This is a genomic window from Mesorhizobium sp. M0894 (assembly GCF_040319725.1).
Taxonomy (GTDB): Bacteria; Pseudomonadota; Alphaproteobacteria; order Rhizobiales; family Rhizobiaceae; genus Mesorhizobium.
The window spans coordinates 391,104-581,141 of sequence record NZ_JAMYOG010000003.1 but is presented as its reverse complement, the minus strand read 5'-3'; the positions used below and the strand labels follow the sequence as shown (position 1 = coordinate 581,141).

Here is a 190,038-nt window from a genome sequence, read left to right as displayed (position 1 = left end):
AGTTGGAGAAGGCCGGCGTGATCCTGAAGCGTGGCACGATGCTGGATGCCACGCTGATCAATGCGGTCTCGTCACCGCCGACGCTTGAGCGGCCGTCGAAGGATCCAGATGCCCGCATTACCGCGCGGCAGGGCAAGGGCGGCTTCACCTTCGGCTACAAGGCTCATGTCGGGGTGGATGAGGGCTCTGGCCTGATCCGCACGGTGATCACCACACCAGCCAACGTCAACGACACGGTCGTGGCTGACACCTTGATCTGCGGCGACGAGAAGACGGTTTGGGCGGACGCCGCCTACGACACCCATGCCCGCCGCGCCCGGCTCAAGGCCGAAGGCAAGAAGGTGCGCATCGCGCGCCGCCCCAACAAGCATCATCCGCAGCTGCCGCCGCGTCTCAAGCACTACAATCGCTTGATCGCAAGACGCCGGGCGGCGGTGGAGACCACCTTTGCTACCCTCAAGTGCCGCATGAAGCTGACCACGATCCGCTATGTCGGGCTGGCCAAGGCGACCGCCCAGGTGACGATGGCGGCGATCGCCTTCAACATGCGCCGATGGGCCGCTATCGCGGGATAGGTGCGCCTGAGTCCGCCCATACAGGGTCGGACGACCGCCTGAAACCCCAAACAAGACGTCAAATCCCCCGCAAACAAGCGAACAACCGCCGCAACCCCGCCGCCGCAAGCTTTTGCTCATGACTGCGCAACAGGTCCCGTGTGGGAGAAGGTGGCCAAGCGAAGTTCGGTTGGATGAGCGGTGTTCCAGCTTGGCACCGACGGTGATCCGTCCAGCACCCCTCAACCGTCTTGGCGCTGCGCGCCAATCCACCTTCTCCCACAAAGGGAGAAGGCAGACAGGGCAGCGCCGGGCGTTCTCTATCTGCAATGGTCAGCGCAGTTATGCGCCTGAAGCCTCTCTGTTCTTGACAGCTCGTCCCGGCGGGCACATGTGTCGGCAGATTCGAACCGGAAGATACAGATGACCAATCGCTATGATGTGGTTGTGGTGGGTGGCGGCCATGCTGGGTGCGAGGCGGCCAGTGCTGCCGCGCGGGCTGGCGCCAGAACCGCGCTGGTGACGCTGCGCTTCGACACGATCGGCGTGATGTCCTGCAACCCGGCGATTGGCGGCCTCGGCAAAGGCCATCTGGTTCGCGAGATCGATGCCATGGACGGGCTGATGGGGCGCGTCGCCGATGCGGCTGGCATCCAGTTCCGTCTGCTCAACCGTCGTAAGGGGCCAGCGGTCCGCGGTCCGCGGACGCAAGCCGACAGGAAGCTCTATCGGCTCGCCATGCAGGCGGCAATCCGGCAGCAGGCCGGCCTCGATGTCATTGAAGGCGAGGTGCTGGACTTCGACATCAATGACGGGGAAATCGACGATGGGCGCATCGCGGCGGTGCTGCTGGCGGATGGAAGCAGGCTCGCCTGTGGCGCCGTGGTGCTGACGACCGGCACCTTTCTGCGCGGGCTGATTCATATTGGCGAGAAGAAAATCGTCGCCGGCCGCATGAACGAGCAAGCGAGCATCGGCCTGTCGGCGACGATGAGCCGCGCCGGCTTCAGGCTCGGGCGGCTGAAGACCGGCACGCCGCCGCGGCTGGACGGCAGGACGATCGATTGGGCGTCGCTTGAGAGCCAGGCGGCGGATGAAGATCCCGTGCCGTTCTCGCTGCTCACCGACCGCATCGAAAACCCGCAGATCCATTGCGGGATTACGCGCACGACCAATGTCACGCATGAGCTGATTCGCGCCAATCTTGGCCGCTCGGCTATGTATTCGGGGTCAATCGAAGGCGTCGGGCCGCGTTATTGCCCGTCCATCGAAGACAAGATCGTCAAGTTCGGTGACCGCGAAGGCCACCAGATTTTTCTGGAGCCAGAAGGGCTCGACGACGACACGGTGTACCCGAACGGCATCTCGACCTCGCTGCCCGAGGACGTACAGCTCGACACCCTGAAAACCATTCCGGGGCTGGAGCGGGCAACGATGCTGCAGCCCGGCTATGCCATCGAATATGACCATGTCGACCCACGCGAACTCAAGCCGACGCTGGAAACCAAGCGGATCGCCGGGCTTTACCTCGCCGGCCAGATCAACGGAACCACCGGCTACGAGGAGGCTGGCGCGCAAGGGCTGCTTGCCGGCTTGAATGCGGCGCGCAAGGCGTCGGCGAGCGATGAAATCGTGCTGAGCCGCACCGAAGCCTATATCGGCGTGATGGTCGACGACTTGACCAGCCGCGGCATCGCCGAGCCCTACCGCATGTTCACCTCGCGGGCCGAGTTCCGGCTGTCGCTGCGTGCGGACAATGCCGATGAGCGGCTGACGCCGCTGGCGATGAGACTGGGGATCGCCTCGCCGGAGCGAACGCAACGGTTCAACACTGTCGTGCAAGACCTTGAGAAGGCGCGGCAGCTCGCCCTCGGCACCACGATGACCCCCAATGAGGCGGCGCGCCATGGGCTCGAGATCAACCGGGACGGCGTGCGCCGCTCGGTCTATGAGTTGCTGGCCTATCCCGGCGTCGATATCGCCTGGCTGGGGCGCATCGAACCTGCTTTTGGCGCTATCGACGCCAAAACGGCCGAACGTCTTGAAACGGAAGCCAAATATTCCGTCTATCTCGACCGCCAGCAGGCCGACGTCTCGCAGATCAGGCATGAGGAGAGCCGGCTTATTCCCGAGTCGCTCGACTTTGCTTCTGTTCCCGGCCTGTCCAATGAGTTGAAGCAGAAGATGCTGGCACGCCAGCCGCGTTCCATCGCTGACGCGCAGCGTATGGAAGGCATGACGCCGGCGGCGCTGGCGATTATCGTCGCGCATGTCCGCAACGCCGAGGCGGCCGCGCGAAAGCAGGTCGCGTGAGCGCTGCGTCCTGGGCGAACCTGCAACAGGCAGCAGGCCCGGTTTCACGTGAAACATTCGGTCGTCTGGTCGAGTTCGAGGCCGTCTTCCAGAAATGGAATCGCCGGATCAATCTAGCCGCGCAATCGACGCAGGACGATGTCTGGCGCCGCCACATCCTCGACAGCGCGCAGCTGGCGCGAATCAAACCGGACGCGAAGCGCTGGGTCGATCTCGGCTCCGGCGGCGGTTTTCCCGGGCTTGTGCTGGCCTTTCTGCTGGTCGAGCGTGAAGGGGCCAGCATCGACCTGGTTGAAAGCAACCGGAAAAAAGCATCGTTCCTGCAAGCGGTCGTCGGACAGTTCAGCCTGCCTGCCAAGGTCATCGCGCGGCGCATAGACGACAGCTATCCTCTTGTTCCTGCACCACAAATCGTCACGGCCAGGGCGCTTGCGTCGTTGCCGACCTTGCTCGACTTGGCGGCGCCGTGGCTGACGAAGGGCGCGCGCGGCCTGTTTCACAAAGGCCGGGATTACCGCGCCGAAGTGGCAGAAAGCGCTCAACGATGGTCTTTCGATCTGGTAGAACATACCAGTGTAACCGACGCGCAGGGCGTCGTTCTCGAAATATCCGACTTGCGACAGCACCCTGGTTAGTGACCGGCGACCCCGAATGAATTTCTGGCATAGACCCATGATGAAGAACGGCCCCCGAATCATCACCGTCGCCAACCAGAAGGGTGGCGTCGGCAAGACGACGACGGCCATCAATCTGGCCACCGCGCTGGCCGCCATAGGCGAACAGGTGCTGATCGTCGATCTCGATCCGCAGGGCAACGCCAGCACCGGGCTTGGCATCGACCGGCGCGACCGCACCGTCTCCTCCTATGATGTGCTGACCGGCGAACTCGACCTGGAAGCGGCGGCGATCCCGACGGCGGTGCCCGGCCTGTCGATCGTGCCGTCGACACTCGACCTGCTCGGCATCGAGATGGAAATCGCCTCGGCGCCGGATCGGGTGCTGCGGCTGCGCAATGCGCTGCGGGCTTCGGCCGAGCGCTCGGCCAATTTCGGCTATGTGCTGATCGATTGCCCGCCTTCGCTCAATCTGCTGACGCTGAATTCGATGGCTGCGGCCGATTCGGTGCTGGTACCGCTGCAGTGTGAATTCTTCGCGCTGGAGGGCCTGAGCCAGCTGTTGGAGACGGTCGAGCAGGTGCGCCGTTCAATCAACCCCGATCTGACGATCCAGGGCATAGTGCTGACGATGTTCGACGGGCGCAACAATCTCGCCAACCAGGTGGTGCAGGATGTGCGGGCGCATATGGGCGATAAGGTCTATGAAACCGTCATCCCGCGCAATGTCCGCGTTTCCGAGGCGCCGTCCTATGGCAAACCGGCGATTCTCTACGACCTCAAATGCTCGGGCAGCCAGGCCTATCTGCAGCTTGCTTCGGAAGTGATCCGCCGCGAGCGCAAATTGCGTGCCGCCTAACAGTAGCCAACAAGCGATTCGATACCGAAACGATCTGGACGGACGATGAACGAAGACCCTTCGAGAAAGAGACTGGGACGGGGACTAGCCGCATTGATCGGCGAAATCGATCGCCCGGCGGCACCGGAAAAGCCGGGGCGGGCGGCCGACGGCAAGGTGCCGATCGAGTTCCTCAGCCCTAACCCGAAAAACCCGCGGCGGCATTTTGGCGACGCCGACCTGACCGACCTCGCCCAGTCGATCCGCGAACACGGCGTGGTGCAGCCGGTGGTGGCGCGGCCGTCGAAAACCCAAACGGGCCGCTACGAGATTATCGCCGGCGAGCGTCGTTGGCGTGCGGCGCAACGCGCCGGGCTGACCGAAATCCCGATCATTGTGCGCGATGTCAACGATCGCACGGCGCTCGAACTGGCGATCATCGAAAACGTCCAGCGCACCGACCTCAACCCGGTCGAGGAAGCGCTGGGCTACCAGCAGCTGATCGACGACCACGGCTATACCCAGGCCGATCTCGGCCAGGTGATCGGCAAGAGCCGCAGCCATGTCGCCAACACGCTGAGGCTGCTCAAGCTGCCCGACGTCATTCGCGACATGCTGGTCGATGGGGCGCTGTCGGCCGGCCACGCCCGTACCTTGGTGACGGCCGACGACCCGGCCGGGCTCGCCAAGCGGATCATCGATGAGGGGCTTTCGGTGCGCCAGGCCGAGGCGCTGGCGCAGATGCCGGTCGGCGCGCCGGCGGCAAAACGCCAACCCGCCGCACCGCCGCAAAAGGATGCCGATACACTGGCGCTGGAGCGGCAGATGACCAGCACGATCGGCATGATCGTCACGATCGAGCACAACCAGCGCGGCGGCGTGATCAGCGTCGCCTACCGGACGCTGGAGCAACTCGATGAGCTTTGCCGCAGGCTGAAGCGGGAGTAGGTATGGCCCGGTACCTTAGCCGGCAAACTACTCGTGAATCGACTGCCGTTCTGACAAGAATTCGCTCCTGTTCGGGGTGTTGGCGCCGCCCCTCATCTGCCTGCCGGCATCTTCTCCCCGTATAGTGACGGGGAGAAGGGCGCTGTCTTCGACGGTTTTGCCGATCTCCAGCATTGCAAGAAGGTGCCGGCGTTGCGGCCGGCTTCTTTCTCCCCGTTTACGGGGAGAAATGCCCGGTAGGGCATGAGGGGCGGCGCCAGCCTCAATGATTGTCGTCTCCGACTGAGTTGAAGCTGCCATCTGCTCGAAGCGAGCTTACCTCTGCGCCAGCCTTGCGCTTTCCACGGCAATGCCGAGCAGCGCCTGGCGTGCCAGCGCGATCGACAGATCGGGCCGCCGGCGCGTTTGCAGCACCGCCGTCTGCAAGCGGGTCAGGGCGCGGCCGAGCGCCTCGCTGCTCCAGCGTTCGAGGGCTTTCTCGACCAGCTTGCGCCTGGAGAAAAACACCGGCGGGCGCGCCGCGGCTACGACCGAAGCGGCATTGCGGCCGCCGGCGTCGATCAGGCCGCGCATCGCCTGGATCGTCTGCAACTGCCGCATCGCCGATGAAAGCACCAGGAAGGGCTGGCCGCCAGACTGGCAATGGCGGGTGAAGGCGCTGTCGAAGTCGGCGATCCTGCCTTCGAGCAGGGCGTCGACGGCCGCATCGAAGGAGAGGCCGGAGACATCGCCGGATGTCGCCTTGACGTCGTCGAGGCCGATTTCGGCCTGGCCATGCGCATAAAGCACCAGCTTTTCGATCTCGCCGCGCGAGGCCAGCCGGTCGCCGCCGAGGTTGCGGCGCAGCGCCTGCCGCGCCTCCAGCGTCATCGACATGCCAGCCTTGCGCAGTTCGTCGTCGATGACCGTGTCAATGTCCCTGGCCTCATCGGCGTAGCAAGGCAGAGCCATGGCATTGTCCGCCGCCTCCACCACGGCGCGCAGGCCGACGCCCTTCTTCAGGTCACCGGCCTCGATCAGGATAATGGCATCGCGCGGCGGCTCGGCGGTCAGCGCCCTGACGTCGTCGGCAAGCGCCTTCTGAGCGCCGGCATTGCGCACCCATAGCAGGCGCCGCTCCGAAAACATCGGCACGGTGTGCGCCTCGTCGAGCAGGCGGCCCTCGTCGCGATCGACCTCCGATCCGTCCAGCCTGACCACCGAGAACGGATCGTCGAGCGGCAGGCCGGTCCTGGCGGCAAAGGCCTTTGCCCGCTCGGCGACCAGCCCGCGATCGGGACCGTAAAGCAGCACGATCGAGACGCGCGGATCCGGCTTCGCGAGCCATGAATCGACCTCGTATGCTTTCTTCTGTGCCATGGTGTTGTGGTTAGCATGGCGAGAGCTCCGGGTGAACCACAGGCGCCGGCCTGCTAGTTCTTGTCCTCGGGGGATTGCAGGATGCTATCAGGCTTGAACGAAGTATCGGCAGCACCGAGGCGTTCATAGTCCGTCATTGCCGCGTCAAGCGATTTGTCTTTCTCGACCGACCACAAAGTCACTGAGGCCAGATAATTTGTGAAGGCGTTCTGCTCTCTTGCGAAAATGGCGGCCAAACGCGAGTCGTTTTGGAAAAAGCGATCGAGTTCCTGTTTGATTGCAACGTCATTCTTCGCCAGCGACCGTATAGCCCATACAGCCGATGCCACCGTCATCACACGCATCATGTCTTTTGATGCCTGCTCTTGGGGCACCCATATTTCCGGCATGCAGCGACAATCATGATATTCTCGGGGCGACCTGGAGCCACCGCACCCGCGAATTTCCCCATAACAAGGCCGATGCGGATTGCGTCCGCCGCGATGCCGTCACGGCTGGTTCGAAGATTTCCCAGAATATGATCTATGTAGGACAAGTCTCCTGTCGCCATATAGGCGCCAAGCAGCAGATCATTGTCCAACGGGACAAAGAGGGGTGTCAACGTTTTCAAAGGCATGGCACCGGGGGATGCTGCATCCTCCAGCTTTCGGCTCGACGCGAAACGCCGCGCTTCGTCCGTGAGACCAGCCTTGTGCAGAGCGGCCAGATAAAGGTCAGCCGCGCGATCGGAGGGCACGCCATCCAGCAGTTTTCGTCGCATCTCCGGCGAGCCGTCGAACAATGCAGCGAAAAACCCGGTTATCGTTCCGTTTTCAGCGCTGGACGGAGCTTGATCCAAGGTTGTGATAAGCCGGTCAATGCAGGCAGCATCCCTCGTGCGATAGTACGTGCCGATGCAATCGTCCGACTGAGCGAAAGCTGGTCGACCGGATCCAACCAGAAAAGCTACAATCGCCAAAGCGACGACGGCCCTCGATCTGCCTTGCATTCCCGCCTCTCTCACAACGATGCCGTCAGGATAAGGTCCTGAATGGTAGGCGCAACTTGAATCGCTGGATGTGCGGGCTCGTCAAAGGCAAGCTCACCCCGGGACATATCGTCTGTTGCGGCAATCGTCGGCAAATTTCTGCTAAGTTGCGTGCTGCCGTCCAACATCGACAAGAAATTTCGCAGACACATCTTCATCTTGTGCGCGGCAGGCTGCATCGGCGGGAGCCGAAGGACCGAAGCCCTGCCCGACGAATTGGCACTGGTCCGGCGGTGTGCAAATATCGCGCCGGGCAACAGTGGAGGACCGAGATCATGGCCGATGCCGGAATGTTGCGCTTCCATGTTCCGGAGCCGGAGGTGCGGCCGGGCGGCACGCCGGATTTTTCAGACGTGACCATCCCCAAGGCCGGCTCGGTGCCGCGCCCCGAGATCGACGTCGATCCGCGCACCATCCGCGATCTGGCGTTCTCGATCATTCGTGTGCTCAACCGCGCCGGCGAGGCGGTCGGGCCCTGGGCCGGCCTGCTTTCCGACGAGGAACTGCTGGAGGGGCTGCGCCATATGGTGACGCTGCGCAGCTTCGATGCGCGCATGCAGATGGCGCAGCGCCAGGGCAAGACTTCCTTCTACATGCAGCATCTCGGCGAAGAGGCGGTGAGCTGCGCCTTCCGCAAGGCGCTGGCGCCGGGCGACATGAATTTTCCGACCTATCGGCAGGCCGGCCTGCTCATCGCCGACGGCTATCCGATGGTCACGATGATGAACCAGATCTATTCGAACGAGGCCGATCCGCTGAAGGGCCGGCAGCTGCCGATCATGTATTCGTCGAAAGAGCACGGCTTCTTCTCGATCTCCGGCAATCTGGCGACGCAGTACATCCAGGCGGTCGGCTGGGCGATGGCTTCGGCGATCAGCAATGACCAGAAGATCGCCGCCGCCTGGATCGGCGACGGCTCGACCGCCGAGTCCGACTTCCATTCGGCGCTGGTGTTCGCCTCGACCTACAAGGCGCCGGTCGTGCTCAACGTCGTCAACAACCAGTGGGCGATTTCGACCTTCCAGGGGATCGCCCGGGGCGGCTCCGGCACTTTTGCTGCCCGCGGACTGGGCTTCGGCATCCCGTCGCTGCGCGTCGACGGCAACGACTATCTCGCCGTCCATGCGGTGGCCAAATGGGCGGCGGAGCGGGCGCGCAACAATCTCGGGCCGACGCTGGTCGAATATGTCACTTACCGCGTCGGCGCCCATTCCAGCTCCGATGACCCGTCGGCCTACCGGCCGAAGGCCGAGTCCGACGCGTGGCCGCTCGGCGACCCGATCGTCAGGCTGAAGAACCACCTCATCCAGCGCGGCGTCTGGTCGGACGAACGCCACGCCCAGGCCGAGGCGGAAATCCTCGACACGGTGATTTCGGCGCAGCGGGAGGCCGAGCGCCACGGCACGCTGCATGCCGGCGGCAAGCCCTCGGCGCGCGATATGTTCGAGGGCGTCTATGCCGAGATGCCGCCGCACCTCAGGCGCCAGCGCCAGCAGGCGGGAGTCTAACCATGCCGCGACGGACCATGATCGAGGCAATCCGCGACGCCATGGACGTGTCGATGGCGCGCGACGGGCGTGTCATCGTCTTCGGCGAAGATGTCGGCTTCTTCGGCGGCGTCTTCCGCTGTACGCAAGGCCTGCAGGCGAAATACGGCAGGAGCCGCTGCTTCGATGCGCCGATCAGCGAATCCGGCATTGTCGGCGCGGCCATCGGCATGGCCGCCTACGGGCTGAAGCCTTGCGTCGAGGTGCAGTTTGCCGACTATGTTTATCCGGCCTATGACCAGATCGTCTCGGAAGCGGCGCGGCTGCGCTATCGATCGAACGGCGACTTCACCTGCCCGATCGTGGTCAGGATGCCCACCGGCGGCGGCATTTTTGGTGGCCAGACCCACAGCCAGAGCCCGGAGGCGCTGTTCACCCACGTCTCCGGGCTGAAAGTCGTGGTGCCCTCGAACCCGCATGACGCCAAGGGCTTGCTGATCGCCGCGATAGAGGATCCCGACCCAGTGATCTTCCTGGAACCGAAGCGGCTTTATAACGGACCCTTCGACGGTCATCACGAGCGGCCGGTAACACCATGGTCGAAACACGAGCTTGGCGAAGTCGCCGACGGCCATTACACGGTGCCGCTAGGCAAGGCGGTGATCCGCAGACAGGGCGCTGAGGTCACCGTACTTGCCTACGGCACGATGGTCTATGTCGCCCAGGCGGCGGCCGAGGAGACCGGCATCGATGCCGAGATCATCGATCTGAGAACGCTGCTGCCGCTCGACCTCGAGACGATCGTCGCCTCGGTCAACAAGACCGGGCGCTGCGTGGTCGTGCACGAGGCGACGCTGACATCGGGGTTCGGCGCCGAACTTTCGGCGCTGGTTCAGGAGAACTGCTTCCACCATCTGGAGGCGCCGGTGGCGCGGGTCACCGGCTGGGACACGCCCTATCCACATGCGCAGGAGTGGGACTATTTTCCCGGTCCTGCGCGGCTAGGCCGCGCGCTCGTCGAAACGATGGAAGCCTGAGGGGGAAGACGATGGGCGAATATGTCATCAAGCTACCCGATGTCGGTGAAGGCGTCGCCGAGGCCGAGCTGGTCGAATGGCAGGTCAAGGTCGGCGATCTCGTGCGCGAGGACGCCGTGCTGGCCGCTGTGATGACCGACAAGGCGACGGTCGAGATTCCCTCGCCCGTCGATGGTGAGATCCTCTGGCTGGGTGCGGAGATCGGCGACACGGTGGCGATCGGCTCGCCCATCGTGCGCCTGAAGGTGGCCGGCGAGGGTAACGTCAAGCCGCCACGGGACGTTGAGGCGGGCGCCAAGCGTACCCCCACCCCTAACCTTGCCGGGGCGAGCCACGGGTCTCGCCCGTCCTTCGGACCCCCACAAGGGGGAGGGGGACGAGCTTCGGCTCCCAAGGCCGACGCCAAACCAGTCCCACCTCCGTCAGGAAGCGCTTCTGTGCGCGAAAGTGAGCCGGCAACGGAATTCCCCTCCGGCGGGGGTACTGCGCCGATCTCCGGCGCGCGGCGTCCGGAGGGCGAGAAGCCGTTGGCCTCGCCGGCCGTCCGCCTCAGGGCGAAAGAGGCCGGCATCGACCTGCGGCAAATTGTGGGGAGTGGCCCGGCCGGCCGTATCCAGCATGAGGACATCGAAGCTTTCCTGGCGCGCGGACCCGGGCCCGCCAAGATTTCCGGGCTTGTCCGCAACGAGGCGGTCGAGGATATCAAAATAGTCGGGCTCAGGCGAAAGATCGCCGAGAAGATGACGCTGGCCAAATCGCGCATCCCGCACATCACCTATGTCGAAGAGATCGACGTCACCGCGCTCGAGGATTTGCGCGCCGCGCTCAACAAGGAGAAGCGGCCGGGCGCGGACAGGCCGAAGCTGACGCTGCTGCCGTTTCTGATGCGGGCGATGGTCAAGGCGATCGCCGACCAGCCAAACCTCAACGCGCTGTTCGACGACGAGGCGGGCATAATCCACCAGCATGGCGGGGTCCATATCGGCATCGCCGCGCAGACCCCGTCGGGGCTGGTGGTGCCGGTGGTCAAGCACGCCGAGGCGCGCGACATCTGGGATTGCGCAGCCGAGGTTGTCAGGCTGGCTGAGGCGGCAAAATCCGGCACGGCGACGCGCGACGAGCTCTCTGGATCGACCATCACCATCACTTCGCTCGGGGCCATGGGCGGTGTGGCGACGACGCCGGTGATCAATCATCCGGAAGTGGCGATCCTCGGCGTCAACAAGATGATGATGCGGCCGGTGTGGGACGGCACCCAGTTCATCCCGCGCAAGATGATGAACCTGTCCTCCAGCTTCGACCACCGCGTCATCGACGGCTGGGACGCTGCGGTGTTCATCCAACGGATAAAGGCGCTGCTGGAAACGCCAGCGCTGATTTTTGTGGATTGAGGAGATGAATAGAATGTTGCGGCGATGCGGAACGATCGGGATGCTGGAGGGACAGCGCCCCCCTCTGCCTTGCCAGGCATCTCCCCCACAAGGGGGGGAATTGGCAGTTTCCGCGCTCCGACCGCTCCTGCGACGGCGGCGATTGGCGAAGGCGGAGGCGAGATCCAATCTCCCCCCTTGTGGGGGAGATGTCCGGCAGGACAGAGGGGGGCGCGAAGGATCGCCACAGAGCGCCTTTTTCCGAGCCGCTGCATGGGCCACGACATGAAGGAAATCTCCTGCAAGCTGCTCGTCATCGGCGCCGGTCCCGGCGGCTATGTCTGCGCCATCCGCGCCGGGCAGCTTGGCATCGACACGGTTATCGTCGAGTTCGGCAAACCGGGCGGCACCTGTCTCAATGTCGGCTGCATCCCGTCCAAGGCGCTGATCCATGCGGCCGAAGAGTTCGAAAAGGCGTCGCACATGGCCGGCGGCAACAGCCCGCTCGGCATTTCAATCGCAACACCATCGATTGATCTCGAAACGACCATCGCCTGGAAGGACGGCATCGTTAGCCGGCTTAACAGTGGCGTTGCCGGCCTGTTGAAGAAGGCCGGGGTCAAGACCGTGCACGGCTGGGCGAAATTCCGTGACGGCAAGACCGTCGAGGTCCAGACCGAAACCGGGATGCAGGTGGTCCGCGCCGAGACGGTGGTGATCGCCACGGGCTCGGCGTCGGTCGAATTGCCGTCGCTGCCCTTCGGTGGGCTGGTGATCTCGTCCACCGAAGCGCTGGCGCTGAGCGAAGTGCCGGAAAGGCTTGCCGTCGTCGGTGGCGGCTATATCGGGCTGGAGCTCGGCATCGCCTTCGCCAAGATGGGCGCCAGGGTGACCGTGGTCGAGACTTTGCCGCGCGTACTGGCGCAATATGATGCCGAACTGACCCGGCCGGTGGTGAAGCGGCTCGCCGAGCTCGGTATCGAGGTGCTTGTGGGCGCCAAGGCCAAGGGGTTGTCGACCAAGGGCGATGCGCTGCTGGTCGAGACGAAGGACGGCAAGAATGCCAAGATCGTTGCCGACAGGATTCTGGTCACCGTCGGGCGCAAGCCGGTGGTCGAAGACTGGGGGCTCGAGCAGATCGACCTCGACATGGCGGGAAAATTCATCCGCATCGACGACCAGTGCCGCACCTCGATGCGCGGCATCTTTGCCGTTGGCGACGTCACCGGCGAGCCGATGCTGGCGCACCGGGCGATGGCGCAAGGCGAAATGGTCGCCGAGATCGTCGCCGGCCACAAGCGCAGCTGGGACAAACGCTGCATTCCCGCTATCTGCTTCACCGATCCGGAGCTGATCACCGCAGGCCTGTCGCCGGAGGATGCAAAGGCCCGTGGCGAGATCAAGGTCGGATTGTTCCCCTTCGCCGCCAATGGCCGGGCGATGACGAAGATGGGTGAGGAGGGCTTTGTCCGGGTCGTTGCCCGCGCCGACAACCATCTGGTGCTCGGCATCCAAGCGGTCGGCCAAGGCGTGTCGGAACTGTCGACGGCCTTCGGCCTGGCGCTGGAAATGGGCGCGCGTCTGGAGGACATTGCCGGCACCATCCACGCCCACCCGACGCAAGGTGAGGGTTTTCAGGAAGCGGCGCTGAAGGCGCTCGGGCAGGCGGTGCATGTTTGAGGGCAGCTGATCTCCCCCCTTGAGGGGGAATTGGCCGGCAGGCCAGAGGGGTCGGTTCGACTGGATGCGACCTCCCTCGCGACAGATGGAGGTTACGCTCTACGCGAAGCGACCCCCTCTGTCGCCTTCGGCGACATCTCCCCCGCAAGGGGGGAGATCGGTAGCTTCGCCATCGGGCAACCGCAGCTCACCCCGCCAGTCGGCTAACCATCTCGTGCTGCGCGTAGGCGCGGCCGAAGCGGTTGGCCAGGAAGGCGTCGAGCGCGATGTCCTCCTGCTTGATGAAGCCCTTTGCCGGCAAGGTGCCATCGGCCAGCATGTCGAGCACGGCGCAGATGGCGGAGGCAGTGGTGATCTGGATGGCGCTGCGTACCGTATCGCCGACACGCCTGGCGTAGATCTTGTTGGCGTAGGTCTCCTGCAGCAGGCGGCCGTTCTTGCGGCCGCTGACGGTGACGAAGACGATGACGACGTCCTGCAGCGTCGCCGGCAGGGCGCTTTCGAAAATGTCCTTCAGCACGTCGCGGCGGTGGCGCAGGCCGAGGTCGTTGAGCAGCGCCTTCATGATCGCGGCGTGGCCGGGGTAGCGGATGGTGCGGTAGTTCAGCGTCCGCACCTTGCCTTTCAGCGTTTCGGCCAGCGTGCCCAGCCCGCCCGAGGTGTTGAATGCCTCGTAGGTGACGCCGTCGAGCGAGAATTCTTCACGCTCCTCCAGCGGCGGCACTTCGACCAGCTCGCCTTCGACGATCGCCTCACAAGGCTCGCAATATTCGTTGATGACGCCGTCGGTGCTCCAGGTCAGATTGTAGTTCAGCGCATTCGACGGGTATTGCGGCAGCGCGCCAACCCGCATGCGCACGCTTTCCAGCGTGTCGAAGCGGCTGGCGAGATCGTTGGCAACGATCGAGATGAAGCCCGGCGCCAGCCCGCATTGCGGGATGAAGGCGCTGTTGCCGGAGCGCGCCAATTCCTTGACGCGCCTGGTGCTGACGACGTCCTCTGTCAGATCGAGATAGTGCACGCCGGCGCTGGCCGCCGCTTCGGCGATGCGCGTGGTCAGATGGAAGGGCGCAGCGCTGAGCACCGCGAACTTGCCGGCCAGGGCGGCTTCGAGGGTGCCGACGGCCTCGATATCGAGTTCCAGCGTCTCTACGCCGGCCGGCAGTTCGGCCGCGCCGAGCTGCGCAGCCGAGCGGTCGACCAGGGTGACATGGTAGTCGCCCGTGGATGCCAGCATCTCGGCTATGGTCGAGCCGATCTTGCCGGCGCCGACGACGATGATTTCCTTCATGACCGGTCCCTCGCACCAATATTAAATAGACGGCTAGAATCGCAGCTTGCCTGTCGAAAGGAAGCGTGGGAGTGTGCAAAACGCAGTCTCTGTTTGATCAATGCGCCGGCAAGGTTCGTCGAAATGCTTAGTGATGCCGACCAGGCGCTGCTTTCCCTGCTGCGCATCAATGCACGCGCCTCGACCGCCGAACTGGCGCGGCGGCTGGGCGTCTCACGGACGACGGTGCAGAGCCGGATCGAGCGGCTGGAGCAGCGCGGCACCATCACCGGCTACGGCGTCAGGCTTTCGCCGGATTACGAACAGGGACTGGTGCGGGCGCATGTCCTGCTCACCGTCACGCCCAAGCTTGCCGACAAGGTGGTGCGCAGCCTGCAGGCGCTGCCGCCGGTGCGGACGCTGCATTCGGTCAGCGGCAATTTCGACATGATCGTCATCGTCGAGGCGCCGTCGATCAGGGATCTCGACACGCTTCTCGACCAGATCGGCGCCATGGACGGGGTCGAGCGGACGTCGTCGTCGATCATCCTGTCGACGCGGATCGATCGCTGAGCGGGCTGGTGTCGCGGGTCAAGACGCTGGCGGGACAGCGCCCCCCTCTGCCCTGCCGGGCATCTCCCCCTTTTGGGGGGAGATCGGCAGCTTCGCTGGCAGCGCACCTTTTGCAAGGTCGGTGGTTGGCGAAATCAGTGATGACGGCCAATCTCCCTCCTTGTGGGGGAGATGCCAAGTAGTGGGAAAGAGGGCAGGACAGAGGGGGGCGCGAAGGGTCACCGAGCGTGGTGACCAAGCTGGCGCTCCCGCAGCAAAGCGATATAGCTTCCAAAATGTTGGATGAGAACCGCGGTGGCAGGCATAAGGGCGGTCACGCAAGATTTCCAGAGGAGGCCTCCTTGCCCAAGCAGTGTTTCGGAAAATCCCATGTGCCGTTGTCGCCGGCGGTCAGGGCCGGCGATTTCGTCTATGTCTCCGGCCAGGTGCCGGTCGGCGGCGACGGGCTGGTGGTCAAGGGCGGCATCGCCGAGCAGACCGAACAGGTGCTGTCGAACATCAAGGCGGCACTGGCGCTGGCCGGCTGCACGCTGGACGATGTGATCAAGACCACGGTCTGGCTCGAGGACGCGCGCGACTTCGGCATCTTCAACACGGTCTATGCCCGGCATTTCCCGAAAGATCCGCCGGCACGCACGACTGTGGAGTCACGGCTTATGATCGACATCAAGATCGAGGTCGAAGCCGTCGCCTACAGGCCGGCCTGACGGAAAAGCGGAGACAGGCGCAATGCAATTCGATCTCCTGATAAAAGGCGGCCGCCTCATCGATCCGGCGTCCGGCCTCGACGCACAACGCGATCTGGCGATTGCCGACGGCCGTATCGCCGCGATCGACACCGAAATCCCCTTCGAACGTGCAGCCCGCGTCATCGACGCCACGGGCTCCATCGTCGCGCCCGGCCTGATCGACCTGCACAGCCATGTCTATTGGGGCGGCACGTCGCTCGGCGTCGATGCCGACCGGCTTGCGGCGAAGAGCGGCACCACCACCTTCATCGATGCCGGAAGCGCCGGCGCCGGCAATTTCCTCGGCTTTCGCCGCCACGTCATAGAGCGCTCGAAAGTCCGCATCCTGGCCTACGTCAACATTTCCTTTGCCGGCATATTCGGCTTCTCCCAGACCGTGGCGGTCGGCGAGTGCAGCGACCTCCGGCTCTGCGAACCGCGCGAAACGGTGGCGGCGGCGCGCGAGCACGCGGACGTGGTTGTCGGTGTCAAGGTCCGCTCGGGTCGCCATGCCGGTGGCACCAGCGGCATCGCGCCGGTCGATCTCGCGCTCGAAGCCGCCGACAAGGCCGGCCTGCCGCTGATGGCGCATATAGACGAGCCGCCGCCCGGCCGCTCGGAAGTGCTGCCGCGGCTGCGCAAGGGCGACATCCTCACCCACTGCTTCCGGCCGTTTCCCAACGCGCCGGTCTTCGCCTCGGGGGCGGTGCGGCCGGATATGCGGCTGGCGCGCGAGCGCGGCGTCATCTTCGACCTCGGCCACGGCATGGGCTCGTTCGATTTCGAGGTGGCCAAAGCGATGCTCAGCGAGGGTCTGGCGCCGGACGTGATCAGCAGCGACGTGCATCTCTACTGCGTCGACGGGCCGGCCTTCGACATCCTGGTCTGCATGTCGAAACTGCTGGCGCTCGGCATGCCACTGGTCGAGGTGCTGCGCGCCGCAACGCAGCGGCCAGCGGAAGCGATCGCCAGGCCAGATCTCGGCAGGCTGGCGATTGGCGTGGTCGGTGACGTCGCGGTGCTGCGTCTGCGTCCAGGCCACTTCACCTTTGTCGATTCGGTCGGCGCCTCGCTGGTCGCCGAGCAAAGGCTGGTCTCGGCCGGCATCGTGGTCGGCGGCACCTGGTGGCCGAACGAGGCGGTGGACGATCTCGGCGAGACCGAACGCTTCGAAGCGCATGCGCACGACACGCATGTCGAGGTGGCGAGCCGGCATTTCGGACATAGCCACGATTGACGGCGATGTGGCTCCCCTTCTCCCCTTGTGGGAGAAGGTGTCGCCGAAGGCGACGGATGAGGGGTGCTCCAGCTTGGCACCCACGGCGATCCGTCCAACACCCCTCATCCGTCTCGGCGCTACGCGCCGATCCACCTTCTCCCACAAGGGGAGAAGGGAAAGGCGGCCCTATCGCACCGGCGCTCCATAGACTGGCGTCTGAATGCCTTCCATGCGCGCCTTGATCTGCAGCGCCACGAATTTTGAATAGAAGCGCGACAGCGCAAGATTGCCGCCGTGGAACCACAGCGCTTCCTGCGCTGTCGGCTTCCACATGTTGCGCAACTCGCCTTGCCACGGACCCGGGTCGCCTTTCACGCCCGAGCCAATCCCCCAGCACGGCCCGACCTTGTCGGCGACTTCGCGCGAAACGATCGCCGCCACTGTCTCGTTCATCGAGAGATAGCCGGTGCAGGCGATGATTGCGTCGGCCGCCAGTTCCGTGCCGTCGTCGAAGAGGATGCCTGTCGGCGTCAGCGACTTGATCCCGACGCCGCTACGGATGCCGATCTCGCCGTCGATGATCAGATCGCAGGCGCCGACGTCGATGTAGAAGCCCGAGCCGGTGCGGTAGGCCTTCATCAGGAGCCCAGTCTCGTCGTCGCCGAAATCGATGGCGAAGCCGGCGCTGCGCAAGCGGTCGTAGAAGGCAGCATCGCGCGCCTTGATGACGTCGTAAAGCGCCCGCTGGCCTTGCGGCAGCAGCGCGAACGGCGTCGAGGCGACGATCATGTCGGCCTTTTCAGTGGTGATGCCGCGGGCCAGCGCCTTTTCCGAGAAGATCTCGAAGCCGATCTCCATCAGCGTGTCCGACTTGACCACCGTCGTCGGCGACCGCTGGACCATGGTCACCTCGGCGCCGCTCTCCCAGAGATCGACGCCGACGTCATGGCCGGAACTTGCCGCGCCGACGACGGCGACCCTTTTGCCGCGGAATTTCTCGCCGTTGGAATACTGGCTGGAATGCAGGATCTCGCCCTGAAAGACCTCGGCACCCGGCAGGTCGATGCGCCTGGGCGGGCCATAAGCACCGGTCGCGAAGACGATGTGCCTGGGCTTCAGCGTGATGCGCTCGCCGGCGCGGTCGAGCTCGACCGTCCAGACCTTTTCGGTCTCGTCATAGGAGGCACTGACGCATGCCGTAGAGGTCCAGTAATTGAGCTCCATGACGCGCGTATACATCTCCAGCCAGTCGCCCATCTTGTCCTTGGGGGTGAACACCGGCCAGTTTTCCGGAAACGGGATGTAGGGCAGATGGTCGTACCAGACCGGGTCGTGCAGCACGAGCGAGCGATAGCGGCTGCGCCAGGAATCGCCGGCCTGGGCGTTCTTCTCGATGACGATGGCCGGCACGCCCAATTGCCTGAGCCGCGCCCCCAGCATGATGCCGCCCTGGCCGCCGCCGATGACCAGGCAATAGGGCTGCTGGCTAACGCCGAGGTCACGCGCCTCGCGGCGCCTTGCCTCCAGCCAGGTTTCGCGTTCCGGATCGGCCTTGTGGCGGACGCCCAGCGGCCGCGCCGGGCCTTTGCGCTCTTCAAACCCCTTGAGATCGCTCATCGCCGTGAACAGCGTCCGGCACTTGCCGTCCCTGAGGCGCATGATGCCTTGGCCCCACGCCGATGACGTCTCGAAAGAAAACCAGGCTTCGATGGTGCCTTCGTCCGAGGTGGCTTCGCCACTGAGCTGCCATTGAGCAGGCCTTGTGGTTGCCAGCGTCGCCGCCAGCATGTCGCGGATCGCGGCGCGGCCTTCCATCGTCCTGATGTTCCAGGTGAAGGTCAAAAGATCGCGCCAGTAGCAATCCTCGACGAACAGATTGGTTGCGGCCTCGACGTCGCCCGCTTCGAGCGCTCGCGCAAAAGAACCGAGCCAGGTGGCCGCCTGTTTCGACGATGAAATGTCGAGCATCTGTCTTCCCTATCTTCCAGTGACGTTTGCGCTGCCGCCATTCTTACCCTGTCCCGGTTCTTTGCGGGAGAGGGTGAGGGCAGCGCAAACAGTCCGGAAGCTATGGCGCAGCGCAAGGTTGAAGCGACTGCCGCTGCTGTCAGGCCCGCGCGCGGGCCTGATCCGAACCGCTGTCCAGCCATGCAAGGTCGTCCGGCGAAAGCGAAATGTCGAGCGCCTGGAGGCTGTCTTCCAATTCGTCGAGCGTGCGCGGCCCGATCAGCGGGACGGACGGGAAGGGCTGCGCCAGGACGTAGGCGAGCGCGACGTGAATCGGGCTTTTGCCGAGCCGCTTGGCGAGCTCGATGGCACGGTCGCGGCGGCCGAAATTCTTCTCCGAGTACCAGACCCGGACCAGCTCCTCATTGTCGCGCCGGTCGCGGCCGGCGCGGTCGGTGAAGAAGCCGCGGCCCTGGCTCGACCAGGCGAAATTCGGCATCTGCCGGGCGGTAAGCCAGGTCTTCCACGCGTCGCTGGAGGAGGTGACGCAGCCTGCCCAGATCGGCTCCAGCATCTCGGCCAATGAGAAATTGTTGGAAAGTGCGCCGGGCTTCTGCTTGCCGGTGCGCTCGGCATAGGCAATCGCCTCGTCCATGCGTTCCATTGTCCAGTTCGAGCCGCCGAACGGACCGCGGATGCGGCCGGCCTTGACCTCGCGGTCCATCGCATCGACGAATTCGTCGACCGGCACGTCCGGATTGTCGCGGTGCATAAAATAAACGTCGATATGGTCGGTCTGCAGCCGCTCGAGCGACTGGGTGAGCTGCTTGCCGATGACGTCGGGATAGCAGAGCGGCGAGTGCGCGCCCTTGCCGATGACCACGGATTGCTCGCGCACGCCGCGGTTTTTCAGCCATTGGCCAAGCAGGGTCTCGGTATAGCCGGAACCGTAGACGAAGGCTGTGTCGAACAGATTGCCGCCGGCCTCGAAATAGGCATCGAGCAGGATGGCGCCCGACGAAAAGGTGCGGAAATCCTCGAAGCCGAGCGCCAGGCACGAGGCCCGCCGCGGCAGGCCCGGAATGCTGCGCTTGGGGATGGCGGTCCCGCCGGAGCGCAGCTTCCGTCCGGAGATCGTGTTGACGCGCTTTGCCGGTTTCTCGATGTCGTATTCGAGCCCGATCGCGGCACGCCATTTGTCGAGCACGCGCAGATTGCCGAGACTGTCGGCCCAGCCCATGCCGGGCCAGGCGAACTCCTGCTTCCCGCCGAGAATGGCCTCGCCGGCGGCGTCGACCTCGAACGCGTAAAGCCAGCCGTCCTCCTTGACCTCGACCACCTCGGTGTTACCCGGACGGATGATGCGGATTTCGCCGGTGCCGCCTTGCTGGCCGCCGGCATACCAGAAGTCCGCCACCTCGATGCGGCCTTTGCTGCCGAGAATGCGCAAGACATTGTCCTGAGCGAGCGAGATGCTGCAGGAGACTTCCGCGACGATGCCGCCCGGAAAATGCAACAGCGCCGACGCCCATTCGTCGACGCCGGATTGGCCGAGATGCGCAGTGCCCACCACTTTGTCCGGCTCGGCGAAGGGCTTTCCCGCGGCGGCGCCGGCAATCAGCCGCGCCATCGAGACGGGATAACCGCCGACATCGAGAATGCCGCCGCCGGCGAGATCCTTGGCGTAAAGCCGGTGCTCCGGCATGAAGCCCGGCATGGCGAAGCCGAAGCTGGATTTGATCATCTTGATCTCGCCGATCGCGCCGGCACTGATCAGCTCGACCAGCTTGGCCGTCTGCGGATGCAGCCGGTACATGAAGGCTTCGCCGAGAAAGGTGCCGGCCTTGCGCGCCGCATGGATCATCGCGTCGGCCTCGAAGGCGGTCAGGCCAAGCGGCTTTTCGCAAAGCACATGCTTTCCGGCCTCGGCTGCCTTGATCGCCCATTCGGCATGGCTCGGATGCGGCGTCGAAATATAGATCGCGTCGACATCCGGATCGCCAAGCAAAGCCTCGTAGCCGTCGAGGATGCGGGCGCCGGGGAAAGCCTCGGTGAGCCCGGCCTTGCCGGGATTGCGCGCCCCTAAGGCGACCAAGGTGCCGGTGCGCGAATGGGCGACGCCGCCGGCAAAGGCCTTGGCGATGTTGCCGGGCCCGAGAATGCCCCAGCGAATTTTTTCTGGTTTGGAAGTCATGTCAAATCTCCGTGGGGTGGCCGCGAGCAATCGCGATCGGACAAAAGAAAGATGGGTTAGCGAATGCGTGCGCCGGTGGCGTCGAAGAGAAGCGAGCGGTCGGCCTTGATCGACACCACCAGGTCGTCGCCGTTGGCGCGATGCCGCGAGGCCTCGCGCTCGATGATCAGTTCTTCGCGCCCGCCCCCGGTCCCGGAATTGGCATAGACATAGCTCACCGATCCCAAGTGCTCGGCGACGTCGGCCTTGAGGGTAAGGTCGCAATCGCCCTGGCCGGCGTCGAAGAAATGCTCCGGCCGCACGCCAATCACGACATCGCCGCCTATCGCAGGCAAGGCATCGGAAAGCGGCTTGCGCAGTCGCACGCCGCGATGGTTGACCAGCTCCACGATCGCCGCGCTGTTGTCGGTTCCGACCACTTTCGCCGCCAGAAAATTCATCTTCGGCGAGCCGACGAAGCCGGCAACGAAGCGGTTGGCGGGGTCGTCGTAGAGATCGAGCGGCGCGCCGATCTGCTCGATATTACCGGCGTTGAGCACGACGATCCTGTCGGCCAGCGTCATCGCCTCGGTCTGGTCGTGCGTCACATAGACCATGGTAACGCCAAGCTCCTTGTGAAGGCGCGATATCTCGACGCGCATCTGCACCCGGAGCTCGGCATCGAGATTGCTGAGCGGTTCGTCGAACAGGAACACTTGCGGCTCGCGCACGATGGCGCGGCCGATGGCGACGCGCTGGCGCTGGCCGCCCGACAATTGCCGCGGCCGCCGCTTCATCAGCTCGGCGATGCGCAGGATTTCGGAAGCCCGCTTCACCCGCCGCTCGGTATCTGCCTTGGGGTTGCCGGTCATTCTCAGGCCGAAGCTCAGATTCTGCTCAACCGTCATGTGCGGATAGAGCGCGTAGGACTGGAACACCATGGCGATGCCGCGATCGGCCGCCTCGACGTCGTTCACCACCTTGCCGCCAATGGCGATCTCGCCGTCGCTGATGTCCTCGAGCCCGGCGATCATCCGGAGCAGCGTGGACTTGCCGCAGCCGGAAGGGCCGACGAAGACGACGAATTCGCCGTCATCGATATCGATATTGGCGCCGTGGACGATCTCGAAGACGCCGAAGCGCTTGATGACGTTTTTGAGTGTGACTGCCGCCATGCTGATCCTTACTTGATAGCGCCGGCGGCGATGCCGGCGACGAAATGGCGCTGCAGAAGCACGAACACGACGAGCATTGGCGCCGTCAGCATCACCGCGCCCGCCATGATGCCGCCCCAGGACACCTTGGTGAGACCGATCAGCGTGCCGAGCGCCACCGGCGCGGTCATTGCGCCCGGCTTGGAATTGATCAGCAGCGGCCAGAGATAGTTGTTCCAGGAGGCAAGGAACAGGATGATGGCGAGCGCTGCCAGCATCGGCCGCGCCAGAGGCAGTGCGACGAACAGGAATATCCGCCATTCCTTGACGCCCTCGACCTTGGCGGCGTCGAACAGTTCGTGCGGCATCATCGAAAAGCTCTGCCGCATGAAGAGCACGCCCAGCGAATTGAACAGCGGCGGCACGATCAGCGCCACCCAGGTGTTGGCGAGCTTGAAGTCGCGCGCCACCATGATGAATTGCGGGATCAGCACGACCGCATAGGGCAGCGTGATGGTGCCGAAGATGATGGCGACGACCATGCCCTTGCCGAAGAAGTTGTAACGCGCCAGCGCCCAGCCGGCCATCGAGGTCAGCATCACCGACAGGAAGGTGTAGGTCACCGCCACCGAGACGGAGATGCCGATGGCACCGATGAAATTGGTGCCGCGCTGCAGATTGCTGACATTGTCGAGGAAATTGCCGTGCGGCAAAAGCTCGATGTCGGGGCTGAAGATGCCGTTGTCGGGCATCGTGGAAAAGACCACCATCATCCACAGCGGAAACAGCCAGACCAGCGCCAGCGGCGTCAGGAACAGATGCAGCGCGATGCTGCGGCCCAATCTGGCCTGGGAACGGCCGACCCGGGAATGGCTGATTGGGGAGCGCGAGGTCATTTCGGTTCCCTCGTCAGCCATATCTGCACCAGCGAAATGGCAATCGCCAGTCCGGCCATGGTGTAGGCGATGGCCGAAGCGTAGCCGAAATTGAGCGACCGGAAGCCCTGGCGATAAAGCAGCAGCCCGAGCGTTTCGGTGCCGCCGCCCGGCCCGCCGCGCTCGGTGATTAGGAAGGGCTCGGTGAACAGCTGCATGGTGCCGATGATCGACAGCACGGCGCAGAACACGATGATCGGCTTGAGCAGCGGCAGCGTGATGTAGAAGAACTGTTTGACCTTGCTGACCCGGTCCAGGGTCGCCGCCTCGTAAACATCCTCGGGGATGGACTGCAGGCCGGCGAGCAGGATGATGGCGTTGTAGCCGGCCCAGCGCCACGTCACCGCCATCATGATGACCGCCATCGCCGGGGTGACGTTGGTAAACCAGTCGACGTTGGGCAGGCCGATTCTGTTCAGCAATTTGTTGATGATGCCGTAGTCCAGATTGAACATCAGCCGGAAAACCGCCGAATAGGCGACCTCGCCGACCACGACCGGCGCGAAGAAGGCAAAGCGGAACAGGCCACGCGCCTTGAGCAGCGGCGAGTTCAAAAGCACCGCCATCACAATCGCTAGCGAAATCATCACCGGCACCTGGATGACAAGGATCAGCAATGTGTTCTTCAAGGCATTGAAGAAGGCCGGATCGCCGATCAGCCGGCCCCAGTTGAAGGTCGGCGCGAACCGCCACGGCACGGTGCGCGTCGCTTGGAACGAGATCAGGAAGGAATCGATGATCGGCCACAGCCAGAAGATTGAGAAGATCAGCAGATAGGGCGCAAGGAAGCGATACGCCGTGGCGTTCTGGTAGCGCATCGTTTTCCTCCTTTCTGCTTTCGCCTGCTGGGGCGCGCGGTGTTGATGTTTCAGGTGATGCGGCGCCGCAAACGGCGGCTTGTTCGAAGGCCGGTGCCGCCCCTCATCCGCCTGCCGGCACCTTCTCCCCGTAAGTGACGGGGAGAAGGGGCTGGGCCGCAACGCTGGTGACCCCCTCTCCCCGTTCTTCACGGGGAGAGGGTAAGGGTGAGGGGCAGCGCAAGCGCCCGGTAACTGACTCTGGGATCATTCCGTGTCAGATCACGACTTGACCGGCAGGCCGGTCGCCGCGGCGATCTGGCTTGCGGCATCGTCGAGCGCTGCCTTGGCGTCGGGATAGCCCCCGGCCAGATATTTGGTCTGCACCGCGCGGATGATGATTTCGGCGTCGCTCTGGAACGGCGTACCGCGGCTGGGGACGACCTTGGGCAGGGTGCCGAGGATGTCCTTCCACACGGCTTGGCCACCCCAATAGGGCAGGCCCTCGGAGACATAAGGGTCGTTGAGCGCCGAAATTAGCGACGGCACCAGGCCGAAGCCTTTCAGCATGGTGATCTGGCCCTCATTCGTCCCTAGCGTGTATTTCAGATAGGCGTAGGCGGCTTCCTTGTTCTTCGACACCGAGGTGATGGCGAGCGAGGAGCCGCCGAGATTGGCGGCGCGCGGACCGTCGGCGGTCAGGCTCGGCATCAAATAGACGCCCCATTTGCCTGTCCCATCGGGCGATTCGGTGCGCACAGTGCCTTCATACCAGCCGCCATACATCTGCGTGGCGACCTTGCCGGCGGTGTTGTTGGTGATCTTGGTGCTCCAGTCGGCAGAGGAAATGATGCCGGCGTCCTTCATCTCCTTGATCTTGGTCATGGCATCGACGCATTTGGGCTGGTTGACCGTGATCGATTGACCATCGGCGGAGAAGTAGGCGCAGCCCTGCTCGTTGGAGATCATGCGGAAGAATTCGGAATCGCCGTTGAAATCGGCGTTGGTCATCGTGACGCCGGGATTGGCGGCCTGGATCTTCTTGGCGGCAGCGATGAAATCGTCCCAGGTCTTGATCGAGGACGGATCGACGCCGGCCTTCTCGTAGAAGTCGCGTCGGTAGAACATCGCCACCGGCCCCGAATCCCACGGCATCGCATAGGCCTTGTCGTCCACCTCGAGCTCGGTGCGCTTGAAGTCGGGGAATTTTGCCTGGTCTTCCGCGGTGTAGCCGAGCGTGTGCAGGTCGACGAAGCAATCCGGGAACTGGCTCCAGTAGTTTTCCGCTTCGCCGTTCTCGATCGTCACGATGTCCGGCAGGCCCTCGCCACCGGCGGCACAGCCGGCGATCGACTTGTCGTAGGTCGGCTGGTTGCCGAGGTCCTCGACCGTGACCTTGATGTCGGGAAACTGCTTGTTGAAGCCCGCTATGGTGGCCTTCAGCGACGAAGCGGCGATATTCCAGCTCCAGATCGTGATTTCACCGGACTGCGCAAAGGCCGGGCTGGAGCCCAAGGCAAGCGCGAGCGCGGCGCAGGTCAATTTTATGCGCATTGAAATCCTCCCATTTCAGTTGCTCTCTGTTTGCGAGCGTGGCTAGACTAGGCCTCGGGAAAGCCTTGTCCGCGACAAAGGGAATAAGAAATGAGCGGAAAGTAAGATGCCGGAAAGGCCGTTTTACCAGCCTGGCGCCAGCAGCGTGGAGGGCCTGCCGCTGCTGCTGCAGATGTTTCACACCCAGCCCCTGGTGATGCTCAAGCCGCATTGGCATGCCCAGGTCGAGGTGAATTTCATCGTGCGCGGGGCCGTGCATTACCGCATGGACGGGCACGAGCTTTCGCTCTCTGCTGGCGACATGTGTCTGTTCTGGGGCGGCCTGCCGCACCAGATGGACGAAGCCTCCGACGATGCCATCTATGCCGGCGCGCATCTGCCGCTGGTGCATTTCTTCCGGCTGCATTTGCCGGTCGAGGTCCGCAACAGGCTGATGACGGGCGCGACGCTGGTGACTGACGCCACCGACCGGTCGGACGACCACAATTTCGAGCGCTGGAACCGCTATGCCCGCTCCGGCGACCCGGTGAAGGCCGAGCATGCGGTCAACGAGCTTTTGCTGCGGCTGGAGCGGGTGCGCTTCGAGCCTTACCGGCTCGTGCCCGAAACTCCGGTCGAACAGGAGATAGGCAGTCCCTTCGATCAGCAATCGCTGCGCAATGTCGGGCGCATGTGCGACTTCATCGCCGAGAATTTCCTCTACGAGATCGATTGCGTCGACATTGCCGCGGCGGCCGACATCCATCCCAAATACGCCATGAGCATCTTCAAGAAATCGACCGGCATGACGCTCAACGAATATGTGAATTTGCTGCGCCTCAGCTACGCGCAGGCGCTGCTGATGCATCAGGATGCCAATGTACTGCGCGTCGCCATGGAATCGGGTTTCGGCTCGCTCAGCGCCTTCAACAAGTCGTTCCGCAAGCTTTCCGGCATGTCGCCGTCGGATTTCCGCAGGGGCGTGGCCGGCGCCAGATAAGGGGCCGGCTGGATTCAGCCTATAGTCTCCAGGCGCCTCGGCAAGCGGTTCATCGGCAGCGGCCCGTTCGCGGTGATCAGGAACTGGTCTTCGAGATTGAAGCTGGCGAGACCGTCGATGTAGAGCGGGATCTCGAATGCCAGCACCATGCCGGCTTCGATCACGACATCGCTGTCGGCCGAGATGAACGGCCATTGCTCGGAAAACACGGAATGGCCGACGCTGTGGCCGAAATGGCCGCGGCGATAGGAACGCAGGCCCTGGCGCGCCAGGCTTTCGCTGGCGGCGCGATGAACGGCGGCGAACGGCTTTCCGGGCATAAGCGCGGCAAGCCCATCGGCGAAGGCGCGTTCGGCTATCGCATGCAATTCGGCCTGTTCGGGCGACGGCGGCCCGAAGGTGAAATTCCGCGACATGTCCGAAGCATAGCCGTTCACGCTGCAGACCATGTCGGCCTTCAGCGGATCGCCGGCGGCGGCGACCGCATCGGCGCTTTTTGGGCGAGCGCCCAGCGTGACGTATTCGGCCGTCGCGATTTGCTGCGATAACCCGGCGGCTGCATCGGCGATGCCTTGCCGGTAGAGCGCGACCAGATCCGACTGACGCATGCCGACCGCTGCATGCTGCTGCAGCCGCGACAGGCCGGCTTCCGACAGGACGATGCCCTGCTGCAGAAGGTCGATCTCGCTTTGCGATTTGATTGCCCGCAGCCTGTCGAGGATCGGCGAGCCGTTGACCAGGGCCGTGCCGGGCAACATCGCCTGCATCGCGGACAAATCGCTGGCCGAGACAAAATCCAGCTCGATGCCGAGCGTTGCACGCTCCAGCCCGAATTCGGCGAGCATCGTCTTCAGCTCGCGGACAGAGCGGGCAAGCTCAAAGGTCGCTGGACGTGCAAAACCGGGGGCGCGGCCAACCAGGCCGGCCTCGATGCGCTGCGCAACGGGCCGGCCGGCCGTCGCCGGCTCAAGCGACGCGGATTCGATCCAGATCGGATGCGTGCGCACCACGGCATCCGCCACCGCCGCCCGGAGCTGGGCAGCCTGGAAATCGGCAACCACTACGCCGATCGGCAGGTCGTCTCGTCTCGGGATGACCACGAAACCGGCGCCGGCCCGGCGGAACAGGCCGGCCGGGCCGATCCAGGCGCCGGTGGCATATTGGAATGCCTCAGGCTCGCAAAGCACCAATGCCTCGATATTGGCACGCTGCATCAGGTCTGTTGCGCGTTCTCGGTCGACAAAGCCGGTCACGGGATCTCCTCGCATGCAATCGAATCCGACGCCGATGCGGCGGCGTTTGGCCTCAGCGTAGCTTCAGTGCCGCTGTGGAGCAGCTTTTTTCTGGAAGCGCTGTTGACCTGCCGACCCTAAAAGCGCGTTGCGTTCGACCGGCCTCATGCGACGCGCTTCAGGTTCTTGTTTCATGCATGTCGGTGTCGCAAAACCGCTGCACAGTTTTGCGCGACATGCATCAAAGGCCTTGAGAGTTCAAACGCCAGGCGGGGAAACGAAAAAAAGCCGCGGCGAACCACGGCTTTCAACGCGACAAGTTGTCAGTTTCGAATGCTTACTCGGTTTCGTCAGAGGTGTCGTCGGCAGTGTTTGCCGCGTCTTTCGCGGCCTTCCTATCCAGCGCTGCCTGCAAGGCCAGGGTGGCCTGCGGTGAGGCCGGTGTCGTGGCAACGACCGCCATTGCATGAGCAACTCCGGTCGTCGACTTGTCCTTGGCCGCGGCCGAGGTGGCGGCTCCGTGTCCCTGCGAGCCGGCCCCAGCCGCGTTTCCGCCGTTGCCGTGGCTGCCGCCATTGCCGTTCCCGCCGCCATTGCCGCCGGGGGCAGCGAGGACCGGAGACGCGACAAGGGTGAGAGCGGCCGCCGCTGCGAATAGATAGGGGCGCGTTTTCATAATTCCTCCTTCGAGTGGCCCTCCCGCCAGGATGGGTTCCAGTGAGAAACGTGAGGACTTTCCAAAGTGGAGCCCGCTGTCCAACAAGTTCCGTTCAAATAGAGCATTCTGCAAGACGGACCTTGGTCCGAGGACGACACGCAAAAGTCCTGAATTCTATCTGCAGCGTACTTGGCGCGACCGCAGCGCCTGCTGGCAAGTGCGTCCTGTGCCGCCCGCCCAAATGCGAAAAAGCCGCGGCGGACCGCGGCTTTTCGATGCTTGATTTCCCTTGAGAGAAACTGGAGCGGGTGAAGCGATTCGAACGCTCGACCCCAACCTTGGCAAGGTTGTGCTCTACCCCTGAGCTACACCCGCTCGCGCGGCTTTCGGGCCGCAAGCCGCGCCTATATGGCTGAAGAGCGCGGCGATTGCAACAGGGAATTCGCAGGCTTTTTGCTTCGCCGGCAATGCGGACAAGCCGTCCCGCGACACGTCGCAAGGCAATCACCCCTGCATTGCGCGACGGGCTTGTCTTGGCCGCATCATTGGCCGTAAACGGCGTAGGCCGAACAAGCCGTTGAAAGCGGGCCATCAGAAGAAAGACCGATGCCGAAGACCGAAGCCGACCTTTTCGCCTTTCTTGCCGGACTCGGGATCGAGGTATCGACACAGCGGCATCCGCCGCTGTTCACTGTCGCCGATTCGCAGGTGCTGCGCGGCGAGATCGCCGGCGGCCACACCAAGAACCTGTTCCTCAAGGACAAGAAAGATAATTTCTTCCTGGTCAGCGTCGGCGAGGAGGCGGTGGTCGATCTAAAGCAGATCCATCATCTGATCGGCGCCGCGGGCCGCGTGTCTTTCGGCCGGCCGGAGATGCTGATGGAGCTTCTCGGCGTCGTCCCGGGCGCGGTCACCGTTTTCGGGCTGATCAACGACACGGAGCGAAGGGTCAAGGTCGTTCTCGACGAGGAGCTGATGAGCCATGCTGTGGTCAACGCCCACCCGCTGACCAATGAGGCGACGACTTCCATCGCCGCCACGGACCTAGTCAAATTCGTCGAGGCAACCGGACATGATGCTGTTATCTTGAAAGTCTCGGCATGATCGCCACATGGGTGACTGAAACCGGGTTCTGAAGAAGGATGTTGCGCCTGTCCCTTGGCCGGCGGCGCGACCGAAAGGGCGACGAGATGAGCGATAGCAACCCCTTTGGCCGCCCATTTGGCAGCAATGGCGGTCAGTATGCCACCACCGTGCAGTATGGCGGCACCGATGCCGCGCGTGAGAAGGTCGCACTTGCGGAGGTGCCGGCCGACGTCATCAAGGACACCACGACCGCTGGATTTGCCGCCGACGTCATCCAGGAATCGCGCCGCCAGCCGGTGCTGGTCGATTTCTGGGCGCCATGGTGCGGCCCCTGCAAGCAATTGACCCCGCTGCTGGAAAAGGCGGTGAAAGCCGCCGGCGGCAAGGTCAAGCTGGTCAAGATGAACATCGACGACCATCCATCGATCGCCGGCCAGCTCGGCATCCAGTCGATACCGGCGGTCATTGCCTTCAAGGACGGCCAGCCGGTCGACGGCTTCATGGGCGCCATTCCCGAGAGCCAGATCACGCAATTCATCCAGAAGGTCGGCGGCAAGGATGGTGGCGCACCGCAAGTGGCCGAGGCGCTGGCCGCGGCCGCCGAGGCGCGCGAGGCCGGTGACGTGCAGACCGCGGCCGACATCTACGACGCTATCCTGGAACAGGCGCCGGAGACGATCGAGGCGATCGCCGGCTTGGGCGATCTGCTGTTCGAGGCCGGCGATACCGAAGGTGCCGATGCGATGCTGGCGCGGGCGCCGGAGGCAAAGAAGGATGCGCCGCAGCTCGCCGCGCTGCGCGCCAAGATGGCGCTCGCCGCGCAAGCAGCAGTGCTCGGCAATCCGGCGGAACTGGAACGGCGGCTGGCCGAAAATCCCGGGGATCACCAGGCGCGGTTCGAGCTTGCGATGATCCAGAACGCCAAGGGTGATCGCATGGCGGCGGCCGACAATCTGCTGGCGATCATCAAGGCCGACCGCTCGTGGAACGACGATGGCGCCAGAACCCAGTTGCTGCAGCTCTTCGAGGCATGGGGCATGACCGACGAGGCAACGCTGTCGGCACGGCGCAAACTGTCGTCGCTGCTGTTTTCCTGAGCCGGCGCAGACTGTTTTGTCCGGCGGGCTTGCGGTCGGCGGCGGCTGCGCCAGATTAGGTTTTCGGACGGCATTCGATTTCGGGTTTCCGGTGTCGCGCCTTGTGCCGGCCGGGAGGAGACGGGTTTGGTGCGCTTCCTGACGAAGCGATCGGAGGATTGAGGTGCAGGCGGGAAACGCGCATTACCGACTCGCTGCGGACTTACCGTCGACCATGCCGATCTTTCCGCTTGAGGGCGCATTGCTGCTGCCGGGAGGCCGCATGCCGCTCAACATCTTCGAGCCGCGCTATCTGCAGATGGTCGATGAGGCGATCGCCGGGGCGCGGCTGATCGGCATGATCCAGCCCAGCCTCGACGGTGCGCTGCGTCCCGACGGCGAGCCGGAACTCTGCAATGTCGGCTGTGCCGGGCGCATCATCGCGCTGTCCGAGAGCGGCGACGGTCGTTATCTGATTTCGCTGCAGGGCGTGTGCCGGTTCCGCATTGTCCAGGAACTCACCGTCAGGACGCCGTTTCGCCAGTGCCGGTTGGCACCCTTTCTCACCGATCTCGACGACGACCAGGCGGAAGCCGAGATCGACCGGCCGGCGCTGCTCAAAGCGTTTCGCGCCTATCTGCAGGCCAACGATCTGGAGGCCGACTGGGAAAGCGTCAGCCGCGCCGAAAACGCCATGCTGGTCAACGCGCTGTCGATGATGGCGCCCTACGGGCCGGCCGAGAAACAGGCGCTGCTCGAAGCGGCCGATCTAAAGACACGTGCCGAAACGCTGATCGCCATCACCGAAATGGCGCTGGCGCGCGACAATGAGGATTTCGGTTCGAGTTTGCAGTAGGCTCTTGCCTTCTCCCCTTGTGGGAGAAGGTGGATCGGCGCGTAGCGCCGAGACGGTTGAGGGGTGCTGGACGGAGTGCCGTCGGTGCCAAGCTGGAACACCCCTCATCCGACCGAGATTCGCTCGGCCACCTTCTCCTACAAGGGGAGAAGGGAAGTCCGCGCGCGAAACCCCGAAGCGGTTGCCTTGTGGAAGGACGGATCGAATGGCGGATGGACGTGACGGGAACAGGACTGTCGATCCCAAGCTGCTGGAACTGCTGGCCTGCCCGCTGACCAAGGGGCCGCTTGCCTGGGATCCGGAGCGCGGCGAGCTTGTCTCGCGGGTGGCAAAGCTTGCCTATCCGGTGCGGGACGGCATTCCTATCATGCTGCCATCGGAGGCGCGGGTCATCGCCATAGACGATGCCATGCCACCGCCGCGCCTGGGTGGCTCGGAATAAGGGCCGCTCCGCAGCGATCCTTCGCGCTCCCCTCTGTCCTGCCGTCATCAAATTCCGCACCGCAGCAACGCTCTGACGAAGACAGGGGGCCTATTGAAAATTGCGTCCCTTGGGCATGACCTTCTCCGCCTTTCCCAATAATTCCGTTTGCGCGATGCTGCCCGGCCGAGCCTCGTCTGTACGGCTCGAAGGCTCAGGTCCTGCCTCTTCCAGCAGCACCGACAGCCACGGCGTCAGATCCTCGACCTTCTCGGCGACGATATGGATGACGTCCGATTCCGATTGCAGCTTGCCGGTGACGCGGATGAGACGTGCGCCCATGACGATGGGGCGGAAGCGGTCGAAAGTCCTTTCCCAGAAAATGATGTTGGCGACCGCATTCTCGTCTTCCAGCGTCAGGAAAATCGCCTTGCCATTGCCCGGCCGCTGCCGCACCAGCACGAGGCCGGCGACCGAAACGCGCCGGCCGTCCCGCACCTGGCCGAGCCGCGCATTGGGCGTGACGCCGGACCGATCCAGCCTTTGACGCAGGAAGGCGACCGGGTGCGCCTTCAGCGACAGGCCGAGCGAGCGGTAGTCGTGGACGACGTGCTCGCCGAGCGGCATTGTCGGGAGCCGGGTTTCAGGCTCCAGATCGCGCAAGCGGATTGCCGGCTGATCGAACAGCGGCAGCTTTTCGGCGGCACTCTTGCCGTCGAGCGCGCGGACCGCCCATAGAGCGTCGCGGCGGTTCAATCCAAGCGAGCGGAAGGCGTCGGCCTGCGCCAGCTTTTCGATCTCGTCGACGTTGAGGCCCGAGCGCAGCCAGACATCGCGCACGGATGTGTAGCCGTCGCCGCGCCTCACCACAAATGCTTCCATGCGCTCCTTCGACAGGCCTTTGACCTGGCGAAAGCCAAGCCGGACGGCATGGCTGGTCCGGATGACACCGCGCATTTGAACATGGCGGTCGAGAATGCGGGCCGGATCGAAAGGCGATTGCTCCAAGGCGCAATCCCAGCCGGAAAAGTTGACGTCGACCTCTCGGATCTCGACGCCATGATCATGCGCGTCGCGGACAAGCTGAGCCGGCTGGTAAAAACCCATCGGCTGGGAATTCAGAATCGCGGCGCAGAACACGTCGGGATAGAAGGTCTTGAACCAGCAGGAGGCATAGACCAGCAGGGCGAAGGAGGCGGCATGGCTTTCGGGAAAGCCGTATTCGCCAAAGCCCTCGATCTGCTTGAAGCAACGCTCGGCGAAGTCTTTTTCGTAGCCCTTGGCAACCATGCCGTCGACCATCCTCTTGCGGTAATTGCCGATCGTGCCGGTGCGCTTGAAGGTGGCCATGGCGCGGCGCAATTCATCGGCCTCGCCCGGCCTGAAGCCGCCGGCAACGATGGCAATCTTCATTGCCTGTTCCTGGAACAGCGGCACGCCCAGCGTCCTGCCGAGTATTTTTTCCAGTTCCGGCTTCGGGTATTCGGGCTTTTCCTTGCCTTGCCGGCGGCGCAGATAAGGGTGGACCATGTCACCCTGGATCGGGCCGGGCCGCACGATTGCCACCTCGATGACGAGATCGTAGAAGTTTTTCGGCCGCAGCCGCGGCAGCATCGACATCTGCGCGCGCGATTCGATCTGGAAGACGCCGATCGTGTCGGCGCGGCAGATCATGTCGTAGACATGTTTGTCCTCGGCCGGGAGAGTGGCCAACACATAGGGTTGGCCATATGCGTCCCGCGCCTCGGGATAATGATCCTGGAGCAGGGTGAAGGCGCGCTGCAGGCAGGTCAGCATGCCGAGCGCCAGCACGTCCACTTTAAGGATTTTCACCGCGTCGAGGTCGTCCTTGTCCCACTCGACCATCTTGCGCTCGTCCATCGCCGTCTTGACGATGGGTACGATCTCGTCGAGCCGGTCCCTTGTGATGACGAAACCGCCGACATGCTGCGACAAATGGCGGGGAAAGCCCATGATCTCGTTGGCGCATTCGATCACATGCCTTGTCGAGGGATCGGTCTGATCGAGGCCGCCGGCTTTTGTCTCCTTTTCGCCGAGCTCCGAGGTCGACCAGCCCCAGATCGAACTGGACAGCGCGCTCCGGACGTCGTCCGACAGGCCCATCGCCTTGGCCACTTCGCGCACCGCAGAGCGGCCGCGGTAGCTGACGACGGCGGCGGCCAGCGCGGTGCGCTTGGTGCTGTATTTGGAATAGATGTACTGGATGACCTCCTCGCGCTTTTCATGCTCGAAATCGACATCGATGTCGGGCGGCTCGTTTCTTTCTTCGGAAATGAAGCGCTCGAAAAGCGTGTCGATCTTGTCCGGGCCAACTTCGGTGATGCCGATGCAGAAGCAGACGATCGAGTTGGCGGCGGAGCCGCGCCCCTGGCAGAGAATGTTCTGGCTGCGGGCGAATTTGACGATGTCGTAGACAGTCAGGAAATAGCGCGCGTAGTTCAGGCGCTCGATCAGAGCGAGCTCCTCCTCGATGCGCTGCGTCACAAAAGCGGGCACGCCCGAGGGGTAGCGGATGGCGGCCCCCTCCTTGGCCAGCCTTTCCAGCTCGGCCTGTGGCCCGAGGCCCGATTCCGTCGGCTCGTCGGGGTAGTTGTATTGCAGGTCACTGAGCGAGAAGCTCAGCTCGCCGGCAAAACGCAGCGTTTCCGCCAGCGCTTGCGGATGCCTGCGGAAAAGCCGTGCCATCTCCAGCGGTAGCTTTAAATGACGCTCGGCATTGGCCGCCAGTTCCAGCCCCACCTCGGCGACGGGCACATTGAGGCGGATCGCCGTCAGCACGTCCTGCAGCGGGCGCCGTTCCGACGTATGGTAGAGCACATCGTTGGTCGCCATCAGCGGGATGCCGGCCAGTTCGGCCATCGCCGCCGCCTGCTCGATACGGAAGCGGTCGCTGCCGCGGTAATCCGGCGAAACCGCAAACCGCAGGCTTTCGCCGAAGCGATCCGTGAGCCGGCTAAGCACAGCAAGGCTATCGGCCGCGCCCGTCGACACATCCGGCAGGATGGCCAGCGACAAGAGATCGCCCCATTCGAGAAGATCGCTTTGTTTGAGAAGCGTTGCTCCTTTTTCGTTTTCGTCGCGCAAATTGGCCTGCGTCAGCATGCGGCAGAGATGGCCCCAGCCCTTGCGGTTCTGCGGGTAAGCGAGAATGTCCGGCGTGCCGTCGCAAAATACCAGGCGGCAGCCGGGATGATAGGAAACACCCTCCACCTTGGCCTGCTGCCAGGCGCGCACGACGCCCGCCACCGTATTGCGGTCGGCGAGCCCGATCGCTGAAAACCCCATGAATTTCGCCGCGACCACCAGCTCCTCCGGTTTCGAGGCGCCGCGCAGGAACGAGAAGTTCGACTGGATGCCGAATTCGGCATAGGGAACGGCTGTCAGCGCATTCATGCGAAGACTCCATGCATGAACCAGCGCGGAGCGGGCTGCGAGGCGCCGTAGAGGCCTTGGCGGTAAAGCCAGTAACGGCGGCCGTCGGCATCCTCGATGCGGAAATAGTCCCGGGTCGGCGCATCTTCCCGTCCCGCCGCCTCTCGCCACCATTCAGGCGCAATGCGCTCCGGCCCTTCGGCGCGCGCGACCCGGTAGAGCGCGCGCCGCCAGCGGAAGTTCAAAGGTGGGCCATCCGGCATTTCGGTGGCCGGCACCTCGATCGGCTCGGGCGAACGGAAAAGCCGGATCGGCCGTTCCGGCTGGAAGACGGTCGTGGGAGCATCCTTCACCTTGTCCGGCTGCTTCGGCGGCGAGCTTCTCTGCGGCGCTTCGGCGAAGGGAATGGCGGCGACGGCGCGCTCCGGCAGATGGCTCTCGACGGCGACCGGCTTCAAGACCGCGCCTTCGCCGAGCCGGGCGCGGATGCGGTCGGCAAAAAGCGCGATGTCGGCGCCCCCGTCGTTCGTCTCGCCGGCAAGGTCTGCCTGCTGCATGTCGAAGGCGGCGGCGGTCAGCACCGAGAGGCGCACGAGATCGAAACCATAGCCGGCGTCGATATCCTGTTCGAGCGCGGCAAGCCTTTCGTGAAACAATTTCTGGATCAGCAGCGGCTCGCGCAAAGGTCGCGAGGTGCCGACGGCGATGCGGCTGACGCCGCCATCGACGCGAAAGAGCAGCAGCGCCAGCCGCCTTGCGCCCTCGCCGCGACGCTCGAGGTCCTTCTTCAATGTGGCCGCCAGCATGCCTGTCAGCCGCTCGATGTCCTCGGTCAGCATGATCGGCTCGGCGAGGTGGCGTTCGACCGAAAGCGGCGCGACCGGCAGGCGCGGCGACACGGCTTCGTCGAGGCGGCCGAGCGCCTGGTCGAGGCGCAATAGCAGCGATGCGCCGAAGCGGCGGGCCAGCGGCGCGCGCGGTGCCGCCATGACGGCGCCCGCCGTGCGCAGGCCGACGCTTTCGAGGCTGGCGCGGACCTCTGGATCGATGCGCAGTGCCGCCAACGGCAAGGGCGCGAGAAGCGCTTCCTCCTCACCATCGGGAACGATGCGGTCGCCGGCAAACCGCGCCGCCGCCCAGGCCGAGCCCGGCGTGGCGGCAAGCCCGGCGCGGACATCGAAGCCCTGATGGAAAAAACGCGACAGGATGTCGTCCAGCATCGAGCGTTCGCCGCCGAAAAGATGGGTGCAGCCGGTGACGTCGAGATAGAGGCCATCGGCCCCGTCGAGCGCCACCAGCGGGGTATAGCGGTCGCACCAGTCGGCGAGGCCTTCGAGCAGGCGCCGGTCGGCTTCCGGATCGGCCTCCACGATGTCGATCGAGGGATGCATGGCGCGTGCATCGGCTATGCCCATGCCGCGTTTCAGGTTAAGCGCCTCGGCCCGCTCGTCGAGGGCGGCGATGCGCTGGGCGTTCCGGTCGCGGTGACTGATCACCAGCGGCAGGTGATCCGACGGCCGGGAACGCCAGGACCGCCCCAGGCGCTGCCGCAGGATCCTCTCGGCGGCGAGATGTGGAAACCACAGGGACAGGATTCTTTGCCCATTCCTCGCCCCGTCTTTCTTCGAATATGCGTTCATCGGGGTTCCACTCCAGTGTGAATTTTCCGGGCAAGGCAGTGCGGCTCTTGCCGATGGTGATGGTGAAGGCGGGCCGGCCGATCGAGCCGGCGAGCGGCCCGGCGATCGTCTCGCGCGCTGCCGCCGGTGCCGCCGACAGGATGAGGCGGACGGGCGCTGCCGTCGGCTCGGGCTCGCCGGCCTGGCGCAGCAGGAACAGCGGCCGGCCGGCACTCTGCGCCCGGGCGTGCAGCCGCCGCGTCGCGGTGAGATCCAGCCGCTGCGGGTTGCCACGGATTTCGAGGATGACTGCGGCCAGCGCCGTCATCCTGGCAGCCTCCTCGGCGACCCACAGCGCATCGAGCAGCCTTGGCGCCTCGGAAAACAGCAATTGCTCCGGCTCGATGCCGAAGAAGGCGTGAAGCCCCCGGGCATAGGGAAAGCCGGCCTCGCGGAACACCTCGGATGTGCCGATCCACAGCACCGGCAGTCGCGGCCCCTGGCTGAGGATCAGGCTGGTGAGCGACAGGACAAAACCGGCGACTGCTCCGGCATCGCGGGTCGCGGCGCCATGAAACTCGCTCAGCGCCGCCTTCGGCAGGCCGCCGCTCAGCGCAGCATCGAGGCGCTCGGCACCGGTGCGCAAAAACGCATCGGGCGGCGCCACGGCGAGGCCGCGCCTGACAATGGTCAGATTCCGAGCGGGTGTCGGATTCCGAGAGGATGCCAGACTCTGGCGAGGCACATCCGCGTCAAACGAGGAACCGGCCGGCGCTTCCAGGCGCTCGGACAAGGTCCCTTCGATCTTCGCGATCTGGCGGCGCAGGGCAAAAACAGTCTCCCGCGCCACGGCGCTTGTCGCCATGACGGTCAGCTTCCACTCACAATTGTTCCTGTTATGTTCCTATAGATTCCAGAGGGCGGCCAAAGAGTCAAGCGGAGTCATGGGGAATTTATTCCTGCCTTGATGGCATGACACGGGCACTCCAGCTCGGCCATTTGCCGAGTCCGGCCCGAAAGCCTATATGCCGGGATCAAAGGACAAAGCATGGCTCGCATCTACCAAACACGCATCTGGCACGACCAGCTTTCGCCAACGATGGAGGAAATCGAGCTCCTGGCGCTGGAGGCCTATGCCCATCTGCCGGAGGAGTTTCGCAAGCTGACCGGCGAGATCGTCATTCAGATCGCCGAATTCCCGACCGACGAGATCATGGACGACCTTTCGCTGGAAACGCCCTTCGACCTGCTCGGCCTGTTCGAGGGGCGCGGCATCGCCGAGCGCTGGAATCCGCAGACCGGCGAAGGCCCGAACCGCATCACGCTCTACCGCCGCGCCATCCTCGACTACTGGGCCGAGAACGAGGAGACGCTGGGCGACATCGTCACCCATGTGCTGATCCATGAGATCGGTCACCATTTCGGCCTGTCGGACGATGATATGGAGAAGATCGAAGAGGCAGCGGAGTGACGTCGTTTTGACTGGAGAGCGCAGCGTTCCTTCGCGCCAGCGTCCAGAAGTGTCCCGCATTCGCGGGCACCCGAAGCGATGTCAGCGCTACCAGTCGCTGAGCTTGGTGTCGGGGCCGTATTCCTGGCCCTCGATGTCCTTCACCACGGCCTGGCCGCAGCGCATGGTCTTGGCTTCCTTGTCATAGGCATAGGTCGGCGAGCCGAACAGGTGCCAGCCCTTGTTCAGCGCCGCCGTCACCTTGTGGCAGAAGCTGGCATCGTCCGGGCCGGACAAAAAGCGGTAGAGTTTCATTTTTCATTCCTGTCGTAAGTGCCAATCATGCCCCGATGACGGCGGCCTTCGCCAGCAGTTTTTCGGCCTGCGCCAAATGCAGCCGTTCGACCATTTTTCCGTTCAGCGCAATCACCGCCTTGCCGGCATTTCCGGCAAGCGCGAAGGCTTCCTTGACCGCGCGTGCCTCGGCCATCGCTTCAGGCGACGGCGCAAAGGCGCGGTTCGCGGCCTCGATCTGGGCCGGATGGATCAGCGACTTGCCGTCGAAGCCCATGGCGGCCGCTTCCGTGCACTCGCGCGCAAACCCGTCCATTTCGCGAAAATCATTGAAGACACCGTCGAGCAGGTCGAGGCCGCCGGCGCGCGCGGCGAGCACCATCTGCATCAGCCACGGCACGAGATAGCGCCGGTCGGGCGTGGTGAGAATTCCGGTGTCCTTGACCAGATCATTCGTTCCGGCAACGAAACAAACCAGTCGAGAGGCTGGGTCGCGGCCAAGCTCGGCGATCGGGCCGATGTTGAGCAGCGCCTTGGGTGTCTCCATCATCCCCCATAGCTTGACCTCGTCCGGCGCAAAATTGTCGTCGAGAACGTCACCGGCCTCGAGAATGTCGCGCGGCGTGTCGACCTTGGGCAGCAGGATGGCGTCGGGAGCGCATTTTGCCGCAGCCAGCAGATCGTCGGCGCCCCATTCGCTCGACAGCGCATTGATGCGCACAACCATCTCGCAGCGCCGGTTGGAACGGCCGGCGAAAATCCCCGCCAGTTTTTCGCGCGCGGAAAGCTTGTCGGCCGGGGCGACGGCGTCCTCGAGATCGATGACGACGGCATCGCAGGCCAGCGACCGGATCTTGGCCAATGCCTTGTCGTTCGAAGCCGGGACGTAAAGCACCGAGCGGCGCGGGCGGGAGGGTTCGGCAGTCATGTCCGATCTATGCCGCCTGCAGACGGCCGAGGCAAGCCGTGCATAAAAACTGCACGCAATTTCGGAAAATCTCCTCGTCTCCGCCCCGCTTGCCACCCGACAGAATGCGACAAGGCGGCATGCAAGAGCAAACAAATTGCCGTTGGTCCCTGCCGTACCGGCTTCGCCGCGACAGCTGGTGGCTTGTCGATCCGCCCCCGGCAAACCTCCTCCCTTTCGTCCGCAAATCCCCGCCCAGATATTCCGGCCGCATCAAAGCGGCCGAGAAAGCCCGATCATGACAGCGTTCCTCACGCCGGCGCCGAGCTATTGCAGCCGCTTCGGCGTTGCCGTCCTGCTCGTCGCGCTGGCCGATTTTTTCTTCTATAGCCAACCGGCCGGCATCACGCTTTTCCTGTTCGGCGTTGCGATTGCCACCACGAGCATGGCTGTCCATCCTCTCGGCTCCTTCAACGATGGCAGGCCCTGGTTCAAGCCAGTTGCGCTGCTTGTGGCGCTGCTGCCGCTCGCGGAAAATGTCAGTGCGCTTTCCGTCTCGATCGGGCTGGCGGCGCTGGCCGTCTTCGCGCTTTCGCTGGCCGGGCGGTTGAAGCACGGGGTTGCCCGCATTGCCGGCCAACTCTCGCTATTCCTGCTTGCAACGCCCTTTCGGTTCGTCCTGGATTTCTTTCGCTGGCGCAAGGCGGCCCGGCAGCTTGGCCGACGGCGCGTGCGCCTTGCGACGATTGCCGTCTGGGTCATGCCGCTAAGCCTCGGCGCGGTGTTTCTCGCGCTGTTCGGCGCCGCCAATCCGGTCGTCGAATACTGGCTGTCGCTGATCGACCTAATGGCACTGCTCGAGCTCATCCAGCTGCCGCGTCTCGCCTTCTGGCTGTTCGTGCTGGTCGGCGTCTGGGCCTTTCTGCGCCCGCGCCTACCGCGCTTTCTCCGCTCCATTCCGCGTGTGCTGTCGCCTGTGCCTGTCGGCCGGGCGACGACAAAACCCGCCAAGGCGATCGAGGACATCATCTTCGGCAAGGCCGCGATTCTTCGTGCGCTGGTCGTCTTCAACATCCTTTTCGCGATGCAGACCGCGCTCGACGCCACCTATCTGTGGGGCGGCATCGCGCTTCCCGACGGGCTGACCTACGCCGCCTATGCGCATCGCGGCGCCTATCCCTTGATCATCACAGCGCTGCTCGCAGCCGGCTTCGTCCTGGCGGCGCTGCGGCCGGGCAGCACGACCTCCAGCGATCCGCTCATCCGCCGGCTGGTCTACGTCTGGGTGGCGCAGAACATCGTGCTGGTCATCTCGTCGATCCTGCGGCTCGACCTCTATATCGGCATCTACGCGCTGACCTACTGGCGCATCGCCGCCTTCGTCTGGATCGGACTGGTGGCGGCGGGCCTTGCCCTGATCATCGCCCGCATCGCGTTCGAAAAATCCAATGAATGGCTGCTTTCCGCCAATCTTCTGACGCTTTCAATGACGCTCTATGCCTGCTGCTTCGTCAACTTCGCGGCGCTGATCGCCAACTACAATGTCGAGCACTCATTCGAAATGACCGGCCAAGGCACCGAACTCGATTTCTGGTATCTGCGTACGCTCGGTCCCAGCGCCTGGCCGGCGCTCGACCGTTTCCTCGAGCATCAGGGCAGGACGAATGCGGCCAGCGTTTCCTCGTACCGCGAACTCGCCCGTTTGCTTGGGCAGGACGAGGCCCGCTACCGCGCCGGCCTAGAAAACTGGCGCGCCTGGAGCTTTCGCGACTGGCGGCGCCTTCGTGCTCTCGACGCACGTATCCCGTTCGTGGCTCCTCCGATGTCCGAACCCTTCATGCCGGGCCGCTGATTTGATGCCGCACCACATACTGGTCGCCGACGACGATCCGCACATTCGCGAAATCATCTGCTTCGCGCTCGAAAAGGCCGGCATGAAGACGCTGGCGGTGCCGGACGGCGCGGCTGCCTTGCAGGCGATCGAACGCCGCGCGCCCGATCTCGTCGTGCTCGACATCGGCATGCCGGAAATGGACGGGCTGGAAGTGTGCCGGCGGCTGCGCCACACATCCGACGTGCCGGTGCTGTTCCTGTCAGCGCGGGATGAAGAGATCGACCGCATCCTCGGGCTGGAAATGGGCGGCGACGACTATGTCACCAAGCCGTTCAGCCCGCGCGAGCTGGTCGCCCGCGTCAACGTCATCCTGCGCCGCGCCCGGCCTGCGCCCGAACATGCCGATGATCGGCAATTCTCGCATGGCAGACTGGCCTTAGTGCCGGCAAGCCATACAGCCAGCTTCGACGGCAAGCCGCTGGTGCTGACGGGCATCGAATTCGCGATCCTGAAAGGGTTTTTGGCGCGTCCCGCGCATGTGCTCGGCCGCGACATGGTGATGGCTAATGCCTATGCTGCCAATATCCACGTCGCCGACCGCACCGTCGACAGCCATGTCCGCAACATCCGCGCCAAGCTGGCGGCGGTCGGCTGCGTCGATGCAATCGAGACCGTGCATGGCGTCGGCTTCCGGCTCGGCAAATGCGGCGCGTGAGCGCCCAAGAACGGATTGGCAGCAAATGGCGGCCACGGCTTGCCACGGTCGTCATTGCCATCCTGATCATGGTGATGGCACTGCCGCTGGCCGGCCTGTTCTTCTTCCGGCTGTACGAGAACCAGCTGATCCGCCAGACCGAGGCCGAGCTGATCGCGCAAGGTGCCGCCCTTGCCGCGATCTATGCGCTAGAGGTCCGTGAGGCCGGCCTTGCCCCGGAAAAGCTCGGCACACCCATGCCTCCACCCAGTACAAGGGATCGGGCTTCTGCCTATCAGCCGATCGAACCGCGCCTCGATCTTGCGTCCGACAGGATACTGCCGACCCGGCCAGCGGCCACGGCGGCCAGCGTCGATCCTGCCGTCGCGGCGATCGGCGCGCGGCTGTCGGGCATTCTTGCCGCGACGCAGAAAACCACGCTGGCCGGCTTCCGGCTGCTCGATCCCAGAGGCGTGGTCATCGCCGGGCGTGAGGAGGCCGGCCTGTCGCTCGCCGCTGTCGAAGAGGTTCGCGCAGCACTTGCCGGCCGCTACGCCAGCGCGCTCAGGCTGCGGGTTCCCGACCAGCCGTCGCCGCCGCTCTATTCGGTCAGCCGCGGCACCAAAGTCCGCGTCTTCGTCGCCATACCAGTTGCGGTCTCCGGCAAGGTCGCCGGCGTGGTCTATCTGTCGCGGACGCCGAACAACATCGTCAAGCATCTCTTTGGCGAGCGCGGCAAGGTGGCGCTGGCGGCAATCGCCATCCTCGGCGGCACGCTGCTGATCGGGCTGGTCTTCCTGCGCACCGTCAGCCGGCCGATCTATGCACTGATCGAGCGCACCGAGCGCATCGCCGCCGGCGACCGTGAGGCGATCAGGCCGCTTGATCACCACGGCACGCGCGAAATGGCGGCGCTCTCCGCGGCCTTCCTCGACATGGCCGAAAAGCTGCATGCGCGCTCCGACAGCATCCAGACCTTCGCCACCCACGTCTCGCACGAACTCAAATCGCCGCTGACGGCGATCCAGGGGGCAGCCGAACTGCTGCGCGATTCGGGCGGCGCGATGGACGAGGCCGAGCGGCGGCGTTTTTCAGACAATATCGTCACCGATGCCGGCCGGCTCAATCTGCTGGTGCGCCGCCTGCTTGACCTTGCGCGTGCCGAAAATCTCGAGCCCAGCGGCCAAGGCACATCACTCGCTCCGGCACTGGCGCTGCTGCCGGCCGACCACAGGCTGGCGGTGCGCCTCGAGGCGGGCGCCGATATCGGCCTGCGCATATCGGCCGAAAACGCCGCGATCGTGTTGGCCAATCTCATCGACAATTCGGCGCGACACGGCGCGACGCTGGTCTCGGTCACGGCAGCAAGCGCGGACGGCAAGGCCACCATTGTGGTGGACGATGACGGCGCCGGCATTTCGCCCAGCAACCGAGGCCGCATCTTCGAGCCGTTCTTCACCACGCGCCGCGATTCCGGCGGCACCGGCATGGGCCTCGGCATCGTGCTGGCCCTCCTGAAAGCGCATGATGGCACGATCCGGCTGGTTGACTCGGCGAGCGGCACGCGCTTCGAGATCATCCTGCCGGCGGCGTGACTCGGCGGTTCAGACCGGAAGGGCGAAAAAGGTGCATTACGACATCATCATCATCGGCGGAGCCATCGTCGGCTCCTCGGTCGCCTATTATCTGCGCGAGGAAAGGTTTTCGGGCCCGATCGCGGTTGTCGAGCGCGACCCGCAATTTTCCCATGCGGCGACAACGCTGTCCTGCGCCTCCATCCGCCAGCAGTTCTCGATCCCTGAAAACATCCGGCTGTCGCAGTTCACGCTGAAACTGTTCCGGCGGTTGAAGGAAGAATTCGGGGCGGACGCCGATATCGGCTTTCGCGAAGGCGGCTATCTGATCCTTGCCGGCGAAAACGGGCTGCCTATCCTGCAGGCCAACCACGAGGCGCAGATGGCCGAGGGCGCCGACATCGTGCTCGAGGATGCCGAGGCGCTTGTTCGTCGGTTTCCGTGGCTATCGGCCGAGGGTATCACTGCCGGGGCCTACGGCCGCAGCGGCGAGGGCTGGTTCGACGCGCATGCGATGCTGATGCTGTTCCGCAAGGCGCTGCGGACGAAGGATATCGACTTCATCACGGCGTCGGTGACCGGCATCGAGCGGCAAGGCGGCCGCGTCACCGGTGTGACCCTCGAAAATGGCGAGCGGCTTGAGGCCGGCATCGTCGTCAATGCTGCCGGGCCGAATGCCGGCAAGGTGGCAGCAATGGCCGGGCTGGCGCTGCCGGTGGAGCCGCGCAAGCGCAATGTCTTCGTCTTCGAGGCGCGCGAAAAATATGACGACATGCCGCTGCTGGTCGACCCGAGCGGCATCTATGTCCGGCCGGAAGGTTCGGTCTACATCACCGGCGGCGCCGAGCCGGAAGAGGGCGAAGGCCCCGCCGACCCCACAGATTTCGAACCCGACTGGCCGCTGTTCGAAGAGGTGATCTGGCCGGTGCTGGCGACCCGCATTCCAGCCTTCGAGGCGATCAAGCCGACGCGCGCCTGGGTCGGCCATTACGACTACAACACGCTCGACCAGAACGCGGTGATCGGTTCGCATCCCGAGGTCGGCAATTTCTTCTTCGCCAACGGTTTTTCCGGCCACGGCTTGCAGCAGGCGCCGGCGGTCGGCAAAGCGCTGGCCGAACTGATCGTCCATGGCGGCTATCGCACGGTGGATTGCTCGGCGTTTGGGTATAGCCGTGTCGCTGAGGGGCGGGCGTTTCGTGAATTGAACGTGATTTGAGGGAAGGCCGCCCAGAATAAGCCGCTCTGTCGAGTTCCCGCCCACCCCCTCTGTCCTGCCGGACAGAGGGGAGGCTGTCCCGCCGATATCAAAAGTCCGCACGCTAGTAGTCAAAACCTGACGCTTGGTACCCGAAACGGAATACCGCTGCCGACTCATTTCGGACATCTAGGGCAGATACTTAAAGAGCCATGGAAAGCAGGAATTTGACTTGACCTCCACTAGTTGGAAGGCACTTTCAGTGTTGATGTTCGCAATTATCCCATTCTCTGGATGCAGCAACGACCCTGAGTCACCGGAGAACAAACGTATATACTCTGTTCTCCAGCATCAGGAGTTTGAATTACGTCAGCAGAATAATCGTGCCAATTATTTTTTTGGCAAGCGAGTAATGGATACTGAAATCAATACTATCGCCTTCCCTCTCGCCGGTGAGGCGAAAGGCTATGTAGTGTTTTATGCCACGCCCGAAGAGGGTGGGTTAATTCTGTCGGTTCCGCAGCAATATGACGATATCAGTCTGACGAAGCAGACGCTTGAAGCCATCGTTGATAAAGGCCTCATCTCAAAGCCGCTTGAAATTCACCTTGCGTCACGCGCGCACTGAGCGCTTTGCCAAAAAGTACATGGTAGCGTCCGCTTTCCACCCTGAGCGGGCTTACGGCCCCGGAACCAAGCGTCAGATTTCGACCACTAGTGGTTAAGTTCTAACGCTTGGTACCCGATCGTGAGCGCGGCCACATCGCGAGCGCTCCTTCTCCTACAGGCAGAAATGTCTGACGCCATCTGGCCGCAAATGTTATCTCTAGCGATCCGTCCTCGATCGAAGAAGGATGCAGTCAATGGATGACTGGAGAATCGGGAATATCTGGATAACCAGAATTCTGGAGATGTGCGACCCTCTGCGGACGCCGTCGGAATGGTTTCCCGACTGCACCGATGAAGCGCTCGAACCGCATCTTCATTGGCTCACGCCGCGATTAATATCGCCTGCAACCGGCCGGCTTATTCTTCCCATCCAGAGTTTTCTTGTTCGTACCGGACACCACACCATTCTGGTCGACAGTTGCGTCGGCAACGATAAGACGTTCGCATACTTCCCCCATTGGCATCGCCGCAATGACGGCACCTTTTTGGAGCGCCTGGCAAATGCAGGTGTTGCTCCCGAGCAGATCGACTATGTGCTGTGCACCCATCTTCATGTCGACCATTGCGGTTGGAACACACGATTGGTGGACGGGCGTTGGATACCGACATTCCCGAACGCCCGCTACATCATGGCGCGGCGCGAGTTCGAGGCCGCACAGGCGGCCTCCGGTGATGACGAAGATCGGACCTATGAGGACAATGTGTTGCCAATCGTCGAGGCTGGTCGGGCTGTGCTTGTCGATATGGATTATGAACTCGATGGCGAAGTGTGGCTGGAACCGACGCCGGGCCACACCCCGGGGCACGTAGCCATCGGCCTGAAATCTCGAGGCGTAGGGGCAGTGTTTTCCGGCGATCTCATGCATTGGCCGATGCAATGCATATACCCTGACTGGAGCTTTCGGTACGACACGGACCCTGACCAGGCACGTCGGACGAGATGGGCATTCCTGGAGGCTTGCTCGGACAATGGCCGCATCGTAATGACGTCGCATTTTCCCTTGCCGTCGGTGGGAACCATCTCGCGACGCCAGTCATCATTCTGGTTCGAGGATCAGCAGCCGCCGTAATCGCCGAGGACGCCGACTGGGCGATCGCCCTCGGCCACCCGCACTTGTCGAAGCGCCGCTCAAGCGCGGCGTCTTTCACTCGGTGGTCGACCTCCAGGGCGGCAATCTACCCCTTCCTCGCCGAGCACAACCAGCAGCCCAGACCCTTCATCTGGACCGCCGACCCCGACAGGATCGCCGCCGCGGTCAAACGCGGGCACCAAACGTTAGATTCGATCCACTAGCTGGCAAGGCAACGCGTCAGCGCTTGCGGTCGAACCAGAACGCGTCGGACACGCGCTTCATGCCGATGCGCTCATAAAAGCCGACGGCGTCGGGCATGGAAATCAGGCTTATGGCAACGGAAGGCCCGAGTTGCCGGCGCGCTTCATCAAGCAGGCCCTTGCCGATGCCGAGCCCTTGCGCCGATTTGCAAACGGCGAGCTCGGAAACGTAACAGACCCACGAGAAATCGGTAACACCGCGGGCAACACCGACCAGCGGCTTGCCTTCTGTATCGAGACGCGCGGTGAGCACCAAATTGGCCCCTGACAGCATCGCGTTCAATCGGGTGTCGTCATCGACGGGGCGATTGGCGCCGAGGCCGGATTCCACCAGAACGCGGCGGAACTCGGCGATGCCGAGACCCGGTTCGCTGGCGTAGAGGACCTTGGATCGCGTTGTCATGTCGACAAAAGTGCACCATGGGCCGGTGGTTTTGAAGCTGTTTTGTACCGATCTTGCGTTTCGATCGACGACGGAGGTCCAAAAACAGCCGCCTTTTATTTGCCCGCGGCTTTGTGTAAACCGGGCGCCAGCAATTTCCCGCAACAACAAGAAGACGGGCAAGGACATGGAAAAATTCACCAAGCTCACCGGCGTCGCCGCGCCGATGCCGATCGTCAATGTCGACACCGACATGATCATCCCCAAGGATTATCTCAAGACGATCAAGCGCACCGGACTCGGCACCGGCCTGTTCGCCGAAATGCGCTACAAGGACGATGGTTCGGAAAACCCGGACTTCGTGCTCAACAAGCCGGCCTACCGCAAGGCGCAGATCCTGGTCGCCGGCGATAATTTCGGCTGCGGCTCGAGCCGGGAACATGCGCCGTGGGCGCTGCTCGATTTCGGCATCCGTTGCGTCATCTCGACCTCGTTCGCCGACATTTTCTACAACAATTGCTTCAAGAACGGCATCCTGCCGATCACCGTCAGCCCGGAAGATCTTGAGAAACTGATGGACGATGCTTCGCGCGGTTCGAACGCGACGCTGTCGGTCGATCTGGAGGCCAAGGAAATCCGTGGGCCTGACGGCGGCGTGGTCAAGTTCGACCTCGACGAGTTCAAGCGCCATTGCCTGCTCAACGGGCTCGACGATATCGGCCTGACCATGGAAAAAGCCGGCGCCATCGCTTCGTTCGAGAAGAGGAACGCCGCTGAGCGCCCCTGGGCCTGAGCGGTACGATGCCCCGGCCGCGACAGGCCGGGTTCGTGGCGGCTGAACGGAGGGACAGTCATGACACGTTCGCTTCTTGTCGGCGCCTGCGCGCTGGCGTGGATTCTGATGCCGGTGGCTGGCGCGCATGCACAGACCGACATGGTGCTCGTGCCGGCTGACGATGCGCCCGGCAGGGCCGCCGACCAGGGCGCGTTGAGCAATGCGGCCCTAGCCGACAATGACAAACAGGCGCCGATCCCGTTCGAGGGCGGCCAACTGACCATCACCCAGGAGGAAGAGTACGGGGAACGGGTGCTCGCCTTCGACGGCAAGGAACTGGCGCGCAATTACGACGTCTTCTTCGACAAGATCGTCGAGGTCGGCGGCGTCAAGGTGGCGCTGATCGATGTCGGCGACGGCGGCAATCAATGCGGCCCGGCCAAGGTGATCGTGTGGAAGCCGGAAGGCGGCACGATCCAGACGGTCACGGTCGAGCAGGACGAATGCGGCGCGCCGCCGACCGCGATCTCCGACAGCGCCATCTATTTCGTGCCCTATCTGCTGCCGGGCGATTCCAAGCCGGCGCTGCAATGGTCGCCGACGGCCGGACTGATGACTTCCGGCAATCTCACCTACATGCCGGAGCCGGGCACCGACTGGAAAGACCTCGATCCGTCGAAATACGACAACATCATCGACGCCTTCCACAACGAGGCTGTCTACAAGCAAGCCGAGACGCTGCTTGCCAAGGACATGCCCGACATGGCGACCAGCCTGCTGGTCGGCGGCGGCACGGAAAAAACCGCGTCGGGTGCCTTCTTTGCCAGCGGCTGCGTGCCGCATGATTGCGGCGGCAATGACGGCTTCATGGCGGTCGACCCGGTCAAGCACAAGCTCTATTTCGCCCGGCGCGGCGACAAGCCCGAGCCGGACGCGTGGCCAGCGGTGAGTACATGGCCGGCCGACGTCAAGGAAGCGCTGGACAAGGCGCTGGGGTCGGCGAATTAGGTACTTTTGCAAAGCGCAGTGACCACCACGCCTTGGACGAGAGGGCTTTGTCGAGGCGGGAGACTCATAACAACCGTCAGTTCTATCTGGCCCATGGCGGGATCGGCTCGTTCCCTGCAAGATATCCGCGACGATTTGCGGAGGACCCATGCGAAAACTGATCTCCACCGGTTCGCCCTTCGAAAAGACCGCCGGCTATTCGCGCGCCGTGGTGCAGGGCGACTGGTGTTTCGTGTCCGGAACGACCGGCTACGATTATGCGACCATGTCGATGCCGGAGACCGTGGAGGCACAAACGCGCAATTGCCTGACGACGATCGCCAAGGCGTTGCGAGATGGCGGCTTCGAAATGGCTGACGTGGTGCGGGCACATTACTACATCACCGATGCGGCTTTCGTAGATGTGGTGTTCCCGATCCTCGGCGAGGCGTTTGGCGAGATCAGGCCGGCAGCAACGATGATCGTGTGCCAGCTCAACAAGCCGGAGATGAAGATCGAGATCGAGGTGACGGCGCTGCGGCGCACAGCCTGATACCTGTCACGGTTGTGACAACGATACGGTTAGCACGAGGATCGGCCCATGGTGAAGGTCAGACGCATCGTTGCAAACATAGACACGCAGGATATCGCGGCGGCAAAACCCTTCTATCAGGATGTGCTCGGCCTCGATCTCAAGATGGATATGGGCTGGATCGCTACCTATGGCTCGCAAGAGACGATGTCCGTACAGGTCAGTTTCATGGCCGAAGGGGGATCAGGAACGCCGGTGCCGGACATCTCTATCGAAGTCGACGACGTCGATGCCGCGCTTGAAAGCATGAGGACGGCCGGCTTTGCCATCGAATACGGTCCGGCGGACGAACCCTGGGGCGTGCGGCGCTTCTTCGTGCGCGACCCGTTCGGCAGGCTGGTCAATATCCTTTCGCATCTGTAGGCGTTTTGTCTTGAGCATCGGATTTTCCCAAAACCGGTTTCCACTTTGAGTCCGATGCTCTGAACCGCAGGCTTGCGCGCCGGCTGCTTGGCGTTTAGCAAGGCCGCGGCTCACGACACAATCAGGACGGTTCCACATGGCTTCCAAAAATCTTCTCCTGCTTGCCGGCGATGGCATAGGCCCCGAGGCGATGGCCGAGGTGAAGAAGCTGATTTCCGCCATGAACGACAAGCTCGGCAGCGATTTCGTCACTGATGAAGGCCTTGTCGGCGGCTGCGCCTATGATGCGCATGGCGCGGCGATATCCGATGCCGACATGGCCAAGGCAATGGCGGCCGACGCCGTGCTGTTCGGCGCCGTCGGCGGTCCGAAATGGGATGCCGTGCCTTACGAGGTGCGCCCGGAGGCGGGTCTGCTGCGGCTGCGCAAGGACATGGAGCTGTTCGCTAATCTCCGACCCGCCATCTGCTATCCGGCGCTGGCGGCCTCCTCCTCGCTCAAACAGGAGGTGGTCGAGGGGCTAGACATCCTGATCGTGCGCGAGCTCACCGGCGGCGTCTATTTCGGTGAGCCGAAGCAGATCATCGATCTCGGCAACGGCCAGAAGCGCGGTATCGACACCCAGGTCTACGATACTTTCGAGATCGAGCGCATTTCGGGCGTTGCCTTCGAATTGGCACGCACGCGCAAGAACCATGTCACCTCGATGGAAAAGCGCAATGTGATGAAATCGGGCGTGCTGTGGAACGAGGTCGTCAGCCAGACGCAAAAGGCCAGGTATGCCGACGTCAAGCTCGACCATATGCTCGCCGATGCCGGCGGCATGCAGCTGGTGCGCTGGCCCAAGCAGTTCGATGTCATCGTCACCGACAATCTGTTCGGCGACATGCTGTCCGACATCGCCGCCATGCTGACCGGCTCGATCGGCATGCTGCCGTCGGCCTCGCTCGGCGCGCCGGATGCGAAGACAAAAAAGCGCAAGGCGCTCTACGAGCCGGTGCATGGCTCGGCGCCCGACATCGCCGGCAAGGGCATCGCCAATCCGATCGCCATGATCGCCTCCTTCGCCATGTGCATGCGCTATTCCTTCGGCATGGTGACTGAAGCGGACAAGCTCGAAGGTGCGATCGCCGCCGTGCTCGACGACGGCCTGCGCACCAGGGATATTCATTCGCCGGGGATGACCGAGGTCGGCACCGCTGAGATGGGCGACGCGATCATCGCCAAGTTCCTGGGCTGATCCTGTGTAGGTCGACGTCCGCTGGGCGACTGCCGCCGATGCGGCGGCACTCCCGCGGTTAGATTTGGACACCCGCCGGCACCGGACCCCACTGGTTTTCACGCGGCTGGGTCGCGATCAGCGCAAAGATCAGGATGATCACGGTGCCGAAGGTCGGGATCAGGAAAAGCAGGAAGAGCCAGCCGGTCAGGCCGATATCGTGCAGGCGGCGCACGTTGAGCCCGAACCACGGCAGGGCTGTCGCCAGCAGGAAGAGGCCGCAAAGGCCGACCGTCACTGCCGGCAATTCACTGTTGTCGAGATTGCCCATGGCGTCGTCGATGAAGACGCCGAGTCCTGTCGCCACGATCAGCGCGATCGTCCAGAACAGGCAATAGCCCCAATATTCCTTGCGGCGGGCACGGCCGGCGAAGTTGAAATAATTTTCGGTCAGGCCACGCGAGAAGTAGCTCCACAGGCCGGTGGATTCGGCGGTTTGATTTTCAGCGGAACGGCCGAAATGTTGCGGCTGACGTGCCGCGGGCGCATTGCCGGCCTGAGATGGGGCGGCGGTTGCAGCGGAGGCACGGGCGGGTGCACTGGCAGGTTGGGCGTGGATCGAAAAAACATCGCGTGCCCGTCCGCCAGCCGGCTGGAATTCGACGGTCGTGCCTCCGGCAACCGACGCTTGGCGGCGCAAGTCCTCCCGCGCGAAGCTGTAGCGGTTGCCATCGGCCCCGGTAATGAAACCGAAGGCCTGGTCCTCGTCATAGTGAAGAACTTCGCCGCGCATGTCCTGCCCACCCCATTGCCCTGCCCCAGACTGTGCAAAGTTCCGGTAGACCGCAAGGGGCGTGCGCGAAATGGAAGGGGCAGGCTATTCACCCCGGCCGTTTCTTCGATTTCTTGTGTTTCGCCGGTCCGCCTTCGAATTTCGCCTTGGCCGGTTTGCCGGCCCAGGGCTTTGCCTCGAATGCCGGGCGCTGGTCAGCCGGTGCGCGCTTCTCGAATTTGGGCGCGTTCTGATCGAATGTCCGCTTGCCGCGGTGCGGCTTCTTGTCGGGGCGCGGCTCCTGATAGCCGGCCCGCGACAGATCGGGCGTGCCGTCCAGCCGCTTGACCGCAATGTTGCCCTGCAGCTTGCGGTCGGGGCCGATCGCGGCGAGGAAGCGCTCGGCCCAGTCCGCCGCGATCTGCACGAAGGTTTCTTCCGGCTGCATCTTGATGGCGCCGATCTCGCGCTTGGAGATGCCGCCTGTCCGGCACAGCATCGGGATCAGCCAGCGCGGCTCGGCATTCTGCCGGCGTCCGACCGACAGCGAGAACCAGACGCTGTCGCCGAAATCGTCGCGGCGGCTCGGTGCCTCGTCCCGGCGCGCAAATTTTTCGCCCGACGGCGTGAACGGTGCGACGTCGAGAAGGTCCTCCGGCGCCGAGCGGCTGGAGCGGCACATCCGTACGAAGGCTGCGGCGACCTGTTCCGGCCCGTGCTGATCGAGAAGCGCCTGGACGAAGCCGCGCTCCTCATCCTTCATAGGCTCGCTGAGGACCGGGTCGGCGAGAATGCGCTCGTCATCGCGCCGGATCACGTCGTCGGCCGAGGGCGGGCTCGCCCAGGTCGCCGCAAGGCCGGCACTTTGCAGCAGCCGCTCGGTGCGCTTGCGGGCATTGTTCGGCACGATCAGCGCGCTGACGCCCTTGCGCCCCGCCCGTCCCGTTCGCCCGCTTCGGTGCAGAAGCGTCTCCGGGTTGGTCGGCAAGTCGGCATGGATGACCAGCTCGAGATTGGGCAGGTCGATGCCACGCGCCGCGACGTCAGTGGCGATGCAGACTTTGGCGCGGCCGTCGCGCATCGCCTGCAGCGCGTGGCTGCGCTCGTTTTGGCTCAGCTCGCCGGACAGTGCCACGACGGAAAAGTTGCGGTTGTTGAAGCGTGCTGTCAGGTGATTGACGGCGGCACGCGTGTTGCAGAACACCAGCGCGTTCTTCGCCTCATAGTACCGCAGCACGTTGATGATGGCGTTTTCGCGGTCGGCCTGCGCGACGCCCAGCGCCCGGTATTCGATGTCGAGATGCTGCTTCTCCTCGCCGGAGGCCGAGATGCGCACGGCATCGCGCTGGTAGCCCTTGGCCAGCGTGGCGATGGAGCGCGGCACGGTCGCGGAAAACATCAACGTGCGGCGCTCGGCAGGGGCGGCGTCGAGGATGAATTCCAGGTCCTCGCGAAAGCCGAGATCGAGCATCTCGTCGGCCTCGTCGAGTACGACTGCCTTGAGCGCCGACATGTCGAGAGAATTGCGGGTGATGTGGTCGCGCAGGCGGCCGGGCGTGCCGACGACGATATGGGCGCCACGCTCCAGCGCGCGTCGCTCGGTGCGCATGTCCATGCCGCCGACGCAGGACGACACCGTGGCGCCTGTCAGCTCGTAGAGCCATTCCAGCTCGCGCGTCACCTGCAGGGCCAGCTCCCGCGTCGGCGCCACGGCCAGCGCCAGGGGTGCCGCCGCGTGGGAAAAGCGCTCCGCGCCGTCGAGCAGCGTCGGCGCCAAGGCCAGTCCGAAAGCGACGGTCTTGCCGGAGCCGGTCTGGGCTGAAACCAGCGCATCGGCCTGACCGAGCTCAAGAACCGCTTTCTGCACCGGTGTCAGCTCGACATAGCCGCGTTTTTCCAGCGCCTTTGCCAGCACGGGGACAATAGCTTCGAAGTTGGACATATGCTTCTTTCGAAATTCGGATTCTTAAATGCCCGGCGACGGGTCTGATGTCGGCAAGCGCCACGACGGGCGCCACGAGCCAAACGATGCCCGTTCGTACTTCGTGCCGCCCTCGTTGTACAGGGCGGGCGATCCGCCTGGTTGCGATTGACTCCTTACGCAAACCGCGTAAAAGCCGGCACCGAACGGGATAGTTTTCGATGCGCGGCCTTTTGATGGCGCTTCTTGCCTTCGACATCCCCGGCCCCAATGCGAACCATTGGGCCGGACGTCTCGGTGCGCCTTTCCGTTCCAGCAAAACCACGTTCTTGGTCAAAAAAACCGGTAAAACGACCACCAAAACGGTCTGATTCCCTTGGCCCAACCACCCTCTCCCGGGTCCGGCCCGGGGTGAAACCCGCATTGGCCGGCGGGTTTCTCCAGAAACCGAGCGGAGAGGGACAGGAGATTTCGATGAGTTTCAAGGTTGCGATCGTCGGCGCCACGGGCAATGTGGGACGGGAAATGCTCAACATACTGGAAGAGCGCGGCTTTCCGGTGAGTGAGGTGGTGGCGCTGGCCTCGCGGCGCAGCCAGGGCACGGAAGTGTCGTTCGGCGACCGCACGCTGAAGGTCCGGACGCTCGACCAATATGATTTTTCCGACACCGACATCTGCATCATGTCGGCCGGCGGCAACGTCTCCAAGGAATGGTCGCCGAAGATCGGCAAGCAGGGCTGCGTCGTCATCGATAATTCATCGGCCTTCCGCTACGACCAGGACGTGCCGCTGATCGTTCCCGAAGTGAACCCGGATGCGATTTCCCTGTTCACACGCAAGAACATCATTGCCAACCCGAACTGCTCGACGGCGCAGCTGGTCGTGGCGCTGAAGCCGCTGCATGACTTCGCCACCATAAAGCGCGTCGTCGTCGCCACCTACCAGTCGGTCTCCGGCGCCGGTAAGGAAGGCATGGACGAACTGTTCACGCAGACGCGGGCGGTGTTCGTCGCCGATTCCGTCGACGTCAAGAAGTTCACCAAGCGCATCGCCTTCAACGTCATCCCGCATATCGACGTCTTCCTCGACGACGGCTTCACCAAGGAAGAATGGAAGATGGTGGCCGAGACCAAGAAGATGCTCGATCCCAAGATCAAGCTGACGGCGACCTGCGTGCGGGTGCCGGTGTTCATCGGCCATTCGGAAGCGGTCAACATCGAGTTCGAGAAGCCGATCACCGCCGATGAGGCGCGCGAGATCCTGCGCGAGGCGCCGGGCTGCCAGGTCATCGACAAGCGCGAGGACGGCGGCTACATCACGCCGCTGGAATCGGCTGGCGAGGACGCCACCTTCATCTCGCGCATCCGCGAGGATTCGACCATCGACAACGGCCTGTCGATGTGGATCGTCTCCGACAATCTGCGCAAAGGCGCGGCACTCAACGCGGTTCAGATCGCGGAGCTGCTGGTCGAGCGCGGGCTGATCCAGCCAAAGAAGAAGGCGGCATAACTTCTCGCTCACGGGCCGCATCGCCGCTTCGCGGCTGGCCCTCCGCGGGGGCGCCGGACGGCCGGCGGCCCGCGGTCGCAGGCTTGTGAGATGAGCATTGCGACTAAAATCGCGCTGCGTCCGGCTAACGGGTCGGACGCAGGCGCAATTGCCAGGATCATGCGCGCAGCGCTTTCGTCGTTCGACTGGATGCCGGTCCTGCATACACCGGATGAGGATATGGCCTTCATCAGCGGCACCGTGCTGGCGCAGCAGCACGTGACGGTCGCCGAAATCGACGCGGCCATTGTTGGCTTTGTCGCCGTTGCAGGAGAATGGGTCGAGCAGCTCTATCTGGATCCTGCCTGGACTGGCCAAGGCATCGGCGCCCGGCTGCTGACACAAGCAACCGCGAATTTGCCGGTTGTGAAATTGCATTGCTTTCAGTCGAACTCAGGCGCTCGGCGCTTCTACGAGCGCCATGGCTTTCGCGCGGAAGCTTTGGGCAACGGCACGAACAATGAAGAGCGATTGCCCGACATTTTGTACGTCCGAAGGCATTGATCCTTATCGTGCGGCGTCCGCAGCGAGTTTCTGCAAAACATCCAGCGCCTCCTCCGCCCGGTCGGCGGGCACGAACAGGTGATCGTGGTAGAAGGCCGAGACCGGATTGACGCCGATGCCGGCGGTGGCCAGCCGCGCGGTGATGGCGGCGAGGAAGCCGACCGCTTCCAGCGACGAATGGACGTTCAGCGTCAGCATCCGGCAGCGGAACACGGTTTTCAGGCCAGCGGTCTTGGCCTGGTCTTCAAGCACGATCAGCGTCATGCCCTCGTGCTCGCGAAACAGCATTACCGGATCGAGCTGGTCGGGAACGGCCGCATCAGGTGGCAACGTGGTGAAGACATGAACGCCGGCAAGCAACTCCGGCGTCATTGCCGCCAGCAACTTTTTCAGGTCGGTCTCTCCGGCCATCGCTTACTTTCGTTGTGCGATTAGGCGGCTGCTGCCGTCGAGCGCTCGGGAGATACCCTTACGGATTTCCAATAACGCCCTCCACCTCACCTCGCAAGGTGGACTTGGCCAGGTTGGTTGCTGGCTGAACTTGCACATCCAAGGTCGCCGTCCCCGGAGTGAAAAAGCACTGGAGGCATGTCGGATGGCCGTCATGGGACGCGTCCTTGGTTCGAGCTGGCAGAAAAGCCAGTGCTCGCAACGACCGGAGGGAACATCAATGACCAAGTCTCAGGCAGCATCCGTCTCACCGCGCGCCCTCTGGGCCGGTCGCGTGCTCAGCGCCGTCATCGTGCTGTTCATGATCTTCGACGGCGTCATCAAGCTACCGCCGCTCGAAATCGTCACCCAGACCATGGTGCAGCTCGGCTGGCCAGCCGATGCCAATGTCTCGCGCATGCTCGGCATCATTGGATTGGTCTCGACAGCACTTTATGTACTGCCGCGCACCTCGGTGCTCGGCGCCATCCTGCTCACCGCCTATCTCGGCGGCGCCATCGCCACGCATGTGCGTATCGGCAGCCCTTTGTTCTCGCATATGCTGTTCGGCGTCTACCTTGGCGCCATCCTCTGGGGCGGCCTGTATCTGCGCGATCCAAGGGTGCGCGCGCTGATCCCGTTCAGCCAATAGCAGCGACTTCCAAAGCCGTTCGATGGCGGCCACGCCGCCAGAGAGGGCGCTGTCTGCCGCCGCCTTTCTTCTCTTTGGATCAAATCGAGCGCCGCCCGGTCTGCTGCCGATCTTCTTCTTTGGATCAAATTGGCTGGTTGCGAGTTAGGGGGCGCAGCGGCGAGGACGGCACCCTGTTGGAGAGGAACGACAATGAAAAAGGTGATGATCTTGATGGCCCTGCTGGTGCCGCTCGGTGCCTGCTCCCGTACTGAGCAAGGCGCGGCCGTTGGTGGCCTGGGCGGTGCGGCGGTCGGCGCCGCAGTGGCCGGCAACCCGACCAAGGGCGCGGTGATCGGCGGTGCGGCCGGCGCCTTGGCCGGTGCGCTGATCGGCCGTGCCAGCGAAAGCGGCCAGTGCCGTTATCGCGATCGCAATGGCCGTGTCTACGTTGCGAGTTGCCCGGAAGGCTATTGATCGGGCCGCATCATACGGATGGACAGCAAAACGGCGGGCAAAGGCCCGCCGTTTTGTGACTGGTCAGCCGTTTTGTGAAGGGCAATCGATGACTTATTCGGCGCTGGCGGCTTCCGCCTCGGCCGGCGCGGCGGAAGCGGCGGCAACAGCGGCTGCAGCTTCCTCCTGCGCCTTCTTCAGCAGGGCTGCGCGCTCTTGCGCCTTCTTGCCGGGCTCGGCCTTCTTCGGGTTGGCGCGGGCTTCGCGCTTGGCGAGGCCGGCCTCGTCGAGGAAGCGCAGCACGCGGTCGGTCGGCTGGGCGCCGTGCGACAGCCAATGCTTGACGCGCTCGGCGTCAACCTTGACGCGTTCGCCGTCCTTGGGCAGCAGCGGGTTCCACGAGCCAAGCGACTCGATGAAACGGCCGTCGCGCGGCGAACGGGCATCGGCGACGACGACGTGGTAATAGGGACGCTTCTTCGAGCCCGCACGGGCCAGTCGGATTTTCAGTGGCATTTCTTTTCTCCTAAAAAGCTCTGATTTGGTTGATCGGTTGGTGGCTGGTCCTCAGCCGGTTTTCGTTATGCCGTTGGATGCGGCGATCTGCTCGTGATGGCGGATCACTTCGCGGACGACGAAGTTCAGGAATTTTTCCGCGAAATCCGGGTCGAGATGGGCGTCCTTCGCCAGTTGGCGAAGACGGGCGATCTGCTGCTGCTCGCGTGCCGGATCGGCAGGCGGCAGGCCATGCTCCGCCTTCAGCACGCCGACCGCCTTGGTGCAGCGGAAGCGCTCGGCCAGCATGTGGATCAGCGCCGCGTCGATGTTGTCGATCGAGGCGCGATAATTGACCAGCGCCGCGCGCGCGTCAGCCATGTCCTTTTCTTCGTTCATGGCGCCCTCATTTCTTCTTGCCGAGGCCAGGCAGCCCGCCGCCGGATCCCGGCAAACCAGGGAGCTTCATGCCGCCGGGCAAGCCAGGCAGGCCACCGCCAGCGGGAAAGCCGCCGGGCAGGCCCTTCATGCCGCCGAGCCCGGCCGCCTGTGCCTGCTTCTGCAAGGCCTCGAGCTGCTTGGGGTCCATCTTGGACAGATCGGGCATGCCGCCGCCCATCATGCCGCCTTGGCCGCCCATGCCGGGCATCATGCCGCCGAGCCCCATCTTGGAAGCGAGGCCGCCCATCATGCCGCGCATCAGGCCGCTACCTTTGCCCTTGCCGCCCATCGCCTTCATCATGTCGGCCATGCCGCGATGCATCTTCAACAGCTTGTTGATTTCGGCCGCGTCGGTGCCCGAGCCGGCGGCGATGCGCTTCTTGCGCGAGTGCTTCAGAATATCGGGATTGGCGCGCTCGGCCTTGGTCATCGACGAGATGATGGCGAGCTGGCGGCCGAACATCTTGTCGTCGAGACCGGCGGCGGCCATCTGGTCCTTCATCTTGCCCATGCCCGGCATCATGCCCATGATGCCGCCCATGCCACCCATTTTCGACATTTGCTGAAGCTGGCCGGCGAGGTCGTTCAGGTCGAACTTGCCCGACTGCATCTTCTTGGCCATCGCCGCCGCCTGCTCGGCGTCGATGTTCTCGGCTGCCTTTTCGACGAGGCTGACGATGTCGCCCATGCCGAGGATGCGGTCGGCGATGCGCTTGGGGTGGAATTCCTCCAGCGCGTCCATTTTTTCGCCGATGCCGATCAGCTTGATCGGCTTGCCGGTGACGGCGCGCATCGAGAGTGCTGCGCCACCGCGACCGTCGCCGTCCATGCGGGTCAGCACGAGGCCGGTGATGCCAACACGCTCATCGAAGCTTTTCGCCAGATTGACGGCGTCCTGGCCGGTCAGCGAATCGGCAACCAGCAGGATCTCGTGCGGCGACGACACCTTCTTGATGTCGGCCATCTCGACCATCAACGGCTCGTCGATGTGCGTACGGCCGGCGGTGTCGAGGATGACGATGTCGTGGCCGCCGAGCTTTGCCGCCTGCACGGCGCGGCGGGCGATGTCGACTGGCGTCTGGCCGGCGACGATCGGCAGCGTCGCGACCTTGACCTGCTCGCCGAGCTGACGGAGCTGCTCTTGCGCGGCGGGACGCCGCGTGTCGAGCGAGGCCATCAAGACCTTCTTGTTCTGGCGCTCGGCCAACCGCTTGGCGATCTTGGCCGAGGTCGTCGTCTTGCCGGAACCTTGCAGGCCGACCATCATGATGACGACCGGAGCCGGCGCATTGAGGTCGATGGCGACGCCCTCGGCGCCGAGCATCTCGACCAGCTCGTCATGGACGATCTTGACGACCATCTGGCCGGGCTTGATCGACTTGACCACGGCGGCGCCGACGGCCTTCTCGCGCACCTTGTCGGTGAAGGAACGCACCACTTCCAGCGCCACGTCGGCCTCGAGCAGCGCGCGGCGCACCTCGCGCAGCGCCGCCGAGACATCCGCCTCCGACAAGGCGCCGCGGCCGGTGAGGCCGTTCAGGATCGAACCAAGACGTTCCTGTAGCGATTCAAACATTCTTTTTCCTTTTCCCTGGCACCCGGATGATGCCCGAGAGGTAATGCGTTCGCGCCAGCTGTCCAAGCAAAAGCCGGTCCGGGCAAAAGCCCAAAGCCAAAAAGCACCCGGGGGCGCACAGCGCTGCCGGGTGTTGGCCTCCGGGATCGATTTACAGCACTTCACCTCAAAGAGGTTTCGGCGTCCCGGTCGGTTTGCTCGGAGGAATACTCGTCGCGGAATTTCGCGGCGTGTAGACAGGAAATCGGCCGCGGAGTCAAGCTTTGGTCAGGCTTTGCGCCAAATATGCTCAGGACCACCAGGCAAGGCGCATCAGCACACGCTGCTGGCGCGCGCCATATCCGGCTCGACCTTCAGCGGGGAGCGCGGATGCAAAAGCAGCAGAACGGTCAACAGGCTGCTGACGATGCCGATCGCGGCGATGAGGACGGCGTCTGAAGTCGTCCAGCCGGCGGCTTCGAGCGGCTTGGCGTTGAACAGGGCGAAGGAATTATAGCTTTGCTGGTGCGAAATCAGCAGGAAGCCGGTCAGATTGTTGCCGAGATGGGCGCCGAAGCCGGCACCGAGATTGCCGGTTGCATAGACCAGAAGCGTCAGCAGCAGCGCAAAGGCGGCGATCGAGGCCAGCACGCAGGCATTGATCGCGGCGCTCGAGCCTGGGCTCCAATGTAGCGAGGTGAACAGCAATCCCGGCAGCAGCGCCCAGATGAAAGGGTTCTGGAACCGGCTCGCCAGGCCCCTGAGCAGATAACCGCGAAACAGCATCTCCTCCGACGAGGTCTGCAGAAAGGTCAGCGCAGCGATCGGGATCAGGAACAAAAGCCACGAGGACAGGCCGATCGTACCGCGCGCAATATCGGGCTGCAGGCCGTAAAGCAGGATCTCGGAAAGCAGCGAGGTGATCAGCACGGCGGCCAGCCCTTTCAGGAACCCCGACCATGAAATGCGCCGGCTGACGCCGATCAGGGCCGTCAGCTTCTCGCGATGGATCCAGCGCATGGCAGCCCAAAGGCCGAGCCAGATTCCGGCAAACGAAGCCAGCGCCGCGAGGATGCCCGCTGGAGAGGCCATGAAATCCTGCACCGCTCCTCCACCTGGCGGGGCGGTGCCAGACGACGCCTGCCAAACGGCAAAGGCATAGGTGCCGCCGAACAGCACGGCGGCAGTGATTCCGAGCCAGAACAGGATGACGACGACCGTTCCAAGCAGAAGGCGCGGCAAAGTGGTCTTCTCGTTGGCGGTGTGCCGGTACTGTTGGAAGGCGGTCGGGTCGATCGTCACGCGGGCTCGCTGGCTGGTGCTTCGGCTCGCATGATCTAGAGCATCGGACGCAAAAGTGGAAACCGGTATTGCAGCGGCAATGCCGGCTTGTGGCAATGTCGGGGTGTGAGCGGCCGCCATTACAGGGCGACCGCCCTGTTTTGCGCGTCAGCGCACGACGTACACGATACGCCGGCTGCTCGGATCGACCAGCGCCGGCTGGCCGTTCACATAGACGTAGCGATAATCATAATCGGGTATCTCGCGCAGCTCGACGGTGTCGGGCAACATCGCGCCGGTAACCACCTCGCCTTCGAGATAGACCGGATCGAGCCGGTTCGTTTCGACATAGGTGCGGATTTCCGCCGGCGGCCGCCGGATGGGCTCGATCGCCTCGCCGGCAACGATCGCTCCGGTATAGCTGTCGGAATATTCGGCGCTATCGGCAGGCGGTGTCACGACGGCAATGTCGGCGCCGGCCGGACGCTGTGTCAGGACCACACGGCTGCCGCCGAAATCGGCCGTCACATAGTCGGAATAGACCCAGCCCTGGCCGTTGGCCTCGGCGATGGTGCACCATTTGCTGTTGGCGATGCAGCCGTCGAGCGTCGCCGACTGGCCGGCCGCGAGTACCCCGATGACCGGATATTGCGGGCCGGGGCCGGCGCGTACATTGAGATCGGTGATGGCCGAGACGGCGGTTTCGGCCAAAGCAGAGCCCGACATCGCTATGAGCGCTCCGGCCACCGCCGGAAACAATATGCGTTTCATGGTTTTCTCTCCGTTTCACAGTCCCTCGGGACCGAAAACGAAGCAAAGCGGCATGCGTTCCGGCTAAAAAGCCTCCGCCGGCTCACGATTTGTTCCAATAGTTTTCGGCAGGTCAGTCAAAAGCTCGTGAACAAAAGCAAGCTTTTGCGCCGCCACGTCGGAGATTACGAAGGGATACAGATCGGGCAGGCCCATGCAGCGGTTGATCGAGTTGGAAGCTTCCGACAGCACCAGCCAGCGGTCGAGGATCTTTTCGAAAGGCTCCGGCCTGGTGGCGGGTTCCGATGGTGCCGGCTGCAGCTCGCCGCCGGTATCGGCGCGCGGCAGCTCGTTGGCTTCGACGGTCTCCAGCCGGCCGAGCGGGAAATTCAGCGCATGCACCATCTCCAGCGTGTCGGTGATATGCATGTGATGCGCCCATGTCTCGGCCCAGTCCTCCCACGGGTGCGACGTCGCATAGGCCGAGATATGGCGCTGCTGCCAGTCGGGCGGCGCGCCATCGGCGTAATAGGTCTTCAGCGCTTGTTCGTAGCCGGCGCGTTCGTCGCCGAACAAAGCGCGAAAACCGGCAAGCTTTTGCGGATCGTCACGGATCAGGCGGTCCCAATAGTAATGGCCGAGCTCATGGCGGAAATGGCCGAGCAGCGTGCGGTAGTTCTCGCCCATCTCGACGCGCCGCCGCTCGCGCTCAGCCGAGTCCGCCTCGGCGACGTTGAGCGTGATCAGGCCGTTGTCATGGCCGGTCAGGATACGCTCGCCACCGGGACCGCCACCGATAGGATCGGCAAGAAAATCGAAAGCGAGGCCGATCTCGTCGCCGGGATTCTGCTTGGGTGCGACCGGCAGGCCGAAGGCGAGCAGCGAATAGACGGCACGCTTCTTTGCCGCCTCGACACGGATCCAGCGGCGGCGATTGCCGTCGACCGACAGATCCGGGATCAGCTGGTTCAGCGTGCAGGCGCGGCAGAAGGCGTGGCCAAGCTCCGCCATCCAGTTGCAGGCGCATTCGTCGGCGTTGGTGCATTGGAAGATGTCGTCGATGCCGGACAGCACAAAACGCGCATGCTCGGGATCATAGAGCACGAGGCTGGCGCAGTTCAGGCATTGCGCGTTCTCGAAATAGAGACGGTGGCCGCAATGCGGGCAGTCGAAAAGCTTCATTGGCGTCTCAAATCATTCGAAATGCGGAGGACGAGGCGAACAGGACAAGGCCAAACGCCTGTCACCGGCCCACGTTCCTGCCGGCCGATGCTATTTTGCCGCAAGCTGGGCCACGACCTCCCTAGCCACTGCCTCGCCCGACAATCTGGCGCCGCCGCAGGTCTGCATCAGCGGACCGGCCAAATGCTCGCCGGCGAAGAAGATCTTTTCCGCCACCGGCTGCATCAGCGTGGCGCGCGCTTGCGAGCGGCCGGGCCGCGCCGCCGCATAGGCGCCGCGCACAAACCGCTCAGCGCCCCAATTGGTCATCATTGCGCGTCCGACATGCTTTCGTACGTCGCCGCCAAAGATGCCGCAGAGCCGGTCGACGACGAAGTCGATGCCGGCCGCCTCGCCCGCCGCCGACATCTCCCAAGCGAAATCGCCGCCGACGAAACCGACCATCAAATCGAAGTCGAAGGGAAAGCAGAGGAAGTAGATGTCGTGCCGGGCCAGCCGCTCGATCAGCAAATCGTCGAACGGCTCCAAGCCAAGCCTCGTGCCGGATATTTCGACCGGCAGCTTGGTCAGCATGCCCATCGGCAGATCGAAGAAGGCAGCGAAATGCCCATCGGGGAGTGCAGGCGAGAACGCAATCTCCTCGAAGGCGAGCACTGCCGGCGAGGCGGTGACGATGACAGCCTTGGCGCGGATGGTACCGCGATCGGTGACGCAGGCTACGCCCGGCCCATCCCAGAGGATCTTGCGCACCGGCGTCGACAGCTCCACCGGCACGTCGGCGCCGAAGCGCGCAACCAGCGTGCCGAAGCCTTCCCTGGTGAAATAGTTCGGATCGAGATCGGCGGCGGCCTGAAAGTCGCGGATCGATATCTCGTCCTCGTCGGCGCCGAAATCCATCGGCCCCGCGAAGGTTGCGGCGGCGCGCGGCGCGTGGCCTTTGGCGAGCAATGCCGAAAGGCGGTCATCGTCGCCTTCCCTCACCTGATGTGCCGCCACCAGTTCGAGCAGTCTTGCGTCGGCCACCTTCATCGCGGCCTCTTCGGCTTCGCTTGCCTTTCGCTCGCGGTAGTAGAGATGATCGACATTCATGTCGTGGTGATGAAGCGTCCAGGCGGCGGCTTTCGCCTCGGGAAAGTAGGGATTGCGGTCTGCCGCATGCAGCCAGGCGCAGCCGATGTCGAACGGCACGCCGAAATGCTGGTCGCTGGTCCAGGCGCGGCCGCCGACGCGGTTCATCGCTTCTAACAATTTGAAGGAAAAACCGGCGGCGCGCAGGGTCTTGGCAGCCGAAAGTCCGGCCGAACCGGCGCCGACGATCACGACATCAACGTCTTTCATGCTTATTCTGTCCCCGCCACAATAATTACTTGATCGTAGGCAAATTCCCGGGCATCCGCCAGTGTGGTGGATTTGAAGTTCCTGCTGTATTGAGTGCATCGGCGCAGCGCCGGGACAGTGACAAGCAGGTGTTTCGCTGGCAAATTCGCAATTGGGAACGTGATTCAGGCAACCAGGAGAGCAGCATGGCATTTCTTGCCAAGGGGAAGATGTTTGTAGTGGCCACGGTGGTGGCGGTGCTTGCGCTGGCGACGGGCGCGCAGGCGGCGGCCAGTTGTGGCAAAAACGGCGCCGGCTTCGAGGCGTGGAAACCGGAGTTTGCCGCGGAGGCCAAGGCCGACGGTGTCGGCTCGAAGGGTCTGGCCGCTCTGGCTCGCGCAACCTACGCGACAAAGACGATCTCCGTCGACCGCGCCATCCATAAGGCTTTCAGCGGCTCGGTCGAAGCTTTCATGAAGCGCCGTGGCGCGTCCGCGATCATTGCCAGGGGCCGTGCGCTGAAGAAGGCCAATGCGGCGCTGTTCGACAAGATCGAACGGAATTACGGCGTGTCGCCGGGTGTGTTGATCGCCATCTGGGGTATGGAGACGGGCTTCGGTTCCGCCATGGGCAACCAGAATACGGTCTCTGCCATTTTAACGCTCGCTTATGATTGCCGCCGTCCGGAGTTCTTCTATCCCCATGCGATTGCAGCCCTGAAGCTGGTCGATCGCGGAGCGTTGAGCGCCTCGTCGGTCGGTGCCGCACATGGCGAGATCGGCCACACGCAGTTCCTGCCCGGAAATGTTTTGACGTATGGCGTCGGCAACAAAAATCTGCGCGACAAGAGCACTGCGTTGGCTTCCACGGCCAACTTCCTCAAGGGCCATGGTTGGCGGGCCGGAGCGAGCGCGCAGGCGAATATGGGCGCAATCGCTGGCTGGAATTCCGCTAGCGTCTATCAACAGGCCATCGCCCGCATGGCCACAGCCATCGATGCCGACTGACAGAAATCTCTATTCGATAGAATGATTCGACAGAAAGCCCGGCCATGCGCCGGGCTTTCTATTTCACGTCGAGCGCGTAGGAGCAGCCGGCGAGAACCTTGCCGGGATGTGAATTAACGGTTGAGACATTGAGCGCAATGTGCGTGGAAAATGTCATGCCGTCGGCTTCCTCGCTGCTTTCGACGAGCACCTTCTCGCCAAGGAATTTGTCCGGTGTCGAGATTTGCGCTGTGACGCCGAGCGCTCGAGCGAGATCGGGCGCGGAAACATCGTCAAACACCGCCATCGGCCCGGTCGCGGTAAGGACGACGGCCGCCGTTTCGCGCCCGAAGACGCCGACCGTGGCCGGCAGCTCGTATTGCCTGAGGAAAGGATTGCCGGCGGTGACTTCCTTCCAGCCAAGTTTTTCCGCCGCGCCGGGCTCACCGCTCAGCCACAAGGCGAATCCGTTATAGGCCGGCACGTCGGCCCTGCATTCAATCAGCGCGGCGAGGTCGAGCGAGGTGGGATCGAATTCCTCCGCTCCGGCTGCTGCCAGGCCCGCCAGCAACATCAGCGGAAGTCGCGTGGCGCGTCGCAAACTAACCATCGCCGACCTGTCACTTGCCTTTGATGACCTTCCAGATGTCGGTGGATTGGTCGAGCTGAAGGCTGTTTATGTCGGAGAAGCCAATTCGGCCGCTGCGCACCGCATCGCCCAAGCGCCGGCAGAAGAGGCTCGGCATGCGTTCCTGAGAAACGCCCATGAAGGCTGCGATCTCATGTTTGAACGTAATGGTCCATGTAGCGACAGCGGCGATGCATCCCGCCTGGGGATCCTTCTTCGTGGTGTCCTGTCCGGTCTGGCAGCCCGCCAGAATGCCAAACATCGCCGTCAAAATCAAAAGACCAAGTCGCATTATTACAGCCCCATTGCCCAAAAAAACAATTGGACAATCCGGCCATGAGGTCAAGCAAGAAAAGCTCTGCAGCTGTCATTAGAAATAACTACATTAGCTCACTAAGAGTATGGATCTAGGCTAAGCAGGATTTTCATGAATATATACTTAGCCTTTACGACCACGCGCCGCCAGCGTGCGCAGCCTCAGCGCATTGAGGCGGATGAAACCTTCGGCATCTTTCTGGTCGTAAGCGCCGCGGTCGTCCTCGAAGGTGACCAGCGCATCGGAATAGAGCGTCTTCCTCGACTTGCGGCCGGTGACCATGACGTTGCCCTTGTAGAGTTTTAGCCGCACGGTGCCTTCGACGTCTTCCTGGCTTTTGTCGATCATCGCCTGCAGCATCAACCGCTCGGGCGCGAACCAGAAGCCGTTGTAGATGAGCTCGGCATAACGCGGCATGAACTCGTCCTTGAGATGGGCGGCTCCGCGGTCCAGCGTGATCGATTCGATCGCCCGGTGGGCCGATATCAGGATGGTGCCGCCGGGGGTCTCGTAGACGCCGCGCGATTTCATGCCGACGAAACGGTTCTCGACCAGATCGAGCCGGCCGATGCCATTGTCGCGGCCGAGATCGTTCAGCGCCGCCAGCATCGTTGCCGGCGACAGTTTCTTGCCGTTGAGCGCGACGGGATCGCCCTTGAGGAATTCGATTTCGATCTCTGTGACCTCATCCGGCGCATCCATCGGCGAGATGGTGCGCTGGTGGACGAATTCCGGCGGCTCGCTCCACGGGTCTTCCAGCACCTTGCCCTCGGAGGAGGAATGCAGCAGGTTGGCGTCGACCGAGAACGGCGCATCGCCCTTCTTGTCCTTCGGCACCGGAATCTGGTGCTGCTCGGCGAAATTGATCAGATCGGTGCGCGACTTGAACGACCAGTCGCGCCAGGGCGCGATGACCTTGATGTCGGGGTTGAGCGCATAGGCCGAGAGTTCGAAACGCACCTGATCGTTGCCCTTGCCGGTGGCGCCATGGGCGATCGCATCGGCGCCGGTCTCCCTGGCGATCTCGACAAGATGTTTCGAGATCAGTGGCCGGGCGATCGAGGTGCCGAGCAGATAGGTGCCTTCATAGACAGCGTTGGCGCGGAACATCGGAAAGACGAAATCGGATACGAACTCCTCGCGGACATCGACGATGCGAATATCCTTGATGCCCATCATCTCGGCCTTGCGCCTAGCCGGCTCCAGTTCGCCACCCTGGCCTAGATCGGCGGTGAAGGTCACGACCTCGGCGCCGAGCTCGGTCTGCAGCCATTTCAGGATGATCGAGGTGTCAAGGCCGCCAGAATAGGCGAGCACGACTTTCTTGACGGCTTTTGCTTTCGACATGGTGGGCGGTTCCGCGACAGGATTCTTGCGGGCGAGGTATCACGGCGTTTCGGGGCTGCGCAAGGGAGGAACAGGCGCTTGGGAGCCGCAAGCGCTGGACCAGACGCCGTGGCGGCGAGATGCTGGCGTCGGCGAGGCGCCTGCGCTATAGGCTGCGCCTTCTTGTCCGAGGCCGCCAATGTCCTTCATTCCCGACAACGCTACGCTTATCCAATTCGCCATCGCGACGGTGATCCTGGCGATTACGCCTGGGCCGGACATGACGCTGTTCGTGTCGCGCACGCTGAGCCAGGGCCGCGCCACCGGCTTCGCCTCGATGGCCGGCGCGCTGTGCGGCACGCTGATCCACACCACGTTGGTGGTGGTCGGCGTCTCGGCGCTGATCGTCGCCTCGCCGATGGCGTTCTTCGTGCTGAAGATTTTCGGCGCCGGCTATCTGGTCTTCCTGGCCTGGCAGGCGATCACAAAAGGGTCGGCGTTTTCACCGGAGAAGAAGAGCGGGCCGCAGATATCGCTGGTTCGCAGCTGGGCGGCGGGGCTCGGCGTCAATCTGCTCAATCCGAAGATCATCCTGTTCTTCATGACCTTCCTGCCGCAATTCGTCTCCGCGCATGATCCCAATGCGCCGGGAAAGCTGTTCTTCCTCGGCGCGATGTTCGTCGTGCTGTCGGTCCCGGTGACAGCGCCGATGGTGCTGGCGGCGGAAAAATTCTCGGCGGCGATGAAAGCCAGCCCGCGCGTGACGCGCGTCGTCGACTATCTGTTTGCCGGAGTTTTTTCGGCCTTCGCGCTCAAGATCCTGACGGCCCAGGCGAAATAGGGCGTCCGATTTGACGCCAGCTCCCAGCCGAGCGGCCGGCGCTCAGCCAGTAGAAAATACCGCCGACCATGCCGCAGCCGATCACCGCCAGCATGACGCTCGTGTTGGTAACCTCGAAATTGGCGTCGTTCGTCTGGTGGACGAAGCCGAGGAAGACCGCCGCCACCGCCGCGCCCGCCAGTGCATAGAACAGCCAGTCGCGCCGGCCGAGGATTTCGGAAACCAGGATGGCGATCGCCGCCGGCATGAAAGCGAAATAGGCGACGAACAGCGCGACGAAGGGGACGGAAAAATAGAGGGAAGCCGTCGCCGCCGGCGGTGCCTGCTCCGGCGTGTAGCCCAGGGACGCCAGAAACATGATATTGAGAAATGCGCTGGCCGCCAGCGAGGCGACGCCATAACCGATCAGGATGACGGCGAAGCGGATCAGATAGGCGACGACGCGATTCACGCCTCGCCGTGCCCTGCGATCATCATCGCTTCCAGCGCCAGCCGGTCGACTTTGCGCATGCGCTCGGAGTCCGATTTGAGCTGGCCGCAGGCGGCGAGGATGTCGCGGCCGCGCGGCGTGCGGATCGGCGAGGCATAGCCGGCATTGTTGATGTAGTCGGCGAATTTCTCGATCGTCTCCCAGTCCGAGCACTGGTAGTTGGTGCCCGGCCACGGATTGAACGGGATCAGATTGATCTTGGCCGGGATGCCCTTGAGCAGCTTGATCAGCGCCTTGGCGTCCTCGATGGAATCATTGACGTCCTTCAGCATCACATATTCGAAGGTGATGCGCTTGGCGTTGGACAGGCCGGGATAGGCACGGCAGGCAGCGATCAGCTCGTTGAGCGGATACTTCTTGTTGATCGGCACCAAAAGGTCACGCAGATCGTCATTGGTAGCGTGCAGCGAGATTGCCAGCATGACGCCGATCTCTTCGCCGGTGCGGAAGATTTCGGGCACGACGCCCGAGGTCGACAGCGTGATGCGCCTCTTCGACAGGGAAAGCCCGTCGCCGTCGGATGCAATCAGCAGCGCCTTCTTCACCGCCTCGAAATTGTAGAGCGGCTCACCCATGCCCATCATGACGACGTTGGACACTTTCCGGCCCTCGGCCGGCACGATGGCGCCGTCGGGCGTGTCGCGGTCGGGGAAATCGCCGAGCCGGTCGCGAGCTGTCAAAAGCTGGGCGAGGATTTCTTCCGCCGTCAGGTTGCGCACCAGCTTTTGCGTGCCGGTGTGGCAGAAGGAGCAGGTCAGGGTGCAGCCGACCTGCGAGGAGATGCAGAGCGTGCCGCGGCCTTCTTCGGGAATGTAGACGGTCTCGATCTCGACCGGCCGGCCGGCGCCGCGCGGCGGAAAGCGGAACAGCCATTTGCGGGTGCCGTCGGAGGAAATCTGCTCCTCGACGATCTCGGGCCTGGCAACGGTGAAATGCCTGTCCAGTGCGGCGCGCAAATCCTTGGAGATGTTGAACATGCCGGCAAAATCGGAAACGCCGCGCACATAGATCCAGTGCCAGAGCTGCTGGGCGCGCATCTTCGCCTGGCGCTCCGGCACGATGCCGGCGGCGACGAGGGCGGCCCCGAGTTCGGCGCGCGTCAAGCCGATCAGCGACGGCTTTTCAGGCGTCGTGCGGGTGCGCAACGCGTCACGCGCGCCTTCGGCGGTAAGATCGAATGAAAGGGTCATTGTTGCGCCAATATAAGCGATTTGCGGCCGATTACAGCATCGTGCCCGAAATGAAGCGCGGCGCATAGCACAGGTTGATGGCGGAGTCATGCAGGGGGTTCTTCCTTCTCCCCTTGTGGGAGAAGGTGGCCGAGCGAAGCTCGGTCGGATGAGGGGTGTTCCAGCTTGGCATCCCCTGCACTCCGTCCAGCACCCCCCAACCGTCTTGGCGCTGCGCGCCAATCCACCTTCTCCCACAAGGAGAGAAGGCAAGACCGCACGAACACTGGTTCTTTACGTCGCTGTGTTAGGTCGTGAACGTCCCGGACGAGGACTTTACTTGCACTTGGCGATCGAGGCCAGCGCCGCCGAGATGCCCTTCAGCGAGAAGACGTAGGTGGTGGTATTGCCGCGGCCGGACTTGGCTGACACCTTCATGTCGGTGCCGGTCTTCATCGCGGCGATCAGCACCGGCTCCTCGGCGGCGTTCTCGACCCAGGCCGACTTGCCGCGCGTGAACATCGAAAAAGACTTCTTGTCGATGGTGACGGTGGCCTTGGAACCTTCCTGGAAGGTATAGCCGGCGATGAATTGCGGCTCGTAGGACACTTGCTGCCCCGGCCGCTGGCTGACGAAGAAGAACATGTCGCCATGATCGAGCGTCGGCGGCTGCTTGTCGGTTGGCACGGTCAGGACATAGCAGACCTTGCCGCCGCCCGACGCCTGGTAGCTGTAGGTGCCCCAGGCATTGTGCTGGCCGATCTTGGTTGCCGACTGCGCCAGCGCGGGCGCCGTCAAGGCCACCAGGGCCAGGCTGGAAAATATAGCAATCAATCCGCGCATCGCTTTTCCCGTATTCCACTGGTGCGGCGGCAGGCCGGCTCGGCGTCCTGCCCGTCGCTTCATTTTGATTTAATCTGGGTTACCAAACGGTGAATTTCCCCTGAGAAAAGGATGTTCACGCCAGGAAACCGCCGCCGTCTTCGCGCTGCCGCTTGAAAAAGCGGCTGGCGCAATGTCCCTGCCGCGACTTGGAGGCCACGAAAACGGCAAGAGTTTGACTTTTCAAGCAGCTAGGTCTTGCAGCGATTCTCGCTTTTCTGAGAGCTACGTGACGAATTTCCCGCCAGGCGGTATATGTCTGCGTTCGGCTCCACGGCACTCGGCCAGGGTGCCCTCCTTGGCGGCTTACGGGAGATTTGGCCATGGCCATTTCCGAGACAGTTCTGATCCTGGCGGGCGGCACAGTCGTCCTGGCGATCGTGTTCGGCATTCGTGTCGCCGTCCGCGCGGTGGCCAGCGGCGCGGTGCCCCGGTCGGATGGCGGAGAGGTGGCGGGCGGACCGGGCGCGCCCGACGTGGCGGGGGTCATTGCGCTGCCGCCTTTGATCTTCCTCGGCTTCCTGGCGGCGGCAACCGTGCTCGAGGTGCTCGCGCCGCTCCCGGTCATGGCCGGGCAGGCCCTCGCCCGCTATCTGGCCGGCGCCGTGCTCGCGGTGTGCGGCTTCGTGCTCATCTTTATGGCGGCGGGCCGCTTTCAGGCCGCTGGAACCAGCATACCACCGACCTTGCCAACGACGGCGCTGGTCGTCGACGGTATCTATCGGTGGACCAGAAATCCGTTCTATCTGGGAGCGACCCTTATCTATCTGGGCCTCGGTGTCGCGGCCGGAAGTCTTTGGGGTATCGCGCTCGTCATTCCCTTGCTGTGGGTGATCAATACGGGCGTCATCGCGCCGGAAGAGCGTTATCTCGAGCGTAAGTTCGGAGACGCCTATCGCGCCTACAAGACGCGGGTGCGGCGGTGGCTTTGACGGCCGGAAAGTCGGTTCTCGCGCGATTTTTTGCGCCGCACCGGCTCAGCTCTTGTCGGCGATGGCCTGCCTGGCGGCGAGCCGGTGCGCCGGCGTGATGTGGGCGCTGACGGTTGTGATCGCGGCGGTTAGCACAGCGATGTCGTCGGTGAAGCCAAGCCCAAAGATGAAATCGGGGATGACGTCCGTCGGCAGCACGAAATAGCCGAGCGCAGCCAGCAATGTGCCCTTGGCGCGCAGCGGCGTCTTCTTGTCCATGGCGCAGTAATAGGCGGCGACCACCTCCTCCATGAACGGGATCTGCCGGGCAGCCTTCTTCGCTGTACGCCAGAACTTTTCGCGCACTTCGCTCTCATTGCCCGGCTTGCTGCCGAGGCCGAAGAAATCAAAACCGGATTTTTGCGCCATCAACCTCTCCTTGCCGCCGTCGCGTGACTTCACGCGTGACCGCAAGGCAAAATGTGGTGAAAGCCGAACCTCGCTGCAAGGTGCAGATAAGCTCAGGCGCCGAAATAGCGGTTCATCTTCCTGGCCAGATCGAAATCCAGCGCGGTCAGGCCGCCGACGTCGTGTGTGTTGAGGGTCACGTTTACCGTCTTGTAGACGTTCGACCAGTCGGGGTGGTGGTCCATCTTCTCCGCCGCCAACGCCACGCGGGTCATGAAGGCAAAGGCTTCCGAGAAATTCTTGAAAGTGAAGCTGCGGCTGATCGAACCACCATCCTTGGCCAGCGACCAGCCGTCGAGGCCGGCAAGTTCGGCGCTGATCGCCTCTTTTGCTAGTTTCTCCCTGGCCATGTCCGTCTACCGCATGATCCGCGAAGCGTCGGCGGCGCCGGCCAAACGGCTGGCGACGCGGTTGTCGGCACCCGAAAGCGGCCAAGCCTCCTCGACGACGTAAGGCCCGCCGCCGACCGAGTCGCGCGACGACATCAGCACGAAGCGGCCGACCCGGAACGGCAGAGTCGAAAAATTGCCGCGCGCCGACAGATACTGGGCGACGTCGAGCGGGCTCGCATTGCGCAGGCGGGCCAGCGTCACATGCGGCATGAACTTGCGCGGGTCGGCCGGGATGCCGAGCCGCTGGCAGATGCGCTCGATTTCGCTTTGCAGAGCGGAAAGATCGGGCGAAGCGGCGACCCCGGCCCACACCGCATGCGGCTTCTTCTGGCCGAAGGCGCCGACGCCGGACAGCGTCAGCGGGAAGGACGGGCGGTGAACGCGGTCGAGCGCGTTGGCGATTTCGTCGGCGACATGGCCCTCGACATCGCCAATGAAGCGCAGCGTCAGATGATAGTTTTCGACGTCGATCCAGCGGGCTCCGGGCAGGCCGCCCCTGAGCAGGGACAGCGAAAGAGCGGCATCACGCGGTATTTCGAGGGCGGTAAAAAGACGCGGCATGGCAAGCCTCCTGTCCTCGAATCGAACTCTTGCTCCTAGCGAATCATCGATATTCAAACGGGGCAAGGGGTTTGTTGGTCGCAGGCCTGCCTAAAAGCTTCCCCTGCGGAAGGTGTTGCGGCGGCGAACCCTCGCCTTCAGGAATTGCCCCGGATCGCTTCAATGGTCTTCTCCACGCTGGGCAGGATACCCTCGACGATACGGTCGACGCCTCGGGCGTTCGGATGAAGGCCGTCCTCGAGTTGCAGGACGGATTGACCGGCGATGCCCTCGAGAAAGAAAGGATAGAGCGGCACGCCGTATTTTTCAGCCAGTCTCGGAAAGGTCGCGTCGAAGGCGTTCTGGTAATCGGCGCCGAGATTCGGCGCCGCGCGCATCCCGGCCAGCAACACGGCGATCTTGCGCTGCTTCAGCTTTGCCAGCATGGCGTCCAGGTTCTTTTCCGCTATGGCGGGCGAAACGCCGCGCAGCATGTCGTTGGCGCCGAGCTCCAGGATGACCAGCTGCGTGCCGTCCGGCACCGACCAGTCGAGCCGCGACAGGCCGCCGCTCGTCGTATCGCCGGAAACGCCGGCATTGGCGACCGTGACATCGTAGCCCTTGGCGCGAAGCGCGGCCTGCAGCTTTTCGGTGAACCCCTGACCCGGCCCAAGGCCATAACCCGCCATCAAGCTGTCGCCGAAGCCAACGATGGTGAAGGGCTCGGCGCGCGCCGACGAAATGGCGCTGCAGATCGCGAGGAAAAGGGCGAAGGCTGCGGCAAAAGTGTGTTTGAAAGCCATGCGGCAGGCCCCATATGACCAGGAACATCTGTTGGCGAAGGCAGGTTTTCGTCTTTGTCGAGCATCGGATGCTCTAGCCCTCTTTCCCCCATATAGGACGATTTGATTTTGGAAGAAGCCGTCATTTCGCTGAAAGACGTATCGCTGACGCTCGGCGAAGGCGCATCCTCGGTGCATGTGCTGAAGGGCGTCAGCCTTGATGTGGCGAGCGGCGAAGCGACAGGCATCGTTGGACCTTCGGGTTCGGGAAAGTCGACGTTGCTGATGGTTTTGGCCGGGCTTGAAAGGGTCGATTCGGGTGCGGTACGAATTGCCGGCGAGCTGCTCAACGGCAAAAGCGAAGACCAGATCGCATCGTTTCGAGGGCGAAACATCGGCATCGTGTTCCAGTCGTTCCACCTCATCCCCAATATGACGGCGCTGGAAAACGTCGCCGTCCCGCTTGAGCTTGCCGGCCATGCCGATCCGTTCGGCGTGGCGGCGCGAGAACTGGCGGCGGTCGGCCTTAGCGATCGCATCACCCATTATCCCGGCGAATTGTCTGGCGGCGAGCAGCAGCGCGTGGCGATCGCCCGGGCGCTGGCGCCGTCGCCACGCATCCTGATCGCCGACGAGCCGACCGGCAATCTCGACCAGGCGACGGGACGGCACGTCGCCGACCTGCTGTTCGCCAAGGCGGCCGAACGCGGCATGACGCTGGTGCTGGTCACGCATGACCCGGTGCTCGCGGCGCGCTGCTCGCGCCAGATGTCGATGCGGTCGGGGCTGATCGAGGACGCATCCAAGCCGGCCTCCAGGGCCGGCAAGGTGACCGCCTGATGCCGCTGTCGCAAACGCTGAGGCTGGCCTTCAAGTTCTCGCTGCGCGAAATGCGCGGCGGGCTGTCCGGTTTCCTGATCTTCCTTGCCTGCATTGCGCTCGGCGTCGCGGCAATCGGCGGCGTCAATTCGGTGGCGCAGGCGATTTCCGCCGGTGTTGCCCACCAGGGTCAGACGCTGCTCGGCGGCGATCTCCGCTTCCAGATCAACCAGCGCGATCCGACCAGAGCCGAACGCAGCTTCCTCGGCCGGCTTGGCACGGTTTCGCACAGCGCCAACATGCGCTCGATGGCGAGGCTCGAGGACGGCTCCGACCAGGCGCTGGTCGAGGCCAAGGCGGTCGACGGCGCCTATCCGCTCTATGGCGCGCTGGAGACCCAGCCGGTGCTGTCGCGAGAGGATTTGTTCGGCGAAAAATCCGGTGTCTTCGGCGCCGCCGCCCCGGACCTTCTGTTCGAGCGGCTGAACCTTGGCATCGGTGACCGGTTGAAGCTCGGCAGCGCGACATTCGAGCTGCGCGCCAAGCTGGTCAACGAGCCAGATGCGGTGTCGGATGGCTTCGGTTTTGCGCCGCGGCTGATGGTGTCGACCGACGGGCTTGCCGCTTCAGGCCTGATCCAGCCGGGCAGCCTGGTCGAGAACGCCTATAAGGTCCGCCTGCCCGGCGGCACCACTGAAGTACAGATCAAGGCGATCCAGGAGCAGGCCGCGAAAGAGTTCCCGCAGGCCGGCTGGTCGATCCGCACGCGCAGCAACGCAGCGCCGGCGCTGTCCTCGAACATCGAGCGGTTCTCGCAATTCCTGACGTTGGTCGGGCTGACGGCGCTGGTGGTCGGCGGCGTCGGCGTGGCCAATGCGGTGCGTGCCTATCTCGACGGCAAGCGCGGCGTCATCGCCACCTTCAAGAGCCTGGGGGCTTCGGGCGGGTTCGTCTTTGCCGTCTACCTGGTGCAGATCCTGATGATTGCCGCCCTCGGTATCACGCTGGGCCTTGTGCTTGGCGCGCTGATGCCGTTCGCGGCCAGCGCGGCACTCCAGTCGGTTATTCCGGTGCCGGCGGAAGGTGGGTTCTATCCCGGCGCCCTCGGCATGGCAGCGCTGTTCGGGCTGCTGGTGACGCTGGCCTTCGCCCTGCTGCCGCTCGGCCGTGCTCGCGACGTGCCAGCGACGGCGCTGTTTCGCGAAATGGGTTTTGAGGGCCGCGGTTTTCCCCGCCCGCTCTATGTCGCCGCGGCAATGGCCATCGCGCTGCTGCTCGCGGTGCTGGCGATCCTGTTTTCCGGCGACCGCCGTATTGCCTCGATCTTCGTCGGCGCCACGGTCTTTTCGTTCCTGGTGCTGCGTGTCGTCGGTACGCTGGTGCAGTGGGCGGCGAAGAGAAGTCCGCGTGTGCGCTCGACGGCGCTCAGGCTCGCCATCGGCAACATCCATCGGCCTGGCGCCTTGACGCCGTCCGTGGTGCTGTCGCTGGGTCTCGGGCTGACGCTCCTGGTGACGCTGGCGCTGATCGATGGCAATCTCAGGCGGCAGATTTCCGGCAGCCTGCCGGAACGGGCGCCGAACTTCTTCTTCGTCGATATCCAGAGCGGCGACGTCGATGCCTTCTCCGCGCTGGTCGGCAAAGAGGCGCCGCAGGGCACGCTGATCAAGGTGCCGATGCTGCGCGGCCGGGTGATGGCGCTCAACGGCGTCGATGTCGACAAGGTCAAGGTTCCGGCCGAAGGCGCCTGGGTGCTGCGCGGCGACCGTGGGCTGACCTATGACGCACAATTGCCGGAGAATGCAACGCTGACCGAGGGCAGCTGGTGGCCGGGGAATTATTCCGGCGAACCGCTGGTCTCGTTTTCCGCCGAGGAGGGCAAGGAGATCGGGCTGAAGCTCGGCGACACCATCACCGTCAACGTGCTCGGCCGCAATATCACGGCCAAGATCGCCAATTTCCGCCAGGTCGAATGGGAAACCATGGGCATCAATTTCGTCATGGTGTTCTCGCCCAACACATTCGCCGGGGCGCCGCATGGCTGGTTGGCGACGCTGACCGAGACGAATGCGTCGGCGGCCGACGACGCGCATCTTCTCAATGCCGTCACCCGGGCTTTTCCCGCGGTGACGACGGTCAGGGTCAAGGACGCGCTCGACATCGTCAACCGGCTGGTGGTGCAGCTCGGCACCGCGATCAGGGCCGCGGCGGGCGTGGCGTTGATCGCCTCGGTGCTGGTGCTGGCCGGGGCGCTCGCCGCCGGCAACCGGGCCCGCATCCACGACGCGGTGGTGCTGAAGACCCTGGGTGCGACCAGGAAAACGCTGATCGCGGCCTTTTCGCTGGAATACATGCTGATCGGCCTTGCGACCGCGATCTTCGCGCTGGCGGCGGGCGGTGTGGCGGCGTGGTACGTCGTCGCGCGCATCATGACGCTGCCATCGCACTTCATGCCCGAGGTAGCCGTGGCGACCATCGGCTTTTCACTGGTGGTCACGGTGGGTATCGGCCTGGCCGGCACGTGGCGGGTGCTGGGCCACAAGGCGGCGCCGGTGCTGCGGAATCTTTGAGCCAGAGCCGGTTTTGATTAAATCTCGTTAATGTTTCGACCGGCAAGGCCAATAAAACCGGATCTCCGGCACTTCACGGAGCATTACGTCCGGTTACGGTCTTGTCCTTTACGCCAAGAACCATCATATTTCGGCGCAGGCATGCTGGAGCCCCGCCAGCGGCGCCTGGGTTCAAAAGGACCTGACACCGGACGGGGCAGAAGCAATATGAGGATTTCCATGGCTGATCCCGTTCGCAATTATCAGACGCGCGCCGTGCCCGGCGCCGGCGTCGATGCTGCCATCGACCAGGGCCTGCGGGCCTACATGATCAAAGTCTACAACCTGATGGGGCTTGGCCTCCTCATCACCGGCCTTGCCGCGGTCGGCACAATCATGCTGGCCACCACCAGCGATCCCGCCTCGGCGGTTGCCACGTTGCCAAGCGGCGAGATGCTGACCTCGTTCGGCTACGCGATCTTCGGCTCGCCGCTGAAATGGCTGGTGATCTTTGCCCCGCTGGCAGCGGTGATGTTCCTGTCGTTCCGGGTCCAATCGATGAGCGTTTCGGCGGCGCAGACGACGTTCTGGGTTTACGCCGGCCTTGTCGGCCTGTCGCTGTCGTCGATCTTCCTGGTCTACACCACCGCCAGTATCTCGCAGACCTTCTTCGCCACCGCCGCCGCGTTTGGCGGGCTGTCGCTCTACGGCTACACGACCAAGCGCGACCTTTCCGCGTTCGGCTCGTTCCTGGTCATGGGCCTGGTCGGCCTGATCATCGCGATGGTGATCAACATCTTCCTGCAGTCGTCGGCGCTTTCCTTCGCCGTTTCGGCGATCGGCGTGCTGATCTTCGCAGGCCTCACCGCCTATGACACGCAGAACATCAAGGAGATGTATTTCGAGGGTGACGAGACTGATGTCGCCGGCCGCAAGGCGATCATGGGCGCGCTGAGGCTCTATCTCGACTTCATCAACCTGTTCATGTTCCTGCTGCAGTTCATGGGCGACCGTCGCTAGTACGGCGTTCTTTGTTGACCATGATCTGTTCCGAAAACCGGTTTCCACTTTTCGGGATCATGGTCTGACTCCAGCGAGTTTGGAAAGGGCGGCCCAATGGCCGCCCTTTTCTTTTATGCCGGCTTTTGCTGTGATATAGGGCAGATGAACGACGTGCATAAATTATGAGCAGCATCACCTTGCGGGCCGCGACGTCGGCCGATCTCGACCGGATCACGGAAATCTATGCCGACGCGGTGACAAACGGCACGGCGAGCTATGAACTCGACCCGCCAAGTCGTATCGAGATGGGAGCGCGCTTCGACAGTTTGGTAGCGGGTGGCTTTCCCTATCTCGTGGCGGAAAAAGGCGGCATTGTGCTCGGCTATGCCTATGCCGGCGCTTTCCGGCCGCGCCCGGCATACCGCTTCGTGGTTGAGGATTCCGTCTATGTCGCGCCCGACGCCAAGGGGCAGGGCGTCGGGCTGCTCCTGATGCAAAGGCTGATCGAGGCAGCCAAGGCGGCGGGCTTTCGCCAGATCATCGCGGTGATTGGCGATGGCCGGCCCGACAGCGCCTCGGTGCGGTTGCACGAGAAGCTCGGCTTTCACCATTCCGGCCGCCTGGAAGGCTCCGGCTACAAGCACGGACGCTGGCTGGACACGGTGTTCATGCAACTGCCGATCAACGGTGGAGCGTCGGTCCCGCCCGATCCGAAATCGCTGCCCGAGCGGAAGTTCCGCAAACAAAAATAAGGGGTTACGCCTCGACCAGCTTCAGCGTTCGGTCGAACACGCCAAGCACCCGGCCGAGTTCCTGGCCACGCTTGAGGATGCGTCCGCCGGCGGCGATGACGGCGAATGCGCCTTGCCGGCGCGCCAGCTTCGGATCCTTGACGATCTGGAAAAGCGGCACTTCGCTGGTGCGACGGAAGACGGAAAAAACGGCGCGGTCGGTGAGATGGTCAATAGCATAGTCGCGCCATTCATTGGCGGCGACCATACGGCCGTAGAGCCTGAGGATCTGGTCCAGTTCGCGGCGGTCGAACCGCACCGGCTGGTCGAGGCGTTCGTGTCTTGCCTCGTGCAGCGGGATCAATATTGCGGATGCGTCCCCATCCTCCGTCCCGCTGCTGCGATCAGTCATGCCTGGATCCTCGCAATGAATCGTACGCCGACCAAAGTTGGCGCTTTCGTTGCCGAATTGCAAGGCCCGGCCGGGCAACGGCAGCACCGCGCGGTTTCTCCAACGTCCAGTCACGTTTGCGAAACGCCTGTTGGAATTGGTGATGCTTCGCCACAATCCTGCCTTTTTTTATCCGTGCTCATGCCCCAATGTCCGACGAATTTACCGGCGTTGCCTGAGACGGTTCGGTCCGGCACCGGCTCGTAAACCCCAAGCCCCCCGCCCACGGGTCTGCGTCGGATCGAACCAACCTCGGTCTTTCCTTGGAAAGATCGGGTGCGACGATCCCAAAACCTAAATGACCGGCGTCAGAAGCAAGCTGACGCCGGTTTTTTATTGGCTGGAGCCGTGGCGGCGCGATCCATCCGGATAGGCTGTCGTCGGAGGCTTGAGCGCGGCTATCCCTTCTCCCCTTGTTGTGGAAGAAGGTGGATCGGCGCGCAGCGCCGAGACAGATGAGGGGTGTTGGACGGAGTGAGGCGTTGGCGTTCCCTGGAACACCCTCATCCGTCGCCTTCGGCGACACCTTCTCCCACAAGGGAGAAGGGAGAGCGCTCCATCTAAGGCTTGCGGATAAAGGCTGCACCCAGGATCGGACCGGGCACGCCGTCCTTGCCGACCGACTGCAGCAGCACGGCGCAGCCGCCCTTCTTGGCGATCTCGCTCATCGGCAGTTCGTATCGCTGCGCCTTGCCGTGCCACATGCCGGCGGTCTGGATGCTGGAGACGGCGTTCCAGTAGGTCATGCTGCGGCCGGTGTTTTCACCCTTGCCGATCTTGATCGTCTGCGGCGGGTTGAAATAGACGATGACGACATGCGCGTCGGCGGGGCCGGTCACGGCGTCGCCGGCATCGATCATGACGCGATCGCTGGTCCGGCTGACCTTGATGCCGACGCGCATGCCTTCGCCGACCCTCTCCATGCGGGCCAGCGCGCCGTCGACTTCCTTGCGGCTGGCGCCATTGACATGGCTGCGGCCGTTGATGACGGCTTGCGGGGTGTAGACGGAACGGCTGCCGAAGGCGCGCATATACTCATATTGCCGCTCGGTATTTTCCTTGCGGCTCAGCGTATCCTGCCAGCCGAGGTAATCCCAATAGTCGACATGATAGGCGAGCGCGACGATGTTCTCCTTGGCGGCGAGCTCGGCGAAGAATTCGTCGGCCGGCGGACAGGAATTACATCCCTGGCTGGTGAAGAGCTCGACGACGCCTAATGGCTTGTCGGCCTGCTCGGCGAAGGCGCTTCCGGCAAACGCCGAGAGAGCCAGCGCAACGGCCGCAAGCCGCAATGGTCTTCGAGATGACATGGCCGTTCCGATCCCGCCGGTGATGCCGGCTTTGTTCTGATTGTCGAAATATGTGGCAGAAGCGGCAGTCAACGGGAAGTCACGTTGCGGTGAAATTTTGCCGTTGCAACCGCTGGCAAGGGCGCAATAGGTGGACGCGCACTTCACGATGGAAGCGATTCGGGCGGCAATCAGCATGTGGCAATCTCTCCTGGCGCCGGTCGACCTCTATTGCGAACGGACGGGGCCGGAATTCTGGGCTGAACCGCTCAATGCGCTGAGCAATCTGGCTTTTTTTGCCGCCGGGCTATGGGGTGTCTGGCAGGTGCGCAAGCGCGGCACCGGCGCCTTCGCCGAAGTGCTGGCCTGGTGGGTGGTGGCGATCGGCGTCGGCTCGTCGCTGTTCCACACCTTTGCCACAAGGGGAATGATCCTGGCCGACGTGCTGCCGATTGCAGGGTTCACGCTGGCCTACACGCTGTTCAACCTGCGACGTTTTCTCGGCATGAAATGGGGCAAGGCGATCGTCATCTTCGTCGCCTTTTACGCCGTTGCCGGGCTGGTGACCTTTGCCGTGCCGGACTGGCTGCGCCAAGCGTCGAACGGCACGACCGGCTACCTGCCGCCCTTCCTGGCGCTTGCCTTCTTCGGCGCCTGGGTGGCGGCCAGCGGCAATCGTGCCGGCTGGTACAATCTGGCGGGTTCGGCGATCTTCGTCGTGTCGGTCGTCTGCCGGATGATCGATCCGCTGGTCTGCGGCGGCTTTCCGCTCGGCACGCATTTCCTGTGGCACATCCTCAACGGGCTGATGCTCGGCGTGCTGCTGGCGGCGACAGCGCGGTTTGGAAAGCCAAAGTAGGGCAGTAGGGCAGTAGGTGCTTGTCCTTGCTTCCCCTACTGCCCTACTCCCTTATTGCCCTACTCCCTTAAGCCGCAAGGTCGCGCAGCACGTATTGCAGGATGCCGCCATTCTTGAAGTAGTCGAGCTCGTCCAGCGTATCGATGCGGCAGATGATCGGAACCTCTTTGACGCTGTCGTCGCCATAGGTGATCCTGGCGATCATCTTCTGCCGCGGCTTGATGTTGCTCAGTCCGTCGATCTCGACCAGTTCGTCGCCCTTGAGGTTGAGCGAGGCCCACGAGGTGCCTTCCTCGAAGACGAAGGGGATTACGCCCATGCCGACCAGGTTGGAGCGGTGGATGCGCTCGAAGGACTGGGCGATGACCGCGCGGACACCGAGCAGATTCGTACCCTTGGCCGCCCAGTCGCGCGACGAGCCGTTGCCATATTCGACGCCGGCGAAGATGACCAGCGGCACGCCCTCCTTCTTGTAGTGCATGGCGGCGTCGTAGATCGATTCCTCTTCCTTCGACGGGTAATGGATGGTGTAGCCGCCCTCGCGGCCGTTCTCGCCCAGCATGTGGTTGCGGATGCGGATGTTGGCGAAGGTGCCGCGCATCATCACCTCGTGGTTGCCGCGGCGCGTGCCATACTGGTTGAAATCGGCGACGCCGACGCCGTGGTCGGTGAGGTACTTGCCGGCCGGGGAGGCCGCCTTGATCGAACCGGCCGGCGAAATGTGGTCGGTGGTGATCTTATCGCCGAACAGACCGAGCACACGCGCGCCCTTGATATCGCCGATCTTGCCGAAGCCTGATGTCATGCCGGCGAAATAGGGTGGGTTCTGCACATAGGTCGAATTGTCGTCCCAGGCATAGGTCTGGCCTTCCGGCGCCTTGACGTTCTGCCAGTACTCGTCGCCCTTGAAGACGTCGGCATATTTGCGGGCGAACAATTCGCGCGTGACATTCTTCTCGATGAATTCCTGGATCTCGACTGAACTCGGCCAGATGTCCTTGAGATAGACCGGATTGCCGTTGCGATCCTCGCCGAGCGGCTCGGTGGTCAGATCCTTGGTCACGGTCCCGGCCAGCGCGTGGGCGACGACCAGCGGCGGCGAGGCGAGATAGTTCGCCTGCACGTCGGGCGAGACGCGGCCTTCGAAATTGCGGTTGCCGGACAAGACTGCCGCAGCAATCAAGCCCTTATCGTTGATGGTCTTGGAGATCGGCGCCGGCAGCGGGCCGGAATTGCCGATACAGGTGGTGCAGCCGAAGCCGACCAGGTTGAAGCCGATCTGGTCGAGCTCCTTCTGCAGACCGGATTTCTCCAGATATTCGGCGACGACCTGGCTGCCCGGCGCCAGTGAGGTCTTGACCCACGGCTTCTGCTTGAGGCCGAGCCGGTTGGCGTTGCGCGCCAACAGCCCGGCGCCGATCAGCACGCTCGGGTTCGAGGTGTTGGTGCAGGAGGTAATGGCGGCGATGACGACATCGCCATGGCCAAGATCGTAGTCCGTGCCCTCGACGGCATAGCGCTTGTCGATTTCGGCGGCCTTCTTGTACTCGGTCTCCATGGCCTTGTCGAAGCCGGCCGGAATGTCTTCAAGTGCCACGCGGCCTTCCGGCCGCTTCGGGCCGGCCATCGACGGGACGACACTGCCGAGATCGAGCTCGAGCAGATCGGTGAAGACCGGATCGGCCGAGCCGACGTCGCGCCATAGGCCTTGCGCCTTCGAATAAGCCTCGACCAGGGCGATGCGGCTTTCGTCACGGCCGGACATAGTGAGGTAGCGGATGGTTTCGCTGTCGACCGGGAAGAAGCCGCAGGTGGCGCCATATTCCGGCGCCATGTTGCCGATGGTGGCACGATCGGCCAGCGTCATGTTGGACAGGCCCGGACCGAAGAATTCGACGAACTTGCCGACGACGCCCTTCTTGCGCAGCATCTGCGTGACGGTGAGCACCAGGTCGGTGGCGGTGACGCCTTCCCTCAGCCTGCCGGTGAGGCGAAAGCCGATCACTTCGGGCAACAGCATGGAAACCGGCTGGCCGAGCATCGCGGCCTCGGCCTCGATGCCGCCGACGCCCCAGCCGAGCACGCCGAGGCCGTTGATCATGGTGGTGTGCGAATCGGTGCCGACGCAGGTGTCGGGATAGGCGGTGGTCTCGCCATCTTCGCTGTTGGTCCACACGACCTGGCCGAGGTACTCAAGGTTGACCTGATGGCAGATGCCGGTGCCGGGCGGCACGACGCGGAAATTGCGGAACGCCTGCTGGCCCCATTTCAGGAATTTGTAGCGTTCCTCATTGCGCTCATACTCAAGCTCGACATTGCGGGCGAAAGCCAGCGGCGTGCCGAATTCGTCGACGATGACCGAATGGTCGATGACCAGATCGACCGGCACCAGCGGATTGATTTTTTGCGGGTCGCCGCCGAGCGAGGCCATGGCGTCGCGCATGGCGGCAAGGTCGACCACAGCCGGAACGCCGGTGAAATCCTGCATCAGCACGCGGGCCGGGCGATAGGCGATCTCGACGCCGGCAGTGCCCCGGTCTGTCAGCCAGCCGGCGACCGCCTGGATGCTCTCCTTGGTGACGGAACGGCCGTCCTCGTTGCGCAGCAGGTTCTCCAGCAGCACCTTCATCGAATAGGGCAATTGAGCGATGCCGGTGAGGCCGTTCTTTTCGGCCTCGACAAGGTCATAGTAGATGTACTCGGCGCCGCCGGCGGTCAGCGTGCGGCGGCAATTGAAGCTGTCGAGTGATTTGGACACGTGCGATCCCTAACTGTCGGTTGCCGGGGAGGGAACGGACGCCAGTGGGCATGCAAATCACGCGCAAAGGTGCGGGTACGGCCAATTCCGCTATCCGTTCCCAAGCGTCCGGGCCGTTCAAGGCGGCACGCGCGCTGGTTCGGCGCAAATTCGGTTCCCGTGCCGACCGCTGGCACGGATGATGCGGATATAGAGAATTTTCTGGAATAGTTCTAGACACGGAATTGCCATTTTTGCTGCGGCGCACCGAAGCCGCGCTTGAACTTTCGGCGAAGGGGAACGGATGCGGCTGATCGCCGAAAATCTGGGCGGCGAACGCGGCGGCGAGACGGTATTTTCCGGCATCGAATTCGCGCTGGGGGATGGCCAGGCGTTGGTCGTCACCGGCGCGAACGGCGCCGGCAAATCGACGCTGCTCAGGATCATCGCCGGACTGTTGCCGGTGGCGGCAGGCCGTGTGCGGTTCGAAGGTGGTGGCGAAGACTTTCCGTCGGCCGCCTCGGCCTGTCACTATCTCGGCCACCTCGACGCGATGAAGAGCGCACTCACCGTTAAGGAGAATCTGTGCTTCTGGCGCGATTTTTCGGGCGCGGGTTCCAGGGGTGTTGAAGAGGCGCTGGAGACCGTCGGGTTGGGCGGCATCGGCCATCTGCCGTTCGGCTATCTCTCGACCGGCCAGCGCCGCCGCGCCGCGATCGCAAAACTGCTGGTCAGTCATCGGCCATTGTGGCTGCTCGATGAGCCGACGGCGGGACTGGACAAGGCTTCGGAGGAGAGATTCGGCGGGCTAATGCGGAAGCATCTCGATGGTGGGGGGATCGTGGTTGCGGCCACGCATTTGCCGCTGGGGCTGGAGGGGGCGAGGGAGCTTGTGATGGGGATGGTTGGGTGATGCCGGCGCTCTGTCGCACCCCCCTCTGTCCTGCCGGACATCTCCCCCGCAAGGGGGGAGATGGGCGGTTTCAACGACTCGCCCTCTCTTTCACGTTGAAGACTGACGAAAGCCGAGGCGACATCCAATCTCCCCCCTTGCGGGGGAGATGTCCGGCAGGACAGAGGGGGGTGCCTGGGCGAAAGCATCTCACATCATGCTAGCCCTCTTCCTGCGCGACATCCGCTTAAGTATCCGCGCCGGCGGCGGGGCGCTTACCGGCGTGATTTTCTTTCTCGCCGTTATCGCGACCATCCCCTTCGGCGTCGGTCCCGACCTGAAGCTGCTGGCCCGCATCGGCCCGGCGATCCTGTGGATCGCCGCCTTGCTGGCCTGCCTGCTCGGCCTCGACCGGCTGTTCCAGGCTGACCGCGAGGACGGCTCGCTCGATCTTCTGGTGCTTGGCAACGACCGGCACATGCTGGCCCTGACCGTGCTGACGAAATGCCTGGCGCATTGGGCGGGAAGCGTGCTGCCGCTGGTCGTCGCGGCTCCCCTGCTCGGCCTGTTCATGAACATGGAGCCGGCCGGCATCGGCGCCACGGCGCTGACGCTTCTGGTCGGCACGCCGGCGATCACCTTCATCGGTGCTGCCGGTGCCGCGGTGGCGGTAGCGTTGCCGCGCGGCGGACTGCTGATCTCGGTGCTGGTGCTGCCGCTGACCATTCCCGTACTGATCTTCGGCGTATCGGCAAGCTATGGCGCGGTGGCGGACCCCGATCCCTTCCTGCATCCCTTCCTCATTCTTACCGCGCTGACCCTGTTTCTTGCCGTGCTCGGGCCGGTGGCAGCGGCGCTGGCGCTGCGGCACGGAACGGATTGATGTGGCCGCTGCGCATAGAGAACCCGATCTTTCTCCAGACCATCTACGGCAACTACCCCGGTCTGTCCTCCGTCGAGGTTACCGGGGCCAAGATGGACCGCAACGGGCCTAGCATGCACCTTTCCTTCATCTCGACCGTCCTTCCCTACCGGCCCCCCGCCAAATGGGCGGCGTTCAATGCCGTGTCTTTCGGGCTTGAGTTCATCGCGGTCGAATCCATTAGCCTTCGCAAGTTCCAGAGCCATGGCTCCAGTGCAATCAGGATGTGGGATGACGCCGGTAGAATCCTGCTTACCTGCGAAGGGGCTGTCAGGCTGTCCCTGACGTGCCAATACATGCGTATCAAAAACATATCAGGTGTTTTGCTTTCGCAGTGACCTTCGGCTTGCGATAACCGCAAATCTGCCGCAGACCCGTTCATTGCGACAAACAGCCGGTGAGGCTATGAATTTCGCCGTGAGAAGCCTTGGATCGGGAAAATGAGCATGCATGCCCTTTATGTCACCGCCGCCTATGCCATTACGGCCGTGGTGCTGGCCGGGCTGGTTGGCTGGATCCTGCTCGACCAGCGCGGCCGCAAGCGAGAGCTCGCCGAGCTGGAGGCGTCCGGCGTGCGCCGGCGCTCCGACAAGGCAGCAAAATCATGAGCACGGAAACGGAAACACCGGCGCGTCGCCGCCTGATCGTGCTGGTGCCGCTGCTGGTCTTTCTCGGGCTGGCGGGATTGTTCCTGGCGCAGCTGTTGTCCGGGCGCGACGTGTCGGAAGTGCCGTCGGCGCTGATCGGCTTGCCGGCGCCGCAGACCAACCTGCCGGCGCTCGAGGGCACCAATTTGCCGGGCCTCGATTCAAAACAGTTCGCCGGCAAAGTGACGCTGGTCAACGTCTTCGCGTCCTGGTGCGCGCCATGCCGCGACGAGCATCCGGTGCTGCTGGCGCTGTCGCAGGACAGACGCTTCGTCATGGCAGCGCTGAACTACAAGGACCAGCCGGAAAACGCCCGTCGGTTCCTTGGCGATCTCGGCAATCCGTTCCAGGCGATCGGCGTCGACCAGGCCGGGCGCACAGCGATCGACTGGGGTGTCTACGGCGTGCCGGAGACCTTCGTCATCGGCAAGGATGGCAAGATCGCCTACAAGCATGTCGGGCCGCTGACGCCGGACTCGGCGCAGACGCTGCTGCTGCCGGAGATCGAGAAGGCGCTGGCCGTGCCGGGCTGATGCCCGCCGATCGTGATAGGTCGACCGAAGACTCAGCCGTAGATCTGCTTGTGGACCTGATAGAGCATTTCTGAGCGGTCGGCGCGCATGTCGGCGAGGTCGCGGCTGCTGAAGCTGTCGATTTCGGCGACGAGGCGGTTGTAATGCCGGCGCTTGGCGATGCTGGCGCGAGCGCGGCTCATGAGGCTGTCGATGATCATAGCGAGTTTCCTTTTGCGCCGCATTTCGCGGCCAGTTGTTCCTCCCTTGATCGATACGAAGCATGACATAGTTATGGTGCGTTGCAAAAATAAGATGTTGCAATGCACCATTGCGCTGGGCGCATAGCCGGTTAACGGGATGTGACCTGCCGTCCGGCCCAGCATTCGCTCCCCTAATGCTTCTGACGCATCATCGATCTTGCCATATCGATCGCAGGCTGGCTTGATCGCGGCTCGCCAAGCGACTGATACCGGGAGGAACCATGACCAGCGAATTCTACGAAGTTCTCGATCCGCGCTTTTCGCGGCTGTTCAACGGCAACGCACAGGTCGACAGGCTGTTTACCGGCTGCCGATGGGCGGAGGGGCCGGCCTGGTTTGCGGCCGGGCGCTATGTGGTGTGGTCCGACATTCCGAACAATCGCATGCTGCGCTACGACGACACCGACGGCAGCGTCAGCGTGTTCCGTCAGCCGTCCGGCAATTCCAATGGCAACACCGTCGACCGGCAAGGCCGGATGGTCACTTGCGAGCACTCCGGCCGCCGCGTCAGCCGCACCGAGCATGACGGCTCGGTCATCACCATCGCCGACAAATGGCGCGGCAAGCGGCTGAACTCGCCCAATGACGCGGTGGTCACGTCCGACGGCTCGATCTGGTTCACCGACCCGAGCTACGGCATCGATACCGATTACGAGGGCGACAAGGCCGAAAGTGAGATCGGCGCCTGCCATGTCTACCGCGTCGATCCCGGCACCGGCGAGACCGAGGCGGTGATCACCGACATGGTCAGGCCCAACGGGCTCGCCTTCTCGCTCGACGAGAGCAAGCTCTACGTCGCCGACACCGGCCGCACGCATGGCGCCCAAAACCCGGCGCACATCCGGGTTTTCACTGTTGGCCAGGGCGGCAAGACGGTCTCCGGCGAAAAGGTCTTTGCCGACTGCACCGCCGGCCTGTTCGACGGTTTCAGGCTGGATGCGGACGGCCGCATCTGGACCAGTGCCGCCGACGGCATCCATTGCTACGATCCAGACGGGACGCTGATCGGCAAGGTCAAGGTACCGGAAGTCGTCGCCAATTGCGTGTTCGGCGGCAACAAGCTGAACTGCCTCTACATCGCCGGCACGACCTCGCTCTACATGGTCCGGCTCATGGTCAACGGCGCCAAAACCTATTGAACGGCCGCCAAGCATATCCAAGGGAGGGCACCATGCCATTCGTGAATATCCGCCTGGTCAAGGAGGTGATTGCCGATGACCCGGCCGGCAAAAAGGCCGCGATCGCCGCCCAGGTGACGGCGGCCATCACCGGCGCCACCGGCCTGACCAGCAACGATGTCTGGGTGGTGTTCGAGGAAGTCGCTGCACGCGACTGGTTCGTCGGCGAGACCGACGTCGAGACGCGGAGGGGCAAGGGCTGATTTCTCGACGAGCACAGCGGCAGTGCGGAAGTTTGCGAGAGGCCTGCGGGACAGCGCCCCCCTCTGCCCTACCGGGCATCTCCCCCACTTGGGGGGAGATCGGCAGCTTCGCCGCATGGCCCTTCTTTCAACGTTGGAGATTGGCGAAAGCAGGGATGACGGCCAATCTCCCTCCTTGTGGGGGAGATGTCCGGCAGGACAGAGGGGGGCGCGAAGGATCGCCGACGCTCGCTTCGCGTTCGCTCTGCCCTGGGATACGACAGCACGATGGCCGCCACTTAACGCGAGCGGATGAAGCCCGCGAAGGCCGAAACGGCGCTGCGCATCGCCAGCCGGTTTTCCGGTTCCGCCAGGATTTTCTCCACCTCCGGCGGCTTCTTGCCGAGCAACGCGATTTCGAGCGCTGCTTCCTCATAGAGCGCGAAAGACATTGTCCGCATGATCTCGGCAAGTGCGGCGCGGGCAAACAGCGAGCGCGGCGAGGCATGTACCAGCATGGCCGGTTTGCCGACGGCTGCATCGCGCGACACCAGCCAGTCGAGCGCGTTCTTCAGGCCGCCTGGCACACCATGGGCGTATTCCGGGCAGGAGACGATGACGCCGTCAGCGGCGGTGACCGCGTCGATCAGCGCCGCTGCTTGCGGTGGCGTTCGCTCGCCTTCGTCGTCGGGGTTGAAGATCGGCAGCCGCCCAAGCCCATCGTAGACGGCGACGTGACAGTCCGGCAGCGCGTTTTGCGCGAGTGCCGCGACCAGGGCCGAATTGGTCGAGGCGGCGCGCAGGCTGCCAGAGATGGCGAGGATGTTGAGCAAGGAAATGGAGACCGGCTCGAGCGATTCGTCGCCGGGCACACTACCACATGGTCTCTCTGTATTCCTCGTCCAGCCAGCGGTCGGTCGCCTCGGCCGAATCGGCGAGCGCCAACTGGTCGCGCAGGATCTGGCCGAGCGTCGGCAGCGTCGCGCGGTCGTACCAGCTCTCCGGCTTCCACAATTCGGAGCGCATGAAGGCCTTGGCGCAATGCATGTAGGCGGCCTTGACCGTCACCACGACGACGCTTTGCGGTGCCTTGCCGTCGACCGCCAGCCGCTCACGCAATGACGCATCGACGGTGATGCGGGCATCGCCATTGACACGCAGCGTTTCGTTCATGCCGGGAATGAGGAAGAGCAGCCCGATCGAGGGATTGAGAAGGATGTTCTCCAGCGTGTCGAGCCGGTTGTTGCCGGGCCGGTCGGGGATGGCGATGGTCTTCTCGTCAAGCACTGTTACGAAGCCCGGCCTGTCGCCCTTCGGCGTCACATCGGCATTGCCGGCGCCGTCGGACGAGCCGATCAGCACGAAGGGGCTCTTGCCGATGAAGGAACGGCAGTGGCCGTCCAATGCCTTCAGTTCCTTGCGGATCGAACCGTCGGTCGGCCGAGGCGTCTTGTAGATCGTCCTCAACTCGTCGCGCGTGGTGATGAATTCCATGCCCCTCTCCTCCTATTCTGACGCAATTCCCTAGGGAAAGCGCTACGCGCTTTTCCCCGGAAAACCGCTACACACTTTTCTTGGAATTGCTCTATTTGCCGGCTTTCTCTTCCTTGGCGGCCTTGTCCTCGAGCGAGTGGCGCAGGATCAACGGCATTTGGCTTAACGTGAAGACAAGGGTAATGGGAATCGTGCCCCAGACCTTGAAATAAAGCCAGGTTTCCTCAGAAAAATTGCGCCACACGACCTCGTTCAGCACAGCCAGAAAAAGGAAGAAAAGCCCCCATCGGAAAGTGAGCTTGCGCCAGCCTTCGGCGTCGAGATTGAAGGCGGAATCAAAGACATAGCCCAACAGCGATCTGCCAAACGCCAACCCGCCAAGCAGCGTGATGCCGAACAGGCTGTTGATGATTGTCGGCTTCATGAAAGCGAAGGTCTTGTCCTGCAGCCACAGCGCCAGCGCACCAAACACAAACACGACGATGGCCGAGACCAGCGGCATGATCGGCCAGCTGCGCGTCAAAATCCACGAAACGCTGAGCGACAGCGCCGTCGCCACCATAAAGAACGCTGTGGCAATCAGGATAGGCTCGCCGATATGGCTGAGGATCGGGAATTTCCCGACAAGCCACGCGCCGCGGATGGTGGTGAAAAAGAACACCAGACCAGGCCCGAGTTCGAGCAGGAATTTCAGGCCGGAGTTCAACGCCTTGCGTCGCGGATCGGACAGGTCGCGTTCGAGGATGGGTGGGTTCATGGGATCCTTCTTACGCACGATCCAATCCAAAAAGTCTGCAACTTTTCGGGATCATGCTCGTCAAGCCACGCCAGCGATCGCCCTGGCGAACTCGCTTGCGGAAAAGGGTTCGAGGTCGTCGACCTGTTCGCCGACGCCGATGAAGTAGACCGGCAATTTGTGCTTTGCCGCGATCGCCACCAGAATACCGCCGCGCGCCGTGCCGTCCAGCTTGGTCATCACCAGGCCGTTGACGCCGGCGACATTGCGGAAGATCTCGACCTGGTTGAGCGCATTCTGGCCGGTGGTGGCATCGACCGTCTGCAGCACGGTGTGCGGCGCTTCCGGATCGAGCTTGCCCAGCACGCGGACGATCTTTTCCAGTTCCGCCATCAGTTCGGTCTTGTTCTGCAGCCGCCCGGCGGTGTCGATGATCAGCACGTCGGAGCCGGCCTCCTTCGCCCGCTCGAAGGCGTCGTAAGCGAGGCCGGCGGCGTCGGCGCCGAGCTTCGAGGCAATGACCGGCGAGTTGGTGCGCTCGCCCCAGATCTTCAACTGCTCGATCGCGGCGGCGCGGAAAGTGTCGCCGGCGGCGAGCATCACCGAGAGGCCGCCATCGGTCAGCTTTGCGGCGAGCTTGCCGATGGTCGTGGTTTTCCCCGTGCCGTTGACGCCGACGACCAGGATGACATGCGGCTTGTGGCTGAGGTCGAGTTCCAGCGGCATGGCGACATGGGTCAGCACCTTCTCCACCTCCGTCGCCATGATGGCGCGGACTTCCGTCTCGGAGACATCCTTGCCGTAGCGGCTGGCGGAGAGCGCGTCGGTAACGCGCAAAGCCGTCTCCATGCCGAGATCGGCGCGGATCAGCACATCCTCCAGGTCCTGCAGCGTGTCCTCGTCGAGCTTGCGCTTGGTGAAGACACCGGCGATGTTGCCGGACAACTCCCTGGAAGAGCGGGCAAGCCCGTCTCGCATGCGCTGGAACCAGGAGCGCCTCGGCGCCGGTTCGGGCGCTCTTTGCGGCTCGGCCTTCTGCTCGACCTTCTTGGTTACGGTCACCTTGCCGGGGGCAGGTTTTGGCTCCGGCGATGGTTGCGGAATGGCCTCTGGTTCGGGCGCAATCTCGGTCAAGACCGGTTTCGTTTCGACCGGGGCGGGCTGGCGGAGCGGAGGCGGGATTTCGGCCGGCGGCGCTTCGGGCGCTGCGGAGGGGCTCTCGGCGGGCGGTGCGGTATCTTGCAGAGGTTCGCGCTGCCCCTCACCCTTTCCCGTTCCGGGGCGAGCCGCTTGTCTCGCCGGTCCTTCGGACCCCCGTGAAGGACGGAGAGAGGGGGACGTCAGCGTTGCAGCTTCTTCTTCATCGCTTTCAAAAGGAGGCTCGGCCTGCCGATCAGCCCCCTTCTCCCCGTCACCATACGGGGAGAAGGTGCCGGCAGGCGGATGAGGGGCAGCGCCAGCTTCCGATGACCGAGGCTCAGTCTGGACAATCTCCGGCTGCTCCGGCTCGGGAATAACAAGCTCGGCCGGGATTTCTTCCGGCTCCTCAGCAGGCGTTTCCGACTCCGGCTGGATCTCTGGCTCGGGCGGAATGGTTGGTGCGGGTTCGAGCGGTGGCTGCGGCGCGGGCGGCGCTTCCGTCTCGACAGACGGCGGAGGCGCAGTGTCTGCCTCGGGCCGCGACTCTTCGCGTTTCAAAAACTCCGGGACGGCCTGCTCGGCCGCCGGCTTCAGCGCCTCCAGTTCGTCCCATTTGATCGGCGGCAGCGGTGCGGTCTCGTCGGGCCGCTCCTCGACAACTTCCTTCTTGCCGAACGAAAATATCTTCTTGAAAAACCCGGCCATGTCTTGCGCTCTCAGGCGGCGCGGGCGGCAAGCGGCGCGGCGATCAGTCTGATACCGTCATTGCCGGCGATATCAGCCTCGACGATGTCGCCCGGCGCCCCGGCTGACAACACGGCCAGCGTAAACCCTTCGGTGCGGCCGAGCCCATCGCGCTCGACCAGGATCGACTGGCGTGTGCCAGCGAGCGAGGAAAGGTGACGGCGGTAGGCGACCTCGCCGGCGGCGCGCAACCGTGCGGCGCGCTGCTTGACCATTTCGCGGCGAAGCTGCGGCATGCGCGCGGCGGGCGTGCCCTGGCGCGGCGAAAACGGGAAGACATGGAGATGCGTCAGGCCGCATTCCTCGACGATCTCCAGCGAGTTTTCGAACATGGCATCCGTCTCCGTCGGGAAGCCGGCGATGATGTCGGCGCCGAAAACGATGCCGGGGCGCAGTTTGCGCACATCCTCGCAAAAGCGGATCGACTGGTCGCGGCTGTGCCGGCGCTTCATCCGCTTCAGGATCATGTCGTCACCCGATTGCAGCGACAGGTGCAGATGCGGCATCAGCCTCGGCTCGGTGGCGATGGCGTCCAGCAGATCGTCGTCGGCCTCGATCGAATCGATGGAAGAAAGCCGCAGGCGTTTCACGTCTGGCACCTGCTTCAGGATGGTCTTGACCAATTTGCCGAGCTTCGGTGCGCCCGGCAGATCGGCGCCAAAACTGGTCATGTCGACGCCCGTCAGCACGATCTCGGCATAACCATTGCCGGCGAGTCGCTTGACCTGCTCAACCACGGCGCCCATCGGGACCGAGCGCGAATTTCCGCGACCGTAGGGAATGATGCAGAAGGTGCAGCGGTGGTCGCAGCCGTTCTGCACCTGGACAAAAGCGCGCGCCCGGCCCTCGATGGCGTCGACCATGTGGGTGGCCGTTTCGCGCACCGAAAAGATATCGTTGACGCGCGCCTTTTCGGTGTCGTTGACGCCGAAATCCGGCAGCGCGCGATATGAATGCGCCTTCAGCTTCTCCTCATTGCCGAGGACGAGATCGACCTCGTCCATGGCGACGAAATCCTGCGGGCCGGTCTGCGCGGCGCAGCCGGTGACGATGATGCGGGCGGCCGGGTTGTCACGGCGGGCTTTTCTGATCGACTGCTTGGCCTGGCGCACCGCCTCGCCGGTGACGGCGCAGGTGTTGAAGATGATAGCGCCGCCTTCGAGCCCGCCGAGGCCCGCACTTTCGGCTTCACGCCGCATCACCTCGGATTCATAGGTGTTCAGCCGGCAGCCGAAGGTGACGACGTCGATACCCCTGGTGCCACGAGGAGCCATCAGGCGGCGCTTTCGGTGTCGCGCGCCCACGCCCCGGTCGACGGATCGAAGCTGCCGGAAAATTCCCATTCGGCGGCACCGGTCAGGATGACGTGGTCGTCGTCGCGCCACAGGACGTGCAGCGAGCCGCCGCCGGGCGTCATCAGCGTGACGCTGCGGCCGGTGCGCCGGGTGCGGGCCGCGGCGACCACGGCGGCGCAAGCAGCCGAGCCGCAGGCCTTGGTCAGTCCGGCGCCGCGCTCCCAGGTGCGGATGGCCATGGTCTCCGGCGAAGTCACTTGCGCGATGGTGACGTTGGCGCGCTCAGGGAAGATCGGGTGGTTTTCGAGCAGCGGGCCGAAGCGCTCGAGTTCATAGGACCGGACGTCGCGGTCGACCCAGAAGATGGCGTGCGGATTGCCCATCGAGACGACCGACGGCGAATGCAGTACCGGCGCATCGATCGGGCCGATCTGCAGTTCGATCATGCGGGTGTCGCGAAACTCCTCGGCCAGCGGGATGTCCCGCCAGCCAAAGCGCGGCTTGCCCATGTCGACCGAGATCATTCCGTCGGCATGTTCCTCGGCATTGAGGATGCCGGCGACTGTTTCAAAGGCAAATGTCTTCTGGCCCGTCTCGGCGGCGAGCGCCTGGACGACACAGCGCATGCCGTTGCCGCAGGCTTGCGCACTGGTTCCGTCGGAATTCAAGATGTCGATGAAAAAGGCGGTGCCCGGCGTCCTGGGATCGTGGATCGCCATGATCTGGTCGAACCTGGTCGCGGCGTCGGCATTAAGCGCGACGGCTGCCGCAGGCGTTACGCGATCGGCACGGCCACGCATATCGGCAACGATGATTTCGTTGCCGATACCGTTCATCTTGGCGAAAGGGGCCGCGCTTGCCATGGATCGAAAGGTCTCTTGCCGATTTGGCGCCTATATGGCGGATACCGGCCGAAATTACCAGTGCGGCATGCTTTTCAGGTCACCGCGAATACGCCAAGCACGATCAGCAGGAAGATGATCAGCACGATGCCGATGAGGATGCGGGCGCCGGTTGCGGCGGCTCCAGCCAGTGCCGGCATGCCGAGCAGGCTTGCCGCGGCCGCGATAATCAAAAGAATGATGATCCACCTGATCATGAGAGACACCTCGCAGCCGGCAGGTTTGAACACCTACAAACGCTTCTGCGAGGGCTTGGGTTCCCTGCGGTGGCTGGGCGGGTCGAGGACCTGGCTGTGATATGCAGCTACGGATGCAATGTTGTCATGGTGTTGAATGAACGCTACCGTTGTGTCGATTTGACGTCCGGGAATGGATATTTCGCTGCTAAGCAATCTTGGATCCGTTTTTTCGTCTTACCCATGATCTTCACCGCACCGACACCGTAAGCTGACGACGTGTTTGGCGGGCCGGCGATAGAGTTTTCCAATGACTGAGCGTTGGGACACGATCATTATTGGTGGCGGCCAGGCGGGGCTCGCCATGAGTTACTATCTTCACCAACATGAACGTGAGCATGTCGTGTTGGAACGCGCGCGTATTGCCGGACGCTGGCGGACTGAGCGTTGGGATTCGCTTCGGTTTCAATTCATCAACCAGGCAATAGAGCTTCCTGGGGTTTCTTATCAGGACCCTGAACCGGAAGGATTCGCCCACCACACCGCCATCACGCGGTTCATCGAGCACTATGCGGCAAAAATTGCAGCTCCGGTTCGCGAGGGTGTGGAGGTCACGAAGCTCCGACACAGGGATACCGGCGATTATGCGTTGGAGACAAACGCCGGCAGCATGACGGCCCGCAATGTCGTTGTGGCGACAGGCCCTTTCCAGCGTTCGATGGTACCGGCGGCGGCCAAGGATTTGCCTCGATCCGTTTACCAGGTTCACGCTTGAGGTACCGCAACCCCGACGAGCTTCCCCCCGGAGTGGTGCTGGTGGTGGGCAGTGGTGCATCCGGCAGCCAGATTGCGGATGAACTCCAGCAATCCGGGCGCGATGTCTATCTTTCGGTCAGTCCGCATCGTCGGGTGCCGCGGCGCTATCGCGGCCAGGATGTTTTGTGGTGGTTCGACAAAATGGGACGTTTCGAGATCACTATCGATAGTTTCCCGGAGCGGCGGTATCCCCCCTCGACCGTCGTAACCGGTGTCAACGGCGGTTACGATATGAACGTCCGCCGTTTTGCACACGATGGTGGAGTGGTGCTGGGACGTGTACTCGGATGCGCCGATGGAAAACTGTTGGTGGCCGGGGATGCCTCGCAGATATTGCCTGAAGCCGATAGGTCCTATGACGATTTTGTCTCCGCGGCAGAGGCGTTGGCAGAGAAACCTGAAGTCTCGGACCACATCAGCGATGGCAATGAACGCTCAGCAACGCCAATCCTGGCGGAAGTCGGCGGCGCCCGGTCAGTGGATATCTCCGGCGAGAACGTCGGCTCGGTCATCTGGGGAACGGGATATCGCTTCGACTATAACTGGATCGATTTACCAATTTTCGATTCGCGCAACGCACCTATTCAACAGCGTGGCGTGACAGCCTTTCCCGGCCTATACTTTCTTGGCCTTCATTGGATGCATACCTTCGGCTCCGGCCTTCTTTCATATGTGGGCCGCGACGCCGCCCATATAGCCAGGCATATGGAAGCTTTGCAGCCGCCTTCGCCGTCAGGCCAGCCGCCGCGCTAAACCTCTGGCACGTCCCAGACTTCGCCCGGCTGCAAGGCACGGAAACGATCCCGCGGCAGACCGGCGGCTCCAAGTGCTTCGCCGAGCTTTCTGGCCGGCTCGTCGATCGGCTCGTTGGTGAGCCGGAATGTGCCCCAGTGGCAGCCGGCGGCATAGCCAGCGTTGCACAAAAGCATGCCTTGCACCGCCTCCTCCGGATCCTGGTGATGCGGCGCCATGAACCAGCGCGGCTCGTAGGCGCCGATCGGCAGGATGGCGAGGCGGAAGCCGCCATGCTTTTCAGCCATCAGCCGGTAGTTGATACCGCCGTGGAAGCCGGTATCGCCGGCAAAATAGATCTTTGCACTTGGCGTTTCGACGACGAAACCCGCCCACAGCGCCATGCGCCGGTCGCGAGTACCGCGGGCCGACCAGTGGTGCACCGGCTCGACATGCACGGCGACGTCATCGCCGATATCGACCCGATCGCCCCAGTCATGCGCGGAAAGCCGCATACCGGGAACGGCAGCGCCGATGATGGCGTCGTTGCCGAGCGGCGTCAGCAGTAGCGGGTCGTGCCTTGCCTTCAGGCGCTTCAGCGTGGCGAGGTCGAGATGGTCGTAATGGTTGTGGCTGACCAGCACGAGGTCGATCGGCGGCAGATGGGAAAAGGCGATGCCCGGCGGATTGACGCGTTTCGGCCCGGCGAACGAGATTGGCGAGACACGCCGCGACCAGACCGGATCGGTAAGGATGTTCAGGCCGGCTGTCTGGACGAGCAGCGAGGAATGGCCGACCATGGTGAGGCGGAGCGCTGCACCATCGATCCGCTCGACCGGTCTTGCCGGTGGAAACGGACTCGGATTCGCCGCCGGCCATTTCGAGCGCTCGCCGCTCAATTGCCATTTCAACAGATCGGCAAAGCGACCCGGCGGCCGGCCGTCGGGATTGAAGAACAAGGTGCCGTCGAAATGATCGCTGGGCGGGCCGCTGTAATAGCGGTTGGCGGCTCTCTTTCTCGCGGCCAAGAAATCGGCTCCCTGCAGTTTGCTGATCGCCAAGAGATAATGCCGGAGCCAGCTGGCGCAAGCATTTGAGGTGAACGTCAAGGATTTGGAGCCGGCGCGCCGTATCGCACCGACCCGGAGGTATCAGCCAGGCAATGTGCATTTTGCGATAAATTTGCAACATTAGCGGCGCAAACCGTATTTTAACCATATCGGGTTGAAATTTCGCCACCTTCTCCATCTTGGTGAGAGGGACATTGCGCGGACGGCACCCCCCAGCCGGATCCGACGGAGGTTGAAGAATGAGATTTTCGAAAACCGGCCTGCTGGCCGTATCGCTGGCCGCGCTCGTTGCGAGCGGCTGTTCAACCTCGCGGTTCTCATCAATGGACGAGCAGCAGCCGGCGCCGCTGGAAGCTGCGCCCGCCGGCAAGGTGACTGCAAACCAGCTGCCGCCCCCGGCGACACCCGGCCCGGCCGATCCGTCGAAATTTCCAACCGCGCCGCAGAACACCCAGGTCGCCTCGTTGCCGCCCGACGGGACGGCGCCGGCCGGCGCGGCCGACCTGACCGCCTCCAGCGTCGCCGGCGTGTGGAAGGCAAGCGTGTCCGGCCAGAGCTGTCAGGTGGCGACGCCGCAGACCAAATTCGGCTCGGGCTATCGCGCCGGACCGCTGCATTGCCCGGCGCCGCTCGACGGCATCAAATCCTGGAACGTCGCCGGCAAACAGCTGACGCTCTTTGACGAGAACGGCGGCACGCTGGCACGGCTCTATTCCTCGGGCGGCGAGAAATTCGACGGCCAGACTTCCAACGGCCTGCCGATCTCGCTAACAAGGTAATCGAACCGCCCCTATTGTTACGCAATTCCGGACGGAAAACCGTTATACACTTTCCTGGAATTGCTGCAGAACGACGTGACCGATGCATCTGCGTGACGGCCTCCAGACCCATGCGACCGTCAAGCAGCGCTACGACCATCTGGTCGAGACGGGCGCCATCGGGCGCGACCCGGCGCAGGAGCGGATCGCCGCTGCGCTCGACCGGCTGATCGACGAAATATCGGCAAAGCGGCTGGCGCATAAATCAAGCGCACTTGGGTGGCTGTTCGCCCGCAAGCGCGAAGTGCACGAGGCAGTCAAGGGCCTCTACATCCATGGCGGCGTCGGCCGCGGCAAAACCATGCTGATGGATATGTTCTTCGAGCTGCTGCCGGTGCGGCGCAAGCGCCGCGTGCATTTCAACGATTTCATGGCCGACGTGCAGGATCGCATCCAGAAGCACCGGCAGGCTCGCAAGAACGGCACGGCCAAGGAGGACGATCCGATCCCACCGGTGGCGCGCGCGCTGGCCGAGGAAGCCTGGGTGCTGTGCTTCGACGAGTTTTCGGTCACCGACATCGCCGATGCGATGATCCTGTCCAGGTTGTTTTCGGCGTTGTTTGCCAATGGCGTGGTGCTGGTCGCCACTTCCAATGTCGCGCCGCAGGAGCTCTACCGTGACGGCCTGAACCGTCAGTTGTTCTTGCCGTTTGTTGCTATCTTGGAGCGCCACGCGCAGGTGCTGGCGCTGGACGCCGACAAGGATTACCGCCTCGACAAGCTCAGCCGCATGCCGGTCTACGTCACCCCGGCCGATGCCGCCGCCGACCATGCGCTCGACCACGCCTGGGCGGTGATGACGCATGGCAGGCCGACGGCCGAGACGATGCTGATGGTGAAGGGCCGGCATGTCGTAGTGCCGCGTGCTGCCGGCGAGGCGGCGCGGTTTTCCTTCGCTGATCTCTGCGAGAGGCCGCTCGGCGCCCGTGACTATCTTGCCATCGCCGGCCGTTTCTCGACCATCTTCATCGACCATGTGCCGGTGCTCGGCGAAGGCAAGCGCAACGAAGCCAAGCGCTTCATCCTGCTGGTCGATACGCTCTACGATCATCATGTGCGGCTGGTGATGAGCGCCGCAGCACCGCCGCCGCAGCTCTATACGGCCAAGCGCGGCAACGAGGTCTTCGAGTTCGAGCGCACCGCATCGCGGCTGATCGAGATGCAGAGCCACGACTGGCTGGAGGATTGGGTGGAAAGGCAGAAGGCGCGGGGATCATCGACAGAGGCGCGGCAGGCTTAGGGCTAGGAGCCCGATGCCCAGCAGGCTGATCTGCAGCGCTCCTTCACACCTGTCCAGCCATCGTTAAAAGGGTCCGGCCCGCCGCGTCTATAATCGATAAACATACATCACAAAATCCTCCGCCGGCCCATGCGGCACCTTTCGCGACTCGTAAAGTGCGCGAGCAGCAACATTGTCCGGCTCGGTGCCGACCCAGGCCTCCTCACAACCATGCTCGCGACCGAGTGCGAACATGGCGTCGAGCATCCTCGTCGCAATGCCCTGGCGTTGAAAGGCCGGCGCCACGCCGACCTCGTCTATGTAGAGTTCGCTCACCTTGTCCGGGTGCCGGTGGACGATCGCGGCGCATTGGCCGATAACGACGCCGTCGGCGAGGGCCACGATCATGAAATGGCCGGGCGCCGCGAGATAGGCAGAGAGTCGATCCGGCCTGACCGGCTCATCGAAAACCTCGTCGGCAACCCACATCACAAGGGCGTCATCGCCCGGAAATAGCCTTCTGATTTCAGATGCCATTGTGTAGAATTCCTCTAGCCGGCTTCAGAACTTTTACGTTTACGTAAGTCCCATTGTTTCTAACCGATTGAAATTACTCACTCCAAAATAATCGTTTGAATTTTTGCACGGCCGGGGCTATTGCGTGCGGCGAATTTCGCGGTTCCGCAGCATTCCGGCCTCTTCCTCCGACGCCGTCATCAAATCGTCAAGGATTTGGGCGCCGTCATAGTCAAAGGGAAAACATCCTGACATGGCACGCAACAAGATAGCGCTCATCGGCTCGGGCATGATCGGCGGCACCCTCGCCCACATGGTCGGCCTCAAGGATCTCGGCGACGTCGTGCTGTTCGATATCGCCGAAGGCATCCCGCAAGGCAAGGGGCTGGACATCGCGCAGTCGTCGCCGGTCGATGGGTTCGACTCCAGGCTGACCGGCGTCAACGACTATGCCGGCATCGAGGGCGCCGACGTCTGCATCGTCACCGCCGGCGTGCCGCGCAAGCCCGGCATGAGCCGCGACGATCTTCTGGGCATCAATCTGAAGGTGATGGAGCAGGTCGGCGCCGGCCTCAAGAAATACGCGCCGAAGGCCTTCGTCATCTGCATCACCAATCCGCTCGACGCCATGGTCTGGGCGCTGCAGAAGTTTTCCGGCCTGCCGAAGAGCCATGTCGTCGGCATGGCCGGCGTGCTCGACAGTTCGCGCTTCCGTTATTTCCTGGCCGAGGAATTCAAGGTCTCGGTCGAGGATGTCACCGCCTTCGTGCTCGGTGGCCACGGCGATTCCATGGTGCCGATGATCCGTTATTCCACCGTTGCCGGCATCCCGCTGCCCGACCTCATCAAGATGGGCTGGACCTCGAAGGAGCGGCTCGACCAGATCGTGCAGCGCACCCGCGACGGCGGCGCCGAGATCGTCGGCCTGCTCAAGACCGGTTCGGCCTTCTACGCGCCCGCCGCCTCGGCCATCGCCATGGCCGAAGCCTATCTCAAGGACAAGAAGCGGGTGCTGCCCTGTGCTGCCTTTCTTTCCGGCCAATATGGCGTCAAGAACACCTATGTCGGCGTTCCCGTGGTGATCGGCGCCGGCGGCGTCGAGCGTATCATCGAGATCGAACTGGCGAAAAGCGAACAGAAGATGTTCGACAGTTCGGTCGCCGCGGTGCAGGGTCTGTGCGACGCCTGCGTCAAGATCGCTCCGCATCTCGCGGCCAAATAAGCCGGCAACCAAGCCCGCCAAACAAGCTGGAGACATAGCGCATGAACATCCATGAGTATCAGGGCAAGGCGCTGCTGAAAGGTTTTGGCGCACCGGTGGCCGAGGGCGTGCCGGTGTTCAAGGCGAGCGAGGCGGAAGCCGCCGCCAAGGCGCTGCCCGGCCCGCTCTATGTGGTCAAGAGCCAGATCCATGCCGGCGGCCGCGGCAAGGGCAAGTTCACGGAGCTCGGCGCCGATGCGAAGGGCGGCGTCAGGCTGGCGAAGTCGGTGGCCGAGGTCGTCGCCAACGCCAAGGAGATGCTCGGCCATACGCTGGTCACCAAGCAGACCGGCCCGGCCGGCAAGCAGGTCAACCGGCTCTACATCGAGGACGGCGCTGACATCGAGCGCGAGCTCTATCTGTCGATCCTGGTCGACCGCTCGGTCGGGCGCGTCGCCTTCGTCGTCTCGACCGAGGGCGGCATGGACATCGAGGCGGTCGCCCACGACACGCCGGAAAAGATCATCACCGTCGCCATCGACCCGGAAAAGGGCGTGACGGCCGACGATGTGAACACGCTCAACGCCGCACTGAGGCTCGACGGCGACGCCGCCAAAGATGGTGGCACGCTGTTTCCGATCCTCTACAAGGCATTTGTCGAGAAGGACATGAGCCTGCTCGAGATCAACCCGCTGATCGTCATGAAGAGCGGCCGGCTGCGCGTGCTCGACGCAAAAGTGTCGTTCGACAACAATGCGCTGTTCCGCCACCCGGACGTGCTCGAATTGCGCGACACCACCGAAGAGGACGAGAAGGAGATCGAGGCGTCGAAATACGACCTGGCCTATGTCGCGCTCGACGGTAATATCGGCTGCATGGTCAACGGCGCCGGCCTTGCCATGGCGACGATGGACATCATCAAGCTCTACGGCGCCGAGCCGGCCAACTTCCTCGATGTCGGCGGCGGCGCGTCTAAGGAAAAAGTGACGGCGGCGTTCAAGATCATCACCAAGGATCCAGCGGTCAAAGGCATTCTGATCAATATCTTCGGCGGCATCATGAAGTGCGACATCATCGCTGAGGGCGTCATCGCCGCGGTCAAGGAGGTCGGCCTGCAAGTGCCGCTGGTTGTGCGGCTGGAAGGAACCAATGCCGAGCTCGGCAAGAAGATCATCAACGACAGCGGGCTGAACGTGGTGTCGGCCGATGATCTCGACGATGCGGCCAAGAAGATCGTGGCGGCGGTGAAGGGCTGAGTCTGTGCCTCCGCACAAGATAAACCTCGTCGAGGCGGCGGATACGAAGATCAAGAAGGTCTTCGATCCGCATATTGCCGGCGACGTCAACGATTCCCAGGTCAAGATCGCCAAGTTCGGCGACGTCTTCGATTGGCACGCGCACGACAATGAAGACGAGGCCTTCCTGGTGCTGCGCGGCCGCATCGCCATCGATTTCCGCGACGGCACGGTGGAGCTTTCCAGCGGCGAGTTCATCGTCGTGCCGCGCGTCGTCGAGCACCGGCCGCGCTCGCTGAGCGAAGAACCTGTTGTGCTGATGTTCGAGCCGGCGACGACGCTCAACACCGGCAATGCCAAGAGCGACCTCACGGTCGCCGACCTCAAGCGATTGTGACCACGGCGGCTATGACCATGAGCGCGCGGCCTTCCCCGATCAACGGTTTTTGAAAAGGACCACCATGTCCATCCTCGTCGACAAGAACACCAAGGTGCTGGTGCAAGGCCTGACCGGCAAGACCGGCACGTTCCACACCGAACAGGCGCTGGCTTATCACGGCACGAAAATGGTCGGCGGCATCCATCCCAAGAAGGGCGGCGAGACCTGGACCGGCGCCAAGGGCGAGGCACTGCCGATCTTCGCCACCGTAGCCGAAGGCAAGGCGAAGACCGGCGCCAACGCTTCGGTCGTCTACGTGCCGCCGGCGGGTGCTGCCGAAGCGATCCTGGAAGCGATCGAGGCCGAGATCCCGCTGATCGTCTGCATCACCGAGGGCATACCGGTGATGGACATGATCAAGGTCAAGGCGAGGCTCGACCGCTCGAAATCGCGGCTGATAGGGCCGAACTGCCCCGGCGTGCTGACCCCCGACCAATGCAAGATCGGCATCATGCCCGGCAACATCTTCCGCAAGGGCTCGGTCGGCGTTGTTTCGCGCTCGGGAACGCTTACCTATGAGGCGGTGTTCCAGACCACCAATGTCGGTCTCGGCCAGACCACCGCCGTCGGCATTGGCGGCGATCCGGTCAAAGGCACGGAGTTCATCGACGTGCTGGAGATGTTCCTTGCCGACGATGAGACCAAGTCGATCATCATGATCGGTGAGATCGGCGGCTCGGCCGAGGAAGACGCCGCGCAGTTCCTCAAGGATGAGGCAAAGCGTGGCCGCAGCAAGCCGATGGCGGGCTTCATCGCCGGGCGCACGGCGCCGGCGGGCCGCACCATGGGCCATGCGGGCGCGGTCATCTCGGGCGGCAAGGGCGGCGCGGAAGACAAGATCGCGGCGATGGAATCGGCCGGCATCAAGGTATCGCCGTCGCCAGCACGGCTCGGTACGACGCTGGTCGAGGCGATCAAGGGTTAAGAAAGTGAGCAGTCGAGCTTTCGAATGCCGATGAGCAGGACATGGAAGACGAGAAGCGCATCATCCTATGCATACCCGGCCCTTGGGAAGGCAGGTCGGCCTTTGTGCGCGCCGTTGCAGAGGCGTCGATGCCTTCAGCTGATTATGTGGCTGCGGGGATGATCGTGATGCACGGCCCGAGCAAAGCTGCGTTCGAGTTTGATTTCTGCGACCGCGACGAGGACATGACGAGAGCCTTCGCTAGCGCTGGCCTCGTCAACGAGCTCGGTAAGGATGTCATCGACAAAATCGCCTCGCATAGGAGCGTCGTCTACCTGCTTTCCACATCCCCACAAACGAAGGAAACGTCGATTTCCGTCGCAAAAGCGGCAGCCCATCTGATCAAGGCCGGCGGTCTTGGCGTGAAGGTCGAAACGGCCGGCAAGGCATTCTCAGCCGATCAATGGCTTGAACGCACAAGCGGTGATTTTGTTGAGATCTATGGACTGATGGTTCTGGATTCTGTCTCGGATGGCACGACGACCTACAGCTGCGGCATGCGTAATTTGGGGCTTTGGGATTCTATCGTTTCAGGTGACGAATTTCAGTCTGCCGTCAAGCTGCTTCGCGGCTTCAACATGTATCAACTTTACGAAAGCCCCGAGCTTTTGGCCGGTCAGACGTTTGGACTGGAAGCAGGCGCACCGCGATATCGTTTGAGTGTGGAGACGCAGCAGCCAGACGGGGAACACAATCTGTATACGAACCCTTTTGGCATGTGGCGGCTTAGCCGCGTGGTAGCGCATTAGGGATAGGGAGAACGGAGTAGCACTCCGCTAGGCAAAATGGCACGACAAGATCAAACCAACGACCAGTTTTCGCTTACCTCGTTTCTCTATGGCGGCAATGCCGACTATATCGACGCGCTTTATGCCGCTTATGAGGACGATCCCGCGTCGGTCGATCCCGAATGGCAGGACTTTTTCGCGGCGCTGAAGGACGACGCCGGCGACGTGCGCAAGAATGCCAAGGGCGCCTCATGGGCCAAGCCCTCCTGGCCGATGCAGGCCAATGGCGAGCTTGTCTCGGCGCTGGACGGCAATTGGGGCCTGGTCGAAAAGCACATCGAAAAGAAGGTCAAGGACCGAGCGGCCGGCAACGGCGCAGCCCTTTCCGACGCCGACGTGCATCAGGCGACGCGCGATTCCGTCCGCGCCATCATGATGATCCGCGCCTTTCGCATGCGCGGCCATCTGCATGCCAATCTCGATCCGCTCGGCATTGCCAAGCCGCTCGAGGATTATAACGAGCTGTCGCCGGAGAATTACGGCTTCACCGAAGCCGATTACGACCGGCCGATCTTCCTCGACAATGTGCTCGGGCTGGAATTCGGCACCATCCGGCAGATGCTCGACATCCTGACCCGGACCTATTGCTCGACGCTCGGCGTCGAATTCATGCATATTTCCGATCCCGAGGAGAAGGCCTGGATCCAGGCGCGCATCGAGGGCGCCGACAAGGAGATCTCCTTCACCGCCACCGGCAAGAAGGCGATCCTGCAAAAGCTGGTCGAGGCCGAAGGCTTCGAGCAGTTCATCGACGTCAAGTACAAGGGAACCAAGCGCTTCGGCCTCGATGGCGGCGAGTCGCTGATCCCGGCGCTGGAGCAGATCGTCAAGCGCGGCGGCCAGCTCGGCATGAAGGAGATCGTGCTCGGCATGGCGCATCGCGGCCGGCTGAACGTGTTGTCGCAGGTGATGGCCAAGCCGCACCGCGCCATTTTCCACGAGTTCAAGGGCGGCTCGGCCGCGCCCGACGAGGTCGAAGGCTCGGGCGACGTGAAGTACCATCTCGGTGCCTCATCCGACCGCGAGTTCGACGGCAACAAGGTGCATCTGTCGCTGACCGCCAACCCATCGCATCTGGAAATCGTCGATCCGGTGGTGATGGGCAAGGCGCGCGCCAAGCAGGATTATCTGTTTGGCCGCAGCCGCGAGGAGATCGTGCCGCTGGAAGAGCGCGCCAAGGTGCTGCCGCTGCTGCTGCATGGCGATGCCGCTTTTGCCGGCCAGGGCGTGATTGCCGAAATCCTTGGCTTGTCCGGCCTGCGCGGCCACCGCGTCGCCGGCACGCTGCATTTCATCATCAACAACCAGATCGGCTTCACCACCAACCCGCGCTTTTCGCGTTCGTCGCCCTATCCGTCCGACGTGGCCAAGATGATCGAGGCGCCGATCTTCCACGTCAATGGCGACGATCCGGAAGCCGTGGTCCATGCCACCAAGGTGGCGATCGAATTCCGCATGAAGTTCCACAAGCCTGTCGTGGTGGACATGTTCTGCTACCGCCGCTTCGGCCACAATGAGGGCGATGAGCCGGCCTTCACCCAGCCGATCATGTATCGCAAGATCCGCAACCAGAAGACGACCATGCAGATCTATGCCGACCGGCTGATCGCCGAAGGCCATATCAGCCAGGCCGAGCTCGAAAAGATGAAGGCCGACTGGCGGGCGCATCTCGAGCAGGAATTCGAGGTCGGCCAGCACTATAAGCCGAACAAGGCGGACTGGCTGGACGGCGCCTGGTCCGGCCTGCGCTCGGCCGACAACCAGGACGAACAGCGGCGCGGCAAGACCGCGGTACCGGTCAAGACGCTGAAGGAGATCGGCAAGAAGCTGACCGAGGTGCCGAAGGATTTCGAGGCACACAAGACGATCATCCGCTTCCTCGACAACCGCCGCCAGGCGATCGAATCGGGCGAAGGCATCGACTGGTCGACGGCCGAGGCGCTGGCCTTCGGCGCCATCCTGCTCGACGGCAATCCGATCCGGCTGTCCGGACAGGATTCGGAGCGCGGCACCTTCTCGCAGCGCCATTCCGTGCTCTACGACCAGCGCGACGAGACCCGCTACATCCCACTCAACAATCTGTCGGCGGCGCAGGCCGGGTTCGAGGTCATCAACTCGATGCTGTCGGAAGAGGCCGTGCTCGGCTTTGAATATGGCTACTCGCTGGCTGAGCCGAAGGCGCTGACGCTGTGGGAAGCGCAGTTCGGCGACTTCGCCAATGGCGCCCAGGTGGTATTCGACCAGTTCATCTCGTCGGGCGAGCGCAAGTGGCTCAGAATGTCGGGCCTCGTCTGCCTGCTGCCGCACGGCTATGAAGGCCAGGGGCCGGAGCATTCGTCGGCCCGGCTCGAGCGCTTCCTGCAGCTTTGCGCGGAAGACAACATGCAGGTCGCCAACGTCACGACGCCGGCCAACTACTTCCACATCTTGCGCCGGCAATTGAAGCGGGACTTCCGCAAGCCGCTGATCCTGATGACGCCGAAGTCGCTGCTGCGCCACAAGCGGGCGGTGTCGACGCTGCCGGAAATGTCGGGCGAAAGCGCCTTTCACCGGCTGTTGTGGGACGACGCCCAGCTGCTGTCGGGCCAGGCCATCAAGCTCACCAAGGATTCGAAGATCCGCCGTGTCGTGCTCTGTTCGGGCAAGGTCTACTACGACCTCTACGAAGAGCGCGAGAAGCGCGGCATCAACGACATCTACCTGCTGCGCGTCGAGCAGCTCTATCCGTTCCCGGCCAAGGCGCTGATCACCGAACTGTCGCGCTTCCGCAATGCCGAGATGGTGTGGTGCCAGGAGGAGCCCAAGAACATGGGCGCCTGGTCGTTCATCGATCCGTATCTCGAATGGGTGCTGGCGCATATCGACGCCAAGCACCAGCGGGTGCGCTATACCGGCCGGCCGGCGGCCGCCTCGCCGGCGACCGGATTGATGTCGAAGCATCTCGCCCAGCTTGCCGCCTTGCTCGACGACGCGCTTGGTGAATAGAACAGAACTGGGCGGATAAAATAGAACCGAAAGAAACGGACAGGCACAATGGCAACCGAAATCCGCGTCCCGACACTTGGTGAATCCGTCACCGAGGCGACCATCGGCAAATGGTTCAAGAAAGTCGGCGACGCGATCGCCGCCGATGAGCCGCTGGTCGAACTCGAAACCGACAAGGTGACGGTGGAAGTGCCGGCCGCCGCCGCGGGCACGCTCAGCGAGATCGCCGTCAAGGAAGGCGAGACGGTTGGCGTCGGGGCGCTGCTCGGCACGATTTCGGCAGGCGCCGGCGCAGCAGCCAATGCTGCCGCCGCTCCGGCAGCGAAGCCGGACGCGGTGTCGCAGGCCTCGGCTCCGACCGCGGCCTCGAGCGTCCAGCAGGCCGCGGCCGAGACGGCCAAGATCGCCGGCGACGCCGGCGCGATTGAGACACGCACAATGCCGCCGGCGCCGTCGGCGGCAAAGCTGCTGGCCGAGCACAATCTTGCGGTCGACCAGGTCTCGGGCTCGGGCAAGCGCGGCCAGGTGCTGAAAGGCGACGTGCTCGACCTGATCGCCAGGGGCGCGCCGTCGCAGCCGGCCGAAATGCCAAAGGCAGCACCTGTGTCGGCACCTGTCGCCGCGCGCGCGCCGTCCTCGGCCGACGATGCGTCGCGCGAGGAGCGCGTGCGCATGACCAAGCTGCGCCAGACCATCGCGCGCCGCCTCAAGGAAGCGCAATCGACCGCCGCGATGCTGACCACCTTCAACGAGGTCGACATGAGCGCGGTGATGGCGCTGAGGAGCAAATACAAGGACGTGTTCGAGAAGAAGCACGGCGTGAAGCTCGGCTTCATGGGTTTCTTCACCAAGGCCGTCACCCATGCGCTGAAGGAGATCCCGTCCGTCAACGCCGAGATCGACGGCACCGACATCATCTTCAAGAACTACGCCCATATCGGCGTCGCCGTTGGTACCGAAAAAGGCCTTGTCGTGCCGGTCGTGCGCAATGCCGACCAGATGTCCATCGCCGAAATCGAGAAGGACATCGGCAGGCTCGGGCTTGCGGCGCGCGACGGCAAGCTATCGGTTGCGGATATGCAAGGCGGCACGTTTACGATTTCCAACGGTGGCGTTTACGGGTCGCTGATGTCGACGCCGATCCTCAATGCGCCGCAGTCGGGCATTTTGGGCATGCACAAGATCCAGGAGCGGCCGGTGGTGGTCGGCGGCCAGATCGTCATCCGGCCGATGATGTATCTGGCGCTGTCCTACGATCACCGCATCGTCGACGGCAAGGAAGCGGTGACGTTCCTGGTGCGGGTCAAGGAAAGCCTGGAGGATCCCGAGCGGCTGGTGCTCGACCTCTAGGGGCGGCCCGAGTGAGCCGGAGAATGGATCTGCGCCACCGGATTGGTTCCTCTCGTTTCCGGTCCGGTTTGTTTGTCACGATCTCCGCACTCGGCGTGCAGACGGTCTCCGCTGCGCTTGCCGCCTGCCCGCTCGAACTGGCCGTCTACGGCGACACTGAAAACGCAGCCGAGATCGATTTCAGGCCAACCGGCGAATCGGCCGCCGTCACCAACAGTTTCAAGATGGTGCTCGACAAGGGCGTCGTTCTCGACGGAATCGTCATGTGGACGGAGGGCGTGGCGCGGCCGCATGGCTCACTGATGTACAAATGCCCGGCCGGCGACGTCACCGGCGACGAGCTCGCCGCCTGCACTGTGTGGGAGGGGGTCATCTATACGGCCGACGACCAGGGCAATATCGCGTTGCTGCCGGGCGAAGGAAAGGATGCGCCGAAGAAGCTGATCCTGCCCGATCTGGGGGCGTCGTTGCAGATGTCGGCGGCCTATGGCGCCAACGGCTTTTCCAAGGTGCCCTGGGACGTCTTTGCCCTGAAAGGATGTCAGGAATGAGCGGAAAAATCCTGCTGGTGACCGGCGGCAGCCGCGGCATTGGCGCCGCTACATGCAGGCTTGCCGCCGAGGCCGGCTACCGCGTTGCGGTCAATTACGCGTCGAATGCAAAAGCGGCCGAAACGGTGGTCGCCGACATCGAGGCCGGCGGCGGAGAAGCCTTTGCCCTCAAGGCCGATGTCGGCAGCGAGACGGATGTGCTGGCCATGTTCGAGGCGGTCGAAGACCGCTTCGGCGGGCTTGATGCGCTGGTCAACAATGCCGGTGTCGTCGACAGCCTGTCACGGGTCGACGAGATGTCGTTCGCGCGGCTCGAGCGCATGATGCGGATCAATGTGATTGGGCCGATGCTTTGCGCACGCGAAGCGGTGAAGCGCATGTCGACCAGAAATGGCGGCAAGGGCGGCGCCATCGTCAATTTGTCTTCGATCGCGGCAAGGCTTGGCGGGGCAGGTCAATATATCGACTACGCAGCCTCCAAGAACGCGATCAACGCCTTCACTGTCGGCCTGGCGCGGGAAGTGGCCGAGGAAGGCGTCCGTGTCAACGCGGTCAGCCCGGGCATCATCGACACGGAAATTCATGCCTCCGGCGGGCAGCCGGATCGCGCCGAGAAAATGGGCCGGGTGGTGCCGATGCAGCGCGCAGGCACTGCCGAGGAAGTCGCGGCCGCAATTCTCTGGCTGCTGTCGGACGAGGCCTCCTATACGACAGGCGCCAATCTGGAAGTCGGCGGCGGCCGCTAAAGCAAAGGGACAGTATCATGGCCTATGACGTCGTTATCATCGGATCGGGACCGGGCGGCTATGTCTGCGCCATTAAGGCGGCACAGCTCGGCCTGAAGACGGCGGTGGTCGAAAAGAACCCGACCTTCGGCGGTACCTGCCTCAACATCGGCTGCATCCCGTCAAAGGCGCTGCTGCATGCGTCCGAGATGTTTGCCGAGGCCGGCCATTCCTTCGACGCGCTCGGCGTCGAGATCGGCGCGCCCAAGCTCAATCTCGGCAAGATGATGGCACACAAGGATGCGACGGTGACGGCCAACGTCAATGGCGTCGCCTTCCTGTTCAAGAAGAACAAGATCGACAGTTTTCGTGGCACCGGCAAGGTAGTTGCGGCCGGCAAGGTGTCGGTGACCTCCGATGACGGCAAGGTCGAGGAGATCGAGACCAAGAACATCGTCATCGCCACCGGCTCCGACGTCGCCGGCATTCCCGGCGTCAAGGTCGATTTCGACGAGAAGGTGATCATCTCGTCGACCGGCGCGCTGTCGCTGGACAAGGTGCCGGGCCATCTGGTGGTGGTCGGCGGCGGTGTCATCGGGCTGGAGCTCGGCTCGGTATGGGCGCGGCTCGGCGCCAAGGTCACCGTGGTCGAGTTCCTCGACACCATCCTGGGCGGCATGGATGGCGAGGTCTCCAAGCAGTTCCAGCGCCTGCTGTCGAAGCAGGGCTTTGAGTTCAGGCTGGGCGCCAAGGTGACCGGCGTCGCCAAGGCCAAGAAGGGAGCGACGGTCACCTTCGAGCCAGTCAAAGGCGGGGCGGCCGAGACGATCGAGGCCGACGCCGTGCTGATCGCGACGGGACGACGGGCCTATTCGGACGCTCTCGGGCTTAAGGAGGCAGGCGTGGACGTCGACGAGCGCGGCTGGGTCAAGACCGACGGCCATCTCAGGACCAAAGTCCCCGGTATCTACGCCATCGGCGATGTCATCGCCGGCCCGATGCTCGCCCACAAGGCCGAGGACGAGGGCGTGGCGGTGGCCGAAACCATTGCCGGCCAGGCCGGGCATGTGAACTATGACGTGATTCCGAGCGTCGTCTACACCACGCCGGAAATCGCTTCGGTCGGCAAGACCGAAGAAGAATTGAAGAAGGCCGGCGTCGACTACAAGGCGGGAAAATTCCCGTTCAGCGCCAATGGCCGGGCGCGCGCCATGCTGCACACCGACGGCTTTGTGAAAATCCTGGCCGACAAGGCCAGCGACCGCGTGCTCGGCGTCCACATCGTCGGCTTCGGCGCCGGCGAGATGATCCACGAGGCGGCGGTGCTGATGGAATTTGGCGGCTCGTCGGAAGACCTAGCCCGCACCTGTCACGCCCATCCGACAATGTCGGAGGCGGTCAAGGAGGCGGCACTGGCGACGTTCTTCAAGCCCATCCATATCTGAGCAAACGCGGTGAATCGCAATGCTTAGAGATTGGCTGAAACAGCCGCGATTCGTCATCCCAGGGCGGAGCAGGAGCGGAGCGATGTCGCGGAGACCCTGGGATCCATGCCGTTACCTAAGCGGCAGTGTTCCGGCGAACCAGAATCGAGTGCCTCTTCCATCGGCTGGTAACCGGTGATTCTGCACCACTGCATTCTTCGGCGGATGTCACGGCATGGATCCCAGGGTCTGCGCTCCGCTTTGCGTTCGCTCCGCCCTGGGATGACGAAGCCATCGACGGCTGTTCCCAAAAACAAAACGGCCCGCCTTTCAGCGGGCCGTTCATATATTAAGTCGGCAGTCTGATTACTGAGGGGCCGGTGCTGGTGCCGGGGCCGGGGCCGGGGCTGGCGCGGGTGCAGGTTCTGCCGGAGCGGGAGCCGGAGCGGGTGTTGCCGGAGCTGGCGCAGGAGCCGGTTCGGCTGGCTTCATCGGCTCGGCAGGTGCTGGAGCCGGAGCCGGTGTGCTGGCTGCGGGCGGTTCGGCAGGCGCAGGTGCCTCGCTACGTCTTCCAAAAACATAATAGGCGACAATTGCCAGGATAACGACGACCAGGGCAATCAGCCAGCCGCTGCCGCCGCCGCGTGGCCGTGCGGTACCCGGTGAGGTGAATGGGTCGTTCGGATTGGGTGTGTTCGCCATAAAAGTGTCCTCCGTGGATGAAAAACATCAAGTAATAGCCATCAACGTACAATCGTTGAATCGGTTTCACATTAGGCGTTGAAAACGCCGAAAACAGGGCAATTCTGATCCGGAATCGCTTGCAGGCATGCATTTCCACCGCAAAATGGGTTCGATCGAGCCAAACCGAACCTTTTTCAGTTTCTTGGCACGAAGCGCGGGTGGTCCGCCGTCGCGCCACGGCAATGATTCGGTGTGCAACTCCGCCGTGTTGTTCACTTGACGGCGGTCACCGTATAGCCAGTCTTGCGGAAACCCTCGACCAAGCCTTGCTCGCCGGGAAGGTGCATGGCGCCGACCGCCATGAAGACATTGCCGTGGGCGAGGATCGGCGCTGCCCGATCGACCATCACCTTGTTGCGGCTGGTGATCATGGTCTGCTCGAATTCGGCGTAACCCGATTGGTCGTCGACCTGTTCGGGGATGACGGCCCGAAACAGCGGTACGTACATGCCAGTGTCGCCACGCCGGTAAAGCACGATCATGGTTTCGTTGACGTCGTTCACCTTGTCGCCAAGCTTCAGCGTATCGACCAGCCCCTTCAGGTGAAAGGCGATCGGCAGCGAAGCCATGGCGCGCAACTGGTCGGCGATTGTCTCCAGCCCCTCGACTGATTTGCCCGAAGCCTCGGCGTCCTTGGCAAGCTTGACGTCGAGCACCGGTGCGCCGCCAGCTTGGCGGGCGACTTCGCATGCAGGCAGCGCCACCATCGCCGACAGCAACCAGGGCTTCATCTTGGCGACGGTCGCTGGCGGGATGCCACGCGCATCGAGCGCCTTGTTGACCACCGCCGCATCCTGCGGCGACAGCAGCGACGAAAGCGTCGTCTTGTCGGTGAACATCATCAGATCCGGCTCTTTCAGCAGTGCGGCCATCATCTTCTGCTTGTCGAGCACTTCGGTGGTCTCGATGATGACGGTGCCAGCCGCATCGAATGCCTTCTGCGCGGCGGGCGGCAGCGTGGTGACGCGCGGGTCGGTAACGTGCATGGTGCCGAACAGGAAAGACGGTTTTTCGCCTGATTTTTCGAGCTTCCACAGCAGGCCCTTGCCGTTCGGCGTCACTGCCGCGTCCGCCTCGATCTTGCGGTAGGTGGCCGGGTCGTCCTTTTGCAGCGCGCCCAGCATATCGGTACCGGCGCAGACCGGGATCTCGGCGCGTGCCTTGCCTGCGGCGAGCAGCGCGATGATGAGGAAGGAGAGGAAAAACAGGGCGTTGAGCGCGACAAGCAGCTTCAGCGACACATGGGTCGCGCGGTCGGCGATGGCGATGAGGCGTTTCATGCTGCGGTTCTAGGCGCAAAAAGCGGCAAAACGGTTAATCGGCGCATCAAAATTGTTGCGAGATGGCCACCAATCAAGCATCCATCACGCACGCGGATGAGCTGCTTCGTAAATCTCGAGCAGCCTGGCGGTGTCGACACCGGTGTATATCTGGGTTGTCGACAGGCTGGCGTGGCCGAGCAACTCCTGGATGGTGCGCAGGTCGCCGCCGCGCCCAAGCAGATGCGTTGCAAAGGAATGGCGCAGCGCATGCGGCGTCGCCGTGTCGGGCAGGTTGAGCGCCGAGCGCAGCTTGGCCATGTCGCGCTGAACGATTGCCGGGTTCAGCGGGCCGCCGCGGGCACCGCGAAACAGCACGCCCTTGGGATCGAGATGATAGGGACACAAGCGGCGGTATTCGGCAATCGCCCGCAGCGCCACCGGCAGCATCGGCACCAACCGCGTCTTGCCGCCCTTGCCGGTGACGCGCAGCACGGTCTCACCAGGCGAGGACAGATCGGCGCCCGACAGGCCGAGCGCCTCGGAAATGCGCAAGCCGGACCCATAGAGCAGGGTCAGCACGGCGGCGTTGCGCGCGGCGATCCACGGCTCCTCCGCCAGTTGGCCTTCCACCGAGACGACGTGTTTTGCATCGCTTGCGGTCAGCGGCTTGGGCAGCGATTTCGGCTGCCGCGGCGCGCGCAAGGCTGCCGCACCTGCCGCATTGGCGAGGCCGCGCCGTTCCAGGAAACGCAGCAGCGAGCGGATGCCGGCTAGGCCGCGCCCGAGCGTGCGGGCGCCGGCGCCCTCGGTACGGCGGGCAGCGAGAAAGCCGCGCAGATCGGCGGGGCGCAGATCGGCGATGTCGGAAATGCCGGGCGAGCCGCCGCAATGGCCGGTCAGGAAATGCAGGAACTGGCGCGTGTCGCGCTCATAGGCCTCGACGGTTTCGGGCGACAGCCGTCGTTCGCGCGCCAGCATCTTCAGCCAGGCCTCGCGCGCCGCCTGTAGATCGGGTTTTGCCGGTATGAGGAATTCCTGCATTGCGCTCTTCCAGTTCTCCGCCATCTTCCGACACGCGGGTTAGGAAGCGGTGAAGAGCGGCATCATTGAAATGACGACGGGCTGGGGTTAGAGCAAGGCAAAGGATTTTCCGCAGATGAGCAAGCCGCAAAACCCCGTCCAGATGGCCGTGATCGGTGCCGCGCATGGCATCAAGGGCGAATTGCGCGTCAAGAGCTTTACCGGCGACCCGCTGGCGCTGGCCGATTACGGTCCGCTCTACGCCAGGGATGGCCGCGCCTTCCAGATCGTCGATATCAGGCCTGCCAACACGGTGGTGGTGGTGCGTTTCAAAGGCGTCAGCGATCGCAATGCCGCGGAGGCGCTTGCCGGCACCGAATTGTTCGTCGACCGTTCGGTGTTGCCGGATGAGGGCGAAGAGGATGAATTCTACCATGCCGACCTCGTCGGGCTGGAGGTCAAGGATGACACTGGTGCGGTCATCGGAAAGGTCGTCGCCGTGCATAATTTCGGCGGCGGCGACATTCTCGACGTGACGCTGGCGGGGCGCAAAGGCGTGCTCATCCCGTTCACGCAGGCCGCCGTTCCGGAAGTGTCGATCGCCGGCGGCTTTGTCCGCATCGATCCGGCCGCCGCAGGGTTGGTCGAGGACGAGGACGGCGAGCCTGCCGGCCGCGACAGCTTCGACCCCAAAGGCAGGCCGCGCGGGCCGAGGGACGCCGGAGGCAACCGGTGAGTTTTTCGGCTTCGGTGCTGACGCTCTATCCCGAGATGTTTCCCGGCGCGCTCGGCCTGTCGCTGGCCGGGCGCGCGCTCGAGACCCGCATTTGGTCGCTCGAAACGATCCAGATCCGCGACTTTGCCCGCGATCGTCACCGGACCGTGGACGACACGCCGGCCGGCGGCGGCGCCGGCATGGTGATGCGGGCAGACGTGCTGGCCAGCGCCATCGACCATGCCTCGCCGCCGGGCGATCCACGTCCGCGCCTGCTGATGAGCCCGCGCGGCAAGCCGCTGAACCAAGCACGCGTGCGCGAGCTCGCCGCCGGGCCGGGTGCGGTGATCGTCTGCGGCCGCTTCGAAGGCGTCGACCAGCGGGTCATCGAATCGCGAGGTCTCGAGGAAGTCTCGATCGGCGACTTCATCCTGTCCGGCGGCGAGCCGGCGGCACTTGTGCTGTTAGACGCCGTGGTGCGGCTGCTGCCCGGCGTCATGGGCAATGCGGTGTCGGGCGACGAAGAGAGCTTTGAGAACGGCCTGCTCGAACATCCGCACTACACGCGGCCGCAGGAGTTCGAGGGCCGGCCGATCCCGGAGGTGCTTACTTCGGGCAATCACAAGAAGATCGCCGCCTGGCGGCGGGCCGAGGCGGAAAAGCTGACGAAAGAGCGAAGGCCGGATCTTTTGGCCGCTCAGCCCTTGTCGAAATAGTAAAACGCCAGGAACAGGCCGACCGCGATGACGAAGCCGCGCACCGCGTTCTGTGGCACGCGCCTGGCGATCCAGACGCCGGCATAGCCGCCCAGCGCGCCGCCTGGGATCATGATGATCGCCTGCAGCCAGGCGATGACGCCGCCGGAGACAAAGACCAGGATGGCGACCGCAGCTATGACAACGGCCAGCATGTTCTTCAGTGCGTTCAGCCGGTGATAGTCGCCGGACTGGGTGAGGCCGAGCGTCGCCAGCATCATGACGCCCATGCCGGCGCCGAAGAAGCCGCCATAGACGGCGGTGGCGAACTGCGCCAGCGATCCGACCAGCGAACCCACCGCGGCCTCATGCTCCGGCTTGGGCGCCGGCTTCAGCCATGGCCCGGCAGCGAACAACGCCGTCGCCGCCAGCAGCAGCCACGGCACCAAGGCGCGGAACGCCGGGTTGTCGAGCCCTAGAAGGATGAGCGCGCCAGACAGCGCACCGAAAGCCGAAATGAGGCTGAGCAGCAGTGCGCCGCGCCAGAAATGCTTGATGTCGTGCCAATAGGCGAGCGTCGAGGTGATGTAGCCAGGAAATTGCGTCACCGACGATGTCGCATTGGCGACGATCGGCGGCAGGCCGGCCAGGGTCATGGCGCCAAAGGTTATGAACGTGCCGCCGCCGGCAACTGCGTTGACCGCGCCTGATAGAAAGCCGGCGAGAAAGAGCAGGACCGCGTCCAAGATTGGCATGAGGGGTGTCGTCGCTGGAGGAAAATGCTTATCTTCCGGCTTAGAAAGCTTGACGCGCGGGCGCAACCCCCTGGACCACAAGCGATCATGGGATTGCCACAGCGGGCGCCAGTCAAAAGAAGCAGCGCCAAAAAAGAAACAGCGAAGGCGTGACAAAGCGCCGAAATAGCTGTATGTGCGCGCCGAACCGGAAGAAAATCTGCCATGAGCGATCTTCTGGCCCGTCAACAATGACGGTGTAGTCGCCCCTGCCCGATGTTCTCGAACAGACGTTCTCGAACGAAGGGCATAGCCGAGCGGTCGATGCGACTGCAAGGCGAGTGTCGGACGCTCTGACTGTCGGAAGAACAAGAAGTGGATTTATGAGATGGATATCCTCCGTCAGCTCGAGGCCGAGCAGGCCGCCAAGATCGAAGCCAAGCGCAAGCTTCCCGAATTCCAGCCCGGCGACACCGTGCGCGTCCAGGTCCGCGTGACCGAAGGCACCCGCACCCGTGTCCAGGCCTATGAGGGCGTCGTCATCGCCCGCGCGGGCGCCGGTTTCCAGGAGAGCTTCACCGTTCGCAAGATCTCCTACGGCGAAGGCGTGGAGCGTGTGTTCCCGGTCTATTCGCCGATGGTCGAGGGCGTCGAGATCGTGCGCCGCGGCAAGGTGCGTCGCGCCAAGCTGTATTACCTGCGCGATCGTCGCGGCAAATCGGCCCGTATTTCGGAAAACACCGGCGTGCGCGCCCGCAAGCTGAACGACGAAGAGCGCGATGCGCTGAACGCCGAGAAGGCGCGCATCGAGGCCGAGAAGGTGGCCGCCGCCCAGGCGCTGGCCGCCGAGAAGGCAGCGCAGGACGCTGCCGAGAAGAAGGCCGCCGACGAGGCAGCCAAGGCCGCGGAAACAGCTGCCGCCGAATAAGGCGTCTTCAAAACCCATGTTTTCGGAAAGGCGGCTTCGGCCGCCTTTTTGTTTCGCGAGGTGGATTCGATTTTGCCAGTCCCCCAATCGATACGGATCGTTCCGTAATGCCGTCGTTGAAAGCATCGGAAATCCATTTTCGTGCCGAGCGGCGCATCGGAGCGGCTTGCAAGGCGCCTGCGGAAAGCTAAAGTCGGCGCCGGATTTTCCTGCATGCCTCGGCCGATCGAGGCGGTTCAGTTCCTGGGGAGCATAGTCATGATCAATTCGAAACTGCTGCTGGCCGGCCTGCTGGCTTGCCTTCTTGTGCCTGTCGCGGCTATGGCGCAGGCGTTGCCCGACCTCGGCGGCAAGAAAGTGGTGGTGGTGACGGAAAACGCCTATCCGCCGCTGCAGTTCATCGATGCCAAGACCGGCAAGCAGATCGGCTGGGAATATGACGCGATGAACGAGATCGCCAAGCGGCTGAATTTCAAGGTCGAGTACCAGAATACTTCCTGGGACGCGATGATCCAGGCGGTTTCCGACAACCAGTACAACATTGGCATGACCGGCATCACCATCAAGGACGACCGCAAGCAGAAGGTCGATTTCTCCGACCCGTATATGCGCTCGGAACAGTTCATGCTGGTGCGCGGCGACGAGAAGCGCTTCAGCGATGCCAAGACGTTCGCTGCCTTCAAGGACGGGCTGATCGGCGCGCAGGCCGGTACCACGCCGTTCTACACCGCGGTCTACAGCGTCCTCGACGGCAATGAACAGAATCCGCGCATCAAGCTGTTCGAGACATTCGGCGCGACGGTGCAGGCGCTGAAGTCCGGCGACGTCGACGTCGTGCTCACCGACGGCACTGCCGGCAAGGGCTATGTCGATGCGTCCAATGGCGGCCTTAAGCTGATCGGCGGCCCACTCGGCACCGAGGATTTCGGCTTCATTTTCCCCAAGGGCTCCGACCTGGTGAAGCCGGTCAACGCGGCAATCGCCGCGCTCAAGGCCGACGGCACGCTCGACGCGCTCAACAAGAAGTGGTTCCTCGACTACAAGATGGGGCAGTAGGACTTTTGTCGCGGGTGCCGGGTGATGCGCGGGAACTCGTGCTGACTCTGGGCGACTCTGTCACCGGTATTGCTTGATGCCGCCGGCGCCCCCAGCCTCCGCCAAATCCGACTTCCCGTGGTGGCTTGCCGTGGCCGTGACGATCGCCTTGGCCGCCGCCATCTTCATCGCCGCCAGCGACCTCTATGCCCAGGTGTTCGCGACCGTCGCCAAGGGCATCGGCGTCACCATCTTCGTCACCGTGGTCGCCTTCACGCTGGCTTGCGCCATCGGGCTTGGCGTGGCGCTGATGGGGCTGTCGGGCTCACGCTGGCTCAGCCAGATCGCCCGCTTCTACGTCGAGATCATCCGCGGCGTGCCGATCCTGGTGCTGTTGTTCTGGATCGCCTTTGCTGGCGCGCCGGCCTTCGTCGCGGCATGGAACGCGCTGACGGCGCCGCTGCAAAGCGCCGGCCTGTTCGGTGAGCTGCTGGTACGCGACGTGTCGCTGCTATGGCGCGCCATCATGGCGCTGACCATCGGCTATTCCGCTTTCATCTCGGAGGTCTTCCGCGCCGGCATCCAGGCGGTCGAGAAGGGTCAGATCGAGGCGGCGAAGGCGCTCGGGCTGACGCGCACGCAGCGCTTCCGGCTGATCGTCTTTCCGCAGGCGATCCGCACCATCCTGCCGCCGCTCGGCAATGATTTCGTCGCCATGGTCAAGGATTCCTCGCTGGTCTCGGTGCTCGGCGTCGCCGACATCACCCAGATGGGCAAGATCTACGCCGCCGGTTCGTTCCGCTTCTTCGAAACCTATTCGATCGTCGCCTATATCTATCTCATCCTGACCGTCGGTCTGTCGCTGGCGTTGCGGGCGCTGGAGAAGCGGCTGCGGCACCAGCATGGGGAATAGAAGGCAGGCGAAAACGGCGCTACCATCGAACGAATGCGACCGGGGAGAACCATGATCATCGACAAAGCCAATGCGGCGCTGGAAGCAGTCTACACGGCCGACACGCCTGAGGCGCTCGCCAAGGCCTATGCGCAATGGGCTGCGACCTATGACGGCGAAACCGCGGCGCTCGGCTATCTCCTGCCGTTCCTGATCGCCGCCTGGGTGACGCGCCACGTGCCGTCAGGCGAAGGGCCGCTGCTGGACGCCGGCTGCGGCACCGGCCTGTCGGGGCCGTCCCTGAAGGCACTCGGCTACCACCATATTGCCGGGCTCGACCTGTCGCAGGACATGCTGAAAATCGCCGGCAGCCGGCAGGCCTACAGCGAGCTGAAACAGGCGATGCTCGGCGGGCCATTGCCCTGGGCGGACGGGTATTTTCGCGCCTTCTTCTCGACCGGCGTGTTCACCATCAGCCACGCGCCGGCGTCCGGCCTGCGTGAACTGGTACGCATCACCAGGAAGGGCGGCCACGCCATCTTCACCGTCCGTGACCAGGTATTTGAAAGCGGCGGGTTTCAAGCCGTGTTTGACGAACTGGAGCAGGCGAAAAAATGGCGGCCGGTCGAGGAGAGCCCATGGTTCCGCTGCTATGCGATCGCCGAGCCCGACGCGCTGGTGAAGACGTTTGTGTTCGAGGTGCTGTGAAGCGCCTGCGAAGGCCGCCACGATTGCTGAAAAGCCAAAACATTGATAAGAGCAGCGCCATGGAAGAGCTTTTTGGCGATCCGGCCTATAAGGGTTTCGTGCTGCAGGACAGAAAACGCCTGCCGTCGCGATTTTCGGCGCGCGTCTGCGGGGCGCTGACCAGCCGACTTAGCTAAGGCAGACTCGCCGGGCTGTTTCGCCGGGCCGACCGGCGTCCTTTTCCTTTTTTAAATCGACGGATTTACGCAAATGAGCGCACCGCGCACCCTCTACGACAAGATTTTCGACGACCATGTGGTCGACCGCCAGGACGACGGCACCTGCCTGCTCTACATCGACCGCCACCTCGTCCACGAAGTCACCAGCCCGCAGGCTTTCGAAGGCCTGCGCATGACCGGCCGCAAGGTTCGGCATCCGGAAAAGACGCTGGCCGTGGTCGATCACAATGTGTCGACCTCGCCGGAACGCAAGTTTGGAATCAAGAACGAGGAAAGCCGCATCCAGGTCGAGGCGCTGGCCAAAAACGCCAAGGATTTCGGTATCGAATACTATTCCGAGAAGGACATCCGCCAGGGCATCGTCCACATCATCGGGCCGGAGCAAGGCTTTACGCTGCCCGGCATGACCATCGTCTGCGGCGACAGCCACACCTCGACGCATGGCGCGTTCGGCGCGCTGGCGCATGGCATCGGCACCTCGGAAGTCGAGCATGTGCTGGCGACGCAGACGCTGATCCAGCGCAAGGCAAAGAACATGCTGGTGCGTGTCGACGGCGCGCTGCCGGAAGGCGTCACCGCCAAGGACATCATCCTTGCCATCATCGGCGAAATCGGCACGGCCGGCGGCACCGGCTATGTCATCGAATATGCCGGCGAAGCGATCCGTGCGCTGTCGATGGAAGGCCGCATGACGATCTGCAACATGTCGATCGAAGCCGGCGCCCGCGCCGGCCTGATCGCGCCCGACGAGACCACCTTCGCCTATGTCAAGGACAAGCCGCGCGCCCCCAAGGGCGAAGCCTGGGATGCCGCGCTCGCCTATTGGAAGACGCTGCAGTCCGACGAAGGCGCGCATTTCGACAAGGTGGTCGTGCTCGACGCGGCAAAGCTGCCGCCGATCGTCTCCTGGGGCTCCTCGCCCGAGGACGTCGTTTCGGTCCAGGGCATCGTGCCGAACCCGGACGACATCACTGATGAGAACAAGCGCACCTCCAAGCAACGCGCGCTCGACTATATGGGCCTGACGCCGGGCACCAAGATCACCGATATCGAACTCGATCGCGTCTTCATCGGCTCCTGCACCAATGGCCGCATCGAGGATCTGCGCGCCGCCGCCAAGGTGATCGAGGGCAAAAAGGTCAATCCGCGGGTCAGTGCGATGATCGTGCCGGGCTCCGGCCTGGTCAAGGAACAGGCCGAGGCCGAAGGTCTCGACAAGATCTTTGTCGCCGCCGGTTTCGACTGGCGCGAGCCGGGCTGCTCGATGTGCCTTGCCATGAACGACGACCGGCTGAAGCCGCATGAGCGCTGCGCCTCGACCTCGAACCGCAATTTCGAGGGCCGCCAAGGCTTCAAGGGCCGCACCCATCTGGTGTCGCCGGCAATGGCGGCAGCAGCAGCGATCGCCGGCCATTTCGTCGATATCCGCGAGTGGAAATAGCGCAGGGCACGCAGTCGGATATGAGTTGCCCGAGCCGCAGTGCGGTTCGGGCATTTCTTCAGCTGGGGCGCCTGACGAATTCGTGGAATCCCTCACGGCGGCCGGGTTGGTCCTTTGCGACGACCAGCGCCAGTTGGCGCTCGTCGAAGAGCTTGAACCATTCGTCCCATTCGACCAGTTCATAGCCGCCGGCATTGATCGGGCGTTCGGCCTCGTCCTGATCCTGGTAGGCGTGCTGGCCGAAGACCAGCCTCAGCATGGCCTGGGTTCCGGCTTCAGGCGACACGTCGACGATCGCCGGAAAGCCGGCGCGCGCCGCGGCCCATGAGCGAATTGCATCGTGATCGGTCAGCATGATCGTGTCGGCCATCAGAGCGTCTCCTGGTTGCCGTCGTGAAACGCCGCCCGCCGTTCCCGGTTCCGTCCAGCAGCTTCACCGATGAATCCGTCGTATATTCGCCTTCGCTTAACCGCTTGTTTGGGCTTCCGCTCTAATGTCTCCTCAGGGGAAGCGAGGGGAACTTACAGCGCTTGGACACCGGCCTGCTCATAGCGCTGCTCAATCCAGGCATCGCCCTCACACTCGGCGCGGCATTTCTCGTGCTGTGGTTCTATCAGCGCCACCGTCCCTATCTGATCGTGCTGGCGGCGGGCTACTCGGCCTCGGCCGCAGGCTTCCTGCTCCAGTATTTCACGCTGCCGGTCGGTATGGCGCCGACCAAGCTCATGTCCATCCTATGCTTCACCTTCGCGACCTGCTGTCTCGCCGGCGCGGTCATCGCGCGCTACGGGCGGCGCGTGCCGTATCCAGCGATCGGCATTCTGGCGGCCGGCGGCCTTGCCGCGGTCTCATGGTTTCTCTTTGCCCGGCCGGATATCACCTGGCGGATCCTTGCCATCAATTTCAGCTTCGGCGGCATCAGCCTGGTTGTCGCCGCCGAGCTGCGCGTGGTGCGCAACAACGGCCCGACGGAAATGATCCTGTTCGTGCTGTCGCTGCTTTCCGGCCTGAACTTCCTGGTGCGGACCCTTGCCGTCGTCATCGCGCATGGTCCATTTGCCAGCTATGAAGGGCTTTACTCCTCGTCCTATTGGACGACGGCACTGCTGTCGCATGCGCTGCTGTCGCTGCTTATCGCGCTTTGCCTGTTCGGCGCCGCCGCGCTCGATGTGATGAAGGCCCTGAAGACCGAAACCCTGACGGACCCGCTGTCGGGCCTGCTCAACCGCCGTGGCTTCGAGGAGCGCGCCATGCTTGTCCTGCAGCACTGTGCCACGGCGCGATTGCCGGTTGCGCTGGTGTTGGCCGATCTCGATCATTTCAAGGCGCTCAATGATCAGCATGGCCACGCGGCCGGGGATCGCGTCATCGCCGACTTCGCCGCCAAGCTTCTATCGGCTGCAGGCACGCGCGGCGTTGCCGGCCGCATCGGCGGCGAGGAGTTCGCCGTGCTCTTGCCGCTCAGTGACCTTGGCGCGGCAAGACTGTTTGCCGAAGCCATTCGCACGCTCTATTCGGCGGGCAGAATCGACGGGCTTCCGCCCGACACAAGAGTGACCGCGAGCTTCGGCGTGGCCGCCCGTACGGGCGACGAAGGGCTGGACCCGCTGATGCGCCGTGCCGACGAAGCGCTCTACAAAGCCAAGAGAAATGGCCGCGACAGCGTGTGCCTGTCCTATCAGCGGCCTGAAACGGTGTTCTTTCCCGATCGGACCAGTGCCGGCTGAGCGTCAGCGGCGGCCTCGAATTAACGTCTTTTTCGCGCCTCGGTGGTTTGCTGTTCGGCGGGGAGTGCCAAAAACGCAATGGGCAGCGCCAATTTCATCCTGGTGATCAACCTGTTCGTTGCCGGGCTGCTGGCGGCGGCCTTCATGACGATCGCCGTCTATGACGCAGGACGGGTGTCGGCACGCTGGCTTGCGTTCGGCTATGTACTGGGCATGGCCTATTTCGCCATCGAATTCAGCATCCCTGCCTTCGACAATGCACGACCGGTGGTTGTTGCAGCCTTTGCCGCTTTCCTTGGCGCTACCGTCGCCTTCAATGGCGGGCTTGCCCATAAATACGGCGTTTCGCGCCCTTGGCCGCCGATGCTCTTCTTCCTGGTCTTCGCCACCTTCGCGGTCTACTTCGTACAGGACCTGCCACGTCAATCCTTTGTGCGCATGGCGGCCTACCAGTTTCCCTATGCGGCCATGCAATTCACCGGGCTGACGATCGTCTTGTCGTCCAGGCAAAGACGCGAGCGGCTCGACTATATGCTGATGGCTGTCCTGGCAGCCAGCACCTTGCAGTTCGCCAGCAAACCCTTCATCGCCCATGCGCTTGGCGGCTGGGGCGCCAACCCGCAATCTTATGCGCAGACCAGCTACGCGTTGGTGTCGCAGTCTATCGGCACCGTGTTCGGCCTGGCGCTTGCGCTGGTGACGTTGGCTATCCTGGTCCGCGACGTGCTCGCCGAGGCGACGTCGAAATCGGAAACCGATACGCTTTCACGGCTGCTCAACCGTGGCGGCTTCGAGCGGCATGCCGAGATCGCACTGCGCGACGCCATGCGGCGGGCTGTCCCGGCGGCACTGGTCATTGCCGATCTCGACCATTTCAAGCGCATCAACGATACGTACGGCCACGCGTCCGGCGATCGGGTCATCGAGACCTTTGCCGGTTTTCTCCGCGATGCCGCGGCCGACCATCATGTCGCCGGCCGGATCGGCGGCGAGGAATTCGCTATTTTCCTGCCGGGGACCAACCTCGCCGCCGCCCGGCTCTTCGCCGAGGGCACGCGTACCGCCTTCGGTGCCACGCCCATCGACTGCCTGCCGGCGGATCATCGCTGCAGCGCCAGTTTCGGCGTTGCCGAGCTTGGTTCGGGCGAAAGCTTTTCCGACCTGCTGCGGCGCGCCGACAAAGCGCTCTATCAGGCGAAGGGCAGCGGCCGCGATTGCGTGCGTGTCTCGGCCGGGCCGGCCGCTGCCCAGCCGGCTCCGGCGACAAACGGCAGCGCGGCCGTCAGCGGCACGGGCTGAGCTCCGGCATCTCGCCGTCGGAGAGGCCGTACATATAGCTGCGGCCCTTCACGAAAACCGGCGGCCTGTAGCAGTCGCCGTTTCGGACCTCATCCGAGTCGTTTTCATAGATCACCTCGGGCTGGCCGGCGCTGGTGTAGTCGGACAATTCCTTGGCGAGCTTGCCCTCGCCGACGAGGATGCGCTTGTAGCCGGCGGCGCTTTCGATGACCAGGTTGCCGAAGGAATCGGCATAGACGCGGTCGTGGTGGCGCGTTCCGGCGAATGCCGGTGCGGCGATGCCGACGGCGAGCGCCGCCAATAGGAACCCGCGAAGGCCCGATCTTGCTGAATTCGAATGCATGGCGAGCTGCTCCATTGCTGAGAGGCAAGCCTCCTCGAATCAGAAATTAACCTTTTATTAACCTTTGTTAAGAGGGCAACCGCCGCCGCCGCGAGGTCTCGGAAAACATGGTTAATATTCGAGCGGCCACCGGCCATCATTCGGCCATGCTTGTTCCCACCATCGCCGGCATCGAGCGCGACTCAAAAAGCATGAAATCCGGCGGCTTGCCGGGGCATCGCGGCCGGTTTCGAGGCGCGGGGAAGCAGCATATGAGATTACGCCGCACGTTTCGGATAGCGCTGGCCGTCTCCTCGCTGCTGGCTGCCGCCGCCTGCGCGCCGCAGACCAGTGCGCCCAAGCTCGGGAATACAGTGGCCGCTTCTGTCGCGATCGCTCCAACCGAATCGACACCGCAGCCGCGCACGGCGACCTACAAATGCGCCGACGGGAGCATGATGACCATCGAGGATCTCGGCACGTCGGTGCGTGTGCTCGGCCCGGACGGCACCAGCGCCGAGCTGCCGGCCTCACCGGCCAATCAGACCAGCCGTTACGGCGAGGCGCATGACGCAATCGTGATCGACGGGCGTGACGCGCTGGTGATGAAGGGCGGTGCCTCACCGGTGGCCTGTAAACGCTAATCGACCCGGTGCGGCAGCCATATTTTGCAGTGCAGCGACATTGTGCCGGCTCAAGGCCACAGCCCTAATCGATTGAAGCTGAAACCTTCGCTTTCATCAGACTAAATTACGTTTTCAAAACGGTTTTCCGGCTTTGACGCGGTGCAAAAAGAGCATTAGAAACCGGCTGTCCGAAGTCGCAACCGGAAGCGGTAATGCCGCATTTCCACCTGAGGCTCCAGAGACGCCGAACTGGGGGAGCCATGAGCAAATCACCAGCCACCCGCGAATTTACCAGACGTGAACGGCCGCTTTCGCCGCATCTGACCGTCTATCGGCCGCCGATCACCATGACGATGTCGATCGTCCACCGCATCACCGGCGGGGCGCTCTATTTCGGCACGCTGCTGGTCGCGCTGTGGCTGATGGCGGCGGCGAGTTCGGAGGCGACCTTCAATGCCGTCAACTGGGCCTTCGGCTCGTGGCTCGGGCGGCTGGTGCTGTTCGGCTACAGCTGGGCGCTGATGCACCACATGCTGGGCGGCGTGCGCCATCTTATCTGGGACACTGGGGCAGGGCTGGAAAAGCATACGGCCTCGAGGATCGCCTGGGCGACGCTGGCCGGCTCGGTCACGCTGACGCTGCTGATCTGGATCGCCGGCTACATGGCGCGGGGGAGCCTGACATGACAGGCAAAAACACCGATATGCGCACGCCGCTGGCCAAGGTCCGCGGTCTGGGTTCGGCCCGCGAGGGCACCGGCCATTTCTGGCGCCAGCGGCTGACGGCGATCTCCAACATCCCGCTGGTCCTGTTCTTCGTCGGCTTCCTGATCGCACTCAACGGCGCCAGCTATCTCGAGGTGCGCGCCGCACTTGCCAATCCGTTCGTGGCACTGGTGCTGGCGCTGGTGCTGCTGTCGGTGCTCTACCACATGCGGCTCGGCATGCAGGCGATCATCGAAGACTATGTGCATGGCGAGGGCACCAGGCTGGCGTTGCTCGCGCTCAACACATTCTTTCCCGTAGTCGTCGGCGTCGCCTCGGTTTTCGCCCTGCTTAAACTGGCATTTGGAGGCTGATTTTTGGCCAAGGACGCGAAGAACGCCAATACGGCTTCCGCCTATAGCTATGTCGACCACAAATTCGACGTCGTGGTCGTCGGCGCCGGCGGTGCCGGCCTGCGCGCCACGCTCGGCATGGCCGAGCAGGGCCTGCGCACCGCCTGTATCACCAAGGTGTTCCCGACGCGCTCGCACACGGTCGCCGCTCAGGGCGGCATCGCCGCCTCGCTCGCCAATATGGGCCCCGACAACTGGCAGTGGCATCTCTTCGACACGGTCAAGGGCTCGGATTGGCTGGGCGATACCGACGCGCAGGAATACATGGTGCGCGAGGCGCCGGCGGCGGTCTACGAACTCGAACATTACGGTGTGCCCTTCAGCCGCACCGAGGACGGGAAAATCTACCAGCGCCCGTTCGGCGGCATGATGATGAATTTCGGCGAGGGGCCGCCGGTGCAGCGCACCTGTGCGGCCGCCGACCGCACCGGCCATGCCATGCTGCACACGCTCTACGGCCAGTCGCTGAAGCACAATGCGCAGTTCTTCATCGAGTATTTCGCGCTCGACCTGATCATGGAGCCGGACGGCACCTGCACCGGCGTCGTCGCCTGGAACCTCGACGACGGCACCATCCACCGTTTTTCGGCCAAGATGGTGGTGCTGGCGACCGGCGGCTATGGCCGCGCCTATTTCTCGGCCACCTCGGCGCATACCTGCACCGGCGATGGCGGCGGCATGGCCGCACGCGCCGGCCTGGCGCTGCAGGACATGGAGTTCGTGCAGTTCCACCCGACCGGCATCTACGGCGCCGGCTGCCTAATTACCGAGGGCGCGCGCGGCGAGGGCGGCTATCTCGTCAATTCCGAGGGCGAGCGCTTCATGGAACGCTACGCGCCGTCAGCCAAGGATCTGGCTTCGCGTGACGTGGTCTCGCGCTGCATGACGCTGGAGATCCGCGAAGGCCGTGGCGTCGGCCCGAAGAAGGACCATATTTTTCTCCACCTCGACCATCTCGATCCGGCCGTTTTGCACGAAAGGCTCCCGGGTATTTCAGAGTCGGCAAAGATTTTTGCCGGCGTCGACCTGACCAAGGAACCGATCCCGGTGCTGCCGACCGTCCATTACAATATGGGCGGCGTGCCGACCAATTACTGGGGCGAGGTGCTCAACCCGACCGCCCTGAACCCGGACCAGGTGTTGCCCGGGCTGATGGCCGTCGGCGAGGCCGGCTGCGCCTCGGTGCACGGCGCCAACCGGCTGGGTTCGAATTCGCTGATCGACCTGGTGGTGTTCGGCCGTGCGGCGGCGATCCGGGCCGGCCAGGTGATCGACCGCAACGTCGCGATCCCGTCGCCCAACGAAGCCTCGGTCGAAAAGATCATGGACCGCTTCGACCGGCTGCGCCACGCCAACGGTTCGACGCCGACAGCGGTTTTGCGCGAAAAGATGCAGAAGGCGATGCAGGAGGACGCGGCGGTGTTCCGCACCCAGGAATCGTTGGAAAGCGGCTGCAGGCGCATTTCGCAGATCTGGGGTGAACTCGGCGACGTCAAGGTGTTCGACCGCTCGATGATCTGGAACTCCGACCTAGTCGAGACGCTGGAGCTGGAAAACCTGATGGCCAACGCCATCACCACCGTCTACGGCGCCGAAGCGCGCAAGGAAAGCCGCGGGGCGCACGCGCGGGAGGACTTTTCGGCCCGCGACGACGCGAACTGGCGCAAGCATACGCTGGCCCGGCTCAACGAGGCCGGCGAGGTAGCGCTCAGCTACCGGCCGGTGCACACCGAGACGCTGCTTAAGGAAGCAGACGGCGGCATCAACCCGGCCAAGATTGCGCCGAAGGCCAGGGTGTATTGATCATGGCGCTGGCGGCAGCTGGATATTCCGGCACGCCCCTTCCGGCCAAGCTCGGCCTGAAGGACGGGATGATTGCCGCCTTCGTCGCCCTGCCGCCCGAACTCGACGATCTGACCGACGCCGTCGACTTTGCCCACGTCGACCGGCTGGCTGACTGGTCGGCGATCTCTGGCGTTCATGAGAAATACGATGCCGTGCATGCTTTCGCCCGGCGGCGTGTCGAAATCGAGGACCGTCTTGGCGACGTAGAAGCGGCGATTAAGCGGCACGGCATGGTTTGGGTGTCGTGGCCAAAGAAGGCATCGAAAGTGCCGACCGACGTCACCGAGGACGTTATCCGCACCGAGGCGCTGAAGCTCGACCTCGTCGACGTCAAGGTCGCCGCCATAAACGGGATCTGGTCCGGGCTGAAGCTCGTCATCCGAAAGGACCTGAGATAATGGTCGAACTCACGCTTCCGAAAAACTCGAAGATCATGGCCGGGAAAACCTGGCCGAAGCCGGAGGGCGCGACCAATCTGCGCGAATACCGCATCTATCGCTGGTCGCCGGACGATGACGAGAACCCGCGCATGGACACGTATTTCGTCGACATGGACGATTGCGGGCCGATGGTGCTCGACGCGCTGCTCTGGATCAAGAACAAGATCGACCCGACGCTGACGCTGCGCCGTTCCTGCCGCGAAGGCATTTGCGGCTCCTGCGCCATGAACATCGACGGGTCGAACACGCTGGCCTGCACCAAGGGCTGCGACGACATTTCCGGCGCGATCAAGGTCTACCCGCTGCCGCACATGCAAGTGGTCAAGGACCTTGTGCCCGACCTCACCAATTTCTACGCCCAGCACGCCTCGATCGAGCCGTGGTTGAAGACGGTGTCGCCCGAGCCGGCCAAGGAATGGCTGCAGAGCCATGAGGACCGCGAAAAGCTCGACGGGCTCTACGAGTGCATATTGTGCGCCTGCTGCTCGACCTCCTGCCCGAGCTACTGGTGGAACGGCGAGCGCTATCTCGGCCCGGCGACGCTGCTGCAGGCCTATCGCTGGCTGATCGATTCCAGGGACGAGGCAACGGGCGAGCGGCTCGACAATCTCGAAGACCCGTTCCGGCTCTATCGCTGTCACACGATCATGAACTGCGCCCAGACCTGCCCCAAAGGGCTCAACCCGGCCAAGGCGATCGCCGAGATCAAGAAGATGATGGTGGAGCGACGGGTTTAGCAGCAGATGAAGCAGCTACCTGCCGATTTTTCATCTGACGCCGTCGCGGCGATCCGGGCGCGACTCGATGTCGTGCGAACGCAAGGCGTGACGATCCTGTTCGCCATCGAAAGCGGCAGCCGCGCCTGGGGGTTCCCGTCTCCCGACAGCGACTATGACTGCCGTTTCGTCTATGTCAGGCCGGGCGGATCACCTTGTGTTGGAACAGGCACGCGACGTGATCGAATTTCCCATCGAAGGCGAGATCGACGCCGGCGGCTGGGATCTGCGCAAGGCCTTGCTGCTCGGGCTCGGCGGCAATGCCGTCATCGTCGAATGGGCAAAATCATCAATCGTCTACGAAGAGGTCACGGGATTTCGGCGGCGCCTTCTCGACCTGCTTGCCGAGATCGTCGATCCGGCAAAAGTAGCGCGTCACTATCTCGGCCTGGCGCGTTCACATGTTGCCAAGATCGGCAGCTTTTCCGGCGAGGTGAAGCTGAAGAAGCTGTTCTATCTCATTCGACCACTGGTCGCGTTGGACTGGATGGAGCAGCGCGGCCTCGCCGGCCTACCGCCGATGAACCTTGGCGAGTGCATCGACCAGATCGAGATGCCAGTGCAGGCAAGCGATGAAATCCGCAGCCTGATCGACCGCAAAAGCCAGACGCGGGAAATGGGGACCGGTCTCATCCCGACGGCGATCGCGCGCTATCTTGAGGCGCGCTATGATCACCACGAAATGAACCTTGCCGGCGTGATCCGGGATGAAGCCCGCCAGGCGCGAAACCGTGTCCTTGCAACCGACTTTTACCGCCGGGAGGCTGAACTTCAATGAGCGATGAGCTTCCCATCCTCTCCCCCATCGAGGCGCGTGTGCTCGGCTGCCTGATCGAGAAGAAGGAGCTGACGCCCGACGTCTATCCGCTGACGCTCAATGCGGCACTTGCCGCGGCCAACCAGAAGACGGCGCGCGAGCCGGTAATGTCGGTCGAGCTTGCCGAGGTTAGAAGGGCGCTTGGCCAGCTCGAGCAGAAGGGCCTGGTCAGGCAGGTGTTCGCGTCGCGCGTCGAGCGCTATGAGCATGTCGTGGCGCAGCGCTTTTCCCTGACCTCGGCGCAGATCGCGCTGCTCGGCCTGTTGCTGCTGCGCGGGCCGCAGACGGCCTATGAATTGCTGGCGCGAAGCGAGCGCATGGCACGGTTGCCGTCGATCGACGAGCTTCGCGGCAATCTCGATCTGCTGATCGGCCGCAGGCCGCCGCTGGTGCAGCAGATCGACCGCGGCCCGGGCCAGCGCGAGGACCGTTATGTCCAACTGCTCAGCGGGCCGGTGCAGCTGTCGGCTGCCGCGGCGCCCCAGCAATCGCCCTTGCCGGCCTCGGATCTGGAAATGCGCGTGCAGGCCCTCGAGCAGGAGGTCGCGGCATTGCGCGCCCGCCTCGACGCGCTGACCGGCGAGGGACGATAAGAATTTTCGAGACGTCGGCGCGAAGGATCGCCGACATTTGTATCCTTCGCTGGTCTGCCGACGGCTCCCGATGGCTCTCTAGATGTGGCTCCCTCACCCGAGACTGGCGTCGAGCGATACTTTGATGGCGCCGAGCGCTTTCGAGACTGGGCATTCGGCCTTGGCCTTTTCGGCCAGTTCCTTGAACTTGGCGGCATCGATGCCCGGCACCTTGCCGACCAGCGTGATCGCGCTGCCGGTGATGCCGGTGCCGGGGACCAGCGTTACCACGGCCTTGGCGTCGAGCTCGGCAGCCGGAGTGCCGTTCTCGGCGAGGAAATGCGAAAGCTGCATGGCGTAGCAGCCGGCATGGGCGGCGGCGATCAGCTCTTCCGGGTTGGTGCCGGATTTGCCGCTCTCGTCCTCGAAACGCATCTTGGCAGAATAGGGCGTACCTTTCAGCGTCCCGCTCTGGGTTTCGAGCGTGCCTTTGCCTTCCTTGAAACTGCCTTTCCAAACGGCGTTGGCGGTGCGGTCCATCAATTCCTCCTTGATTGTCGTGATTGAGCCCGTGATCGGCATCCAGTCGACTATAGCGCGCGCTGGAGCGAAGGCCACCCGCGCTTTCGTACGGCGGCAGCGTGACACATCATGGTCAAGCAAAAAATCGCTCGGGAAAAAAATCGCGAAAAAAATATGCGTGCAAAAATGTCGACTTCCATCTGTCCCGGCCGTCCTGCGGGCGGCCATGGAATTGGTGGCTGGATGGAGGATCACATGAACAATCTGTTTTCTGCTCACTGGACAAACACCAGCCACAGGGCCGGTGAACAACAAGCCGACTGGTCGCGCCTGCCGCCTTCCGGCTTCGGCCGGCTGCTTGCGGCGATTGCCATTATCGGGATTGCGGTGTCCTTTCTGGATTATGCAGCGGGGCTCGATCATACAGCGGGCAAAGGCCCGGCCGAGATTTCCCTAGCCTCGGCTGCCGCTTCAACCCAGGAATGGAGGTAAAGATGAAATACGTTTGCCTGGTCTACGGCGAAGAAAACGATCTCTACGCAATGACGCCTGCGAGGCTGGCCAAGCTCGACGCCGATTCGCTGGCCTATGACAGGTCGGTGGCGCAAAGCGGCCGGCTGATCATCGCGCAGGCGCTGCAATCGGTGCAGACGTCGAAGACCGTGCGCCGGCGCAAAGGCAAGCGGCTGGTCACCGACGGCCCCTTCGCCGAGACCAAGGAGCAGTTGCTCGGTTTCGTCATGATCGAGGCCGAGGACCTCGACGAGGCGCTGGAGATCGCCGGCGGCATTCCGCTGGCCGAAATCGGCACGATCGAGGTGCGGGCGATCTACAACGTGCCGGGGTCGTAGAGATGTCGGCGGCCGGCGACTGGCGCAGGCTTTTGTTTTCTTCGATTGACGCAACTTTTGCGTGTTGAAGCGAAGCAACACTTCTCTCATCGTCGCCCGAGATTGGGGGATCTTGGGCATGCATATATTGATTGCTGCAATCGGCCTGCTGGGGGCAGCGGCGTTCTGGTGGTACCGGCTGAAGACCATGAACGACGCGGCGCGTGAGGTTGCCGACGTCGTTGGCCGCGTCCAGGGCAATGTCCGCCGCAAGAAACTGCGCAAGCAAGCGGCGCTCTCGCCGCTGACGGCGATCGACGATCCGGTCGTGGCCGCGGCGACGCTGATCACCGCCATTGTTTCCGAACATGGCCCTGTGCTGCCGCAACGCGAAGCTGCCATTCGATCGGTGATCTCGGAGATTGCCGACAAAAAGCAGACCGATGAAGCGGTGATCTACGCCAAATGGGCGGCCTCGCAAATCGACGACGCCACGGTCGTCATCGACAAGCTGGCACCGTTCCTGCGCGAACGCCTCGATGCGGCTGAAAGGAACGATCTGCTACAGATGGTCAGCCGTGTCACGGAAGTCGGCGGGCAAAGCCAGCAGATTTCCGACCAGCGCATGCTCCGGCTGCGCCAGAAGCTCGGTTTCGAGGTCAATTAGGGTGTGCTGATATTCAGGTGATGCCGGCCTGCAAAGGGTGGCTTCCTGCGCTTCCTATTCTCACGTACCCAAACGCACGCTCCGCTCCGGTTCTCGGAAGCCACTGTTGGTCGCTTCGCGCCCCGTCTTCGACTCCGGCTCGGCCTGACCTGAATCTCAACACATCCTGGCATGTCTGTGAGATGGATCAGATCGCCTCGCCCTTCAACAGCTTCGGCGTGTTGCCGGACAGACCTGACGCCTGGCGGATGAAGAACCCCTTCAGCCGCGGCATGCGTTCGACAAGGCCAAGACCGACGTCGCGCAACGTACGCAGCGGGCCGAAATCGTTGGAAAACAGCCGGTTCAGCACATCGGTGGTGATGCCCATCTGCACCGTGTCGAAGCGCCGCCATTGCTGGTAGCGCTCAAGCACGTCGAGCGCGCCGATGTCCTGGCCGAGCCGGTCGGCCTCGACCACCACCTCAGCAAGTGCCGCCACGTCCTTGAAGCCCAGATTGAGGCCCTGGCCGGCGATCGGGTGGATGCCGTGGGCGGCGTCGCCGGCCAAGGCGATGCGCGGCGCGACGAAGGCGCGCGCAATGGTCAGCCCGAGCGGCCAGGCGCGGGGCTTGTCGGCGATATGGATTTCGCCGAGCTTGAGGCCAAAGCGGTGCTCGAGCTCATACTCCAGGACCAGGGTGTCGCCCCCGACCAGCTTTTCGGCGTCTTGCGACCGTTCGACCCAGACGATCGACGAACGGTTGGTGCCGTCCTTGCCCGGCTTGAGTGGCAGCGTGGCAAAGGGGCCGGCCGGAAGAAAATGCTCTTCGGCGCGGCCGTTGTGCGGCCGCTCATGCGCCACCGTGCAGACGATGCCGGACTGGCCATACTCCCATTTCACCGTTTTGATGCCGGCCATGTCGCGCAGCTTCGAGTTGACGCCGTCGGCGGCGACCAGCAGCCGCGCCTTAAGCGTCGCGCCATCGGCAAGATGCACGGTGATGCCGGCGCCGTTGGTATCGAAGGCGCTGACGGCGACGCCCTCGATGATGCCGATGCCGAGCTGTTCGGCGCGCCGGCGCAAGGCGCCGTTCAAATCCTTGTTGGCGACCATATGCGCAAAGGGTTCGCCGGGCGCGACCTCGCCATCGAAGGTGAGGAACACCGGACGGACCGGATCCGTTGTGCGCGAATCGGTGACGATCATTTCGGTGATCGCCTGCGCCTCCGGCGCGATCTCGTTCCAGACGCCGAGCTGGTCGAGCATGCGGCACGCGGCGGCTGCAATCGCCGAGGCGCGGCCGTCCTTCTGCCAGACGCCGGCGGGTGCTGCGTCGACGACGGCAACGGCGAGGCTCGGCCGCGCCTGCTTCAGAGACACGGCGGCGGCCAGGCCGATATAGCCGGCGCCGGCGACCAGAACGTCGAGCGAATTCTTGCTGTCCACGATGGCAATTCCTTTCGCAGCCTGACTGTCGCCGGGCATTCCGCCCTTGACTGCCCGCTGTTCCTGTCGGAAACCGCCATGGTAATTTTGCGGCGAGGTCAAGATGACGGCAGCCATGGACGAGCTTCTCGGCATTCTCGACCTCGAGCAGCTGGAACACAACCTGTATCGCGGTCGCAGCCCCAAGCTCGACTGGCAGCGCATCTTCGGCGGCCAGACCATCGCCCAGGCGCTTGTCGCCGCGCAGCGAACGGTCGAGGCCGAGCGCCATGTGCACTCGCTGCATGGCTATTTCATGCGACCGGGCGACACCAAGGTGCCGATCATCTACGAGGTCGACCGCATCCGTGACGGCGGCTCCTTCACCACGCGCCGCGTCGTCGCGATCCAGCACGGCCAGGCGATCTTTTCGCTGGAAGCCTCATTCCAGCAGGATGAGGTCGGCCTGGAACATCAGGTGCCGATGCCGCAGGACGTGCCGGCGCCCGACACATTGCTGTCGCAGCGCGAATTGCTGGGCAAGTTCGGCGAAGCCGTGCCCGACGGCATCAAGCGCTATTGGGAGCGCGACCGGCCGATCGAGATGAAGCCGGTGATGCTGAAGCATTACACGAGCCGGGAAAAGCTCGAGCCGAAGCAGAACATCTGGATCCGCACCACCGGCCCGGTGCCGGCCGACCGCGCCACGCAGGCGGCCGTGCTCGCTTACCTCTCCGATATGACGTTGCTCGACACCTCGACTTTTGCCCACGGCCGCGCCATTTTCGATCGCGACATCCAGGCAGCGAGCCTCGACCACGCCATGTGGTTCCATCGCAGCCACCCGCTCGACGACTGGATGCTGTACACGCAGGACAGCCCGTCGACGCAAGGATCGCGTGGCTTTACCCGCGGCTCGCTGTTTGCCCGCGACGGCACGTTGATCGCCTCGGTTGCCCAAGAAGGACTCATCCGGCTGAAGCGGCCGCCTGCCGAGTAGGCATTTTTCGAATTTTGCCTATTTTTTAATCATTTGCATTGACGCGACTGTGAACAGGTAGCCGACAAACCTTCCCGATTTCGTTGTTTAACAACAGCTTAACACCCTGCTTCGGCAATTGGCACGGAGCTTGAATCCTAGCGGGCACTCTCCGGCTCTCATGGGGATCGGCGAAGTCGTGCAAACGCGGGGACCCGCAACAGCAAAGGGTGAAACCTTATGAAGATCGTGATGGCAATCATAAAGCCGTTCAAGCTCGACGAGGTGCGCGAGGCGCTCACCGCAGTCGGCATCCAAGGCCTGACCGTCACCGAAGTAAAAGGCTACGGACGTCAGAAGGGGCACACGGAAATCTATCGCGGGGCGGAATACGCGGTCAGCTTCCTGCCGAAGATCAAGATCGAAGTCGCGGTCGCCGTCGACATGGTCGACAAGGCCGTCGAAGCCATCACCGCGGCGGCCAAGACCGGTCAGATCGGCGACGGCAAGATCTTCGTCTTCGGCATCGACCAGGCGGTGCGCATTCGCACCGGCGAAACAGACACCGACGCGCTTTGAGCCGCGGACACGTATTCCAATGGAGAGTTCAATGAATATTCCTTCCACCTTGAAGTTAACGGGACGCGCGGCCGTTTGGGGCTCGCTCGCTCTCGCTGCACTGGGCACGGTTGCTGCGTTCGCGCAGGAAGCGGCTCCGGCAGCACCGGCAGCGGCGCCGGCATTCACCGTCGACAAGGGCGACACGACGTGGATGATGATCTCCACTATTCTGGTGCTGCTGATGACCATTCCCGGCCTTGCCCTTTTCTACGGTGGCCTGGTTCGCGCCAAGAATATGCTGTCGGTGCTGATGCAGGTCTTCACCATCACCAGCGTGGTCATGATCGTCTGGGTTTTCTACGGCTACAGCCTGGCCTTCACCCCCGGCAACGCCTTCGTCGGTGGCCTTTCCAAGATGTTTCTGGCCGGCGTCGACGTGACGACGGTGTCCGAAACCTTCACCAAGGGCGTGGCCATTCCCGAACTGGTGTTCGTTCTCTTCCAGATGACCTTCGCCTGCATCACGCCTGCCCTGATCGTCGGCGCTTTCGCCGAACGCATCAAGTTCTCCGCCGTGATCCTTTTCACCATCCTCTGGGTCACCTTCGTATATTTCCCGATCGCGCACATGGTGTGGTTCTGGGGCGGCCCGAGCGCTTATAGCGATCCGTCGGGTCTCATCTTCGGCTTCGGCGCCATCGACTTCGCCGGCGGCACCGTCGTTCACATCAATGCAGGCATTGCCGGCCTTGTCGGCGCGCTGATGATCGGCAAGCGTATCGGCTACCAGAAGGACGTCATGGCGCCGCACTCGATGACGCTGACCATGGTCGGCGCCTCGCTGCTGTGGGTCGGCTGGTTCGGCTTCAATGCCGGTTCGAACCTGGAAGCGAACGCCTATGCCGTGCTGGCCATGGTCAATACGTTTGTCGCCACGGCGGCGGCGGCAGTGACCTGGATCGTGCTTGAAACGCTGCTGCGCGGCAAAGCATCCATGCTTGGTGCCGTTTCGGGTGCTGTCACCGGCCTCGTCGCCGTGACACCTGCCGCCGGCTTTGCCGGACCGATGGGCGCCATCGTGCTCGGTCTCGTCGCCACTTGCGTCTGCTACTTCTTCGTCTCGGTGGTGAAGAACAAGTTCGGCTACGACGACAGCCTCGATGTTTTCGGCATCCACTGCATCGGCGGCATCATCGGCGCGCTCGGCACCGGTATCCTGGTCAATCCCGCTCTCGGCGGCGCCGGCATCGTCGATTACTCGACAGCCGACTTCGCCGCCGGCTACGCCGGCACGGCCACCCAGCTGATGTCGCAGTTCAAAGGTGTGCTGGTGACAATCCTCTGGTCGGGTATCGGCAGCGCGATCCTCTACAAGATCGTCGACCTGATCGTCGGCCTGCGTCCGACAGCCGATGCAGAGCGCGAAGGGCTCGATCTCACCTCGCACGGCGAAGTGGCCTATCACCCGTAAGCTCGTCCGGGGCGGCCCTCGGCCGCCTCGCGACGTCCCATCCCGTCGTGATGCTCCCGCAAGGGCTCACGCCTTGAGGCCCGGAAATCTTCCGGGCCTCTTTTTGTGCGCGGATGGCCGTGACGGCTCGATCACGATCGCTTGATCAAGGTGCTCGATCCGTCGGCGGCGTGAAACATCTGCCGCAGCGGCTCCAGCGTGCCCGCCATTTTCGCCGAGTCAGCGTGGTTGCCAATGCCTGTCGCAGGATCACCGCCGCGTTTGAACAGGAAGTCAGGCATGACATCCTGCGCCCGTTCCGCAGACGCAGGCTGCCCATGGTTAATGCGCCCTTAACCTTCCCGCCGCTAGTCTGACAGCCGAATCTGCCGTGTTGCGCGTCCGCGCCCGGCCGGGCAACGACAGACGAGGAAGAGCATGCGTTCAGGGGCTTCAGCACCGTTTGCGCTGGCCGATACGGGGCACGGCATCCGGGCGTTCGCGAGGCGCCAGGTCGGGCGGCTGGTCGGTGCCGGGCTGTTTGCTCTGGTTGGCTTCGGCGTCGCCGCCCTTGCCACCTGGAACGTCGCCGATCCGAGCTTCTCGCACGCCACCGATAATATCGTCACCAATGCAATGGGTTATGCCGGCGCCGTCTTTTCCGACATTGCCATGCAGTTCTTCGGACTCGCCGCCGTTGCGGCGCTGGTGCCGGCGGTGATCTGGGGATTTCTGCTGTTTACCGCGCGCGGCGTCGACCGGCTGCCGAAACGGGCGCTGGCCTGGTTCGGGTTTTCGCTGCTTGGCGCGGCAATTGCCGGCTGCGTGGTGCCGCCCAAGACCTGGCCGCTGCCGACCGGCCTCGGCGGCGTCTTTGGCGACATGGTGCTCAACATTCCCGGCCTGGTCATCGGCGGCTATCCGACCGGCCTCGTCGCCAGCGTGCTTGCCGTGCTCCTTGCAGCACCGGCGCTGGGGCTGTTTCTGTATGGTTCGGCGCTGATTTCACGCAAGAACGGCTTTGCCGTGCTTGATCAGCACACTGCTGCCGATCCGCAGGACGACCTGCTTTTCGACAATGAAGAGGACGAGGGCGACGAAGGCATATTGGCGCTTGGCGCCATCACCCATTGGTGGCTGTCGCTGCGGGCCTATCTGCGTCGCCGCGCCGCGCGCCGGCGCGAGCGCGACGATTTCGAGCCGGAGATGGAGCCGCGGGCCAGCGCCTGGCGGCGGGCGGCAGAACGGGTCGAATCGGCCGAGTTCGCCGAGGCGCGGATGAGCCCGGGCGGGCGCGCCCGCGTCGAGCCGGAATTCTTCGCCGCCATGGTCAACGACCGCAGTGCCTCGATCGACCCCGACGATGCCGATGTCTTCGATAACGACGACAATGACGACGACATGGATTTCGCGCCCGAGCCGGCCGGCCAACGCCGCGCCGCGCCGACGGCGAAGGTGCAGAACTTCCGTTCCGATGCGGCGACACGCGTCGAGGCGCCGGCGCCGCGGCCGGCACCCGGCGCCCGGGTCCAGCGCGAGGCGCAGACCTCGCTGATCGGCTCGGAAAAATTCGAGATGCCGTCACTGCATTTCCTGTCGGAACCGAAGAACGTGGTGCGCGACGCCAGCCTGTCGAAGGACGCGCTGGAGCAGAACGCCCGCCTGCTCGAGGGCGTGCTGGAGGATTTCGGCGTCAAGGGCGAAATCATCCATGTGCGCCCGGGTCCGGTCGTCACGCTTTACGAGCTGGAACCCGCGCCCGGCATCAAATCGTCGCGGGTGATCGGCCTGTCCGACGACATCGCCCGCTCGATGAGCGCCATCGCCTGCCGTGTCGCCGTGGTGCCTGGCCGCAACGCCATCGGCATCGAATTGCCGAACGCCAGGCGCGAGACCGTCTATTTGCGCGAGATCATGGCCAGCCGCGATTTCGAGACCACCAAGGCCAAGCTGGCGCTGGCGCTGGGCAAGACCATCAATGGCGAGGCGGTCATCGTCGACATCGCCAAGATGCCGCACGTGCTGGTCGCCGGCACCACCGGCTCGGGCAAGTCCGTCGCCATCAACACCATGATCCTGTCGCTGCTCTATCGGCTGACGCCGCAGGACTGCCGGCTGATCATGATCGATCCGAAAATGCTGGAACTCTCGGTCTATGACGGCATCCCGCATCTTCTGACGCCGGTGGTCACCGATCCGAAGAAGGCGGTGGTGGCGCTGAAATGGACCGTGCGAGAGATGGAGGACCGCTACCGCAAAATGTCGAAGGTCGGCGTCCGCAACATCGACGGTTTCAACGCGCGCGTGCAGCAGGCCGAGAAAAAAGGCGAAAGAATCTCGCGCACCGTGCAGACCGGCTTCGACCGCCAGACCGGTGAAGCGATCTACGAGACGGAGAACCTCGACCTCGAGCCGATGCCCTACATCGTCGTCATCATCGACGAGATGGCCGATCTGATGATGGTCGCCGGCAAGGACATCGAAGGCGCAGTGCAGCGCCTGGCGCAGATGGCGCGCGCCGCCGGCATCCATGTCATCATGGCAACGCAGCGGCCGTCGGTCGACGTCATCACCGGCACCATCAAGGCCAACTTCCCGACCCGCATCTCCTTCCAGGTGACATCGAAGATCGACAGCCGCACCATCCTGGGCGAGCAGGGCGCCGAACAGCTGCTCGGCATGGGCGATATGCTCTACATGGCCGGCGGCGGCCGCATCCAGCGCGTGCACGGTCCCTTCGTTTCCGACGACGAGGTGGAGAGGATCGTCGCGCATCTGAAATTGCAAGGCGTGCCGGAATATCTCGACGCCATCACCGAGGATGACGACAAGGATGATGATGAGCCGTCGGGCAAAGGCAGTGGCAGCAGCGGCGACGGCGGCAATTTCGAGGATTCCGACGATCCCTACGACCAGGCGGTCGCGGTGGTGCTGCGCGACGGCAAGGCCTCGACCAGCTACATCCAGCGCCGGCTCGGCATCGGCTACAACCGCGCCGCCTCGATCATCGAGAAGATGGAGAAGGAAGGCATTGTCGGCCCGGCCAACCATGCCGGAAAACGCGAAATCCTGGTGCCGACGGAGGACGACAAGTTCTAGAGCGCATCCGCGCCGGCAACTTTGAACCTCTCGGCGCGTTGCAACGGATGAGCGCTGCGCGCCCGCCAAACTTAAGCCCAACTGGGGGGCCAGACCAATATAACGAGCAAGCAATCAGATGATGGTGACCGGCATGAAAAACGCATCTTTCGCCCCGAGCAGGGATTTCGCCCCAACCCGCCGACAGGTGCTCGGTCTGGTCCTGGCCGGTGCCGCGGCCGTCAACGTCGTGCCCGGCTTCCAGCTGCTGGCGTCGGCGCAAGCAGCGGTTCCGGCGACGGCGCAGAAGATCGCCGATCATTTCTCCTCGGTCAAATCGATGAGCGGCGAGTTCGTGCAGTTCGGGCCAAAGGGCGAGCAGACCGGCGGCAAGTTCTTTCTGGAACGGCCGGGCAAGATCCGCTTCAACTATGACGGCGCCTCGAATTTCAGGGTGATTTCCGACGGCAAGTCGGTGGTCATCCTCAACAAGAAGCTGCGGACCTCCGACCTCTACCCGCTGTCGAAGACACCGCTGAAGCTGCTGCTCGACGACAAGATCGATCTGTCGGGCGGACGCGTCAGAAGCGTCAAGGAAGAAAACGATCTCACCACCATCCAGCTTGCCGACAAATCGGTGTTCGGCAATTCGAAGATCACCATGATGTTCGATCCGAAATCCTATGAATTGCGGCAGTGGACCATCACCGATGCGCAAGGCAAGGACACGACGGTGATGATCTTCAACACCAAGGAGGGCGTCAGTTTCGCGCCCGACACCTTTGCCATCGACTATACGGCCAACCGGGAACTGAACACCAAGTCGCGCTAAGGTGTGTCGATATTCAGGTGATGCCGGCCTGCAACGGCGGTTTCCTGCGCTTCCGGCCTTCGCCGGCCAAAGCACTCATGAGCGGTCGTGGCAGTTAAGGCTACGGCCGGCGTAGGCCGGTGCTCACGTACCCAAAAGTACGCTCCGCTCCGGTTCTCGGAATCCACCATTCTGGTCGCTTCGCGCCCGTCTTCGACTCCGACTCGGCCTGACCTGAATCTCAGCACACCTTGGGCTTGGTTCCTGTATTGATATTTCTGGAAAGTCATGGGCCGCGCCCCCAAGGCGCGGCCGGCTTGTTTTTGCGGTGCGCGGCTGGCAGTAGTTTCCGCGATTGACTTCCGTCGGGCCATCCGGCGGATCTTGCGTTGTCCGGAACCCCACATGCCGTTTTCCGTCGCTACCTGGAACATCAACTCCGTCCGGCTGCGCATGCCGATCGTCGAGCGTCTGCTGGTCGAGCAGGCGCCGGACGTGCTCTGCCTGCAGGAAACCAAGGTTCCTGACGAATTGTTTCCGGAGAAGGCGTTCCGCAAGCTTGGCTACGAGCACATCGCCTTCCATGGCCAGAAGGGCTACCACGGCGTTGCGACGGTGGCACGGCGGCCGATCGAGGTGGTCGAAAAGCGCCGCTTCTGCGAGATCGACGACAGCCGGCATCTGTCGGTCACCGTCAAGGCTGGCGGCAAGGCGATCCTGCTGCACAATTTCTACGTGCCGGCCGGCGGCGACGAGCCCGACCCGGCCGTCAACCGGAAGTTCAAGCACAAGCTCGATTTTGTTGCCGAGATGAACGCCGTCCGCGCCGAGCATGACGAGGTTTCCGGCTCGATCCTGGTCGGCGATCTTAACATCGCGCCGCTCGAGCACGATGTCTGGTCGCACAAGCAGCTGCTCAACGTCGTCAGCCATACGCCGGTCGAGACGGAAAATTTCGAAGCGATGCGGCTCGCCGGCGACTGGGTCGACCTGATGCGGCTCAATGTGCCTTACGAGGAGAAGCTCTACACCTGGTGGAGCTATCGTGCACAGGATTGGCAGGCGTCAAATCGCGGCCGCCGCCTCGACCATATCTGGTCGTCGCCAAACCTGGTGCCGCAGTTTGCCGGCTATGAAATCCTGCGGCCGGCGCGCGGCTGGGAGCGGCCCTCCGACCATGTGCCGGTGATCGGGCGTTTCAACCTCGATTAGCTTTGTCTCGCCTTAACAATTCAGCGAAACCTGAAGCTATCCGCGATGTAGTCGGGGCGGGCGTTCAGCGTGGCGAAAACAGTCTCCAGATCAGGTGTCTCCGCCAATATGCCGGACAGGACCAGCGTCGTCGCGACGCCGACGCCGTTGCCGCCGGCGATGTCGTGCTCGACGCTGTCGCCGACGCAGACCGCGTTGCCGCGCTCCGGGTTGCCCGCCAGCGCCAGCGCTGCCTCGAATATCTGCGGATAGGGCTTGCCGATGCGGGTGACGCTGCCGCCGAGGTTCTCATAGAGATCGGCCAGCCGGCCAGCGCCGAAGCAAGGCCCGACGGCAGTCAGCATGATCTTGTCGGGGTTGGTGCAGAAGCACGGCACTTGGCGCTTCGCCGCCGGACCGAGAAGCCGGCGATAATGGTCGAGGTCGTAGCGATCGCCCTCGCTGGCGGAAATCAGTACCAGTTCTGCATCGTCGCCGTCCTTGGCCAGGACGAAGGGCAGGCCGTCGACAGCCGAACGGTCATTATCGCGGCTGATCAGCAGGCATTTTGTCTGCGGGCGCAGGGTCCCCGATGCCGCCATTTCGTGGAAGGAGCGCCACGCCACCTCGCCGGAGGAGACAAAATGGTCCCAGCTTCCCGGTGCGAAGCCGAGCTTCAGCAGGCGGCGCTCATTGGGTTGCGCCCGCTTGCCGGAATTCGAGATCAGCACGATGGTCTTGCCGGCGCGCTTGAGTGCCGACAAGGCTTCGATAGCGCCTGGATAGGCGCTGGTGCCGTCGTGCAGCACACCAAATTGGTCGAGCAGGAACACCTGATAGCGCTCGGCCAGCGCGGCGATGCCGTCGAGGTGCTGAATTATCTTGGCCGTCATAAAAGCCCCGCTGCGCCTGCGCCCATCAGCGCCAGCCGCGCCGTGCCGGCGGCGGCCTCCTCCGAAAGAGCCGGCACGAGAGCGACGCCAAGCTTGCGCTGCCGGATCGCCGTCCAGGCCGGATTGGCCGCACCGCCGCCGACGCTCCTGACCGATGTAAGCCGGGGTGCGCCGAGTTCGGCAAGCCGGCGATAGCCGAGCGCTTCGATCGCCGCAATACCCTCGAACATCGCTTTCAGATAATCGGCGTCGTCGGCGGGCCGCGGCTCGAGGCGGGGCGGCAGCGCCGGATCGGCTATGGGGAAGCGTTCGCCCGGCGCCGGCAGCGGGTAATAATCGAGGCCGGTCTCTGTCGCCGGGTCGATCTTTTTGCTGAGTTCGACAATGCGGGCGACGGGGAAATGCTGGGCCAGCACCTTGCCGCCGGAGTTCGAGGCACCGCCCGCCAGGTAGGTGTTTCCCAGCCTATGGCTGTAGATGCCGAATTGCGGCGCCGAGATCGGCCGGTCGGAGAGGATCTTGATGGTCAGCGATGAGCCGAGCGCGGTGACGCCGGCGCCCGCGGCAGTCGCACCGGTCGCCAGGAACGACGCGCATCCATCGGTGGTGCCGGCGACGACAACCACGTCGCGCGGCAGGCCGAACATTTTCGCAGCGCTGGCGGTGAGCGTGCCCGTGACATCGCCCGGCCGCACGATTCGGGGCAGGAATTCCATGCGCATGCCGGTCGCCGCGATCCAGTCCGGCCAGCGCCGGGCCTCGACGTCGTAGCCGGTTTTCAGCGCGTTGTTCTCGTCACTGACATCGAAGCGGCCGGAAAACTGTCCGGCGATCCAGTCGGCCTGGTGCAGCACAGTGGCGACGCTGGGCAGGTGCTGGAAAGACAGCGCCTTGGCGAGACCGGACGTCGCCCCAAGCGCAGCGCTCGTTGCCGGTGCCGCGCCGGCTATTGCAGTCAGAATAATGTCGTCAGCGACCTTGTCGTTGTACATCAGCGGTTCGGCCAGCGGCCGCCCGGAGCCGTCGACCGGCAGCAGCGTGCCCGACGTACCGTCGACGGCGATCGAGAGCACTGCCGCGCGATCGATACATTTGAGCACTTCCGCCAACGTCGCGCCGACCGCCTCCCACCATACGGCGGGGTCGCGGCCGTTCAGCCCAAATCGCTCAAGGGCAATTGCGGAATGCGCGGCGATGGAAAAGTCCGGGCGCATTGCGACGGCGCGCGCGCCGGATGTGCCGATGTCGATGCCGATGGCAAGCGGGCCAGTTGATAGCGGGCTTGACGAACGCGCCATGTCAGCTGCCTCCGGCATTGAGTTTCTGGCGATATTTTTCGGCGTCCCAGTTGATCAGTTCGTCATTCTCCGCCGCTGTCAGATAATTCAGCTTCGCTGCGACATCGACCCGCGCCGTGACGTCGGCGAGGCAGCGCTGCATGGCGTCGGCGCCGGCGCCGGCGTCGCCGCGCATCAGCACGCCAAGGCCGGGAAACAGGATCGCCACGGGTGCGGCGCCGCAGCGCTCGATCACGCGCTTCACATCCTCGCCCGGTCCCGCCACGACCGAACCCTCGCCGAGAAAGATGACGTGGTCGGGGTAGAGGCTGCCACCCGAAGCCATGCGGCAGCTTTCGGGGTCGATCGCCACCGCATGCGCCTCCACGTCGGCTGGCAGTCTGTAGCCGCTGCCGCCGGCGCGCGCCGTCAGGGCGGCAATGTCCGGCTCAGCCACCTGGCGCGGCGGCCGCGCCAGGAGCCGGGTTACGCGGCGCAGCAGCATGTCGGCCGCGGCGACGGTCTCGGCTGCAACGACCAGACCGTGATTGCCGAGGATCAGGATGTCTACGCCTGGCCGCAAGCGCTCGGCGATCCCTTGGGCAAGCGGCAGCCCCGGCCGGCGATAAGGAACATAGGTCCATTGGTGGCCATCGAGCCGCCTGGCGACCTCGGCCTCGCAATCGGCCTGCACGGCCAGCGAAATGGTCTCGACGCAGTGGACATGCAGGACGACACGCTGCGGCATCAGCGCATGCACCGTGGTCTCGATCGACGGACGCAAGCCGCGTGGATTGAGGGCGCCGATGGCAAAGGCCTGCGGCTGTTCGGCGGCCGGGTCGCGCCGTTCGATGGCTTCAAGCAATGGCGGGATGCTGACCGGCACCATGATGTCTGCGGTAAGCGCGTCCTTCAGCCAGGTACCGGAGGCCTTGATCCAGAGCGTGTCGCCGGCTTTCAGCGAGGTATTGCCGCCGGCGGCCTGGGTCAGATGCGGGTCGCTGCCGATGACGGCCGAAAGCGACCGCAGCGCTGCCAATTCCTGCGCATCCGCACTGATCGTCATCGAAATTCCTCCACAAACCGGCCGCGTGGCCACGGCTTTGGACGGCCCGTTGCCGGGACTAAGACCGACGCTGGTATCGCAGATGCGAGTAAGTTACGTCAACAGTGATGTTATCGCGTCAAATCACGCTTGCAATCCGAGGCCCGTTGAGTAAGTTGCACCAATTGCCGTGCAAAATGGCAATGCCGTGCAAAATGGCTTGGGAGGCAAGCGCATTGGGAGGTAAGGGTTGAGCGACTCCGGCCGCCAGCGCCAGATTGTCGAGCTTTTGCGAGACCGGCCTTTCGCATCGGTGCGCGAGCTGCAGGAGCGGCTTGGCGTGTCGGCGGCGACGGTGCGGCGCGACATCGACAAGATCGACGAGGCCGGCGAAGCGCGCAAGGTCTATGGCGGCATCTCGGCGCTCGATGGCGCTTCGCAAGTCGGCGTCGCCTATGCCAGGCCCTATGACGAGAACCGCGACCTCGCCGTCGAGGCCAAGCGGCAGATCGCCGCTCTCGCCGCCACCATGGTGCGCGACGGCGACGCGGTCATCGTGCATGGCGGTTCGACCTGCTTCCATCTCGGCGTCAAGCTCGCCGACCGCAACATCCGGCTCTACACCAACTCGATGCCGCTCGCGGCCTATCTCAGCGATCACGGCCATTGCAGCCTGACCGTCGCCGGCGGCGAACTGCACCGCGAGCCGGGTATCATCCATTCGCTGACCCAGACGGTGCCGTTCTACGCCTCGAAGTTCTTTCTCGGCGCGCAAGGCATCGGCCAGGAAGGCCTTCTGGAATCGCACCCGCTGCTGGTCCGCTCGATCGTCGAGCTCAGCCTCTGCGCCGACCAGATCGTCGTGCTGGCCGACAGCCGCAAACTGTCGATCCACGCCCGCAACGTGGCGCTGCCGCTGTCGCGGATCGGTACGCTGGTCACCGATGAGGGCCTGTCCGACACCGACGCGCGCATGCTCGAAGATGCCGGCGTCATGGTGCGCATCGCCGCTTCCTCGGGAGGCGCCCAGTGAAAGTAGCCGTCCTCGATTTCGGCAAGACCAATTCGAAGCTGTTCGTCTTCGGCCAGGACGGACGCATCCTCGACGAGCGCCGCACCCAGCCGAACTGGATCCGCAAAAACGGCTTCAGCGTGCTCGACGAGGCAACGCTGTACGACTGGGCGGCCCGCGCCATCGATGACGCCGTCGACACGCATGGCGTGGAAGGGCTGATGGTATCCGGCCATGGCTGCACCTTCGCGTTGGTCGACGACGCCGCGCTGACGCATCCGATCCTCGATTACGAGCAGGAACCGCCAGCCGAGATCGCCGCGCAGATCGATCGCCGCATTCCGGATTTTGCCGAGACCTTTTCGCCGCGCCTGCCGCTTGGCTTCAACTACGGCCGCCACATGTTGTGGCTGAAGGAGGTGGAGCCCGGTGCCTTCGCCGCAGCGAAATCGATCCTCGGCTACCCCCAATACTGGAGCTGGCGCCTTGGTGGCCGGCCGGTATCGGAAGTGTCCTATCTCGGCTGCCACTCGCATTTATGGGCGCCGCGCAAACGCGATTTCAGCTCGCTGGTCGATGGCGGGGGCTGGCGCGGCCAGATGCCCGCCTTCGAGCGTGCCGGCGCGGTGATCGGCGAGCAGCGCTTCGGCCGAGCCGCGAAGCCGGTCGCCATCCATAATGGCGTCCACGACAGCAATGCCGCGCTCCATGCCTACCGCCGGCAGCAGCTCGGGCCGGTGACCGTGGTCTCGACCGGCACCTGGGTCGTCGTTCTCAATCCGGACTGTCCTCTCGACGCACTCGACGGCGAGCGCGACATGCTGGTCAACGTCGATGTCGATGGCGGCCCGGTGCCAACCATCCGCTTCATGGGCGGCCGCGAATTCGCGACGATCAGCGCCGGCTGGCAGGGCGCCATCGCGCCGTCATCGATACAGCGGGTGATCGACGCCGGCATCATGGCGCTGCCGAGCTTCGCGCCCGGCGGCCCGATGGCACACCGGCGCGGCGAACTGGTCGGGCGCACGCCCAACGCCGACGAACGCGCGGCCATGGCGCTGCTCTATGTCGCGCTGATGGTCGATTTGTGCCTCGAGCTGATCCATTCCGATAATACCGTCATCGTCGACGGCGGCCTGAACAATGGCGGGCTGCTTGCCGCGCTGCTGGCGCAAGTGCGTCCCGGGCAGGCCTTCCTGCAGGGCGCAACGCTGGAGGGCAGCGCCACCGGTGCCGCAGCACTTGCCTTCGAAAGCGTCGGACGCGAGTTTGCCACCGAGGCGCCGGAGGCGGTGCATGCGGCAAGCTTCAGCGGCCTTGCCGGCTACCGCAACGACTGGCGCGGCCTTGCCGCCGATCGGGGTGCCCCCAGAGCAGCTGCGGGAGGTGCGCGATGAGCGCCATCGCCCGGATCGAGACGGTGCGCCAGCCGGTGCTGGAGATGCGCCACATCTCGAAGACATTCGGCCCGATCCGCGCCCTGCACGATGTGTCGCTGACCGTCCATGCCGGCGAGCTGCACGCGCTGATGGGTGAGAACGGTGCCGGCAAGTCGACGCTGATGAAGGTGCTGTCCGGTGCCTACCGGCCGGATCCCGGCGGCGAAATCCTGATCGACGGCATGCCGGCCGCCACCGGCGACCCGATCAAGGCACGCGCCGCCGGCATTGCGGTCATCTACCAGGAGCTGTCGCTGGCGCCCAATCTGTCGGTGGCGCAGAACATTTTCCTCGGCAACGAGCCGCGACGGTTCGGCATCGTCGATCGCGAGCAGTGTAACCGGCGCGCCAGCGACATCATCGCGCGGCTCGGCGTGACTTTTTCAGCGCGCACCCCGGTCAGCAGCCTGTCGCTCGGCGAACGCCAGTTGGTCGAAATCGCCCGCGCGCTGTCGACCAATGCGCGCATCATCGTCATGGACGAGCCGACCACCTCGCTGACCTCGCGTGAGACCGACCGGCTGTTCGAGGTGATCGCGACGCTGAAGTCGCAAGGTATCGCCATCATCTACATCAGCCACCGCATGGAAGAGGTCTACCAGCTCGCCGACCGCGTCAGCGTGCTGCGCGACAGCGGCTATGTCGGCACGCTCGACCGCGCCGATCTGAACGCCTCGCGCCTGGTATCGATGATGGTCGGACGCGATCTGTCGACGTTCTACAAGAAGGATCACCGCCCGCCGGACAGCAAGCGCGCCGTCGCGCTGTCGGTGCGCGGCATGTCGGACGGCAATTTCATAAGGAATTGCTCCTTCGACCTCCACAAAGGCGAGGTGCTGGCGCTGGCCGGCCTGGTCGGCTCGGGCCGCACCGAACTGGCACGACTGATCTTCGGCGCCGACAGGCACATATCGGGCACGCTGGAGCTCGGCGGCAAACCGATATCCATCGGTTCGCCAAGCGAGGCGCTGGATGCCGGCATCGCCTACCTGACCGAGGACCGCAAGCAACTTGGCCTGTTCCTCGACATGTCGATCTCCGACAACATCAGCATGGGCGTGCTGGCAAGGGACGCGAAGGCCGGCGGTCTGCGCGACTTCGCGGCTGCCGAAAAGCGCGCCGCCAAGGCGGTGTCCGAGCTCTCCATCCGCACCAGCTCGGTGCAGGCCAATGCCGGCTCGCTGTCGGGTGGCAACCAGCAGAAGGTGCTGCTCGCCCGCCTGCTGGAAACAGAGCCGCAGGTCGTCATCCTCGATGAGCCGACCCGCGGCGTCGACGTCGGGGCGAAGTCGGAAATCTACCGGCTGATCGACAATCTGGCCAAGAAAGGCATCGCCATCCTGATGATCTCCAGCGAACTGCCGGAGGTGATCGGCATCGCCGACCGCGTGCTGGTGATGCGCGACGGCACCATTGCCGGCGAGGTAACGGCGTCGGAGGGCGAGCCACTGCGGCAGGAAGCGATCATGGAACTTGCAACGGGAGCGGCTCAGCGATGACCGACAAGGTGGCCGACACGATGAAAGCGGACGACCGGGCGGTGGGCAGGAGCACAAGGTGGCGCACCGCCATCGCTGCGCTCGGCATGCTGCCGATCCTGATTCTGCTGGCGGTCGGCTTCCAGTTCATCAACCCGCGCTTTTTCACCCAGACCAATCTGCTGATCGTCATGCAGCAATCGTCGATCAACATCGTGTTGGCGGCCGGCATGACCTTCGTCATCCTGACCGGCGGCATCGACCTGTCCGTCGGCTCGATCCTTGCCGCCTCGGCGATGGTGGCGGTGATGGTGTCGCTGGTGCCCGATTGGGGACTGCTGGGCGTGCCGGCGGCCATTCTCGTCGGGCTCGGCTTCGGCGTCATCAACGGCCTGCTGATCGCCTACATCAAGCTGCCGCCCTTCATCGTCACGCTGGGATCACTGACCGCCGTGCGCGGCGTCGCCCGGTTGCTTGGCCAGGACACGACGGTGTTCAACTCGGACCTGCCGTTCGACTTCATCGGCAACGGTTCGCTGTTCGGCGTTCCATGGCTGGTCATCATCGCGCTGGCGGTCGTGGTGCTGTCCTGGCTGGTGCTCAAGCGCACCGTGCTTGGCACCTGGATCTACGCCGTCGGCGGCAACGCCGAGGCCGCCAGACTGACCGGCATCAAGGTGCCGCTGGTGCTGCTCTTCGTCTACGGCGTTTCCGGCCTTCTGGCCGGCCTTGGCGGCGCCATGTCGGCGGCCCGGCTCTATGCCGCCAACGGGCTGCAGCTCGGCCAGTCCTACGAACTCGACGCCATTGCCGCGGTCATCCTCGGCGGCACCAGCTTCGTCGGCGGCGTCGGCTCGATCTGGGGCACGCTGATCGGCGGCTTGATCATCGCCGTGCTGTCAAATGGGCTCATCCTCGCCGGTGTTTCCGACATCTGGCAGTACATCATCAAGGGATTGGTCATCATCGTGGCGGTCGCCCTCGACCGTTACCGGCTCCAGGCAGGAGCAAGAACGTGATGGCCCTTAGTCGCCGGCGTCCATCGAGCCGGTTTCATGTGTAACGCACCGTGAGAGGCGCGGGCATCAGGAGGAAAATAAAACTATGAAGATCATCGCTAAACTGCTCTGCGGCGTCGCCCTTGCAGCCGCCGTCATCGCGCCGGCATCGGCCAAGGACCTGAACAAGGTCGGCATCTCGGTCGGCCTGCTCGGCAACCCGTTCTTCGTCGCCACCATCAAGGGCATCGAGGACGCGGCCAAGAAAATCAACCCGAATGTGCAGGTGACATCGGTATCGGCCGACTACGATCTCAACAAGCAGGTCTCGCAGGTCGATTCCTTCATCGCCGCCGGCGTCGACGTCATCATGCTCAATGCCGTCGATGCCAAGGCGATCGCACCGGCGGTGAAGAAGGCACAGGCGGCCGGCATCGTCGTTGCCGCTTTTGACGTTTCGGCGCCGGGCGCCGACGTCACCGTGATGACCAACAATGTCAAGGCCGGCGAAGAGGCGTGCCAGTATCTGGTCGACCATACCGGCGGCAAGGGCGACTACGTCATCCTCAACGGCCCGGCCTCGTCGTCGATCCTGGAGAGGGTCAAGGGCTGCAAGGACGTGCTGGCAAAACACCCCGACATCAAGGTCCTTTCAGACGACCAGAACGCCGAAGGCTCACGTGACGGCGGCTTGAAAGTGTTTCAGTCGCTGCTGACCCGTTTCGACAAGATCGACGCGGTGTTCGCCATCAACGATCCGACGGCGATCGGCGCCCAGCTTGCGGCCAAGCAGCTCAACCGCTCGGAGTTCATCTTCACGGCGGTCGACGGCGCGCCCGATATCGAGAAGGAACTCGCTTCCGGCACGTCGATGATCAAGGCCTCGGCCTCGCAGGATCCCTATGTGATGGCCGGCCAGTCGCTGACGATGGCGGCTGACCTGCTTGCCGGCAAGAAGCCGGCCGAGCCGACGGTGCTGCTCGACCCGAAGCTGATCACGGCCGACAATTTGAAGGATTACAAGGGCTGGACCGCAGCTCGCTAAACCTCCCAAGCCTGGTGGGGCGGGTATGACCGGCCGCACCTTTTTTGTCTGAGCAACGGATTGCCAAACACCGATTTGGACTTGGGTCCGCTACTGCTGGAATAACCGGAGACAATCATGTCGCGCATCGGAATCCACTCATTCGTCTGGTCGGCGAGCTCGACGCAGAGCGATCTCGAGCGGACGCTGGCCAACACCAGCGAAGCCGGCTTCGACCTGATCGAATTCTCCTATCTCGACCCCGCCAATGTCGACATTGACGGCTTGGCCAAGCGGATAGCCGATCTCGGCCTCGGCGTCGCGATCAGCATCGGACTGCCGGCCGACGGCGATATTTCGAGCGCCGACAAAACGATTGCGGCGCACGGCGTCGAAATCCTGAAACGTACGATCGCGCTGACTCGCGATCTCGGCGGCCAGAAGGTTGCCGGCATCCTCAGCACCAGCCACGGCTTGCAGAGCGAGGCGCCGACGCGCGACCAGTGGAACCGCAGCGCCGGCACGCTTGCCGAGGTGGCGGAGACGGCAAAGTCAGCCGGCGTCACCCTCAACCTCGAGATCGTCAACCGCTTCGAAAGCAACCTGCTCAACACCGCCGCGCAAGGCATGGCCTTTATCGAGGACAGCGGCTCCGACAACATCTTCCTGCATCTCGACACGTTCCACATGAACATCGAGGAGGCCGATGTCGGATTGGCCATCCGCAACGCCGCAAAGAAAATCGGCTATGTCCATATCGGCGAGAGCCATCGCGGCTTCCTCGGCACCGGCAATATCGATTTCGCCGGGATATTCGATGCGCTGACCGCTATCGGCTACAGCGACGACCTCAGCTTCGAATCCTTCTCGTCGGAAATCGTCGACGAGAACCTGTCGCGGAAAACCGCGATCTGGCGCAATCTGTGGACCGACAATATGGAGCTGGCCAAACATGCGCGCCGCTTCATTGCGCTCGGACTGGAGACGGCGCGGCGCAAGGCGGAGCTTGTTTCCGCAACGCACCGGCCTTGAGAACTCGCAAATTCCGAAATCTGGTTAAACCAGAGGCGCTACATTAGCCGGCAAAACGCGGCCCAAGTTCCTCGATCCGGCGGATCATCGCCTGGAAATCCTCCAATATGCGCTGGTGCAAGTGAACCGCCAGCTCCGGGTATTCCTCGAGGATGCGGCGGAACATCTTGCGGCTGAGCCGCAGCACTTCCGAATCGATTTCGGCGGAGGCGCTGGTCAGCCGGTTGGTGTCGGCGATCAGCGCCAGTTCGCTGAGTATGGTGCCGGGACCGGCGGTGCCGATCGGGATGCGCTCCCCGTCGTGCTCGCGATAGAGCACGATGCGGCCGCTGACCACGATGTAGGCCGAATCAGCTTCGTCGTCCTCGCGATAAAGCTTGTGGTCGGCTTTCAGCATGGTGGTTTCGGCGCCGAAGGCGAGCAGACGCAGCTGTTCCTGCGTAAAGCCCTCGAAGAGCCTCACGGTGGACAGGATGCGGATGTCGTCATCCAGCGCCATCTAGCTATGTCCCCGAACCGTCAGTCCCACTCCTCCCTAGAGCGCCGCGCGTCCCCCGGACGCGCAAGGCGTTTCAAAAATCGGTTCCGCTCCTTGGACCCGATGCCTCCGCGAGTTCGATCCAGACCCACCTCCAGCTCAGGACCGTACCCGAAAAGCGCCCCGCCCGGATCGCTTATTTGAATAATGAAATGTTTAAGGAACCAGCTTGTAGCCGCCGCTTTCTGTCACGAGAATTTCCGCGTTGGAAGGATCGCGCTCGATCTTCTGGCGCAGCCGGTAGACGTGGGTTTCGAGCGTATGCGTGGTGACGCCGGAATTGTAGCCCCAGACTTCCTCCAGCAGCACGTCGCGGGTCACCACCTTCTGGTCGGCGCGGTAGAGATATTTGATGATCGAGGCTTCCTTTTCGGTCAGCCGCACCTTGGCGCCGCGCGGGTCGATCAGAAGCTTCTGGCTGGGCTTGAACGTGTAGGGGCCGACCGAGAAAGTGGCGTCCTCGCTCTGTTCGTGCTGGCGCAGCTGGGCGCGGATGCGGGCTAGCAACACGGCAAAGCGGAACGGCTTCGTCACATAGTCGTTGGCGCCGGCCTCGAGACCAAGGATCGTGTCGGAATCGGTGTCGTGGCCGGTCAGCATGATGATCGGCGCCTTGTAGCCGCCCTTGCGCAATATCTTCACCGCCTCGCGGCCATCCATGTCGGGCAGGCCGACATCCATGATGAGCAGGTCGATGAGCCCGCCGCGCGCCGCGGCGACGCCTTTGGCGGCGGTCGCTTCCTGCAGGACATCGAATTCCTCATAAAGCGACAATTGCTCGACAAGGGTGCCGCGCAGGTCGTCATCGTCGTCGACGATCAGAATGGTGCGTGAAGTCATGGATCAATCCGTTGTTTTGAAAAGAGATTTCAGTTGACCGCTGCCTGTTTATGCGGAAGCTGACCGGCACAACAGCCGTTCACAGTGATTTGTTCCGTGGCACGATCATACAAGAAAAAACACGATCGCAATGCAGTCGGCGCAATTTTGCCGAAAGGGCTCACCGTGCTCACCGTGCGCGCGCGGCCCGGCCATGCCAGCCAGGGCTTTCTACAGGCCGGCAAACTCGTGTTTCCATGTGCGCTGGGGCATGGCGGCATCTCGGCCGGCAAGCGCGAGGGCGATGGCGCCACGCCGCTCGCCTCGATGCGGATATTGTCGGGATATTTTCGCGGCGACCGTTTTTCCAGCGGCCGCCGGACGCGGCTGGCGATGACGCCGATCGGCCGCGACCTCGGCTGGTGCGAAGTGCCTGGGGACCGCAACTACAACCGCCCGGTCAAAATCCCCTATGGCGCCAGCCATGAGCGGATGCAGCGGGCCGACGATCTCTACGATGCTTGCCTAGTGCTGGACTGGAACATTGTGCCGCGCCGGCGCGGGCGCGGCAGCGCCATCTTCTTCCACCTGGCGCGCCCCGGCTTCACGCCGACGCAAGGCTGCGTCGCGGTAACAGCCCGCACCATGGCACGGCTGCTGCCGCTGCTGTCGGAGCGGACGGTGGTGAGGGTGGTAAGGTAAGGGAATAGGGGAATAAGGGAGTAGGGGAATAGGGCAGTAAAAGTAGAGACAGGGGCGGGCGCGCCGCTTAGCTCCCCTACTCCCCTACTCCCCTACTCCCCTACTCCCCTACTCCTTTGCCACCCTATGTCGAGAAGGCCGAGCCGGCCGAGTTCGCGGTCCATGGCGCGTGCGATGTCCTTGCGTTCGCTACCGATGTCGCGCAGCTGGCGATCGGAGAGATCCTCGACATTCTCGTAGGGAAGATTGGCCGCGATTCTCGCGTGCCGAAGCCAGTCGAGCACGGCGCGCAGCCAGGCCGGGCGGAGGGTTACAGAGCGCAAGGCGATATCAGACATGGTGCAATCCGCTTCTCCGGACATCAAATCCGGTTTGATGTTTCTTCGATGCTCAGATCATGGCGGATTGAAATTCAAACGGGAAACGAGTAGTTTTTTCTACATCTTCAAGTTTTGTTTGAGGATTGGAATGCTCGACCGAACTCTCCTCGTCTGGCACTGATGGCGCGCCTGCTGCTTGGAACCCGTGCGCTGCGGACGCTGGAGGCAGCGGCCCGGCACCTCAATTTCACCCGCGCCGCCGACGAGCTCGGCCTGACGCCGGCGGCGGTCAGCCACCAGATCAAGGAAATCGAGGATCAGCTCGGTGTCGTGCTGTTCACACGCACCAGCCGCACAATTCGGCTCACCGAGGCGGGCGCGGTGCTGTTCGAGGCCTCGACCGACGCGCTCGACCTGCTTGGCCGCGCGGTCTCACGGGCGCAGAAGACGGCGCGCGGATCGGCGCTGCTGAAGGTCACCCTCGATGCGCAATTCGCGACGAAGTGGCTGATGCGGCGCGTCGACGATTTTCGCAAACAGCATCCGGCAATCGAGCTGCGCTTCGATATCAGCTATGAGGTGCGCGATTTCGACCGCGACGATGTCGATGTCGGCATCCGTTTCGGCGCCGGCAAATATCCGGGGCTTCGCTCGCACCGGCTGTTCGAAAACGTCATCATTCCCGTCTGCAGTCCGGCCTTGCTGCGGTCAGGGCCGCCGCTCAAGGAGCCACGCGACCTGTTCCATCATACGCTGGCGCATATCGAGTGGTCGCGCCAGGGCGTCACCTGGCCGAACTGGAGCATGTGGATGGCGGCGGCGGGCGTCGACGATTTCGACGACAGCCGGACCATCGTGTTCGGCAATTCGACGGATGCCGTGCAGGCCGCGCTCGACGGCAACGCGGTTGCGCTCGCCGATTTCGCCATGGTGGCAAACGACCTTTCGGAAGGCCGGCTGATCCGGCCCTTTGAACTCGGCATCAAGGTCGCGCCCGAATTCGCCTATTTCCTGGTCTATCCCGAAAGTGCGGCGAACGATCCGCGCATCGTCGCCTTTCGCGATTGGCTTCTCGAGGAAGTCGGCAAGACCCCAACCTAAAGGTCAGCCTGTCGCCGCCGCGCCGAACCAGCCGATCACCGCGCCGATGAGAAGCATCACGCCAAGCCAATGGCCGACATCGATGAGCGTCAGATCCCAGCCGAAACCTTCGTAGCGATGGTTGACCGAAAGCGTCGTGGCGACGAACCCCAGCCAGAGAACGAAGGCGAAGATCACCCCGGCAAGCAGGCTCGGTTCGCCGCCGGTCACGGCGCCAATGATCAGCGACATGACCAGCGCCATGACGAGCTCCGCGACGAAGGAGACGACGAAGGGCAGCATCGACTTGCTCATCGTTGGATCAAGCTTGGCCGCCTTCAGCCACGGCTTGCTCAAGCCGATATACCAGGCCGCGCCGAACAGCCACGCCACCACGGCGGCGACGATTACCGCCAGCCAATTGATTGCTGAAAAATCCATGATTCCCTCCGGTCGATTGCGCGATGGAACGCCTGTTCGGCGATGCCGTCAAGCAAGGCACCAGACGGTGGTGCGCTTGACCTCGGCGTCCTCCAGCGCGCGGGTCACCGCCACTTCGTAGACGGCAAGCGGTTCCAGCCCGGTCTTCGGCAGATAGGAGCGGCCGGGATCGCCGACGAGGATGTCGGCGCCGCGCGCCCTCAACGCCGCAAACCACGGCATCAGCCTGTCGGCGAAAGCTTTGTCGTAGAAGACGTCGCCGGCCAGCACCAGATCCCAGCCGGCATCGGTGCCGATGCAGTCGCCGGCGAGGAATTCTATCTCGACGCCATTGGCCTCGGCATTGAGGCGGACCGCGGTCGCGCAGAACGGGTCGATATCGGCGGCGATCACCTCGGCAGATCCGGCCATCACTGCTGCAATGGCGACAAGGCCGGAGCCGGAGGCGAAGTCGAGCACGCGCCTGCCGCGCACCGCAGCCGGATTGTCGAGGATGTAGCGGGCAAGGCCTTGGCCGCCGGCCCAGGCGAAGGCCCAGAAGGGCGGCGGCAGGCCGATTTCGCTCAGCTCATCCTCGGTCCGCTGCCACAATTCATGCGCCTCGTCGGCCAGCTGCAGGCGTATCTCCGGCACATGCGGCGGCGCCATGAGCGCCGTGTTGTCGAGGATGAATTTCTTGGCGCTGTCCGGCGTCAGCGCCGTCATGGCGCCGGCGTCAGTCCGCTCATGCGGCAGACCTCCTGCCATTCGGCAGGCGTCACCGGCTGCACCGAAAGCCGCCCGAGCCGCACCAGCGCCATGTCGGCCAGCTTTGGATTGGCCTTGGCCTGTTCCAGCGTCACCGGCTTCGGCATGTCCTTGAAGGCGCGGATATCGACGCACTCCCAGCGGGGGTCGTCGGTGGTGCTGTCCTGATGGGCCAGAGCGCAGACTTCGGCGATGCCGACGATGTCGAGCCCGTCATTGGAATGGTAGAAGAAGCCGAGATCGCCGATCTGCATCACCTTCATGTTATTGCGCGCCGCATAATTGCGCACGCCGTCCCACTGTGTGCCGGCCTTGCCCTTGGCCTTGAGGTCCTCGAAGGAGAAGACCGAGGGTTCGGATTTGAACAGCCAGTAGTTCATCGTTTTGCTCCTCCTCAGGTGCCGCCGCGACTAAAAGCGCGTCGCGTTGTTTTATGCATGTCGTTATCACAAAACCGCTGCACACTTTTGCGCGACATGCATTTAGATACCCGCCGGTTTGTTGAAGCTCCAGTTCCACTGCCGGATTTCGACGCTTTCGAACAGCCCTGCCTTGGTATAGGGATCGGCCGTCGACACGGCTTGTGCCGCAGCCACATCGGGCGCCTCGACAACGACGAGGCTGCCGTTCGGCTTGCCGTCGGCGTCGAGGAACGGGCCGGCGAAGGCCAGTTTCTTGTCGCCGTTCAGCCCTTCCAGGAAGGCAATGTGCTCGGGCCGCGTGTCGAGCCGCACCTGCAGGCTTCCTGGCTTGTCCTTGCAAATCAACGCAAACAGCATCTTTCCATCTCCGCAATCGTTGAGAAATCACATGTCGGTTTCGGTTTTGAGCGGCCTGGTCATCAACGCCGACACAGCTTGGTCTATGGTGACGGTGCCGTCCAGTATGGCGGCGACGGCGGCGATGATCGGCGCGTCGATCCGGCGCTCGCCGGCGATGCGGGCGGCGATCGCCGCCGTCGGCACGCCTTCAGCCAGAGGCAGGCCGGCAAGCGGCTTGCCTTGCCCGAGCGCCAGCCCATAGGCGAAATTGCGCGACTGGGCGGACGAGCAGGTGAGCAGCAGGTCGCCGAGGCCGGAAAGCCCCATCAGCGTCTCCGGCTTTGCGCCGAAGGCGGCACCGATGCGGCGCAATTCGACGAAGCCGCGCGTCACCATTGCGGCCTGGGCGCTGGCGCCGAGCCCGGCGCCGGTGACGGCACCCGCGGCGATGGCAAAGACGTTCTTCAGCGCGCCGCCGATCTCGACGCCGATTAGGTCGTCGCTCGAATAACAGCGCAGGTTTTCAGCCGAGAAACGGGCGGCAAGGTCGGCGGCCAGGGCCTCGTCACGGGCGGCGACCACCACGGCCGTCGGCAGGCCCCTGGCGACGTCGGTGGCAAAGCTTGGGCCCGACAGGGCGGCGACCGGATTTGCCGGCAGGATTTCCTCGGCAATGGACGACAGCAGCGCGCCGGTGTCGCGCTCGATGCCCTTGGCGCAGAGCACCAGCGGGACGCCTTTCGGCACATGGCTGGACGCGGCCGTCAGCATGGCGCGCAACGATTGCGCCGGCGCCACCGCCAGCACGCAGTCGGCGTCGGCGAGAGCCAGTTTGATGTCACTTGTCGCCGCGATGCCGGAATCGAGCGCGATGCCGGGCAGATAGCGCGGATTTTCGCCACGGTCGATCGCCGCCACGGTCACCGGGTCGCGCGCATAGAGGCGGACGAAATGACCGGCGCGCAGCATGGCCAGCGCCAGCGCCGTGCCCCAGGCGCCGCCGCCGAGCACGGCGACACGCCAGCCGGTGCTGGCTTTGCGCGTCATGGCTTTGCTCGTCACGCCTTGGCCCCGCGCCGGCCAGAGCCGACCATCGGGGCCGAGACGCTGTCCAGCGGCCAGCGCGAGCGCGGCACGAAATCGGCGGCGTTTTCGCCTGATATGCCGGCGCGCAGGCGCTCGATGCCGGCCCAGGCGATCATCGCCGCATTGTCGGTGCAGAGGTTAAGCGGCGGGGCGACGAAGCTGAACCCGGCCTGCTCGCACAGCGCTTGCAATGTCGCCTTGATCGTCCGGTTGGCGGCGACGCCGCCGGCGACAACCAGCGCAGGCTCAGCCTTGTCCGGGAATTGCTGACGGAACCTGGTCAGCGCCCGCGAAACACGGTCGCCGAGCGCATCCGCCACCGCCGCCTGGAACGAGGCGCAGATATCGGCGACGTCCTGGTCGCTCAGCGGGGCAATCGCGGTTGCCGCCTGGCGCACCGCGGTCTTGAGGCCGGAGAAAGAAAAATCGGGCTGCACCGAGCCCTTCATCGGGCGCGGAAACGCAAAACGGGCCGCGTCGCCATTTGCCGCCGCCTTCTCGACATTCGGTCCGCCGGGATAGGGCAGGCCGAGCATCTTAGCCGTCTTGTCGAAGGCTTCGCCAAGCGCGTCGTCGATGGTCGTCGCCCAGCGCTGGTAGTCGCCAACGCCGCGCACGGCGACGATCTGGGTATGGCCGCCGGAGACCAGCAGCAAGAGGTAGGGAAAGTCGAGCCCGTCGGTCAGCCTGGCGGTGAGCGCGTGGCCTTCGAGATGGTTGATGGCGATCAGCGGTTTTTTGGCTGCCGCGGCGATGGCTTTTGCCGTCATCAGGCCGACGATCAGCCCGCCGACAAGACCGGGACCGGCGGTGGCAGCAATCGCATCGATGTCGGCGAGATCGACGCCGGAATCAGCAAGCGCTGCCTCGATGATGCCGTCCAGCGCCTCGACATGGGCACGCGCGGCGATCTCCGGCACGACGCCGCCGAAAGCGGCATGCTCCTCGATCTGGCTGAGCACGATGTTCGACAGGATTTGGGGCGCGCTGCGATCGTCCAGCGCCACCACGCTGGCGGCGGTCTCGTCGCAACTCGTCTCGATGCCCAGAACGCGGATCAATTCGTCGCTGTCTCCAAGGATTGTACGGCCTGCCTTTCCCCGATAGGAGAAAGCCGGGAAGACGGACCTCGATCCTGCCGGGGGTTATCACGGACGGCGCGCCATGCAAACAACCTTGAAAATCGGAACACGCGGCAGCCCGCTGGCACTGGCGCAGGCGCATGAAACGCAGGCGCGGCTGATGACGGCGCATGGCATGCCGGCCGAGGCGTTCGAGGTGGTCGTCATCTCGACCAGCGGCGACCGCATCCAGGACCGGCCGCTGTCCGAAGCCGGCGGCAAGGGCCTGTTCACCAAGGAGATCGAGGAGGCGCTGCTGGCGCGGCGCATCGACATCGCCGTGCATTCGTCGAAGGACATGCCGACGCTGTTGCCCGAGGGGCTGGAGCTGGCCGCCTTCCTGCCGCGCGAGGACGCGCGTGACGCCTTCATCGGCAAGGCGGCGCGAACGATTGCCGGCCTGCCGCAAGGCGCCAGGGTCGGTTCGTCGTCGCTCAGGCGCCAGGCGCTGATCCGGCGGATGCGGCCGGACATCGACGTGGTGATGTTTCGCGGCAATGTGCAGACGCGGCTGCGCAAGCTCGACGAAGGCATCGCCGACGGCACCATCCTCGCCTATGCCGGGCTGAAGCGGCTCGGGCTCGAAAATGTCGTCACCGACCTGATGCCGCTCGACGTCTTTCCGCCGGCGCCGGGGCAAGGCGCGATCTGTATCGAGAGCCGCATCGGCGACCGCGACGTGGAAGCGATGCTGGCGGCAATCCACGACGTGCCGACCGGCCAGGCGCTGGCCTGCGAGCGCGCCTTCCTGGCGGCGCTCGACGGCTCCTGCCGCACCCCGATCGCCGGCCATGCGACGATATCCGGCGCAACGGTTTCCTTTGCCGGGCTGATCATCTCGCCCGATGGCACGCAGTCGCATGAAGTCAGGCTGGAAGGGCCAGCGCAGGAGGCGGCGCGCATTGGCGCGGAAGCCGCCGCGACCGTTCGGGCCAAAGCCGGCGAAACATTCTTCGACGGCTGGACCTGACATGCTCCGCGTCCTGGTGACGAGACCCGAACCGGGCGCCTTGCGCACGGCGCGCCGGCTTGCGGATGCCGGCTTTCAGCCGATCCTGCTGCCGCTGACCGAAACGGTGGCGCTGCCCGTCGACGTCGGCGCGGTCGCCGATGCGGCTGCGGCGGTCGCGGCCACCAGTGCCAACGGCGTTCGCCATGCGCCGAAAGAGGTCATCGCGGCGCTCGCCGGCTTGCCGTGCCACACCGTCGGCAGCAAGACGGCGGAAGCCGCCCGCGCGGCCGGGTTTCTGTCGGTCAGCGAAGGCCCAGGGAATGCCGAGGCGCTGGCCGATGCGCTTGCTGGTGGTTACGCGGGGCAGACGATCGTCTATCTCTGCGGGCGGGTGCGCTTTCCGGGCTTCGAGGAGCGGCTGCAGGCGGCGGGCGCTCAGGTCCGCGCCGTCGAGACCTACGACACCGTTGTGCTGGATTACTCCGACGAGGCCGTGCTTGCGCGCCTGTCCGCCCGGCCGGTCGAGGCGGTGCTGCTCTATTCGGCCAAGGCGGCCATGGCGATGCAGGCCCTGGCTAGCCGGCCGGCGGTGCGCGGTTTTTTTGAAGAGACGCGCTTTTTCGCATTGTCGGGACGTATTGCCGCGGCCTTGGATGATGCCGCTGGCGAAAGGATCCGGATTGCGCCTGAGCCCAGCGAAGATGCCTTGCTGGGGCTTTTGCAGGCGCGGCGCTGACCGGCATCCGCCTGTTCCGGACGTTGGCATACCTCCTGCCGGCATCCTCAATTTATTCCGCAGCAGGCGCTGTCGGCGAAGCTGCCGATCTCCCCCCTTGCGGGGGAGATGCCCGGCAGGGCAGAGGGGGGTGCTGTCCCTCCGACCTGTCAGCCAATCGAGCCCTCCATTCCCGGTTGGGGGATGGGTTTAGGTAGACGTTGGTGCTCTGTCACACCCCCCTCTGGCCTGCCGGCCATCTCCCCCGCAAGGGGGGAGATCGGCAGCTTGGCGGGCAGCCACCAACCTGAGACAATTGCGCTCGGGCACATTTTGTTCTTGCTTTGTGCCGGCAGCTATGCTAATAATTTGAGCATGGTGCTGATTCGCCCCAATGACCCGCCGCCGAGGCGGGTTTTTTGTTTCTGGTCCCGCATGGTATCTCCCAAAACCGCTGCGGCGTTTTGCCAAAACTGAACTCCAAGCCGTGGCGTCATCACGCCGCCCCTTTTCACCGCCTGGTGATGTGCTAGACCCTTTCAACCATCCCGAAGCGAATTTTGCGGAGCCCGAGCATGGTCAAGACGCCGAAGATGCGGCATTCCAAGAGCCGCCGTGAGCCGGTGACCATCGATCTCGAGCCCGGCGCCGTCTCGCGAGTCGCCGACGAACAGGATGCCGGCAAGCAGCAGCCAGCCGTGGCGCAGACCGACGAGGCGCGGGCCGAGGAAGCGGCAAACGCCTCGCAGCCCGAGCCGCCTGAAGAGCCGGTGCATGCCGACCAGACCGATCTCGAGCCATGGGAACATGCCGACGCTGCCGGGCGGGCCGGCACGGGAGAGCCGGCGGACGCCGGCGCCGATGCTTCCCGGGAAGCGGAAACCCCTTATCCCGCCGGCTCGGATGCGCCGGCCGGTCGCTCCACGGCTTCCGACTACAGTTTTGAGGATGCATCCGCCAATGTCCACGCAACCGAGACCAACAGACCGGGAATACCAGGTTCCGGCGAGACAACAGCCCGGATGAGGGACGAAAACATGGCAGCGCAGCCGAAGCGGAGCGGCATCAACGGCATCGCCGCCGGTATTGTCGGCGGCGTCATCGCGCTGGCCGCCGCCGGCGGGCTGCAATTTGCCGGCCTGCTCGGCGCGCCGGGGTCAGGCCCCGTGTCGCTCGACGCGGTCAATGGTGAGATCGTTTCGCTGAAACGCGAGGTCGCGGACCTCAGACAGGCCGGCGCCAACAATGACGCATCGTCCAAAGTCGACGGGCTGTCGTCGGCGCTGGATCAGGTCAGGGCGGACGTTACAGCGCTGAAATCGGCGGTCGAGCAAGGCGGCGCCGGCGACAATGCCGGGCTGGCCGCACTTGGCGACAAGGTCCGGCAGATCGAGGCGGCGGTCGCGGTCCTCGGCAAGGCCGGCGGCACGGCGCCGGTCGATCTCGGTCCGCTCAACGAAAGGCTGGCCGCGCTCGACGCGCTGGTGAAATCGGCCGGCGACACGGCAAAGGCGCAGGAAGGCCGGCTTGCAGCGCTGGAACAGTCGGTTTCACAGCTCTCGGGCAAGGTCGATGCACAGGCTTCGCAGCCGAAGATCGCGCTGGCCATTGCCGCCTCTGCGCTCAAGGCAGCGCTCGACCGCGGTGCGCCGTTCGCGGCCGAACTCGAAACCTTTGCCGCGATCTCACCGGATGCACCCGAGATCGCGACGCTGCGCGCCTATGCCGAAAAGGGGGTCCCAACGCGCGCCGAGATCGCCGCCGAAGCGGACGCCACCGCCAACGCCATGGTCGCTGCCGCGACGCCTGTCGACCAGAATGCCGGCATCCTGCAAAAGCTGCTGTCGAGCGCCGAATCGCTGGTCAAGGTCAGGCCGATCGGTGCGATCGAGGGCGCCGGCGCCCCGGAAACCGTCGCCCGCATGGAGGTCGCCGTCAATCAGGGCGACTACGCCAAGGCGCTCAGCGAATACGAAACGCTGCCTGAAGCGGCCAAGGCCGCCGGCGCCGACTTTGCCGGCAAACTGAAAGCGCGGATGGAGGTCGAGACGCAGATCGATTCGCTCATCGCCGGCGCAATGAAGGCGTGAGGAACCCGATGATCCGCATCCTCGCCTTTCTCGCCGTCGTCTTTGCGCTCGGGCTCGGCTTCGCCTGGCTGGCCGACCGGCCGGGTGAAATGCTCGTCACCTTCAACGGCTATCAATACCAGGTCAGCCTGATGGTCGCGGCGGTGGCGATCGTTGCCGTGGTTGCAGCGGTGATGATCGTCTGGTGGCTGGTCAAGGCGCTGTGGAACAGCCCCTATACGATCTCGCGCTATTTCCGCGTGCGCCGCCGCGACCGCGGCTACCAGGCACTGTCGACCGGCATGATCGCCGCCGGCGCCGGTGACGGCGCGCTCGCCCGCAAGAAGACCAAGGAAGCGGCAAAGCTGATCCGCTCCGACCAGGAGCCGCTGATCCAGCTGCTCGACGCGCAGGCCTCGCTGCTCGAAGGCGACCATGAGGGCGCCCGCGAAAAGTTCGAGACCATGCTCGACGATCCCGAAATGCGGCTGCTCGGCCTGCGCGGACTGTATCTCGAAGCCGAGCGGCTCGGCGACCGCAACGCAGCCCGCCACTATGCCGGCCGTGCGGCGGCGGTGGCGCCGCAGCTGGCCTGGGCGGCCGAATCGACGCTGGAAGACCTGACCGGGCGTGGCGACTGGGATGGTGCGCTGAAACTTGTCGACGCCCAGAAGTCGACGCGGCAGATCGAGCGCGACGCCGCTAACCGGCGCCGCGCTGTGCTGCTGACCGCCAAGGCGCAGGCGCTGATCGACAGCGATGCCAATGCCGCCCGGACGGCGGCTCTCGAAGCCAACCGGCTGCGGCCGGATTTCGCGCCGGCGGCGGTCGCCGCGGCGAAATTGCTGTTTCGGCTGAACGACGTGCGCAAGGGCTCGAAAATCCTCGAGGCGGCGTGGAAGGCCGAGCCGCACCCGGAGATCGCCGAGCTCTACACCCATGCCAGGCCCGGCGATGCCGTGCTCGACCGGCTGAACCGGGCAAAGAAGCTGCAGGACCTGAAGAAGAACCATGCCGAGGCCTCGCTTGCCGTGGCGCGCGCCGCGCTCGATGCGCAGGATTTTTCAACCGCCCGCCGCGAGGCCGAAGCCGCCATCCGCATCGATCGCCGCGAAGGCGCCTATCTGCTGCTGGCCGATATCGAGGAGGCCGAGACCGGCGACCAGGGCAAGGTGCGGCAGTTGCTGTCGAAGGCGGTGAGAGCGCCGCGCGACCCGGCCTGGGTCGCCGACGGCGTCGTCTCCGACCGCTGGGCTCCGGTATCGCCGATCACCGGCAGGCTCGATGCATTCGAATGGCGAGCGCCGATGGAGCGGCTCGGCCAGTTGATCGACAGCGATGAGGATACGCAGGAGGCATCGGTGCCGGCAATTGCGGCTTCAGCCAAGCCGGTACAGGAAACAGCCGAGGCGATCGAGCACACAGCGGTTGCTGCCGAGACACCGGGCACCGCGACCGAAGCAAAGACCGAAAACCGTGCCGGCGAGGATCATGTGACACCGGTCGCCGCGGCGGCGTTTGCCGCGGTGCCGGACGATGCCGAAGCCGTCGAGCCGGCGCAGGAGTTGACGCGGCTGCCCGACGACCCCGGCGTCGACCCCGACGACGAGGCGGGTAAATCGACGCGCCGGTTTCGTTTGTTCTGATCCGGGTCGAGTGGACCCGGTCTTATTGGGAATGATTTGATGTTCGAACGCGTTCTGTCGTTTCTAAGGGACCTGCCGTCCGGTAGTGGCGCCAGCGCCAGCGCCGACGATCCGCGCGTTGCCGCATCCGCCCTGCTTTTCCACGTGATGAACGCCGACGGGGTGCGCCAGGATACCGAATGGGAACGGTTCAAGAAGGTGCTGGCGGAAAGCTACTCGATCAGCGGCGACGAACTCGACGCGTTGGCGGCTGCCGGCGAGCGGGCAGACAATGAGGCGATCGACCTCTATGCCTTCACCAGCGTGCTCAAGCGCCATCTCGACGCCGAGGCGCGAAAGGCCTTCATCGGCCTGATGTGGGAGATCGTCTATGCCGACGGCGAGCTGCACGAACTCGAGGACAATACCGTCTGGCGGGTCGCCGAGCTGATCGGCGTCGAACGCCGCGACCGTGTCGAGGCGCGCCTCAAGGCGGCCGCAGCAGCTCCAGGTGCTGCCGGAACGTCAAGCGACGAATAGACAGGATCCCGCCTTCCAATGCCGCCCAAGCCAAGCCCGAGACCAAAGATCCTGATCGTGCTGCATCAGGAGCATTCGAGCTCGGGACGTGTCGGCCACATGCTTATCGAGGAAGGCTTCGATCTCGACATCCGCCGCCCGCCGCTCGGCGAGGCCTTGCCCCAGACGCTCGATGGCCATGCCGGCGCCGTGGTGTTCGGCGGGCCGATGAGCGCCAATGACGGCGACGAGTTCGTCCGCCGCGAGACCGACTGGCTCAAAATTCCACTCAACGAGAACCGGCCGCTGCTGGGAATCTGCCTCGGCGCGCAAATGCTGGTCAAGCATCTCGGCGGCAGGGTCGAGGGCCATGGCGAGGGCCTCGTCGAAATCGGCTGGTATCCGCTAAAGGCGACTGAAGCAGGCAGCAGGCTGATGCATTGGCCGGAGATGGTCTATCAGTTCCATCGTGAGGGCTTTTCGCTGCCGAAGGACGCGACGCTTTTGGCGACGGCCGAAACCTACCCCAACCAGGCCTTCCGCTATGGCGACAATGCCTGGGGCATCCAGTTCCATGGCGAATTGACCCGGGCGATGATGCAGCGCTGGGTGGTGCGCGGCGCCCATCGCTTCGAATTGCCCGGCGCGCAGCCCGGCCGCGACCATCTCGGTGGCCGGCTGATCTGGGACATGCACCTCAAGCGCTGGCTCGGCGAGTTCCTGCCCATGATTTTTGGCAAGCCGGCGCTGCGGTGAAGTCGGTGCATGTCGCCCAAAAGTGTGCAGCGGTTTTGGGAAAACGACATGCACAAACAAACGAACTAAAGCGCGTCGCGCTTTAGTTTCGCCCCCTGAGATGACGCACCTTGCGCAGCTGTGGGAACAGCACCGCCCATAGACCGGCGACAGCGATCGCCCCGACGCCGCCGACCACCACGGCCGGAACCGTGCCGATCAGCGCCGCCATGGTGCCGGCGCGGAATTCGCCGAGCTCATTGGAGGCGCCGACAAACACCTGGTTGACGGCGTTGACGCGGCCGCGAACGTCGTCCGGCGTCCACAGCTGGATCAGCGTCTCGCGGATATAGACGCTGAACATGTCGGTGGCGCCGAGCAGGGCAAGGGCTGCGATCGACACCCAGGTGATGGTCGAGAGGCCGAACAGGACGGTGAACGCGCCGAACAGCGCGACGAAGCCGAGCATGACAAGGCCGGCATGGTTGCGGATCGGATGCCCGGCCAGCCAGATGGCGACGCAGATGGCGCCGACGCCGGGCGCCGAGCGCAGCAGGCCGAGCCCCCATGGGCCGAGTTCGAGGATATCGCGCGCATAGACCGGCAGCAGCGCCGAGGCGCCGGACAAAAGCACCGCGAACAGATCGAGCGAAATCGCGCCGAGCACGATCTTTTCGCTCCAGATGTAGCCGAAGCCGGCGAACAGGGTCTGTACCGTCGGCCTGTCGGTCCGGCTGCGCTGGGCGGGTTTTGGGATGGTGAAGATCAGCACGGCGGCGATGAGCATCAGCACGGCCGCGGTGACGTAGGCGGCTTCCGCCGAAAGCCCGTAGAGCAGGCCGCCGGCGACCGGCCCGACGATGGTTGCCGTCTGCCAGGCGGACGAGTTCCAGGCGATGGCGTTGGCGAAATCCTCGGGCGGCACCAGATTGGCGAACAGCGATGAGGAGGCTGGCCCGAAGAAGGCGCGCGCGATGCCGAACATGGCGAGCACGATGAAGACCGGCACCGGCCCGGAGAGGCCGCGCAGCGTCAGCAACAGAAGCGCCAAAGCGCAGCCCGCCTCGACCAGCACCGCCAGCGCCATGATCAGCCGGCGCCCGAAACGGTCGGCGACGTCGCCAGTGACCAGCACCAGCAGTAGCGAAGGCAGGAACTGGACGATGCCGACAAGGCCGAGGTCGAACGGGTCGCGGGTCAGGTCGTAAATCTGCCAGCCGACGGCGACCGACACGATCTGGGTGGAGAATGTCGAGAGGAAGCGCGCCGCCCAGTAGCTCAGGAACGGCCGATGGCGAAAGGCGGCATAACGCTGGTCAGGCGGAACTTGGGATTCTGTGGTCATGGATCAGGCCCCGTGGCGGCGATGTCGGCCGGCGGGGCACTTCCACGATGGGCGCTGGTCCGGCCAAGAGAGCCTTTAGCGCAGTTCAGCGCAGGGCGCGCGCAAAAATCTGGCCTGGATCAACAATTTCCGCTCCGCCGGGCGTTGCCGCTGGCGGAGCGACCGGACCTGCTCCGAACGCTTTAGGCCGTCGCCTTGGCCTTCCTGCCCCTGCCCTTGACGGGCGCGGGCGGGGCGGCTTTGCGGCCGAGGCCGATCGCCTTGGCCAGCTGCGAACGCGAGGCTGCGTAGTTGGGGGCGACCATCGGGTAGTCGGACGGCAGGCCCCATTTGGCGCGGTAGGCGTCGGGCGTCAGCCCGAAATGAACGCCGATATGGCGCTTCAAGGATTTGAACTTCTTGCCGTCCTCGAGACAGATGATGTAGTCCGGCGTCACCGATTTCTTGGGATTGACGGCAGGCGTCAGCGGCGCGGCGACCGGCACTGCCGGTTGCCCGAGCCCGCCTATGGAAGCGCTGACGCTGGCGATGAGATCGCCGAGGCCGGAAGCCGGCAAGCGGTTCTTCTCGACATATGCGGACACGATATGGGCGGTCAGCTCAAGCAGGTCGATGTCTTTGCGAGCGTTGTTGTTGTCGTCGGTCAATCTATTTCTCCGTCCGTGGGGGTCGCAGAAATTCCTAGTCGGCAAATCTGCGCAATGCAATGACGCCGCACCACGTCACACATTATTTTGAATAATAATACTAACGGCAGCGCGGGATTAACAACCCTGAGCCGGTGCTCGATAATATCAGACAATCAGCAATATCAGATAATCAGGGATTTGTCGCGCCACAGTCGAAATCCGCCCTCGAAGGCGCGTGTATTGTCGCCGCGTCTGCAATCGGCGGGCAAGTCGGCGAGTTCCTCGACATTGCCGCCGCCGATGACCACGTAATCCGGCTGCATGGCGGCGCGAAGCCGGTCGACCACGTCAAAGACGTGTTTGCGCCATTTCTTCTTGCCGCGCTTTTGCAGGCCGCGTTCGCCGACATAGTCTTCGAAACTGCCGCGCTTCTTGTAGGGAAGATGGGCAAGCTCCATCGGTTGGGCGACGTTGTCGACGATCATCGCGGCCCCGAGGCCGGTTCCGAGGCCGAGGAACAGCATGCGGCCGCCTTCATAGCTGCCGACGGCCTGCATCAGCGCATCGTTGACGACCTTCACCGGTTTGCCGAACTCAGCGGCGAAATCGCAGCCGACCCAGCCCTTGCCGAGATTGGCGGGTTCGGTGAGCGGCCGGTTGTGGTGCACCGGACCCGGATAGCCCATCGAGACGACATCGTATTGCAGCCCTTCGGCCAGCGTCTTCACCGCCGCGACCATCTGCTGCGGCGTCAGCTCCGGTCCGGAAGCGGTCTTGCGCTCGTCGCCGCCGGCGCTGGTGCGGATCTTGACGTGCGAGCCGCCGATATCGATCGCAAGCACGATCTTTTCGGCGTCGGGTGCCGGTCGCTTCACCGCTTTGGCCATCGCTTTCGCCTCCCAGAAATCATTTCGATGGATTGATCCAGCCGTTCGGCGGGCCGAATCCAGTCATCGCTTCGGTCGGCCCCCAGGTCTTTGGCGCGTAGATCGCGGGCGGCGTGGTGTCGCCGAGCACCGGGCCGACGATGCGCCAGGCGAGCTCGCTCGCGTCCTGGCGGGTGAACAGCTGGCCGTTGCCGTTCATAGCGTCGCCGATCAACCGCTCGTAAGGCGGCATGTCGCCCTTCGAATCGTCGAGCGCGGTGAGCTCGACCTGCTCGCCGACCATGTCGTCGCCGGGCGCCTTGCGCCGGGCTCCGATCGAGATCGCCACCTGCGGATCGATGCGGAAGCGCACGTGATTGCAGTCGCCGGGCTTGATTGGATCGAAGACGTCGAGCGGCGGCCGTTTCAGCCGCACGATGACCTCGGTGGCGTGCACCGGCAGGGATTTGCCGGCGCGGATGAAGAACGGCACATCTTGCCAGCGCCAGGTATCGACGAAAAAGCGCACCGCCGCGAAGGTCTCGACCGGCGAGTTCGGCGCCACGCCCGGCTCGTTGAGATAGCCGTCGAACTGGCCGCGCACGACATCGTCCCTGGTCAGCGTCCGGATCGCCCGCAGCACCTGCACCTTCTCGTCGATCAGATCGTCGGCCGAGCGGCCGACCGGCGGCTCCATGGCGAGCAGCAAGAGGATGTTGAGCAGATGGTTTTCGATGACGTCGCGGATGCAGCCGACCTCGTCATAGAAGCGGCCGCGGCCCTCGACACCGAAATCCTCGGCCATGGTGATCTGCACGCTCTCGACGAAGTTGCGGTTCCAGATCGGCTCGAGGAAGGAATTGGCGAAGCGGAAATAGAGCAGGTTCTGGATCGCCTCCTTGCCGAGATAATGGTCGATGCGGAAGATCGACTTTTCGTCGAAGACCAGATGCAGTACCCGGTTCAGCCAGCTCGCCGATTGCAGATCATGGCCGAACGGCTTTTCCACCATCAGGCGTGCGCCCTGGGCGGCGCCCGACTGCTCCAGTCCCTGGACGACGACCTCGAACATGGCGGGCGGCACCGCCAGATAGTGCAGCGGCCGCTGTGCGCTGCCGAGCGCGGTCTTCAGTTTATCGAAGGTCGCAGGCGCCCGGTAGTCGCCGCTGACATAGCGCAGCAGCGACGCGAGCTTTGCGAAGATCTTCTCGTCGATGCTGCCGATGGCGTTGACGATGCCGTCGCGGGCGCGCGCCTGCAGCTTGCCGATATCCCAAGGATCGAAGGCGACGCCGATCACCGGCTCGTTCAGCGTTCCCTTGGCCACCATGGCGTAGAGGGCGGGGAAGATCTTCTTGTGGGCGAGATCGCCGGTGGCGCCGAAAAGCACCAGCGTGTCCGATCGTTCCTGGCTCATGGGCGTGACTCCCTGTCGCCCGTCACGAGCCGGCCTTGGGTTTTTCGACATGGCCGCCAAAGGCATAGCGCATGGCGGACAGAAGCTTGTCGGCGAATTCGGACTCGCCTTGCGACGAGAACCTGTCGAACAGCGCCGACGACAGCACCGGCGCCGGCACGCCGGTGTCGATCGCCGCCTTCAGCGTCCAGCGGCCTTCGCCGGAATCCGAGACCCGCCCGCCGAACTGTGTCAGCGACGAATCGGCCTTCAGCACGCCGGCCGTCAGGTCGAGCAGCCACGAGCCGATGACGCTGCCGTGCCGCCAGACCTCTGCCACCTCAGCGATGTCGATGTCGAACTGGTAATATTGCGGGTTCTCGAGTGGACTGGTTTCGGCGTCGGCGGTGCGCTGCCGCTTGCCGGCGTTCGCCGACTTCAGGATGTTCATGCCCTCGGCATAGGCGGCCATGACGCCATATTCGATGCCGTTATGGACCATCTTGACGAAATGGCCGGCGCCGCTCGGCCCGCAATGGAGATAGCCGAAGGGAGCGGTTCCGGTGTCCTTGATAGGGGCGGGCGAAGCGGCGTCGGCGCCCGGCGCCAGCGTTGCCAAAATCGGATCGAGATGCTGCACCGCGCTGTCGGGGCCGCCGATCATCAGGCAGTAGCCGCGCTCGAGGCCCCAGACGCCGCCGCTGGTGCCGACATCGACATAGCTCAAGCCTTTCAAGGCCAGGCGCCCGGCGTGGTCGACGGCCTCATGATAGTAGGAATTGCCGCCGTCGATGATGATGTCGCCTGGCTCCATCAGGGCGGCCACCTGGTCGACGATCCGGCCGGTGATCGCCGCCGGCAGCATCAGCCAGGCGCTGCGCGGCTTGGTCAGCTTGCCGACGAACTCCTCCATCGAGGCGGCTCCGACCGCGCCGGCGGTCACAAGCGCCGCGACGCTCGCCGGGTTAATGTCGTAGACGACGCATTCGTGGCCATCGCGCAACAGGCGCCGAACCATGTTGGCGCCCATCCGGCCCAGTCCCATCATTCCTATCTGCATGGTCTCGTCCTGCCTTACTTGAGGGATCGATGATCTAGTGGCTGTGCGGTATCGCCGATGCCGACAGAAAAGTCAGCATTCTCCCAACGGCCGGCATCGGACCAGAAGAATGTGAAGACAATGCTATTGCCCGGAGCGGCGTCGGCAACCGGCAACTCTGCGAGATGGATACCGAAAAGGTTCGCGGCGGTCTCGGTGTCATGGACGGTTGCCCAATTGTCGCTGCTCCAATGAACCACCGCCCGGGCCAGAAGTTCGATGCGCAGCGCCTTGCCTGCCGGGACGGTACGGATCATGTGGTTGAAGCGCCATGCCCTGAGGCACGACACCGTCCTGCCCTCGATATAGCGCTTGACGCCTTGCGGCGGCATGTCGAACACGGCGCCGTCGCGCAGCGAACGCAGCAGCTTGATGTGCTCGGAATGCGCCCAGACCAGCGGCTTGGCGCTGCCGGAGGGGCCGCCATGCCGCAATTCGCGCTCCGGCATGTCGGGACCGTCCCAGACCTGCTCCGGCAGCAGGCCGCCCGGCCCGGCGGAGCCCTCAAACGTGGCGAGCAGGCGTGCCGCACTGTCCCTGCGCCCTGCCGCCAGCTCGTAATGCGCGCGCTCGCCGACCAGCAGCGGCCAGGGCCGGCCCTGGCCGGTTCCATCGAAGGGTGCGCCGTCGGCATGCTCGCCATAGCCGTCGCCATTGTAGCGGTACCAGAGCGGCCCCTGCGGCAGTTCGCAGCGTAATTGCGCGTCGATGACCTTGACCGTGTCGAGGATGCGCGGATCGTCGGCTGCCCTCAGGCCGAAGCGGACCAGCGCCAGCGCATCCGGGCTGACGATCGCTTCGGCTGGGCGGTCCGCATCACCGGGCGGGCGGTTCTTGATCGGCACAAAGCCGTCCTTCGGCGATGCGGCGCCGGCGGTGTCGGGCGGGGCGATGCGGACATAGTAGCCTTCGACGCCGGCTTCGTCGCATGCGGCGGTGCCGGCGACGTAGGTCCAGCGCTCGATCTGATCGTTCCAGATATCGGCGGTTTCGCGCAGATAGTTTGCCGGCTCTGTTTTGCCGGCGGCATCGAACATGTCCGCAGCCGCAAGCAGCGCGGCGATCTCGACGGCAAGCGTGAACGGGCTGTAGCCGGCGTCTTCCTCCCAGCGGTCCTCGCCGGTGACGGGGCCGTTGCGTACGACATAGGCGGCAGCGCGCTCGATCATCGGCATGAAGGAGGAGAGTACCGCAGGCGGCAAATGCCCGGCGCGGCGCAGCGCGTCGGCGAGCAGCAGCGGAAAGGCGCACTCGTCCATCTGGATGCCCGGCCAATAGACCGACCCGTCGAGCCAGGCGTTCTGCGGCCAATGGCCGTCCGGCTGCTGGATCGAGCGCAGATAGCCAAGGATGCGCAAGGCTTCCGCCGGGTCGCCGGCGGCGAGGAATCCGCCGGCGGTTTCGACCAGATCGCGCGGCCAGACCAGGTGATAGCCGCCGAGATCGTCGTCGCCCTTGTTGAAGCCCCACGGGATCGACAGGCTGGCCACGGCTGCTCCGGTCGACGACCGGTGTGTCGCCAGCACCGCCGTGCTGAGGCGGTAGGGATTGAGGGCGGACACCGCATGCCGGTCCAGCGGCAGCAATCCGGCCTGCCATTGGCGCCATTTGTCGATGTAGGATCTGGCTGCGGGCCCAAAACCTTGGTTCAGGCTGGCGAAAGCAGTTTCCGCCGCCTGTTGCGGCGTCGTGCCAAAGCCCAGTGCCAGCAATATTTTTGGGTTCGCGGCCGAAAAGCCGATCTCGCCGGTCAGCGCGACATTGCCGTCTTCGGCCCTGCGGCAGGCCGGATCGAGCCGGCCGCTTTGACGAAGCTGCTGCCAGCCGTCGGAGACGCCGACATAGCCGGCCGCGCACGTCTTCCACGGCCGCGACGAAGCGAGCGCCAGGCAGGTGCCGCGTCCCGATGCAAACAGAACAGGCTGTCCTTCATGGTCGTCGATCCAGGCGGCGTTGCCCATGCCGGCATTGACGAGGTGCGGCGCCAGCAGTGCGTAGACGCGGTAGTCGCTGGCCGCACCCTTGAGCGGCGTGAACATGATCTCCTGCAGCAAGACGGGACGTTCCGGATCGGTGAGGACGCGCTTCTCGATCCGGTAGCTTCCATCGGCTGCGGTGTTGACCAGCCGATAGGCAGGCACCCCGTCCTCGAGGGGTTCGATGCGATGTTCGGCGTCGCGCTTCTCTTCGGAGAAATAGCCGTCGGGTCCGGTGACGATCAGCCCCAGATCGCGGGTGCATGCGCTGTCGAGGCGGGAATAGTAGATCTCGTTGAGGATACCGTGGCTGATGGTGAACCAGATCGGGCAGGCCGGCGACAGCGCGGTGCCGACGCCGCTCTTGGCGCTCGACGTCCAGCGCGCCGGAATGCCGGGTGCACCCGGGGCAAGGTTCACTGCCATTTAATCGGTCTCCATCGCCATCCCTAGACCAGGAGTCGAACCGGTTTCAATGATTGCACCGCAAGTTGATCGTCGGCCATGGATTGATGTTGACAGCTTGCTGGCTATCTGCATTTGTCTGATAATAGATAAAAAACAGCATTGTGAGCGTATCAGCCATTAGCCACCAGCCAGCCATTAGCCACCAGTAAGACAGCAACTCACGGGAGGAGTATGACATGAAGAAAATATTCGTTTTGGGCGCCCTTGCAGCGATGCTTGCCGCAGGCACCGCGCTTGCCGATACCAGCGGCAAGAAGATCGCTTTCTCCAACAATTACGCCGGCAATTCGTGGCGGCAGGCGATGCTGGACAGCTACGGCATCGTCACCAAGAAGGCAGTCGCCGACAAGGTGGTCGGCGCCGCCGACGTCTTCACGACGGCCGACAAGGAAGTGCCGACGCAGGCAGCCCAGGTGCAGAACCTGATCCTGCAGGGCTATGACGCGATCGTCATCAACGCGGCATCTCCGGATGCCCTCAACGGCGCCATCAAGCAGGCCTGCGACGCCGGCATTGTCGTCGTCTCCTTCGATGGCATCGTCACCGAACCCTGCGCCTACCGCGTCGTCGTCGACTTCAAGGACATGGGCAAGCAGGAAGTCGAGCAGATGGCCAAGTTCCAGCCCAAGGGTGGCAATCTGCTGGAAATCCGTGGCCTTGCCGGCACTTCGATCGACGATGCCATCCATGCCGGCATCCTCGAAGGTGTCGCCGCCCATCCCGAGTTCAAGATCGTCGGCTCGGTGACCGGCGACTGGGACCAGACCACGGCACAGAAGGCCGTAGCGACGATCCTGCCGTCGCTGCCGGATGTGGTCGGTGTCGTCGACCAGGGCGGTGACGGCTACGGCGCGGCGCAGGCCTTTGCCGCCGCCGGCAAGCCGCGCCCGACCATCATCATGGGCAATCGCCAGGACGAGTTGCAATGGTGGAAAGAGCAGAAGGAAAAGGACGGTTACCAGACCTGGTCGGCTTCGATCGCGCCAGGCGTATCGACGCTTGCCTTCTGGGTGGCGCAGCAAGTGCTCGACGGCCGCACCGACGTGCCGCACGACCTGCTGGTTCCTTATCTCGCCTTCACACAGGACGATTTCGAGGCAGCGTTGCCGAAGATTCCGAAGGGCGGCGTCGCCAGCCACGAATACACGCAGGAAGACGCCGTCGCGGCGATCAAGGCCAACATCAAGTGAGCATGGCACTATTGTTGCCGCCACAGATAACCGGGTATCGTTGAGGCATGCCCGAGGCCAGTGCAGACATCATCAGGCCTGACGGCGCCGAAAAACATTTCGGCGCCGTCAGTATGGACATCATAAGACTGGGCGGCGCCGAAAAACATTTCGGTGCCGTCAGGGCGCTCGACGGTGTCGATTTCAGCGTTCGTGCCGGAGAATGCGTCGGTCTCGTCGGCCATAACGGCGCCGGAAAGTCGACGCTCATGCATATGGTGGCCGGCACGCTTACCCCCGACAGCGGGCAGATCGCGGTCCGCGGCGGCGTCGAGGCAAGTTATTCGGTGCCGCGCGCACAGCAGCTCGGCATACGGTGCGTTTTCCAGGAACTGTCGCTCTGCCCGAACCTCAGCGTCGCCGAGAATACGCGGATCAACCACGCCTCGCTTAATGGCTTCGGCTGGCGGCGCAAGGCGGCCGATCTGATCGCGGCCAAGCTCGACGAGATCTTCCCCGGCCACAGCATCTCGGCATCCGACATCGTCGGTGATCTCGCCATCACCAGCCGGCAGATGGTGGAGGTGGCGCGCGCCTTCACGGTCACCCAGGAGCCGCTCGAACTGGTCATCCTCGACGAGCCGACATCCTCGCTCGATGCGCATACGGCCGGCCAGCTGCTGGCGTTCGTGCGCCGCTTCATCGCCGCCGGCAAGAGCTGCATCCTGATCTCGCATGTGCTGGGCGAAGTGCTCGGAAATGCCGACCGCATCGTGGTGATGCGCGACGGCAAGGTGGTCGCCGCCGGACAGGCCGATCAATTCGACCGCGACAGGCTGGTGACGGCGATGGGCGGAGCGGAGGCGCGCGAGAAGGCCGCCGCAGAGATTGCCAGCGGCAAGCCGGAGCCCGGTCCGCTGCGGGTCCGGGCGCGGCCGGCGCGACAGCAGGACGGCAATGAGCTCATCGCCCGTGCCGGTGAGATCATCGGCCTTGCCGGACTTGCCGGGCATGGCCAGACCGACCTGTTGCTGGCGATCTTTGCCGCGGCTTCCCGCGCCAAGACCGGCATCGAGGTCACCGCGCCGGTGGCGCTGGTTGCCGGCGACCGCCAGTCGGACGGGATTTTTCCGCAATGGTCGATCGCCGAGAACATCGGCATCCGTTCGCTGGCGCGATTGCGCAACGGCCTCTTGATCTCGCCGCAGCGCGAAGCCGAGCTCGCCCAGCTGTGGCAGCGGAAAATCGGCATCCGCACGCCCGATATGAACAACAACATCTTCTCGCTGTCCGGCGGCAATCAGCAGAAGGCCTTGTTCGCGCGGGCGCTCGGCTCCGACGCCAAGATCGTGCTGATGGACGATCCGATGCGCGGCGTCGACATCGGCACCAAGCTCGAAGTCTACGACCTCGTGCGCGAAGAGGCTCGCCATGGCCGCACATTCCTGTGGTACACCACCGAAACCGAAGAGCTCGACAATTGCGACCACATCTATGTGTTCAAGAACGGCCGGATCGTCGCCAACCTTCGTCGCGACGAACTGACGGAGGAAAAGATCATCCAGTCCTCGTTTGGCGACGCGGCCTGAGATGACGGCGGCATCCATCGAGAATGGGCTAAAATCGTCGGCTCGCGCCACGAGGCGGGCGCGCATGCTGCGCAGCCTGCTGCCGGCACTGTCGTTGGCGCTGGTGCTCATCGCTATCGCCTGGCTCAACCCGCGCGCCATCAGCTATTTCGGCTTCAGCCTGATGCTCAATCTGGCGATCCCGATCGCGCTGGCGACGATCGCGCAGATGTTCGTCATCGCCGGCAACGAGCTCGATTTGTCAATCGGCACCTTTGTCGGCTTCGTCGGCTGCGTCACGGCGACATGGCTGAAGGACGCGCCGTTGCTCGGCGTCGTCATCCTGCTCGGGTCGATCGGTGTCTACGCGCTGCTCGGCGCGCTGATCCATCTGCGCAACCTGCCCTCGATCGTGGTGACGCTCGGCATGAGTTTCGTCTGGCAGGGCCTGGCCATCCTGATCCTGCCAAAGCCCGGCGGCAAGGCGCCGGACTGGCTGCTGGCGCTGATGGCCTTCAAGCCACCCTTCATTCCGTTCCCGATCATCGCGGCATTGCTGATCGCGGCGGTCGTCCACTTTGGCCTGATGCGCACCTCCTATGGTGTCATCCTGCGTGGATCGGGCGGCAATTCAGCCGCACTCAAGCGCGCCGGCTGGTCGCTGCTCCGTACCAAAATCGCGCTGTTTGCGCTGACCGGCCTGTTCGGCGTTTTGTCCGGCATGGCGCTGATCGGCATCACCACCTCGGCCGACGCCAATATCGGCAATGGCTACACGTTGCTTTCGATCGCCGGCGTCATCCTCGGCGGCGGTGAGTTCGTCGGCGGCCGGGTGTCGCCGATCGGCGCCGTCATCGGCGCGTTGACGCTGGCGCTGGCCGCATCGCCACTGCTGACGTTCATGCACATTCCGCCCGACTGGCAGGTTGCCGCCAATGGCGCCATCCTGATCATCGTGCTGGCGGCCCGGGTGCTGATCAGCCGCAGGGAGAGGTGAGCATGGTCTCGCTGCGGACACTGCTCGCCAGACCCTGGATCTGGTCGTTCTTCGGGGCGCTGCTGGTGTGGCTGGCGACGATCGCCTTCACCGGCGGCTATGGCGGAGGCGGGATGATCACGGCGGCGCTGTCGCTTGCCGTCTTCACCGTCATCGTCGGCGTCGGCCAGATGTTCGTCATCACGCTCGGGCCGGGCAATGTCGACCTGTCGCTGCCGGCCAATATCGGCCTTGCCAGTGCTGTCGCCATGAAGGTCATGGACGGCAATGATGCGATGATCGCGGTCGGGCTGCTGGCCGCGCTTGCCTGCGGCATGGCGATCGGTGCCGTCAACTACCTTCTGATATGGGCGCTGCGCATTCCGCCGATCATCGCGACGCTGTCGGCCAGCTTCGTCATCCAGTCGGTCGACATCAGCTATGGGCGCGGCTTGCAGATCAAGCCGCCGCCGGGCTTTGCCGATTTCACCAACTGGCAGGTGTTCGGCATCCCGGTGCTGGCGATCCTGACCGTGCTGTTCACCATCGGCGCCGGCATCGTTTTGCAGCGCATGATCTACGGACGCTCGGTGCTGGCGATCGGCCAGAACATCCGCGCCGCTTGGCTGGCAGGCGTCAATGTCGGCCGCACCCGCTTCCTCACCTACACGCTGTCGGGCGCGCTCGGCGGCCTCGACGGTGCACTGCTCGCCGGTTATTTCCGCGGCGCCAATGTCGATATCGGCAATGAGTATCTGCTGGCGTCGATCGCGGTCGTCGTCATCGGTGGCACGTCGGTAGCCGGCGGCAAGGCCAATGTGCCGGGGGTCTGGGGCGCGGCGCTGTTCCTCGTGCTGCTGTTGACCATGCTCAACACGTTCGGCGTAAGCGTCGGCGTGCGCCTGGTGCTGACCGGGCTGATCATCGTCGGCGTCATCACCGCGGCCGGCGGGCAGAAGGCGCTGCGCTAAGGCAAGGCCACCCGGCGGCGAGAGGATATCGATCCGGCCCGCAAACATGTGGTTCCCATCCACATGCCAGCGCTGTAAATCCGTCGGGCTCCTGGCCAACATCATTGTATGAGGTTTGCGTGCCCGATTTCGTCAGCACTACAAGGCACGGCAACGTCGCGCTGGTGACCATCGACAATCCGCCGGTCAACGCGCTGAGCTTCCATGTGCGCGAGCCGTTGATGCGGGCGCTCGTTTCCCTGCGGGACGAGCCGTCGGTGGGAGCAATCGTGATAGCCTGCGCCGGGCGGACCTTCGTCGCCGGCGCCGACATCACCGAATTCGGCAGACCGGCGCAGCAGCCGGAATTGCGCGCCATTGTCGCCGTGCTGGAAACCATCGCCAAGCCGACGGTCGCCGCCATTCACGGCACTGCCCTCGGCGGTGGCCTGGAACTGGCGCTCGGCTGCCATTTCCGTGTTGCCGACCGAGCGGCAAGGCTCGGCCTGCCGGAAGTCAAGCTCGGCCTGCTGCCGGGCGGCGGCGGCACGGTTCGCCTGCCGCGCTTGGTTGGTCCGCTGAAGGCACTCAGCATGATCGTTTCGGGAACGCCGATCAATGCGGCCGAGGCGCGCGCCGCCGGTCTGGTGGATGCCGTCTTCGATGGCGACCTGACCGCGCAAGCGGTGAGTTTCGCCAGCGAAACGGCCGCGAAAGGCGGTCCGTTCACGCCGGTGCGCGACCGCAACGATCGCCTCGACCAGGCCGACTTGCCGGCCTTCGACAAGGAGGCGGCAACGCTTGCGGGCAAAGCGCGCGGTCTCGAGGCGCCGATAGCCTGTGCGCAGTCGGTCCGCAACGCCCTCACGCTGCCCTTCGACGAAGCGCTGGCGGCCGAACGCGACCTGTTCGTCAAGCTTGTCGCCGGCGACCAATCACGCGCGCAGCGGCATTTGTTCTTCGCTGAACGTGAGGCGGCAAAGCTTGCCGGCAAGGATGTCGTCAGGCGCAAGATCGCCCGGGTCGGCGTCATCGGCGCCGGCACGATGGGCGGCGGCATCGCCATGGCGTTCGCCAATGGCGGTCTTCCCGTGACCTTGCTGGAAACAACGCAGGAAGCATTGCAACGCGGGCTGGCGACGATCGACAAGAACTATGCCGTTTCCGTCACCCGCGGGTCGCTGAGCGAAGACGCCAAGCGCCAGCGGCTGGCTTTGTTCAGGGGCAGCACCGACTATGCAGACCTCGCCGATTGCGACCTGATCGTCGAGGCTGTGTTCGAGGAAATGGCGGTCAAGAAGGAGGTATTCGGCAGGCTCGATGCGGTGGCCAAACCGGACGCGATCCTTGCCACCAACACCTCTTATCTCGACGTCAACGAGATCGCCGCTTCGACGTCGCGGCCGCAAGATCTCCTTGGCATGCATTTCTTTTCGCCGGCTAACGTCATGAAGCTTCTGGAAATCGTCCGCGCCGACAAGACCTCGCCGGACGTGCTGACGACCATCGTCGATCTGGCGCGGCGGATCGGCAAGGTGCCGGTCGTCGTCGGCGTCTGCCACGGCTTCGTCGGCAACCGCATGCTGGCGGCGCGGGGTGCGGAACTGGAGGCGCTTCTGCTCGAGGGTGCAATGCCGCGCCAGGTCGACCAGGTGTTCACCGATTTCGGCTGGCCGATGGGGCCGTTCCAGATGAGCGATCTCGCCGGCCTCGACATAGGCTGGCGCAACCGCAAGGCGCGTGGCCAGACGGCTGACATCGCCGACACGTTGTGCGAACAGGGCCATTTCGGCCAGAAGACCGGCAGCGGCTTCTATCGCTATGAGAACGGTTCGCGCACGCCGCTGCCCGATCCGGAGGTCGAAGCGCTCATCCACAACAAGGCTGCTGAACGCGGCATTGCACCGCGGGCAATCGGCGCCGAGGAGATCATCGAGCGCACGCTCTATCCGATGATCAACGAGGGCGCCAAAATCCTCGAGGAACAGATTGCCGCCCGCGCGTCCGATATCGACGTCGTCTGGGTCAACGGCTATGGCTTCCCGATCGGCAAGGGCGGGCCGATGTTCTGGGCAAGCCGCGAAGGCGTGGACAAGATCATCCGGCGGCTGGATCACTGGCACCAGCAGACCGGCGAGGACGTCTTCCGGGCGGCACCTCTGCTCAGGCAGATGGCCGAAACCGGTTCCTGGGACGGCGCTGCCGGCTGAACTTGGGACTACCGAATCCGTGCGTCCATGATCTCGACAAAACGCGCGAACAGACCCGCCTGCGACTTTATCTTGAGCTTGCGGTAGATGTTGCGGCGATGGACTTTTACGGTTCCCGGCACGATGCGCATCGCCCTGGCGATTGATTCCGTGGAATGGCCCTGAAGCACCAGATCGACGACATGCTGCTCGCGCGGCGTGAGCGAGAGGCTCTTCCAGATGTGAGCACGTTCGAACTCGCTGACTGGAGCAATCGTTTCGTCCTGCTTCGTCTCTGCCGGTTTGTCGGCCGGAAGATCATGCCAGCGCAGCCTGATGAGATTGATCACCGCAGGCGCCATGTCGCGCAGCAACCTCGCATCGGCGGTTCCGAAAGGTCCCGAAGCGCGCAATCGCATCAGCGAGAGCACCAGTGCGTCCTTTCCCGGCAGCGGCACAAAAAAGCCGACCTCCTCCGCAAGTCTGGTCTGGCTGTAATAGGAGCGGTAATATTCGCTGGCATAGAAGCGATCCGGCGCCAATTCGCGCATGCGCCAAAAGCCTTCCTTGCGCTCGACCGCAGCATGGTGGAACGGATCGAGCAGATAAGGCCCTTCCTGATAGAGCGCGACGAAGACGTGGCTGTCGGCCGGCGAGAATGTCTCGAACAGCAGCGGCGGGCGTAAGGCGCCGCGATAGCCGAAGATCACGCAATGATCGAAGCTGACATGCTGCCGGAGCCAGGCCACCATTGCCTTGCCGAAAAGCTCGCCGCTGGTCTCCCGCGTCGCTGCGATGAGCGCAGCGAGCCGGCTGTATTCATCGCTGCGCGAAACGCCCAATTCATACCCCTCCAGACGAGAAAATAGACGAAATATACCACTTGGGAGGTATATACTAGCCGCCATTGGCTCTGATAGCGTTTCGAGATCAACTAGCCGCTGGAGCCCGCAGCTTTGACCGCAGTGCCCGACATCGAGTTTCGCGGGGTCACCAAACGCTACGGCAGCGTGATCGCGGTCAGCGGCATCGATCTTGCCATCCCGCCGTCTGCCTTTGTCGCCTTGCTCGGGCCGTCCGGCTGCGGCAAGACAACCTGTTTGCGCATGATCGGCGGCTTCGAACAGCCAAGCGAAGGCGCGGTATTCATCCGTGGCCACGACATGGCCGGCACGCCGCCCTATCGGCGGCCGGTCAACATGGTGTTCCAGCAATATGCGTTGTTTCCGCATCTGGATGTCGAGGACAACATCGCCTATGGCCTGCGCCAGGCGCGGCCGCGCCTGTCGTCGCGCGAGATCAGCCTGAAAGCAGGCGAGGCGCTCGCCATGGTGCGGCTTGCCGGCTATGGACGCCGCAAGATCCATGAGCTTTCCGGCGGCCAGCAGCAGCGTGTCGCCCTGGCGCGGGCGCTGGTCAACAAGCCGGCGGTGCTGCTGCTCGATGAGCCCCTGGCGGCGCTCGACAAGAAGCTGCGCACCGACATGCAGATAGAGCTGCAGAACCTGCAGCGCGAGATCGGCATCACCTTCGTCCTGGTCACCCACGATCAGGAAGAAGCACTGTCGATGAGCGATTTCGTCTGCGTCATGAATGGCGGGCGTATCGTCCAGCTTGGGCAGCCGAGCGAAATCTACGACGAACCCGCCGACCTCTTTGTCGCCGATTTCGTCGGCAAGACCAATCTGTTGAGCGGCAAGGTCGTCGGGCTCTCGGGCAAGCTCGTCGAGGTGGCGCTTGCCGATGGCACTGTCATTGCCGCGCGCAAGCGGACTTCGCTGGCTCAGGGTGAAGCCGTTTCGGTCAGCCTGCGCCCTGAATCGCTAAGCCTCGGCGCGCCCGGAAGCGGCCGGCTGAACGGGCTTGTCCGCAACCGGATCTTTCTCGGTTCGACCGCGGAATATGCAATCGAGGTCCAGGGCATCGGGACGCTGCTCGCAAAGGCCGATCATCTGATTGGCGGTGGAAATCTCTTCAAGCCGGGTGAACCCGTTGCCATCGGCTTTGCAGCCGGAACGCCGCTGGCGTTTCCGGAGAATAACGGAACCAACCAGAGGGAAAACAAAAATGTCGAAATCATATCGTGACGGACTGCCGATAAGCCCTGAAAAGTTCGTCGATCAATTGATGCGCCTCAAGCGGGGTTCCATCGGCCGCCGCGAGTTCCTTGGCCTTACCGGCCTGGGCATAGCAACGGCGGTGATGGCCCGCGAGCTCGGCATCATGCCGACGCCGGCTTTCGCCCAGGAAGGTCTTGGCGACCGCATGTCGATTGCCACCTGGCCCAATTATCACGACCCGGCGACGTTCGAGAATTTCCAGGCCGAGACCGGCGTTGCCGTCGAGGTCAATGTGTTCGGCTCAAACGAGGAGATGCTGGCCAAGCTGCAGGCCGGCGCCTCGGGCTGGAGCCTTTTCGTTCCAACCAACTACACGATCTCGACTTACAAGAAGCTCGGCATCATCGAAGCGCTCGATATGGCCAAGCTTGCCAATTATGACGGCTCGCAAGAAGACCCGCGCTTCACTGGGGAAGGCACCATCGACGGCGTGACCTACGCTGTGCCGAAGAATTGGGGCACCACCGGCTTTGCCGTCAACACCAAGAAACTGGCCAAGCCGATGACGAGCTGGAAGGAATTCTGGGACACGGCGATGGCGGAGGGCGACGGCCGGACCATGGTTCATGATTACCAGCTGACCACGATCGGCAACGCGCTGAAATATTTCGGCTTCTCGTTCAACTCGCTGAAGCCGGACGAACTCGCCAAGGCGGAGGAATTGCTGCTGAAGGTCAAGCCGCATCTGTTCGCGGTCTCCAGCGACTACCAGCCGTCGATGCGTGCCGGCGACGCCTGGATGACGATGTGCTGGACCAATGACGGGGCGCAGCTCCACCGCGACAGCCCCGAAATCGCCTACGTGCTTGGCAAGGAAGGCGGCGAGATCTGGACCGACTTCTACGCAATCCCCAAGGATGCACCCAACAAGCCTGCGGGTTATGCCTTGCTCAACTATTTGATGAACCGGAAAGTCGCGGTCAGGGAGCACCTGGCCAACGGTGCGCCTTCCACCGATGCGCGGGTCAATGCGCTGCTGCCCAAGGAGGTGCTGGAAAATCCGATCCTCTATCCGGCGGCGGATCTGCTCAAGCCACTCGAATTCGGTGCAGCCGCGACCTTGACCGACCCGGGCCGGGCCGAATTGATGGCACGCTTCAAGTCGGCTTGAACCGGGCGGACCAAAGGTCCGATGCAGGCAACTCCCCCGGCGGACAGATGTCCGCCGGCATCGGGGCGATTTTTCAATGCGCAGCAATGTTCTTCGTCACAATCTCCTGACCGCCCTGCTGCTCGGTCCGGCGACCGCATGGCTGTTGGTGTTTTTAGTTTTGCCGTTCGTGGCGATCGCCGTTTTCAGCGTCGGCGAGCGGGCGCCGGAAGGCGGCTATCAGGCCGCTTTCACCTTGGCGCAGTATGCCAATCTTCCGGCGCGGGCGACCGCCTTCTGGAACACCATGGTGCTGGCGCCGGCCGGTGCACTGGCCTGTCTTCTCGTTGCCTATCCGGTCGCCTATTACCTCGCCTTGCGCGCGCCGGAGCGGTGGCGGCTGATCCTGCTTGCGCTTGTCGTCATCCCGTTCTGGACCAGCCTGCTGATGCGGACTTATGCCTGGATGTATGTGCTTGGCGGGCGCGGCGTCCCAGCTCTGCTGGCCTATGTCGGGATGGAGGATGTGCGGCTGATCAATACGCCGGGAGCGGTTCTGCTCGGCATCGTCTATGGTTATCTGCCGCTGATGATCCTGCCGATCTATGTCAGCCTCGAGCGGCTCGATCGCCGGCTGCTGGAGGCCTCCGCCGATCTCGGCGCGACGCCGATCTCGACATTCCTCGGCGTGACGCTGCGGCTGTCGCTGCCAGGTGTGATGACCGGCTTCTCGCTGGTCATGATCCTGTTGCTCGGCGAATATCTGATCCCAACGCTACTCGGCGGCGGCAAGGTCTTCTTCATCGGCAACGCGCTGGTCGATCTGTTCCTGCAATCGCGCAACTGGCCGTTCGGATCGGCAATCGCCATAACCCTTGTAGCGGTTTCCGTGGTCGTGCTGCTTGCCGCGAACCGCATTTCGACACGGCTTTCGGGTGCCCGCCGGGTGGACCTGATCTGATGCGTGCCTTCGTCGTTGCGGTCTTTGCCTTTCTCTACCTGCCGATCGCGCTGGTGGTGCTGTTCTCGTTCAACGCCGGCCACCACGCCAGCGAGTTCACTGGCTTCTCGGTGCAATGGTACGGCAAGGCACTGGCGAACCCGTTCCTGGTCGAAGCGCTGAAGAACAGCCTGTTAATCGCCACGACCAGCGCCTTGCTCGCGGCACTCTGCGGCACCGCGGCGGCGCTTGGCCTGGCGCGTGTCGGCGCGCGGACGCGAGCCGTCTTCGATGCGCTTTTGGGTGCTGCGATCGTCGTTCCTGGCGTCGTCATCGGCATCTCGACGCTGGTCGCGCTGGTCCAGCTATTCGGGGTGGTCAACCCGTTTGTCGCTTCGCTGTGGCCGAACGATCAGCCACCGCGCCTGGCGCTCGGCTATGGCTCGATCATCGCCGCGCACGGGCTGTTTTCGATGGCGCTGGTGGCGATGATCGTCGGCACGCGCCTCGGCAGCCTCGACCGCAATCTGGTCGAGGCTTCGAGCGATCTTTACGCCACCCCGCTGACGACGTTCCGCAGCATCGTGTTGCCGCAGATCATGCCGGCGGTGGTCGCCGGCTTCCTGCTCGCCTTCACATTTTCCTTCGACGATTTCATCGTCGCTTTTTTCGTCGCCGGCGCGCAGACGACATTGCCGATCTATGTCTTTGCCTCGATCCGGCGCGGGGTCACGCCGGAGATCAATGCCATCGCGACGATCGTGCTCGTCGCCTCCGTTCTGCTCGTGGTGCTCGCCCAATGGCAATTGCGCCAGCGAAAACCATCCCACTGAAAGACAAAAACATGATTCTGAAAGATCGCATCGCCGTGGTGACGGGCGCCGGGTCGGGGATCGGGCGTGCCGGCGCCATGATAATGGCCAGGGAAGGCGCGCTCGTGGTGATCGCCGACAGGGACCAGGCGGCGGGGGAAGCAACCGCTTCCGACATTCGTGCGTCCGGCGGTCGGGCCGAAGCCGTCGCCACCGATGTCGGCGACGATGCGGCGGTCGAGCAGCTCGTCGCAGGAACGCTGGGCCGGCATCGGCGGATCGACATCCTGCACAATCATGCCGGGATCCAGGTCGGCGGCACGCTGACCGAAGTCGGCGCCGACGGCATGGATGCCTCCTGGCGGATCAATGTGCGGGCGCAGTTCCTCGCGGCCAGGCTGGTCATGCCGTCGATGATCGCGCAAGGCGGCGGGGTGATCCTGAATACCGCCTCGAATTCGGGTGTGTTCTACGACCGCGAAATGATCGCCTACGCGACCTCAAAACATGCCGTGGTGGCGATGACCCGGCAGATGTCGCTCGACTATGCCCGGCACAATGTCCGCGTCAACGCGTTGTGCCCCGGCTGGGTCGACACGCCCTTCAACGAACCGTTTATCGCGCAGATGGGCGGGCGGGCGGCGATCGAAAACTATGTCCGCACCAAGATCCCCATGCAGCGCTGGGCCAGCGCCCAGGAAATCGCCGAAGCGATCCTGTTTCTCGTTTCCGACCGCTCGTCCTTCATGACCGGGCAGGCGTTGGTGATCGACGGCGGTGAAAGCATCGGCTGATCCGCAGCTCCCGGCGGGCGGGAGCTGAAATTCCCTTTGGCCTAACGGCCGGCGGCAAGATGTGCTTTCGTCTCAAGGAGAATGCGGCCAACATGGCTGGGCCGGGAGCAGAAATCGTCAGCGCAAAGGGAAGCTGCATAATGGCCGAGGCCTATATCTGCGACTATATCCGCACGCCGATCGGCCGCTTCGGCGGTTCGTTGTCGGCGGTGCGTGCCGACGATCTCGGCGCAATCCCGCTGAGGGCGCTGGTCGAGCGCAATCCCGGCATCGACTGGGCTGCCATCGACGACGTCGTCTATGGCTGCGCCAATCAGGCCGGTGAGGACAATCGCAATGTGGCGCGCATGGTACTGCTGCTGGCCGGCCTGCCGAAGGAGATTTCCGGCTCGACCGTCAATCGCCTCTGCGGTTCGGGCATGGATGCCGTCATCATCGCAGCGCGCGCGATCAAGGCCGGCGAGGCGGAGCTGATGATATCCGGCGGCGTCGAATCGATGTCGCGCGCACCGTTCGTGCTGCCGAAGGCCGAGACCGCGTTTTCGCGCAATGCCGAAGTTCACGATACCACGATCGGCTGGCGCTTCGTCAATCCACTGATGAAGAAGCAATACGGCGTCGATTCGATGCCGGAGACGGGCGAGAACGTGGCGGAAGAGTTCGCCGTCTCTCGCGCCGACCAGGATGCGTTTGCCGTGCGCAGCCAGGACAAGGCGGTCGCCGCACAAGCCAATGGCCGGCTGGCAAAGGAAATCACGCCGGTGACGATCGCGCAGCGCAAGGGTGACCCGATCGTCGTCTCGAAGGACGAACATCCGCGCTCGGGTACCACGATCGAGGCGCTGGCCAAATTGCCGACGCCGTTCCGGCAAGGCGGCACGGTTACGGCCGGCAACGCGTCGGGCGTTAACGATGGTGCCGCGGCGCTGATCGTCGCCTCGGAAACCGCCGTGAAAAGATACGGGTTGACGCCGATCGCCCGCATCCTCGGCGGTGCCACCGCCGGCGTGGCGCCGCGCATCATGGGCATTGGTCCGGTGCCGGCCACGCAGAAGCTATGCGCCCGGCTCGGCCTGGAGCCGCAACAATTCGATGTCATCGAGCTCAACGAGGCCTTCGCCTCGCAAGGCATCGCCGTGCTGCGCCAACTCGGCATTGCCGAGGATGCGGAGCACGTCAACCCGAATGGCGGCGCCATCGCGCTCGGCCATCCGCTCGGCATGTCCGGGGCGCGCATCACCGGCACGGCGGCATTGGA

The 190,038-nt window shown here is 63.8% G+C and carries 191 protein-coding genes, 1 tRNA gene and 2 pseudogenes (1 of these 194 cut by a window edge); 116 read left to right on the top strand and 78 right to left on the bottom strand.

Annotated elements, in window-relative coordinates; genetic code table 11:
• The 5 genes from NKH91_RS09190 to NKH91_RS09170 all read left to right on the top strand — a co-directional run.
• The coding region (locus NKH91_RS09190) for an IS5 family transposase (RefSeq protein ID WP_352883879.1) at positions 1 to 575 on the top strand (575 nt) is incomplete at its 5' end.
• A gap of 402 nt (positions 576 to 977) precedes the next feature.
• Positions 978 to 2,867, top strand: a complete 1,890-nt coding sequence (gene mnmG / locus NKH91_RS09185; protein WP_352845436.1) for a tRNA uridine-5-carboxymethylaminomethyl(34) synthesis enzyme MnmG — start codon at positions 978 to 980, stop codon at positions 2,865 to 2,867.
• Positions 2,864 to 3,502, top strand: a complete 639-nt coding sequence (rsmG, locus tag NKH91_RS09180; protein WP_352815940.1) for a 16S rRNA (guanine(527)-N(7))-methyltransferase RsmG — start codon at positions 2,864 to 2,866, stop codon at positions 3,500 to 3,502. The genes mnmG and rsmG overlap by 4 nt, the downstream gene beginning before the upstream one ends.
• A gap of 37 nt (positions 3,503 to 3,539) precedes the next feature.
• On the top strand, positions 3,540 to 4,340 hold the full coding sequence (locus NKH91_RS09175; protein ID WP_084642633.1) for a ParA family protein: 801 nt from the start codon (positions 3,540 to 3,542) through the stop codon (positions 4,338 to 4,340).
• 45 nt (positions 4,341 to 4,385) lie between these two features.
• Positions 4,386 to 5,267, top strand: a complete 882-nt coding sequence (locus NKH91_RS09170) for a ParB/RepB/Spo0J family partition protein (protein WP_352845434.1) — start codon at positions 4,386 to 4,388, stop codon at positions 5,265 to 5,267.
• A 315-nt stretch (positions 5,268 to 5,582) separates the two neighbouring features.
• On the opposite strand, the gene holA is transcribed toward NKH91_RS09170, so the two are convergent.
• The 3 genes from holA to NKH91_RS09155 are packed head-to-tail and all read right to left on the bottom strand — an operon-like array spanning position 5,583 to position 7,614.
• Complete coding sequence (holA, locus tag NKH91_RS09165; RefSeq protein WP_352845432.1) at positions 5,583 to 6,626, bottom strand: DNA polymerase III subunit delta; 1,044 nt, start codon at positions 6,624 to 6,626, stop codon at positions 5,583 to 5,585.
• Between the two features lie 53 nt (positions 6,627 to 6,679).
• A complete protein-coding gene (locus NKH91_RS09160) occupies positions 6,680 to 6,973 on the bottom strand; it encodes a hypothetical protein (protein WP_352845430.1) in 294 nt (97 codons plus the stop codon).
• Positions 6,970 to 7,614, bottom strand: a complete 645-nt coding sequence (locus NKH91_RS09155; protein ID WP_352845428.1) for a hypothetical protein — start codon at positions 7,612 to 7,614, stop codon at positions 6,970 to 6,972. The genes NKH91_RS09160 and NKH91_RS09155 overlap by 4 nt, the downstream gene beginning before the upstream one ends.
• Positions 7,615 to 7,928: 314 nt before the next feature.
• Between NKH91_RS09155 and NKH91_RS09150 the strand changes: the two genes are divergently transcribed.
• The 4 genes from NKH91_RS09150 (at position 7,929) to lpdA (NKH91_RS09135) (ending at position 13,227) form a co-directional block, all read left to right on the top strand.
• Entirely contained in the window at positions 7,929 to 9,161 is a 1,233-nt protein-coding gene (locus tag NKH91_RS09150) for a 3-methyl-2-oxobutanoate dehydrogenase (2-methylpropanoyl-transferring) subunit alpha (RefSeq protein ID WP_023718744.1), read from the top strand.
• Positions 9,162 to 9,163: 2 nt separating this feature from the next.
• Positions 9,164 to 10,177 (top strand): alpha-ketoacid dehydrogenase subunit beta, encoded by a 1,014-nt coding sequence (locus NKH91_RS09145; RefSeq protein WP_352845426.1) that lies wholly within the window; start codon positions 9,164 to 9,166, stop codon positions 10,175 to 10,177.
• A gap of 11 nt (positions 10,178 to 10,188) precedes the next feature.
• Entirely contained in the window at positions 10,189 to 11,568 is a 1,380-nt protein-coding gene (locus NKH91_RS09140) for a dihydrolipoamide acetyltransferase family protein (RefSeq protein ID WP_352481320.1), read from the top strand.
• Between the two features lie 264 nt (positions 11,569 to 11,832).
• Positions 11,833 to 13,227 carry a dihydrolipoyl dehydrogenase gene (gene lpdA / locus NKH91_RS09135; RefSeq protein WP_352845514.1) on the top strand — a complete coding sequence of 465 codons (1,395 nt, stop codon included), beginning with the start codon at positions 11,833 to 11,835 and terminating at the stop codon, positions 13,225 to 13,227.
• 187 nt (positions 13,228 to 13,414) lie between these two features.
• Here the strand turns inward: lpdA (NKH91_RS09135) and NKH91_RS09130 are convergent, their stop codons facing one another.
• Complete coding sequence (locus NKH91_RS09130) at positions 13,415 to 14,518, bottom strand: saccharopine dehydrogenase family protein (RefSeq protein ID WP_352845424.1); 1,104 nt, start codon at positions 14,516 to 14,518, stop codon at positions 13,415 to 13,417.
• 123 nt (positions 14,519 to 14,641) lie between these two features.
• Between NKH91_RS09130 and NKH91_RS09125 the strand changes: the two genes are divergently transcribed.
• From NKH91_RS09125 to NKH91_RS09115, 3 genes are all read left to right on the top strand, one after another.
• A complete protein-coding gene (locus NKH91_RS09125; protein ID WP_352587968.1) occupies positions 14,642 to 15,070 on the top strand; it encodes an Lrp/AsnC family transcriptional regulator in 429 nt (142 codons plus the stop codon).
• Positions 15,071 to 15,411: 341 nt separating this feature from the next.
• Complete coding sequence (locus tag NKH91_RS09120; protein WP_352815950.1) at positions 15,412 to 15,777, top strand: RidA family protein; 366 nt, start codon at positions 15,412 to 15,414, stop codon at positions 15,775 to 15,777.
• Between the two features lie 22 nt (positions 15,778 to 15,799).
• Entirely contained in the window at positions 15,800 to 17,035 is a 1,236-nt protein-coding gene (locus NKH91_RS09115) for an amidohydrolase/deacetylase family metallohydrolase (RefSeq protein ID WP_352845422.1), read from the top strand.
• A gap of 168 nt (positions 17,036 to 17,203) precedes the next feature.
• Here the strand turns inward: NKH91_RS09115 and NKH91_RS09110 are convergent, their stop codons facing one another.
• From NKH91_RS09110 to NKH91_RS09085, 6 genes are all read right to left on the bottom strand, one after another.
• A complete protein-coding gene (locus tag NKH91_RS09110; protein ID WP_352883886.1) occupies positions 17,204 to 18,985 on the bottom strand; it encodes an NAD(P)-binding domain-containing protein in 1,782 nt (593 codons plus the stop codon).
• 139 nt (positions 18,986 to 19,124) lie between these two features.
• On the bottom strand, positions 19,125 to 21,158 hold the full coding sequence (locus tag NKH91_RS09105) for an aldo/keto reductase (protein WP_352845420.1): 2,034 nt from the start codon (positions 21,156 to 21,158) through the stop codon (positions 19,125 to 19,127).
• A gap of 56 nt (positions 21,159 to 21,214) precedes the next feature.
• Positions 21,215 to 22,312 carry an ABC transporter ATP-binding protein gene (locus tag NKH91_RS09100; RefSeq protein ID WP_352845418.1) on the bottom strand — a complete coding sequence of 366 codons (1,098 nt, stop codon included), beginning with the start codon at positions 22,310 to 22,312 and terminating at the stop codon, positions 21,215 to 21,217.
• A gap of 8 nt (positions 22,313 to 22,320) precedes the next feature.
• Positions 22,321 to 23,187 (bottom strand): carbohydrate ABC transporter permease, encoded by an 867-nt coding sequence (locus NKH91_RS09095; protein ID WP_352481103.1) that lies wholly within the window; start codon positions 23,185 to 23,187, stop codon positions 22,321 to 22,323.
• Positions 23,184 to 24,044, bottom strand: a complete 861-nt coding sequence (locus NKH91_RS09090; RefSeq protein ID WP_352845416.1) for a carbohydrate ABC transporter permease — start codon at positions 24,042 to 24,044, stop codon at positions 23,184 to 23,186. The genes NKH91_RS09095 and NKH91_RS09090 overlap by 4 nt, the downstream gene beginning before the upstream one ends.
• A gap of 261 nt (positions 24,045 to 24,305) precedes the next feature.
• On the bottom strand, positions 24,306 to 25,577 hold the full coding sequence (locus NKH91_RS09085; RefSeq protein WP_352496003.1) for an extracellular solute-binding protein: 1,272 nt from the start codon (positions 25,575 to 25,577) through the stop codon (positions 24,306 to 24,308).
• A gap of 106 nt (positions 25,578 to 25,683) precedes the next feature.
• Here NKH91_RS09085 and NKH91_RS09080 point away from each other — a divergent pair, with 106 nt between their 5' ends.
• Entirely contained in the window at positions 25,684 to 26,556 is an 873-nt protein-coding gene (locus NKH91_RS09080) for a helix-turn-helix domain-containing protein (RefSeq protein ID WP_352570094.1), read from the top strand.
• A gap of 14 nt (positions 26,557 to 26,570) precedes the next feature.
• On the opposite strand, the gene NKH91_RS09075 is transcribed toward NKH91_RS09080, so the two are convergent.
• The 3 genes from NKH91_RS09075 to NKH91_RS09065 form a co-directional block, all read right to left on the bottom strand.
• Positions 26,571 to 27,809 carry a M24 family metallopeptidase gene (locus NKH91_RS09075; RefSeq protein WP_352845414.1) on the bottom strand — a complete coding sequence of 413 codons (1,239 nt, stop codon included), beginning with the start codon at positions 27,807 to 27,809 and terminating at the stop codon, positions 26,571 to 26,573.
• A 316-nt stretch (positions 27,810 to 28,125) separates the two neighbouring features.
• Complete coding sequence (locus NKH91_RS09070) at positions 28,126 to 28,464, bottom strand: hypothetical protein (protein ID WP_352845412.1); 339 nt, start codon at positions 28,462 to 28,464, stop codon at positions 28,126 to 28,128.
• 282 nt (positions 28,465 to 28,746) lie between these two features.
• Positions 28,747 to 28,821 (bottom strand) — tRNA-Gly (locus NKH91_RS09065).
• Between the two features lie 231 nt (positions 28,822 to 29,052).
• On the opposite strand from NKH91_RS09065, the gene NKH91_RS09060 reads away from it, so the two are divergent.
• The 4 genes from NKH91_RS09060 (at position 29,053) to NKH91_RS09045 (ending at position 31,906) form a co-directional block, all read left to right on the top strand.
• A complete protein-coding gene (locus NKH91_RS09060; protein WP_352516121.1) occupies positions 29,053 to 29,550 on the top strand; it encodes a prolyl-tRNA synthetase associated domain-containing protein in 498 nt (165 codons plus the stop codon).
• Between the two features lie 86 nt (positions 29,551 to 29,636).
• Positions 29,637 to 30,629 carry a thioredoxin gene (trxA, locus tag NKH91_RS09055; protein WP_352481097.1) on the top strand — a complete coding sequence of 331 codons (993 nt, stop codon included), beginning with the start codon at positions 29,637 to 29,639 and terminating at the stop codon, positions 30,627 to 30,629.
• 163 nt (positions 30,630 to 30,792) lie between these two features.
• Positions 30,793 to 31,464, top strand: coding sequence for an LON peptidase substrate-binding domain-containing protein (locus NKH91_RS09050; RefSeq protein ID WP_023720579.1), 672 nt, complete (start codon positions 30,793 to 30,795; stop codon positions 31,462 to 31,464).
• Positions 31,465 to 31,669: 205 nt separating this feature from the next.
• Positions 31,670 to 31,906: a Trm112 family protein gene (locus NKH91_RS09045; RefSeq protein ID WP_023720580.1), complete on the top strand. Its 237-nt coding sequence runs from the start codon at positions 31,670 to 31,672 to the stop codon at positions 31,904 to 31,906.
• A 90-nt stretch (positions 31,907 to 31,996) separates the two neighbouring features.
• Here the strand turns inward: NKH91_RS09045 and NKH91_RS09040 are convergent, their stop codons facing one another.
• Genes NKH91_RS09040 through NKH91_RS09030 form a run of 3 tightly spaced genes read right to left on the bottom strand, consistent with a single transcriptional unit; the run spans position 31,997 to position 37,762 of the window.
• Positions 31,997 to 35,299: an error-prone DNA polymerase gene (locus NKH91_RS09040; protein WP_023720581.1), complete on the bottom strand. Its 3,303-nt coding sequence runs from the start codon at positions 35,297 to 35,299 to the stop codon at positions 31,997 to 31,999.
• Positions 35,296 to 36,774 (bottom strand): DUF6504 family protein, encoded by a 1,479-nt coding sequence (locus tag NKH91_RS09035; RefSeq protein WP_352845410.1) that lies wholly within the window; start codon positions 36,772 to 36,774, stop codon positions 35,296 to 35,298. The genes NKH91_RS09040 and NKH91_RS09035 overlap by 4 nt, the downstream gene beginning before the upstream one ends.
• On the bottom strand, positions 36,707 to 37,762 hold the full coding sequence (locus tag NKH91_RS09030; RefSeq protein WP_352845408.1) for an ImuA family protein: 1,056 nt from the start codon (positions 37,760 to 37,762) through the stop codon (positions 36,707 to 36,709). The genes NKH91_RS09035 and NKH91_RS09030 overlap by 68 nt, the downstream gene beginning before the upstream one ends.
• Before the next feature lie 183 nt (positions 37,763 to 37,945).
• On the opposite strand from NKH91_RS09030, the gene NKH91_RS09025 reads away from it, so the two are divergent.
• On the top strand, positions 37,946 to 38,368 hold the full coding sequence (locus NKH91_RS09025; RefSeq protein ID WP_023721935.1) for a metallopeptidase family protein: 423 nt from the start codon (positions 37,946 to 37,948) through the stop codon (positions 38,366 to 38,368).
• An 87-nt stretch (positions 38,369 to 38,455) separates the two neighbouring features.
• Here NKH91_RS09025 and NKH91_RS09020 read toward each other — a convergent pair whose 3' ends face one another.
• Both NKH91_RS09020 and NKH91_RS09015 read right to left on the bottom strand, forming a co-directional pair.
• The gene (locus tag NKH91_RS09020; protein WP_352458330.1) at positions 38,456 to 38,662 is read right to left on the bottom strand and encodes a DUF1737 domain-containing protein; all 207 of its coding nucleotides are present in this window, start codon (positions 38,660 to 38,662) and stop codon (positions 38,456 to 38,458) included.
• Positions 38,663 to 38,687: 25 nt separating this feature from the next.
• A complete protein-coding gene (locus tag NKH91_RS09015; RefSeq protein WP_352845406.1) occupies positions 38,688 to 39,569 on the bottom strand; it encodes an HpcH/HpaI aldolase/citrate lyase family protein in 882 nt (293 codons plus the stop codon).
• Positions 39,570 to 39,846: 277 nt separating this feature from the next.
• Here NKH91_RS09015 and NKH91_RS09010 point away from each other — a divergent pair, with 277 nt between their 5' ends.
• The 7 genes and pseudogenes from NKH91_RS09010 to NKH91_RS08980 form a co-directional block, all read left to right on the top strand.
• On the top strand, positions 39,847 to 41,400 hold the full coding sequence (locus NKH91_RS09010) for a DUF4153 domain-containing protein (protein ID WP_352845405.1): 1,554 nt from the start codon (positions 39,847 to 39,849) through the stop codon (positions 41,398 to 41,400).
• 4 nt (positions 41,401 to 41,404) lie between these two features.
• Complete coding sequence (locus tag NKH91_RS09005; protein WP_352481091.1) at positions 41,405 to 42,097, top strand: response regulator transcription factor; 693 nt, start codon at positions 41,405 to 41,407, stop codon at positions 42,095 to 42,097.
• A 74-nt stretch (positions 42,098 to 42,171) separates the two neighbouring features.
• Positions 42,172 to 43,671, top strand: coding sequence for an ATP-binding protein (locus tag NKH91_RS09000; protein WP_502898979.1), 1,500 nt, complete (start codon positions 42,172 to 42,174; stop codon positions 43,669 to 43,671).
• 31 nt (positions 43,672 to 43,702) lie between these two features.
• The gene (locus NKH91_RS08995; protein WP_352845402.1) at positions 43,703 to 44,869 is read left to right on the top strand and encodes an NAD(P)/FAD-dependent oxidoreductase; all 1,167 of its coding nucleotides are present in this window, start codon (positions 43,703 to 43,705) and stop codon (positions 44,867 to 44,869) included.
• A 211-nt stretch (positions 44,870 to 45,080) separates the two neighbouring features.
• On the top strand, positions 45,081 to 45,476 hold the full coding sequence (locus tag NKH91_RS08990) for a hypothetical protein (RefSeq protein WP_352481088.1): 396 nt from the start codon (positions 45,081 to 45,083) through the stop codon (positions 45,474 to 45,476).
• 235 nt (positions 45,477 to 45,711) lie between these two features.
• Positions 45,712 to 46,587: an MBL fold metallo-hydrolase gene (locus NKH91_RS08985; RefSeq protein WP_352481087.1), complete on the top strand. Its 876-nt coding sequence runs from the start codon at positions 45,712 to 45,714 to the stop codon at positions 46,585 to 46,587.
• Between the two features lie 58 nt (positions 46,588 to 46,645).
• A pseudogene (locus NKH91_RS08980) lies at positions 46,646 to 46,811 on the top strand (IS630 family transposase); the annotation flags it as partial.
• A gap of 16 nt (positions 46,812 to 46,827) precedes the next feature.
• Here the strand turns inward: NKH91_RS08980 and NKH91_RS08975 are convergent.
• Positions 46,828 to 47,253, bottom strand: a complete 426-nt coding sequence (locus tag NKH91_RS08975; RefSeq protein ID WP_352496013.1) for a GNAT family N-acetyltransferase — start codon at positions 47,251 to 47,253, stop codon at positions 46,828 to 46,830.
• 166 nt (positions 47,254 to 47,419) lie between these two features.
• Between NKH91_RS08975 and leuD the strand changes: the two genes are divergently transcribed.
• The 5 genes from leuD (at position 47,420) to leuB (ending at position 51,189) form a co-directional block, all read left to right on the top strand.
• Positions 47,420 to 48,025 (top strand): 3-isopropylmalate dehydratase small subunit, encoded by a 606-nt coding sequence (gene leuD, locus NKH91_RS08970; RefSeq protein ID WP_023721924.1) that lies wholly within the window; start codon positions 47,420 to 47,422, stop codon positions 48,023 to 48,025.
• A gap of 60 nt (positions 48,026 to 48,085) precedes the next feature.
• Positions 48,086 to 49,015 carry an Ivy family c-type lysozyme inhibitor gene (locus tag NKH91_RS08965; protein WP_352845401.1) on the top strand — a complete coding sequence of 310 codons (930 nt, stop codon included), beginning with the start codon at positions 48,086 to 48,088 and terminating at the stop codon, positions 49,013 to 49,015.
• Between the two features lie 148 nt (positions 49,016 to 49,163).
• Positions 49,164 to 49,547: a RidA family protein gene (locus NKH91_RS08960; protein WP_352495997.1), complete on the top strand. Its 384-nt coding sequence runs from the start codon at positions 49,164 to 49,166 to the stop codon at positions 49,545 to 49,547.
• A gap of 51 nt (positions 49,548 to 49,598) precedes the next feature.
• The gene (locus NKH91_RS08955) at positions 49,599 to 49,949 is read left to right on the top strand and encodes a VOC family protein (protein WP_352570210.1); all 351 of its coding nucleotides are present in this window, start codon (positions 49,599 to 49,601) and stop codon (positions 49,947 to 49,949) included.
• Positions 49,950 to 50,085: 136 nt separating this feature from the next.
• Positions 50,086 to 51,189 (top strand): 3-isopropylmalate dehydrogenase, encoded by a 1,104-nt coding sequence (leuB, locus tag NKH91_RS08950; protein WP_352845400.1) that lies wholly within the window; start codon positions 50,086 to 50,088, stop codon positions 51,187 to 51,189.
• A 58-nt stretch (positions 51,190 to 51,247) separates the two neighbouring features.
• On the opposite strand, the gene NKH91_RS08945 is transcribed toward leuB, so the two are convergent.
• Complete coding sequence (locus tag NKH91_RS08945) at positions 51,248 to 51,961, bottom strand: DUF805 domain-containing protein (RefSeq protein WP_352845398.1); 714 nt, start codon at positions 51,959 to 51,961, stop codon at positions 51,248 to 51,250.
• Positions 51,962 to 52,049: 88 nt separating this feature from the next.
• Entirely contained in the window at positions 52,050 to 53,882 is a 1,833-nt protein-coding gene (locus NKH91_RS08940; protein ID WP_352495995.1) for a DEAD/DEAH box helicase, read from the bottom strand.
• A gap of 200 nt (positions 53,883 to 54,082) precedes the next feature.
• On the opposite strand from NKH91_RS08940, the gene NKH91_RS08935 reads away from it, so the two are divergent.
• The 3 genes from NKH91_RS08935 (at position 54,083) to NKH91_RS08925 (ending at position 55,913) form a co-directional block, all read left to right on the top strand.
• On the top strand, positions 54,083 to 54,232 hold the full coding sequence (locus tag NKH91_RS08935; RefSeq protein WP_023721917.1) for a hypothetical protein: 150 nt from the start codon (positions 54,083 to 54,085) through the stop codon (positions 54,230 to 54,232).
• 103 nt (positions 54,233 to 54,335) lie between these two features.
• A complete protein-coding gene (locus NKH91_RS08930) occupies positions 54,336 to 55,370 on the top strand; it encodes an aspartate-semialdehyde dehydrogenase (RefSeq protein ID WP_023721916.1) in 1,035 nt (344 codons plus the stop codon).
• 159 nt (positions 55,371 to 55,529) lie between these two features.
• A complete protein-coding gene (locus NKH91_RS08925) occupies positions 55,530 to 55,913 on the top strand; it encodes a GNAT family N-acetyltransferase (protein WP_352516117.1) in 384 nt (127 codons plus the stop codon).
• 3 nt (positions 55,914 to 55,916) lie between these two features.
• Here the strand turns inward: NKH91_RS08925 and NKH91_RS08920 are convergent, their stop codons facing one another.
• Entirely contained in the window at positions 55,917 to 56,324 is a 408-nt protein-coding gene (locus tag NKH91_RS08920; protein WP_352481080.1) for an ACT domain-containing protein, read from the bottom strand.
• A gap of 259 nt (positions 56,325 to 56,583) precedes the next feature.
• On the opposite strand from NKH91_RS08920, the gene NKH91_RS08915 reads away from it, so the two are divergent.
• Together NKH91_RS08915 and NKH91_RS08910 are read left to right on the top strand one after the other, a co-directional pair.
• Entirely contained in the window at positions 56,584 to 56,994 is a 411-nt protein-coding gene (locus NKH91_RS08915; RefSeq protein WP_023721914.1) for a DoxX family protein, read from the top strand.
• 192 nt (positions 56,995 to 57,186) lie between these two features.
• On the top strand, positions 57,187 to 57,450 hold the full coding sequence (locus NKH91_RS08910) for a YMGG-like glycine zipper-containing protein (RefSeq protein ID WP_023680734.1): 264 nt from the start codon (positions 57,187 to 57,189) through the stop codon (positions 57,448 to 57,450).
• Between the two features lie 93 nt (positions 57,451 to 57,543).
• On the opposite strand, the gene rpsP is transcribed toward NKH91_RS08910, so the two are convergent.
• The 7 genes from rpsP to NKH91_RS08875 form a co-directional block, all read right to left on the bottom strand.
• Positions 57,544 to 57,945, bottom strand: coding sequence for a 30S ribosomal protein S16 (gene rpsP, locus NKH91_RS08905; RefSeq protein WP_023721913.1), 402 nt, complete (start codon positions 57,943 to 57,945; stop codon positions 57,544 to 57,546).
• A 51-nt stretch (positions 57,946 to 57,996) separates the two neighbouring features.
• Positions 57,997 to 58,323: a chorismate mutase gene (locus NKH91_RS08900; protein WP_023721912.1), complete on the bottom strand. Its 327-nt coding sequence runs from the start codon at positions 58,321 to 58,323 to the stop codon at positions 57,997 to 57,999.
• Between the two features lie 7 nt (positions 58,324 to 58,330).
• Complete coding sequence (ffh, locus tag NKH91_RS08895) at positions 58,331 to 59,941, bottom strand: signal recognition particle protein (RefSeq protein WP_352481079.1); 1,611 nt, start codon at positions 59,939 to 59,941, stop codon at positions 58,331 to 58,333.
• Positions 59,942 to 60,253: 312 nt separating this feature from the next.
• The gene (locus NKH91_RS08890; protein WP_352845396.1) at positions 60,254 to 61,222 is read right to left on the bottom strand and encodes a CPBP family intramembrane glutamic endopeptidase; all 969 of its coding nucleotides are present in this window, start codon (positions 61,220 to 61,222) and stop codon (positions 60,254 to 60,256) included.
• Between the two features lie 147 nt (positions 61,223 to 61,369).
• Complete coding sequence (locus NKH91_RS08885; RefSeq protein ID WP_023721909.1) at positions 61,370 to 61,972, bottom strand: DUF1236 domain-containing protein; 603 nt, start codon at positions 61,970 to 61,972, stop codon at positions 61,370 to 61,372.
• Between the two features lie 63 nt (positions 61,973 to 62,035).
• Positions 62,036 to 63,133: a zinc-binding metallopeptidase family protein gene (locus NKH91_RS08880; protein ID WP_352883899.1), complete on the bottom strand. Its 1,098-nt coding sequence runs from the start codon at positions 63,131 to 63,133 to the stop codon at positions 62,036 to 62,038.
• A 90-nt stretch (positions 63,134 to 63,223) separates the two neighbouring features.
• Positions 63,224 to 64,471, bottom strand: a complete 1,248-nt coding sequence (locus NKH91_RS08875; RefSeq protein ID WP_352845393.1) for a flavin monoamine oxidase family protein — start codon at positions 64,469 to 64,471, stop codon at positions 63,224 to 63,226.
• A 185-nt stretch (positions 64,472 to 64,656) separates the two neighbouring features.
• Here NKH91_RS08875 and NKH91_RS08870 point away from each other — a divergent pair, with 185 nt between their 5' ends.
• The gene (locus NKH91_RS08870; protein ID WP_023721906.1) at positions 64,657 to 65,457 is read left to right on the top strand and encodes a lytic murein transglycosylase; all 801 of its coding nucleotides are present in this window, start codon (positions 64,657 to 64,659) and stop codon (positions 65,455 to 65,457) included.
• A gap of 58 nt (positions 65,458 to 65,515) precedes the next feature.
• On the opposite strand, the gene NKH91_RS08865 is transcribed toward NKH91_RS08870, so the two are convergent.
• Entirely contained in the window at positions 65,516 to 66,010 is a 495-nt protein-coding gene (locus tag NKH91_RS08865; protein ID WP_352495991.1) for a hypothetical protein, read from the bottom strand.
• A 13-nt stretch (positions 66,011 to 66,023) separates the two neighbouring features.
• Between NKH91_RS08865 and NKH91_RS08860 the strand changes: the two genes are divergently transcribed.
• Entirely contained in the window at positions 66,024 to 66,404 is a 381-nt protein-coding gene (locus tag NKH91_RS08860) for a hypothetical protein (protein WP_352845391.1), read from the top strand.
• 99 nt (positions 66,405 to 66,503) lie between these two features.
• On the opposite strand, the gene NKH91_RS08855 is transcribed toward NKH91_RS08860, so the two are convergent.
• The gene (locus NKH91_RS08855; RefSeq protein WP_352845389.1) at positions 66,504 to 67,727 is read right to left on the bottom strand and encodes an argininosuccinate synthase; all 1,224 of its coding nucleotides are present in this window, start codon (positions 67,725 to 67,727) and stop codon (positions 66,504 to 66,506) included.
• Positions 67,728 to 67,905: 178 nt separating this feature from the next.
• Here NKH91_RS08855 and NKH91_RS08850 point away from each other — a divergent pair, with 178 nt between their 5' ends.
• The gene (locus tag NKH91_RS08850) at positions 67,906 to 68,547 is read left to right on the top strand and encodes a LysE family translocator (RefSeq protein WP_023721902.1); all 642 of its coding nucleotides are present in this window, start codon (positions 67,906 to 67,908) and stop codon (positions 68,545 to 68,547) included.
• Here the strand turns inward: NKH91_RS08850 and NKH91_RS08845 are convergent.
• From NKH91_RS08845 to NKH91_RS08835, 3 genes are all read right to left on the bottom strand, one after another.
• The gene (locus tag NKH91_RS08845; protein ID WP_023721901.1) at positions 68,519 to 68,998 is read right to left on the bottom strand and encodes a hypothetical protein; all 480 of its coding nucleotides are present in this window, start codon (positions 68,996 to 68,998) and stop codon (positions 68,519 to 68,521) included. The genes NKH91_RS08850 and NKH91_RS08845 overlap by 29 nt on opposite strands.
• Positions 68,995 to 70,227 (bottom strand): dual-specificity RNA methyltransferase RlmN, encoded by a 1,233-nt coding sequence (rlmN, locus tag NKH91_RS08840; RefSeq protein WP_352481073.1) that lies wholly within the window; start codon positions 70,225 to 70,227, stop codon positions 68,995 to 68,997. The genes NKH91_RS08845 and rlmN overlap by 4 nt, the downstream gene beginning before the upstream one ends.
• A 315-nt stretch (positions 70,228 to 70,542) precedes the next feature.
• Positions 70,543 to 71,049, bottom strand: a complete 507-nt coding sequence (locus tag NKH91_RS08835; protein WP_352845387.1) for an invasion associated locus B family protein — start codon at positions 71,047 to 71,049, stop codon at positions 70,543 to 70,545.
• A gap of 362 nt (positions 71,050 to 71,411) precedes the next feature.
• On the opposite strand from NKH91_RS08835, the gene NKH91_RS08830 reads away from it, so the two are divergent.
• Positions 71,412 to 72,020 carry a methyltransferase family protein gene (locus NKH91_RS08830; RefSeq protein WP_352845385.1) on the top strand — a complete coding sequence of 203 codons (609 nt, stop codon included), beginning with the start codon at positions 71,412 to 71,414 and terminating at the stop codon, positions 72,018 to 72,020.
• 45 nt (positions 72,021 to 72,065) lie between these two features.
• On the opposite strand, the gene NKH91_RS08825 is transcribed toward NKH91_RS08830, so the two are convergent.
• The 4 genes from NKH91_RS08825 to NKH91_RS08810 form a co-directional block, all read right to left on the bottom strand.
• The gene (locus tag NKH91_RS08825; protein WP_352845383.1) at positions 72,066 to 72,428 is read right to left on the bottom strand and encodes a YkvA family protein; all 363 of its coding nucleotides are present in this window, start codon (positions 72,426 to 72,428) and stop codon (positions 72,066 to 72,068) included.
• 92 nt (positions 72,429 to 72,520) lie between these two features.
• Positions 72,521 to 72,817, bottom strand: coding sequence for a 4a-hydroxytetrahydrobiopterin dehydratase (locus NKH91_RS08820; RefSeq protein WP_352845381.1), 297 nt, complete (start codon positions 72,815 to 72,817; stop codon positions 72,521 to 72,523).
• Positions 72,818 to 72,823: 6 nt separating this feature from the next.
• Positions 72,824 to 73,420 (bottom strand): RNA 2',3'-cyclic phosphodiesterase, encoded by a 597-nt coding sequence (gene thpR / locus NKH91_RS08815; protein ID WP_352481070.1) that lies wholly within the window; start codon positions 73,418 to 73,420, stop codon positions 72,824 to 72,826.
• Positions 73,421 to 73,557: 137 nt separating this feature from the next.
• On the bottom strand, positions 73,558 to 74,202 hold the full coding sequence (locus NKH91_RS08810) for an arylesterase (protein WP_352845379.1): 645 nt from the start codon (positions 74,200 to 74,202) through the stop codon (positions 73,558 to 73,560).
• A gap of 108 nt (positions 74,203 to 74,310) precedes the next feature.
• Between NKH91_RS08810 and NKH91_RS08805 the strand changes: the two genes are divergently transcribed.
• From NKH91_RS08805 to NKH91_RS08790, 4 genes are all read left to right on the top strand, one after another.
• Positions 74,311 to 75,021, top strand: a complete 711-nt coding sequence (locus NKH91_RS08805) for an ABC transporter ATP-binding protein (RefSeq protein WP_352845377.1) — start codon at positions 74,311 to 74,313, stop codon at positions 75,019 to 75,021.
• Positions 75,021 to 77,570 (top strand): ABC transporter permease, encoded by a 2,550-nt coding sequence (locus tag NKH91_RS08800; RefSeq protein ID WP_352883904.1) that lies wholly within the window; start codon positions 75,021 to 75,023, stop codon positions 77,568 to 77,570. The genes NKH91_RS08805 and NKH91_RS08800 overlap by 1 nt, the downstream gene beginning before the upstream one ends.
• Before the next feature lie 219 nt (positions 77,571 to 77,789).
• A complete protein-coding gene (locus tag NKH91_RS08795; protein WP_254817871.1) occupies positions 77,790 to 78,569 on the top strand; it encodes a Bax inhibitor-1/YccA family protein in 780 nt (259 codons plus the stop codon).
• Positions 78,570 to 78,733: 164 nt separating this feature from the next.
• A complete protein-coding gene (locus NKH91_RS08790; protein ID WP_352481068.1) occupies positions 78,734 to 79,303 on the top strand; it encodes a GNAT family N-acetyltransferase in 570 nt (189 codons plus the stop codon).
• A 4-nt stretch (positions 79,304 to 79,307) separates the two neighbouring features.
• On the opposite strand, the gene NKH91_RS08785 is transcribed toward NKH91_RS08790, so the two are convergent.
• Both NKH91_RS08785 and NKH91_RS08780 read right to left on the bottom strand, forming a co-directional pair.
• Positions 79,308 to 79,694: a DUF2794 domain-containing protein gene (locus tag NKH91_RS08785; protein ID WP_023721889.1), complete on the bottom strand. Its 387-nt coding sequence runs from the start codon at positions 79,692 to 79,694 to the stop codon at positions 79,308 to 79,310.
• 599 nt (positions 79,695 to 80,293) lie between these two features.
• Positions 80,294 to 81,043: a DUF1223 domain-containing protein gene (locus NKH91_RS08780; RefSeq protein ID WP_023721888.1), complete on the bottom strand. Its 750-nt coding sequence runs from the start codon at positions 81,041 to 81,043 to the stop codon at positions 80,294 to 80,296.
• 175 nt (positions 81,044 to 81,218) lie between these two features.
• Between NKH91_RS08780 and NKH91_RS08775 the strand changes: the two genes are divergently transcribed.
• Positions 81,219 to 81,881 carry a ceramidase domain-containing protein gene (locus NKH91_RS08775; RefSeq protein ID WP_023721887.1) on the top strand — a complete coding sequence of 221 codons (663 nt, stop codon included), beginning with the start codon at positions 81,219 to 81,221 and terminating at the stop codon, positions 81,879 to 81,881.
• 67 nt (positions 81,882 to 81,948) lie between these two features.
• Here NKH91_RS08775 and acnA read toward each other — a convergent pair whose 3' ends face one another.
• Complete coding sequence (gene acnA, locus NKH91_RS08770) at positions 81,949 to 84,639, bottom strand: aconitate hydratase AcnA (protein ID WP_352481066.1); 2,691 nt, start codon at positions 84,637 to 84,639, stop codon at positions 81,949 to 81,951.
• Positions 84,640 to 84,922: 283 nt separating this feature from the next.
• On the opposite strand from acnA, the gene ccmA reads away from it, so the two are divergent.
• The 5 genes from ccmA to NKH91_RS08745 all read left to right on the top strand — a co-directional run bounded on the left by ccmA (position 84,923) and on the right by NKH91_RS08745 (position 87,612).
• On the top strand, positions 84,923 to 85,531 hold the full coding sequence (gene ccmA / locus NKH91_RS08765; protein WP_023721885.1) for a heme ABC exporter ATP-binding protein CcmA: 609 nt from the start codon (positions 84,923 to 84,925) through the stop codon (positions 85,529 to 85,531).
• A 196-nt stretch (positions 85,532 to 85,727) separates the two neighbouring features.
• Positions 85,728 to 86,393, top strand: a complete 666-nt coding sequence (ccmB, locus tag NKH91_RS08760; RefSeq protein WP_023721884.1) for a heme exporter protein CcmB — start codon at positions 85,728 to 85,730, stop codon at positions 86,391 to 86,393.
• Positions 86,393 to 86,770: an Imm50 family immunity protein gene (locus tag NKH91_RS08755; protein ID WP_352790084.1), complete on the top strand. Its 378-nt coding sequence runs from the start codon at positions 86,393 to 86,395 to the stop codon at positions 86,768 to 86,770. Before ccmB ends, NKH91_RS08755 begins: the two co-directional genes overlap by 1 nt.
• 102 nt (positions 86,771 to 86,872) lie before the next feature.
• On the top strand, positions 86,873 to 87,040 hold the full coding sequence (gene ccmD, locus NKH91_RS08750; RefSeq protein ID WP_023721882.1) for a heme exporter protein CcmD: 168 nt from the start codon (positions 86,873 to 86,875) through the stop codon (positions 87,038 to 87,040).
• Entirely contained in the window at positions 87,037 to 87,612 is a 576-nt protein-coding gene (locus tag NKH91_RS08745; RefSeq protein ID WP_352790086.1) for a DsbE family thiol:disulfide interchange protein, read from the top strand. Before ccmD ends, NKH91_RS08745 begins: the two co-directional genes overlap by 4 nt.
• Before the next feature lie 32 nt (positions 87,613 to 87,644).
• On the opposite strand, the gene NKH91_RS08740 is transcribed toward NKH91_RS08745, so the two are convergent.
• The gene (locus NKH91_RS08740) at positions 87,645 to 87,812 is read right to left on the bottom strand and encodes a hypothetical protein (protein WP_023721879.1); all 168 of its coding nucleotides are present in this window, start codon (positions 87,810 to 87,812) and stop codon (positions 87,645 to 87,647) included.
• Between the two features lie 263 nt (positions 87,813 to 88,075).
• Here NKH91_RS08740 and NKH91_RS08735 point away from each other — a divergent pair, with 263 nt between their 5' ends.
• Both NKH91_RS08735 and NKH91_RS08730 read left to right on the top strand, forming a co-directional pair.
• Positions 88,076 to 88,993 carry an SMP-30/gluconolactonase/LRE family protein gene (locus NKH91_RS08735; protein ID WP_352481062.1) on the top strand — a complete coding sequence of 306 codons (918 nt, stop codon included), beginning with the start codon at positions 88,076 to 88,078 and terminating at the stop codon, positions 88,991 to 88,993.
• 32 nt (positions 88,994 to 89,025) lie between these two features.
• Positions 89,026 to 89,235, top strand: coding sequence for a tautomerase family protein (locus NKH91_RS08730; RefSeq protein ID WP_352481061.1), 210 nt, complete (start codon positions 89,026 to 89,028; stop codon positions 89,233 to 89,235).
• Positions 89,236 to 89,513: 278 nt separating this feature from the next.
• On the opposite strand, the gene NKH91_RS08725 is transcribed toward NKH91_RS08730, so the two are convergent.
• The 7 genes from NKH91_RS08725 to NKH91_RS08695 all read right to left on the bottom strand — a co-directional run bounded on the left by NKH91_RS08725 (position 89,514) and on the right by NKH91_RS08695 (position 95,722).
• Positions 89,514 to 90,047 carry an NADPH-dependent FMN reductase gene (locus NKH91_RS08725; RefSeq protein ID WP_352481121.1) on the bottom strand — a complete coding sequence of 178 codons (534 nt, stop codon included), beginning with the start codon at positions 90,045 to 90,047 and terminating at the stop codon, positions 89,514 to 89,516.
• A gap of 40 nt (positions 90,048 to 90,087) precedes the next feature.
• Positions 90,088 to 90,708, bottom strand: a complete 621-nt coding sequence (locus NKH91_RS08720) for a pyridoxamine 5'-phosphate oxidase family protein (protein ID WP_352481060.1) — start codon at positions 90,706 to 90,708, stop codon at positions 90,088 to 90,090.
• 91 nt (positions 90,709 to 90,799) lie between these two features.
• Positions 90,800 to 91,465 carry a septation protein A gene (locus NKH91_RS08715; RefSeq protein WP_023721875.1) on the bottom strand — a complete coding sequence of 222 codons (666 nt, stop codon included), beginning with the start codon at positions 91,463 to 91,465 and terminating at the stop codon, positions 90,800 to 90,802.
• A 60-nt stretch (positions 91,466 to 91,525) separates the two neighbouring features.
• Positions 91,526 to 93,289 (bottom strand): signal recognition particle-docking protein FtsY, encoded by a 1,764-nt coding sequence (gene ftsY / locus NKH91_RS08710; protein WP_352845374.1) that lies wholly within the window; start codon positions 93,287 to 93,289, stop codon positions 91,526 to 91,528.
• 11 nt (positions 93,290 to 93,300) lie between these two features.
• Positions 93,301 to 94,602: a tRNA (N(6)-L-threonylcarbamoyladenosine(37)-C(2))-methylthiotransferase MtaB gene (mtaB, locus tag NKH91_RS08705; RefSeq protein ID WP_352845372.1), complete on the bottom strand. Its 1,302-nt coding sequence runs from the start codon at positions 94,600 to 94,602 to the stop codon at positions 93,301 to 93,303.
• A complete protein-coding gene (gene dapF, locus NKH91_RS08700; RefSeq protein ID WP_352481057.1) occupies positions 94,602 to 95,486 on the bottom strand; it encodes a diaminopimelate epimerase in 885 nt (294 codons plus the stop codon). The genes mtaB and dapF overlap by 1 nt, the downstream gene beginning before the upstream one ends.
• A gap of 74 nt (positions 95,487 to 95,560) precedes the next feature.
• On the bottom strand, positions 95,561 to 95,722 hold the full coding sequence (locus NKH91_RS08695; protein ID WP_031195454.1) for a DUF1328 family protein: 162 nt from the start codon (positions 95,720 to 95,722) through the stop codon (positions 95,561 to 95,563).
• A gap of 289 nt (positions 95,723 to 96,011) precedes the next feature.
• Here NKH91_RS08695 and NKH91_RS08690 point away from each other — a divergent pair, with 289 nt between their 5' ends.
• A complete protein-coding gene (locus tag NKH91_RS08690; protein ID WP_352845370.1) occupies positions 96,012 to 96,476 on the top strand; it encodes an NAD(P)-binding domain-containing protein in 465 nt (154 codons plus the stop codon).
• A 32-nt stretch (positions 96,477 to 96,508) separates the two neighbouring features.
• Positions 96,509 to 97,270 carry an NAD(P)/FAD-dependent oxidoreductase gene (locus tag NKH91_RS08685; protein ID WP_352845368.1) on the top strand — a complete coding sequence of 254 codons (762 nt, stop codon included), beginning with the start codon at positions 96,509 to 96,511 and terminating at the stop codon, positions 97,268 to 97,270.
• On the opposite strand, the gene NKH91_RS08680 is transcribed toward NKH91_RS08685, so the two are convergent.
• Positions 97,267 to 98,277, bottom strand: coding sequence for an MBL fold metallo-hydrolase (locus NKH91_RS08680; protein ID WP_352494047.1), 1,011 nt, complete (start codon positions 98,275 to 98,277; stop codon positions 97,267 to 97,269). The genes NKH91_RS08685 and NKH91_RS08680 overlap by 4 nt on opposite strands.
• A gap of 281 nt (positions 98,278 to 98,558) precedes the next feature.
• Here NKH91_RS08680 and NKH91_RS08675 point away from each other — a divergent pair, with 281 nt between their 5' ends.
• Both NKH91_RS08675 and zapE read left to right on the top strand, forming a co-directional pair.
• Entirely contained in the window at positions 98,559 to 99,098 is a 540-nt protein-coding gene (locus NKH91_RS08675; RefSeq protein ID WP_023723103.1) for a protease inhibitor Inh/omp19 family protein, read from the top strand.
• A gap of 82 nt (positions 99,099 to 99,180) precedes the next feature.
• Positions 99,181 to 100,377 (top strand): cell division protein ZapE, encoded by a 1,197-nt coding sequence (gene zapE / locus NKH91_RS08670; protein WP_352845366.1) that lies wholly within the window; start codon positions 99,181 to 99,183, stop codon positions 100,375 to 100,377.
• Positions 100,378 to 100,464: 87 nt separating this feature from the next.
• Here the strand turns inward: zapE and NKH91_RS08665 are convergent, their stop codons facing one another.
• The gene (locus tag NKH91_RS08665; RefSeq protein ID WP_352845364.1) at positions 100,465 to 100,893 is read right to left on the bottom strand and encodes a GNAT family N-acetyltransferase; all 429 of its coding nucleotides are present in this window, start codon (positions 100,891 to 100,893) and stop codon (positions 100,465 to 100,467) included.
• A 232-nt stretch (positions 100,894 to 101,125) separates the two neighbouring features.
• On the opposite strand from NKH91_RS08665, the gene mdh reads away from it, so the two are divergent.
• The 10 genes from mdh to lpdA (NKH91_RS08615) all read left to right on the top strand — a co-directional run bounded on the left by mdh (position 101,126) and on the right by lpdA (NKH91_RS08615) (position 112,555).
• Complete coding sequence (gene mdh / locus NKH91_RS08660) at positions 101,126 to 102,094, top strand: malate dehydrogenase (protein WP_023723107.1); 969 nt, start codon at positions 101,126 to 101,128, stop codon at positions 102,092 to 102,094.
• 41 nt (positions 102,095 to 102,135) lie between these two features.
• On the top strand, positions 102,136 to 103,329 hold the full coding sequence (gene sucC, locus NKH91_RS08655; RefSeq protein WP_352481052.1) for an ADP-forming succinate--CoA ligase subunit beta: 1,194 nt from the start codon (positions 102,136 to 102,138) through the stop codon (positions 103,327 to 103,329).
• 4 nt (positions 103,330 to 103,333) lie between these two features.
• Positions 103,334 to 103,705 (top strand): cupin domain-containing protein, encoded by a 372-nt coding sequence (locus NKH91_RS08650; RefSeq protein ID WP_352845362.1) that lies wholly within the window; start codon positions 103,334 to 103,336, stop codon positions 103,703 to 103,705.
• A gap of 64 nt (positions 103,706 to 103,769) precedes the next feature.
• A complete protein-coding gene (sucD, locus tag NKH91_RS08645; RefSeq protein ID WP_352719356.1) occupies positions 103,770 to 104,672 on the top strand; it encodes a succinate--CoA ligase subunit alpha in 903 nt (300 codons plus the stop codon).
• Positions 104,673 to 104,713: 41 nt separating this feature from the next.
• On the top strand, positions 104,714 to 105,460 hold the full coding sequence (locus NKH91_RS08640; protein WP_023723112.1) for a hypothetical protein: 747 nt from the start codon (positions 104,714 to 104,716) through the stop codon (positions 105,458 to 105,460).
• 36 nt (positions 105,461 to 105,496) lie between these two features.
• Positions 105,497 to 108,484: a 2-oxoglutarate dehydrogenase E1 component gene (locus NKH91_RS08635; protein ID WP_352588022.1), complete on the top strand. Its 2,988-nt coding sequence runs from the start codon at positions 105,497 to 105,499 to the stop codon at positions 108,482 to 108,484.
• A 48-nt stretch (positions 108,485 to 108,532) separates the two neighbouring features.
• On the top strand, positions 108,533 to 109,834 hold the full coding sequence (gene odhB / locus NKH91_RS08630; RefSeq protein ID WP_352481049.1) for a 2-oxoglutarate dehydrogenase complex dihydrolipoyllysine-residue succinyltransferase: 1,302 nt from the start codon (positions 108,533 to 108,535) through the stop codon (positions 109,832 to 109,834).
• Positions 109,835 to 109,857: 23 nt separating this feature from the next.
• Entirely contained in the window at positions 109,858 to 110,385 is a 528-nt protein-coding gene (locus NKH91_RS08625; RefSeq protein ID WP_352481048.1) for a hypothetical protein, read from the top strand.
• A complete protein-coding gene (locus NKH91_RS08620; protein ID WP_023722722.1) occupies positions 110,382 to 111,131 on the top strand; it encodes an SDR family oxidoreductase in 750 nt (249 codons plus the stop codon). The genes NKH91_RS08625 and NKH91_RS08620 overlap by 4 nt, the downstream gene beginning before the upstream one ends.
• A 17-nt stretch (positions 111,132 to 111,148) precedes the next feature.
• The gene (lpdA, locus tag NKH91_RS08615; RefSeq protein WP_352845359.1) at positions 111,149 to 112,555 is read left to right on the top strand and encodes a dihydrolipoyl dehydrogenase; all 1,407 of its coding nucleotides are present in this window, start codon (positions 111,149 to 111,151) and stop codon (positions 112,553 to 112,555) included.
• A 935-nt stretch (positions 112,556 to 113,490) separates the two neighbouring features.
• Here the strand turns inward: lpdA (NKH91_RS08615) and NKH91_RS08610 are convergent.
• Both NKH91_RS08610 and NKH91_RS08605 read right to left on the bottom strand, forming a co-directional pair.
• Entirely contained in the window at positions 113,491 to 114,558 is a 1,068-nt protein-coding gene (locus NKH91_RS08610) for a TraB/GumN family protein (protein WP_352883912.1), read from the bottom strand.
• 84 nt (positions 114,559 to 114,642) lie between these two features.
• Positions 114,643 to 115,581 (bottom strand): tyrosine recombinase XerC, encoded by a 939-nt coding sequence (locus tag NKH91_RS08605; protein ID WP_352845358.1) that lies wholly within the window; start codon positions 115,579 to 115,581, stop codon positions 114,643 to 114,645.
• A 115-nt stretch (positions 115,582 to 115,696) separates the two neighbouring features.
• Between NKH91_RS08605 and rimM the strand changes: the two genes are divergently transcribed.
• Together rimM and trmD are read left to right on the top strand one after the other, a co-directional pair.
• A complete protein-coding gene (rimM, locus tag NKH91_RS08600) occupies positions 115,697 to 116,296 on the top strand; it encodes a ribosome maturation factor RimM (protein WP_023722717.1) in 600 nt (199 codons plus the stop codon).
• Complete coding sequence (trmD, locus tag NKH91_RS08595; protein ID WP_352845356.1) at positions 116,293 to 116,991, top strand: tRNA (guanosine(37)-N1)-methyltransferase TrmD; 699 nt, start codon at positions 116,293 to 116,295, stop codon at positions 116,989 to 116,991. The genes rimM and trmD overlap by 4 nt, the downstream gene beginning before the upstream one ends.
• On the opposite strand, the gene NKH91_RS08590 is transcribed toward trmD, so the two are convergent.
• Complete coding sequence (locus NKH91_RS08590; RefSeq protein ID WP_352481045.1) at positions 116,973 to 117,725, bottom strand: sulfite exporter TauE/SafE family protein; 753 nt, start codon at positions 117,723 to 117,725, stop codon at positions 116,973 to 116,975. The genes trmD and NKH91_RS08590 overlap by 19 nt on opposite strands.
• Positions 117,726 to 118,092: 367 nt before the next feature.
• Here NKH91_RS08590 and rplS point away from each other — a divergent pair, with 367 nt between their 5' ends.
• From rplS to leuC, 5 genes are all read left to right on the top strand, one after another.
• Positions 118,093 to 118,632 (top strand): 50S ribosomal protein L19, encoded by a 540-nt coding sequence (rplS, locus tag NKH91_RS08585; RefSeq protein ID WP_023722714.1) that lies wholly within the window; start codon positions 118,093 to 118,095, stop codon positions 118,630 to 118,632.
• Positions 118,633 to 118,890: 258 nt separating this feature from the next.
• Positions 118,891 to 119,688, top strand: coding sequence for a transporter substrate-binding domain-containing protein (locus NKH91_RS08580; protein ID WP_352845355.1), 798 nt, complete (start codon positions 118,891 to 118,893; stop codon positions 119,686 to 119,688).
• Between the two features lie 76 nt (positions 119,689 to 119,764).
• Positions 119,765 to 120,580, top strand: coding sequence for an amino acid ABC transporter permease (locus NKH91_RS08575; RefSeq protein WP_023722712.1), 816 nt, complete (start codon positions 119,765 to 119,767; stop codon positions 120,578 to 120,580).
• Between the two features lie 51 nt (positions 120,581 to 120,631).
• Positions 120,632 to 121,267, top strand: coding sequence for a class I SAM-dependent DNA methyltransferase (locus NKH91_RS08570; RefSeq protein ID WP_352845353.1), 636 nt, complete (start codon positions 120,632 to 120,634; stop codon positions 121,265 to 121,267).
• A 249-nt stretch (positions 121,268 to 121,516) separates the two neighbouring features.
• On the top strand, positions 121,517 to 122,926 hold the full coding sequence (gene leuC, locus NKH91_RS08565; protein WP_023722709.1) for a 3-isopropylmalate dehydratase large subunit: 1,410 nt from the start codon (positions 121,517 to 121,519) through the stop codon (positions 122,924 to 122,926).
• A gap of 58 nt (positions 122,927 to 122,984) precedes the next feature.
• Here the strand turns inward: leuC and NKH91_RS08560 are convergent, their stop codons facing one another.
• Entirely contained in the window at positions 122,985 to 123,296 is a 312-nt protein-coding gene (locus NKH91_RS08560; protein WP_023722708.1) for a hypothetical protein, read from the bottom strand.
• Between the two features lie 161 nt (positions 123,297 to 123,457).
• On the opposite strand from NKH91_RS08560, the gene NKH91_RS08555 reads away from it, so the two are divergent.
• A complete protein-coding gene (locus NKH91_RS08555; RefSeq protein ID WP_352494059.1) occupies positions 123,458 to 124,654 on the top strand; it encodes a GGDEF domain-containing protein in 1,197 nt (398 codons plus the stop codon).
• Between the two features lie 78 nt (positions 124,655 to 124,732).
• Positions 124,733 to 125,953, top strand: a complete 1,221-nt coding sequence (locus NKH91_RS08550) for a GGDEF domain-containing protein (RefSeq protein WP_352845351.1) — start codon at positions 124,733 to 124,735, stop codon at positions 125,951 to 125,953.
• Here the strand turns inward: NKH91_RS08550 and NKH91_RS08545 are convergent.
• Complete coding sequence (locus NKH91_RS08545) at positions 125,937 to 126,296, bottom strand: hypothetical protein (protein WP_352845349.1); 360 nt, start codon at positions 126,294 to 126,296, stop codon at positions 125,937 to 125,939. The two genes, NKH91_RS08550 and NKH91_RS08545, sit on opposite strands and share 17 nt — an antisense overlap.
• A gap of 251 nt (positions 126,297 to 126,547) precedes the next feature.
• Here NKH91_RS08545 and NKH91_RS08540 point away from each other — a divergent pair, with 251 nt between their 5' ends.
• From NKH91_RS08540 to NKH91_RS08500, 8 genes and pseudogenes are all read left to right on the top strand, one after another.
• On the top strand, positions 126,548 to 126,919 hold the full coding sequence (locus NKH91_RS08540; protein WP_352845347.1) for a hypothetical protein: 372 nt from the start codon (positions 126,548 to 126,550) through the stop codon (positions 126,917 to 126,919).
• 242 nt (positions 126,920 to 127,161) lie between these two features.
• Positions 127,162 to 127,587 carry a succinate dehydrogenase, cytochrome b556 subunit gene (gene sdhC, locus NKH91_RS08535; protein WP_023722703.1) on the top strand — a complete coding sequence of 142 codons (426 nt, stop codon included), beginning with the start codon at positions 127,162 to 127,164 and terminating at the stop codon, positions 127,585 to 127,587.
• Complete coding sequence (gene sdhD / locus NKH91_RS08530) at positions 127,584 to 127,979, top strand: succinate dehydrogenase, hydrophobic membrane anchor protein (RefSeq protein WP_352845345.1); 396 nt, start codon at positions 127,584 to 127,586, stop codon at positions 127,977 to 127,979. Before sdhC ends, sdhD begins: the two co-directional genes overlap by 4 nt.
• Positions 127,980 to 127,982: 3 nt before the next feature.
• Positions 127,983 to 129,821 (top strand): succinate dehydrogenase flavoprotein subunit, encoded by a 1,839-nt coding sequence (sdhA, locus tag NKH91_RS08525; RefSeq protein WP_352481037.1) that lies wholly within the window; start codon positions 127,983 to 127,985, stop codon positions 129,819 to 129,821.
• Between the two features lie 2 nt (positions 129,822 to 129,823).
• The gene (locus NKH91_RS08520) at positions 129,824 to 130,261 is read left to right on the top strand and encodes a DUF3052 domain-containing protein (protein WP_352845343.1); all 438 of its coding nucleotides are present in this window, start codon (positions 129,824 to 129,826) and stop codon (positions 130,259 to 130,261) included.
• A complete protein-coding gene (locus NKH91_RS08515) occupies positions 130,261 to 131,040 on the top strand; it encodes a succinate dehydrogenase iron-sulfur subunit (RefSeq protein ID WP_023722699.1) in 780 nt (259 codons plus the stop codon). Before NKH91_RS08520 ends, NKH91_RS08515 begins: the two co-directional genes overlap by 1 nt.
• Positions 131,041 to 131,046: 6 nt before the next feature.
• Positions 131,047 to 131,857 (top strand): annotated as a pseudogene (locus NKH91_RS08505) (nucleotidyltransferase domain-containing protein).
• Entirely contained in the window at positions 131,854 to 132,489 is a 636-nt protein-coding gene (locus NKH91_RS08500) for a YceH family protein (RefSeq protein WP_352845339.1), read from the top strand. Before NKH91_RS08505 ends, NKH91_RS08500 begins: the two are co-directional and overlap by 4 nt.
• 93 nt (positions 132,490 to 132,582) lie before the next feature.
• On the opposite strand, the gene NKH91_RS08495 is transcribed toward NKH91_RS08500, so the two are convergent.
• Positions 132,583 to 133,008, bottom strand: a complete 426-nt coding sequence (locus NKH91_RS08495; protein ID WP_352494072.1) for an OsmC family protein — start codon at positions 133,006 to 133,008, stop codon at positions 132,583 to 132,585.
• A 111-nt stretch (positions 133,009 to 133,119) separates the two neighbouring features.
• Between NKH91_RS08495 and NKH91_RS08490 the strand changes: the two genes are divergently transcribed.
• The 3 genes from NKH91_RS08490 to NKH91_RS08480 all read left to right on the top strand — a co-directional run bounded on the left by NKH91_RS08490 (position 133,120) and on the right by NKH91_RS08480 (position 134,487).
• Positions 133,120 to 133,482: a hypothetical protein gene (locus tag NKH91_RS08490; RefSeq protein ID WP_352845337.1), complete on the top strand. Its 363-nt coding sequence runs from the start codon at positions 133,120 to 133,122 to the stop codon at positions 133,480 to 133,482.
• A gap of 2 nt (positions 133,483 to 133,484) precedes the next feature.
• Positions 133,485 to 133,841 (top strand): YciI family protein, encoded by a 357-nt coding sequence (locus NKH91_RS08485; RefSeq protein WP_352845335.1) that lies wholly within the window; start codon positions 133,485 to 133,487, stop codon positions 133,839 to 133,841.
• A gap of 118 nt (positions 133,842 to 133,959) precedes the next feature.
• Entirely contained in the window at positions 133,960 to 134,487 is a 528-nt protein-coding gene (locus tag NKH91_RS08480) for a hypothetical protein (protein WP_023722688.1), read from the top strand.
• Between the two features lie 187 nt (positions 134,488 to 134,674).
• Here NKH91_RS08480 and NKH91_RS08475 read toward each other — a convergent pair whose 3' ends face one another.
• The gene (locus NKH91_RS08475) at positions 134,675 to 135,955 is read right to left on the bottom strand and encodes a ubiquinone biosynthesis hydroxylase (protein ID WP_352845512.1); all 1,281 of its coding nucleotides are present in this window, start codon (positions 135,953 to 135,955) and stop codon (positions 134,675 to 134,677) included.
• Positions 135,956 to 136,019: 64 nt separating this feature from the next.
• Here NKH91_RS08475 and tesB point away from each other — a divergent pair, with 64 nt between their 5' ends.
• The 3 genes from tesB (at position 136,020) to NKH91_RS08460 (ending at position 138,906) form a co-directional block, all read left to right on the top strand.
• Positions 136,020 to 136,895, top strand: a complete 876-nt coding sequence (tesB, locus tag NKH91_RS08470; RefSeq protein ID WP_023722686.1) for an acyl-CoA thioesterase II — start codon at positions 136,020 to 136,022, stop codon at positions 136,893 to 136,895.
• Positions 136,896 to 137,114: 219 nt separating this feature from the next.
• Positions 137,115 to 137,453, top strand: a complete 339-nt coding sequence (locus NKH91_RS08465) for a P-II family nitrogen regulator (RefSeq protein WP_023679755.1) — start codon at positions 137,115 to 137,117, stop codon at positions 137,451 to 137,453.
• A gap of 31 nt (positions 137,454 to 137,484) precedes the next feature.
• Positions 137,485 to 138,906: an ammonium transporter gene (locus NKH91_RS08460; protein WP_352845333.1), complete on the top strand. Its 1,422-nt coding sequence runs from the start codon at positions 137,485 to 137,487 to the stop codon at positions 138,904 to 138,906.
• A 131-nt stretch (positions 138,907 to 139,037) separates the two neighbouring features.
• On the opposite strand, the gene NKH91_RS08455 is transcribed toward NKH91_RS08460, so the two are convergent.
• The gene (locus NKH91_RS08455) at positions 139,038 to 139,187 is read right to left on the bottom strand and encodes a hypothetical protein (protein ID WP_023722684.1); all 150 of its coding nucleotides are present in this window, start codon (positions 139,185 to 139,187) and stop codon (positions 139,038 to 139,040) included.
• Positions 139,188 to 139,323: 136 nt separating this feature from the next.
• Here NKH91_RS08455 and NKH91_RS08450 point away from each other — a divergent pair, with 136 nt between their 5' ends.
• The 3 genes from NKH91_RS08450 to NKH91_RS08440 all read left to right on the top strand — a co-directional run bounded on the left by NKH91_RS08450 (position 139,324) and on the right by NKH91_RS08440 (position 143,986).
• The gene (locus NKH91_RS08450; protein ID WP_352548542.1) at positions 139,324 to 141,984 is read left to right on the top strand and encodes an FtsK/SpoIIIE family DNA translocase; all 2,661 of its coding nucleotides are present in this window, start codon (positions 139,324 to 139,326) and stop codon (positions 141,982 to 141,984) included.
• Between the two features lie 133 nt (positions 141,985 to 142,117).
• Positions 142,118 to 142,795 carry an outer membrane lipoprotein carrier protein LolA gene (locus NKH91_RS08445; RefSeq protein WP_023721397.1) on the top strand — a complete coding sequence of 226 codons (678 nt, stop codon included), beginning with the start codon at positions 142,118 to 142,120 and terminating at the stop codon, positions 142,793 to 142,795.
• A gap of 384 nt (positions 142,796 to 143,179) precedes the next feature.
• Positions 143,180 to 143,986, top strand: a complete 807-nt coding sequence (locus NKH91_RS08440; RefSeq protein ID WP_023721396.1) for an exodeoxyribonuclease III — start codon at positions 143,180 to 143,182, stop codon at positions 143,984 to 143,986.
• A 20-nt stretch (positions 143,987 to 144,006) separates the two neighbouring features.
• On the opposite strand, the gene NKH91_RS08435 is transcribed toward NKH91_RS08440, so the two are convergent.
• The 3 genes from NKH91_RS08435 to NKH91_RS08425 are packed head-to-tail and all read right to left on the bottom strand — an operon-like array spanning position 144,007 to position 147,201.
• Positions 144,007 to 144,858: a TIGR01459 family HAD-type hydrolase gene (locus tag NKH91_RS08435; protein ID WP_023721395.1), complete on the bottom strand. Its 852-nt coding sequence runs from the start codon at positions 144,856 to 144,858 to the stop codon at positions 144,007 to 144,009.
• A complete protein-coding gene (locus NKH91_RS08430) occupies positions 144,855 to 146,156 on the bottom strand; it encodes an FGGY-family carbohydrate kinase (protein ID WP_352845329.1) in 1,302 nt (433 codons plus the stop codon). The genes NKH91_RS08435 and NKH91_RS08430 overlap by 4 nt, the downstream gene beginning before the upstream one ends.
• Before the next feature lies 1 nt (position 146,157).
• A complete protein-coding gene (locus tag NKH91_RS08425; RefSeq protein ID WP_352845327.1) occupies positions 146,158 to 147,201 on the bottom strand; it encodes a class II aldolase/adducin family protein in 1,044 nt (347 codons plus the stop codon).
• Between the two features lie 229 nt (positions 147,202 to 147,430).
• On the opposite strand from NKH91_RS08425, the gene NKH91_RS08420 reads away from it, so the two are divergent.
• From NKH91_RS08420 to NKH91_RS08395, 6 genes are all read left to right on the top strand, one after another.
• A complete protein-coding gene (locus NKH91_RS08420) occupies positions 147,431 to 148,213 on the top strand; it encodes a DeoR/GlpR family DNA-binding transcription regulator (protein ID WP_023721392.1) in 783 nt (260 codons plus the stop codon).
• The gene (locus NKH91_RS08415; RefSeq protein WP_352845325.1) at positions 148,210 to 149,589 is read left to right on the top strand and encodes an FGGY-family carbohydrate kinase; all 1,380 of its coding nucleotides are present in this window, start codon (positions 148,210 to 148,212) and stop codon (positions 149,587 to 149,589) included. Before NKH91_RS08420 ends, NKH91_RS08415 begins: the two co-directional genes overlap by 4 nt.
• Positions 149,586 to 151,130, top strand: a complete 1,545-nt coding sequence (locus NKH91_RS08410) for a sugar ABC transporter ATP-binding protein (RefSeq protein WP_352643719.1) — start codon at positions 149,586 to 149,588, stop codon at positions 151,128 to 151,130. The genes NKH91_RS08415 and NKH91_RS08410 overlap by 4 nt, the downstream gene beginning before the upstream one ends.
• 20 nt (positions 151,131 to 151,150) lie before the next feature.
• Complete coding sequence (locus tag NKH91_RS08405; RefSeq protein WP_502896313.1) at positions 151,151 to 152,128, top strand: ABC transporter permease subunit; 978 nt, start codon at positions 151,151 to 151,153, stop codon at positions 152,126 to 152,128.
• An 85-nt stretch (positions 152,129 to 152,213) separates the two neighbouring features.
• Positions 152,214 to 153,152 carry an ABC transporter substrate-binding protein gene (locus NKH91_RS08400; protein ID WP_023721388.1) on the top strand — a complete coding sequence of 313 codons (939 nt, stop codon included), beginning with the start codon at positions 152,214 to 152,216 and terminating at the stop codon, positions 153,150 to 153,152.
• A gap of 117 nt (positions 153,153 to 153,269) precedes the next feature.
• A complete protein-coding gene (locus tag NKH91_RS08395) occupies positions 153,270 to 154,163 on the top strand; it encodes a sugar phosphate isomerase/epimerase family protein (protein ID WP_352494078.1) in 894 nt (297 codons plus the stop codon).
• Between the two features lie 43 nt (positions 154,164 to 154,206).
• Here NKH91_RS08395 and NKH91_RS08390 read toward each other — a convergent pair whose 3' ends face one another.
• Entirely contained in the window at positions 154,207 to 154,662 is a 456-nt protein-coding gene (locus tag NKH91_RS08390; RefSeq protein ID WP_023680480.1) for a Crp/Fnr family transcriptional regulator, read from the bottom strand.
• A gap of 195 nt (positions 154,663 to 154,857) precedes the next feature.
• The gene (locus NKH91_RS08385) at positions 154,858 to 155,541 is read right to left on the bottom strand and encodes a response regulator transcription factor (protein ID WP_023721386.1); all 684 of its coding nucleotides are present in this window, start codon (positions 155,539 to 155,541) and stop codon (positions 154,858 to 154,860) included.
• 144 nt (positions 155,542 to 155,685) lie between these two features.
• Here NKH91_RS08385 and NKH91_RS08380 point away from each other — a divergent pair, with 144 nt between their 5' ends.
• Positions 155,686 to 156,222, top strand: a complete 537-nt coding sequence (locus NKH91_RS08380) for a L,D-transpeptidase family protein (RefSeq protein WP_245278686.1) — start codon at positions 155,686 to 155,688, stop codon at positions 156,220 to 156,222.
• A gap of 92 nt (positions 156,223 to 156,314) precedes the next feature.
• Here NKH91_RS08380 and NKH91_RS08375 read toward each other — a convergent pair whose 3' ends face one another.
• Complete coding sequence (locus NKH91_RS08375; RefSeq protein ID WP_023721384.1) at positions 156,315 to 156,560, bottom strand: hypothetical protein; 246 nt, start codon at positions 156,558 to 156,560, stop codon at positions 156,315 to 156,317.
• A gap of 162 nt (positions 156,561 to 156,722) precedes the next feature.
• Here NKH91_RS08375 and gcvA point away from each other — a divergent pair, with 162 nt between their 5' ends.
• Positions 156,723 to 157,643: a transcriptional regulator GcvA gene (gene gcvA / locus NKH91_RS08370; protein WP_352845323.1), complete on the top strand. Its 921-nt coding sequence runs from the start codon at positions 156,723 to 156,725 to the stop codon at positions 157,641 to 157,643.
• A gap of 3 nt (positions 157,644 to 157,646) precedes the next feature.
• Here the strand turns inward: gcvA and NKH91_RS08365 are convergent, their stop codons facing one another.
• From NKH91_RS08365 to tsaD, 6 genes are all read right to left on the bottom strand, one after another.
• Entirely contained in the window at positions 157,647 to 158,063 is a 417-nt protein-coding gene (locus NKH91_RS08365; RefSeq protein WP_352845321.1) for a DUF1761 domain-containing protein, read from the bottom strand.
• A gap of 48 nt (positions 158,064 to 158,111) precedes the next feature.
• Positions 158,112 to 158,768 carry a class I SAM-dependent methyltransferase gene (locus tag NKH91_RS08360; protein WP_352845510.1) on the bottom strand — a complete coding sequence of 219 codons (657 nt, stop codon included), beginning with the start codon at positions 158,766 to 158,768 and terminating at the stop codon, positions 158,112 to 158,114.
• The gene (locus NKH91_RS08355; RefSeq protein WP_352845319.1) at positions 158,765 to 159,190 is read right to left on the bottom strand and encodes an EVE domain-containing protein; all 426 of its coding nucleotides are present in this window, start codon (positions 159,188 to 159,190) and stop codon (positions 158,765 to 158,767) included. The genes NKH91_RS08360 and NKH91_RS08355 overlap by 4 nt, the downstream gene beginning before the upstream one ends.
• Before the next feature lie 102 nt (positions 159,191 to 159,292).
• A complete protein-coding gene (locus NKH91_RS08350) occupies positions 159,293 to 159,589 on the bottom strand; it encodes a YciI-like protein (protein WP_352845315.1) in 297 nt (98 codons plus the stop codon).
• Between the two features lie 27 nt (positions 159,590 to 159,616).
• Entirely contained in the window at positions 159,617 to 160,618 is a 1,002-nt protein-coding gene (locus NKH91_RS08345) for an NAD(P)H-dependent glycerol-3-phosphate dehydrogenase (protein WP_352845313.1), read from the bottom strand.
• A gap of 11 nt (positions 160,619 to 160,629) precedes the next feature.
• Positions 160,630 to 161,715, bottom strand: coding sequence for a tRNA (adenosine(37)-N6)-threonylcarbamoyltransferase complex transferase subunit TsaD (gene tsaD, locus NKH91_RS08340; protein WP_352588416.1), 1,086 nt, complete (start codon positions 161,713 to 161,715; stop codon positions 160,630 to 160,632).
• 106 nt (positions 161,716 to 161,821) lie between these two features.
• Between tsaD and hemC the strand changes: the two genes are divergently transcribed.
• The 6 genes from hemC to NKH91_RS08310 all read left to right on the top strand — a co-directional run bounded on the left by hemC (position 161,822) and on the right by NKH91_RS08310 (position 168,414).
• Entirely contained in the window at positions 161,822 to 162,748 is a 927-nt protein-coding gene (gene hemC, locus NKH91_RS08335) for a hydroxymethylbilane synthase (RefSeq protein ID WP_023721376.1), read from the top strand.
• A gap of 1 nt (position 162,749) precedes the next feature.
• Positions 162,750 to 163,466, top strand: coding sequence for a uroporphyrinogen-III synthase (locus tag NKH91_RS08330; protein WP_352845311.1), 717 nt, complete (start codon positions 162,750 to 162,752; stop codon positions 163,464 to 163,466).
• Between the two features lie 554 nt (positions 163,467 to 164,020).
• Positions 164,021 to 165,535 carry a COG4223 family protein gene (locus NKH91_RS08325; RefSeq protein ID WP_352883925.1) on the top strand — a complete coding sequence of 505 codons (1,515 nt, stop codon included), beginning with the start codon at positions 164,021 to 164,023 and terminating at the stop codon, positions 165,533 to 165,535.
• A gap of 8 nt (positions 165,536 to 165,543) precedes the next feature.
• Positions 165,544 to 167,160 (top strand): heme biosynthesis protein HemY, encoded by a 1,617-nt coding sequence (locus tag NKH91_RS08320; protein ID WP_352845309.1) that lies wholly within the window; start codon positions 165,544 to 165,546, stop codon positions 167,158 to 167,160.
• 39 nt (positions 167,161 to 167,199) lie between these two features.
• Positions 167,200 to 167,679, top strand: a complete 480-nt coding sequence (locus tag NKH91_RS08315; RefSeq protein WP_352481012.1) for a tellurite resistance TerB family protein — start codon at positions 167,200 to 167,202, stop codon at positions 167,677 to 167,679.
• Positions 167,680 to 167,697: 18 nt separating this feature from the next.
• A complete protein-coding gene (locus tag NKH91_RS08310; protein ID WP_352494083.1) occupies positions 167,698 to 168,414 on the top strand; it encodes a glutamine amidotransferase in 717 nt (238 codons plus the stop codon).
• An 82-nt stretch (positions 168,415 to 168,496) separates the two neighbouring features.
• Here the strand turns inward: NKH91_RS08310 and NKH91_RS08305 are convergent, their stop codons facing one another.
• The 6 genes from NKH91_RS08305 to NKH91_RS08280 form a co-directional block, all read right to left on the bottom strand.
• Positions 168,497 to 169,738 (bottom strand): MFS transporter, encoded by a 1,242-nt coding sequence (locus NKH91_RS08305; protein WP_352845306.1) that lies wholly within the window; start codon positions 169,736 to 169,738, stop codon positions 168,497 to 168,499.
• Between the two features lie 182 nt (positions 169,739 to 169,920).
• Positions 169,921 to 170,385, bottom strand: a complete 465-nt coding sequence (locus NKH91_RS08300) for a Ros/MucR family transcriptional regulator (protein ID WP_023721369.1) — start codon at positions 170,383 to 170,385, stop codon at positions 169,921 to 169,923.
• Positions 170,386 to 170,549: 164 nt separating this feature from the next.
• A complete protein-coding gene (locus NKH91_RS08295) occupies positions 170,550 to 171,254 on the bottom strand; it encodes an ROK family protein (RefSeq protein WP_023721368.1) in 705 nt (234 codons plus the stop codon).
• Between the two features lie 19 nt (positions 171,255 to 171,273).
• Complete coding sequence (gene zwf / locus NKH91_RS08290) at positions 171,274 to 172,650, bottom strand: glucose-6-phosphate dehydrogenase (protein ID WP_352845305.1); 1,377 nt, start codon at positions 172,648 to 172,650, stop codon at positions 171,274 to 171,276.
• A gap of 22 nt (positions 172,651 to 172,672) precedes the next feature.
• Positions 172,673 to 173,689 (bottom strand): phosphogluconate dehydrogenase (NAD(+)-dependent, decarboxylating), encoded by a 1,017-nt coding sequence (gnd, locus tag NKH91_RS08285; RefSeq protein ID WP_352845303.1) that lies wholly within the window; start codon positions 173,687 to 173,689, stop codon positions 172,673 to 172,675.
• A gap of 14 nt (positions 173,690 to 173,703) precedes the next feature.
• Positions 173,704 to 176,130, bottom strand: coding sequence for a glucan 1,4-alpha-glucosidase (locus NKH91_RS08280; protein WP_352950964.1), 2,427 nt, complete (start codon positions 176,128 to 176,130; stop codon positions 173,704 to 173,706).
• Between the two features lie 218 nt (positions 176,131 to 176,348).
• Here NKH91_RS08280 and NKH91_RS08275 point away from each other — a divergent pair, with 218 nt between their 5' ends.
• From NKH91_RS08275 to NKH91_RS08255, 5 genes are all read left to right on the top strand, one after another.
• A complete protein-coding gene (locus NKH91_RS08275; protein WP_023721363.1) occupies positions 176,349 to 177,362 on the top strand; it encodes an ABC transporter substrate-binding protein in 1,014 nt (337 codons plus the stop codon).
• Positions 177,363 to 177,409: 47 nt separating this feature from the next.
• Positions 177,410 to 178,930: a sugar ABC transporter ATP-binding protein gene (locus NKH91_RS08270; protein ID WP_352845300.1), complete on the top strand. Its 1,521-nt coding sequence runs from the start codon at positions 177,410 to 177,412 to the stop codon at positions 178,928 to 178,930.
• A 1-nt stretch (position 178,931) separates the two neighbouring features.
• Positions 178,932 to 179,906: an ABC transporter permease gene (locus NKH91_RS08265; protein ID WP_023721361.1), complete on the top strand. Its 975-nt coding sequence runs from the start codon at positions 178,932 to 178,934 to the stop codon at positions 179,904 to 179,906.
• Between the two features lie 2 nt (positions 179,907 to 179,908).
• Entirely contained in the window at positions 179,909 to 180,856 is a 948-nt protein-coding gene (locus tag NKH91_RS08260) for an ABC transporter permease (RefSeq protein ID WP_023721360.1), read from the top strand.
• 119 nt (positions 180,857 to 180,975) lie between these two features.
• A complete protein-coding gene (locus NKH91_RS08255; RefSeq protein WP_352845299.1) occupies positions 180,976 to 183,045 on the top strand; it encodes a 3-hydroxyacyl-CoA dehydrogenase NAD-binding domain-containing protein in 2,070 nt (689 codons plus the stop codon).
• 8 nt (positions 183,046 to 183,053) lie between these two features.
• Here NKH91_RS08255 and NKH91_RS08250 read toward each other — a convergent pair whose 3' ends face one another.
• Complete coding sequence (locus tag NKH91_RS08250) at positions 183,054 to 183,866, bottom strand: response regulator transcription factor (RefSeq protein ID WP_352481005.1); 813 nt, start codon at positions 183,864 to 183,866, stop codon at positions 183,054 to 183,056.
• Between the two features lie 114 nt (positions 183,867 to 183,980).
• On the opposite strand from NKH91_RS08250, the gene NKH91_RS08245 reads away from it, so the two are divergent.
• The 6 genes from NKH91_RS08245 to pcaF form a co-directional block, all read left to right on the top strand.
• Positions 183,981 to 185,111, top strand: coding sequence for an ABC transporter ATP-binding protein (locus NKH91_RS08245; RefSeq protein ID WP_352788040.1), 1,131 nt, complete (start codon positions 183,981 to 183,983; stop codon positions 185,109 to 185,111).
• Entirely contained in the window at positions 185,092 to 186,255 is a 1,164-nt protein-coding gene (locus NKH91_RS08240) for an ABC transporter substrate-binding protein (RefSeq protein ID WP_352845297.1), read from the top strand. Before NKH91_RS08245 ends, NKH91_RS08240 begins: the two co-directional genes overlap by 20 nt.
• A gap of 76 nt (positions 186,256 to 186,331) precedes the next feature.
• Positions 186,332 to 187,195 carry an ABC transporter permease gene (locus NKH91_RS08235; protein WP_352481004.1) on the top strand — a complete coding sequence of 288 codons (864 nt, stop codon included), beginning with the start codon at positions 186,332 to 186,334 and terminating at the stop codon, positions 187,193 to 187,195.
• On the top strand, positions 187,195 to 188,007 hold the full coding sequence (locus NKH91_RS08230) for an ABC transporter permease (protein ID WP_023721354.1): 813 nt from the start codon (positions 187,195 to 187,197) through the stop codon (positions 188,005 to 188,007). The genes NKH91_RS08235 and NKH91_RS08230 overlap by 1 nt, the downstream gene beginning before the upstream one ends.
• 11 nt (positions 188,008 to 188,018) lie before the next feature.
• Positions 188,019 to 188,780, top strand: a complete 762-nt coding sequence (locus NKH91_RS08225) for an SDR family NAD(P)-dependent oxidoreductase (protein ID WP_023721353.1) — start codon at positions 188,019 to 188,021, stop codon at positions 188,778 to 188,780.
• A gap of 140 nt (positions 188,781 to 188,920) precedes the next feature.
• Positions 188,921 to 190,038, top strand: the 5' portion of a protein-coding gene (gene pcaF, locus NKH91_RS08220) for a 3-oxoadipyl-CoA thiolase (protein ID WP_352494090.1). Its footprint extends 88 nt past the window's final position; only the first 1,118 of its 1,206 coding nucleotides appear in the window; its start codon is at positions 188,921 to 188,923; the stop codon falls past the right edge of the window.

Excerpts from the sequence above, each read along its gene's own strand:
- mnmG (WP_352845436.1), top strand. The coding sequence starts at position 978 with ATGACCAATCGCTATGATGTGGTTGTGGTGGGTGGCGGCCATGCTGGG.
- NKH91_RS09175 (WP_084642633.1), top strand. The coding sequence starts at position 3,540 with ATGATGAAGAACGGCCCCCGAATCATCACCGTCGCCAACCAGAAGGGT.
- NKH91_RS09170 (WP_352845434.1), top strand. The coding sequence starts at position 4,386 with ATGAACGAAGACCCTTCGAGAAAGAGACTGGGACGGGGACTAGCCGCA.
- holA (WP_352845432.1), bottom strand. The coding sequence starts at position 6,626 with ATGGCACAGAAGAAAGCATACGAGGTCGATTCATGGCTCGCGAAGCCG.
- NKH91_RS09160 (WP_352845430.1), bottom strand. The coding sequence starts at position 6,973 with ATGATGCGTGTGATGACGGTGGCATCGGCTGTATGGGCTATACGGTCG.
- NKH91_RS09155 (WP_352845428.1), bottom strand. The coding sequence starts at position 7,614 with ATGCAAGGCAGATCGAGGGCCGTCGTCGCTTTGGCGATTGTAGCTTTT.
- NKH91_RS09150 (WP_023718744.1), top strand. The coding sequence starts at position 7,929 with ATGGCCGATGCCGGAATGTTGCGCTTCCATGTTCCGGAGCCGGAGGTG.
- NKH91_RS09145 (WP_352845426.1), top strand. The coding sequence starts at position 9,164 with ATGCCGCGACGGACCATGATCGAGGCAATCCGCGACGCCATGGACGTG.
- NKH91_RS09140 (WP_352481320.1), top strand. The coding sequence starts at position 10,189 with ATGGGCGAATATGTCATCAAGCTACCCGATGTCGGTGAAGGCGTCGCC.
- lpdA (WP_352845514.1), top strand. The coding sequence starts at position 11,833 with ATGAAGGAAATCTCCTGCAAGCTGCTCGTCATCGGCGCCGGTCCCGGC.
- NKH91_RS09130 (WP_352845424.1), bottom strand. The coding sequence starts at position 14,518 with ATGAAGGAAATCATCGTCGTCGGCGCCGGCAAGATCGGCTCGACCATA.
- NKH91_RS09125 (WP_352587968.1), top strand. The coding sequence starts at position 14,642 with ATGCTTAGTGATGCCGACCAGGCGCTGCTTTCCCTGCTGCGCATCAAT.
- NKH91_RS09115 (WP_352845422.1), top strand. The coding sequence starts at position 15,800 with ATGCAATTCGATCTCCTGATAAAAGGCGGCCGCCTCATCGATCCGGCG.
- NKH91_RS09110 (WP_352883886.1), bottom strand. The coding sequence starts at position 18,985 with ATGCTCGACATTTCATCGTCGAAACAGGCGGCCACCTGGCTCGGTTCT.
- NKH91_RS09105 (WP_352845420.1), bottom strand. The coding sequence starts at position 21,158 with ATGACTTCCAAACCAGAAAAAATTCGCTGGGGCATTCTCGGGCCCGGC.
- NKH91_RS09100 (WP_352845418.1), bottom strand. The coding sequence starts at position 22,312 with ATGGCGGCAGTCACACTCAAAAACGTCATCAAGCGCTTCGGCGTCTTC.
- NKH91_RS09095 (WP_352481103.1), bottom strand. The coding sequence starts at position 23,187 with ATGACCTCGCGCTCCCCAATCAGCCATTCCCGGGTCGGCCGTTCCCAG.
- NKH91_RS09090 (WP_352845416.1), bottom strand. The coding sequence starts at position 24,044 with ATGCGCTACCAGAACGCCACGGCGTATCGCTTCCTTGCGCCCTATCTG.
- NKH91_RS09085 (WP_352496003.1), bottom strand. The coding sequence starts at position 25,577 with ATGCGCATAAAATTGACCTGCGCCGCGCTCGCGCTTGCCTTGGGCTCC.
- NKH91_RS09080 (WP_352570094.1), top strand. The coding sequence starts at position 25,684 with ATGCCGGAAAGGCCGTTTTACCAGCCTGGCGCCAGCAGCGTGGAGGGC.
- NKH91_RS09070 (WP_352845412.1), bottom strand. The coding sequence starts at position 28,464 with ATGAAAACGCGCCCCTATCTATTCGCAGCGGCGGCCGCTCTCACCCTT.
- NKH91_RS09060 (WP_352516121.1), top strand. The coding sequence starts at position 29,053 with ATGCCGAAGACCGAAGCCGACCTTTTCGCCTTTCTTGCCGGACTCGGG.
- trxA (WP_352481097.1), top strand. The coding sequence starts at position 29,637 with ATGAGCGATAGCAACCCCTTTGGCCGCCCATTTGGCAGCAATGGCGGT.
- NKH91_RS09045 (WP_023720580.1), top strand. The coding sequence starts at position 31,670 with ATGGCGGATGGACGTGACGGGAACAGGACTGTCGATCCCAAGCTGCTG.
- NKH91_RS09040 (WP_023720581.1), bottom strand. The coding sequence starts at position 35,299 with ATGAATGCGCTGACAGCCGTTCCCTATGCCGAATTCGGCATCCAGTCG.
- NKH91_RS09030 (WP_352845408.1), bottom strand. The coding sequence starts at position 37,762 with ATGGCGACAAGCGCCGTGGCGCGGGAGACTGTTTTTGCCCTGCGCCGC.
- NKH91_RS09025 (WP_023721935.1), top strand. The coding sequence starts at position 37,946 with ATGGCTCGCATCTACCAAACACGCATCTGGCACGACCAGCTTTCGCCA.
- NKH91_RS09020 (WP_352458330.1), bottom strand. The coding sequence starts at position 38,662 with ATGAAACTCTACCGCTTTTTGTCCGGCCCGGACGATGCCAGCTTCTGC.
- NKH91_RS09015 (WP_352845406.1), bottom strand. The coding sequence starts at position 39,569 with ATGACTGCCGAACCCTCCCGCCCGCGCCGCTCGGTGCTTTACGTCCCG.
- NKH91_RS09010 (WP_352845405.1), top strand. The coding sequence starts at position 39,847 with ATGACAGCGTTCCTCACGCCGGCGCCGAGCTATTGCAGCCGCTTCGGC.
- NKH91_RS09005 (WP_352481091.1), top strand. The coding sequence starts at position 41,405 with ATGCCGCACCACATACTGGTCGCCGACGACGATCCGCACATTCGCGAA.
- NKH91_RS09000 (WP_502898979.1), top strand. The coding sequence starts at position 42,172 with ATGGCACTGCCGCTGGCCGGCCTGTTCTTCTTCCGGCTGTACGAGAAC.
- NKH91_RS08985 (WP_352481087.1), top strand. The coding sequence starts at position 45,712 with ATGGATGACTGGAGAATCGGGAATATCTGGATAACCAGAATTCTGGAG.
- NKH91_RS08975 (WP_352496013.1), bottom strand. The coding sequence starts at position 47,253 with ATGACAACGCGATCCAAGGTCCTCTACGCCAGCGAACCGGGTCTCGGC.
- leuD (WP_023721924.1), top strand. The coding sequence starts at position 47,420 with ATGGAAAAATTCACCAAGCTCACCGGCGTCGCCGCGCCGATGCCGATC.
- NKH91_RS08965 (WP_352845401.1), top strand. The coding sequence starts at position 48,086 with ATGACACGTTCGCTTCTTGTCGGCGCCTGCGCGCTGGCGTGGATTCTG.
- NKH91_RS08960 (WP_352495997.1), top strand. The coding sequence starts at position 49,164 with ATGCGAAAACTGATCTCCACCGGTTCGCCCTTCGAAAAGACCGCCGGC.
- leuB (WP_352845400.1), top strand. The coding sequence starts at position 50,086 with ATGGCTTCCAAAAATCTTCTCCTGCTTGCCGGCGATGGCATAGGCCCC.
- NKH91_RS08945 (WP_352845398.1), bottom strand. The coding sequence starts at position 51,961 with ATGCGCGGCGAAGTTCTTCACTATGACGAGGACCAGGCCTTCGGTTTC.
- NKH91_RS08940 (WP_352495995.1), bottom strand. The coding sequence starts at position 53,882 with ATGTCCAACTTCGAAGCTATTGTCCCCGTGCTGGCAAAGGCGCTGGAA.
- NKH91_RS08935 (WP_023721917.1), top strand. The coding sequence starts at position 54,083 with ATGCGCGGCCTTTTGATGGCGCTTCTTGCCTTCGACATCCCCGGCCCC.
- NKH91_RS08930 (WP_023721916.1), top strand. The coding sequence starts at position 54,336 with ATGAGTTTCAAGGTTGCGATCGTCGGCGCCACGGGCAATGTGGGACGG.
- NKH91_RS08925 (WP_352516117.1), top strand. The coding sequence starts at position 55,530 with ATGCGCGCAGCGCTTTCGTCGTTCGACTGGATGCCGGTCCTGCATACA.
- NKH91_RS08920 (WP_352481080.1), bottom strand. The coding sequence starts at position 56,324 with ATGGCCGGAGAGACCGACCTGAAAAAGTTGCTGGCGGCAATGACGCCG.
- NKH91_RS08915 (WP_023721914.1), top strand. The coding sequence starts at position 56,584 with ATGACCAAGTCTCAGGCAGCATCCGTCTCACCGCGCGCCCTCTGGGCC.
- NKH91_RS08910 (WP_023680734.1), top strand. The coding sequence starts at position 57,187 with ATGAAAAAGGTGATGATCTTGATGGCCCTGCTGGTGCCGCTCGGTGCC.
- rpsP (WP_023721913.1), bottom strand. The coding sequence starts at position 57,945 with ATGCCACTGAAAATCCGACTGGCCCGTGCGGGCTCGAAGAAGCGTCCC.
- NKH91_RS08900 (WP_023721912.1), bottom strand. The coding sequence starts at position 58,323 with ATGAACGAAGAAAAGGACATGGCTGACGCGCGCGCGGCGCTGGTCAAT.
- ffh (WP_352481079.1), bottom strand. The coding sequence starts at position 59,941 with ATGTTTGAATCGCTACAGGAACGTCTTGGTTCGATCCTGAACGGCCTC.
- NKH91_RS08885 (WP_023721909.1), bottom strand. The coding sequence starts at position 61,972 with ATGAAACGCATATTGTTTCCGGCGGTGGCCGGAGCGCTCATAGCGATG.
- NKH91_RS08880 (WP_352883899.1), bottom strand. The coding sequence starts at position 63,133 with ATGAAGCTTTTCGACTGCCCGCATTGCGGCCACCGTCTCTATTTCGAG.
- NKH91_RS08875 (WP_352845393.1), bottom strand. The coding sequence starts at position 64,471 with ATGAAAGACGTTGATGTCGTGATCGTCGGCGCCGGTTCGGCCGGACTT.
- NKH91_RS08870 (WP_023721906.1), top strand. The coding sequence starts at position 64,657 with ATGGCATTTCTTGCCAAGGGGAAGATGTTTGTAGTGGCCACGGTGGTG.
- NKH91_RS08865 (WP_352495991.1), bottom strand. The coding sequence starts at position 66,010 with ATGTTGCTGGCGGGCCTGGCAGCAGCCGGAGCGGAGGAATTCGATCCC.
- NKH91_RS08855 (WP_352845389.1), bottom strand. The coding sequence starts at position 67,727 with ATGTCGAAAGCAAAAGCCGTCAAGAAAGTCGTGCTCGCCTATTCTGGC.
- NKH91_RS08850 (WP_023721902.1), top strand. The coding sequence starts at position 67,906 with ATGTCCTTCATTCCCGACAACGCTACGCTTATCCAATTCGCCATCGCG.
- rlmN (WP_352481073.1), bottom strand. The coding sequence starts at position 70,227 with ATGACCCTTTCATTCGATCTTACCGCCGAAGGCGCGCGTGACGCGTTG.
- NKH91_RS08835 (WP_352845387.1), bottom strand. The coding sequence starts at position 71,049 with ATGCGCGGATTGATTGCTATATTTTCCAGCCTGGCCCTGGTGGCCTTG.
- NKH91_RS08830 (WP_352845385.1), top strand. The coding sequence starts at position 71,412 with ATGGCCATTTCCGAGACAGTTCTGATCCTGGCGGGCGGCACAGTCGTC.
- NKH91_RS08825 (WP_352845383.1), bottom strand. The coding sequence starts at position 72,428 with ATGGCGCAAAAATCCGGTTTTGATTTCTTCGGCCTCGGCAGCAAGCCG.
- NKH91_RS08820 (WP_352845381.1), bottom strand. The coding sequence starts at position 72,817 with ATGGCCAGGGAGAAACTAGCAAAAGAGGCGATCAGCGCCGAACTTGCC.
- thpR (WP_352481070.1), bottom strand. The coding sequence starts at position 73,420 with ATGCCGCGTCTTTTTACCGCCCTCGAAATACCGCGTGATGCCGCTCTT.
- NKH91_RS08810 (WP_352845379.1), bottom strand. The coding sequence starts at position 74,202 with ATGGCTTTCAAACACACTTTTGCCGCAGCCTTCGCCCTTTTCCTCGCG.
- NKH91_RS08800 (WP_352883904.1), top strand. The coding sequence starts at position 75,021 with ATGCCGCTGTCGCAAACGCTGAGGCTGGCCTTCAAGTTCTCGCTGCGC.
- NKH91_RS08795 (WP_254817871.1), top strand. The coding sequence starts at position 77,790 with ATGGCTGATCCCGTTCGCAATTATCAGACGCGCGCCGTGCCCGGCGCC.
- NKH91_RS08790 (WP_352481068.1), top strand. The coding sequence starts at position 78,734 with ATGAGCAGCATCACCTTGCGGGCCGCGACGTCGGCCGATCTCGACCGG.
- NKH91_RS08785 (WP_023721889.1), bottom strand. The coding sequence starts at position 79,694 with ATGACTGATCGCAGCAGCGGGACGGAGGATGGGGACGCATCCGCAATA.
- NKH91_RS08780 (WP_023721888.1), bottom strand. The coding sequence starts at position 81,043 with ATGTCATCTCGAAGACCATTGCGGCTTGCGGCCGTTGCGCTGGCTCTC.
- NKH91_RS08775 (WP_023721887.1), top strand. The coding sequence starts at position 81,219 with ATGTGGCAATCTCTCCTGGCGCCGGTCGACCTCTATTGCGAACGGACG.
- ccmA (WP_023721885.1), top strand. The coding sequence starts at position 84,923 with ATGCGGCTGATCGCCGAAAATCTGGGCGGCGAACGCGGCGGCGAGACG.
- ccmB (WP_023721884.1), top strand. The coding sequence starts at position 85,728 with ATGCTAGCCCTCTTCCTGCGCGACATCCGCTTAAGTATCCGCGCCGGC.
- NKH91_RS08755 (WP_352790084.1), top strand. The coding sequence starts at position 86,393 with ATGTGGCCGCTGCGCATAGAGAACCCGATCTTTCTCCAGACCATCTAC.
- ccmD (WP_023721882.1), top strand. The coding sequence starts at position 86,873 with ATGAGCATGCATGCCCTTTATGTCACCGCCGCCTATGCCATTACGGCC.
- NKH91_RS08745 (WP_352790086.1), top strand. The coding sequence starts at position 87,037 with ATGAGCACGGAAACGGAAACACCGGCGCGTCGCCGCCTGATCGTGCTG.
- NKH91_RS08740 (WP_023721879.1), bottom strand. The coding sequence starts at position 87,812 with ATGATCATCGACAGCCTCATGAGCCGCGCTCGCGCCAGCATCGCCAAG.
- NKH91_RS08735 (WP_352481062.1), top strand. The coding sequence starts at position 88,076 with ATGACCAGCGAATTCTACGAAGTTCTCGATCCGCGCTTTTCGCGGCTG.
- NKH91_RS08730 (WP_352481061.1), top strand. The coding sequence starts at position 89,026 with ATGCCATTCGTGAATATCCGCCTGGTCAAGGAGGTGATTGCCGATGAC.
- NKH91_RS08720 (WP_352481060.1), bottom strand. The coding sequence starts at position 90,708 with ATGGAATTCATCACCACGCGCGACGAGTTGAGGACGATCTACAAGACG.
- NKH91_RS08715 (WP_023721875.1), bottom strand. The coding sequence starts at position 91,465 with ATGAACCCACCCATCCTCGAACGCGACCTGTCCGATCCGCGACGCAAG.
- ftsY (WP_352845374.1), bottom strand. The coding sequence starts at position 93,289 with ATGGCCGGGTTTTTCAAGAAGATATTTTCGTTCGGCAAGAAGGAAGTT.
- mtaB (WP_352845372.1), bottom strand. The coding sequence starts at position 94,602 with ATGGCTCCTCGTGGCACCAGGGGTATCGACGTCGTCACCTTCGGCTGC.
- dapF (WP_352481057.1), bottom strand. The coding sequence starts at position 95,486 with ATGGCAAGCGCGGCCCCTTTCGCCAAGATGAACGGTATCGGCAACGAA.
- NKH91_RS08695 (WP_031195454.1), bottom strand. The coding sequence starts at position 95,722 with ATGATCAGGTGGATCATCATTCTTTTGATTATCGCGGCCGCGGCAAGC.
- NKH91_RS08690 (WP_352845370.1), top strand. The coding sequence starts at position 96,012 with ATGACTGAGCGTTGGGACACGATCATTATTGGTGGCGGCCAGGCGGGG.
- NKH91_RS08675 (WP_023723103.1), top strand. The coding sequence starts at position 98,559 with ATGAGATTTTCGAAAACCGGCCTGCTGGCCGTATCGCTGGCCGCGCTC.
- zapE (WP_352845366.1), top strand. The coding sequence starts at position 99,181 with ATGCATCTGCGTGACGGCCTCCAGACCCATGCGACCGTCAAGCAGCGC.
- NKH91_RS08665 (WP_352845364.1), bottom strand. The coding sequence starts at position 100,893 with ATGGCATCTGAAATCAGAAGGCTATTTCCGGGCGATGACGCCCTTGTG.
- mdh (WP_023723107.1), top strand. The coding sequence starts at position 101,126 with ATGGCACGCAACAAGATAGCGCTCATCGGCTCGGGCATGATCGGCGGC.
- sucC (WP_352481052.1), top strand. The coding sequence starts at position 102,136 with ATGAACATCCATGAGTATCAGGGCAAGGCGCTGCTGAAAGGTTTTGGC.
- sucD (WP_352719356.1), top strand. The coding sequence starts at position 103,770 with ATGTCCATCCTCGTCGACAAGAACACCAAGGTGCTGGTGCAAGGCCTG.
- NKH91_RS08640 (WP_023723112.1), top strand. The coding sequence starts at position 104,714 with ATGGAAGACGAGAAGCGCATCATCCTATGCATACCCGGCCCTTGGGAA.
- NKH91_RS08635 (WP_352588022.1), top strand. The coding sequence starts at position 105,497 with ATGGCACGACAAGATCAAACCAACGACCAGTTTTCGCTTACCTCGTTT.
- odhB (WP_352481049.1), top strand. The coding sequence starts at position 108,533 with ATGGCAACCGAAATCCGCGTCCCGACACTTGGTGAATCCGTCACCGAG.
- NKH91_RS08625 (WP_352481048.1), top strand. The coding sequence starts at position 109,858 with ATGGATCTGCGCCACCGGATTGGTTCCTCTCGTTTCCGGTCCGGTTTG.
- NKH91_RS08620 (WP_023722722.1), top strand. The coding sequence starts at position 110,382 with ATGAGCGGAAAAATCCTGCTGGTGACCGGCGGCAGCCGCGGCATTGGC.
- lpdA (WP_352845359.1), top strand. The coding sequence starts at position 111,149 with ATGGCCTATGACGTCGTTATCATCGGATCGGGACCGGGCGGCTATGTC.
- NKH91_RS08610 (WP_352883912.1), bottom strand. The coding sequence starts at position 114,558 with ATGAAACGCCTCATCGCCATCGCCGACCGCGCGACCCATGTGTCGCTG.
- NKH91_RS08605 (WP_352845358.1), bottom strand. The coding sequence starts at position 115,581 with ATGCAGGAATTCCTCATACCGGCAAAACCCGATCTACAGGCGGCGCGC.
- rimM (WP_023722717.1), top strand. The coding sequence starts at position 115,697 with ATGAGCAAGCCGCAAAACCCCGTCCAGATGGCCGTGATCGGTGCCGCG.
- NKH91_RS08590 (WP_352481045.1), bottom strand. The coding sequence starts at position 117,725 with ATGCCAATCTTGGACGCGGTCCTGCTCTTTCTCGCCGGCTTTCTATCA.
- rplS (WP_023722714.1), top strand. The coding sequence starts at position 118,093 with ATGGATATCCTCCGTCAGCTCGAGGCCGAGCAGGCCGCCAAGATCGAA.
- NKH91_RS08580 (WP_352845355.1), top strand. The coding sequence starts at position 118,891 with ATGATCAATTCGAAACTGCTGCTGGCCGGCCTGCTGGCTTGCCTTCTT.
- NKH91_RS08575 (WP_023722712.1), top strand. The coding sequence starts at position 119,765 with ATGCCGCCGGCGCCCCCAGCCTCCGCCAAATCCGACTTCCCGTGGTGG.
- NKH91_RS08570 (WP_352845353.1), top strand. The coding sequence starts at position 120,632 with ATGATCATCGACAAAGCCAATGCGGCGCTGGAAGCAGTCTACACGGCC.
- leuC (WP_023722709.1), top strand. The coding sequence starts at position 121,517 with ATGAGCGCACCGCGCACCCTCTACGACAAGATTTTCGACGACCATGTG.
- NKH91_RS08560 (WP_023722708.1), bottom strand. The coding sequence starts at position 123,296 with ATGGCCGACACGATCATGCTGACCGATCACGATGCAATTCGCTCATGG.
- NKH91_RS08550 (WP_352845351.1), top strand. The coding sequence starts at position 124,733 with ATGGGCAGCGCCAATTTCATCCTGGTGATCAACCTGTTCGTTGCCGGG.
- NKH91_RS08545 (WP_352845349.1), bottom strand. The coding sequence starts at position 126,296 with ATGCATTCGAATTCAGCAAGATCGGGCCTTCGCGGGTTCCTATTGGCG.
- NKH91_RS08540 (WP_352845347.1), top strand. The coding sequence starts at position 126,548 with ATGAGATTACGCCGCACGTTTCGGATAGCGCTGGCCGTCTCCTCGCTG.
- sdhC (WP_023722703.1), top strand. The coding sequence starts at position 127,162 with ATGAGCAAATCACCAGCCACCCGCGAATTTACCAGACGTGAACGGCCG.
- sdhD (WP_352845345.1), top strand. The coding sequence starts at position 127,584 with ATGACAGGCAAAAACACCGATATGCGCACGCCGCTGGCCAAGGTCCGC.
- NKH91_RS08520 (WP_352845343.1), top strand. The coding sequence starts at position 129,824 with ATGGCGCTGGCGGCAGCTGGATATTCCGGCACGCCCCTTCCGGCCAAG.
- NKH91_RS08515 (WP_023722699.1), top strand. The coding sequence starts at position 130,261 with ATGGTCGAACTCACGCTTCCGAAAAACTCGAAGATCATGGCCGGGAAA.
- NKH91_RS08500 (WP_352845339.1), top strand. The coding sequence starts at position 131,854 with ATGAGCGATGAGCTTCCCATCCTCTCCCCCATCGAGGCGCGTGTGCTC.
- NKH91_RS08495 (WP_352494072.1), bottom strand. The coding sequence starts at position 133,008 with ATGGACCGCACCGCCAACGCCGTTTGGAAAGGCAGTTTCAAGGAAGGC.
- NKH91_RS08490 (WP_352845337.1), top strand. The coding sequence starts at position 133,120 with ATGGTCAAGCAAAAAATCGCTCGGGAAAAAAATCGCGAAAAAAATATG.
- NKH91_RS08485 (WP_352845335.1), top strand. The coding sequence starts at position 133,485 with ATGAAATACGTTTGCCTGGTCTACGGCGAAGAAAACGATCTCTACGCA.
- NKH91_RS08480 (WP_023722688.1), top strand. The coding sequence starts at position 133,960 with ATGCATATATTGATTGCTGCAATCGGCCTGCTGGGGGCAGCGGCGTTC.
- NKH91_RS08475 (WP_352845512.1), bottom strand. The coding sequence starts at position 135,955 with ATGCCCGGCGACAGTCAGGCTGCGAAAGGAATTGCCATCGTGGACAGC.
- tesB (WP_023722686.1), top strand. The coding sequence starts at position 136,020 with ATGACGGCAGCCATGGACGAGCTTCTCGGCATTCTCGACCTCGAGCAG.
- NKH91_RS08465 (WP_023679755.1), top strand. The coding sequence starts at position 137,115 with ATGAAGATCGTGATGGCAATCATAAAGCCGTTCAAGCTCGACGAGGTG.
- NKH91_RS08460 (WP_352845333.1), top strand. The coding sequence starts at position 137,485 with ATGAATATTCCTTCCACCTTGAAGTTAACGGGACGCGCGGCCGTTTGG.
- NKH91_RS08455 (WP_023722684.1), bottom strand. The coding sequence starts at position 139,187 with ATGCCTGACTTCCTGTTCAAACGCGGCGGTGATCCTGCGACAGGCATT.
- NKH91_RS08450 (WP_352548542.1), top strand. The coding sequence starts at position 139,324 with ATGCGTTCAGGGGCTTCAGCACCGTTTGCGCTGGCCGATACGGGGCAC.
- NKH91_RS08445 (WP_023721397.1), top strand. The coding sequence starts at position 142,118 with ATGAAAAACGCATCTTTCGCCCCGAGCAGGGATTTCGCCCCAACCCGC.
- NKH91_RS08440 (WP_023721396.1), top strand. The coding sequence starts at position 143,180 with ATGCCGTTTTCCGTCGCTACCTGGAACATCAACTCCGTCCGGCTGCGC.
- NKH91_RS08435 (WP_023721395.1), bottom strand. The coding sequence starts at position 144,858 with ATGACGGCCAAGATAATTCAGCACCTCGACGGCATCGCCGCGCTGGCC.
- NKH91_RS08430 (WP_352845329.1), bottom strand. The coding sequence starts at position 146,156 with ATGGCGCGTTCGTCAAGCCCGCTATCAACTGGCCCGCTTGCCATCGGC.
- NKH91_RS08425 (WP_352845327.1), bottom strand. The coding sequence starts at position 147,201 with ATGACGATCAGTGCGGATGCGCAGGAATTGGCAGCGCTGCGGTCGCTT.
- NKH91_RS08410 (WP_352643719.1), top strand. The coding sequence starts at position 149,586 with ATGAGCGCCATCGCCCGGATCGAGACGGTGCGCCAGCCGGTGCTGGAG.
- NKH91_RS08405 (WP_502896313.1), top strand. The coding sequence starts at position 151,151 with ATGAAAGCGGACGACCGGGCGGTGGGCAGGAGCACAAGGTGGCGCACC.
- NKH91_RS08400 (WP_023721388.1), top strand. The coding sequence starts at position 152,214 with ATGAAGATCATCGCTAAACTGCTCTGCGGCGTCGCCCTTGCAGCCGCC.
- NKH91_RS08395 (WP_352494078.1), top strand. The coding sequence starts at position 153,270 with ATGTCGCGCATCGGAATCCACTCATTCGTCTGGTCGGCGAGCTCGACG.
- NKH91_RS08390 (WP_023680480.1), bottom strand. The coding sequence starts at position 154,662 with ATGGCGCTGGATGACGACATCCGCATCCTGTCCACCGTGAGGCTCTTC.
- NKH91_RS08385 (WP_023721386.1), bottom strand. The coding sequence starts at position 155,541 with ATGACTTCACGCACCATTCTGATCGTCGACGACGATGACGACCTGCGC.
- NKH91_RS08375 (WP_023721384.1), bottom strand. The coding sequence starts at position 156,560 with ATGTCTGATATCGCCTTGCGCTCTGTAACCCTCCGCCCGGCCTGGCTG.
- gcvA (WP_352845323.1), top strand. The coding sequence starts at position 156,723 with ATGGCGCGCCTGCTGCTTGGAACCCGTGCGCTGCGGACGCTGGAGGCA.
- NKH91_RS08365 (WP_352845321.1), bottom strand. The coding sequence starts at position 158,063 with ATGGATTTTTCAGCAATCAATTGGCTGGCGGTAATCGTCGCCGCCGTG.
- NKH91_RS08360 (WP_352845510.1), bottom strand. The coding sequence starts at position 158,768 with ATGACGGCGCTGACGCCGGACAGCGCCAAGAAATTCATCCTCGACAAC.
- NKH91_RS08355 (WP_352845319.1), bottom strand. The coding sequence starts at position 159,190 with ATGAACTACTGGCTGTTCAAATCCGAACCCTCGGTCTTCTCCTTCGAG.
- NKH91_RS08350 (WP_352845315.1), bottom strand. The coding sequence starts at position 159,589 with ATGCTGTTTGCGTTGATTTGCAAGGACAAGCCAGGAAGCCTGCAGGTG.
- NKH91_RS08345 (WP_352845313.1), bottom strand. The coding sequence starts at position 160,618 with ATGACGCGCAAAGCCAGCACCGGCTGGCGTGTCGCCGTGCTCGGCGGC.
- hemC (WP_023721376.1), top strand. The coding sequence starts at position 161,822 with ATGCAAACAACCTTGAAAATCGGAACACGCGGCAGCCCGCTGGCACTG.
- NKH91_RS08330 (WP_352845311.1), top strand. The coding sequence starts at position 162,750 with ATGCTCCGCGTCCTGGTGACGAGACCCGAACCGGGCGCCTTGCGCACG.
- NKH91_RS08325 (WP_352883925.1), top strand. The coding sequence starts at position 164,021 with ATGGTCAAGACGCCGAAGATGCGGCATTCCAAGAGCCGCCGTGAGCCG.
- NKH91_RS08320 (WP_352845309.1), top strand. The coding sequence starts at position 165,544 with ATGATCCGCATCCTCGCCTTTCTCGCCGTCGTCTTTGCGCTCGGGCTC.
- NKH91_RS08315 (WP_352481012.1), top strand. The coding sequence starts at position 167,200 with ATGTTCGAACGCGTTCTGTCGTTTCTAAGGGACCTGCCGTCCGGTAGT.
- NKH91_RS08310 (WP_352494083.1), top strand. The coding sequence starts at position 167,698 with ATGCCGCCCAAGCCAAGCCCGAGACCAAAGATCCTGATCGTGCTGCAT.
- NKH91_RS08305 (WP_352845306.1), bottom strand. The coding sequence starts at position 169,738 with ATGACCACAGAATCCCAAGTTCCGCCTGACCAGCGTTATGCCGCCTTT.
- NKH91_RS08295 (WP_023721368.1), bottom strand. The coding sequence starts at position 171,254 with ATGGCCAAAGCGGTGAAGCGACCGGCACCCGACGCCGAAAAGATCGTG.
- zwf (WP_352845305.1), bottom strand. The coding sequence starts at position 172,650 with ATGAGCCAGGAACGATCGGACACGCTGGTGCTTTTCGGCGCCACCGGC.
- gnd (WP_352845303.1), bottom strand. The coding sequence starts at position 173,689 with ATGCAGATAGGAATGATGGGACTGGGCCGGATGGGCGCCAACATGGTT.
- NKH91_RS08280 (WP_352950964.1), bottom strand. The coding sequence starts at position 176,130 with ATGGCAGTGAACCTTGCCCCGGGTGCACCCGGCATTCCGGCGCGCTGG.
- NKH91_RS08275 (WP_023721363.1), top strand. The coding sequence starts at position 176,349 with ATGAAGAAAATATTCGTTTTGGGCGCCCTTGCAGCGATGCTTGCCGCA.
- NKH91_RS08270 (WP_352845300.1), top strand. The coding sequence starts at position 177,410 with ATGCCCGAGGCCAGTGCAGACATCATCAGGCCTGACGGCGCCGAAAAA.
- NKH91_RS08265 (WP_023721361.1), top strand. The coding sequence starts at position 178,932 with ATGACGGCGGCATCCATCGAGAATGGGCTAAAATCGTCGGCTCGCGCC.
- NKH91_RS08260 (WP_023721360.1), top strand. The coding sequence starts at position 179,909 with ATGGTCTCGCTGCGGACACTGCTCGCCAGACCCTGGATCTGGTCGTTC.
- NKH91_RS08240 (WP_352845297.1), top strand. The coding sequence starts at position 185,092 with ATGTCGAAATCATATCGTGACGGACTGCCGATAAGCCCTGAAAAGTTC.
- NKH91_RS08235 (WP_352481004.1), top strand. The coding sequence starts at position 186,332 with ATGCGCAGCAATGTTCTTCGTCACAATCTCCTGACCGCCCTGCTGCTC.
- NKH91_RS08230 (WP_023721354.1), top strand. The coding sequence starts at position 187,195 with ATGCGTGCCTTCGTCGTTGCGGTCTTTGCCTTTCTCTACCTGCCGATC.
- NKH91_RS08225 (WP_023721353.1), top strand. The coding sequence starts at position 188,019 with ATGATTCTGAAAGATCGCATCGCCGTGGTGACGGGCGCCGGGTCGGGG.